This window comes from Sphingopyxis sp. USTB-05 (assembly GCF_023822045.1).
GTDB lineage: Bacteria > Pseudomonadota > Alphaproteobacteria > Sphingomonadales > Sphingomonadaceae > Sphingopyxis.
On sequence record NZ_CP084712.1, the window covers coordinates 3828015 to 4058700 of the forward strand.

The 230686-nt window shown below is 62.3% G+C and carries 198 protein-coding genes, 1 tRNA gene and 4 pseudogenes (2 of these 203 only partly in view); 110 read left to right on the plus strand and 93 right to left on the minus strand.

Going from position 1 to position 230686, the window contains the following annotated elements; genetic code table 11:
* Both KEC45_RS17710 and galK read left to right on the plus strand, forming a co-directional pair.
* Positions 1-912 carry the 3' portion of a UDP-glucose--hexose-1-phosphate uridylyltransferase gene (locus KEC45_RS17710; protein WP_242774380.1) on the plus strand. Its footprint begins 123 nt before the window's first position, so the window shows 912 of its 1035 coding nt (coding positions 124-1035); its start codon lies beyond the left edge, outside the window; its stop codon occupies positions 910-912.
* Positions 909-2102, plus strand: coding sequence for a galactokinase (gene galK / locus KEC45_RS17715; protein WP_242774379.1), 1194 nt, complete (start codon positions 909-911; stop codon positions 2100-2102). Before KEC45_RS17710 ends, galK begins: the two co-directional genes overlap by 4 nt.
* On the opposite strand, the gene KEC45_RS17720 is transcribed toward galK, so the two are convergent.
* Complete coding sequence (locus tag KEC45_RS17720; RefSeq protein ID WP_252171211.1) at positions 2089-3138, minus strand: aldose epimerase family protein; 1050 nt, start codon at positions 3136-3138, stop codon at positions 2089-2091. The two genes, galK and KEC45_RS17720, sit on opposite strands and share 14 nt — an antisense overlap.
* A 282-nt stretch (positions 3139-3420) precedes the next feature.
* Between KEC45_RS17720 and KEC45_RS17725 the strand changes: the two genes are divergently transcribed.
* The 8 genes from KEC45_RS17725 (at position 3421) to KEC45_RS17760 (ending at position 12847) form a co-directional block, all read left to right on the plus strand.
* Positions 3421-5775 (plus strand): TonB-dependent receptor, encoded by a 2355-nt coding sequence (locus KEC45_RS17725; protein ID WP_242774367.1) that lies wholly within the window; start codon positions 3421-3423, stop codon positions 5773-5775.
* Between the two features lie 108 nt (positions 5776-5883).
* Positions 5884-7173 (plus strand): alpha/beta fold hydrolase, encoded by a 1290-nt coding sequence (locus tag KEC45_RS17730; RefSeq protein WP_252171212.1) that lies wholly within the window; start codon positions 5884-5886, stop codon positions 7171-7173.
* A gap of 14 nt (positions 7174-7187) precedes the next feature.
* A complete protein-coding gene (locus KEC45_RS17735) occupies positions 7188-7946 on the plus strand; it encodes an SDR family NAD(P)-dependent oxidoreductase (protein ID WP_252171213.1) in 759 nt (252 codons plus the stop codon).
* A gap of 88 nt (positions 7947-8034) precedes the next feature.
* Positions 8035-9396 (plus strand): MFS transporter, encoded by a 1362-nt coding sequence (locus KEC45_RS17740; RefSeq protein ID WP_242774361.1) that lies wholly within the window; start codon positions 8035-8037, stop codon positions 9394-9396.
* On the plus strand, positions 9359-10372 hold the full coding sequence (locus KEC45_RS17745; protein ID WP_252171214.1) for a VOC family protein: 1014 nt from the start codon (positions 9359-9361) through the stop codon (positions 10370-10372). The genes KEC45_RS17740 and KEC45_RS17745 overlap by 38 nt, the downstream gene beginning before the upstream one ends.
* Positions 10369-11316: an alpha/beta hydrolase gene (locus tag KEC45_RS17750; protein WP_242774347.1), complete on the plus strand. Its 948-nt coding sequence runs from the start codon at positions 10369-10371 to the stop codon at positions 11314-11316. Before KEC45_RS17745 ends, KEC45_RS17750 begins: the two co-directional genes overlap by 4 nt.
* Positions 11313-12077 (plus strand): SDR family NAD(P)-dependent oxidoreductase, encoded by a 765-nt coding sequence (locus KEC45_RS17755; protein ID WP_242774343.1) that lies wholly within the window; start codon positions 11313-11315, stop codon positions 12075-12077. Before KEC45_RS17750 ends, KEC45_RS17755 begins: the two co-directional genes overlap by 4 nt.
* Positions 12078-12103: 26 nt before the next feature.
* Positions 12104-12847, plus strand: coding sequence for a Coq4 family protein (locus tag KEC45_RS17760; RefSeq protein WP_242774340.1), 744 nt, complete (start codon positions 12104-12106; stop codon positions 12845-12847).
* Positions 12848-12852: 5 nt separating this feature from the next.
* Here KEC45_RS17760 and KEC45_RS17765 read toward each other — a convergent pair whose 3' ends face one another.
* On the minus strand, positions 12853-13515 hold the full coding sequence (locus KEC45_RS17765; RefSeq protein WP_242774337.1) for a TetR/AcrR family transcriptional regulator: 663 nt from the start codon (positions 13513-13515) through the stop codon (positions 12853-12855).
* A gap of 54 nt (positions 13516-13569) precedes the next feature.
* Here KEC45_RS17765 and KEC45_RS17770 point away from each other — a divergent pair, with 54 nt between their 5' ends.
* Positions 13570-15636, plus strand: coding sequence for a beta-galactosidase (locus tag KEC45_RS17770; RefSeq protein WP_252171215.1), 2067 nt, complete (start codon positions 13570-13572; stop codon positions 15634-15636).
* A gap of 273 nt (positions 15637-15909) precedes the next feature.
* Here KEC45_RS17770 and KEC45_RS17775 read toward each other — a convergent pair whose 3' ends face one another.
* On the minus strand, positions 15910-16506 hold the full coding sequence (locus KEC45_RS17775) for an IS110 family transposase (protein WP_242774331.1): 597 nt from the start codon (positions 16504-16506) through the stop codon (positions 15910-15912).
* A 315-nt stretch (positions 16507-16821) separates the two neighbouring features.
* Between KEC45_RS17775 and KEC45_RS17780 the strand changes: the two genes are divergently transcribed.
* A complete protein-coding gene (locus tag KEC45_RS17780; protein WP_242774327.1) occupies positions 16822-17772 on the plus strand; it encodes an SAM-dependent methyltransferase in 951 nt (316 codons plus the stop codon).
* 167 nt (positions 17773-17939) lie between these two features.
* On the opposite strand, the gene KEC45_RS17785 is transcribed toward KEC45_RS17780, so the two are convergent.
* From KEC45_RS17785 to KEC45_RS21995, 7 genes and pseudogenes are all read right to left on the minus strand, one after another.
* Complete coding sequence (locus tag KEC45_RS17785; RefSeq protein WP_242774324.1) at positions 17940-18212, minus strand: hypothetical protein; 273 nt, start codon at positions 18210-18212, stop codon at positions 17940-17942.
* Positions 18213-18375: 163 nt separating this feature from the next.
* The gene (locus KEC45_RS17790; protein WP_252171216.1) at positions 18376-19110 is read right to left on the minus strand and encodes a MobA/MobL family protein; all 735 of its coding nucleotides are present in this window, start codon (positions 19108-19110) and stop codon (positions 18376-18378) included.
* Positions 19111-19299: 189 nt separating this feature from the next.
* Positions 19300-20064, minus strand: coding sequence for a hypothetical protein (locus tag KEC45_RS17795; protein WP_242774318.1), 765 nt, complete (start codon positions 20062-20064; stop codon positions 19300-19302).
* Positions 20065-20380: 316 nt separating this feature from the next.
* On the minus strand, positions 20381-20668 hold the full coding sequence (locus KEC45_RS17800) for a hypothetical protein (protein ID WP_242774314.1): 288 nt from the start codon (positions 20666-20668) through the stop codon (positions 20381-20383).
* Positions 20669-20699: 31 nt separating this feature from the next.
* Positions 20700-22727, minus strand: a complete 2028-nt coding sequence (locus tag KEC45_RS17805) for an LPD7 domain-containing protein (protein ID WP_242774311.1) — start codon at positions 22725-22727, stop codon at positions 20700-20702.
* A gap of 371 nt (positions 22728-23098) precedes the next feature.
* Positions 23099-23518: a hypothetical protein gene (locus tag KEC45_RS17810; RefSeq protein ID WP_242774301.1), complete on the minus strand. Its 420-nt coding sequence runs from the start codon at positions 23516-23518 to the stop codon at positions 23099-23101.
* 45 nt (positions 23519-23563) lie between these two features.
* A pseudogene (locus KEC45_RS21995) lies at positions 23564-23650 on the minus strand (hypothetical protein); the annotation flags it as partial.
* Between the two features lie 196 nt (positions 23651-23846).
* On the opposite strand from KEC45_RS21995, the gene KEC45_RS17815 reads away from it, so the two are divergent.
* The 5 genes from KEC45_RS17815 to KEC45_RS17835 all read left to right on the plus strand — a co-directional run bounded on the left by KEC45_RS17815 (position 23847) and on the right by KEC45_RS17835 (position 27260).
* Entirely contained in the window at positions 23847-24323 is a 477-nt protein-coding gene (locus KEC45_RS17815) for a hypothetical protein (RefSeq protein ID WP_242774298.1), read from the plus strand.
* Positions 24324-24345: 22 nt separating this feature from the next.
* Positions 24346-24618, plus strand: coding sequence for a hypothetical protein (locus KEC45_RS17820; protein ID WP_242774294.1), 273 nt, complete (start codon positions 24346-24348; stop codon positions 24616-24618).
* A gap of 88 nt (positions 24619-24706) precedes the next feature.
* A complete protein-coding gene (locus tag KEC45_RS17825; RefSeq protein ID WP_242774291.1) occupies positions 24707-25549 on the plus strand; it encodes a ParA family protein in 843 nt (280 codons plus the stop codon).
* On the plus strand, positions 25549-26136 hold the full coding sequence (locus KEC45_RS17830) for a hypothetical protein (protein ID WP_242774287.1): 588 nt from the start codon (positions 25549-25551) through the stop codon (positions 26134-26136). The genes KEC45_RS17825 and KEC45_RS17830 overlap by 1 nt, the downstream gene beginning before the upstream one ends.
* 116 nt (positions 26137-26252) lie before the next feature.
* Complete coding sequence (locus KEC45_RS17835) at positions 26253-27260, plus strand: hypothetical protein (RefSeq protein ID WP_242774284.1); 1008 nt, start codon at positions 26253-26255, stop codon at positions 27258-27260.
* Between the two features lie 256 nt (positions 27261-27516).
* Here the strand turns inward: KEC45_RS17835 and KEC45_RS17840 are convergent, their stop codons facing one another.
* Complete coding sequence (locus KEC45_RS17840; protein WP_242774281.1) at positions 27517-28290, minus strand: hypothetical protein; 774 nt, start codon at positions 28288-28290, stop codon at positions 27517-27519.
* Positions 28283-29149, minus strand: coding sequence for a hypothetical protein (locus KEC45_RS17845; RefSeq protein ID WP_242774278.1), 867 nt, complete (start codon positions 29147-29149; stop codon positions 28283-28285). Before KEC45_RS17845 ends, KEC45_RS17840 begins: the two co-directional genes overlap by 8 nt.
* A gap of 346 nt (positions 29150-29495) precedes the next feature.
* On the opposite strand from KEC45_RS17845, the gene KEC45_RS17850 reads away from it, so the two are divergent.
* The 3 genes from KEC45_RS17850 to KEC45_RS17860 all read left to right on the plus strand — a co-directional run bounded on the left by KEC45_RS17850 (position 29496) and on the right by KEC45_RS17860 (position 31817).
* Positions 29496-29828, plus strand: coding sequence for a helix-turn-helix domain-containing protein (locus KEC45_RS17850; protein WP_062186695.1), 333 nt, complete (start codon positions 29496-29498; stop codon positions 29826-29828).
* Positions 29829-30059: 231 nt separating this feature from the next.
* On the plus strand, positions 30060-30722 hold the full coding sequence (locus tag KEC45_RS17855) for a thermonuclease family protein (protein ID WP_242774274.1): 663 nt from the start codon (positions 30060-30062) through the stop codon (positions 30720-30722).
* Between the two features lie 501 nt (positions 30723-31223).
* On the plus strand, positions 31224-31817 hold the full coding sequence (locus KEC45_RS17860; RefSeq protein ID WP_242774271.1) for a TetR/AcrR family transcriptional regulator: 594 nt from the start codon (positions 31224-31226) through the stop codon (positions 31815-31817).
* A gap of 12 nt (positions 31818-31829) precedes the next feature.
* Here the strand turns inward: KEC45_RS17860 and KEC45_RS17865 are convergent, their stop codons facing one another.
* From KEC45_RS17865 to paaA, 5 genes are read right to left on the minus strand one after another with little or no spacing between them, the layout of a single operon-like run.
* Entirely contained in the window at positions 31830-32906 is a 1077-nt protein-coding gene (locus tag KEC45_RS17865) for a 2Fe-2S iron-sulfur cluster-binding protein (protein WP_242774268.1), read from the minus strand.
* Between the two features lie 9 nt (positions 32907-32915).
* Positions 32916-33392 (minus strand): 1,2-phenylacetyl-CoA epoxidase subunit PaaD, encoded by a 477-nt coding sequence (paaD, locus tag KEC45_RS17870; protein WP_368389949.1) that lies wholly within the window; start codon positions 33390-33392, stop codon positions 32916-32918.
* Entirely contained in the window at positions 33389-34141 is a 753-nt protein-coding gene (paaC, locus tag KEC45_RS17875; protein WP_242774266.1) for a 1,2-phenylacetyl-CoA epoxidase subunit PaaC, read from the minus strand. The genes paaD and paaC overlap by 4 nt, the downstream gene beginning before the upstream one ends.
* A gap of 8 nt (positions 34142-34149) precedes the next feature.
* Positions 34150-34431, minus strand: coding sequence for a 1,2-phenylacetyl-CoA epoxidase subunit PaaB (gene paaB, locus KEC45_RS17880; RefSeq protein ID WP_242774260.1), 282 nt, complete (start codon positions 34429-34431; stop codon positions 34150-34152).
* A gap of 18 nt (positions 34432-34449) precedes the next feature.
* Positions 34450-35436: a 1,2-phenylacetyl-CoA epoxidase subunit PaaA gene (gene paaA, locus KEC45_RS17885; RefSeq protein ID WP_242774249.1), complete on the minus strand. Its 987-nt coding sequence runs from the start codon at positions 35434-35436 to the stop codon at positions 34450-34452.
* A gap of 547 nt (positions 35437-35983) precedes the next feature.
* Between paaA and paaG the strand changes: the two genes are divergently transcribed.
* The 3 genes from paaG to KEC45_RS22000 all read left to right on the plus strand — a co-directional run bounded on the left by paaG (position 35984) and on the right by KEC45_RS22000 (position 39363).
* Positions 35984-36775: a 2-(1,2-epoxy-1,2-dihydrophenyl)acetyl-CoA isomerase PaaG gene (paaG, locus tag KEC45_RS17890; RefSeq protein ID WP_242774246.1), complete on the plus strand. Its 792-nt coding sequence runs from the start codon at positions 35984-35986 to the stop codon at positions 36773-36775.
* 31 nt (positions 36776-36806) lie between these two features.
* Positions 36807-38831, plus strand: a complete 2025-nt coding sequence (paaZ, locus tag KEC45_RS17895; protein ID WP_242774242.1) for a phenylacetic acid degradation bifunctional protein PaaZ — start codon at positions 36807-36809, stop codon at positions 38829-38831.
* A gap of 130 nt (positions 38832-38961) precedes the next feature.
* Positions 38962-39363 (plus strand): recombinase family protein, encoded by a 402-nt coding sequence (locus KEC45_RS22000; protein ID WP_368389974.1) that lies wholly within the window; start codon positions 38962-38964, stop codon positions 39361-39363.
* Positions 39364-39435: 72 nt separating this feature from the next.
* On the opposite strand, the gene KEC45_RS17900 is transcribed toward KEC45_RS22000, so the two are convergent.
* On the minus strand, positions 39436-41586 hold the full coding sequence (locus KEC45_RS17900) for a TonB-dependent receptor (RefSeq protein WP_242774233.1): 2151 nt from the start codon (positions 41584-41586) through the stop codon (positions 39436-39438).
* Between the two features lie 432 nt (positions 41587-42018).
* Between KEC45_RS17900 and KEC45_RS17905 the strand changes: the two genes are divergently transcribed.
* Complete coding sequence (locus KEC45_RS17905; RefSeq protein WP_242774230.1) at positions 42019-42810, plus strand: phytanoyl-CoA dioxygenase family protein; 792 nt, start codon at positions 42019-42021, stop codon at positions 42808-42810.
* 4 nt (positions 42811-42814) lie between these two features.
* Positions 42815-44656 (plus strand): DUF885 family protein, encoded by a 1842-nt coding sequence (locus KEC45_RS17910; protein ID WP_242774227.1) that lies wholly within the window; start codon positions 42815-42817, stop codon positions 44654-44656.
* Positions 44657-44668: 12 nt separating this feature from the next.
* Here the strand turns inward: KEC45_RS17910 and KEC45_RS17915 are convergent, their stop codons facing one another.
* From KEC45_RS17915 to KEC45_RS17935, 5 genes are all read right to left on the minus strand, one after another.
* Complete coding sequence (locus KEC45_RS17915) at positions 44669-45343, minus strand: nitroreductase family protein (RefSeq protein ID WP_242774225.1); 675 nt, start codon at positions 45341-45343, stop codon at positions 44669-44671.
* Positions 45344-45405: 62 nt separating this feature from the next.
* Positions 45406-47532, minus strand: coding sequence for a M3 family metallopeptidase (locus KEC45_RS17920; protein ID WP_242774224.1), 2127 nt, complete (start codon positions 47530-47532; stop codon positions 45406-45408).
* Positions 47529-48698, minus strand: coding sequence for an alpha/beta fold hydrolase (locus tag KEC45_RS17925; RefSeq protein ID WP_242774217.1), 1170 nt, complete (start codon positions 48696-48698; stop codon positions 47529-47531). Before KEC45_RS17925 ends, KEC45_RS17920 begins: the two co-directional genes overlap by 4 nt.
* Positions 48699-48793: 95 nt before the next feature.
* Positions 48794-49402 carry a TetR/AcrR family transcriptional regulator gene (locus KEC45_RS17930; RefSeq protein ID WP_252171217.1) on the minus strand — a complete coding sequence of 203 codons (609 nt, stop codon included), beginning with the start codon at positions 49400-49402 and terminating at the stop codon, positions 48794-48796.
* A 1-nt stretch (position 49403) separates the two neighbouring features.
* Positions 49404-50018, minus strand: a complete 615-nt coding sequence (locus KEC45_RS17935; protein ID WP_242774211.1) for a hypothetical protein — start codon at positions 50016-50018, stop codon at positions 49404-49406.
* Between the two features lie 109 nt (positions 50019-50127).
* Between KEC45_RS17935 and KEC45_RS17940 the strand changes: the two genes are divergently transcribed.
* Genes KEC45_RS17940 through KEC45_RS17965 form a run of 6 tightly spaced genes read left to right on the plus strand, consistent with a single transcriptional unit; the run spans position 50128 to position 58195 of the window.
* The gene (locus KEC45_RS17940) at positions 50128-51495 is read left to right on the plus strand and encodes a sodium-dependent transporter (protein ID WP_242774204.1); all 1368 of its coding nucleotides are present in this window, start codon (positions 50128-50130) and stop codon (positions 51493-51495) included.
* A 51-nt stretch (positions 51496-51546) separates the two neighbouring features.
* Positions 51547-52800: a sarcosine oxidase subunit beta family protein gene (locus KEC45_RS17945; protein ID WP_242774202.1), complete on the plus strand. Its 1254-nt coding sequence runs from the start codon at positions 51547-51549 to the stop codon at positions 52798-52800.
* The gene (locus tag KEC45_RS17950) at positions 52800-53075 is read left to right on the plus strand and encodes a sarcosine oxidase subunit delta (RefSeq protein WP_242774199.1); all 276 of its coding nucleotides are present in this window, start codon (positions 52800-52802) and stop codon (positions 53073-53075) included. The genes KEC45_RS17945 and KEC45_RS17950 overlap by 1 nt, the downstream gene beginning before the upstream one ends.
* On the plus strand, positions 53072-55912 hold the full coding sequence (locus KEC45_RS17955) for a 2Fe-2S iron-sulfur cluster-binding protein (RefSeq protein ID WP_242774196.1): 2841 nt from the start codon (positions 53072-53074) through the stop codon (positions 55910-55912). Before KEC45_RS17950 ends, KEC45_RS17955 begins: the two co-directional genes overlap by 4 nt.
* Positions 55902-56405 (plus strand): hypothetical protein, encoded by a 504-nt coding sequence (locus KEC45_RS17960; RefSeq protein WP_242774187.1) that lies wholly within the window; start codon positions 55902-55904, stop codon positions 56403-56405. The genes KEC45_RS17955 and KEC45_RS17960 overlap by 11 nt, the downstream gene beginning before the upstream one ends.
* The gene (locus KEC45_RS17965) at positions 56402-58195 is read left to right on the plus strand and encodes a DUF885 family protein (protein ID WP_242774184.1); all 1794 of its coding nucleotides are present in this window, start codon (positions 56402-56404) and stop codon (positions 58193-58195) included. The genes KEC45_RS17960 and KEC45_RS17965 overlap by 4 nt, the downstream gene beginning before the upstream one ends.
* Before the next feature lie 539 nt (positions 58196-58734).
* Here the strand turns inward: KEC45_RS17965 and KEC45_RS17970 are convergent.
* A pseudogene (locus tag KEC45_RS17970) lies at positions 58735-58962 on the minus strand (IS5/IS1182 family transposase); the annotation flags it as partial.
* 36 nt (positions 58963-58998) lie between these two features.
* On the opposite strand from KEC45_RS17970, the pseudogene KEC45_RS17975 reads away from it, so the two are divergent.
* Positions 58999-59364: pseudogene (locus KEC45_RS17975) on the plus strand (IS3 family transposase); the annotation flags it as partial.
* Between the two features lie 219 nt (positions 59365-59583).
* Here KEC45_RS17975 and KEC45_RS17980 read toward each other — a convergent pair.
* Together KEC45_RS17980 and KEC45_RS17985 are read right to left on the minus strand one after the other, a co-directional pair.
* Entirely contained in the window at positions 59584-60144 is a 561-nt protein-coding gene (locus tag KEC45_RS17980; RefSeq protein WP_242774180.1) for a TetR/AcrR family transcriptional regulator, read from the minus strand.
* Positions 60145-60299: 155 nt separating this feature from the next.
* Positions 60300-62480 carry a TonB-dependent receptor gene (locus tag KEC45_RS17985; protein WP_252171218.1) on the minus strand — a complete coding sequence of 727 codons (2181 nt, stop codon included), beginning with the start codon at positions 62478-62480 and terminating at the stop codon, positions 60300-60302.
* 126 nt (positions 62481-62606) lie between these two features.
* Here KEC45_RS17985 and KEC45_RS17990 point away from each other — a divergent pair, with 126 nt between their 5' ends.
* Genes KEC45_RS17990 through KEC45_RS18000 form a run of 3 tightly spaced genes read left to right on the plus strand, consistent with a single transcriptional unit; the run spans position 62607 to position 65829 of the window.
* On the plus strand, positions 62607-64166 hold the full coding sequence (locus KEC45_RS17990; protein ID WP_242774170.1) for an AMP-binding protein: 1560 nt from the start codon (positions 62607-62609) through the stop codon (positions 64164-64166).
* Complete coding sequence (locus tag KEC45_RS17995) at positions 64163-65458, plus strand: MFS transporter (protein WP_242774167.1); 1296 nt, start codon at positions 64163-64165, stop codon at positions 65456-65458. Before KEC45_RS17990 ends, KEC45_RS17995 begins: the two co-directional genes overlap by 4 nt.
* An 11-nt stretch (positions 65459-65469) precedes the next feature.
* Positions 65470-65829, plus strand: a complete 360-nt coding sequence (locus KEC45_RS18000; RefSeq protein WP_193749245.1) for a nuclear transport factor 2 family protein — start codon at positions 65470-65472, stop codon at positions 65827-65829.
* On the opposite strand, the gene mlrC is transcribed toward KEC45_RS18000, so the two are convergent.
* On the minus strand, positions 65826-67406 hold the full coding sequence (gene mlrC / locus KEC45_RS18005) for a microcystinase MlrC (RefSeq protein ID WP_252171219.1): 1581 nt from the start codon (positions 67404-67406) through the stop codon (positions 65826-65828). The two genes, KEC45_RS18000 and mlrC, sit on opposite strands and share 4 nt — an antisense overlap.
* Positions 67407-67502: 96 nt before the next feature.
* Between mlrC and KEC45_RS18010 the strand changes: the two genes are divergently transcribed.
* Positions 67503-68513, plus strand: a complete 1011-nt coding sequence (locus tag KEC45_RS18010) for a CPBP family intramembrane glutamic endopeptidase (protein WP_242774160.1) — start codon at positions 67503-67505, stop codon at positions 68511-68513.
* Between the two features lie 5 nt (positions 68514-68518).
* Entirely contained in the window at positions 68519-69790 is a 1272-nt protein-coding gene (locus KEC45_RS18015) for a peptide MFS transporter (RefSeq protein WP_242780670.1), read from the plus strand.
* Here KEC45_RS18015 and KEC45_RS18020 read toward each other — a convergent pair.
* Positions 69774-71399 carry a serine hydrolase gene (locus tag KEC45_RS18020; protein WP_242774156.1) on the minus strand — a complete coding sequence of 542 codons (1626 nt, stop codon included), beginning with the start codon at positions 71397-71399 and terminating at the stop codon, positions 69774-69776. The genes KEC45_RS18015 and KEC45_RS18020 overlap by 17 nt on opposite strands.
* A gap of 192 nt (positions 71400-71591) precedes the next feature.
* Here KEC45_RS18020 and KEC45_RS18025 point away from each other — a divergent pair, with 192 nt between their 5' ends.
* The 6 genes from KEC45_RS18025 (at position 71592) to KEC45_RS18050 (ending at position 78768) form a co-directional block, all read left to right on the plus strand.
* Positions 71592-72731, plus strand: a complete 1140-nt coding sequence (locus KEC45_RS18025) for a dipeptidase (protein ID WP_242774153.1) — start codon at positions 71592-71594, stop codon at positions 72729-72731.
* The gene (locus KEC45_RS18030) at positions 72728-74188 is read left to right on the plus strand and encodes an amidohydrolase family protein (protein WP_242774150.1); all 1461 of its coding nucleotides are present in this window, start codon (positions 72728-72730) and stop codon (positions 74186-74188) included. Before KEC45_RS18025 ends, KEC45_RS18030 begins: the two co-directional genes overlap by 4 nt.
* A 262-nt stretch (positions 74189-74450) precedes the next feature.
* On the plus strand, positions 74451-75506 hold the full coding sequence (locus KEC45_RS18035; protein ID WP_242774137.1) for an acyl-CoA dehydrogenase family protein: 1056 nt from the start codon (positions 74451-74453) through the stop codon (positions 75504-75506).
* 11 nt (positions 75507-75517) lie between these two features.
* Positions 75518-76738: an acyl-CoA dehydrogenase family protein gene (locus KEC45_RS18040; RefSeq protein WP_242774135.1), complete on the plus strand. Its 1221-nt coding sequence runs from the start codon at positions 75518-75520 to the stop codon at positions 76736-76738.
* 357 nt (positions 76739-77095) lie between these two features.
* A complete protein-coding gene (locus KEC45_RS18045; protein WP_242774132.1) occupies positions 77096-78001 on the plus strand; it encodes an SDR family oxidoreductase in 906 nt (301 codons plus the stop codon).
* Positions 77998-78768, plus strand: coding sequence for an enoyl-CoA hydratase/isomerase family protein (locus tag KEC45_RS18050; RefSeq protein ID WP_242774129.1), 771 nt, complete (start codon positions 77998-78000; stop codon positions 78766-78768). The genes KEC45_RS18045 and KEC45_RS18050 overlap by 4 nt, the downstream gene beginning before the upstream one ends.
* Positions 78769-78783: 15 nt before the next feature.
* On the opposite strand, the gene KEC45_RS18055 is transcribed toward KEC45_RS18050, so the two are convergent.
* Genes KEC45_RS18055 through KEC45_RS18070 form a run of 4 tightly spaced genes read right to left on the minus strand, consistent with a single transcriptional unit; the run spans position 78784 to position 83061 of the window.
* Positions 78784-79500, minus strand: coding sequence for a gamma-glutamyl-gamma-aminobutyrate hydrolase family protein (locus KEC45_RS18055; RefSeq protein WP_242774126.1), 717 nt, complete (start codon positions 79498-79500; stop codon positions 78784-78786).
* Positions 79500-80831, minus strand: coding sequence for an aspartate aminotransferase family protein (locus KEC45_RS18060; protein ID WP_242774122.1), 1332 nt, complete (start codon positions 80829-80831; stop codon positions 79500-79502). Before KEC45_RS18060 ends, KEC45_RS18055 begins: the two co-directional genes overlap by 1 nt.
* The gene (locus tag KEC45_RS18065; RefSeq protein ID WP_193749243.1) at positions 80828-81934 is read right to left on the minus strand and encodes an FAD-binding oxidoreductase; all 1107 of its coding nucleotides are present in this window, start codon (positions 81932-81934) and stop codon (positions 80828-80830) included. Before KEC45_RS18065 ends, KEC45_RS18060 begins: the two co-directional genes overlap by 4 nt.
* Positions 81935-81975: 41 nt before the next feature.
* Positions 81976-83061, minus strand: a complete 1086-nt coding sequence (locus KEC45_RS18070) for a P1 family peptidase (protein WP_252171220.1) — start codon at positions 83059-83061, stop codon at positions 81976-81978.
* Positions 83062-83475: 414 nt separating this feature from the next.
* Here KEC45_RS18070 and KEC45_RS18075 point away from each other — a divergent pair, with 414 nt between their 5' ends.
* The 9 genes and pseudogenes from KEC45_RS18075 to KEC45_RS18115 all read left to right on the plus strand — a co-directional run.
* Entirely contained in the window at positions 83476-85662 is a 2187-nt protein-coding gene (locus KEC45_RS18075; protein ID WP_242774116.1) for a TonB-dependent receptor, read from the plus strand.
* A gap of 403 nt (positions 85663-86065) precedes the next feature.
* Positions 86066-87055 carry an enoyl-CoA hydratase/isomerase family protein gene (locus KEC45_RS18080; protein ID WP_252171221.1) on the plus strand — a complete coding sequence of 330 codons (990 nt, stop codon included), beginning with the start codon at positions 86066-86068 and terminating at the stop codon, positions 87053-87055.
* Between the two features lie 129 nt (positions 87056-87184).
* Positions 87185-87535, plus strand: coding sequence for a RidA family protein (locus KEC45_RS18085; RefSeq protein WP_242774099.1), 351 nt, complete (start codon positions 87185-87187; stop codon positions 87533-87535).
* Between the two features lie 237 nt (positions 87536-87772).
* Complete coding sequence (locus KEC45_RS18090; RefSeq protein ID WP_242774095.1) at positions 87773-88951, plus strand: lipid-transfer protein; 1179 nt, start codon at positions 87773-87775, stop codon at positions 88949-88951.
* Position 88952: 1 nt separating this feature from the next.
* Positions 88953-89396: a MaoC family dehydratase N-terminal domain-containing protein gene (locus tag KEC45_RS18095; protein ID WP_062186642.1), complete on the plus strand. Its 444-nt coding sequence runs from the start codon at positions 88953-88955 to the stop codon at positions 89394-89396.
* Positions 89389-89805 (plus strand): MaoC/PaaZ C-terminal domain-containing protein, encoded by a 417-nt coding sequence (locus KEC45_RS18100; protein WP_242774092.1) that lies wholly within the window; start codon positions 89389-89391, stop codon positions 89803-89805. Before KEC45_RS18095 ends, KEC45_RS18100 begins: the two co-directional genes overlap by 8 nt.
* On the plus strand, positions 89802-91319 hold the full coding sequence (locus KEC45_RS18105; RefSeq protein ID WP_242774088.1) for an AMP-binding protein: 1518 nt from the start codon (positions 89802-89804) through the stop codon (positions 91317-91319). The genes KEC45_RS18100 and KEC45_RS18105 overlap by 4 nt, the downstream gene beginning before the upstream one ends.
* Before the next feature lie 267 nt (positions 91320-91586).
* Positions 91587-92663 carry a CaiB/BaiF CoA-transferase family protein gene (locus tag KEC45_RS18110; RefSeq protein ID WP_242774080.1) on the plus strand — a complete coding sequence of 359 codons (1077 nt, stop codon included), beginning with the start codon at positions 91587-91589 and terminating at the stop codon, positions 92661-92663.
* A gap of 58 nt (positions 92664-92721) precedes the next feature.
* A pseudogene (locus KEC45_RS18115) lies at positions 92722-92805 on the plus strand (IS5/IS1182 family transposase); the annotation flags it as partial.
* A gap of 423 nt (positions 92806-93228) precedes the next feature.
* Here the strand turns inward: KEC45_RS18115 and KEC45_RS18120 are convergent.
* Both KEC45_RS18120 and KEC45_RS18125 read right to left on the minus strand, forming a co-directional pair.
* Positions 93229-93381, minus strand: a complete 153-nt coding sequence (locus KEC45_RS18120; protein WP_252171222.1) for a transposase — start codon at positions 93379-93381, stop codon at positions 93229-93231.
* Between the two features lie 28 nt (positions 93382-93409).
* Positions 93410-95275, minus strand: a complete 1866-nt coding sequence (locus tag KEC45_RS18125) for a S9 family peptidase (RefSeq protein ID WP_242774076.1) — start codon at positions 95273-95275, stop codon at positions 93410-93412.
* A gap of 276 nt (positions 95276-95551) precedes the next feature.
* Here KEC45_RS18125 and KEC45_RS18130 point away from each other — a divergent pair, with 276 nt between their 5' ends.
* The 7 genes from KEC45_RS18130 (at position 95552) to KEC45_RS18160 (ending at position 104956) form a co-directional block, all read left to right on the plus strand.
* Complete coding sequence (locus tag KEC45_RS18130) at positions 95552-97213, plus strand: carboxylesterase/lipase family protein (protein ID WP_242780668.1); 1662 nt, start codon at positions 95552-95554, stop codon at positions 97211-97213.
* A 65-nt stretch (positions 97214-97278) separates the two neighbouring features.
* Positions 97279-97815: an RNA polymerase sigma factor gene (locus tag KEC45_RS18135; protein ID WP_252171223.1), complete on the plus strand. Its 537-nt coding sequence runs from the start codon at positions 97279-97281 to the stop codon at positions 97813-97815.
* The gene (locus KEC45_RS18140; protein ID WP_242774071.1) at positions 97781-98746 is read left to right on the plus strand and encodes a FecR domain-containing protein; all 966 of its coding nucleotides are present in this window, start codon (positions 97781-97783) and stop codon (positions 98744-98746) included. Before KEC45_RS18135 ends, KEC45_RS18140 begins: the two co-directional genes overlap by 35 nt.
* Positions 98747-98824: 78 nt before the next feature.
* The gene (locus tag KEC45_RS18145) at positions 98825-102001 is read left to right on the plus strand and encodes a TonB-dependent receptor (RefSeq protein ID WP_242774058.1); all 3177 of its coding nucleotides are present in this window, start codon (positions 98825-98827) and stop codon (positions 101999-102001) included.
* Entirely contained in the window at positions 101998-102501 is a 504-nt protein-coding gene (locus tag KEC45_RS18150; protein ID WP_242774043.1) for a hypothetical protein, read from the plus strand. The genes KEC45_RS18145 and KEC45_RS18150 overlap by 4 nt, the downstream gene beginning before the upstream one ends.
* The gene (locus tag KEC45_RS18155) at positions 102498-102995 is read left to right on the plus strand and encodes an FKBP-type peptidyl-prolyl cis-trans isomerase (RefSeq protein ID WP_242774040.1); all 498 of its coding nucleotides are present in this window, start codon (positions 102498-102500) and stop codon (positions 102993-102995) included. The genes KEC45_RS18150 and KEC45_RS18155 overlap by 4 nt, the downstream gene beginning before the upstream one ends.
* Positions 102992-104956, plus strand: coding sequence for a S9 family peptidase (locus KEC45_RS18160; RefSeq protein WP_252171224.1), 1965 nt, complete (start codon positions 102992-102994; stop codon positions 104954-104956). The genes KEC45_RS18155 and KEC45_RS18160 overlap by 4 nt, the downstream gene beginning before the upstream one ends.
* 378 nt (positions 104957-105334) lie before the next feature.
* On the opposite strand, the gene KEC45_RS18165 is transcribed toward KEC45_RS18160, so the two are convergent.
* Complete coding sequence (locus tag KEC45_RS18165; protein WP_242774035.1) at positions 105335-105754, minus strand: hypothetical protein; 420 nt, start codon at positions 105752-105754, stop codon at positions 105335-105337.
* A 265-nt stretch (positions 105755-106019) separates the two neighbouring features.
* On the opposite strand from KEC45_RS18165, the gene KEC45_RS18170 reads away from it, so the two are divergent.
* A complete protein-coding gene (locus tag KEC45_RS18170; RefSeq protein ID WP_242774018.1) occupies positions 106020-106811 on the plus strand; it encodes a hypothetical protein in 792 nt (263 codons plus the stop codon).
* A 496-nt stretch (positions 106812-107307) separates the two neighbouring features.
* A tRNA-Glu gene (locus KEC45_RS18175) sits at positions 107308-107382 on the plus strand.
* Positions 107383-107412: 30 nt separating this feature from the next.
* Here KEC45_RS18175 and KEC45_RS18180 read toward each other — a convergent pair.
* Together KEC45_RS18180 and KEC45_RS18185 are read right to left on the minus strand one after the other, a co-directional pair.
* The gene (locus tag KEC45_RS18180; RefSeq protein ID WP_062186568.1) at positions 107413-108516 is read right to left on the minus strand and encodes an NADH:flavin oxidoreductase/NADH oxidase; all 1104 of its coding nucleotides are present in this window, start codon (positions 108514-108516) and stop codon (positions 107413-107415) included.
* A 34-nt stretch (positions 108517-108550) separates the two neighbouring features.
* Positions 108551-109333: an SDR family NAD(P)-dependent oxidoreductase gene (locus tag KEC45_RS18185; RefSeq protein ID WP_062186566.1), complete on the minus strand. Its 783-nt coding sequence runs from the start codon at positions 109331-109333 to the stop codon at positions 108551-108553.
* Between the two features lie 125 nt (positions 109334-109458).
* On the opposite strand from KEC45_RS18185, the gene KEC45_RS18190 reads away from it, so the two are divergent.
* Entirely contained in the window at positions 109459-110220 is a 762-nt protein-coding gene (locus KEC45_RS18190) for a ThuA domain-containing protein (RefSeq protein WP_062186564.1), read from the plus strand.
* Positions 110221-110409: 189 nt separating this feature from the next.
* Here KEC45_RS18190 and KEC45_RS18195 read toward each other — a convergent pair whose 3' ends face one another.
* On the minus strand, positions 110410-112047 hold the full coding sequence (locus tag KEC45_RS18195; protein WP_252171225.1) for a GMC family oxidoreductase: 1638 nt from the start codon (positions 112045-112047) through the stop codon (positions 110410-110412).
* Positions 112048-112170: 123 nt separating this feature from the next.
* Between KEC45_RS18195 and KEC45_RS18200 the strand changes: the two genes are divergently transcribed.
* The 5 genes from KEC45_RS18200 to KEC45_RS18220 all read left to right on the plus strand — a co-directional run bounded on the left by KEC45_RS18200 (position 112171) and on the right by KEC45_RS18220 (position 119429).
* Positions 112171-112917, plus strand: a complete 747-nt coding sequence (locus tag KEC45_RS18200; protein WP_062186561.1) for a glucose 1-dehydrogenase — start codon at positions 112171-112173, stop codon at positions 112915-112917.
* On the plus strand, positions 112914-113630 hold the full coding sequence (locus KEC45_RS18205) for an SDR family NAD(P)-dependent oxidoreductase (RefSeq protein WP_062186559.1): 717 nt from the start codon (positions 112914-112916) through the stop codon (positions 113628-113630). Before KEC45_RS18200 ends, KEC45_RS18205 begins: the two co-directional genes overlap by 4 nt.
* Before the next feature lie 130 nt (positions 113631-113760).
* Positions 113761-116154 (plus strand): TonB-dependent receptor, encoded by a 2394-nt coding sequence (locus KEC45_RS18210; protein WP_062186557.1) that lies wholly within the window; start codon positions 113761-113763, stop codon positions 116152-116154.
* 113 nt (positions 116155-116267) lie between these two features.
* Positions 116268-117728 (plus strand): carotenoid oxygenase family protein, encoded by a 1461-nt coding sequence (locus tag KEC45_RS18215; protein ID WP_062186555.1) that lies wholly within the window; start codon positions 116268-116270, stop codon positions 117726-117728.
* A 114-nt stretch (positions 117729-117842) separates the two neighbouring features.
* Positions 117843-119429 (plus strand): fatty acid--CoA ligase, encoded by a 1587-nt coding sequence (locus KEC45_RS18220; protein WP_062186553.1) that lies wholly within the window; start codon positions 117843-117845, stop codon positions 119427-119429.
* A 103-nt stretch (positions 119430-119532) separates the two neighbouring features.
* On the opposite strand, the gene KEC45_RS18225 is transcribed toward KEC45_RS18220, so the two are convergent.
* Complete coding sequence (locus KEC45_RS18225; protein ID WP_062186551.1) at positions 119533-120345, minus strand: SDR family NAD(P)-dependent oxidoreductase; 813 nt, start codon at positions 120343-120345, stop codon at positions 119533-119535.
* 10 nt (positions 120346-120355) lie between these two features.
* A complete protein-coding gene (locus KEC45_RS18230; RefSeq protein ID WP_062186549.1) occupies positions 120356-121354 on the minus strand; it encodes an NADP-dependent oxidoreductase in 999 nt (332 codons plus the stop codon).
* Between the two features lie 118 nt (positions 121355-121472).
* Here KEC45_RS18230 and KEC45_RS18235 point away from each other — a divergent pair, with 118 nt between their 5' ends.
* The 9 genes from KEC45_RS18235 to KEC45_RS18275 all read left to right on the plus strand — a co-directional run bounded on the left by KEC45_RS18235 (position 121473) and on the right by KEC45_RS18275 (position 131410).
* The gene (locus KEC45_RS18235) at positions 121473-123596 is read left to right on the plus strand and encodes a molybdopterin-dependent oxidoreductase (RefSeq protein WP_062186547.1); all 2124 of its coding nucleotides are present in this window, start codon (positions 121473-121475) and stop codon (positions 123594-123596) included.
* A 9-nt stretch (positions 123597-123605) separates the two neighbouring features.
* Positions 123606-124622 carry an NADP-dependent oxidoreductase gene (locus tag KEC45_RS18240; RefSeq protein ID WP_062186545.1) on the plus strand — a complete coding sequence of 339 codons (1017 nt, stop codon included), beginning with the start codon at positions 123606-123608 and terminating at the stop codon, positions 124620-124622.
* Positions 124619-125407: a ThuA domain-containing protein gene (locus tag KEC45_RS18245; RefSeq protein ID WP_062186543.1), complete on the plus strand. Its 789-nt coding sequence runs from the start codon at positions 124619-124621 to the stop codon at positions 125405-125407. Before KEC45_RS18240 ends, KEC45_RS18245 begins: the two co-directional genes overlap by 4 nt.
* 75 nt (positions 125408-125482) lie before the next feature.
* Positions 125483-126739, plus strand: a complete 1257-nt coding sequence (locus tag KEC45_RS18250) for a cytochrome P450 (protein ID WP_238586796.1) — start codon at positions 125483-125485, stop codon at positions 126737-126739.
* The gene (locus tag KEC45_RS18255; RefSeq protein WP_062186541.1) at positions 126736-127797 is read left to right on the plus strand and encodes an acyl-CoA dehydrogenase family protein; all 1062 of its coding nucleotides are present in this window, start codon (positions 126736-126738) and stop codon (positions 127795-127797) included. The genes KEC45_RS18250 and KEC45_RS18255 overlap by 4 nt, the downstream gene beginning before the upstream one ends.
* Entirely contained in the window at positions 127794-128186 is a 393-nt protein-coding gene (locus KEC45_RS18260) for a Zn-ribbon domain-containing OB-fold protein (protein ID WP_062186539.1), read from the plus strand. The genes KEC45_RS18255 and KEC45_RS18260 overlap by 4 nt, the downstream gene beginning before the upstream one ends.
* Entirely contained in the window at positions 128183-129331 is a 1149-nt protein-coding gene (locus KEC45_RS18265) for a thiolase family protein (RefSeq protein ID WP_062186537.1), read from the plus strand. Before KEC45_RS18260 ends, KEC45_RS18265 begins: the two co-directional genes overlap by 4 nt.
* A 7-nt stretch (positions 129332-129338) precedes the next feature.
* Entirely contained in the window at positions 129339-130547 is a 1209-nt protein-coding gene (locus KEC45_RS18270) for an acyl-CoA dehydrogenase family protein (RefSeq protein WP_062186535.1), read from the plus strand.
* A 44-nt stretch (positions 130548-130591) separates the two neighbouring features.
* A complete protein-coding gene (locus tag KEC45_RS18275; protein WP_252171226.1) occupies positions 130592-131410 on the plus strand; it encodes a helix-turn-helix transcriptional regulator in 819 nt (272 codons plus the stop codon).
* A gap of 128 nt (positions 131411-131538) precedes the next feature.
* On the opposite strand, the gene KEC45_RS18280 is transcribed toward KEC45_RS18275, so the two are convergent.
* Positions 131539-132075 carry a VOC family protein gene (locus tag KEC45_RS18280; RefSeq protein WP_062186533.1) on the minus strand — a complete coding sequence of 179 codons (537 nt, stop codon included), beginning with the start codon at positions 132073-132075 and terminating at the stop codon, positions 131539-131541.
* A gap of 116 nt (positions 132076-132191) precedes the next feature.
* Here KEC45_RS18280 and KEC45_RS18285 point away from each other — a divergent pair, with 116 nt between their 5' ends.
* Positions 132192-133421, plus strand: a complete 1230-nt coding sequence (locus tag KEC45_RS18285) for an aromatic ring-hydroxylating dioxygenase subunit alpha (protein ID WP_062186531.1) — start codon at positions 132192-132194, stop codon at positions 133419-133421.
* Positions 133422-133438: 17 nt separating this feature from the next.
* Entirely contained in the window at positions 133439-134863 is a 1425-nt protein-coding gene (locus KEC45_RS18290) for an SRPBCC family protein (RefSeq protein ID WP_062186529.1), read from the plus strand.
* A 39-nt stretch (positions 134864-134902) separates the two neighbouring features.
* Here the strand turns inward: KEC45_RS18290 and KEC45_RS18295 are convergent, their stop codons facing one another.
* From KEC45_RS18295 to KEC45_RS18335, 9 genes are all read right to left on the minus strand, one after another.
* Entirely contained in the window at positions 134903-135823 is a 921-nt protein-coding gene (locus KEC45_RS18295; RefSeq protein WP_062186527.1) for an SDR family oxidoreductase, read from the minus strand.
* The gene (locus tag KEC45_RS18300; protein ID WP_062186525.1) at positions 135820-137469 is read right to left on the minus strand and encodes an FAD-dependent oxidoreductase; all 1650 of its coding nucleotides are present in this window, start codon (positions 137467-137469) and stop codon (positions 135820-135822) included. Before KEC45_RS18300 ends, KEC45_RS18295 begins: the two co-directional genes overlap by 4 nt.
* Positions 137470-137471: 2 nt before the next feature.
* Positions 137472-137864, minus strand: coding sequence for a nuclear transport factor 2 family protein (locus KEC45_RS18305; RefSeq protein ID WP_062186523.1), 393 nt, complete (start codon positions 137862-137864; stop codon positions 137472-137474).
* Complete coding sequence (locus KEC45_RS18310; protein WP_062187094.1) at positions 137861-138091, minus strand: biotin/lipoyl-containing protein; 231 nt, start codon at positions 138089-138091, stop codon at positions 137861-137863. Before KEC45_RS18310 ends, KEC45_RS18305 begins: the two co-directional genes overlap by 4 nt.
* A gap of 5 nt (positions 138092-138096) precedes the next feature.
* Positions 138097-139089, minus strand: coding sequence for an alpha-ketoacid dehydrogenase subunit beta (locus KEC45_RS18315; RefSeq protein ID WP_062186521.1), 993 nt, complete (start codon positions 139087-139089; stop codon positions 138097-138099).
* On the minus strand, positions 139086-140066 hold the full coding sequence (locus tag KEC45_RS18320) for a thiamine pyrophosphate-dependent dehydrogenase E1 component subunit alpha (RefSeq protein ID WP_062186519.1): 981 nt from the start codon (positions 140064-140066) through the stop codon (positions 139086-139088). The genes KEC45_RS18315 and KEC45_RS18320 overlap by 4 nt, the downstream gene beginning before the upstream one ends.
* The gene (locus KEC45_RS18325; protein ID WP_062186517.1) at positions 140063-140710 is read right to left on the minus strand and encodes a glutathione S-transferase family protein; all 648 of its coding nucleotides are present in this window, start codon (positions 140708-140710) and stop codon (positions 140063-140065) included. Before KEC45_RS18325 ends, KEC45_RS18320 begins: the two co-directional genes overlap by 4 nt.
* A 10-nt stretch (positions 140711-140720) precedes the next feature.
* On the minus strand, positions 140721-141485 hold the full coding sequence (locus tag KEC45_RS18330) for an SDR family NAD(P)-dependent oxidoreductase (protein ID WP_062186515.1): 765 nt from the start codon (positions 141483-141485) through the stop codon (positions 140721-140723).
* Between the two features lie 106 nt (positions 141486-141591).
* The gene (locus tag KEC45_RS18335; RefSeq protein WP_062186513.1) at positions 141592-143361 is read right to left on the minus strand and encodes a tetratricopeptide repeat protein; all 1770 of its coding nucleotides are present in this window, start codon (positions 143359-143361) and stop codon (positions 141592-141594) included.
* Positions 143362-143773: 412 nt separating this feature from the next.
* On the opposite strand from KEC45_RS18335, the gene KEC45_RS18340 reads away from it, so the two are divergent.
* On the plus strand, positions 143774-145741 hold the full coding sequence (locus KEC45_RS18340) for a S9 family peptidase (RefSeq protein WP_062186511.1): 1968 nt from the start codon (positions 143774-143776) through the stop codon (positions 145739-145741).
* Positions 145742-145748: 7 nt separating this feature from the next.
* Here KEC45_RS18340 and KEC45_RS18345 read toward each other — a convergent pair whose 3' ends face one another.
* A complete protein-coding gene (locus tag KEC45_RS18345; RefSeq protein ID WP_062186509.1) occupies positions 145749-146207 on the minus strand; it encodes a heme-binding protein in 459 nt (152 codons plus the stop codon).
* Positions 146208-146224: 17 nt separating this feature from the next.
* Positions 146225-148516, minus strand: coding sequence for a DPP IV N-terminal domain-containing protein (locus tag KEC45_RS18350; RefSeq protein WP_252171227.1), 2292 nt, complete (start codon positions 148514-148516; stop codon positions 146225-146227).
* Positions 148517-148617: 101 nt separating this feature from the next.
* Here KEC45_RS18350 and KEC45_RS18355 point away from each other — a divergent pair, with 101 nt between their 5' ends.
* On the plus strand, positions 148618-149844 hold the full coding sequence (locus KEC45_RS18355) for a hypothetical protein (protein ID WP_252171228.1): 1227 nt from the start codon (positions 148618-148620) through the stop codon (positions 149842-149844).
* 51 nt (positions 149845-149895) lie between these two features.
* Entirely contained in the window at positions 149896-150996 is a 1101-nt protein-coding gene (locus KEC45_RS18360) for an alpha/beta fold hydrolase (RefSeq protein ID WP_062186505.1), read from the plus strand.
* Between the two features lie 506 nt (positions 150997-151502).
* On the opposite strand, the gene rpmG is transcribed toward KEC45_RS18360, so the two are convergent.
* The 6 genes from rpmG to KEC45_RS18390 all read right to left on the minus strand — a co-directional run bounded on the left by rpmG (position 151503) and on the right by KEC45_RS18390 (position 156746).
* A complete protein-coding gene (gene rpmG / locus KEC45_RS18365; RefSeq protein ID WP_037515700.1) occupies positions 151503-151670 on the minus strand; it encodes a 50S ribosomal protein L33 in 168 nt (55 codons plus the stop codon).
* A 219-nt stretch (positions 151671-151889) separates the two neighbouring features.
* A complete protein-coding gene (locus KEC45_RS18370; protein ID WP_252171229.1) occupies positions 151890-152627 on the minus strand; it encodes an energy transducer TonB in 738 nt (245 codons plus the stop codon).
* A 142-nt stretch (positions 152628-152769) separates the two neighbouring features.
* Positions 152770-154080 carry a glutamate--tRNA ligase gene (gene gltX, locus KEC45_RS18375; RefSeq protein ID WP_062186501.1) on the minus strand — a complete coding sequence of 437 codons (1311 nt, stop codon included), beginning with the start codon at positions 154078-154080 and terminating at the stop codon, positions 152770-152772.
* Between the two features lie 39 nt (positions 154081-154119).
* Positions 154120-154536, minus strand: coding sequence for a DoxX family protein (locus KEC45_RS18380; RefSeq protein ID WP_062186499.1), 417 nt, complete (start codon positions 154534-154536; stop codon positions 154120-154122).
* Positions 154537-154554: 18 nt separating this feature from the next.
* Positions 154555-156228 (minus strand): NAD+ synthase, encoded by a 1674-nt coding sequence (locus KEC45_RS18385; RefSeq protein WP_062186497.1) that lies wholly within the window; start codon positions 156226-156228, stop codon positions 154555-154557.
* Positions 156229-156260: 32 nt separating this feature from the next.
* Entirely contained in the window at positions 156261-156746 is a 486-nt protein-coding gene (locus KEC45_RS18390) for a DUF2306 domain-containing protein (RefSeq protein WP_193749237.1), read from the minus strand.
* Positions 156747-156897: 151 nt separating this feature from the next.
* Between KEC45_RS18390 and KEC45_RS18395 the strand changes: the two genes are divergently transcribed.
* Together KEC45_RS18395 and KEC45_RS18400 are read left to right on the plus strand one after the other, a co-directional pair.
* Positions 156898-157659, plus strand: coding sequence for a LytTR family DNA-binding domain-containing protein (locus KEC45_RS18395; RefSeq protein ID WP_062186492.1), 762 nt, complete (start codon positions 156898-156900; stop codon positions 157657-157659).
* A gap of 72 nt (positions 157660-157731) precedes the next feature.
* Positions 157732-158667: a ribose-phosphate pyrophosphokinase gene (locus tag KEC45_RS18400; RefSeq protein ID WP_062186490.1), complete on the plus strand. Its 936-nt coding sequence runs from the start codon at positions 157732-157734 to the stop codon at positions 158665-158667.
* Between the two features lie 27 nt (positions 158668-158694).
* Here KEC45_RS18400 and KEC45_RS18405 read toward each other — a convergent pair whose 3' ends face one another.
* Positions 158695-159237, minus strand: a complete 543-nt coding sequence (locus KEC45_RS18405; RefSeq protein ID WP_252171230.1) for a TetR/AcrR family transcriptional regulator — start codon at positions 159235-159237, stop codon at positions 158695-158697.
* 115 nt (positions 159238-159352) lie between these two features.
* On the opposite strand from KEC45_RS18405, the gene hisN reads away from it, so the two are divergent.
* The 4 genes from hisN to rplT all read left to right on the plus strand — a co-directional run bounded on the left by hisN (position 159353) and on the right by rplT (position 161247).
* The gene (gene hisN, locus KEC45_RS18410; protein WP_062186486.1) at positions 159353-160135 is read left to right on the plus strand and encodes a histidinol-phosphatase; all 783 of its coding nucleotides are present in this window, start codon (positions 159353-159355) and stop codon (positions 160133-160135) included.
* Positions 160136-160166: 31 nt separating this feature from the next.
* Positions 160167-160517, plus strand: a complete 351-nt coding sequence (locus KEC45_RS18415) for a GFA family protein (RefSeq protein ID WP_062186484.1) — start codon at positions 160167-160169, stop codon at positions 160515-160517.
* Positions 160518-160664: 147 nt separating this feature from the next.
* A complete protein-coding gene (gene rpmI, locus KEC45_RS18420) occupies positions 160665-160868 on the plus strand; it encodes a 50S ribosomal protein L35 (protein WP_062186481.1) in 204 nt (67 codons plus the stop codon).
* Between the two features lie 13 nt (positions 160869-160881).
* Positions 160882-161247, plus strand: a complete 366-nt coding sequence (rplT, locus tag KEC45_RS18425; RefSeq protein WP_062186479.1) for a 50S ribosomal protein L20 — start codon at positions 160882-160884, stop codon at positions 161245-161247.
* 618 nt (positions 161248-161865) lie between these two features.
* Here the strand turns inward: rplT and KEC45_RS18430 are convergent.
* The 8 genes from KEC45_RS18430 to KEC45_RS18465 form a co-directional block, all read right to left on the minus strand.
* On the minus strand, positions 161866-164592 hold the full coding sequence (locus KEC45_RS18430; RefSeq protein ID WP_252171231.1) for a TonB-dependent receptor: 2727 nt from the start codon (positions 164590-164592) through the stop codon (positions 161866-161868).
* Positions 164593-164832: 240 nt separating this feature from the next.
* Complete coding sequence (locus KEC45_RS18435) at positions 164833-167679, minus strand: TonB-dependent receptor (RefSeq protein ID WP_062186475.1); 2847 nt, start codon at positions 167677-167679, stop codon at positions 164833-164835.
* 152 nt (positions 167680-167831) lie between these two features.
* A complete protein-coding gene (pdeM, locus tag KEC45_RS18440; protein ID WP_062186473.1) occupies positions 167832-168554 on the minus strand; it encodes a ligase-associated DNA damage response endonuclease PdeM in 723 nt (240 codons plus the stop codon).
* A 40-nt stretch (positions 168555-168594) separates the two neighbouring features.
* On the minus strand, positions 168595-169626 hold the full coding sequence (locus KEC45_RS18445; protein WP_062186471.1) for an aspartyl protease family protein: 1032 nt from the start codon (positions 169624-169626) through the stop codon (positions 168595-168597).
* A gap of 68 nt (positions 169627-169694) precedes the next feature.
* The gene (locus KEC45_RS18450) at positions 169695-172106 is read right to left on the minus strand and encodes a ligase-associated DNA damage response DEXH box helicase (RefSeq protein ID WP_062186469.1); all 2412 of its coding nucleotides are present in this window, start codon (positions 172104-172106) and stop codon (positions 169695-169697) included.
* A gap of 220 nt (positions 172107-172326) precedes the next feature.
* Positions 172327-172794 (minus strand): SRPBCC domain-containing protein, encoded by a 468-nt coding sequence (locus tag KEC45_RS18455; protein WP_062186466.1) that lies wholly within the window; start codon positions 172792-172794, stop codon positions 172327-172329.
* 10 nt (positions 172795-172804) lie between these two features.
* Positions 172805-173131: a helix-turn-helix transcriptional regulator gene (locus tag KEC45_RS18460; RefSeq protein ID WP_062186465.1), complete on the minus strand. Its 327-nt coding sequence runs from the start codon at positions 173129-173131 to the stop codon at positions 172805-172807.
* Positions 173128-173601, minus strand: coding sequence for a VOC family protein (locus tag KEC45_RS18465; RefSeq protein WP_062186462.1), 474 nt, complete (start codon positions 173599-173601; stop codon positions 173128-173130). Before KEC45_RS18465 ends, KEC45_RS18460 begins: the two co-directional genes overlap by 4 nt.
* A 135-nt stretch (positions 173602-173736) precedes the next feature.
* On the opposite strand from KEC45_RS18465, the gene KEC45_RS18470 reads away from it, so the two are divergent.
* Entirely contained in the window at positions 173737-174630 is an 894-nt protein-coding gene (locus tag KEC45_RS18470) for a glutaminase (RefSeq protein WP_062187090.1), read from the plus strand.
* 3 nt (positions 174631-174633) lie between these two features.
* On the opposite strand, the gene KEC45_RS18475 is transcribed toward KEC45_RS18470, so the two are convergent.
* Positions 174634-175020, minus strand: a complete 387-nt coding sequence (locus KEC45_RS18475) for a septal ring lytic transglycosylase RlpA family protein (protein ID WP_302851579.1) — start codon at positions 175018-175020, stop codon at positions 174634-174636.
* Between the two features lie 151 nt (positions 175021-175171).
* Entirely contained in the window at positions 175172-177748 is a 2577-nt protein-coding gene (gene gyrB / locus KEC45_RS18480; protein WP_062186452.1) for a DNA topoisomerase (ATP-hydrolyzing) subunit B, read from the minus strand.
* Between the two features lie 107 nt (positions 177749-177855).
* On the opposite strand from gyrB, the gene KEC45_RS18485 reads away from it, so the two are divergent.
* Entirely contained in the window at positions 177856-178290 is a 435-nt protein-coding gene (locus tag KEC45_RS18485; protein WP_152682500.1) for a hypothetical protein, read from the plus strand.
* A 696-nt stretch (positions 178291-178986) separates the two neighbouring features.
* Here the strand turns inward: KEC45_RS18485 and KEC45_RS18490 are convergent.
* The 8 genes from KEC45_RS18490 to KEC45_RS18525 all read right to left on the minus strand — a co-directional run bounded on the left by KEC45_RS18490 (position 178987) and on the right by KEC45_RS18525 (position 186288).
* A complete protein-coding gene (locus tag KEC45_RS18490; protein ID WP_062187088.1) occupies positions 178987-179496 on the minus strand; it encodes a hypothetical protein in 510 nt (169 codons plus the stop codon).
* Positions 179497-179498: 2 nt separating this feature from the next.
* Positions 179499-180185, minus strand: a complete 687-nt coding sequence (locus tag KEC45_RS18495) for a nitroreductase (protein ID WP_062186447.1) — start codon at positions 180183-180185, stop codon at positions 179499-179501.
* Complete coding sequence (locus KEC45_RS18500) at positions 180172-181044, minus strand: RDD family protein (protein WP_062186444.1); 873 nt, start codon at positions 181042-181044, stop codon at positions 180172-180174. The genes KEC45_RS18495 and KEC45_RS18500 overlap by 14 nt, the downstream gene beginning before the upstream one ends.
* Positions 181041-182051, minus strand: coding sequence for a stage II sporulation protein M (locus KEC45_RS18505; protein ID WP_062186442.1), 1011 nt, complete (start codon positions 182049-182051; stop codon positions 181041-181043). Before KEC45_RS18505 ends, KEC45_RS18500 begins: the two co-directional genes overlap by 4 nt.
* A gap of 26 nt (positions 182052-182077) precedes the next feature.
* The gene (locus tag KEC45_RS18510) at positions 182078-183394 is read right to left on the minus strand and encodes a DUF58 domain-containing protein (protein WP_252171232.1); all 1317 of its coding nucleotides are present in this window, start codon (positions 183392-183394) and stop codon (positions 182078-182080) included.
* The gene (locus KEC45_RS18515; protein WP_368389975.1) at positions 183391-184287 is read right to left on the minus strand and encodes an AAA family ATPase; all 897 of its coding nucleotides are present in this window, start codon (positions 184285-184287) and stop codon (positions 183391-183393) included. The genes KEC45_RS18510 and KEC45_RS18515 overlap by 4 nt, the downstream gene beginning before the upstream one ends.
* Before the next feature lie 70 nt (positions 184288-184357).
* Positions 184358-185593: a DUF4350 domain-containing protein gene (locus KEC45_RS18520; protein ID WP_252171233.1), complete on the minus strand. Its 1236-nt coding sequence runs from the start codon at positions 185591-185593 to the stop codon at positions 184358-184360.
* A complete protein-coding gene (locus tag KEC45_RS18525; protein ID WP_252171234.1) occupies positions 185590-186288 on the minus strand; it encodes a DUF4129 domain-containing protein in 699 nt (232 codons plus the stop codon). Before KEC45_RS18525 ends, KEC45_RS18520 begins: the two co-directional genes overlap by 4 nt.
* Before the next feature lie 167 nt (positions 186289-186455).
* On the opposite strand from KEC45_RS18525, the gene KEC45_RS18530 reads away from it, so the two are divergent.
* The 4 genes from KEC45_RS18530 (at position 186456) to KEC45_RS18545 (ending at position 192528) form a co-directional block, all read left to right on the plus strand.
* Positions 186456-188657, plus strand: a complete 2202-nt coding sequence (locus tag KEC45_RS18530; RefSeq protein ID WP_252171235.1) for a thiamine pyrophosphate-dependent enzyme — start codon at positions 186456-186458, stop codon at positions 188655-188657.
* On the plus strand, positions 188654-189703 hold the full coding sequence (locus KEC45_RS18535) for an ACP S-malonyltransferase (protein WP_062186431.1): 1050 nt from the start codon (positions 188654-188656) through the stop codon (positions 189701-189703). Before KEC45_RS18530 ends, KEC45_RS18535 begins: the two co-directional genes overlap by 4 nt.
* A gap of 369 nt (positions 189704-190072) precedes the next feature.
* Complete coding sequence (locus KEC45_RS18540; RefSeq protein ID WP_252171236.1) at positions 190073-190939, plus strand: pyrroline-5-carboxylate reductase; 867 nt, start codon at positions 190073-190075, stop codon at positions 190937-190939.
* A gap of 11 nt (positions 190940-190950) precedes the next feature.
* Positions 190951-192528, plus strand: coding sequence for an aldehyde dehydrogenase (NADP(+)) (locus KEC45_RS18545; protein ID WP_062187084.1), 1578 nt, complete (start codon positions 190951-190953; stop codon positions 192526-192528).
* Between the two features lie 577 nt (positions 192529-193105).
* Here the strand turns inward: KEC45_RS18545 and KEC45_RS18550 are convergent.
* The 6 genes from KEC45_RS18550 to KEC45_RS18575 form a co-directional block, all read right to left on the minus strand.
* Entirely contained in the window at positions 193106-194692 is a 1587-nt protein-coding gene (locus tag KEC45_RS18550) for a S10 family peptidase (RefSeq protein ID WP_062186429.1), read from the minus strand.
* 33 nt (positions 194693-194725) lie between these two features.
* Complete coding sequence (locus KEC45_RS18555) at positions 194726-196474, minus strand: DUF885 family protein (protein ID WP_238586815.1); 1749 nt, start codon at positions 196472-196474, stop codon at positions 194726-194728.
* A 62-nt stretch (positions 196475-196536) separates the two neighbouring features.
* Complete coding sequence (locus KEC45_RS18560) at positions 196537-198288, minus strand: DUF885 family protein (RefSeq protein WP_062186426.1); 1752 nt, start codon at positions 198286-198288, stop codon at positions 196537-196539.
* Positions 198289-198305: 17 nt separating this feature from the next.
* Positions 198306-198629, minus strand: a complete 324-nt coding sequence (locus KEC45_RS18565; RefSeq protein ID WP_252171237.1) for a gamma-glutamyltransferase — start codon at positions 198627-198629, stop codon at positions 198306-198308.
* A complete protein-coding gene (locus KEC45_RS18570; protein ID WP_252171238.1) occupies positions 198587-200017 on the minus strand; it encodes a gamma-glutamyltransferase family protein in 1431 nt (476 codons plus the stop codon). Before KEC45_RS18570 ends, KEC45_RS18565 begins: the two co-directional genes overlap by 43 nt.
* 37 nt (positions 200018-200054) lie before the next feature.
* Positions 200055-202442 carry a glycoside hydrolase family 127 protein gene (locus KEC45_RS18575; RefSeq protein WP_152682499.1) on the minus strand — a complete coding sequence of 796 codons (2388 nt, stop codon included), beginning with the start codon at positions 202440-202442 and terminating at the stop codon, positions 200055-200057.
* A 106-nt stretch (positions 202443-202548) separates the two neighbouring features.
* Here KEC45_RS18575 and KEC45_RS18580 point away from each other — a divergent pair, with 106 nt between their 5' ends.
* Positions 202549-203565 (plus strand): Ldh family oxidoreductase, encoded by a 1017-nt coding sequence (locus KEC45_RS18580; RefSeq protein WP_083436021.1) that lies wholly within the window; start codon positions 202549-202551, stop codon positions 203563-203565.
* Here the strand turns inward: KEC45_RS18580 and KEC45_RS18585 are convergent.
* Together KEC45_RS18585 and KEC45_RS18590 are read right to left on the minus strand one after the other, a co-directional pair.
* A complete protein-coding gene (locus tag KEC45_RS18585; RefSeq protein ID WP_062186420.1) occupies positions 203562-204764 on the minus strand; it encodes a Xaa-Pro peptidase family protein in 1203 nt (400 codons plus the stop codon). The genes KEC45_RS18580 and KEC45_RS18585 overlap by 4 nt on opposite strands.
* Position 204765: 1 nt before the next feature.
* Entirely contained in the window at positions 204766-206040 is a 1275-nt protein-coding gene (locus tag KEC45_RS18590; RefSeq protein ID WP_062186418.1) for an FAD-binding oxidoreductase, read from the minus strand.
* A gap of 48 nt (positions 206041-206088) precedes the next feature.
* Between KEC45_RS18590 and KEC45_RS18595 the strand changes: the two genes are divergently transcribed.
* The 5 genes from KEC45_RS18595 to KEC45_RS18615 all read left to right on the plus strand — a co-directional run bounded on the left by KEC45_RS18595 (position 206089) and on the right by KEC45_RS18615 (position 212168).
* A complete protein-coding gene (locus tag KEC45_RS18595) occupies positions 206089-207003 on the plus strand; it encodes a dihydrodipicolinate synthase family protein (protein ID WP_062186416.1) in 915 nt (304 codons plus the stop codon).
* A 17-nt stretch (positions 207004-207020) separates the two neighbouring features.
* On the plus strand, positions 207021-208019 hold the full coding sequence (locus tag KEC45_RS18600; protein ID WP_062186414.1) for a 4-hydroxyproline epimerase: 999 nt from the start codon (positions 207021-207023) through the stop codon (positions 208017-208019).
* A gap of 7 nt (positions 208020-208026) precedes the next feature.
* Complete coding sequence (locus KEC45_RS18605) at positions 208027-208674, plus strand: GntR family transcriptional regulator (RefSeq protein WP_062186412.1); 648 nt, start codon at positions 208027-208029, stop codon at positions 208672-208674.
* A 47-nt stretch (positions 208675-208721) separates the two neighbouring features.
* Positions 208722-210155: an amino acid permease gene (locus KEC45_RS18610; protein ID WP_062186409.1), complete on the plus strand. Its 1434-nt coding sequence runs from the start codon at positions 208722-208724 to the stop codon at positions 210153-210155.
* A gap of 171 nt (positions 210156-210326) precedes the next feature.
* A complete protein-coding gene (locus tag KEC45_RS18615; RefSeq protein WP_062186407.1) occupies positions 210327-212168 on the plus strand; it encodes a gamma-glutamyltransferase family protein in 1842 nt (613 codons plus the stop codon).
* Between the two features lie 80 nt (positions 212169-212248).
* Here the strand turns inward: KEC45_RS18615 and KEC45_RS18620 are convergent, their stop codons facing one another.
* The 3 genes from KEC45_RS18620 to KEC45_RS18630 form a co-directional block, all read right to left on the minus strand.
* Positions 212249-214045: a DUF885 family protein gene (locus tag KEC45_RS18620; protein ID WP_062187080.1), complete on the minus strand. Its 1797-nt coding sequence runs from the start codon at positions 214043-214045 to the stop codon at positions 212249-212251.
* Between the two features lie 25 nt (positions 214046-214070).
* The gene (locus tag KEC45_RS18625) at positions 214071-215717 is read right to left on the minus strand and encodes an amidohydrolase family protein (protein ID WP_062186405.1); all 1647 of its coding nucleotides are present in this window, start codon (positions 215715-215717) and stop codon (positions 214071-214073) included.
* Between the two features lie 75 nt (positions 215718-215792).
* Entirely contained in the window at positions 215793-218723 is a 2931-nt protein-coding gene (locus KEC45_RS18630) for a TonB-dependent receptor (protein ID WP_062186403.1), read from the minus strand.
* Between the two features lie 514 nt (positions 218724-219237).
* Between KEC45_RS18630 and KEC45_RS18635 the strand changes: the two genes are divergently transcribed.
* Positions 219238-220677 (plus strand): amidohydrolase family protein, encoded by a 1440-nt coding sequence (locus tag KEC45_RS18635; RefSeq protein WP_252171239.1) that lies wholly within the window; start codon positions 219238-219240, stop codon positions 220675-220677.
* Between the two features lie 44 nt (positions 220678-220721).
* Entirely contained in the window at positions 220722-221159 is a 438-nt protein-coding gene (locus KEC45_RS18640) for a DUF4440 domain-containing protein (protein ID WP_238586814.1), read from the plus strand.
* Positions 221160-221403: 244 nt separating this feature from the next.
* Here the strand turns inward: KEC45_RS18640 and KEC45_RS18645 are convergent, their stop codons facing one another.
* Positions 221404-221889, minus strand: coding sequence for an Lrp/AsnC family transcriptional regulator (locus KEC45_RS18645; protein ID WP_062187074.1), 486 nt, complete (start codon positions 221887-221889; stop codon positions 221404-221406).
* 135 nt (positions 221890-222024) lie between these two features.
* Here KEC45_RS18645 and KEC45_RS18650 point away from each other — a divergent pair, with 135 nt between their 5' ends.
* Positions 222025-222186, plus strand: a complete 162-nt coding sequence (locus KEC45_RS18650; protein ID WP_193749235.1) for a hypothetical protein — start codon at positions 222025-222027, stop codon at positions 222184-222186.
* 22 nt (positions 222187-222208) lie between these two features.
* Here KEC45_RS18650 and KEC45_RS18655 read toward each other — a convergent pair whose 3' ends face one another.
* Positions 222209-222544, minus strand: a complete 336-nt coding sequence (locus KEC45_RS18655; RefSeq protein ID WP_152682533.1) for a glycine zipper 2TM domain-containing protein — start codon at positions 222542-222544, stop codon at positions 222209-222211.
* A gap of 164 nt (positions 222545-222708) precedes the next feature.
* On the minus strand, positions 222709-223071 hold the full coding sequence (locus KEC45_RS18660) for a response regulator (RefSeq protein ID WP_037515703.1): 363 nt from the start codon (positions 223069-223071) through the stop codon (positions 222709-222711).
* Positions 223072-223124: 53 nt separating this feature from the next.
* Between KEC45_RS18660 and KEC45_RS18665 the strand changes: the two genes are divergently transcribed.
* From KEC45_RS18665 to KEC45_RS18680, 4 genes are read left to right on the plus strand one after another with little or no spacing between them, the layout of a single operon-like run.
* Positions 223125-223424, plus strand: coding sequence for a DUF3572 domain-containing protein (locus tag KEC45_RS18665; protein ID WP_062186398.1), 300 nt, complete (start codon positions 223125-223127; stop codon positions 223422-223424).
* The gene (locus KEC45_RS18670; protein ID WP_062186396.1) at positions 223421-224062 is read left to right on the plus strand and encodes an HAD family hydrolase; all 642 of its coding nucleotides are present in this window, start codon (positions 223421-223423) and stop codon (positions 224060-224062) included. Before KEC45_RS18665 ends, KEC45_RS18670 begins: the two co-directional genes overlap by 4 nt.
* Positions 224063-224076: 14 nt before the next feature.
* Positions 224077-224541, plus strand: a complete 465-nt coding sequence (locus KEC45_RS18675; RefSeq protein ID WP_062186394.1) for a RidA family protein — start codon at positions 224077-224079, stop codon at positions 224539-224541.
* Positions 224542-224544: 3 nt separating this feature from the next.
* On the plus strand, positions 224545-225696 hold the full coding sequence (locus KEC45_RS18680) for a GNAT family N-acetyltransferase (protein WP_062186392.1): 1152 nt from the start codon (positions 224545-224547) through the stop codon (positions 225694-225696).
* Here the strand turns inward: KEC45_RS18680 and KEC45_RS18685 are convergent.
* Together KEC45_RS18685 and panC are read right to left on the minus strand one after the other, a co-directional pair.
* The gene (locus tag KEC45_RS18685; RefSeq protein WP_039578367.1) at positions 225693-226007 is read right to left on the minus strand and encodes a sel1 repeat family protein; all 315 of its coding nucleotides are present in this window, start codon (positions 226005-226007) and stop codon (positions 225693-225695) included. The two genes, KEC45_RS18680 and KEC45_RS18685, sit on opposite strands and share 4 nt — an antisense overlap.
* A 141-nt stretch (positions 226008-226148) precedes the next feature.
* Positions 226149-226988 carry a pantoate--beta-alanine ligase gene (panC, locus tag KEC45_RS18690; protein ID WP_062186385.1) on the minus strand — a complete coding sequence of 280 codons (840 nt, stop codon included), beginning with the start codon at positions 226986-226988 and terminating at the stop codon, positions 226149-226151.
* A gap of 86 nt (positions 226989-227074) precedes the next feature.
* On the opposite strand from panC, the gene KEC45_RS18695 reads away from it, so the two are divergent.
* The 4 genes from KEC45_RS18695 to rpoN form a co-directional block, all read left to right on the plus strand.
* The gene (locus KEC45_RS18695; protein ID WP_252171240.1) at positions 227075-227884 is read left to right on the plus strand and encodes a division plane positioning ATPase MipZ; all 810 of its coding nucleotides are present in this window, start codon (positions 227075-227077) and stop codon (positions 227882-227884) included.
* A 28-nt stretch (positions 227885-227912) separates the two neighbouring features.
* Positions 227913-229295 carry a phosphoglucomutase/phosphomannomutase PgmG gene (pgmG, locus tag KEC45_RS18700; protein WP_062186383.1) on the plus strand — a complete coding sequence of 461 codons (1383 nt, stop codon included), beginning with the start codon at positions 227913-227915 and terminating at the stop codon, positions 229293-229295.
* Positions 229296-229406: 111 nt separating this feature from the next.
* The gene (gene lptB / locus KEC45_RS18705; RefSeq protein ID WP_062186381.1) at positions 229407-230222 is read left to right on the plus strand and encodes an LPS export ABC transporter ATP-binding protein; all 816 of its coding nucleotides are present in this window, start codon (positions 229407-229409) and stop codon (positions 230220-230222) included.
* Positions 230223-230236: 14 nt separating this feature from the next.
* On the plus strand, positions 230237-230686 hold the 5' end (the start) of the coding sequence (gene rpoN / locus KEC45_RS18710) for an RNA polymerase factor sigma-54 (protein ID WP_062186379.1). Its footprint extends 1017 nt past the window's final position; only the first 450 of its 1467 coding nucleotides appear in the window; the start codon lies at positions 230237-230239; its stop codon lies beyond the right edge, outside the window.

Genomic DNA, 230686 nt, shown 5'->3' on the forward strand with positions numbered 1-230686 from the left:
TCGGTGGCACATGACCCGGAATGCTATCTATGCCCGGGAAATACGCGCGCCAACGGAGCGGTAAACCCTGATTATTGCGGCCCGTGGGTATTTTCGAACGATTTCCCCGCGCTTTCGCCTCAAGGCGGCGCCATCAGCATCGATGACCCTCTGCTAAGGGCGGAGCCAGTGAGCGGCGAATGCCGCGTGATGTGCTTCTCGCCCGATCATTCCAAAACGCTTCCACAATTGTCGCAACCCGAAATTCGCAGCGTCATCGATTCCTGGGCCCGAGAGTCGTCCGATCTCGGACAGCGTTACGCATGGGTGCAAATATTCGAGAACAAGGGTGCAGCCATGGGCTGCTCCAATCCGCATCCTCACGGCCAGATCTGGGCGAGCAGCCATATTCCCGACGAACCGGCGGTGGAAGATCGCGCACAGCTCCAATATTATACACGGCACGGACGCGCGATGCTCGTCGATCTTGCCCGACGCGAAGCCGACGGCCCGCGCGTCGTGATCGAGAGTGACGCGTGGCTGGCGATCGTGCCGTGGTGGGCATCCTGGCCGTTTGAGACACTGGTCATCCCGCGGGCCAAAGTGCAGCGGATCGAAGACCTTTCATCGTTGCAGCGCGACGATCTCGGCGCGGTCCTCGGCGAGCTAACCGCGCGGTACGATAACCTCTTTGGCTGTTCCTTCCCCTATTCCATGGGGTGGCATGGCGCGCCTTATTCCAGCGGCTCTCAGGACCACTGGCAACTGCATCTCCACTTTTATCCACCTCTCCTGCGATCTGCGACAGTAAGGAAATTCATGGTGGGGTACGAGATGCTCGCCGAGGCGCAGCGCGATCTGACGCCCGAGCAGGCTGCGGAGCTGCTGCGGGCAGCGAACCCTGTGCTCGCCCAGCAGGAACATTCGAGATGAGCGCAAAGGAAGATCTGGTTGACCGCGTGGCCGCCGGTTTTCGTCGGCTTTATGGTCACGAACCCAGCATTATCGCATTTGCGCCAGGCCGCGTGAATCTGATCGGCGAGCACACCGATTATAACGATGGGTTTGCCCTGCCCTGCGCTATCGAATGCGGAACGGTCGTAGCCTTTTCGCCCCGCGACGACGATTCCATCAAGGCAGCAGCCCTCGACCTTGGCAGTCAGCTTGGATCTTTCACTCTCGGCGCCACTATCGCGAAAGCGGATGATGGCAGCTGGGAGAACCACGTCCGCGGCGTTGCCGCGGCGATGCCGCTATTCGACTTGCCGATTTCCGCCGCTAATGTTGCGATCGGGGGCAACATTCCGCAAGGTGCCGGGCTCTCATCGTCCGCGTCGCTCGGCGTGGCGGCGGCGCTTGGCTTTGCAGCGCTGGCCGGCGATGACGCGCCTGACCGGACACGCATCGCGCGTGCGGCGCAATGGGCGGAGCATCACTATGTCGGCTGCAATTGCGGCCTAATGGACCAGCTGACGGTAGCGTTCGGCGAGGAAGGAAAAGGCCTGCTCATCGATTGTCGCAAAACCGAGACGCACGCCGTGCCATTTCCCCCTGGAACCGCGATCATGATCGTCCACTCGGGCGTAACGCGCGGCTTGGTCGATAGCGCATATAATGATCGTCGCCAGCAATGCGTCGCGGCTAGCCATCATTATGGGGTCGCGGCTTTGCGGGATCTGGACGCTGCCACACTCGAATTTGCGAAGTCGGATCTCGACGAGATTTCCTTCCGGCGAGCGCGCCACGTTGTCGCCGAGAACGAACGCACACTTCGGTTCAAGGACCTCCTGGAAGCAGGCGAACTGGTTGCGCTTGGCCGCGCCATGCGCGCCTCGCATGCCTCGCTGCGTGACGATTTCGAAGTCAGCCTACCCGCGATTGACGCGCTGGTCGATTGCCTTAACGAGGCCATCGGCGCTGCGGGTGGCGCGCGGATGACCGGAGGCGGGTTCGGCGGATGCGTGGTTGCTGTCTTCGCCGCAAGCGAGACAAGCGCTGTTGACGCTGCATTGGCGGCGTTCTGGCGCGATGCGGGTATGGCACCGCAACTTGCGTTTCGCGTTTCGCCTTCGCCGGGCGCTCATCTCATACAGGACGATCGCGCACGGATCAGCGCACGCTAAAGGAATAAACCGTCCGGCTGTGCCATATTGTCTCGGGGCGAAGAGTCGGGTCTGGAAAATTAGGCTGATTTGGTGCGTCGGGAAATTGCTGCGTTTCCAACGCGATCGCGCAGCGGGGCTCACAGGGCAGCCCACCGCGGCGCAGTATCGTCGCATCGAGATGGTCCGCCGTATAAACCTGGATGCCCGGCTGATCCGTGTCGATTGTCAACGTGCGGCCCGACGCCGGGTCATACAGCAGAGCTGCTGGACGCAGCCCGGACCCGCGGACCGCCCAGCAATGATCGATGCCAATATCGCCTCCTGCTTGGCCGTCGAGCCGTTCAAGATGGTTTGATAGTGGCTGAGACACACGAAAATCAAACGGTGTATTTGTAACACTCTCAATGCTTCCGGTCGGAATTCCATCAGCCGTTCGCGGCAGATATTGATCGGCGAAAAGCTGCAGCTGATGCTCACCGATGCCGTTGCCTGCCTCATCGCCGCCAAGGTTCCAATAGCCATGGAGGGTGAGGTTCACTGGGCATGGCCTGGTTGTCGTCGCCGAGAAATCCGTAATCAGGCGATTATCCTCGGTCCAAACGTAGGTGACGGTCACCCGAAGCTCGCCTGGAAAACCCTGATCGCCGTCGGGTGAGAGTATTTCCAGACGCACGCCTTCGCCATCGGGGGTTTCCACTATGTCGCCTCGCCAAAAGCGGCGGTCGAAGCCATCCTCCCCGCCGTGTAGCAAGTTAGGCCCTTCGTTGGGCTGGAGCCTGAAGCTTTGCCCTCCAACGCGGAACGAGGCGCCGGCCAAACGATTGGCGTAGCGCCCAACGATGCCCCCGAAAAATTGTCGGTGCGTCAGATAGTCGTCGAGCCGGGCATGGCAGAGCGTAACGTCGCCCAATTTTTGGCGGCGATCGGGAACGGTCACCGAAAGCAGCGTTGCGCCCAAATCCATCACGGCAACCTTGGCACCGGAGCGATTGATAAGCTCCCACTTCGTCAATGTCCGGCCGTTCGCGAGCTTTTGCTCGGATCGGACAATCATTGCCCGTCGTCCGCGTAGCGCTGCGATTCCGAACCGTCTGACACATGGCCTCCCTTTCACAGCAGGGTTTTTCGACGACTCCCCGCCGGAATGCATCGACCGCGGCAAGTCCGAAGTCGACAAATCGAGGAATAGCTTATTGGTCCATTTGGTCAACAAGCCTGCAATATACCGAGCTGAATGGCGCCATAATGCCGCCTAAAGCGCCGATGCAATCTCTCTATTGACTATATGTCCATTTATATTAGACAAGGCGTCAACAAGAATGGTGGGAGGATAAAAATGTCCAAAAGATTCAACTGCAGTGCGGGCTCCTCGGCAATTGCGCTATTGTGGGCTTTGACCGCCCCAACCGCGCTAGCCCAAACCGACCCAGCGGACGGCGCTGAGGCCGACGATCGCGACACGATCATCGTCACTGCACAAAAGCGGGCCGAAAACGTTCAGGACGTTCCCATCGCGATCACGGCGCTCAATGCTGCCGCCCTCGAGGCCGCAAAAATTGAAGATAGCAAGGATCTGCAGTTCAACGCGCCGAACGTGACGCTTTCCGCCAACCGCAACTTGACGATCCGCGGCGTCGGATCGCAATCCTTTGGCGGCACAGGCGACACCAATATCGGCGTTCTCGTCAATGGCGTGTTCCTCCAGTCGGGAAGCAGCTTTGGCGATTTCTTCGACATGGAGCGCATCGAGGTCTTGCGCGGGCCGCAAGGGACGATTTTTGGCCGCAACACCACCGGCGGCGCGGTAAACTTCGTGACCCGGCGACCGACCGACGCGTTCGAAGGCTATGTCGATCTGCAGGGCGAAAGCCCGCGCGGCGTACGTGCCAGCGCGGCGCTCAACATTCCGCTCGCTCCCGGGCTTTCACAACGCTTCGCCGCGAACTACATCAACCGCGACGGTTATACGAAAAATCTACTCGACGGCGCTAATGTCGATGGGCGAAACCAGTTCACGCTACGCTCGAGCACGCGCTTCGAGCCGACCTCCTCGACGCTGATCGATCTCACCCTGACTTATTTCAAGGAAGATTCGGATCGCCAGAACGCTGCCAAGTCGCTCTGCACGCCCGACCCGGCATTCGGCTGTTCGCCTGCGTCGGCATCGACCGGGTTTCCGACCAGCAACTTCCTCATCGACAGCTTTCTGCTCCCCGGCGTCGTGCGTGGGGGAACATTCGCGCCCAATCCGCGCAACCTTCGCGAAGTGGCCATCGACGTGAGGCCCTTTCAGAAGGCCGAGGACTTTCTTGCCACGCTGGAGATGAGCCACAAATTCGGTGCGTTGACCCTGACCTCGGTCACCGGACTGCGCGACGGGAAAAACACCAGCGAGCGCGATTTTGACCAGGGCTACCGACCCAACGCGTTCAATCCGGGCACCTTTGGTACGCTGGTTGTGCCGAATGACGGCAAGGGCAATGGCCTGCTGACCTATTTGCTCTCTGGCAGGCCCGTCACAACGACCGACTATCGCACGTCGCAGACGGGGGGCGGCACCGCACGCCAATTCAGCCAGGAACTGCGCCTGTCTTCACAGTTTGACGGACCCTTCAATTTCATTTTCGGGGGCTTCTATCTTAACGCGCGGACGTCGGGCTATGTCGACACATGGGCGCCTGCCAATTTGACGCGCGGCGCCGTTTCGAAATTCGACACCCGCTTGGGGCAGGTCAAATCCTACGCGGTGTTTGGCGAAGCATATTTCGATATCACGCCGACTCTCAAGCTGACCGGCGGCCTTCGTTATACCGAAGATAAGAAGCATATCGAGACCGCGTCGGGCACCTTCGTGCTCGGCCCCTATTTCATCGGTGACGAAAAATTCGACAAGGTCACGGGCCGCGCCATCGTCAGCTGGAATCCCGACCTGTCCTTCACAGCCGACACAAATGTTTATCTGTCCTTCTCGCGGGGATTTAAATCGGGCGGTTTCAACCCCGGGAACAACACGATCCCGGTCTTTGGGTCGGAAGCGATCGATTCCTATGAACTTGGGATCAAGAACACGTTCCTCAACGGCAATGGCCGCCTGAACCTTGCGGCGTTCAACTACGACTATTCCGACCTGATCGTCGGCAATCTCGTCGGCACGGCGGTGGCAAACGTAAATATTCCCAAATCACGGGTTCGCGGCTTGGAGGCCGAACTGGTGCTGACGCCAACCGATCCGCTTCGCCTCGAAGCGTCCCTCGGCCTGCTCGACACCTCGATCCGCAGCGATTTTCGTTCCTCCGATCCGACGCGCGGCAGTGCGCTGTTTCAGATCAAGGGCAATCAGCTGCCTAATGCGCCGCGCCGCACCCTCAAGCTGGCCGCGGAGTACACGATCGAAGCCGGAAATGACTGGACCGTACGTCCTAGGGTCGATTTCTACTCGCAGGCGGGTTTCTACTCGCGCGAGTTCAATGTTCCGGCCGACCGCGTCGGCAGCTGGAAACAACTCGATGCCTCGGTCCAGGTTGCCAACGGCGACAAGGACTGGAGCCTGACCGCTTTTGTGAAAAACCTGACGAATGAAGACAGCATCACCTTCCTTGAGGCCAATTCCAACCTCGTCGGGAGCTTTCGCAGCGCGTTTCTGCTCGATCCCCGCACCTTCGGCGTGAGCTTGCATGTCGGGTTCCGTTGAGCACCAACTGGTCCAATCTGGCGACCAGCCTCTCCGCCTGGGCCGGCGAAGGACATATCCTTCGCCGGCCGCTTTCCGGCGGCTCGCGGCGCGGCGCGGCGCGGCGCTGTGACTAGAGTCGCCCGCCGACTTGCCGCCGCTGCGGTTGCAGCCGCGCTGACGCTGACGCAAGGGACGGCTCACGCCGAGCAGCCTGGAGCACGGCAAGCTTCAGCGGAAATGCCCGCATTGTCAGGCTTGGGAGACTATGGCGTCGGAACCGAATATCGGGAAATGACGGTCGGCACGCGTTCGGTTGGGGTTCGGATCTGGTATCCCGCGACGCGCGCAGCCTCTGCGCTGCCGACGACTTATCGTCATAGGCACGCCTTGCCCGGTCAGCGGCCGATTGAACTGACAGAAACCGGGATTGCAGTCGCGGGTCCCCCTCCGGCGACGCCTCTAAAATACCCGCTGGTACTGATTTCGCACGGTTATGGCGGATGGGCTGAGCATTTCAGCGGGCTCGGAGAGGCTCTGGCGTCCCGCGGCTACATCGTCGCTTCGATAGATCATCGCGATCTGCCGTTTAGCGACGCCGCCTCCTTTGCCACGTCGTTCGGAACGGTGCTTTTGACCCGATCCTCGGACCAGCAGCAGGTCTTGCACGCTCTGCTGACGGGAAGGCTGGCGGCGCCCGCGATCGCGGCGCGCATCGACGGTTCCGCCGTCGGACTCATCGGCTATTCGATGGGCGGTTATGGCGCGCTTATTTCCGCGGGCGCGGCAATCGATCCCGTAGCGCCCGCCTTCGCCCAACTACCGCCGGCCGTCCGGAGTACGATGCCCGCGCCAGACCCGTCGCTCGCCTCCCAGATAAAAGCGGTCGTCGCGATTGCGCCGTGGGGCGGTCAACCGGAGGCGGGCGTATGGAGCGATGCCGAACTCAGCAAACTAAAAACACCGCTACTCTACATCAGCGGCGATGGCGACGACGTCGTCGATTTCAAACAAGGGGTTCAAAGGCTTTTTGAGCAGAGCAAGGGCAGTAGTCGCCACCTGCTCGTGTTTCGCGAAGCCGCACACAATATTGCCGGGAACGCACTGCCATTGCCCCCCAACGCCGAGTTTGCAGTCATCGAATCGTTGACCGATCCGGTTTGGCGCAAAGAGCGGATCGCGGCGATCAACCAACATTTCATCGTCGCCTTTCTAGATCGCCAGCTCAAGGGCGATGCGAGCAGATCTGCCTATCTGGATGTGCCCTCGGCCGTCTCCAACGATGGCCAATGGCCAAGCCGTTTTGGACAGCAATGGGGAGGACAGGTCGCTGGCGATGACCAACCCGAATATTGGCGCGGATTTCAGCGCCGCTGGGCAAGAGGATTAGAAATGCATCATAAGAAAGCAGGCGAATGACCGTGAGCGGAAAATTGTTCGATCTCGGCGGCCATGTCGCATTGGTGACGGGCGGCAATGGGGGGCTTGGCCTCGCGATGGCCACTGGACTTGTGCGCGCGGGCGCCAGCGTGGCGATCTGGGGCCGGAGCGAGGAAAAAAATGCCGCCGCGGTCGAGGCCCTGCAACAAATAGGCGGGACCACGCGAAGCTTTGTGGCCGATGTCACCGATCAAGCCTCTTCAGCCGCTGCCTTCGAAGAAACTGTCGCGGCTTTTGGCCACATCGACAGCTGTTTTGCCAATGCAGGCGGCGCGGGCGTCCGGGGTGCCTTTGTCGATCTCGACCGCGACTCCTGGACGGCCACGAATGACCTCAACATATTGAGCGTTATCGACACTTTCCAGCTGGCCACGCGCCATTGGCTGGACCGGAAGGCGAAAGGAAAGCTTGTCGTCACCTCGTCGGTAGCGGCGCTTCTGGGACTACCGAACTCCGCAGGCTATTGCCTGACCAAGGCGGCAGTTACCGGCTTGGTCCGTTCTCTCGCAGTCGAACTGGGACCAAAGTCCATCCAGGTTAACGCCATACTTCCCGGCTTCATCGAGACCGAAATGTCGCTCAATACCCCTAAGGCTTTTCAGGATGCGTGCCGCCGCCGCGCCGCATCGGGTGAAATCGGCAAGTTGGAGGATATGGAGGGGATCGCGGTCTATCTTGCGTCGCAGCAGAGCAATTTCATGACCGGCCAGGCGTTGGTTCTTGACGGCGGTCATTCCATCTTTCCGATGTAAGGCGGTTGGTAAAAGGAGAGAGACCAGTGCCACTGGCTCGAATGATATGCATAATTCACATGCGCCGCGCGTGTAAGGCGCTGCGCGCGTGACCCGATCCGCAGCCATTGATCCCGCCATTGGGTTCTGGAGAATTGTCGCCTTTGGTTCGGTGCAACTACCGCTCGGCACGATCGGTCTGCCGATCGCTATTTATCTGGCCCCGCTTTATTCCGGCCAGCTCAACCTGAGCTTGCAGATGATTGGCGTCGCCCTGATCATTGCAAGACTCTCCGACTTTGTGACCGACCCGATCATCGGCATCTTGTCGGATCGCTGGCGCCCCAGCATCGGCCGTCGGCGGGTGTGGTTGCTCTTTGGCACAGTCACCATGCTGGCCGGGGTCTATATGCTGTTTCGGCCCACCCCGGGGGTCGATATCCTTTATTTCCTGCTGGCGGTATCGCTCGTCTATTTCGGCTTCACCCTGATCCAGCTGCCCTATAATGCCTGGGCGGCGGAGCTCTCGTCGGACTATGACCTCAGAACACGCATCAGCTCGGTTTCGCAATTTTTCAGCATTCTCGGCCTGATCATATCGACGTTGATTCCGGCGTATGTGCTGTTGCAGCCGGGCGCGACAAGTGCGGATGTCATGGCCACTATCAGCACATTCATTTTCATCGCGCTTCCGGTCTGTGCGGCTATCGCATTTTTTCTGGTTCCCGAACCTGCCGCACCGATCCGCAAGGTGCCTTTCGATCTCCGCAGCGCGCTCCGCATGCTGGGGTCGAACCGCGCCTTTCTGCTGGTTACGACCGTGGTGCTGATCGCCACGATTGGCGAGGTATTCCGGCAGACGATCACGATCTTTTTCGCTCGTGATGTCGTTGGCGTCAGCAACATCGGTATCATCTATTTTCTCTATTTCCTGACCGCGCTGGCGCTGGTTCCGTTTTGGGTATGGCTAGCCAAACGCGTCGAAAAGCATCGCGCTTTGACGGTGGCATTCGTGATCGTGGCAATCACGAATGCCCTGATGTTTTTTGTGCCCGTCGGCGGCACGGCGATCTTTACTGCCCTCTTCTTGCTGAAGGGGACCTGTTACGGCGGCGTGCTAATACTGCCCAACGCGATGGTTGCCGACACCGTCGATATCGATACCGCCGAGTCCCTCGACCGTCAGCAAGGACTGTTTTTTGCCGCCATCGCGATGGTGCAAAAGATGGGCTATGCGCTTGGAGCCGGGCTTCCCCTGCTGATCCTCGGCGCCGTGGGCTATACCTCAGCGGGCGAGACGCGCGCACAACCATTGTTCATGCTGACCATCAGCTACAGTTTCATCCCTTGTGTTCTCGTGCTCATCGCGGCAGCCTTGTCTTGGCGATACAGCCTGACGGCGGAACGCCACCGCGCCATTCGCGGCGAGATCGATGCGCGACTTGCCACCGTGGGCAAGGGAGAGTCCTGACATGATCACTGGTATTCACCACACCGGGCTGTCGGTCCGTGATCTCGACGCAGCGATCGCATTTTATACCCGGGAGCGCAGCTTTACGCTCCTTTACCGCTTCGAAATTGCCGACAGCGACGCCAATCGCACAATGTTGCAATTGCCCAATGCCGGTGCCCGCGGGGCATTTTTGCAAGGGGCGCTGGGTTGTCTCGAAATTTTTCAGTTCTCGGCAGAATGGGACGGCGATTTTGGCGAGCGCGAAGTCTATACAGCGGGCATAAGACATATCTGCCTTCAAACCGGCATATCCGACGCCCTCTTCGACGCAATGTGCGCCTCCGGTGCCAGCGCGCACGCACGGCCAGCAGGCTTGGGGACGGGAAACAGCTACGCCTATATCCGCGATCCCGAGGGCAATTTGCTCGAATTGGAGGGAACTCCTTGGGCACCGCCGGCAGCAACGCGGTCCTGGTTCGCTCACACCGCGCTGGTGACGCCCGACATCGAACGCCTCAGCGGATTTTACGCAATGCTGACAGGAATCGATGTCCATCAGCGCGGCAGCTTCGGTCCCGACCGCAAATTCGACATCGTTGCCGGCATCGCGGACGTACAATTCGACGGAGCGTGGCTCCGTCTCGCCAATGCAGAGCTTGAGTTCTGGCAATATCGGCAGCCCGCGACAATCTCCGTAGCACGGCGGAATGCCGCCGAAATAGGCTGGAATCACCTTTGCTTCGAGAGTGATGACATCGACGCCGACTACGCGCGGTTAGCGGCGGCGGGTGTCGAAATGCACGGCGCCCCGATGAAGTTCGGCGTTGCGCGGGTCGCTTTCGGCCGCGACCCCGACGGCAATATTTTTGAGTTGCTTCAACCGGGACCAAGTGCCGGGGTGACCGTTGGCGCCATGTTGGCGAAACCCGATGGTCAGCTCATCGATACGGCCCGGACTGCTTATCGAAGCGTAGCCGCCGGCGCGGCGGCATGACCGGTACGGATATGCCCCGCGGTGTCACGTTGGCAAAGCGAGAAAGCCGAACCATTCCCGTCGGCGGCCTCGACATGCATTATCTAGAGCAGGGCAGCGGGCCACCCATGCTGCTTCTCCACGGTTTTCCCGACCATGCCGCGGCGTGGCGCCCGTTGGCCGATCGCATGGCGCCCACATTTCGTCTGATCGCACCCGATCTGCGAGGCTATGGTAGAACCTCTCGCCCCGGATCCGTCGCCGATTACCGGCTCGATCTTCTGGTCGGCGATGTTGTTGCGCTTCTGGACGCGCTCGACATCCCCCGCGCCTATATATGCGGCCATGATTGGGGCGGCGTTCTGGCTTTCGCGGTTGAGGAGCGCCATCCTGCGCGTGTCGCGGGACTTATTGCACTCAACGCCGCTCCGCCGGCGGTATTCCAGCACCTGATATGGCATGACGCAGACCAGCGTCTGGCGTCCCAATATATTCGCTTCCTACGGTCCACCGAGGCTGACGCCGTATTCAAAGAGGCTAATGTCGAAGCCCTTCTCGATCGTTTTTTGAGCGCGCCGCGGCAAGCCGGTCAGATCGACGAAGCCGATTTGGAGGCCTATCGCGAGGCGTGGACCGGGTCAGGCGTATGGCAGGCGATGCTGGCGTGGTACCGCGCCGCGCCCTTTGACGTGCCTGCCGTCGATGCCTGCGCCCCCTTGCCCGCTTCGGTGCTAGCCCCTCTTATCGAGACCCCCGCTTTGATTCTGTGGGGCGATCAGGACACGGTGTTTGTACCAGCCATGGCCGAGGCCGCCGCCCAAGCGTGTCGTGATGCTCGGTTGGAACGGCTCGCCGATGCCGGCCATGTGCCGCACCGCGATGCACCCGCGCGCTGCGCGCAGCTCATCACCGCATTTGTAGCGCAGCACCCCCTGCTTCCAGACGAAAAGGTTGAACTATCATGATCGAACAATCGCTGGCGGGCCGTGTTGCCATCGTCACCGGTGCGGCGCGCGGCATTGGACTTGCCGCGGTCCAAAGGCTCTGCGCGGGGGGCGCAAGTGTCGTTGCGTTCGACCGTCCGGACGCCGACTATTCCGCTGCCTTATCTGCGGGCCGGGTCGCAGCGTTTTCCGGAGACGTCGTCAAGACCTCCGATTGGCAAGGTGCGATCGATCTTGCCCTTACCTTGGGCGACAAGGTCGATATCCTCTTCAACAACGCGGGCATTTCGGGCGCTATCGCCAACGCCATCGATTATCCCGAAGATGAATTCGACCGGATTATGGCGATCAATGTTCGCGGCGTGTATCTTGGCATCAAATATGTCGGGCGCTGCATGCAGACGCAGCGCAGCGGGGTGATCGTCAATACATCTTCGGTGTCGGGGTTCGGCGGCAGCGGCAACATCTTCGGCTATACCGCCAGCAAGTTCGCGGTGAACGGCATGACGAAGTCAGCCGCGATTGCCCTTGCGCCCGACGGGGTAAGGGTGCTTGCCCTCTGCCCCAGCCCGACCGCGACCGAAATGATGTTCCAGCTTGAACGCCGCTTGTCGCCGAGCGACCCTGAAGCGGCGCGACCGCAACTGGCGCAGGGCACGCCAATGGGTCGCTATGGAACGCCCGAAGAAATTGCCGACGTTCTGGCCTTTCTGGTGAGCGATGCCGCAGCTTTCATGACCGGCGCGCTGGTGCCTGTCGATGGTGGAACGCTCGCCAAATAGCACGCCCCAATTTCAGGAGACCCTTAATGATCACCCCCATCGAGCGCGGTTTTGGTGAGAAATTTCTCAAAAGCATCGACAATTTCTACAGCCATGGCATCGACTGGCTCTACAACGAATGGTGGGAAACCGCACCGGCGGACGCCATCGCCAAATATGAAGCCGCCATTCTGGATCATCCGGAGCACGGACCTTTGGCACGGGAGGCATGGCTGGCGCCCGCCTTCCGCCTCGCGGCGTTGGATGACTGCCAGCCCGGCACGCTCGGTCACGCGTATCGCGCATTCATGGTTGAGAACGATCTGGTCGAACAGTTGGCAGCGGGGTATCGCGCACGGCACGATGAGCTGCGCACCAGCGGAAAGATCGACCGAATGCCTGATGCGCTAGCCTACAAGGTTTTACGCGGGTTTCAGACGCATGATCTTCATCACGTACTGACGGGATACCCAGCGACGCCGCTGGGCGAACTCGCGCTTCAGGCTTTTCAACTCGCGCAAATGGATTTTCCTTATGCGGCGATGTGGATTGCCGTCGTGACCGGCCATATGGCACTGGTTGATCCCCATCTAATCAAGCCGGCCATGGATGCGATTACCGACGGCTGGGGCCACGGCCGGTCTGCGCGAAGCATTCAGTTTATCCGCTTTGAAGATCGGCTAGATCAGCCGCTGGAGGCCATCCAGGCCGAATTTGGTCTGCGTCCCACGCGTGCGAGCGGCGAAACGCCGCAAGTGAACACACCGGAACTGCTTATGGCCGCCGCATGACAGGATCAGAACTGCGGTCGGCGCCGCCGGATCGGCTGCCGCCGGCTCGTGTAATCGCGCTTGAGCTCGTTCAAGGTTCCAAGGATCATCGTCACCGTCAGATCTTCCAGCTCCTTGCGGCTCATTTTCCGCTGCAACAGATACGCCCCCGCTGCCGCTGGCAAACCAAAGCTGATATCGGTCGCCGCCTTAGCGATGTCGGTCGGCAGACCGAAATGGTCGGCGACAATGTCGGCGAGATAATCGACGGCGCTGTCGCGGCCGAATTCGGTCGGATCATGAATAGCGGAGACGGAAGGTTCAGCTTGCAGGCGCTCGATCAAGAGCCCGCGCTCATCGATATATTTGAGGTACACATGCGTCACCGCTCGTACCAACCCCTCAAAGGTTTCCGCCTTTTCGGCAGCCTCGGCTTGCAGCCGACGCAGTCGCCGCCATTCGCGTTGCAGCAACTGCCGCAAAAGATCGGTGACGTTGGGGAAATAATTATAGACCAGCGACTTGCTGATACCCGCCTGCCGGCTGATGCTGTCCATCGACAGCGTCGAAACGCCGTCGCGGGCGACGATCTCTGCGGTGTGATCGAGGATAAGCGACTGCCGTTCTTGCGGCGCCAGACGAACGCGTTTTCGCGATATTTTGGCCGGTCTTTTAAGAGCATCAGTCACGTCGACGTACCTCGATCGAACCGTTCACGGAAATACGCCGGTGCGCGGATTTAATTGGATGTTTCGCCAATAGACTTTTGGCCAGTCGGCATCGGAAGAGCAAGAAAATTGAAAATCAGCAGTCCAACGGCGATTTGTCCGCACCAGCGCATGCGGCTCGGCGTATGCTATTATCCCGAGCACTGGCCGGAAGAACAGTGGGCGAAAGATGCGCGCCGAATGGTCGAAACCGGCCTTTCGCATGTGCGCATCGGCGAATTCGCCTGGTCGCGGATCGAGCCAGAACCGGGACGATTTGACTGGGCTTGGCTCGATCGCGCCATCGAAACGCTTCACGACGCGGGATTGGGTGTCATCCTCGGCACACCGACGGCGACGCCGCCCAAATGGCTGATCGATCGAATGCCCGATATGCTGGCGGTAGACCGCGACGGAAGGCCCCGCAAATTCGGATCGCGGCGCCACTATTGTTTCAGCCATGCAGGCTACCGCGCCGAGGCGGCGCGTATCACGCGCGCGGTTGCGCAGCGATACGGTCGCCATCCCGCCATCGTCGCTTGGCAGACCGACAATGAATATGGCTGTCATGACACGGTGCTGAGCTTTTCCGACGCCGCAAGGGACGGATTCCGGCGCTGGCTGGCAGCCCGTTATAACGAAATAGGCGCGCTCAATTTGGCTTGGGGCAATGTCTTCTGGAGCATGGAGTATCGTGCTTTCGACGAAATAGACCTGCCCAATCTGACGGTCACCGAGGCAAACCCGGCTCATTGGCTGGCATTCCGCCGCTTTGCGTCGGATGAAGTGGCGACGTTCAACCGGGCGCAGGTCGATATCTTGCGCGAATTGTCGCCGGAACGCGACGTCGTCCATAATTTCATGGGCTTCTTCACCGAGTTCGACCATCATGACGTTGCGGCCGATCTCGACGCGGTCGGATGGGACAGCTACCCGCTCGGCTTTCTTGAGTCTTTCCGCTTTTCGGATGCAGATAAGCTTGCTTACGCACGCCAGGGCCACCCCGACATCGCAGCTTTTCATCATGATCTGTATCGCGGATGTGCGGCGAATGGCCGGTGGTGGGTCTTGGAGCAGCAGCCGGGACCAGTAAACTGGGCGCGGCATAATCCAGCGCCCATGGCCGGGATGGTCCGACTTTGGACCTTGGAAGCGATGGCCCATGGCGCTGAATTGGTCAGCTATTTTCGCTGGCGACAAGCGCCGTTCGGGCAAGAACAATTGCACGCCGGCCTGCTTCGACCCGACGATGGACCCGCGCCGGCGCTAGGCGAGGTCGCGCAGGTTGCGAACGAGATTCGTGAACTCGGCCCGTTGGGCTCGGCGCCCCGCCAAGTTGCTCTGATATTTTCATATGATGCCGATTGGGTGACGAGCATCCAGCCGCAAGGCGCAGGCCTATCAGCGCTATGGGCAGCATTCAACTTTTACTCGGGGCTTCGCCGAATGGGGCTGAACGTTGATATCGTCCATCCTTCCGCATCGCTCGACGGCTATGCGCTGTGTGTCGTCCCGTGTTTGCCGATCGTGCCTGAGATACTGCTGCGTAATCTGGAGCAATTCAAGGGTCAGGTCGTGATCGGGCCTCGTTCGGGCAGTCGTGATAATGATTTCGCCATTCCCAATGGACTGCCGCCCGGCCCATTGTTCCCGGGCAAGGTCGCGCGGGTCGAGAGCCTACGCCCCGGATTGGAGCATTGCGGCGACGACTGGCAAATCACGCAATGGTTGGAACATTTGGAAACCGACGCCGAGCCCGAGCTGATCGCTGGGGATGGCACGATTGCCAGCTGGCGCGCGGGCGGTATCCGCTATCTTGGCGCTTGGCCGACTCAGAATCTCGTGCACGAGCTTCTTGTTCGCGCCATCAGCAACACCGACTTAACCACCCACGATTTACCAGAAGGGCTGCGTCTTCGGCAGGCGGGCGACCATATTTTCGCTTTCAATTATGCAAAGGATCCTCGGGCGGTTCCATCAAGCGTCGAAGGCGAGCTTATGCTCGGCGAGCGCCACGTCGAAAGTGCGGGGGTCGCCGTTTTTCATAACATCTTAACAGTGCCACACATTGATCAGAATTTGGCTGGAATTTCCAAGGCATGAGATGGCCGTGTGTGGACGGCCCTCCGTTGGCAAGCGGTTTCTGGATGATGCAGTTGCTGGTTGGTGCAGCCATGTGTCGGCCTATGATGCGGCCTTGTCATGCGCCGCTGGCCATGATGACTTTCGCGCGGATCGGGCCCCGACCAATTGCTCGCACTCGGAGTGCACCGGCCAAAATGGGTTTTCCAGATCCGGCGATTTCAACCGGCTTTGTGCATCAGCTCCTGTCTGCCCTTCCCAACCTCGGCGACGCCTTGCCCGGCGCCTGATCTCCTATGCGTGCGCGACCTGCGGTTCGCGGTAGTGCTCGCCGCTCGTCATCATTGTCCAGACCATGCGCGCGGTCTTGTTCGCGAGCGCGACGGCCGCGACCTTCGTGGCACGCCTCTTCATCAGCTCGATAAGCCAGACCCGCTTGGTACCGCGTCGTTCTGCGTGACGGATTACCGCCATCGCCCCAACAACGACCATCTGGCGCAGATACTGGTTGCCCGCACGCGATATGCCGCCGAGCCGCTCCTTCCCGCCGCTGGAGTTCTGTCGTGGCACGAGGCCGATCCATGCAGCAAGGTCACGGCATGTCTTGAATACCTGCGGATCAGCGACGCTGGCGACGAAGGCGCGCGCAAGCAGCGGGCCTACGCCTGGGATCTCCATCAGCCGCTGCCCGACTTCTGTATCGCGCGCACTCGCTCGGATAAGTCGGTCGTTCTCGAGGATCTGCTCCTTCACGACCGTAAGCTGCGCTCCGAGCATCTCCAGGCAGATGCCATCGCGCGGAATCCTCTCGTCATCTTTTTCGGCGACTATCGCCAGCAGGCGCGCGAGCCCAATGCGCGCCACCGGCGCCACGATCCCGAACTCCGACATATGGGCCCGCGTCGCGTTCGACAGCAGAGTGCGCTGGCGGTTGCGGACATTGCGATCACTTGAAGGGCTGCCCTTTCAACCTGTTCCGACGCTCTTTCGAACGTCCGATATGAGGCGCGTAGCGGAAGCGTCCCAGAAGGAACTTGCTCGACCCGCATCCGCTAGCCCGGCTCCTGAACAGCAAGTGGCTTAACGGGCGATTGTACCGAGATCAGCGGCGCCTTGTTGCTTGTCCCGAAAGGCAAGCGCATCCATTCGCCTACGCACCCCCGCCGCGATGTCCCCCGCGCAAATCCGGCCTTCTGCCGACCTTAAATGCAATATGACGCCCATATATATTATGTCTTCTATAGCCAAAAAATAGAATATCTGAAAAAAAATCACTCATCAGCTTGGGAGAACCTGCCGGCCATCCTAAAACCTAGGGTCGGCAAAATACAAATGCCCGACGAGATTGAATTTTGTCTCGAAGGTGTAAAAATGAAAAATTTTATGGAAGCGAGTGATGTACTGCTTGACCAGTATTACACACGTCAACACGTAGCACAAAAACTCTATCGATCTTTCCGGAAATTATGCGATCCAGAGCGATACCAGCTAGTCGAGCCGAGCGCCGGTACGGGATCGTTTTTCATGCTGATGCCCCAAGGGAGCTTGGCGTTTGATGTTGATCCAAAGTTCCCTGGCATAGTTACAGCTGATTTCCTATCTGTTGAAATCCGCAGCGAACGAGAGGTGGCTGTGGTCGGCAATCCGCCGTTCGGCCGGAGTGCCAGTATGGCAGTACGCTTCTTCAACCATGCTGCATGGCAGGCGAGTGTCATCGCACTGATACTGCCGCGAACCTTTCGGAAGGCTTCCATAGAAAATCGCCTCGATCGTAACTTCCATCTAATCCACGAGGAGACTGTGCAGCGTGACGCGTTCCTATTCAGGTCCAAGCCGTACGACGTACCGGCTATATTCCAGATCTGGGAGCGTCGCGATGAGCTGCGAGAGTTGCAACATGTCGCAATCCATCACCGGGATTTTAGCTTTACGACGCCAGATCGAGCCGACTTCGCGATACAGCGCGTCGGTGCGCGAGCAGGCCGCGTGCACCGAGACTTCACGCGGAGTCCGTCTTCCCACTATTTCATTCGAGGCGAGGTGGAGCCAATAATGAAACGGCTCAACTTTACCAGGGTCGCGCTCAACGTGGCGGGCAATCCGAGCTTGTCAAAGTCGGAGATCGTGTCGCTCTATCGCCAATTGACCGGGAGGTAAGCATTTCCCCGAAAAGCCATCATCTGAGATCTCCGCTTCCTTGGAGACATTGGCTCCTCGAGTCACACGGTTCGAAATTAGAGAATGCCGTGTTTTGCGGGCGAGGCGAACCGCATGCAAATCATTCTGGTAAATTGTCGCAGTCAAAATGGGCCTAACAGCCGATTTCAGCGGTTCAGAGGATAGAGCGAGCGAAACGTCGTCACACGCATCGTAGAGCGCATGGCGGCGTGCAACAACTTGCGATCTTCCGACGCCGCCGTCCAAGTCGCTGGCACTTTGCGGCCGTTAAGCGCTTCCACTATCTGAGTGTGCCTAGCTGCCGACAGCCGGTCGGCGATCCGGACGATGAGCAATGCAAACAGGCGCGGCATTTCGCGCATAAAAATGACGGTGGCACACACGGCAACGACCACGGCAATTGGTCCGACGATAAACATTTCTTTTCTCCTCTGATCTTCAGATCATCCTCTCCGCTCAATTCCTCTCCCCATTCCGGCCTGTAGGCATGGCTGCCCGATCCTTCCAAGGTGCCAGAAACAGCAAATTGATATTCAGAACGTCCGGCACCGGGCGTTACCGGTGCTCGGTGCCGACACGATCTCAGCGGGATTTTTGCGTTGTCGCTGCCATGACATATTCGGGCGGGACGATCCCGGTCCGATCCCACCAACGCTCCGCGAGGCGCTTGCGAGAATTGTCCGTCCGCAGCCAGTTCTGCCGGACCTTGCCGTAATCGCGGTGCTCGGGGTCATATCCTCGCAAGGTGATGAGGAGATGCGCGTGCGGCGCGATTTCGGGTTGATCGTCGCTTTCCGCCTGATGATGAATCGCCCAGTCGACCACCATGCCGCGGGCCACAAGAAAATCCTCGGCAAAGCCTTCGATCAGATTGCGCCAGAAGGCGAGATCCTCATGACGCGGCAGGCTGCCGACGCAATGTGCAATGGTCGGCTCGTCGGGCCTATACCGGGCCGCATTCTCGTCCGCTTGTGCCCACAGCGCGATTCCCCCCAGTTTGGGTCCGGCGGCGCGGGCAGGAGCACATCGGCCCGCCGCCGCAAGGTCAGAGCGCGACGCCCAGTTCGGCGTCGGACCCCATTCATCGACGCTGTTCTGGCGGTTGATGTAAGCGTAGCTCGCCTGCGCCGTGCGGTGGGTGCGCAAGAGTTCGGGCGTATAGCGGCTTGACCGGTCCCGGATCACATAGCGGGTGTTGAACGGGCGGATGTTGTGGATGGTCGTCATTTGGTACTTCTTTCTACGAATAAAAAGGGGCCGCATCGCTGCGGTCCCCTTGCTGAGTTTGTGTGTGATGGAGAAACGGCGAAGCGGCACCGCAGCGGCTGCCGGGCGTTGATTTACCGGATATTTAAGAGTGGTCGTTAGTGGCCCGCCGTCGGCCGTGACAGCGGCCCATCGCATGCGAAGCGTTGTGCATATGCACGCTCGCAGGCCTCGCTGCTCGAGCGACCCGAGCAGCGAGGCCATTTTTTCATCGATAGTGAGTTTACGCGTTAGGCGCGCTCAGGCGTGGAACAGGCCGTCCTCGAAGCTGACCCATCTCGCGGTTTCGTCGCCCGCAGCGAGGCGTTGTCGATAGTCGCGATAATGGTGCGCGAACGAGTCTGCGCGGCGAATTGGGCGTGAGTTCCCGATATCGGCGAGCGCGGCTGTCAGATACTCGCTGGCATCGATCCAGTCGCGAAGCGCCAGCATGGTCTCGAAGAAGGGTTCCGGCCGCGCGCTGCGGAACGCTTCGACATGCGCCCACAGCATCAGGCGTGCCGTCGCTATGCGAAGCGCATGGTCTTCGGCTGCCGCCGGCGCGGAGCGCGACCAGGCCAGCTCGATGTCCGCATCGCCGATCTCGGGCATCGGGATCGAGAAGCGACGGCACGCTGTTCGCTCATCGAACCCATGGTTACCCATTGCGGCGGGATCGATAGCCGTCTCGCCAAAGCAGAGATCGGCAAGCGCCGGCTCAACGAAGAAGCGCCGGCTCATCGCGTCCATCGCCAACGTCATGCGATCGGCCGTGGACACGATCTGGACTGCGGCCGGCAACAGCGTCTTGTCGAGCAAGTGCGGCAATGGGATTTCCGACTTGCGCGCGTCGGAGACGCAGATCGTGTTGATCCAGCGATGACCATCATCTTGATCGACCATCGTCAGGACCGCCGCCGCAACCGGCCTGCGTGCCAGCGCCGGATGCTCGTCTGGTATGTCGTTGACGGGAATGCACGCCAGACCGATCACCTGCAGGCATTTGGGAAGTTGATACTCGTTCACGATATTCTCCTTTCGGAGGATCAGGGATCCGAGACAGAACTCCTGCCTCTTTTCCTTTCACCCTGTTCCTCGCTTCCCGCGTCAGCGTCTCCATTGTTCAGCGGGCGCGAAGGCGCGTCCCGCTTTTCCATTTGGCGAACATGCGAGGTCGGTCTGCGGCTGCGCCGCAGGGGTGGTCGTCATTTATGGGTGGCAAGTATTTCTGGGAGCCGGTGATCGGCGGCGGCGGCTGCCGATTAGTCTCTTCCCCATAGACTGGTACATGAGCAGAAGAACGACGTTGCGCCTGTGGTGTCGACGAAACGTACTCTGCGGATCAATCCGATCCGCGGCTTGCTTCTTCAGCGACTTCGGCCAAGGCTTCGCGCTCGTCACAGGCGATGACCGGATCACGCCCTCGTCCCCACGTATATTCCTTGAGCACTTTGCAGAAGCAGCGGATGTCGGTGTCGAATAGCCACATCGCAGCCCGGCACGAGGTGCAAGCGGGATCGGGCGTCAACGTCACCCCGGATGCCGGATGGCTGAGTACTGGGCTGATATGGTCGTCATCTCGCCGCAGGGTTTGGAACTGGCTCGGCTGGAAAACATCGTTGGTCGGCACTGCAATTCTCCTTGGTGAACAGTAAATTCGGTCATCGCGACCAATCAGCGGGTGGCCGGCTTCGGGCCTGTTGCATCGTGTTTCTCGGCTCATCTGGCCTGATTGGCCCCGACCGGCGATCGGCATCAGTGTATTTATGCGGACCCGCGCGGGCGACGCTTGTGTCACGTTCGCGGTATTCTCCGGGATCCCAGTCCCAGCGGGCCAGCCGCTGTGCGACGACAGCCCGGACCCGGCGACGCAGGCGCATAGGCAGCCGATATCCTTCCGAAGCATTGACCGGGAATGCTGTCACATCACGGTCGATACCGCCCGCCCTGTCGGCCTCGGTGCTTGGGTCCGCAGTATGGGATGCGACATTTTGACTGCGGCCTGCAGCAGCGTCGATAGCCGCGTACCAGCGCTCAGCACGCCGCGAACGCATGCGCACCGTTTCTGGCTGCAAGATCGGACGGGCTTGAACGGCTATCCCGAGTTCTGCGCCGAGCCGTTGAGCTTGGCGAATAAAGTCCTTGCCGCCAAACGCTGCGACATCTCCATGACGATTCATTGCTACCAACAGCGCAGCCCGAAGGGTCGCGTCGGAAGTATTTTGTAGCCAGATGCGGTTGCCGCGTTCGACGAATGCAGGCTGCCGAATGCCTTCTTCGATGGACCAATATTGGGTCGCATCGCCCACTTCGACGGACCGATAGCCGTGCAATTCGCGCGGGCCCGGCTGAATCGGCGACCATGGCAGATCAAACGACGCATCGCTTCCCTCGAGAGATGGGAGATCGACCGCCGCAGGATCCGGGAATTCGTCGATTTGAGCCCGCAATTGGCGGAGCGCAGCGATCCGGGCATCATATTGCACCCGAACGTCGGCGATCCGGGATTTGAACATCGATGAGACCGCTGACTGAAGCGCACCAACCCCGATGACCGCAGGGTCGGGCGCAAGCGCTGCAACCTCGGCGCGGCAGATTCGACGCTCGGCTTCCAGCATCGTCACCGCGGCTAATTTTTCCGCCATTAACCGAGCGATGCGTTCTTGGATAACAGCGCATGCGGCAGTCCGATGCCGGTCGCGTGTCGCCCAGGCTCCCGCCCTTTCCTGGTCGATGATGCGTGGAATGAACTGATGCTCAGGCGGTTCGGGCGTCGTCCAGGGTCCCCATTTCTTGATTAGCCGCGGCATGCTCAGCTTTCGGTCCACGACCGACATCTTGACGCGATGAACGCCGTCTGCGCTTCGTAGCTCGCCGCCTGATCCTGTCTGCACCGCCATCACGCCGTGCTCGGCCAGTGCCGTCTGGGCCTCACTCCAGTTCCGGGCGGAATGCAGAAGTGGTGCGAGTTGCTTTTGGGAAAAACGCGTAAAAGACTCGACGCCGCTTTCTTCCTCCCATTGCAGGGTTTTGAGTGATGGCGAGGGCTGCTTCGCCTTATCGGGCTTGGTCACAACCGGCTCAACGCGGCGAACCATTTGGGCATCGGCTACGTAGCGAGCCCCTGGTTCCGGTCTCAGTCCAAGCTCATATTCCAGACGGGCACACGCTCGCTGCATTGCTTCATGCGACAAACCCGAAGGACCAAAGGGGGTGGCGCCGCCTTTCTCGTCAAGGGTCACGATCAAAAAATGCGGATGCAGATTGTCGGTGTCGCCGTGCAGTGTCCACAAGATCAGCGCATCTGTGCAACCAAGTTCTTCGGCCAACACCATCGCTATCCGGCTGCAGGAATTGCCATCAATTTTCTCATCGCCGTGCACCGACGCGATCACATGTCGCGCCGGCTTCTTCGACCGCGAAGAGCGCAGCGCGAGGCGACGTTCCATTTCATCGCGAGCGGAGGCCCAATCCATGTTTTGCCCTTGGCTCAGGCCTCCAAGGTCGATGACGCGTTCTTCCTGCGGTGCGTCGGGCGACTTGTCAGCCAACAAATAATGGGCAAGATCCAGACCAAATTCGTGAGCCTGACCATTACGCTTGGCAGTTTCCATATAGCGGGCGAGCGACCGCGCATGGTGGGATCCCGCGCCGCCCTTTTCTTTCGCCGGTTTTTCGACAATGACCATCACTGGGAAATGGTGGCGCTGCGCGGCGCCGCCAATCTAATCTTCCGTAACAATCACCTACAGCGTGGGACTACTACTAACGTGGCCGAATTCGCCATGGCTGCAAGAAGCGAAGCGCCGAGCAGCCGTGGCGTCGGCTTCACCTCTCAGGTGAAGCCCCATCCTGTGTCAAAAAAATGGACCGGTATTTCATTGCGCCTCATAGCGCAGCCGCACCTAATAGGCTGGAACACAACGTGATCTTGGGCGTCATGTCCGAACATGACATAACATAACAAGGCAGTGCAATGGCCCGGCAGGAGGCTCCGGATCGTCAGCGATGGCCTAAGATTGCTGGCGCTAGGTTTGATCAACCCATCGACGTCGCCACGTCAGTAGTCAGGCGCCGGCATGCGAGCGGCTTTAAGGCGATCTTCAGTGCCGCGTTTTCGGGCGATGCGCCTTAGCCAAGGGGTGATATCTTTCGCGTCCAAATAGGCTTCGGCATCTTCGACGCCATCGAAACCGAGCGCCTTGGCATAGGACTCGCTAACGTCCCAATAGTTGGCAGAGTGCCGGGTTCCCACGATGCCCCGGGGCGTCGCCTCGGCGCGTTCGAACTTCCTCACCGAGCTGATGCTGATCCCGACCGCCTGTGCAACATCGGCCATTGAACGTTTTCCGATCCAGCGCGCAAGATAGCAGCGATAATTGCGCCATCCCGCCGGCGCGTCGCCTAGACCGGCTTCTTGAGGCAAATGTTTGCCCAACACCTCCTCACGCAAAAGAATATCGCGAAATGCGCGTGACATTTTGCGTTGGCCACTTTCGATCCTCGAGATTGTCTCCCGGCTGTAGCCAGTCCGTCGTGCGAGCTTAGCCTGTGTCAAATTGCACGCTTTCCGGGCCTTTCGTAATTCAGCCTCGGGTTCGAACAGTCGCATTGAGTATAACTTTCTCTAAAATTCCGCATGCCGATGAGACCGCAGATTAATCCTGAATAAAAATATGTGACATTTTGCATTTTAGTCAATGCCTCCAGACTAAAATGCTGGGATGAACACATCATCGCCCCCACCAAAGCTCGCAAGCGCAGCGCTATCCGAAGGACGAACGAGGTTACCTCAAGGCAAGCGTCCATTGTTTGATGCCGCGGCCATCGAGACTGTGGTCAATGCTCAGCGCGAGGCAGACGTCCAAGATCCTCCTCAGCGGCGCGTCCCCCTTATGGGCGTCATTCGAACGGCAGCGCCGTTAATCCTTACTCGCCGTGCCAATGGCTGGACCGACGCGCAAATCGTCGAATTCCTGCATGAGCTTGGCGTTGCAATCTCGGCAGAGACTTTGCGGGTGTACCTCAGCCGCCTGCGCCGCGAAAATCCGGAAGAACCATCCATGGAGATGGACCAGATCGCGGAGTCGAGTGACGAAATGGATCCGCATGCCGCGGCAGCCCCGTCCGATCCCGCGCCGCCAGATAAACCGCCCGAGATCGTCGAACCACCGTCTGCCCAGGATGAAGCCATCCTGACGCGGTCCCAAACTTCATCAGCGCGCGAGACCAAGACGATTGAGACCCCGTTCAAGCCGGGCATCGATCTCGATGAAGAAATCTGATCCCAAACGAAGGAAAAATTAAATGGCGACCAAAGAAATAGCACGCAGCCCCGCGATCTTCTGCTGCAAGCACAAGGGCGGATACAACCCAACGACTCCTATCGAGAGAATTTGGCACGCGAATGCCGGAAAGCTTTTCGCAGACGTGGACCAGATAGCGGCGTCGAGTGCCGAATCTGGTGCTCATGCGACTGCAGCGCAGTCCGGCGCCGAGCAATCAAGCAAGCCGCCCGAGACCGCCGTGCCAACGGCCGCCGAGACCGTGGCCGCTCCTTTACCGCCCCAGGCTTCATGAAGACCCTAGACCAAGGAAGATGGCCTCCGTTTGCCTCGCGCATCGGGCTTCGAGAAGAAATCTGATCCGAAACGAAGGAGAAATGCGAATGACGACCAGAGACATAAGACGCCGCATTGCAGTCATCGGCGCCAAAGATAAGGGGGGCGCAGGCCTCAGCACGACGGAGACCGCGCTCGCGACCGTTTTGCGGGCCACTGGCGAAGGTCATTTCCGTGTCCAGATCGTCGACGCCGACAAGGCCAATGGCTCTCTGACTCAGCGTTTGGGCGAGCGCGATGATTCTGGCAAACTGCTCGCTGAGCAGGATCCCTATAAGGGGATTATCAAGGCTGATCTGTTCGATCGCGACGGCGCCCGCCCAATCTTTCACGCGATAGAATCAGATGCTGAATTTGTAATCATCGATACGCCGTCAGGGTCGCTCGATCGCTTCGGATCCCTGTCTGAATCGCTGACGGCCCGCGATCTTGTCGATCATATTCGCGACAATGATCGCGAGCCGATCGTTCTTGTCCCCTTTGGACCAACCGTTGCTGCTATCCGCGGCGTGGGCAAGGCCATCGATACCTTCGGCGAGGTGTCTTATGTCGGGGCTCGCTATATGGCGGGAGTGCGGGATGACGACTATCGGCTCTGGTCGTCCGAACCTCTCACTAATTTTTATGGCCGCACGGTCGGCGGTAACGTCCGTCGCAAGTTCGAAGAAGCGGGCGGTCAGGTCATCGACATGCCACCCGCCCCCATGCGGCCGTTCGCGCTGGCGGAGGCGCTGAGCCTCACATTTGCCCAGTCCGCGACTCATGTCGGTGGCGATTATGAACAATATGACCGGCTCAACATGGCCTCATGGCTTAACAAATGGGTTCGCGAGTTCCAGAAGATCGAAGACCTGCTGGGTCTCGAAGGCATCGAATGGAGGCCTTTCTGATGAAAAAGCCCCATATCGATCTGCAAACTCTGTCTTCTACCTCGGCGCGAGAGCTGCTCGAGAAATATTTGTACGGCAGCGGCGACGTCGAACTGATCCTGCGCTTCGCCGAAGAACACAACCTTGAAAAGGACAATCTCGTCTGGCTGTTGACAGGCATATTGAAGGTCGGGAGCAACCTCGTGAACGATTTGCTGAGGGCTACCCAATACACGGGAGAGGTAATTGCAGTCGCGGAAACGCAGCGGCGGACGAGTATGCAGGACGCTGAAGAATTGGCGGGTCGACTGGTAGCTCAAATTTCTACCGCCGCCAGTCAGAGCGCCGGACAACTCGACATGCGGATTGCAAAAATTGAGCGGCTGGGGCGCGACGTCAGCCAACTTGCCGCCCACTTTGCGTCGGCGCACGGGGAATTCAAGTACACGCGTGATTCATTCCAAAAATTCATCGAAACGGAAATGCGCGTCTGGACCACAGAGTTTCTCGCACGAGCCCGCGAGCAGCTCAATCCGCAGCCCTGGAGGCTTTATGCCATTAGCGCATTCCAGACTGCGCTGATCATCGGCCTGTTCATTTGGCAATGATACTAATTGCCCACCTTGTCGCCGTGAAAAACCGTGCGCTCCAAGCCTCGGCGCATGTCGATCTGCCACCCTCAAAAAATTAACGGCGCGGTCATGTGCCATTGGAGCCTAACGCAATGAAAATGTGGTATAGACATGAGGGCAGGAGCAAAGCGTCCAAGCTCGCACTTGAAATACTTGAATATGTGGATGAGCATTTGAGGGGTTTCGATTGGCGTCCCCGAATTACATCGATCGGTATAAGGGCAGACTGCGGTGACACTTATGATTTCGAGGTCGAACTTGAATTCTCCTCGGGCGCATTTGTCGTTGTTCGATATGGCGATTGCGACGACACAGAACGAGGAGGGATATGCACCGACAGCTATGCGATCGGTCAGGCTATACGCGCCGTGTTTGAGGACTTTCGCAAAACAGGGATAAATGTTCTCTCCGCAATGCTTTATGACGCCCGCCATGAGGCACTAAAGACGCTATCGACATGGTCAGGAGGCGCAACGCATGCCGAACTGGTAAAACCGCGGCTGTTGAGAGACGAGTGGTGCGGAAGAGAAGAATATCTATCAGATTTAGAATTTCGAGTGCTTGATAATAAACTCAGACCTTCTGAACTCAATATTTTTGCAGACCATCCAAGTTTGCTGAACGCGGAGCTCAAAACGCACAGAGAACTTATGGACTTAAGATTCGCTAGGAAAACCGAACTGGCGCGCCAAGGAGCGGACGGGTCGATTGACCAAATCGCAATCAATGCTATCGCGCAGCGATGTGATATCGCTGACGGAATAAGGTGGGTCGCCAATCGGACTGTTGAAGCACGTCATCCTGATTTGTACTTGTATGTCCGAGACGGACACATTGGCTGCGAAGGTTACGACGCGCAAAATTCCAATTTTCACTGGAATGGTAGCTCGCTCACGTTGTGGAATTGCACCCTTCCCGAGATCGCGATCAGCCAATTGGCGGGTCAGCCGATAACTCGCTTGATCGAGCATCCCATATTGTCCAGCGACATGATCATCACTGAAGCCAGTTCGATAGAAATTGGCGATCAACAGGCCATCCAGGTAAATTTCGACCAGCCGAAGCGACTATTTTGCAAAGTGTCCGGTCGTTCATGGTGAAACATTTATATGGAAGGTTCCTACATCCAGTTTAGCATTATCCCAACAAGATCGCTGCCTTGCCGGGTGATATAGATTTCGCTTTCGACTTGTTCTGAACAGCTTCCTTGCCGAGACATCCCTCCGGAGAAAGCTGTCATGTCCTACGCGAATACAGAAGCTCCGTCATCGCGCGGACACGCTCAATTGGCCGTCGGCTCGACGACATGATAGACCACGCTCAACGGCCAGCTTGCATCTTCCCCGCGACGAGCGATCACCGAGCCAGGCCGCCCGCTCCGACTATGACCGACAACAAATGGCTTGTCAGCGCAGACGCGCCCTTTCGGTAGGCGATTTCACCCCAATCATCCCAACAGTGCACCCGCTCGGCGAGCCAGGCGAAGAGATCATCGCGCGAATTTGCATCGGCGAAGGACTGCGACCACGCGATATTGCGCGTCGGCATTCGCGCGCCAACCTTAAGTCCGGTCAACGTCACCAGGTATCGCCTTCCCAGATTTTCGCGCGCGAACACATGGCGGCGGAAACCCACCTCCCGCTCGAAGTCGATCAGCGCCTGCTCCCGCGCCTCGGCGTCGAGCCCCTTGTTCACGCTGACCGCTGCCACGACCGCCGCCATTGGCAAGCGCTCGAATTCCGGCTCGCGCGTGGCCTGCAGCATCATGAGGACGGACCTGCCCAATGAGCTCAGCCCCCCACCGAAGAGGTCCCTCCCCGCCGATGTCTCGACCATACCGATGCTGGCGAGCCAGCACAGATAGAATCGCCAGAACATCATGTCCCCGCCGAAAACATCGTGGTTGCTCTCCGTGCCAAACCAGCGCGCATCGATCGCGGTCATGACCCTCAGCATCAGTTCATGCTGTTCGGGTGCGAAGTGGACCGGCGGGAATCCAAGTTCTCCCTCCCAGAAGGCGTCCCTGACGCTCGCCCAATTTCGCCCAGAGGCATCCTCGTAGCCGCGCGGATTGGCTCGAAGCCACCAGCCCCACGGGAGTTCGCCGACGTGACGCTCAAAGTCAGCCACGGCCACCCCCGCGACGAGGGTCGAGGCCGAGCGGCGGCGGCGCGCCATCGCGCGCGGGCGCCGCGTCTCCTTCAGCGATTGCTCGCAGCTGAGCTGCGAGGGCGACCGTTTCTCTGACAACATATGCGTCGTCGCGATATATCCGTCCAAGCTCCGAGGACTTCGATCCGGAGGAATTCGGCCTAGCGTTCGGAATAAGATCAAAGGCATGATCGCAACTGAAGCCGAACCACCACGCATGCGAATCTTCGACCCGGTGGTCGGTTGCGTGTTCTACCGGATGGTAGACCGCCGGTCGTAATGTCACGTGACAGATGCGGCGCGCTTCGACGGCTAACCGACGCGTCGGACTCGGCCCTTCTTCGCACAGTCTTGAATAAGTCAAACCGCCATGCACATCGATCCCGATGTCCGGCGGAACGGCGTTTGCATCCCAGCCCCAGAGAGGGTGATCCTTGGGAATGCCGACATATCCGCAGAGAAAGCCATTATCCGTGTTACGCAACATGATGCAGTCGTATCCACTCGCCGTATCGCGCCAGCTGACCTTGTCCGCCTCTCCGAGCCACGCGCCCTTGCCACCGGGCCGCGCGGCCTGATCGTAGAATATTTCTTCTGCGGGAACGACGCATTCGCGAGTTGCATAGGCGCGGCCGGTAACGAGACCGACGCCGCCCTCTCGGGTGACATCGCCTCCGTCGCCGATCAGCTTCTCGGCGGCGAATTCGGAGCCGAGGATCGGCAGCAGCGTGTCGACCGTTGCGGGCACGACGACTAGCGTCGCCGTTTTCCTGCGTACGGCCGTCTGGCGCCGCTCAGCCGGAACAAGCGCCTGCGATTTGATGGTATTCTTAGCCATGCCTATTCTCCCGCTTGGTTTGAAACATCAATGCCACTCGCCCCCGACAAGGCCTCAGGGTGTTGTGCCGGATGGTCTCTGCGCGCGTATCGCGCTCGCTCATCAGCCGCCGGATAGTTGATCCAAGAGCATGAGTTCCGCCGAGTGGACGGCCCAGCCGCGAGGCTCGGCAATGCTATGCTGGCTATGGTCCAAGCGTCACCTCCAGTATGACAGATAATAACAATATCGTTCGATATATCATACGATAAGCGAAGTCAATCGATCGAACGAAAGCGTTCACTTGACCGAACGATCGTTGATTTCTATGTCCCCGATCTCATGGTAAGTTGGGTCTAAGGAGGTCATGGGCGTGTCGTTGGCGATGAGGCTGCAGAACCTTCGCACGTCAAAGCAGCAATCGCTTCAGGAAGTGGCTGACGCTATTGGTGCGTCGAAAGCCCATATCTGGGAGCTTGAGAAAGGCACCGCCAAGAATCCGTCGATCGAACTCGTCCGAAAGCTCGCCGATTATTTTGAGGTGTCCATCGCTCACCTTGTCGGTGAGAAGCCGGACGAAGATGGCGATGACGAGCAGTTGCTCGTAATTTACCGTCAACTGAAATCTCTCGATCTGCGCGACCGCTTGGTTCTTGGAGATATCATCAAGGGAATGCAGAAGCGCCGTTCGGGAGCTTAGAAGAGTCGGCGCGCTTGGCATTGGTCTGAAGGTTCGGCCAATACTGTCGTGGCCGTCACCGGCTCCAGATCCGCGGCGAAGGACTTCGGGGCGGTCGGCGCCTTGGTCGATCGAGCTATCGCCAATTCTGTCAGTCGGTCTTGGGGGCGAATATTTGCATAGCGGACATTCAGCTCAATCGATCGAGGATGATCAAGGAATTGGTAAGCGGACCGGGCTAGTTTATCCCCCATGAAATGGTTCTTTGTAATCGGGCTGGCGCTGACGCCGGCGTTCGCATTCGCGCAGGGCATTAGTGGCTCGGCCCGGGCGATGGACGGCGACACTCTCAATATGGCGGGGATCGTCATCCGCTTGCACGGTGTGGACGCCCCCGAGCTCAACCAGACTTGCGCGCGCGAGGGACAAAGCTGGGCATGCGGCAAAGAAGCGTCGGCGAAACTGGCGCAACTGGTCAATGGTGCCGAAATGCGGTGTGAGCAGCGCGATGTCGATGATTATGACCGGATCGTCGCCAGCTGCACCGCGCGGCTGATAGATCTGGGCCAAGCCATGGTCGAAGCGGGCCTTGCAGTTGCGTTGCCTCAGTTTAGCGATCGCTATCTTGGCGCCGAGGCGCGCGCCAAGGCCCTCAAACTGGGCATCTGGAATTCCGATTTCCAACAGCCGGCCGACTATCGGGCCGCCAATCCCAGAGCCCATCGACCCAAACCGCAGGCATCCGCCGCGCGTCAGCCTATTGCCTCGCCGGCGCCGTCCGGCGTCTATTACCGCAATTGCAATGCGGCATGGGCAGCGGGTGCCGCGCCGTTATACCGCGGTCAGCCGGGATATCGGCCAGAGATGGATGGAGACGGCGACGGCGTGGCGTGCGAACCATTCCGGCGGCGATGAGCAATGAAGATGGGTTGATAGAGGTTCAGCCAAAATTTCTAGCGCGGTGCTGCTACTTTACATACGGCGAAGACGTGACGATGATCGGCTCGAGAAAACTGGCACGATGGTCGCCGCCGGCGCGGATCCCTTTCTTTGGATGTGACGTGCTCCCCTGATTGTTGCCAGTCAGAGGTAGAGTCCGGCTCTTTCTGCGCTGCTACCCAACCTTGGACCACGCGGGCCTGATGTCAGATCTGCGTTGAACCACCGGGACGGTGGTTGCGGCGACCTCGGTCAAACGCCTGCGGACCTTGAGGACCGAATTGCGCACGTTGAGGCACCCGCCCGGAGATCATCATGAGGCTATGACCTCGAAAAGGGGCATGACCCCGGTTCGGATCGACAATCAGGCTTGACAGATACACGCAATTACAGGGCCGTTTGATACTCGAGAACCTTGACCCCCCCACGCAATGGCCTAGTCGGGGAGAGATTCCCGGACCTGATGAAAGACTTGTTATGGCCAGAACCCAGGCTGCCGACTACGAAGATCGCAAAGAGGCGATCCTCGATCATGCTGCCGCCCTTTTTGCACGAAAAGGGTTCCTAGGCACTTCCGTTCTGGACATTGCCCACGCCTGCGGAGCGTCGAAATCGCTGCTGTACCATTACTACCCGTCTAAAGAAGATGTCCTCGCAGGAGTAATGTCATCCCATATTGATGTATTGCTCAACACTGCCTCTGAGGTCCTGGCAGACGCTATGTCGGCTGATGAGAGACTGCGGCAAATGCTCCATCGTTTCTTGGAGCATTATGCTGGCGCGGCCAATCGGCAGAAGGTCCTGCTTCATGAACTCGATAACTTGCCTCCGACGGTTCGAAAGGAAATTGTTTCGAAGCAACGAAAGATCGTTGACGCAGTCCAGTCGCTGCTCGTTCGCGTCTTTCCCGATAAGCTGGCCGACCCCGCAACCGCCAGGGTCAAGACGATGCTGATCTTCGGGATGATTAACTGGACAAGCAACTGGTTCGACCAGAGCGGAAAGCTCACCTACGCCGATCTGGCCGATATGACCCTCGAAATGGCACTCGCTGGACGGGAAGTGAGCTAGCGACCACGCATCTCAAGCATCGAAATCAATATCGACATCATCCGAAATTGGAATGGCCTGGCAGGTCAGGATATAGCCCCGTTCAATCTCGTCCTGTGACAAGGCAAACTGGCGAATCATTTCGACCTCACCCTTGATTACTCGCGCGCGGCACGTCGCGCAGACGCCCGCCTTGCACGCGAATGGGGCTGGCAGTCCGGCAGCCCTGGAGTTCTCCAAAATTGTTTCGAGCTTGGGATCGTACCGTATGGTTCGAGTCTTGCCGTTTACGGTAATCCGGATGGGATTTCCTGCGGCGGCCTCTTCGAGCCGTTCCACGATGGCCCGGCGTTCAACGGTAAGTTCACCCGCCGCAAAGCGTTCGGTCTTGATTAGCTTCTGATCAAGACCGGCAGATTTGAGCACAGTTTCGACAGCCTCCATCATCGCCTCGGGTCCGCAGATGAAAGCTGCATCGATGGCATCACTGGGGAGAAAATGCTCAATGATTGCCGCTGCTTTCTGCATGTCGATCCGGCCGTTCAGTAAGACGAATTCATCGTCCTCGCGCGAGAGGAAATGGTGCACCGCGAGCCGGTCCATATAGCGGTTCTTCAATTGGGCTAATTCCTCGAGGAAGAGAATGCTGCTAACATCGCGGTTGCCATAGAATAACGAGAAATTGCTGCTCGGCTCGCCCTCTAGCCCCGATCGCAACAGGGACATTATGGGCGTGATGCCAGATCCGCTCGCGAACATCGCATAATGGGCCTTGCGGGCGCTGTCGAAAGCCCAGGTGAAGGCACCGGCTGGAGCAAGAGCTTCGACTGAAATGCCTGCAACCAGATTGTCGTTCGCCCAGTTCGAAAATTTTCCGCCATTCATGCGCTTTATGGCAATGCGCAGCTCCTTGTCTTGAGGTGCCGAGCAAATCGAATAGCTCCGCCTGACATCGTCTCCATCAATCATGGCTCGCAAGGTCAGGTGTTGGCCGGGCTCGAACTCGAACTGGTCGGACAAGTCCGATGGCACGGCAAAGCGAACTGTGATCGCGTGTTCGGTTTCCTTAAGAACCTCAGCAATGGCAAGTTGATGGAACATTGACGACATAGCTAATTCCTAATGGCATTTAAAACGATCGAACGGCTCACGGCACTCTATGCATTGCCACAGGGCTTTGCACGGTGTTGATCCGAAGCGGGAAATCTCCATGGTGTTACGTGAACCACACCGTGGACATGCCGCTTGTCCCGACGCTGGCTCGGGGGGCGCAATGCCGTAGCGAAGCAGTTTCTCCCGCCCTTCGAGCGTAATCATTTCGGTTGACCAAGGCGGAGTAAGGACGGTCCGGATCTCGACAGCCTCAAGACCGGCTTGGTCGAGTGCCACTCGGACATTTTGCCTGATCACGTCCGTTGCCGGGCATCCCGTATAGGTTGGCGTAATGCTGACCCACGATAGGCCATCCTTCAAACCAATTTCTCGAACTATTCCGAGCTCAACGATTGAAACTGCCGGAATCTCCGGATCTGGCACCTGCGAAAGCGCCTTGGCAATCTGAGCACCGACTTCATTCGCCGCGTTCACTGGCCTCACCAAGTCGCTGCTGGGTGAGCACGAGGCAGGACCTGCATGATCGCCAACATCATTGAGAGGTGCTCGCTGTGGCGTCCGCCCCGACCACCTTCAACACCCCGGACCTTCTCCGGCATAACCAGTCCTGCCTTCGCAAGCACGGCTCCAACGGCTTGCTCGAAATCGGTTCGCAAGGCCTGCCTCAGCGGAACTATGCCCCTTTCGGCACAATCGATCCAGGATTCATCATCGTGGAACAGATCGTCGATGAAACGCCAGTGCCACTCCAAACCATCCAGTATCCGACTTCGACTGTCTGCAGTCCCGTCCCCAAGCCGAACGATCCAATCTGCGGAGTATTCGGCGTGGTAGCGCAGCTCTTTAACCGTCTTTGCAGCTATCTCGGCGAGTCGATCGTCACGCGAATGGGAGAGCTGTTCGAACAGGGCTTCGGCATAGGTCGCGTAGAGGAAATGACGCACGATCGTTCGCGCGAAGTCTCCGTTGGGTTGCTCCACGAGTAAGGCATTGCGAAATTGCTCTGCATCGCGGTGAAACGCTAGGCGGTCTGCATTCCGGCCACTGCCTTCAACTTCACCAGCATAGTCAAGCAAGAGTGTCGCTTGACCAATCATGTCGAGTGCCAAATTCGACAGACTGAGATCAACTTCGATTGTCGGGGCACGCCCGCACCACTCGCACAATCGCTGACCCAGAACCAGGCAGTCATCGCCGAGCTGGACAAGCGAGCAAAATAGGGAATTGTCCATCACAGTCCTCACATGTGGTTCACGGATTCAGGAAGCACATAGAAGGATGGGTGGCGGTAGATTTTGTTTGCTGCGGGGTCGAACAGCTGCTCACTCTTGGCCCCGTCGGAAGCGACTATATCGGCTGATCGGGCGACCCAAACGCTGACTCCTTCTAGGCGACGAGTATATGTGTCGCGGGCATGACGCAGCGCCATTTCAGCGTCAGGTGCATGCACCGAGCCTGCGTGTCGATGCTCTAATCCGCCGCGAGCCCGGACAAATACTTCCCAAAGCGGCCAGTCCTTCATTTTAACCTCACTCTCAGATCATGCGGCTGCGCGGGCAGATCGCTTCGCCGCAAATGCATCGGCAGCCTCGCGCACCCATGCGCCCTCATCCCAGGCCTTTCGCCGCGCACCCATACGCTCCTTCGCGACAGCCCCCTCGCCGCGCACAACCGCATAAAACTCTTCCCACTCGATCGGGCCGAAATCATAATGGCCCCGTTCCTCGTTCCATTTGAGGACCGGATCCGGAATAGTCAGGCCGAGCAGTTCAGCTTGCGGTACGGTCGCGTCCACGAATTTCTGACGCAGTTGATCGTTTGTCTCGCGCTTGATCCGCCAGCGCATCGATTGCGCACTGTTGGGCGAATTCTCGTCAGGCGGGCCGAACATCATGAGCGCTGGCCACCACCAGCGGTCAAGTGCGTCTTGCGCCATGTTGCGCTGTTCGGTGGTCCCATTGACCATCGAGAGCAAGAGATCGTAGCCCTGTCGCTGATGGAAGCTCTCTTCCTTGCATATGCGAACCATGGCTCTCGCATACGGACCGTATGATGCACGCTGCAGCGGCACCTGGTTCATGATCGCCGCGCCATCGACGAGCCATCCTATCGCTCCAATGTCCGCCCAGTTCAAAGTCGGATAGTTGAAGATCGTTGAATACTTGGCGCGGCCTGCATGGAGCGCCTCGATCATCTCTTGCCTGCTTGTTCCGAGCGTTTCTGCCGCGCAATACAAGTAGAGCCCGTGACCACCTTCATCCTGGATTTTGGCCAGAAGGATCGCTTTGCGCTTGAGGCTGGGCGCTCTAGTTACCCAATTTCCCTCAGGAAGCATGCCCACGATCTCGCTGTGAGCGTGCTGCGAAATCTGGCGCACAAGTGTGCGCCGGTAGCCGTCGGGCATCCAATCATTGGGCTCGATGAAGTCATCCGCCGCGACCCTTGCCTCGAACGCAGCCAGGAGATCAGGATCTTCGACCAGTGCGGGATGTTCTGCGGCGGGTTTGCCCAGTTCCGTCGTGTACATGGTCTCTTTCGCTCCGGTTCCGATCAACCAGGGTCGGGTCGATCAGCAGGTTGACATCATCCTCAGACCAGCCTGCCTCAGCCTTGTCGACATGAGCCATAGCCAGCTCGCGGATTGCACGCAGACACCAAGCCATTGAGGGTTGCACTTGGACTCTGTTGGCAACTTGAAATAGATTTGATCGACCGAATGGTCAATTAATTTATGCTGTCGTGGCTGGGAAACGAGGTCATCAGCGAGTGCATCGCACTCCGACAGTGCAATTCGAGGAGCCTGCCTGTTGAAAGGCTCGTTCTGCGCACAGAGCGCGCCTAGCCTGGCAACGCCTACAGCTCCACGCGGCCGAGTGCGAACTATAACGTAATGAATCTCCGGGTCAGCAGATCCAACCCAGGTCCGGTCTTTAGCTGGCAAGCCGGCCCGGAACGAAACGCGAGAACGCTACGCTTGCAATCGCGCGTAAAGCTCTCGCCGCTAATTCCGCTTGCCATTCATTGTCCGTCCGGGCAGTTAATTCATAACGAGTCGAGCTATGATGGGAGGTGCTATGAGTTATGAGACCATCGTGGTCGACTTCGAAGAGGGCGTGACCAAGATCACGCTCAACCGTCCGGAGCGCCTCAACAGCTTCACCGTCCAGATGCATGAAGAGCTGGCAGATGCGCTGAGCAATATCGAGCGGTCCGATGAAGTCCGTGCCGTCCTTTTGACAGGCGCGGGCCGAGGATTCTGCGCAGGTCAGGATCTCTCGGATAGTTCCGTCGCGCCCGGCAGCGACGCGATCGACCTTGGGCACGCTGTCGATACCTATTATTCGCCCTTGGTGAAGCGACTCGCTGAGATGGCGAGACCGGTCGTCTGTGCGGTCAATGGGGTGGCTGCCGGTGCAGGAGCAAATATCGCGTTTGCCTGTGATATCGTTTTGGCCGGACGCAGCGCAAAATTCATTCAGTCATTTGCCAATATTGGTCTGATCCCGGACTCGGGGGGGACCTGGGTCCTTCCGCGACTTGCGGGTCAAGCCCGCGCCCTTGGCCTCGCGCTCACTGGTGAACCGCTTTCGGCCGAGCAGGCCGAGGCGTGGGGAATGATCTGGAAGTGCGTCGACGATGACGTTCTGGAGAGTGAAGCCATCAAGCTGGCCAAACGCCTTGCCGCTGGTCCGACCCGTGGCCTGGTTGAGACCAAGATGGCTTTGCGAAGCACCTACGACCGCACACTCGACGATGCCCTCGCCTTGGAGCGCGATCTCATGCGCGAGTTGGGCCGTAGCCACGACTATCCGGAGGGGGTTGCCGCTTTCATGGAAAAACGCGCGCCCAAATTCACCGGACAATGATCCGCCCATCACTTGCAAACGGATAATCAATATGACCATCAGGCTGCAGAACTACAGCGTAGACGCTTGGGTGAGCGGTGTCGGCGCGGAACAACCGGTCGTCTCGGCCATCAACGGCGAAGTGGTGGCCCTTGCTAGTAGTGGGGGCCTCGATTTCGCGGCCATGCTTGAGCACGCTCGCTCCGTGGGTGGCCCCGCGCTCAGGGCGATGACCTTTCACCAGCGCGCGAACATCCTGAAAGCACTGGCGCAGGCAATTATCGAGCGAAAGGAAGAGCTTTACGCACTTTCTGTAACAACTGGTGCAACGCGAGGCGACAGCTGGATCGACATTGAGGGTGGAGCTGGAACGCTCTTTTCCATGTCCGCAAAAGGCCGACGCGAGCTGCCGGATGACGTTCTCATTGTTGACGGAGAACTGGAGCAGATTGGCAAGGAAGGCACTTTCGTCGGTCAGCATGTCTACACCACCCTCCACGGTGCAGCGCTGCACATTAATGCCTTCAATTTCCCCGTCTGGGGCATGCTTGAAAAATTGGGACCAGCGTTGCTTGCCGGGATCCCGGTTATAGTCAAGCCAGCCACCGCGACTGCCCAGGTCGCCGAACACGCCGTCCGGATCATGGTCGAAACAGGTGTACTACCAAGAGGCGGACTACAGTTGATCGTCGGCCCGGTGGGCGACACATTCGACCACCTTGGCTGCCAGGATGTGGTCTCCTTCACGGGTTCGGCCGCCACCGCCGTGAAACTGCAAACCCACCCAGTGATAGCCAGAGAAGCGGTGCGCTTCATAGCGGAGCGCGATTCGATCAACGCCTCCATCCTGGGACCCGACGCAGATGCGGACAGCCCCGAATTCGGGCTTTTCGTCAAGGAAATCGTTCGAGAGATGACGGTCAAGGCAGGACAAAAGTGTACAGCGATCCGTCGAGCGTTCGTGCCTCGTGGACTGCTTGATCGCACCCAGCAGGAGATCGAGGATCGTCTCAGCAAGGTTGTCATTGGCGATCCTGCAAATGATACCGTGACAATGGGAGCGCTCGTCGGGATATCCCAACGGGAAGACGTGCGCGCCAAGGCCCGCGAACTCGCCACAGAGTGCAAACTGATATTCGGTTCGATTGACACCGTCGAAACCCTCGGCGATGCGGTGCGAGGTGCCTATCAATCCCCTCTTCTGTTCCGGAATGACGATCCCTGGACTGCGAAAGTTGTGCACGATCTGGAGATCTTTGGCCCTGTCTGCACCCTGATGCCGTACGATGACCCAGGGGACGCTCTTGCCCTCGCCAATCGCGGTAACGGATCGCTAGCTCTTTCGGTTTTCTCCCATTCGCCAGACGTGGTTCGCGCGTTTGTATTGGGCTCCGGGTCCTTTCACGGCCGGCTCGCTTTCATTGATCGAGATTGCGCGAAGGAGTCGACCGGGCACGGGTCGCCGCTGCCCATGCTGATCCATGGCGGCCCTGGACGAGCTGGCGGCGGCGAGGAAATGGGGGGAATGCGCGCCGTCAAGCATTACATGCAGCGCAGCGCCTTACAGGGAAGCCCGCGCAGTCTAAGCACTGTGGTGCGGCAATGGCTGCCTGGCGCTCCGCAAACTGAAGCAATTGCACATCCCTTCAGGAAACGCTTCGGGGAGCTCGAACTCGGATACACCCTGAAGACAGAATCGCGGACGATCACCCTTGATGACGTCGAGCATTTCGCGCACTTCACTGGCGACACCTTCTATGCCCACATGGATGAGGTAGCGGCAGCTGCAAGCCCGATTTTCGGTGGACGGGTGGCCCACGGCTACCTGATCCTGTCGTTCGCTGCAGGCTTGTTTGTCGACCCGGCGCCGGGCCCGGTCCTCGCTAATTTCGGACTTGAAAATCTTCGCTTCATTAAGCCCGTCAAACCGGGAGAGAGCATCAAGGTTGCCCTCACAGCGAAGGCCAAGTCCTTGCGGAGTCCGAAGATGGGAGAGGTCCGCTGGTCGGTAGCCGTAACCAACCAAGACAATGAGTTGGTGGCGGCATACGATCTGCTTACGATGAATGCAGTCTGACGATCTTTGACGGAATCAATCGCGTTCCTCGCGGACTTTTCAGCTGCAGTCACGTGGTGGATTAGGGCTGAGCGATCGCAAAGGTCGCCAAGCCTCCTCTTAGCTGTTTGCAGGCAATCCTAGCGGAACAATCGTCGAAACCTATGTCGAGGCGGGCACGTCCGGCTTAACGGACCGCCGTCCGGCACTCCAGCGGACGATCGCCGACGCCTGCGCGCAGCCGAAACACTATGACGCCGTATTCGTCCACAATTTCTGTAGATGCTTCCGCGATGAGTATGAATGCGAGGGATACCGCAGGAAGCTCGAAAAGGCCGGCGTCAAACTGATCTCGGCGACGCAGGACGTTGGCGAAGGCCCGCAACCGCCGCAGTATGACACAGCTACGCTTGTGCAGGGGCTGTCCACGCCATCGAGTCATATCCTCTTGCGCGCGAATGTCGTCCCGATCGGGCAGTCTTATCGCGAATTCCAATGGCGCGCACCCGAGGAAGAGACGCTGATCCGGCGTTTCGAGTTGTCGGCGGATTGAAGCAACTCGTCGCAAATAAAGAAGGCGGCACCCGTACGGGATGCCGCCTTTTCGACGTATCAGTTGCAATAATCAACCGCGAACGCGCAGCCCGATCCCGAACGTACGGGGGTGAGTGAAGATAGGCTCGAAAAACGCCCCAAAAGAGGGAAGCACGATTCTACGTTCGTCGAATAGGTTGCGCACAAATCCATAAACCTCGAACCGGTCGTCGATGAGCGCGCCGATCTTGCCATTCACTGCTACCCGCGACTGGCTTTCTTCGATCGCTGTCGGAAATGTTAAAGACCGCAGCGTGATCTTTGCTTCATCGGTAAAATTAATATCAAAATGCGAGATCAGTTCTACGCCGTCGTTAAGCTGTGGAGTCCAGTCGACTGCAAGGGAGACATTAACATCTGGCACCAAGTCAAGCGGATCGCCTTTGATATTGCTGACAGTGTCAGTATCGAACCGCATATTGTTATAGCCGAAGGAACCCATCACTGAAAAATCACGCGAAGGCTTGGCCCTGAAACCGAAATCAAATCCGAGACCACTCGCCTCGCCTGAATTCACGGCGATTGCCTGACCGGGATTATTGGGATTGATGTCGTTCGTCTGAACATTCTTATAATCGTTGTAGTAAACCGAAGCCTCGACGAACAGGGTGTCATCGATCAGGCTCAGCTTCGTGCCGGCTTCGTAGGTCCAAAGATCTTCAGGATCAAAGCTGGCCAGTTCCAGCGGAGCACCGGAACCGTTGAACCCGCCGCTGCGGAAACCCTTTGCCGCCGAAATAAAGAAAATCCCCGAGCCGGTATCGGCAGTAAGGCTGACGCGTGGGTTAAACGTATCGAAGCTTGCGCTGTCCTGGAATACCGAACTCGCGGGAAATCCCGTGATTTGGAAGTCGCTTGTCAACGATCGCTTGTCGCGGAAGTATCGCCCGCCGGCTTCGAATGTCAGCCAATCAGTGAGCTTGTAGCCCAGATTTCCGTATAGAGCCCAAGTCTTGGACTCTGCCGATTGGTCGACATTGAAAACTACGCCCAACGCTTCGGCTGGCAATCCGGGAACAGCAGACTCGCCGGTTCCGATGATAATCCCATTCACATCGGTGTCTGTATAGACGGCGCCGAACAAATAGCTGAGAGGGCCGTTCCCATTCGAGGTTAGCCGGAGCTCCTGTGAGAATTTCGCCGTGTTGCCTATCGAGTCGCTCAAGGCGTTAACGAGCAAAGGCGCTCCAAAAAGTTCATTAAAGAACGGCCCCGAATCGTCGATTGAGCGTCCATCGCTGTCCAGATAGCCCGTTGAACTCAATAGCGTGAAGGATCCCGCATCATATTCCAGGACGAGGTTGCCCAGAGAGAATTTCTGCTTCGCGAGCGAGTCAAATCGCTGAGTGGTGTTTTCGCCGTCAAAAGAATAACTCTTGAAAGCCTGCGACCGCTCCGAATAAATGCCGAGGAGCGATGCTTTGAACCCGGTGCTGGGCTCGAGGACCAGTTTTACTTGCAGGGCGCGAGTATCGATGCCGTTGATATCTTTACCCGGAGGCCCGTCGGTCCAGCCTCCCGCATCGTTATACATTCCTGCGAGGCGAATCCCGGCCACGCCGGGAGCGATGGGGATCGAAACGCCCGCCTGAGCCCTAAAACCCGTTTCTCCACCCTTGATGAAGGATACTTCGCCCAATCCGTCGATCTCGATTTCATTGAGGCTGGGGTCGCGGGAAATGTAACGGATCGTGCCGCCCATCGATCCTTCGCCGTAGAGCACGGGCTGGGGGCCGCGCAGCACCTCAACTCGCTGCATGTCAAACAGCTGGATTTCCGGTACGCCCGAGGCGCCGATATTGTTGATGGAGAATTCATCGACATAATTGCCGACGGTAGGCAAACCCTGAAACTGCGAAACACCACGAAGTTGGATGCGTTGGGATCCTGGACCAATGTCGACTAGGCGGAGCGCAGGCACGGCTGCCTGCAGATCGCCAAGCGCCGAAGCGCCGCGATTGGCGATTTCATCTTCGCCGATCGCGCTCACTGCGATAGGCACATCTTCGAGCCGCTCGGCGCGTAATGTAGCCGTAACAATAATGACCGAGCCGTCGCTATCAGCATCCCCCTGTGGCTGAGTGTCAGCTTGCTGAGCGCTCGCTGGCGCGGCAAAGATCACGCTAGACATGAGGGCAACGCCCGCGAGCAGGCTGCCTTTACGCAAAAAAATCCCCTTCATTAACGCCTCCCATTGGACTGGCACGGTTGCTCCCGCTCAAACGCATCTTTCTCCGTGAACCTACTCGATACACTAATGCATCGTGCCTTATTGCGCCCAATAAGGCAAGAGGCGATACATATATGTATTGAGATGTTCTTTCTGATCTGCCCCCTTCTGAGTGATCCAAAATTGATGATATTTTGGACGACGAAGGAGATATGGAATGCCGAGCAAGAAGCATCGCCCGGAAGAGATTATCGGCAAGCTGTGTAAAGCTGAGGTCGTGCTGGCGCAGGCGTGATTATCCCACACCAGCATATCACGCACCAAGTTCTCGCCATTTATCATTTATCCCGTCGATCTCTCCCGCGCCGAGCAACGAAACCGCCGTGCAGCTTATTGATCGCTTAGATACATATGTGTATCGTTCAACTCCGAGAGGGAGACGCCATGATCAGCCAGACCGGAATTACCGACTACCGGGCGTATGGCGTGGTCTATGTGCCGCAGGTGCTTTCAACGGACTGGATCGAACGTCTGGCTAAAGCGACCAACGCGGCCGTTGCGAGCGCACCGGATGACTCGGAAATCTATGAAGGCTCGCGGGTAGCGCCACTTTCCTATGGTGAGTTACAGGTGTGGAAGCGGCTCAGCCCATTCCGCGAGGCGATCTTCGAAGGCAGCCTTGCCAGTCTTGCCGCACGGGCTATGGTTTCTTCAACCGCCCGGTTTTTCTGCGACCAGCTGCTAGTTAAAGAGCCGGGATCGACCCGTCGCACCCCGTGGCACCAGGACATCCCCTATTGGAAGGTCTCGGGCCGACAGGTCTGTTCCATCTGGCTTGCGCTCGATTCCATCCCTAGTACCGCCGCGCTGGAATTTGTCCGCGGCTCGCACGTCTGGGATGAACATAACCCCCAGCACTTCATAGACGCCTCGCCATATGAGGGCACCGGCCTTGCTGCCCTGCCCGATATCGAGGAAGCTCGCACAGACTATGATATCGCGGCGTTCGACATGGCTCCGGGCGATGCCCTGATATTCCAAGGAGCGATTGTGCACGGCGCACCGCCGGCAGGCGAAGCGGCTCGGCGGCGCGCATGGTCGACGCGGTGGCTGGGCGACGATGCTATCTTCGCTGAGAAACCGGGCGAACGGGCGTTCCCTGCCGACGTTACCGACCTCGAACACGGCAAGCCCTATGTCGGGCCGGATTATCCACTGATCCATCGAGGAAACTGACGCTATGACACGAACTTTCAAATATGCGTTCCGGCACCTCGTTTGGTTTGCCAGCGGTCTATCGGCGGCCCTCGGCGCGGCCTCAACAGCAGCTCAATCCAATTCGTTTGCGACCGAAGCGATGATCAACCCCACCCCTGCCCCGCAAGCGCAGCTTGCTGCGGTGCATGACGAGCTGGTCGCAACGCTGCGCCCCTTCGATCTATCCCTGCGCGGATTGCTCGGCGATCCCATCCCGATTTTGCCACCCGACACGCTAGAGCAGTGGGAGGCGGTCGCGGTCAAGGGAGCAGGCGTTCGCGCCAAGCTCGAAGCCATTCCGGCCGGTGGTCTCGACGAGCAGGATCGCTTGACTCGCGACTACCTCATCGCCCTGACCCATGGGATTGAGGACTATCCGCGCTTCTGGCTATATGCCTTTCCCATAACACCCTATGCGGGTGGATGGCGGCATAACACCATTCGGCAATCCGCGATCAGCACGCCGCTAGAGACGGCGGAGCAGCGAGCCTACTATCTCGCTGCGCTAAAGGCCTACGCGGCGCACGTCCGCTCACAACGAGATAAACTAGCCCTGCAAGCGGAGCGCGGAATCCGTATCGCAGTTCCGGCAATACCCGGAGCCCGCCGGACTGCCGCCAACCTCGCGCAAGCGTCGGCAGCCTTCGTGCCCGCGCCCGAACGTCTCGTGTCTGCGAGCTCCGAAGAAGCAGCGTCCTTCCGCGCCGAGGTGACCGCGCTGATCGAAGGTGAGCTGGCCCCTGCCTTCTCAGCGCTGGCAGAGATGTTAGATGACGCCTATGTCGCCGCTGCCCCGCAACGTCCGGGGCTAATGTGGCAGGAAGGCGGCGCTGATCACTATGCTCGTCTCGCAGGCCTGCACACGGGGACCGGCCTCGCTCCGGACGAAATCCATGTGATCGGTGTTGAAATCCTGGTCGATGCGCGGGCCGAATTAGCCGCGATAAAGAAGAGCGTCGGCTTCACCGGCAGTGACCGCGCTTTTGCCGCCATGGTCAATGCCGATCCGCGATTCTCGGCCGCCACGCCGCAGGACGTCGAAGCCCATTTCCGGCGCGGGATGGAAAGGATCGAACCGATTCTCCCGCGCTATTTCTCGTTGCTGCCCAAGGCGCCCTACGGCATCGAACGCGCCCCACCCCATATCGAGGAAGGTATGACCTTCGGCTTTTATCGATCGCCAACGCCCGAGCAGCCGGTCGGCGCGTATGTCTACAACGGTGCCTCGCCCGGGACGACGTCCTATGCCAATGCCGCAGCGCTCATCTATCACGAGCTCTTGCCGGGCCACCATTTCCAAATCGCCCTGCAACAGGAAAACAAGGCTCTACCCCTCCTGCGGCGCGCCAACGGCTTCTTATATCTCAACGCCTATGTCGAAGGCTGGGCGGAATATGCCGCCGATCTGGCGGACGAGATGGGCATGTATGCGACCCCTTACGAGCGCTTCGGGCGGCTCTATTCCCAGATGTTCCTCGCCAATCGCCTCGTGGTCGACACCGGTCTCAACGCGAAGGGCTGGACGCATGAGGAAGCTCGGCGATTCATGCAGGACAACACCTTTGCGTCCGAGGCCGAGATCGAGAGCGAGCTACTGCGCTATTCCACCGACATTCCCGGACAGGCCCTATCCTATGCGATGGGCCAGCGCGAACTGTTGCGGATGCGCGCCGAGGCGCGCGCGGCACTGGGCGAGAAGTTCAGCTGGCCAGCGTTCCATGCGGCGGTGCTGAGTCCAGGAGCCGTGCCGATGTCATTGCTCGATGCGCACCTTAAGCGGTGGCGAGAAGCGGGCGGAGACATGTCGGCCGCAGATCCTGAATGACGCGCCCATGGCTCAGATGAACGAGGCGATCTGATCCAGCGGCTTCTTCTTCAGGGCATGAACCGGCACGGTGGCATCCTTCGCAGAATAGCCAACCACCAGCAGGAGATAGGGCTTCTCGCTCTTGGGCCGGCCGCACAGATCGTTGAGGAAGGTCATGGGCTTGGGCGTGTGGGTCAGCATGCAGAGCCCGGCATGGTGCAGTGCGGCGATCAAAAAGCCCATCGCGATCCCGACGGATTCGGGGACGTAGTAGTTCTGCTGCTCGCCGTCCTCGCGGATGCCGCCCTTCCGCTGACCGAAGACGGCGATGATCCACGGGGCGTGTTCGAGATAGGGTTTGTGCGCATCGGTGCCGAGCGGGGCGAGCGCGTCGAGCCATGCCTCTCCGGCCTTGCCGGCATAGAACTCGCGTTCTTCCTTCTCGGCCAGCTCACGCAAGGTCGCCTTGGCCTCGGGCGTGCCGATCGCGCAGAAGTGCCAGGGTTGGTGGTTCGCGCCGCTGGGTGCGAGGCCGGCAGCGGCGATCGCCGCCTCAATTACGGCGCGCTCGACCGGACGATCGGAGAATTCGCGCACGGTATGGCGCTTCTTCATCCGCGAGAGGAATTCCTGCGCTTCGCCAAGCATGCGGGCAGGCGGCAGTTCGACATGGTCCATCAGTGGGACCGCGTCATGTTCCTGCATTTTTCGTTCTCCAAAGATCTGCCATGCCGACCGTCACGAGGCGAGGCGAGGCGCGCAGGCTCTCACTTCGCCTCGCCCTCCCCGTCCAGAGCGAACCGGCGGATCAGCGCAGCCTCGTCCGGCGCACGGCCATGGAATTCGCGATAGGCCTGTTCGACCGGCACGCAATTGGCCCGGGCGAGAACCAAGTCGAAGTATCGCTCTCCCTCCTTCCGGTCATGCAGGCCGCCCGGAGCGCGCAGGAACACCTCGGCAAGATCGGCCGCGAGAATGTCGGACCACAGGTAGGTGTAGACATTCGCCGCATATTCGCGCGACCAGGTGTGATAGGCGGCCGATGCCTGCATGATCGGATCAGCAGAGGCGGGAAAGCCCCGCTCGGCCAGCACCGCGGCCTCGAAAGCATTGACATCGGGTATCGGCCCGTCGGCCTGGTGCAGCTTCTGGTCGACCAGCGCCATCGCCATGTATTCGGGATTGACGCTGAACACCCTTTCATACTGCCGAGCCGCGCGCAGCCGTTCGCGCAGGTCTGCGGGCATCATCTTTCCGGTGTGATGATGCGGCAGACGGTCGAGCGTGCGGTCAGTCAGAAGCCAACGCTCGTTGAGTAGCGAAGGTACTTCGACGAAATCCCAGGGCACGGTAAGCGATGCAGTTCCGTTATAGCTCGCGGTGCTCGCCAGCATGTGCAGCACATGGCCGAATTCGTGGAACAACACGTTGGCATATTCGAAGGGGAGGAGGATTTCCTCGCCCACGGCGGCTTGCGGCGGGCTCGAATTAAGCACGATCACCGGCAGTTCGCCGGGAGCGAGATCTCCCGCAGGGCGATACTGCGCCGCCCACGATCCTTGAGGCTTCTGCGGGCGCGGACGGATATCGAGGTAGACAATACCCGCAGGTGCGCCCTTGCGGCGCGCGAGATAGACTTCGATTTCCGGACTGACGGTCGGCGCGCCGCTAAGTCGTTCGAAGCTGTAGCCGTAGGTGTCGCCCGCTGCGGCAAAGATCGCGTCGCGCACGCGCGGCAGGGGGAAGTAACCCGCGATCTCCTGCGCATCAATGCCGAAGCGTTCGCGCGTGAAGCGGTCGAGATAGTGGATGCGATCCCAGGGTTCGATGGTGCCGATCCCGTCCTCGCGCGCAAGCACGGCCAGTTCGGTCATGCGGCGGGCATCGGCGGCCATGACCGCGGTCCAGTTTGTCTCGATGATGTCCAAAGCGCGCTCGGGCGTAGCGACCATGCGCGAGGCCAGCACATAGTCGGCAAACCGCGGATAGCCGAGCAACCGGGCCTTGGCCTTGCGCAGGGCGAGGATCTCGGCCGCAATCGGGCGGTTGTCGTACTCGCCTTCAGTGCCGCCGCGGTTCATCCATTGCTGCCACACTTCGCGCCGGGTTTCCCGATCGCGCACGAAGGTCTGAACCGAGAAAACCTGCGGGCGCTGGTTGGGGATGGCAAAAGCGCCTTCGCGCCCCCGGCTTTTCGCGAGATCGGCAGCGGCGGCGATCTGCGCCTGCGGTAAGCCATCGAGCCGTGCGGCATCTTCGAGGAACACGAACTGCCCGGCAGCCTCGCGGTTGAGGTTTTGGTTGAGCTGGAGCTGGAGGCTAGCAAGCTTCCCGTCGATCTCGGCAAGCCGCGCACGCTCGACAGCGCCCAAGCCTGCCCCTGCACGCGCCATCGCCGCATAAGTCAGCTCGGTCAGCCGCGCATCTTCAGGGTCGGAGGTTCCAGACGGGAGCGAACGGTAGACCGCCGAGACCCGCAAGAACAACGCCGGATCGGAAAGCGCCTCGGCCTGCACCGCTTCGTTCATCGCCACCAGACCGGTGCCGACCGCGCGCCAGTTCTCGTCGGAATGGGACGAAAGGAAAGTGCGCAGCAACGCCATCAACCGCCGCAATGGGCGGCCGGCCCGGTCGAGCGGCGCGACCGTGTTCGCAAAGCTCGGCGGAGCGGGATCGGCAGCAATCGCGGCGAGTTCACGGCGGTAGGCTTCGACCGCTGCGGGAACCTGCTGCGCGAGCGCTTCAGGCGTCGCGCGGTCGAACGGCGGCAGGCGCCATTCGCCTGTCCAGTCCGAAAGCGCGCTTGTGGCCGGCCGCTCCGCTGCCGCGGCCCCCGGCGTCTGCGCGAGGACCGACACCGATGCCGCCAGCGCGATGGCCAGCCGGATGCTCACTTGCCCGGCTCCTGCAATGCTGTTGCGGGCGGCGCGTAATTGCCACGCGCGATCTGCCGCAGGACATCTGCCGTCTCGGCGGGGTATTCATAAAGGAAGTTATGGCTCGCGTCGGCTGGCGCAACGATCCGGGTCGAATTGTTCGAGTAGTCGAGATAGCGCTCGCGGGCGACGGCATAGAAGTTCTGCAACCTCTGCGCCTCGCGCTGCTCGGCATTTCGCAGCGTGGAGACATCCGACAGGCCGACCGCGTTCTGCGGCGCAAACAGGTAGAGCGGGACGTTGCCCAACTCCCCCTCGTAAAAGCCGGTCTCGTAGCCCACCGCCGCCATTCCTTGGGGGGTGAGTTCGCGAAAGATCGAATGCGCGGCCATTTGCGTGCGCGGCCGAGTCACATAAGTCTTCTGGATGGAATAGGCCTTGCCCATGGTCGCCGCGATCTTACGTTCGAGCTGGGCGTAGGCGGGCGGGGTTTCAGTCTCACCCTTCAAGGTCTGGTAGTCTAAGGCGAATAGCGAGAAGAAGCCGTTCCACCACGGATCGGAGGACAGCGAGGAGAGTTCCTCCAGCCGCGGCCCATAAAGGATCACGTCGGGCGGGGTCGCATCCATCACCACCAGTGCATGCACCTGCTCCGGACGCAGCCGCGCCATATTGGCTGCCAGCAGGCCGCCGAAGGAATGTCCCGCCAGCATCACCGGACCCTTAACGCCAACCTTGTCGAGCGCCTCCCACATCTGCTTCGCCTGAGTAGCGGTCGAAACCGGGAATCGTGCAGGCCCGCTCCAGCCCGTCCCCGGACGGTCGATCAACACACTGCGGAATTCCGGTTTGAGCGCGTCGTGAAGAAACTTCATCGCCGTCCCGGGGGCATAGCCGCCCCCGAACAACACGATCACCGGGCCCCTGTCCTGCGCCCCCTCGGCGAGCACGTGCAGCCTCTGCCCGTCGACCTCCACGAAGCTGCCGGGCGCGGGGTAGAGCCGCTCCATTCCGGCAACGCGATAAAGGTGAACACCGCTGCCGACCGCCATCGCGGCAGCAAATAGCAGCACGGGGGCAGCGGCCCACCTGCGGCGGGTCAGAACGAAGATGACGCCAGCCAGCACCGCCATACCCGCGGCCAGCACGAGGCCTGCCCAGTCATTGCTCAGAAACCCGTGCATTGCGCTTTAACCCCTCCATCTGAACGTCAAGGAGCAAGCTTACGATACACATATGTATCGCGCAACCGCTGTGTTGTGCTAAAGTTGGTTAGACGTCAGTCTTTGCCGAACAGAACGCGAGTGTAGTGCGGCAGCATCGCCCTGCGTTCCTCAGGACTCTCCCCGAGCTCAAGCGTGTAGTAGCCGATCTGGTGGAAATAAGTAACTCGCGCTCTGGCTTTGGCATCGTTGGGTTCATAGTCGTCGTTCAGAAACATGTCGGTAATCGCCTCGATACGCCCAAGATCAACGCTGCGCACTCGTGCGTGGACCGCTGGATCTATCAGCGCCCATTGCCGTATTGCGGCTTCGAGCCGGGGATCGAACTGCCGTTCTTCCATCCAAAGGTCGATCAGCCGCTGCATGCGTTCAGCCAGCGTCCCGCGTTCGGCGAGCCGGTCGAGGAAATGACGGGCGTTAGAACTTTCCCAATCGAGCAGCAGGTGATCGAGCAAATCCTGGCGGTTCTTGAACCGCCAGTAGAAGCCGCCGCGCGTGACACCGAGACGCACCGCAAGAGGATTGATCTGGACTGCGGCAACCCCGCCCTCGATCAGCATTTCGCGCGCGACGGCAATCCAGTCCTTTTCGACTGGAGTGTCCCTTTTGCTAATCGCATGCGCTTTGGCCGACATGCCTGTGGCGTGAGGCCTGCCGCGATCCATGTCAATCCAGCGCTTCGATAATCGCCTTTTCGCGCTGCATAATTTCGGCGACTTCCTGATTATGAAACGCGACGTCCGCCTGCATTTTCTGACGGATGTACTCAGGTGTCAGCTCGCCACCTTCGGGTTTCTTCACAGGCCATCGGGTCTGAATGATGGTCTGGTAAATCGAAGCATCCGCGCCATCGGGGCGCACCTGATGGAACACATAGGCCGGCACGGGATTTTCGAGCACGATCATCAGAGTCAGCAACCGCGCTTCCTCGTCGATACCGCTGACCATGATTGTCACCTTGGGACGACTTGTGTCGCCTTCCCGAACACCCCGGACAGCGCCCAGCCATACCGTGGGATCGTCGGTGACCGGTGAGACGGCAAAGCCCTGCTGGCGCAGCCTTTCGCCGTCGACATAGAGCCGCTTGAGGTGTTGCCACACGACGTCCGCCGACTTCTCGACGCGCATTTCATAATGATCGGCGAAAGGGGCGAGAACGGTCTCGATATCGTGAGCGACGGGAGCTGCTGCAGCCTTGCCTTCCGCCAGTGCAGGCCATGCGGTAGCCAGCATCGCTGCAGGAACGAGGCAAAGCCCCATCACAACTTTGCGTAGTGTCATCGGCAGGTCTCCCCAAGGGGGCGCTAAAAAAACATTGCTCAAGCGCCTGCACACATGAATACAGATATGTATCGTCCGGTCAATGCGACGTTGGGGGGGGGAAGTGGGAATGAACGGTGCGCAAAGCAAGGGAGGGCGACGCTGGTCATCGCGGCTGATGTTTGTCATCGCGGTGATCGGCTTCGCTGTCGGCCTCGGTAACTTGTGGCGCTTTCCCTATCTGGCAGGGCAGAACGGCGGCGGAGCCTTCATCCTGCTCTATGTCGGCGCGGTGTTCGTCATCGGCCTGCCGCTAGTGATCGCCGAACTGGCCATCGGACGCACGGGCGGGGCCGATCCGGCCCGGGCGTGGCGGCAGGTCGCCGCCAACGAGGGCCGCTCGCCGCTGTGGGGCGCGATCGGCTATCTCGGGGTTGGCTCGAGTTTCCTTGTCGTATCGTTTTATTGCGTCATCGGCGGGTGGACGCTCGCCTTCGCCTGGAACGGGGTGAGCACGCTGACCGGCATCGGAGGAACGCTGGACTTCGCGGCCCTGCTTGCCGATCCATGGGCGCTGACGGCGTGGCAGACCGCCTTTATCGTGATCAATCTCCTGATCATCAGGCTTGGTCTTCAGAACGGCCTCGAACGGGCGATGGCGGTGATGATGCCAATGCTGGCGTTGACCCTGTTCGGCATGCTCGCCATCGCGGTCTTCCAGCCCGGGTTCGTCCCGGCCCTCGAGTTCCTATTCGCCGTCAACCCCGACCACGTCACCTGGGACAGCGCCATCAAGGCGGTGGGTCATGCCTTCTTCTCGGTCGGCGTGGCCGCCGCAGTGTTGGTGACCTATGGCGGCTATCTCGGCCCGCAGGACAGGATCGGGCGACTAGCCGCGATCATCGTGTTTGCCCAGACCGTCGTGGCTCTGCTGGCCGGGCTGGTGATCTTTCCCTTCGTCTTTTCGGTGGGCCTCGATCCGACCGAGGGGCCAACCCTGCTGTTCGTGACCATGCAGACTGTCTTCGCCACCCTGCCCGGCGGCAAATGGCTGGCAGCGGTGTTCTTCATTCTGGTGGTGATGGCCGCCGTCACCTCGAGCGTTGCGCTGTTCGAGATGCTGGCAGCAATCGGCGAGGCACGGGGCATTGCCCGCGGACCGCTGCTCGGCGGCGCGGGGGCCGCGCTGTGGGCGATCGGGATCGGCACGGTGGTCTCGTTCAATCTCGCGGCCGACTGGCGCCCGCTGGCCGGCATGCCGCTGTTCGCCGAGGCCAATTTCTTCGGCGTGCTGGACATCCTGACCTCCGCAATCGCCATGCCGCTCGGAGGCCTGCTGACCGCGATCTTCGCCGGATGGTTCGTGCCCCGCGAAAGCTGGGCGAGGATGCTCGGTTGGCCGGTCGACGGCCACGTGCTGACAGGCTGGCTGATGCTGCTACGCATCCCGGTGCCCCTGATCCTTATCGCAGCCCTCGCCGCAGGGCTGATGTCGTGACGGGCAGCAAGGTGGTTGCCCAATACACTAGTGTATTGTAACGAAAGACAGATGCGACCAAAGACGCCCTTCAACGCGTGGTCCCTGATCCGGGGAGGCTTTTCGCGGCAGCAGGTCTGGCAACCGCAGTGGCGCAAGGCCGAGCCCAAACGGAGCTACGACGTCGTCATCATTGGCGGCGGAGGCCACGGGCTGGCAACAGCATATTACCTCGCCGCGCGCCACGGCCTGCGCAATGTCGCAGTGCTGGAGAAGGGCTGGATTGGCGGCGGCAACACGGGCCGCAACACAACCGTCATCCGCTCGAACTACTTCTATCCCGAGAGCGCTGCCTTCTACGATTACGCCTTGTCGCAGTACGAGCAGCTTTCGCGCGAGCTTGATTACAACATCATGTTCTCTCGCCGGGGGATGTGGGTTCTGGCCCATGACCCGCACCAGCGCGACCGGATGCGCCATTCGGCGAACGCGATGCGGCTGAACGGGGTCGATTCCGAGTTCCACGACGCCGAGAGCGTCTATGCCGCCATCTCTGGACTCAACCCCGATCCGCGCCACAGGATCTGGGGCGGGCTGCTGCAACCGCGCGGCGGCACCGCGCGCCACGACGCGGTGGCCTGGGCCTATGCGCGGGCGGCCAATGCGCATGGCATCGACATCATCGAGCAATGCGAGGTGAACGGCTTCGATCTGGTCCGCGGACGCGTCACAGGGGTGAAGACCAGCCGCGGCATGATCGGATGCGGCAAGATCGGCGTCGCGGTCGCCGGACATTCGAGCGAGATCGCAAGGCTCGCGGGGCTGACCCTGCCGATCCAGTCCTATGCCTTGCAGGCCTTTGTCACCGAACCGGTCAAACCCTGCCTCGATACCGTCGTGATGTCTCCGGCGACAGGCGCCTATGTCTCGCAGACCGACAAGGGCGAGCTGGTGCTGGGCGCGGGGCTCGATCTCTATCTGTCCTATGCCCAGCGCGGCAATCTGCCGTGGATGGAGCGCGCGGCGCAGGGTCTGGTCGATCTGTTCCCGCAGTTTTCGCGGCTGAGGTTCCTGCGCCAATGGGCCGGCATCTGCGACGTGACCCGCGATTCCTCGCCGATCATCGACGAGAGCGCGGTCTCGGGGCTCCATTTCAGCTGCGGCTGGGGCACCGGCGGCTTCAAGGCGATCCCGGCGGGCGGCGTGTGCCTTGCACATCACCTGGCCGCAGGAGAGCAGCATCCGCTCGCCGCCTTCGCCAGCTTTGAACGCTTTGTTACCGGCCGCCTCGTTGACGAGGCCGGCGCTGCGGGGATTGCTCACTGATGCTGCGGATAGCCTGCCCCTTCTGCGGCCCGCGCCCGGAAAGCGAGTTCCACTGTGCCGGCGATGCCAGCCGCCGCCGCCCGCCCGCCGACGCGAGCGATGCCGAGTGGACGGACTACCTCTATTGGCGCGCGAACCCCAAGGGGCTGCACCGCGAACGCTGGCTCCATGCGCTGGGCTGCGGGCAGTGGTTCATCGCCGAGCGCGACACGGTAAGCCATGACATCAGCCGCAGCGAGCCGCTATTCGCCCTCGGCGGCGGAGACGCGACATGACAGCCTGGCGTCTCCCCGAAGGCGGCGCCCTTATCGACCGCGACAGTCCGCTGCGCTGGCGCTGGACCGGACGGGGGCTTGGCGGTTTTGCCGGTGACACGATTGCCTCGGCGCTGCTCGCCAACGACGAGGTTCTCGCCGCGCGCAGCTTTAAATATCACCGCCCGCGCGGGCTGATCGGCGCAGGTCTGGACGAGCCCAATGTGCTGGTGCAGCTGGGCCGCGGCGCACGTACGGTGCCCAACCTCAAGGCGACCGCCGTTGCGATCGAAGACGGCCTGGAAGCGGCGCCAGTCAATTGCTGGCCCTCGCCCGGGTTCGACCTGTTGGGCATCAACGCGCTGATCAGGCCCTTCATCCCGGCCGCGTTCTATTACAAGACCTTCAAATGGCCCGACTGGCACCTTTTCGAGCCGCTGATCCGGCGCGCGGCGGGCCTGGGCAAGGCCCCTGCCATCGCCGATCCCGACCGCTACGAACACGCCTTCGTCAACTGCGATGCTCTGGTGATCGGCGGCGGACGGTCGGGCCTTGCAGAGGCCCTCGCCCTCGCGCAGCGCGGCCTTGATGTTGTGATCGCCGAACACGAACCGTTCTGGGGCGGGCATCGCCGGGGCGCGAGCGCGCAGAACGACGCAGAGCTTGCGCAGCTGGTGGCAAGCCTTTCCGCGTTCGGCAATGTACGGATGTGGCCGCACACGCTGGTCTTCGGGGCGTATGACCACAATGCCTTCGGCCTGCGCCAGATGATCCTGGACCCGCAGGACGATGCCCCCCGGGAACGGCTGATCCACCTGCGCTGCAAGCAATGCGTTCTGGCAAGCGGAGCAATCGAGCGCCCGCTCCTGTTCGCCAATAACGACCTGCCGGGCATCATGCTGGCTTCGGCGGGCCTTGCCTTTCTGCACCGTCAGGCTGTCGTTCCGGGTCGCCGGATCGGGTTTGCCGTCAACAACGATGCCGGCTGGGAGGCGGCCCGGGCCTATCTGCACCGGGGTGTGCGCCCCGCCTTTGTCGTCGACAGCAGGCCGAACCCGCAGGGCCCGGCAGTGGAGACGCTGTGCCTTGCCGGGGTGCCGGTCCTCGGCGCAGCCCGAATCGAAGGCGCGGCCGGTCGCAGACGATTGCGCGGTGTGCGTGTATCGGGGCAGTTCGGCAGCCGGAACCTTGCGTGCGATGCCTTGCTGGTTGCGGGCGGTTTCAACCCGGCTGTCAGTCTCCATTCCCAGGCATCGGGCCGGCTTGCATGGCGCGAGGATCTGGCGAGCTTCGTCCCACGCGAGCATCTCGCCGGATGGCGGGTCCTCGGGCGCGCTGCGGGCAAGGGCCTGCCGCCCGTGCCCCCCATCGCCATTCCCGATCCCAATGCCGGACCGAGCGGTAGCGTATGGGTCGATTACCAAAACGATGTCACGGTTCGCGACGTCGCTCTGGCGGCGCGCGAATCCTACACCTCAGTCGAGCATCTCAAGCGCTACACCACGATGGGCATGGCGACCGATCAGGGCAAGACCTCGACAGTCAATGGCCTTGCAGTCGTGGGCCACCTGACCGGCCGTGCGCCCGCAGAAGTCGGCACGACCCGCTTCCGCCCGCCCTATGATCCCGTCACCGTCGGCGCTTTTGCAGGCGACGCACGCGGGGCGCTTCTCGACATGGTCCAGCGCCTGCCTGCCCACGAGCGGCACCTGTCGCTCGGCGCGCAGATGATGGAATATGGCTCGCACCTGCGGCCAGCAGCCTATCCTGCACCGGGCGAGATGCTCGATGCGGCCATCACGCGCGAGGTTCAGGCGGTGCGCGAGGCGGTCGGCCTGTTCGACGCCTCCCCGCTCGGCAAGATCGAGGTCCACGGACCCGATGCGGCACAGTTCATGGACCTCGTCTGCGTCGCCGCAATGGCAAGCCTCGCGCCCGGACGCTGCCGCTACACCTTGTTCGCCGCCGAGACGGGTATCCTGATCGACGACGGCGTCTGCGTGCGCCGTGGGGACGGCAGCTTCATCCTCGGCACCAGCAGCGGCGGGCGTCAGCGCATGCTGGCGCAGCTGGAGGAATATCTCCAGTGCGAATGGCCGCAGCTCAAGGTCGCCATGATCGACGTCACCGACCAATGGGCAGTGCTCACGTTGGCCGGCCCGCGGGCGCGCAGCGTGCTCGAGAGCAGCGGAATCGCGGTCGATCTTTCGCCCGATTCTCTACCGCATCTCGGCTATGCTGAGGGCAGTTTCGAGGGCAGGCCGATCAGGCTCTCTCGCGTGTCCTATACCGGCGAGCTCAGTTTCGAGGTTTCCTGCCCGGCGGATCTGGCGGATGATATGGCGGGCCAGATACTGACCGTTGGGGCTGGACACGATATCATCCCCTTCGGGATCGAGGCGCTCGACGTGATGCGCATCGAGAAGGGCTTTCTGCATGTCGGCAACGAGACCGATGGCACGACAATGCCGCAGGACGTCCGCTTCGGCGCGGCGCTGGCCCGCAAGGCTTCGGACTTCATCGGACGGCGCGGTGCATTGATGCCGGTCGGCAGAGACCCGGGCCGCAAGCAGCTTGTCGGGCTTGCAAGCCTAGATGGATCGCACCTCCCCGTCGGCGCGCATTTGCGCGCGGCAAGCGGGATGGGATCGGACGGGTGGGTCACCTCATCGGTCATCTCGCCGACACTCGGCTGCCCGCATGCCCTCGCCATGATCGCTGATGGCGGGGCCCGGATCGGCGAGGTCATTGCGCTATGGGATCTCGGTCCGGACAATCGTGGGCGCACCTATCGGGCGCGCATTGTCGACCCATGCGCCTTCGACCCGGACGGCGGGAGGATGCGCGATGCAGCTTGATCCGGCGATGTACGAGAGGCTTGCCGAAGGCGATCTCGCCCTCGCGCGCTATGCCAGCTGGCGGCGCGGCGGCGGGATGGTTGCGGCTGTCGAGGGAATCGCGCAGGCAGCGTCTTTCGGCGAACTTCAGCCGGTGGGCGATGGACATGCCGCCGCCGTCGCACCCGATCGATGGGTGTGGATCGCGACCGGCGTCAGCGCCGCACCCGCCGCCGCACCCGATTGCATCGCCGCCGATGTTTCGGCCGCAGTCGTCGGCTACCGCATCGGTCGCTCGCGGCTTGACGCGCTGCTGCGCCGGCACGCGCCTGCCGCGATGGACGCAAACCTCCTCGCCCCGGGCTTCCGCAGGGTGGGGTTCGCGACATGGACCGTCGAGCTGGCGATCCTTCCCGACCGCCCGGCCCTGGTGATCGTGCCGCGCGGTCACTCCCCCAATTTCGAGGCCCTCGCAGGGCACAGCAACGCAGACAACAAGGATGTCATGGCATGATCCGACACGCGTTCCTCGCCGCATGGCTGATAGGCGCAGCTCAACTTGCTCAAGCAAGCGAACATCAGGGCCGCGTGGCCGGATCGGACAAAGCCGAACAGCCATCCTGGATCGTCGCGGCCATCGCCGAGGAGTCATGGCAAGGAGTGCTGGCCAGCGACAATGCCTTGCGCGATGCGGCGGGGTTGCCCTTCGTCGGCGTCAAGGACATCGACCGTGCCGAAGCCGAGCGCGATGCTGCGGCTGCCCGAACGCTGCTCGCCCGTCTGCGGGTGATTGACCCTGCCGCGCTCACGCCGGACGAGGAGATCACGCGCCAGTTCCTCATCAAGTTCAACAAGGACATCGCCGAAGGCCCGGACAACTGGGTGCACGACTTTGCGATCACACCCTATAGCGGCGTTCTGCCTCTCAATGGCCTCATTGAGCTCGCCTCCAAGTGGCCGCTCGCCACCCCAAAACAGCGCGCGGAATATCTCTGGCTGCTCACCGAGATCGGTGACCGGCTAGACCAGATGAAGGAGAGGACCATCGCCCAGCGCGATGCCGGGATCTATCTTGCCAAGCCTGCCATCGCGTCGCTGCGCGCGACCTATCTCGCGCTCGCTGGCGGAGTGGAGGCACGGCTGGTGCCAAGCCCTGCGCGGCTCGCCGCGATGCCCGACAGCGGCGCGGAGAGTTTCACCGCTGCGGCGCGCGGCGCGGCTGCGGCAAGGATCACCGCCGGCCTCACAGACATCGCGGTGCTGCTCGATGCCGATTACGAGACCCGCGCGCCTGCTGCGATCGGTCTTTCGCAGTATCCCGGCGGCCGCGAGCGTTATCGCCGCGCGATCGCCACCTACACCACCACCGACCAGTCGCCCGAACAGCTCCATGCGCTCGGCCTTCAGTTGGTTGCGAACACGCAGCGTCGCCTCGCCGAACTGCGCGTCCGGATCGGCTTTGCCGGGAGCCAAGCAGACTTTCACCGCATGTTGGACACCGATCCGCGCTTCCGCGTCGCCGATGCCGGGGCGCTGGAAGCCTTGTACCGCAAACAGATCGTCCGGATTGAGCCGCACATTCCCCGCTATTTCGGCCGCCAGCCGAAAGCAGGCTACGGCATCCGCCGCATCCCCGCCGCCAGCGAGGGCGGTGTCGCTTTCGGCTATTACGAGAAGCCTTCGAGCGTCGAGCCTCTGGGCCTGTTCCGCTACAACGGCGCCAACCTCGACAGGCGCTCAATGGTGCAGGCTGCGGCGATCAATTACCATGAACTAATACCAGGGCACCACTTCCACCTCGCCCTGCAAGCCGAGCACACGGCGCTGCCCCCGATCCGCCGTGAACTCGCAAGCCTTCGCCTCAGCGCCTACAACGAGGGCTGGGCCCAGTATGCCGCCAATCTCGCGATCGAAATGGGAGCGGTGAAGGATCCCTATGACCATTATGGTCTCGTCGCGCTCGACGCGATGATGGCGGCGCGGCTGGTGGTGGACACCGGAGTCAACGCTCTGGGCTGGGATTTCGAGCAGGCCCGCGACTACCTCGTGGCCCATACCATGATGTCTTCCGAGCAAGCCTCGGCCGAAGTGCTGCGTTATGCGACCGATGTTCCCGGCCAGGCGCTCGCTTATAAGCTAGGGCACGAGAAATTCGCGCACCTGCGCCGCGAAGCCGAGGCCGCATTGGGGGCAGGTTTCGATATCAGGGAGTTCCACGATACCGTGCTCTCGCCCGGAGCGGTGCAGCTTGATCTGCTCGAAACCCACGTCCGCAACTGGGTGGCGGAGATGCGCTCGCGCTAAACGCCTTTGCAGACAGGCCGAGAAGCCAATTTTACGATTTTTCTCGAATTGGCTGTGGGTTCGCCCGGGCGTATGCTTGATCTAAGCAAAGTAGCAGTTTCCATAATCGAACGCGCCAGCACCATCGGATCGTCCATGGATGGCCAAAAGTCTCCTCATTACCAGAAACAAGCGGCTTCCTCGTCTACGGCCAACACTGGCGATGGAGGCGTCAATGCACTAACAATCCGAATGGACCAGCCCGTGGGGGCCGATCATTCCGCAAAGCGGATTAGTGCATCAGGCGCAAAGCGGTCCTCGTGCGGAACGCAGACGACGCGCAGTCTGCATCGGGAATTATGTCGAGCGATATAAAATTTTCCGCGGAGAATTCTCGTCCCAGACGTCTTCCCCCAGTAACCGCTCGCCACGTTTCCGAATGAAAGAACTAGCCACTTGGATGGCCGCCCAACCGGCATTCTTCGAACGCTCAATCTTGTCTTCCGGCGTATCGGCGTCCTTAAGGTTAGGACTGATTCGTCAGTGCCAGAAGATGAGATTGCGGCGAGTACTACGGCCGAAAAGAAGGCGTTTTGGCACCGATCATAGCGGGTCGCGACGCGCCGCCAGTCTTTCAGTCGGCCGAACATGATCTCGATGCGGTTGCGGCGTTTGTAGCGGCGCTTGTCGTAGTGGAGCAAATCGGCCGCGCCAGTGTAGTCGCTGACCTGCCCAGCGGTCATGAAAAAGGTGATCGGACGACCATTCGCATCGGTCACGGCATGCACCCCACCGCGCAATGTGGCCCGGAAACAGCGCTTACCTGCGAGACGCATGTCCGCTATGGCTACCGGCGGGTGTATTACATCCTCCGCCGCGATGGCTGGGCCGTGGACAGGAAGAAGGTATACAGGCTTTACAGGGAGTTGGGCTTGCAGCTGCGCAATAAACCGCCCAAGCGCCGTGTGAAAGCGAAACTGCGGGAGGATCATGCACCAGCGATCCGTCCGAATGATGTATGGGCCATGGGCTTTGTGCACGATCAGTTGGCGACTGGTCGGAAGCTGCACATTCTGACAGTGGTCGACACGTTCTCGCGGCTATCGCCCGTGGTCGATCCTCGGTTCAGCTATCGTGGTGAAGATGTGGTCGCCACGCTGGAACGGGCATGCAGGGAGATCGGTTATCCCCCCGATACGGCTGGCAAACTCAGCCGGTGCAACCAGCCCACCGGACGTGAGTAAGGCGGAAAACTTTAGACCCGCATGGTCCAAGGTTGGGTAGCAGCGCAACAGCTCGACCGGGGCTCGAATGGGCCGACCTCAAACTTCAAGTCCGGCGATCCTAAGGTCCGGCTCAGCCCATCAGACCCATTCAAGAAGTGCCGAGAACGATCCGCCCCGACGCCCTCACCCGACGTCAACGGTTTGAATGCCTCCAAGGACGAAATCACGCACGAGAGCGGCAAGCTGCTCGAGCTTCAGCTTCCCGTCTGGATTATACCAAGTGTAGGTCCAGTTGATCGTACCGTAGATGAGCAAGGTTATCGGTGTACGAAAAGCTGCAGCTTGGGAGATCTCCGGTCTGATCTTGGCTACGATTGCTGTTAGCAGCTTAACTGGTGCGTCCTCGATCGCGCGCAACTCCTCCTGCTGCTCGCTTGTCAGAACCGTCATTTCATTGAACAAAACCGGGTAGTTGATGCGGTAATTGTCATAGATCCGCAGGCATTCGAGGATGAATTTGTGCAGTGAGACCTCGGGAGCAAGCTCCTCGATATCGATCGCTCCAAGTCGAGCTCGAACGACCTCTAGAAAGTCACGCAGCAGTGTGAAGAGAATGTCCTCTTTGGTCGGGAAATAATGATAGATCCAAGCCTTGGAGGCTCTACAGGCTGAAGAGAGCTCAGAGATCGAGGTTTTCGCAAAGCCTTGCCGAGCGAAGAGACCCGAGGCAGTATCTAGGATCAAACGCTTTTTATCTTCATGGTCCTTAGCCCTAACTCCGACCATATACTGTCATCTCCGCCTCAGGTTCGCGTTGACCTTACACTTGGTCGATCGGAGATCAAGCGCGGATCCCAGCCTTATCCCCGGCACCGGGGCGAGATCCGCGCCTTTCGAAATCAGAAACGGCCAGCAAGCCGTAAGCCCCAGGTACGCCCCAGCTGCCTGGTAACCAGCGTGTTCAACCCGACACCAAGCGGAGCCGGGAACCCACCTTCGGAAATCAGGATTACGTCCTGTTTGTCGGCGAGGTTGTTGACAAAGCCGACGAGGTCGAAATGCTTGCCGTAAATGCCAGCCGAGAGGTTGATAGAAGCATATGACGGCGTTGTACGAGCTGCCGAGTTCTCGCGATCGCCGAACGTACTCGAGCGATAGAGATATTCGCCGCGCGCGCCCAGCGACCAGTCGTCGCTAACCGGGACTCGCAAGGTCGCCGACAGGTTGCCAGTCCACTTGGGAGCCCCGGGCAGCCGGTTTCCGGAAAAATTCAGCGCCCCGTCGGTGTACCTGCTATATTTTGCATCGGTGTAGCCAAGTACTCCATTCACCGTCAAAATGCCGGTCGGTCGCACGGTCAGTTCCGCTTCCAACCCCTGCAGTCGGGCCGATGCGGCGTTGGTCACGATAGCTACGACAGCACCGCCACCGCCGAGGACTTGGGTAAGCTGCGGCGTCTGAATGTTGGAATAATCCTGCCGAAAGGCGTCGGCGTTGAACGTGATGCGATTGTCGAGGAACTGTGCCTTGATACCCAGTTCATAGTTCCAAAGGCTCTCGTCACCAAAACGCAGGGCTTTGAAAGTCGTGATGCGCGGCGAAGTGATGTTGTCGACGTTCCATCCACCCGACTTGAAGCCCTTCGAAGCCGTGCCATATACCATGATGTCGCGTGACGGCTGGTAGCGAAGCGTAAAGGTGGGCGAAACATCTGTCGCGCTGATCCTGTCAAACTCCTGCGGCAGGTTGGGGGCGCCGATCAGCGGAAAGCCTATCTGCTGATAATTGAGGCGCTTGGCTTCGTCGGTGTAGCGAATGCCGACAGTGGCAGTCAGCTTATCGACAAGTTCCCAATCCACACTTGCGAACGCAGCCACTGCTTCAGTGTCAGCCTCGCCAAAGGTATTGCCGACCTGCCCCCTCAGCGGTGCAAATCTGCTGTCAGGACCGAACGTACTTTGTGCGAAGTTATCGGTATCCTGGCGGAAGAGATAACCGCCGATCAAATAATTGATACGCTCGGCAAGTTTGCCGGACAAACGCACCTCTTGCGAAAACTGGGTCTGCTTGGACGCAGACTCGCTTACGACGATCGAGAGTGGGCCGACGTCGGAATCATTGGTTCTCTGGTTTTCGGCCCATCGATAAGAAGTAATTGACGTAAGGGTCGCCCCGAAGCCAGTTTCAATGTCAGCTGTTAGCGCGAGTCCTTTGGTCTTGCGCCGGGCGAGATTAGGGGTGTCGACGTTGCTTTCATAGCGTCCAGTCGGTCCGCCATACCCGGCAGAAACCTCATCTACGTAGCCGTAGTTGTCCTCTTTCAGGTAGTCGGCCGACAAAACGAGCTTGACCAGATCGGAGGGTTTCCAAAGGATCTTTGCACGGCCCCCGTAGCTATCGTCGTTTGCGAAGCGCCGATTGTCGATCAGGTTACGGACGTAGCCATCCCGTTTAACCCGAAATCCGCCCACACTTACCGCAAGACTGCTGGAGAGCGGCGCTGAGATAAACCCCTGTGCTTCGAAACGGTTGAAGCTGCCGGTTGAAAGTTCGAATTGGCCGGTGGGCGTGAAGCTCGGGTTGCGCGTGACGATACTGATCGCTCCGCCAATTGCATTTTTGCCGAAGAGTGTCCCTTGCGGTCCGCGAAGGAACTCGACCCGCTCGACGTCATAGAGCGGGGAGTCAAATGTGTAGCTTTTCCCTTGTACCACACCGTCGATGTAGACCCCAATTCCGCTGTCGAATCCGGGATTGTAGCGTGACTGGCTCGAGACGCCGCGCACGGTAATAGTGGCAAGTGGACCACCGCTAAATGTTACGTTGGGAACAGCAGCTGCCAGTTCCGAGACCCGCACATTGTCACGTTCGGCAATCTTGTCGGCTGAGACTGCCGAGATCGCGATCGGCACATCCTGAAGGCGCTCGGTGACCTTCCGGGCCGTGACAACGATTTCATCAGGCGCCTTGTCGTCCTGTGCATCGTCCGCTGCTGCGGGCGTATTCTGCGCGAGGGCTGCAGGCGCAGCTGAGACCATCAAAGTGACCAGGGTCGCCCAAGCAATTGATCGACGAATCATTTTGTTTCTCCCCCAAATTGGTGCAGTGAAACTGCCATTAACCGACCAGCCGGTCAATATATGATTGTAACCTGCTTTTGACCGATATAAGCAAGGGGTCGTGTCCGGTGCGGTGGAGAATCAAGAATGGGGATCGAGTTGGGCGGGTCGCTGGGATCTCTCATCGCGAGAGCCTGTAAACGCTGGCATCCTCGCATTGCGCTTGAATGGCCGGGAGGTTCACTCACTTACGCCGAACTGGGCAATCGCATTTCTCAGTTCATCTCGGCCTTTGGCTCGCTCGGGCTCGCCCGTGGCGGGGCCCTGGCAATTATGGCGCCAAACCTTCCCGAAACCGCTATTGCCAATGCTGCAGCTATGGTTGCCGCCATCCGCGTCACGCCGGTTTCGCTCTTCATGTCCGACGAGGATCTGGCCTACATCCTTAGCGATGCCGAGATTGACGTCATACTGGTCGCACCTGAGCAGGCCGAGCGAGTAGCATTGTTGGCGATGAATCTGGACCGTGTTATCCAGGTTGCGACTCTCGGTGCAGCCCAACAAGGCATCGACCTTATGGCGCGGGCTAATACAGCCGCCCCGTCCATACTGGAGTCAGTCGCTCAATGCGGTGATATCGCGGTGATTGCTTACACTGGGGGGACCACCGGCCGGCCAAAGGGAGTCGTCCATACCCACAGTTCGACTCTGGCAACGGTTTTGATGGCAGCAAGTGAATGGGAATGGCCGAGTCCCACGAATGTCGTAGCCGTCACTCCGGTGTCACATGCAGCGGGAATGCTATGCTACCCTGCATGGCTGAGAGGCGGAACCTTTCATCTATTACCTTCATTCGAGCCGGCGGGCTTGGCGGACTATGCGCGCAGGCACAACGTCACCGCAACTTTCCTCGTCCCGACGATGATCTACCGGTTAATCGACCTTGCAAAGGATACTGGGCTCGATCTTGGACCGCTCGAAACGATCATTTATGGCGGCGCGCCGATTGCCATTCCGCGTCTTGTTGAAGCGATCGAGCTTTTCGGACCATTGTTCATGCAACTCTATGGCCAGACTGAGGCGCCAACCTGCATCGCTTATCTGGCCCGGGAACAGCATGTGCTGAGTCGTCCAGATCGATTGGGTTCCTGTGGAGTGCCGCTGGCCAGTGTGGATATCCAACTTGTTGATGCAGATGGCGCGCCCGTCCCCACTGGTGAATGCGGGGAAATATGTGTCCGTGGGGCCTTTGTGATGCAGGGCTATTGGCGGCGTGAAGCAGACACTGACGAAGCGATGCGTGATGGCTGGCTTCGAACTGGCGACGTGGGACGCTTTGATGAAGACGGCTACCTCAGCATCGTCGATCGCACTAAGGATCTGATTATCACGGGCGGCTTCAACGTCTACCCGAACGAGATTGAGCAGGTCATTGCAGGTATTCCGGGGGTTCTGGCCTGCGGCGTGGTAGGCATCGATGATCCGCATTGGGGCGAGGCCGTTACAGCATTCATCGTCCCTGTGGACTTAACCAACACGCCTGATCCTGCTGAGGTCGCGCGTGTTGTCCGGGAGCGCCGAGGTGCAGCCGCAGTTCCCAAGCGCATCGAATTCATCAAAGCCTTGCCGGTCACGCCGATCGGTAAGATCGACAAGAAAGTGCTGCGACTATGGCGACCAGATGCAGTTGAGGCGCATTCGCAATGACCTCGACCAACGCCAAAGCAACCGTCTCTTCCCGAGCTGGCTGGTGGGCAGCTGTACTGTTCACTGTCGCCGCAATGGTTTCCTACACTGACCGCTTCATACTTTCGCTGCTCGTTGATCCAATCGAACGCGAACTTGGCATTAGCGATGCGCAGTTTAGCATCATTGTAGGTGCAGCGTTTGCGGTCTTTTACACTGCCATGGGTGTTGCCGCAGGTTGGCTGGCCGACCGCCACAACCGCAAACGCATGATCATTTTCGGAATACTGATCTGGAGCATCGCAACGATTGCGACCGGTTTCGCTCGTGATTTCGAGTCGATGGTCATCTTGCGCGTTGCTGTCGGCACAGGCGAGGCAATGCTTATGCCTGCTGCGGTATCGATGCTCGCCGATATGTTCCCACCGGAGCGGCGGAGTATGCCGCTGGCGCTGCTGATGCTCGGAATGATCGCCGGAAACGGCTTTGCCTTTCTGTTGGGCGGGGCACTGGTTGAGCTGGCTGGTCACCAGGCATTCAGCGGACTACCTGTGCTGGGTGGACTCTCTGGCTGGCGCATCGTCATGGTAATTGCTGGCACGCCTGGAATTTTCCTTGCGGCAGCGATCGTTTCCATCCGCGAACCAATGCGTGCTGTTAGCCGACCGCCCAATTCGCTGGCAGAACCGTTGGCGTGGATTTGGCGGCAACGAAGACAGCTTGCCCCCATCTACTTTGGATGCGCAGCTCTCTCGCTCGGCGATTTCGCGCTGGTCAGTTGGGCGCCTTCGCTCATGATCCGCAGCTATGGTGTCTCGACCTCTTCGACCGGCTTCATCTTCGGTGTGCTTGCCATCCTTGCCGGATCGCTAAGCGCGCTAGCCGGGGGGGCTGCCGCCGGTCGACTGAGAGCCACAGCCAAGGGTGACCGACGACCTGCCGCGATTATTGCCGCAACGATCGTGGGACTGGCCGGTACGGGATTGCTGCTAGTTCCAAGCGCTTACGGCGTCATTGGCGCGATCTCGGTCTGGGGTTTCTCGAGCGCCTTCGCACAAACAGTTTCACTGCCCCTGTTCCAAGAGCGTCTCGTCGACGAGGTGCGCGGAATTGGCTCATCATTGGGCGGCGTGTTTAATATCATGCTCGGGCTGAGCATTGGTCCAGTCCTTGTTCCCGTTTTCAAGGACCTGGGCATGGCGCTGGCCCCGGCGTTACTCATGGCAATGGCAATTGCCGGCACGGCTGCAGCGGCGCTTTTTGCGATGCTGGTGCTCCGTCTTCCGGCCTCCACTGCCGAGCCTCGCTCTTAATGGATCTGTGCATGTCCCAACAAAAGACGATCAGCCTTCTGGACCCGGTGATTCGCCAGTTGGAGCGATTCAACGCACACGATGCCGAAGGCTTTGCCGCCTGTTTCTCATGCGATGCGCGATTTGAACAATTGACGGGTCCGCCAGTGGCTGTGGGTCGCGCGGAAATCGTACAGGTCTATAGGCGGTTGTTTGCTAGGGTCCCCAGCCTTCGGATGGAGCTCATCGGGCGGATGATCCGCGACAACTACGTCGTTGATCATGAACTTGGCGAAGGTGACCCGACGCGCGGCCCGGATGGTCGCTTTGAGACCATAGTCGCCTATCGTGTCGCTGGCGATTGCATCGATGGGGTCTGGTTTATTCGCTAGGCTGAAAAGTCGACAGGCTCGAATGGCCACATCGGCCGGGAGCGCTTGTGATAGTGACGGATGGACGACTGCTGGCTCGAAGCGACGTAGATCACACTGCGCCCCATGTCCCCGAAACCGATTCTCCACTGCTCGGACGACTTTACGGCAACGTAGCGCTTTTTCGCAGGTTCGACACCGACCGCCCGGAACATCTCGGGACCGTAGCACTGGTCCCGAATCTCGCTGACGATGATGTCGAGACCGCCAGTACTAATGCAAACGACACGTCCCAGGGGCGGCCGGGAACCCTGCAGGTTTTGGGTGACATTCTTGGCAAGCCCTGTGATTTTGCCGCGAACGTCGAGAGGCAGCCCGGATGCCTCGCCGACCTTGCCACCGACACGCAGCGAAAAATCGGCACCAAGGCCCGCTTCAAAGGCCAATCGTACTGCGAGAGGATCCCATATCGGACCAATGCATGCCGGGATCAGTGCATTATCCAACATCGCCCGGGCCAATGCCATATTGTCACCCGAAGCCCCACCGCCGGGATTGTCCGAACTATCGACCAAAATTACGGGAAAAGCGGTCGCAGCCTTGGCAAGCTCGATATCGGCCGCAAAGCTTCGCTCTGGGCCGTTACCTTTCATGATCGGAGCCATCGCTTGGTATCGGCGAGCAAAGTCTTGTGCGATCGACGCTGCAGCCGGCTGGTCATTGTTGGTATAGATCAGCACTTTCGACCCCATGCGCGCTACATCGCCCGCACGAAAGCCTTGGATCAGTGAGCCGGAAAGGACTTCCCCTCGCCGCTCGCGCTCGATCAGCTCTGCGACCAAGTCCTTCATCGGTGACGACTGCGTCGTCAATCCGCCGACCATCCGGCAGTCGAACAGGCTTGAGGTCGGCCTGATCTCGCCCGCACGGACTCTCTCGAGCAAATCGAGAAGATCGCGCGCGCGCTCGACATAGTCCGTATGCGGATAATATTTGAACGCCACAATGACATCGGCAGCGCGGACCATTCGCGGCGACAAGTGAGCGTGAAGATCAAGCTCAGCCCCTAGCGCTACATCTGGCCCGACAATCGCCCGGGCACGCTCGAGAAGGTCCGCCTCGCACTCGTCCTCCCCGAAGGCAAGCATTGCGCCGTGTAAACCGAAAGCCACGATATCCACCGGCATTGCCCGTCGCAGTTGATCGAGGATCTCGTCGCGCAGCAGTTGGTAGGCTTGCGCGCTGACCGGACCACCCGGCATGGCGAAGGCACAGGTTCCCTCGATGACCTCGTAGCGTCCCTCGCGGGCACGCTCTCGAGCGGCCCAAAGCGGTCCGGTCGCCTCGGTTGCGAAATCCGGGTGCTCTCCGGGGCGCCAGAGCATCGTCGCCTGGAATGCATCCAGTCCGGTTGGCAAGGGTGAGAATGAATTCGTCTCGGTGCCGAAGGTCGCCACAAACACGCGCAACCCTCGACCCAGCAGGGTTGCACCTGTCGCCTTCGATCCAGCCATCGACAATATGCCTCCCATCAATGTTCGACGATCAAGCATAACACGAGTCTTCGGTTTGATGTTGTTCGCAGCAAGCCGCTGCATCTCCATCTCATAGATCAACCGAACGGACAGTCAATTCTTGTTGACCGTCTCGGGTCGATCTGAAATGTTAGCTGAAAGGAACGGGAGAATTGAATCATGCGGGAGTTTGTCAAACAGCGACCTTTGCTCTGCTTCTATGCGTTGGCGATCCTGATCGCTCTCGCGGCCCATGCGCTACGCGCGATGAGCCCGACTCCGCTCGGCCCGATGTTCAAGATGCTGCAAGAGACGCACGCTCACCTCAACATTATTACCGCTGTCAGGTCCACGTTCGAGTATCCGGGAGCCTATACGCTTTTGCTGTTTCCGGCCGCCCCAATGTTCGCGGCTCTTATCGTAACCGGTATCGGCTATGGGCGTGCAGGATTTCGTGAACTGCTGAGCCGCTGCGCCCCGTGGCGATCGCCTGTTTCCTGGCGTCAGGGCGTTACTGTCATAGCTGTGTGTTTCCTTGCGTTCTTCGCGCTCACAGGAATTATGTGGGTTCAGACATTCATCTACGCTCCGCCTGGTACGCTTGATCGCACCTTCCTGCGCTATGGGTCAGATCCCCTCGCTATTTATGCGATGTTGGCAGCATCTCTGCTACTCAGCCCTGGCCCACTGCTCGAAGAACTGGGCTGGCGCGGCTTTGCGCTGCCGCAGCTCCTCAAGAAGTTTGACCCTCTGGCCGCAGCGGTGATCCTCGGCCTCATGTGGTGGGCTTGGCATTTGCCGCGCGACTTGCCGACGCTGTTCTCCGGCGAACCTGGCGCGGCCTGGGGCGTTATCGTCAAGCAATTCGTTATCATTCCGGGGTTCATTGCCGGCACCATCATCGCTGTCTTCGTATGCAACAAGCTCGGCGGATCGATGTGGGGTGGCGTGCTCATTCACGCGATCCATAACGAACTGGGCGTAAACGTCACTGCCGAATGGGCTCCAACGGTTGCAGGGCTTGGGTGGCGCCCTTGGGATTTGGTCGAATTCGCCGTGGCCATTGGGCTCGTCCTGATTTGTGGAAGGAGCCTTGGTGCCGCATCTCCTGACAATGCGCGATTGGCTTGGGGCAACGTGCCGCCAAAGCTGCCGGGCGTAGCGACTGACAAGTCCGGCGCGAACGCGTGAGCAACATGTCCCGGTGGGTTCCGAAAACATTTCGGGATCACCCAGCGGTCTTACTGCTGGCTGCGACGGAAATGTGGGAGGCCTTCTCCTATGTCGGGCTCAGAACCGTACTGGTCTACTACCTTACGCAGGACCTGGGCTATTCGACCGAGGACGCCTCACTTATCTATGGGACGTTCCTCGGCGTAGCCTATGTAACGCCAATCCTAGGTGGGTGGATCGCCGATAGGTTTATTGGCCGATCGGCGGCAATTGTCGGTGGCGCATTGCTGAAGATGGCCGGGTACATCGGCCTTTTGTTTGGCGCGAACGTTACGGGCTGCCTCGCCGCAATTGTCATTGGCAATGGCCTGTTTCTTCCAACTCTGCCCGCTACGCTGGGTGCTCTTTTCTCGCCGAACGACCCCGATCGCCAGCGCAGTTTCAGCTTCTACTATCTCGCAGTGAGCGCTGGTGCGCTGCTGGCACCGCTGATCTGCGGCACGCTTGGAGAGAATTTCGGCTGGCGGTACAGCTTCCTCGCTTCCGCTACCGGGCTTGCAGCAGCCATCGTTATCTTTCTCGCCGGACGCCATCTTCTGCCTCCAGACCGACCTGGAGCAGCGTCCCATCTGGTCGACGAAACGCCGGTGGCGCAGGCGAGCCAGTCCGTCATCCCGCTCCTGGCAGGTGTCCTTGCAGCAGTAATCGTCTTGCGGGTCGCTTATGAGCAACTCGGCAACACTGTCGCGCTTTTCGCCGCCAGCCAGGTCGATCGTTCGCTAGGGGCAGATATCACCATCCCTTATACCTGGTTTCAGTCGCTCAATCCGCTGGGGGTCATTCTGTTCACCCCGCTCCTCGTCTGGGGCTGGCGTAAGGCCGCCGCGAGAGGTGGCTCGCAGAACGACTATTTCAGGATGGCCATTGGTAGCTGCATCATGGCCGCGGCCTTTATTGGGCTCGCTTTGATCATCCAGCTCGGGCAACCCGGTCAGATTTTCTGGCCTGTTCTTGCAGCATTTTTTCTGATGGTAACCTTTGGCGAGTTGTGGGTGCTTCCGGTCGGTCTCAGTCTGTTTGCGCGCCTAGCGCCTGCAGGGCGAGGTGCAGTCACCATCGCGTTCTGGTATAGCGCGCGAGCCGCTGGCAATTTTCTTGCCGGATTGATGGGGCGCGCCGAACCTGCACTCGGATATGGCAACTTCTTCCTGCTTTGCGCAGTGTTTCCGCTGCTGGCAGCAACGATCTTCGTCGCGATCGGCAAGCGCTCGCGGCGAGCTACGGAAGCCGTCTGAACTCTATCCCGCTCAGATTGACGGTGTGAAATGTAAAGATTTGAGGACCAACAGCATGCAACGAAAATGCAGCGTCCGGGCCCACAAGGTCATCTGCCAGCGCAGCCTCTAAAGGCACTGCACCTGCAGGAGTATCCAACGACCATCCCTTCAGATCTCTTGACAGGGTCACAGTGATGCCAAGCTCATCGCTGCGATATTGTCCGGGCCGAAACAACTTGGTTTCAAGTGCGCCAGTTCCGACATAATCGTACGGAATGGGTCCACTTTCAGTCCACTGAACGACACGCTCGATTCCAACCTGTGCGACTGCATAGCTTAGCAGAACACCCCGGCGCGCGCGGTAGATGCCGTCCTGGCGGCGCGTCACTTTCTCAGCTCTCATATTGTAGCTGACAATCGGCTCACCGTCTCGGTGAGCGACGATGAGATACTGTCCGTACAAGGGATCGCGATAATAGCCGTCAGGCGCGGAGCGCAGGTCGCCAACTTTCCCCAGGCGTTTCATTTCGGCAGGATCAATTGCGCGATCAAATGCTGGATCGGGCGCCCCCGGCTTCACGAGCAAAGCAATTTTGCGCGCACGCTCAGCTGGCGCGATATCGTCGCGATTGCACATCACGCTGATACCAATGCCGCTGTCCGGATACAGCACATCCATGGCGCGATTGCCTACAACCAAGCCCGAATGCGACACAACACGCTCGCTTTGCCGATCATCCACGAACAACCCACCGGCATAATCGACAGATCTGCCAGAACGCAGTTTCCCGTTCGCGAGGCGGGCCACTTCGAGTGCCTCACCGCCGGTTGTCGCCGCGAGCGATGCCCCATGCCAAAGAGCAAGATCGCCAACATTAGTCCGCACGCCGCGGTCGCCATAGCCTTGCCAGGTCCAGGCTGCGGAGACAAAGCTACCGTTCTTGTCGATTTGATAGCCGCGCGCGTCACCTGCAACGAGACTGGTCGTATCAAGCGTTGCGCGAGTTTCCGTCATGCCCGCCGGAATGAAGAGCCGCTCCCGCGCAGCATCCGGAAATGACTTTCCGGTTAGGCGTTCCACGATTTCTGCGAGCAGGAAGTAATTGGTGTTGACGTAGGAAAAACGACGGCCAGGTGGGCCGTCGAGTCCGCGTTGCGCCTTGACGAAGGCCAGCACTTCCTCGCGGGAATGGGGTTTGCTCTCATCGTCTCCGCGTGCCCTGAATGCATCGAAATACTCGCGAATGCCGCTGGTGTGGTGCAACAAGTCCGCGACCGTGACCGGATCGTAGACCTTAGGGAGGTCAGGCAGATAGGTGCGGATAGATGCCGCCAATTTAAGTCGGCGTTCCTGTACCAAGATCAGGATGAGAGCGGCCGTGAACTGCTTCGATGTTGACGCCAGTTCGAAGCGTGTTGCGGGTGTGATCGGCTCGCGGGTGGCTAGATCAGCAAGTCCAAAGCCGCCCTGATAGAGAACCTTGCCGCGCAGATCCACAGCATAAGCGCAGCCCGGTTGATCCGGCCGGATATCAGCAAATACCGCATCGAGCTCCTTCGGATCGACATGGGAAGTCGCCATTGGCATTGCGACCGTCAGCGCCAGGAAAAGCTTTGTTGCAGTCATCAGATCTTGCCTCGCTCATTCAGCCAATCGAACCGCTGGATTTCCAGCGCATTTGATGGCAAAGCGATATTTCATATTCCGCCCGGTCGGTCAATCAAAGAGAGGGATTTCCTGATGCGAAAGCGTGCAATCATCCTAGGCGCAGCTGCGCTGGTGGCATCCTCTGTCGTATTCGCTCGCAATGGAGCCCCGATGCAGTCGGCACACCGCGACGCAATCGTGCTCGATACTCATATCGACACCCCTGCATTGCTGCACGTTGTCGGCTGGTCGATTATGGATCGCCACTCGCTTTCGGTAGACGGAACACAGGTTGACCTTCCGCGCATGCGAGATGGCGGGCTTGATGGTGGCTTCTTCGTCGTCTTCACCGAGCAGGGCCCGAGAACCCCGACAGGTTACACCGTGGCGCGCGATGAAGCATTGATGCGCACCCTTGAAATTCGGGACATGGTCGCGCGACACCATGAGGCCTTTGAACTTGCAACACGGGCAGACGACGCCGAGAAGATCGTCAAATCGGGCAAGCGGGCCGTCTTCATGAGTATGGAGAACAGTTATCCAATCGGCCAGGATTTGTCGTTGATGCACACCTTCCGTGCGCTCGGTGTAACGATGATGGGCCCGGTCCACGTCGGCAACAATGATCTGGCGGACAGCTCAAATCCCGACAATGGGCCAGAATGGCATGGCCTGTCTCCGCTTGGGCGCCGGTGGGTAGCCGAGGCCAATCGACTCGGTATCCTGATCGATGCTTCACACGCTTCTCCGGAGGCGCTGGATGATATTCTTGCGCTTTCCAGCGCGCCCATCATCTTGTCCCACAGCAGTCTCAAAAGCCTTGCTGACAATCCTCGAAACATCGACGACACGAGGCTGCGTGCGCTTGCCGCGAAGGGCGGTGTCATTCAGATCAATGCCGTGTCGAGCCATCTCGGCGTGCCCAACAGTCCTGGACGCGCACCGGCCCGCGCTTTGCTCGGGCAACCGGTCGCCACCATCGCCGAGCTTCGCGAGCAGCGCGCCACTGTGCTCAAGATCGAACGTGAAAATCCGGCGCCGCGCGCCGATCTCGATCTTCTGGTCGCTCAGATCCGCTACGCTGTCGCGCTTGTCGGTATCGATCATGTCGGTTTGTCGGGTGATTTCGATGGTGGTGGCGGTATCGATGGCTTCGACGAAGCGAGTGACTATCCACGGATAAGCCAGCGCTTGCTGGCGGCCGGCTTCACGGCGGAAGATCTCCGCAAGTTCTGGGGAGGAAACGTGCTGCGGGTCCTGCGCGAAGCGCAGGCTCGGGCCGAGCTAACTGCAGTTGCTGGACTGCGATGATGCAATCACTGGAGTGCAGCCTGCTGTTCCGCGGCGGCCTCGTCATCGACGGCACCGGAACGCGCGGCGTGATCCAGGATGTGGCAGTCGAAAACGGGGTAATCGTTGCGACCGGAGACCTTTCTCGATGGCGTTCGCGCGAGACAATCGACATAGCAGGCCGAGCGCTTTGTCCTGGCTTCATCGACGCACATACTCATGACGATCACTTCGTGTTCGCCGACCCTTCGGCGCTTCCCCGGGTCAGCCAGGGGGTAACCACGGTCGTCGTTGGAAACTGCGGCGTGAGTCTCGCCCCCTTCGTCGCCTCCGGAGAGCTCCATTCCCCCTTCGCAGAAGTCGCCGCCAAGGCTGACTTCCGCTTTGCACGTTTCCGCGATTATCTCGACGCACTGGAAGGCGCACCACCCGCGGTCAACGTCGCCGCGCTTGTCGGTCATACCACCCTTCGCGCCGCGACGATGGACAGGCTCGATCGTCCTGCAACCGCCAGTGAGCGCATGGCGATGCGCTCACTGGCCGCTGAGGCCATGGCCGCCGGGGCGATTGGTATGTCCTCAGGGCTCTTCTATCCGCCTGCCAGGGCTGCGCCGATGGAAGAGGTGATGGCAATTGCGGAGGTTGTCTCCGAGTACGGCGGTATCTATGCGACCCACTTGCGCGATGAGGCTGGTGCCATCGATGCCGCAATTGATGAGGCGCTCCTTATCGCCGAACGTGCGGAAATGCCGCTGATCATTTCGCATCACAAGCTCATGGGCGAGGCCAATTTCGGCCGGGCGCCTGAAACGCTGCGCAGGATTGTCCAGGCGTCAACTCGGCAGGAAGTTGCGTTTGATGTCTACCCTTACGTTGCGGCTGCTAGTTCGTTCAATCTTGACCTCTACCGCCTCTCGAAGCGCGTTCTTATCACGTGGAGTGCCGCTAAGCCTGATGCTGCAGGCCGAGAACTTGATGAAGTCGCAGCCGAACTAGGTATCAGCGGCGAGGCGGCGCTGACCGCACTGGCGCCGGGCGGCGCGGTTTACTTCTGCATGGACGAGAATGACCTGCGCCACATCCTTGCCTCCCCTGACGCGATGATCGGTTCGGACGGGACTACCACCAGTATTCGTCCTCACCCTCGACTGTGGGGGACGTTCACGCGAGTTCTCGGACGTTACGCGCGCGAGGAGGGTCTATTTCCTTTCGAGGAAGCGATCCGCCGAATGACAAGCTTGCCAGCGCGACGGTTTCGAATGGCCGGGCGCGGCGTGATTGCCGCTGGCGCCGTGGCAGATCTGGTTGTGCTGGATCCGGCTACAGTTGCCGACGCCGCCGACTTCGAAAACCCGGTCCAGCCAAGCAGAGGGGTCGAGAGCGTCTATGTTGGTGGGTTGCCTGTCTATTGCCACGGGCAAGCGACAGGTGCGCGGCCGGGTCGCGTGATAAGGGGGGCGCAGAAGCGCCTCAAGTAAGACCGGGCCTTGATCATCTTCCATGCTCTGAACTGCACCGAGCTGATCAGTGGTAGCAGGTGGTCACCCAAAGAGTCACGGCGCAGCATTTCTGTCGGGACATCATTACTGGTCTCTGGCAGTCCGCGTGCGCCGTTAAACGCCGGTCCTGCGAGCAAGGCGCAAGTCAGATCATCCATTGACCGACCGTTCGATTAATGGGATAGCGCGACTCATGGCGAAGGATATCGCATCAGCGCTTGACTGCAGTGAGGACAGCTAGGTGGAGTTCGATTTTTCCGAAGATTACCGGCTCCTTGCCGACCAGTTGCGGCGCGCTCTCGACGTAGCTGCACCACTGGAAGCAGCGCGGAAAACTGTCGACAGCGGCCAAGTTAACCAGTCTGCCTGGAAACTGCTCGGCGAGTTGGGAATCCTAGCCAGCGGCATATCGGCGGATTTTGGTGGCCACGACCTCGGGCCGGTCCCGATTTGCCTGGCTGCAGGAGCAATTGGATGGTCGGTGGCTGCAGTGCCGACCGCGTCATTGTATTACGCCACCCCCTTGATCCAGTCGTGCGGGTCGCCCGAGCAACGGGCTCGCTGGCTGCCTGTACTCGCTAGCGGAGCAGCGACAGCCTGCGTAGCGACAGATACAACGCTCGCTACCCTGGGCGATCGCATTTCGGGTGCTATTTCGCCTGTTTCTGGCGGTAGCGATGCATCAGTCGCCATTGTCCAGGCCGACAATCAGCTGTGGCTTGTCGACCTGGGCGCAAACTCCGTCGAGCGGGAGGCGTTAGAGAGCCTGGATCCGGGTCGCCCCCTCTGCCGCATCACATTTCGGAATACTCCAGCCACTCCCATGGCCGACGACACTTCCGATTTCGCGCTCAACCACGCAGTTGTATGCGTTGCCTTCGAACAGATTGGTGGAGCCTCCCGAGCTCTCGATGGGGCGATTGCTTATGCGCGCGAACGCCAGGCTTTCGGCCAAAGCATTGGTTCATACCAAGCCATCAAGCACAAGCTGGCCGACATCTGGACCAAGATTGAGATCGCACGCGCGCATGCAATGTATGCTGCGTGGTCGCTTGGTGCCCGGGCAAGCGACTTGCCGCTCGCTGCTGCCGCGGCTCGTGCTGCTGCGACCGAAGCCTATCTGTTTGCCGCGCAAGAAACGCTACAGGTCCATGGCGGCTACGGCTTCACTTTCGAAGCAGACTCACACTTATTCTACCGTCGGGCCCGAGCGCTTGCGGCCAGCCACGGACCTGCGATCGAGTGGCGGTCGCATTTAGCCGCTAGGCTGATCGCCGGCGAGGCCGCGCTGCATTGAAAGGCCTGCAGATGGACTTTGCCGATTCTCCCGTCGATGCCCAGTTCCGCGCTCTTGCACGGGAGTGGCTTGCCGGTCATGCACCGGTAGCGCGCGGTCGGGGGCGGGTTTCCTGGTCTGATGATGCAACACTTGTGGCTGCAGCTCGGGATTGGCAAAGTAAGAAGGCCGCTGCCGGTTACGCCGCTGTCGCACTGCCACGCGAGTATGGCGGAGGTGGCGGGACAACCGCTCAGCAGGTTATCTTCCGGCAGGAAGAAGAGCGATACGACGTCCCATTTGGCGTCTATGAAATTGGACTCGGTATGTGCGTGCCGACCTTACTCGCACTTGGGAGCGATCTGGTCAAAGAGCGGTTCATTGCCCGCGCGATCAATGGTGACGAGATTTGGTGTCAGCTATTCTCGGAACCTGCCGCCGGCTCTGATCTTGCTGCCTTGCGAACGAAGGCCGTGAAGGCTGGAGACCACTGGGTTGTCGAGGGTCAGAAGGTTTGGACCACCGGAGCACAGTTCTCTGACTATGGCCTTGTGCTTGCAAGGACCGATCCCGGCGCGACCAAACATGCCGGGCTGACGCTCTTCATTGTCGACATGCGCGCGCCCGGCGTCGAGGTCCGACCAATCCGGCAGCTCGATGGTGGCGCCGAGTTCAACGAAGTTTTCCTGTCCAGTGTTGTAATCCCGGACGAGTTTCGTTTGACCGCGCCAGGCGGCGGCTGGGCAGGAGCAATGACGACGCTCATGTTCGAGCGACTCAATGTCGGTGCGAATATCGGGCTGATCGATTCATCGACATTGATCGATCTCAGCGGGCGCCTCGAAACATCAACCGGACGCGCAAGCGACGATCCTCTTGTTCGCGACATGATTGCCCAAGCATACTTGAATGATCGCGGGCTCAAGCTGCTCACCTACCGAACCTTGACGTACCTAGGTCGCGGCCAGCTGCCCGGGCCAGAGCAATCGATCACCAAGCTAGTGATAGCCAGCCAGGCGCAGTTGATTGCCAACTTGCTGCTTGACCTGCGCGGACAGGAAGGAGCGCTTGCCGGGGACGCCCTGGGCAAAGGCTGGGAGGCTGTTGAGAGGTCCTGGAGTTTTGGCGCGGCCATGCGGATTGCGGGTGGTACGGACGAGATCCTACGCAACGTGATTGCAGAGCGTGTGCTGGGTCTGCCGGCGGCCAAGCGCGACGATACCGCTCGCCCGTTCAATGAGAATCCGGCGTGATCACGCACACCAGAGGGGCACAAGCTCGACCGGCCGATTGCTTCGGCGCACCGGCAGCCAGTGATTCCGCACCCCGGAACAGTTCCCGTCCCAAATTCCTCGCAATTGCCGGTCGCAGCCACGTCTTGCAGCGGGGCCGTTTTGTCGGACTGTGTAAGAGTGACCTCATGTGGAGGCCGTTGCCAGCATTCGACTGCGGGCCACGCGCGGCGAGGGCCAAGTGGGGCGAAATACCTGATCGTCTCGGCAGGCGCGCCGGCGCTTGCACCGTTCGTTGCACGGACTGAAGCGGGGCAAAGGAGCGGCCTTTCAAAATCGCCACGGTGGCTAAAAATTCTTTATCCGAAGGGAAGACTGATGACTGATACACTTCGCTATGATGGACGGGTTGCCATTGTCACTGGCGCTGGCGGCGGCTTGGGGCGGGCACATGCCCTAATGCTCGCCAGCAGAGGCGCGCGCGTCCTTGTCAACGACCTCGGATCGTCGGCGGCCGGCGCTGGGGCTAACACTGGACCAGCGGCTAAGGTTGTCGAGGAGATCCGCGCGGCCGGCGGCGAAGCGGTAGCTAACACGGACTCGGTCATCGATGGTTCCAGGCTGGTCGAAGCAGCGCTCGATCATTTCGGGCAGGTCGACATCATCGTCAACAACGCCGGGTTTCTGCGTGACGTCGGCTTTCACAAGATGACCGAACAGGACTGGAGTGATCTCTATGACGTCCATATGCTGGGAGCATTCCGGATCGTTCATGCCGCCTGGCCGCGGCTGCGCAACCAGAGCTACGGCCGGATCATCAATACTTCTTCGGCCGCTGGGATTTATGGCAACTTCGGCCAGGTCAATTATGGCACTTTCAAGCTTGCGCTCCACGGTTTCACCCAAGCCCTCGCGGTTGAAGGACGCGCCCGCAACATTCATGTCAACTCGATTGCACCGGCGGCGGATTCGCGCCTGACCCGAACAGTCATGACACCTGAACAGCTCGCTCCGATGCGCGCAGAACTTGTCAGCCCGCTTGTCGGTTGGCTGACCCACGAGACCTGCAGCGAGACTGGCGGCCTGTTCGAAGTCGGCGGCGGCTGGGTGAGCAAGCTGCGCTGGCAACGCAGCCGAGGCGAACGAATCGGAGGCGGTGAAGATTTCGCCCCGGAACAGGTTCGCGACGCATGGCCGACGATCATTGATTTCGCTGACGCAGAGGCACCAGGTGACTTTGCAGCGGGGATGGCACCATTCCAGAAGATTATGGAAGGCGCATGAGCAAAGGGTATGCGATCGCGCTCGAGGTCGAACGCGACGGACCGATCGCGATCGCACGCCTTGCATCGCCCGAGCGGGGCAATTCGCTTGGGCCGGCTGACCTAGGTCGCATCACCGACCTGATCAACGATCTGGCCGTAACCGAGGGTGTTGGGGTCATTGTTCTGACCGGGAAAGACGGAATCTTTTCGGCCGGAGCTGCGCTCGATGTTCTGGCCGACAGCCCTGCCGATGAACTGGCCGCAATCGTCGCAAACCAAACCGGACGGCTAGCGGCGGCGATCGCCGGATCTCCGGTCGCCATCGTCGCTGTTGTTGACGGTGCTGCTGCAGGTTCGGGCGCCGGAATCGCCTTGCTCGCGGATATCATGGTCATGTCTTCCAGCGCACGGCTGCTCTTTCCGTTCGCTCGGCTGGGTCTGGTTCCTGACACGGGCATCAACCGCAGCCTGATCGCGGCAGTGGGTGCGGCGCGGGCACGCGCCCTGCTGATGACTGGAGGCTCGCTGTCTGCTGAGCAATGCCTTAGCCTGGGTCTGGCGGAAACTGTCGTACCCGCCGATGGACTTGCCGATGCAGTGCAAAAACTGACGATCAAGCTGGCGGGGGTTCCGCGCGGAACGCATGGCGCCATCAGATCCTTGTTAGCTTCCAGCGAGGCGGAAGCAGGACTAATAGCCGAGGCCCAGGCTCAAGCTGACAGGATGCGCGATCCGATCACTCAAGCAGCTCTGACCTCTGCACTCGCCCTTCTCAGGGGCTCCTGAGCTCGGTGCTGCAATCTATCGGGCAGCCGCTGCAGCGACGAATGCGTCAAACAGGCAGCGATCAGCTTCCGAAATGTGAAATTCCGGGTGCCACTGGGTAGCTATCCAGAAATATCGATCCCGTCGCTCGATCGCTTCGACAACGCCGTCAGGAGCAACTGCGGCTGCACTCGCTTCGACCCCTGCCTCGGTAACCCCCTGCGAATGCAGACTGTTTACCGGCAGACGGTCGCGACCAACGATTTCGCGAAAACGGCTCCCCGGCGTGACGATAACTTCATGCGCCGCCTCTTCATAGGGCGCCGCATCGCGATGCATGTGCCATTCGGGACGCACCGACTTGAGTGAAGGAACGATTGTGCCGCCAGCGGCGACATTCATGACCTGGAACCCACCGCAGATACCGAGCAGAGGTAGATCGCGCTCCGTCACGCGCTGCACTAGAGCCAATTCAAACCGAGTCCGCGCGACTTTCTCCGCTGGTTCCTGATTAACAGTTGAGGGATCGATAAGCTGGGGGTGGGGAAACTGATACCCACCGCCGGAAATGAGCACGCCGTCCAGCACACCGAGATAGTCATCGATGAGCTCGGCCTCGTGCGGGAGCATCACCGGCAGGGCGCCAGCGCCCGACAGGGCTGCCATCATGGCCTGGTTGGCGAAATAATGAAGTTGCCGCGCATCACTTCGCAATTCGACATCAGCCGTGACACCGATGAGTGGTCTGCGCATCAGGCCGTACCCGCAATTGCTCGGTCGATCGCCGACGCAAGCTTGTCAACGATTTCGCCCACTTGCGCTTCGGTGATGATGAACGGGGGAGCAAGCAAGATGTGGTCACCCTGAGTACCATCCACTGTCCCGAACCCCGGATAGCACAGCAGACCTCTGTCCATCGCCGCGCTCTGGATTGCGTTCCAAACCATTCGCTCAGGGGCGAATGGCTCCTTGCTCTCCCGATCGGCGACAAGTTCAATTCCGAGTAGCAGCCCCCGCCCGCGCACATCGCCGATATGGGGATGCTGGTTGAACTTGTCGTTCAAGGAATCCCGCAGGAGTTCGCCCTGGCGGCGCACATCGGCGAGAAGGTCCTGCTCTTCGATTTCCTGCAGTACAGCGAGGCCTGCCGCGGCGGCGGTCGCGTGACAGTTATAGGTATGGCCATGGAAAAAGAACCCTCGACCTCCAGCTAAGGTTGCCACGATCCGGTCGCTGACAAGGATTGCGCTAAGCGGCTGATAGCCGGCACCAAGGCCTTTCGCGACAACGGCGATGTCAGGGACCACCCCATCCTGTTCGCATGCAAGGTAGGTTCCGCAGCGTCCGGCGCCTGCCAGGATTTCATCGAGAATGAGCAGGACACCATACTTTTGGCAGACCGCCTGGATCGCCTGGAAATAGCCCGAAACCGGCGGAATACATCCCGCAGTGGCGCCGACGACAGTTTCCGCAACGAATCCGGCGACGTTTTCCGGACCAAGTTGAATGATGGCGTCTTCGAGCTCGTCTGCGAGCCGGCGGACATATTCGGCTTCAGTTTCCCCGCTGCTCTGCTCACGGTAAGCATAGCAAGGCGAGACAAAATGATGCGGGGGTAGAAAGCCCTCGAAGAGCGATCTGCGGATGAGGTTCCCGCTAACGCCGAGTGCTCCAATCGTACATCCATGATAGCTCTGACGCCGGGAAATGAAGCGGGTTCGACCGGGTTCACCGTTTTCATTATGAAACTGCAGCGCAAGCTTGAGCGCGCCATCCATCGATTCTGATCCGCCTGAACCGGGATATACCCAGTCGAGCCCGGCCGGCGTCGCGGCAACCAGCGCTTCGGCGAAACGTTCGACCGCATCCGTGGTGAAGTACGCGTTATAGAGATAGGGCATGGTATGCGCCTGGGCGGCAATAGCATCCGCCACCCGGGTGGCGCTGTGGCCTAGGCACGAGACCCCAGCCCCCGACGCGGCATCGAGATAGCGCCGGCCGGCAGCATCGATGACATAGGGTCCATCACCTCCAACGGCGACAGGGTATTCACGGCCAAGCAGTCGGCGCATTACATTGGTCATACCGAGACCTCCCTACCCACCAGTCGATCCGGCAGGACCTGATCCGGTGTCAAACCAAAAGCTGCAAGGCCTTCCGGCCATGACCCTCCCGTTACGAGCGCAGACACAATCGCTGCCATTGCCGGCGCTGTCTGCAAGCCGTATCCGCCTTGCCCCGCCAGCCAGAAGAACCCATCGGCGTCGGGCGCGAACCCGGCCGTTGGGACACGGTCAGAGACGAAAGAGCGCAGCCCTGCCCAGCGATGCTGGATCCGCGGCACTGTCATCGTCGTATATTCCTCGACCTTCCACGCTGCCAGCGCCAGGTCATATTCCTCAGGCTGAGCGTCGGTGGGAGGACTATCGACTTCGTCTACTGGCGACGCCAGAATCCGCCCGGATTCCGGGATCATGTAGAAGTCGTCGACTGCGGCCTTGACGAATGGCCACTCGCTGGCGTCGATCCCGTTCGGGGGGTCGAACATAATCACCGTCCGCCGCTTTGGCTCAAGACCAAGGGGCCGCACGCCTGCCAGCCCGGCCACATGATCCGCCCAAGCTCCGGCCGCATTGATTAGCACTGGCGCAGCATATTGCTGACCGCGTTCGGTTGTCACCTGCCACAACCCTGCCTTGTAATCGATACACACGACACGGGATCCGGTAACGGTTTCACCATTGCCATGCTTGATCCTTCGGGCATAGGCTTGCAGCAATCGATCGGCATCGAGCCTGCGACCGCCGTAATCGACCACTCCTTCGACGATGTCGTCTCCGCCAGTCTTCAGTACTGGCACCATTGCCTGCATGACTTTTTCGTCAACCCGCTCGATCGTATCGGTGAACAGCCGCATCTCGGTTTCGAGCCCAGCCAGCGCCTCCACCATTGTTGGGCGAGCCACGAACAGCGCTGGTGTCGGTCTGCAAAATGGTTGGTCCGAGAAATCGCCTGGCGGTTGCTCGAAAAACTCCCGACTATAGGCGGTCATGGCGCGCACTGCATGGTTGCCAATGCCAAAATGGTAGTATGTCGCGCTACGCCCGGAAGAATGATAACCCACCGCCTGTTCAGCTTCGAGCACCACCACGCGCGCGTAACTTGCCAGAGCCGCGGCAGCTGACATGCCGGCGATCCCGCCCCCGATTACTAGCACATCCGCACAGTTCATGTCGCACTCGCAGGCCCGCGGCCATACCGTTGCATCACTTCGACAAGCTTGTCGTTCGGCAGTGCATGCACAATTGTTCCATCGGCGCCGGTCATCGAGTCCGACATGGTCATGGAATTGATGATTGCCTCTTCGACCGCTTCTGAGGCAGCGCGAAAGAGCGGGTTCATGGCCTCATTTGGCAGCATGCGAAGGCCTTCTGCGATCGCGACATCATTGAAGGGCACGCGATTTCCGGTTGAGAAGGCGATTATGAAGTCGCCCGATCTATTTGATCCGAACCCACCGACTCGGCCCAAGCCAATGCCGCCGCGGCGTGCCAGTCTCGCACATTGCGGCGGCAACAGCGGCGCATCTGTTGCGAGTATGATCACGATCGAGCCCTGATCGCGCCGCTGGGGACTATCCACGACCTCATAGCCGAGATGCCGACCGACCGGGACACCATCGACGGTAAGCTCGGACCGATTACCAAAATTCGATTGAACAAGAGCGCCGACGGTAAAGCTACCGCAGGGGGTGGCCGCTACTCTTGATGAAGTCCCAATCCCGCTTTTGAATTCGAAAGTCATCATGCCCGTGCCGCCACCAATTGAACCTTCGGCGACCGGTCCGCCAGTGGCAGCATCGAGCGCTGCGACGACGTCTGCCCGGATAATCGGCCCTTCCCAACCGTCATTGAGCACGCCATCGAAGGTTTCGCCGGCCATCGGTTGGTGCCATCGGTCATCAATGCCGTTCTGCTTGGGATGAGCCAACAGCGTGTCACGCAGGACCCCAATCGAAAAAGCCGAGCTCATGCAGATTGGTGAGGTGAGAACGCCGGTTTCAGCAATCCAATGGCTGCCGGTAACTTCGCCGAAGCCATTGAAGGAATGGAAGCCAGCAAAGACCGATTCCTGCCAGTAGGGCACGCGCAGCGGATGGATGGCAGTGACACCGGTCCGCAAGATACGCGGCGAGTCTGCAATCCGCGTTACGTGCCCAACTCGGACCCCGGCAATATCGGTTATCGCATTTAGCGGCCCCGTCGGCAGCTGCCCGATCGTCAGCCCGAGGTCGCGATATCTGCATTGTGTCATTCGGATTACCATTTGCCCCACAGAAAACTGACTGATCAAAACATGGACTATGAATTAACCGTCCGGACGGATAATGCAACCGGAATCGCTGATCCTTGACTGCCGGGTCCGCTCTTTGACCCGATCGCGCTTGTCTGGCGCAAGCAGCTGCCTTGGCTGGTGGGCTGATTGCCCATTCATCTAGCGATCCCAGGAGAGACCGATCTCGCGCAAGGCAAAGCCCGGCCAAGCCCATCGGCATATAGCCACCCGAGGAGGCTCGAATTGAGCTCTTGTGCGACAGCTAGCCGTGGTGATCTTTGATTCCACGCCCCATAGATCATTGATCAGCCGGTCGGCTGTTTATAAATTGACCGAACGGTCGATCAATGCTAGCCCGCGCCGCTAATGGGGTAATCAAGGGGAGAAGGGTCGATGCGTAAGTTACCGTTTTTTCTCGGTGCTGTTCTGATCAGCACGCCAGCCTTCGCGCAGGAGGCCGATTCGCCTTCAACCGAGCCGGAGATCAACGACAACGCCATCGTCGTAACAGCCCGCAAGCGGGATGAGCGAATTGTCGATGTGCCGCTTTCGATCAGCGCTCTCGGAGCTGGCGATATCGATGCGAAAGCATCCCTGCGACTGCTCGACCTGGCCAACTCGGTCCCGAATCTTGTCAACATCAGCAATGGCAACGATTCTCTCTCGCTGATCGTCGTGCGCGGGGTCGCCAGTCAGTCGCGGGTGAACGCGGGATTCGATTCCGGTGTCGGCGTCTACGTCGACGGGGTAGTTCAAGGTAAGCTCTACAGCTTCAACCAGGAATTGTTTGACACCGAGCGGGTTGAATTCCTGCGGGGTCCCCAAGGAACGCTTTTCGGCCGCAATTCGATTGCCGGCGCGATCAGCATTACCACCCGCAAGCCCGAGTTCGAATTCGGCGGCGATGCAACAGTGCAACTCGGCAGTTACGACGAACGTCGATTTTCTGCCTTCCTGACCGGACCCGTTGCCGAAGACAAGCTTGCAATCAGCATCGGTGGCTTCCGGACCACTCGGCACGGCTATATCACCAACGTCCTCGATGGGCAGGATATCGGCAACATCGATTCCGTCGGCGGGCGGATCAAGGCCCTATGGCGGCCAAACAGCGATGTATCGGTCTTGCTGTCAGCAGATTATACGAACGAGGACCAGCTTGCTCCTGTACCGCAGCCGATTAGCGGATATGGCGCTGTCACTGGCACCTACAAGACCAACACCAACCTTCCCCCGATTGCGAAACGCGAGTTATTCGGTGTTTCCGGTCAGATCGACTGGTCAACCTCAACTGACCTGACCCTGACTTCGATTACCGCCTACCGGACCGCCTCCTCGTTGCGCAATAATGATCCCGACTTCGGCCCATTGGCAGTCGTGGACAGCCAAAAAAAGCAGGATCAATGGCAATTCTCCCAGGAGTTGCGCCTTGCTGGCAAGCTGGGGCCTCAATTTTCCTTTGTCAGCGGCCTTTACTATTTCAAGCAGGAGGTTGACGGTTATGCCTCGAGCACTTTCGGCAACATTACCAACGTCCCGGGATTCCTGAGGGGGCTGACCGGTTCTACGAGCGGGGTGGTAGGATCGGAATCCTTCGCAGGCTTCGTCAATGCTGATTGGGAGGCGCTACCGCGCCTAACGCTGACGCTCGGGGCACGACTGACCTATGAGAATCAGACCCTCGACTTCCGTCAGCAAGGCTTCCCGTTCGTTGCGCCCACCCTGCCACGTGAAACCGATGCTGGTTCCGATACCGATTTCTCGCCCCTTGTTACCTTGCGCTACAAGCTTGCGCCGAGCGTATCGATCTACGGGACGGTGTCGCGCGGATACAAGAGCGGGGGCTGGAACCTCGACAACGTAACGAGCTTCTCGATCACCTCGTTTAAACAGTTGCGGTTCAATCGCGAGCAGCTGACCAACTATGAAGTTGGTTTGAAGGGTGACGTTCTGAACGGTGATCTGGGCTTTGCATTCTCCGGCTTCCAGCAAAACTATGGCGACATCCAGACCGCGAAACTTGTGCCAGTACTGGGCGGCGGCGGGGCGCTGATCGCGGTTGTCTCGAATGCTGCGAGCGCGAGAATCCGTGGGCTCGAAGGGGAAGTCAAGGTTCGTCCCTTCAAGCCGTTCACGGTTGTCGGAACGCTCGGCTACGCTGACGCGCGGTTCAAGGACTACCGCGATACCACGGCCGGCGGCGCCCCGTTGATCTTCGACGGCAACCGTATTCCGAATTCTCCTGAACTGACAGCCAGCCTCACCGCCACATTGCGAGTGCCTGTGAATGACAGGCTCACCTTGGGCGGGCGCGCGCAATACAGCTATGTCGATGGCTTCTTCCAGGATCGCGATAACAGCGCCGCGTTGCGGATCCCGTCTCGCGACACCGTCGACATGTCGATCGAAGCCGAGATCGACAAAAACTTCCGGCTGGCGTTCAATGTCAGCAACCTGTTCAACAACCAGGTTCCGGTCTCTGTCGGTCCGGGCGGTTTCGGCTTTCCGGGTGTAGGGGCAAATCAAAACGTTCAGTTGTCCCTGCCGCGGATGTGGAATGTTCGAGCAAGCTTGAAGTTCTAGTAATCCCGGATCCCAGGTTAGCGATTCTGGACGAAAGTCCCGAAGGGATCGGATAGAGGCGTGCGGCTTTCAGACCCACCGAGGCCGCCCGCCTCTTCAACTCTGCTGCACCGATCACCTCGTTCACTTCTGCTCACAGCCTTGACTTAGGATCAGCCGGGCCCAGGGCTGCGTGTCGAGACATGGTCATGATGCATTTTCTGGAACTGCAGGCTCATTCCAGGGCTCGATAGCTATGCATAGCCATGACGCGGCGCGACCGGGCAGCTTTTGATACCAGGCAAGCTGTTTCAATCGCCCAGCAGCGAAATCACGAACGCTATCCTAAATTCAAAGGATGGCCATAATGGCGGTGGAATTCGGATAATCCAACGATGATAGCATTTTGATTCTGCGAGGCTCAATGACTGCCCCTGTATCGCTTGTTCAGCGTGGCCCAGTGGCCTGCATCGAGATCGACAATCCACCGGTCAATGCCTTGTCGCACGCAGCGCGCAGTCAGCTCATTGCCGCAGTTGCCGAAGCTGGACGCAGTGAGGCGCAGGCAATTGCGATAGTTGGCAAGGGACGTAACTTCATCGCTGGAGCAGACATTGCCGAACTAGAACATCCGGTGCGAGCGCCCGGACTGCTCGAGCTCGAGGAAGCCTGCCGGCTCGCACCGCAACCAGTGATCGCCGTGATGCACGGTATGGTGCTGGGTGGCGGTATGGTTGTTGCCTATTGCGCCGACTTTCGGATTGCGGCGCCGGGCACACTTTTTGGCATGCCGGAAGTCAAGCTTGGGCTGTTGGCAACCTTTGGAGGTACGCAATTCTTGCCGCGACTGGTCGGCATGCCGGCCGCCCTCAAACTCCTGATCGGAGCCGAGCCAATTGACCTGAAGGAAGCGCAGGAAATCGGCTTCGTCGACGCGGTTGGCGATCTGCAGATGGCAGTGACGATGGCTCCTAGGTTCTCAAAACGCCCGATTCGCAACATCGCAGGCGAACCAGCCCAAGCGGCACTTGCCGCAATCAGTCGCTATGAAACTGCACTGGATCCCGAATGGCAGGCTCCGCAGGCAACCCTTGAGGCTGCACGCGCAGGTGTGGAACACGGACTTGAGGCTGGACTGGCCCTTGAAGCCACCTCGTTTGAGACTCTGAGAGCCTCGCGGCAGTCGCGTGTATTGCGTCGATACTTCTTTGCCAGCCGCGCGCTTGCCCGCCACCCTGAACGCGACATTGCGTTGGCGAGGTTTCGCAAAATCGGGCCTGATCGCGGCGAACTTCGCCGTGCAGCCCAAAACATGATCGATAAAGGCGAGCTAACCGATACCGCAGTCGCAGACGCGGCGATCGTCGAAGCGCTGGCGCTGCCAGCGTGGCGCGCTGACCTGTTGCTCGAGTGATATACTACCGATAGGCCGCAATTCGCCATCCGCTTGGCGGCCTGTCCAAGGCAACAGAGCCCCCAGTCAACTGCCGCGCCCAATGGACCTCGCGGAACTGGAATTGGATCAAAAGCAGAAGGAACCATCATGGCAAGCATTATACGTCTGAACAGCGGCCCCCGGATGAGCCAGGCCGTGATCCACAACGGTACGATATACCTTGCCGGCCAGATTGGGGTGCCTGGCGAATCTGCGGCCAACCAGACCCAAGACATTCTTACCAAGATCGATGCACTGCTCGAGCAGAGCGGCAGCAACAGGTCGCACGTGCTTTTCGCGACCATCTGGCTCGCCGACATGGCGGACTTCGAGGAAATGAACGCCGTCTGGGACAACTGGATCGATCGCGAGGCTCCCCCTGCGCGCGCTACAGGTCAGTCTCGGCTTGCACGGCCGGGTTGTAAGGTCGAGATCATCGTTGTCGCGGCTGTCAAGTAATCCGCCTTCGTTTCAAATTCGGCCGCGATGTAGCCTGATGGCTTTTTCTGGGTACAGCCCGCCATCGCCCGAACATTTAGTCTAATTAGATTGAGCCCCCTTTCGCCAGGGCCTGTTCCCCGCACCATCTTAAGAATGAACTCAGCCTCGCTGGACCTGCCGTGCGGCCACAAAAGGCGCTTGCATTTGACGACCGGTCGGTCAATAAATGGGCCGAAAGTACAGAGGAGAGTTCTCGTGTCGAAGGTTTACGTTGCCGGTGTCGCCATGGTCCCCTTCACCAAGCCTGGGCGAAGCGAAACATACGATCTGATGGGTGCTGAAGCGGTACGCGCGGCTATTGCCGACGCGGGAATTGCCTATTCGAAGGTCGAACAGGCCTATGCCGGCTTTGTCTATGGCGATTCTACCTCGGGCCAGAAAGCGCTTTATTCGGTCGGTTTGACTGGCATTCCAATTATCAATGTCAACAATGCGTGCGCAACCGGCTCCACCGCGCTGTTCCTTGCGCGCCAGGCAGTTGAAAGCGGCGCGGTCGATGTGGCCTTGGCCGTTGGGTTTGAACAAATGATGCCCGGTGCGCTGGATGTAATGTTTACGGACCGGCCTTCGATCCTGGAAAACTACGTCAGGATTGCAGAGCAGGCGCCAGGCGACGACAACACCAGGCCACCAGCTGCCCGGCTGTTTGGCGGTGCCGGCGCCGAATATCAAAGGCGCACCGGCTTCGAGAGCCGAAGCTTTGCTCTCGTAGCGGAAAAGGCCCGCCGTCACGCCTTCAACAACCCGCTCGCGATCTTCCGCGATCCGCTTACAGCCGATGAAATCATGGCCTCACCTACGATCTTTGGCCCCCTCACCCGTCTGCAGTGCTGCCCACCCACCTGCGGAGCGGCGGCTGCGATCATCGTTTCAGAGAAGTTCAAGCGAGCCAATCCGGGTCGCTATGTTGAGATAGCCGCGCAGGCCATGACCACGGACCCAGAGCAATCCTTCAGCAATGGCAGCCTGATCGATGCGGTCGGGTTCAATATGGCGCGTGACGCTGCCCTGCAGGTATACGAGAAAGCAGGCATCGGCCCCAAGGATGTGCCGGTGGTCGAGTTGCACGATTGCTTCACAACCAACGAGGTGCTCACTTACGAGGCTCTCGGGCTGGCGGCACCGGGAGAAGCGGAAAAGTTCATCCGCGACGGAGACAACACGTATGGCGGTCGGACTGTAACCAATCCTTCTGGCGGGCTGCTTTCCAAGGGACACCCGCTTGGCGCCACGGGCCTCGCGCAGTGTAGCGAGCTCGTCTGGCAATTGCGGGGCGATGCCGACAAACGTCAGGTTGCGGGAGCGAAGGTCGGGCTGCAACATAACCTCGGTCTAGGCGGCGCCTGCGTCGTTACCCTTTACAAGGCTGCTTGAGATGGTTGACCTGTCGGTAATCGGAAGAACATGGCCGAAACGAACGATTGTTGCCGAGGAAGGTGCCCTGCGTTTCTTCGCAAAGGCCACGGGCGAGACCAATCCGGTCTACAGCGACGTGTCCGCTGCCAAGGCTGCGGGACACCCGGGACTCCCGTTGCCCCCAACCTATTTGTTCACGCTCGATTTGCTTGCGCCGTCTGAAACCTTCTGGCTCGATGACCTTAAGGTTCCCCTGGCAAAAGTGCTCCATGCAGAACAAAGCTTTGAGTATCGGCGAATGGCCTATGCTGGCGAAGAGCTGACGATCGAAACGAAGATCAGCGATGCCTATGACAGAAAGGGCGGACTGCTCGAATTCATAGTGCGCGATATGACCGTCACCGATACCAAGGGAGACGAATGTGCGCTGCTCAAGACAACCCTGGTGGTGCGACATGGCTGACGAACCAGAAGTGATCTCAGTCGGCACCCGCTTGCCGGAGCACGTGCTGCCGCCGATCTCCCGCACCACCCTCGCGCTGTTTGCGGGGGCGTCTGGCGATCACAATCCAATCCATGTCGACATAGACTTTGCCAGGTCTGCCGGCATGCAAGACGTCTTCGCACACGGCATGCTGTCGATGGCTTACCTTGCGCAACTACTTACCGGCTGGATGCCCCAGGCCCAATTGCGTTCCTGGAAGGCCCGGTTTGTCTCAATCACCCCAGTTGGGGCGGTCGTTTCCTGCAACGGTGAGGTCGTCGAGCTTTTCGAAGTGGATGGTGAGCGACGGGCTCGCCTGAAGATCTTGGCCACGATCGGCGGCGACGTGCAAACTCTGGCCGGCGAAGCGGAGGTCGCGCTTCCATGACTGCAACCGTCATCAGTGGATCAAACCTGATCACCGGCAGTACCATCGACCAGCGCGCTGCCAAGGTGGCGACTGGATTGGCCGAGATGGGCATTGGAGCTGGTGACACTGTTGCAATCCTGCTCCGCAACGATCCGGTTTTCTTCGAAATTTCGTTTGGAGCAAACCTTCTGGGGGCAAATGTCGTACCAGTAAACTGGCACTTCCGCAGCGATGAAGCCTTGTTCGTGATTGCCGACAGTGGTGCCAAACTGATTGTCGCTCACGAGGATCTCCTTCCGGTTCTCGGCGACCATTCGTCACTTTCATTGCCGATCCTGGTCTGTCCTGTCCCGCAAGAGGTCGCCGAGGCCTACGGCAGTCCGGTCTCGACAATCGATGAATGGGCGAGCTGGCGTGACAAGCATGCCGAATGGCGAGGCGAACCGCAGATCACCCGCTTCGGAATGATTTACACGTCGGGAACCACGGGCAAACCAAAGGGCGTGAAACGAGAGCCGGCAGATGCTGAGATGGCTAAACGCATGGCCGCGCTGATGGCGACGGCGCTCGGTCTTGTCCCTGGTCAGACAATACGTACAGTCATAACTGGACCAATTTATCACGCCGCACCCAACACGTACGCATTGGTAGCGGGCCGTGTCGGTGAGTTGGTGGTAATGCAACCGCGTTTTGACGCCGAAGGGCTTCTAGCGCTCATCGAGCATCACCGACTTACTCATGTTCACTTGGTACCGACTATGTTTGTGCGCCTTCTTAAGCTTCCCGAGCAGGTGCGCTCGAAATACGATCTGTCATCGCTTCGGTTTGTGGCCCACGGCGCAGCGCCCTGCCCGCCTGAGATCAAACAAGCCATGATCGCTTGGTGGGGGCCGATCATTCACGAATACTACGGCGGCAGCGAGACTGGTGGTGCCGTTTATCACAATTCCGAAGAAGCCTTGCGCAAGCCCGGAACTGTCGGTCGTGCAATGGATGGCTGCGCGATCCGCATTCTTGACGACGAGGGCAATGAGGTCCCAGCCGGGACCCCTGGCCATGTGTATATTCGTTCAACCAGTTTCCCGGACTTTACCTACCATGGTCGCGATGCTGACCGCCTTGCAATCGAGCGCGAAGGCTTCGTCACGATCGGCGATATCGGGTTTCTCGATGAAGATGGTTATCTGTTCCTCTGCGATCGAGCAAACGACATGATCATTTCGGGAGGGGTCAACATCTACCCAGCGGAGATCGAAGCCGTTCTACTTTCCCATCCAGGCATCGCAGACGCGGCCGTCTTCGGCGTACCCGACGCAGAGTTTGGAGAAGCCGTTTGCGCGGCGATTCAGCCTGCCGACATTGGCGGACCCGATGCCTCGGAAGTAAGGGCCTTTGTCCGCAGCAAGCTCGCAGCTTTCAAGGCTCCTCGGCACGTCGAATTCCACTCCACCCTGCCTCGTGAAGACTCCGGCAAGATCCTGCGTCGCTTGCTGAAGGAACCACACTGGGCGGGAACCGGAAGGACAATCTGACCCTTGCAATCTTTGCCATCAGTGCAGCGGGCAGCAGTCTTGAAGTTCCGGGCAATGGGCGAACTGAGCATGGCTAAGGCTGTACGAGGAGCCCGTTCAATCAGCCAAGCGTCATCTGCCCGGCAGCAAGGCGGCGACGGTCAAGCGATCTTGCGCCATCCGACCGGTACAATGCCTGCTTGAGCAACAAGTTCTTCGGCCGCACGTCGAGGTGGCGATCTTGCAACCAGCGCCGAGCTTGTGACGGACTGAGGAAGGTGCACAATTATGACATCAGCGGGACCGCTCAAAGGCCTTCGCGTTATTGAATTTTCCGGAATTGGTCCCGCACCATTTGCCGCGATGCTGCTGGCAGACATGGGAGCCGATGTTGTCCGAATTGATCGGCCGAATGCGCCGATGGAATATGTTCTAGCACGCGGCAAACGCTCGATTGCGCTCAACATGAAACAGTCGGCGGACCGAGACATGGCCGTTGACTTGATCAAGCGCGCCGAGATCTTAATCGAAGGATTCCGACCCGGCGTGATGGAACGTCTTGGGCTCGGTCCGGAACCGATGCTCGCGACCAATCCCAAGCTTGTATATGGGCGCATGACTGGTTGGGGGCAATTTGGACCTTTAGCCCAAGCCGCTGGCCATGACCTCAACTACATCGCTATCTCGGGCGCGCTCCATGCCATCGGCTCTGCGGATGGCCCACCGCTGCCGCCCTTGAACCTCGTAGGCGATTTCGGTGGTGGATCACTTTATCTCGCCATGGGTTTGCTGGCGGCGCTTAGCCATGCGCGGGCGACTGGCCAGGGTCAGGTCGTCGACGCCGCAATGAGCGACGGAGCAAGCTCGCTGATGGGGTTGTTTTATGGTCTCAAAGCCCGCGGCGAATGGAACGACTCGCGGTCTGCAAACTTTCTCGACGGAGCCGCTCCTTACTATCGCTGCTACCGTTGTGCCGATGGGAGTTGGATATCCATTGCCGCAATCGAACCTCAATTCTGGACGGAGCTTCGCGAACGGGTTGGGCTTGTCGACCCGCTCTTCGACCGTCGGGATGATACCGCATCTTGGCCGGAGATATCTCGAGCTCTTGAAGAAATCTTTGCGACGCGAACTCGAGCGCAATGGTGTGATTTGCTCGAGGGAAGCGATGCCTGTTTCGCACCTGTTCTTTCTTTAAGTGAAGCTCCGTTACATCCGCACAATCAGGCCCGCGGCACCTTCACGGCCAATGCGCAGGCAGCACCCGCACCGCGATTCTCGGTGACTCCTGCCAATATTGGGCAAGAACCTCCTGCCACAGACGCCGATCGTGAAGCCATTTTGCGGGACTGGCTAGGCCATTAGGCGAATTCTGGCACCTTCGGCCAAGCAGGAGCGATCGATCACAGCACAGGGCTGCGGCCAGCGCGTCGATGACCGGCCGGTTTTGAGCGGCATTATCTTGGTCAATCGTATTGGTTTGAGGGGGCGGTATCCGCCGAGAGAATAACGCCCGGTAACGACTCTCTAGAACCGCTGGACGCGATGGAGGCGTCAATGCACTAACAATCCAACCGGACCACTCGGTGGGGGCCGGTCACTCGCTGTGCGCTGAACAACAGCAAATGAGACTCGTCCTACGGAAAATTCTGGTATATCGATCAGAGCTTATAAAGCGTTAGTGCAGCTGAAAATCGATAATAACATTCCAATTTTTGGTGGTTGGGCAGGGCTGTCACGTGGCGATCGATGCGATTTTAAAGTTTATCAACGATCCGGAAACCGGCGAAGGCTCTGTTCGTATTCGTTTTGGCCATGCTAGAAATGAAAATGGCGTGCGAGGGATAGTCCACGCGATCAACGCGCATTCAATACTGGTCGAATCCGACGTCTCAATTGAGCTGGGAGGACGTGTAGATGTCACGGTTCCTCATGCAGGATCGCGAAGCGCAGTCGTTCGATGGGTTTGCAGCAGGGCATCCCAGACACCCTGTTCGGCCCAGCGACGGAAGCGGACATAGACCGAGTTCCACTTGCCGTAACGCTCGTGGATGTCGCGCCAGGGGCAGCCGACCCGCAGCACGTGAAGCATTCCATTGAGGAAGCGCCGGTTATCGCTCTCTCAGCGTCCGCTCGAACCAGGCGACCACGCGCGTGAGAGAATCCATTTGGTTTTCGCGGCGCGAAAAGCCGTGGCCTTCTTCGGGATAATAAACTGCCTCGACCGTCCGCCCTCGTTCTAGCAGTCGGGCTTGCAGTGCCGTCGCTTCGCTCTTCGGGGTTCGAATGTCATTTTCGCCCTGCAGGATCAGCAGCGGCGCCTCGATCCGATCGATATAGGTGGATGGGCTGGAACGCTCATATTGTTCAGCGTTTACTACCGGATCGCCGAGCAGATTGCGGACATAGGCCTGCAATACCGGCTCGGTGCTGGCCAGCAGGGTCTGCCAGTTGAGGATGCCGAAGAGATCAACTCCAGAAGCAAAGACTTCGGGATGGCGCGCCAGCCCCATGACGGTCAGATAACCGCCATAGGATCCTCCCATGATGCCAACGCGGCGACGGTCGACATAACCGGTCGCCAAAAGAAAATTGACGCCGGCAACCAAATCGTCGAGATCGCTGCCGCCCAGATCACCTACATTGGCGAGCTGAAAATCCATGCCATAACCGGTCGAGCCCCGAAAATTTGGTGCGATGACGACGAAGCCGCGGCTCGCCAGAGCGACTGCGTCGCGGTTGAAAAAATCCGAGATCTGCGCCGTCGGGCCGCCATGGGCCATAACAACCGCCGGGGCTGTACCATCGCGCGCGAGATTGGGCGGAATCCATACAAAGGCGCTGATGACCAGTCCGTCCTTGCTGGGATAATGCACCAATTCGGTACGCGGCAGCCGGTCGCCGTCCAGCGCCGCCGGGCTGAGTTCGGTGATCTTGGCCGCGGTTTTCGAAGCCATGGAGTATGTCCAGAAATCATTCGGCTGATGACCAGCTTGATGCCGGAAAAGCAGGGTTGCGCCATCGGCGGTGAAGGGGGACTGGCCGGAGGACGCGAAGCGGTTCATTCCTTCGGGCAGCAGCAGCGATTCGCTCTCGCCACGCCTGGCGTCATAGAGAAAGATGCCGCTGCGTCCCGATGCATTTTCCTCAAACGCGATATCCGGCCGCCCGGGGACGAACCAGCCGCCGCTCTGCGGCCACGGGCTGGAGCGCAGCCAACGGATCGCGCCGGTGTCTAGCGAAAGCAGGCCGCTGCGTCTGTTCTCGCCGGGACTGCTGGCAAAGAAGGCGATGCGGTCGCCTTCGTCGGAAAGATCCGAGGCAATCGCATAGACGCCCTCGCCGCTTGGTCCGAGGGGGTGGGGCGCCGACCCGTCGAGCGGGACGAGGATCATCGCGCCGTCAGTCTGCTGCACATTGAGACGATTGGCGAGCAGCGCCTTACCATCGGGCGTGAACTCTACCGGCGCCCAACGATAGCCGGGTGCATCTTCTGCAATGAGTGTCCGGCGCTTACCTGTCGCGATGTCCAAGACCGCAAGGTCAAAGTTCGAGGCATTCGCCTCGCGGCTGCTGAACGCCAGAAGGCGACCGTCATAAGAACCGACCGCGCCGATTTCAGATGTGTCGGGGCTTGCAGTCACGTTGCGCTCTGCCCCGGTCTCGAGATCGAGCAGGATCAGGTCATACATTTCGCGGCCGCCGCTGTCAGTCTCATACACGATCCGCTTCCGATCCGGCAGCGCTATGGGGTTCAATTGTCGATCAGGCGAGCGAGAGGCCGATCGGGGTCTGTCGCCAGCGCGGTCAAGCGTCCAAAGGTTAAATGGCCCATCAAGATTAGCTGTCGCGAGGATCGTCTCGCCGTCATCTATCCAAATCGCTCCAAACGCATCCTTGGCCGCGAAGAGTTCCTCGACGGATGGAACCAGCGGCCGGGAGAGCGACTGACTTTTGACCAGCAAGGGGTCGGTCAACGGCCGTGGAGGTTGCCCTTCCTCGCCGGAGGCGTTTCCGGGGATGAAAAGGAGGATGAGCGAAAGGGTGATGGGCCATCGGCGAGGAAATAGGCTGTGCATACCCTCATGATGACTGCGGAGAGGTTTTCCGCCATTAAGTCTGTTGTAGGGCCAGAGATCGAAATTGGCGCTACATAGAAGCGCGCGCTCGATTGAAATCCCGGATAGGCATTACGGAAGCCGTCTCCTCATGCATCGATACAAGATGTAGCTTTAGCTGAGGGGACATCCTTGATGATCGCGCGACGAAATGTCCTGCGGGCCGGTATATTTGGTTCTGCCTTTCCCTTGCTCGATAGTTCGATTGCAGTTGCGACAACCGGAACCGACCAGAAATCGGCCAAGGATCGCGTGGAGACGGGGATTATATGCGACACACCTAGCGGTAGAGTGCGCGGTGTCCGCAAGGGTGGTGTCCGGATCTTCCTCGGCCTCCCCTATGCTGGACCCCTTACCTCGGCACACAGGTTTTCTCCTGCGCCCCTTCTCGCGCCTTGGGCTGGAATACGGAATGCGTATAATTATGGGCCGATCTGCCCAAGTGAAGACCGTCAAGGCGATGAGAGCGCGAGTGAATGGCCATTCCTCCTTCAGCGCGGACCTGTAACGCTGGCGGGCGACGATTGCCTGCGGCTCAACATTTGGGCGCCCGCTTCGGGTGATCGACCAAAGCCCGTGATGGTTTGGCTGCATGCCCAAGGATTCGGCGGCGGATCGAGCCAGCATTTCCTTGCGACGAACGGGGAAAATCTCGCGCGCGAGCAAGACGTCGTTGTCATCAGTCTGAATCATCGGGTGGGCGTACTCGGCTATGCCGATTTGTCGCAGGTTGCTGGCGGAGACGAGGATTCGGGGAACGTCGGCATGTTGGACATCATTGCCGCGCTCCGCTGGGTACGGGATCATATTGCAAGTTTCGGCGGGGACTCCGATAATGTGACGATCTTCGGCCACTCGGGCGGCGGTTTCAAGACCAGTGTCCTGCTTGCAATGCCTGCGGCAAACGGCTTGTTTCACAAAGCGATCATTCAAAGCGGCGCGCGGCCCTTTGTCCATGACCGGGTCAGCGCCGCCGCGCTTACGAAAGCCTGGCTTGACGCTCTGGGGGCGCCTGAAGCGAATGTTTCCGAGTTGCGCGCTATGCCAGTATCTCGCTTGCTTGAGGCCGCTGGCAAGGCCTCAGCGGGCGTCCAGCGCAGCGCCGGTCGACCGGCGGATTTTCATCCCCCCGCTTGGTATTGGCAGCCGTTGGCGGGTGTGCCGAGCCTGCCGGACCACCCCTTTGGCGAGAAGGCGCCTGTCTCATCGAGGAGTGTACCGTTGATGATTGGCCGCACACATCATGAATTTCCGCGAAGCGTCGACGCGCCCGAAAATGAAGCGATGGACTGGGAGCAGCTCGCAAAGAATCTGTCTGCTGAGCTTGGCCGCCGTACGGACGGCGCCATCGCCGCTGCCCGCGCGGACAACCCGGCAGCCCCGCCGGTCGAAATCGCAGCGATCTTGTCTGGACGACATTTCCAGATGGGCAGCGAACGCATGGCAAGGCTTCGCGAGGCGGCCGGCCAAGCGCCGACCTGGATGTATCGTTTTGATTGGAAAACCGAGTTGTTCGACGGTCGACCGAGGGCCTATCACGGCGCCGACGTGCCGTTTGTCTTTGCCAACACTGACCTGTGCGACCAGGCGACTGGCGGCGGCGATCGCGCACGCCGTTTGTCGCGCGTGATGGCCAGCTGCTGGGCCCGGTTTGCTCGGACAGGAAATCCCAATGGTCCAGGCCTCCCGCATTGGCCGCCGTTTGCCGGATTGGCTCCGTCGACGATGATTTTCGATGATGATCGCCGCGTGCGCGCCAACCTCGAGCCGGCGCAGCGGCGATTGTTTCGGCCATGACCGACTTGGTCCCCACCGACCGGGCTATATGGATATCGCGGCATGTGCTCCCACATGAGCGAGCCTTGCGCGGTTGGCTGGCCAAATATTCGGCCAGCGCCATAAATATCGACGACATTGTGCAAGAAAGTTACGCGGCAATCTTCGATCTTGCGACCGTTGATCATATTCGTCGGCCGCAAGCCTATTTGTTCGAAATCGCACGCTCAATCATTTTGCAGCAACTCCGGCGGGCACGAATTGTCCCTATCCATAGCGTGGCTGACGTCGCACTTCTCGACCGGCCTGACGATCAGCCCAGCCCGGAAGACATTGTGGCGGGCCGACAAGAGTTGCATCAGCTGGCGGACGCCGTCGCACAGCTCCCGCCACGCTGCGCGGAGGTTTTTCGGCTGCGAAAGATCGATGGTCTGTCCCAGCGTGACACTGCAAGCGCGCTCGGTATCTCGGAGAATACCGTCGAAAAGCAGATAGGGAAAGCCATCCGCGTTCTGTCCGACATACTCGGACGTGGCGGAAAACAAAGGCCCGATGCATCTAAGGCGCGAAAAGTAAACAGGAAAGATAATGATGGAACCCCGCGAGACCAGTTCGGCGATTGAGGCCGCCGCAATCGGCTGGGTTGCCAAGCTCGATCGTGGGCCGCTGTCGGAAAACGAGAGTGCGGCGCTCGACGCCTGGCTGACCAGTGATTCTCGCCGGCGCGGGGCATTCGCGCGTGCGCAAGCCGTGATGGCGCTTGCCGATCGGTCTCGGGCATTGCGGCAACCTGACTCCTTGGGGTGGGACGCGAGGAAGTATTTTTGGCGATGGCCGTCGATCCGTGCAGAACGGTGGCCGAGAGTAGCTGTTGTAGCATGCATCGCGCTGCTGATTGGCTGGGCAGCATTGCCCGGCGCTGAAACGATTGCGACGCAGCGCGGCGAAATCCGCATGGCCGTCTTGTCTGACGGTTCACGTGCAACGCTTGATACCAAGAGTAATCTTGTAGTGCGGTTTCAGCGTTCGCGCCGTGATGTTGAGCTGCTTGAAGGCACGGCACTTTTTGACGTGGCGAAGGATCGCGAGCGTCCGTTCGTCGTTCACGCCGGGCCGATCGATGCGATTGCGGTCGGAACAAGCTTTAGCGTGACGCGCGACAGGAGCGGGGAGGCTGTTGTAACGGTCCGCGAAGGGCGTGTTGCCATCCGCGACCGGAAAGGGCGGATAACCCATATACTGACAGCCAATATGACAGCGAAGGCAGATGACGAGGCGGCGACGAGCGTAGCGAAATTGACGACAGAGGACGTGAATCGCGAACTCGCCTGGCGTTCGCACATGATTGCGCTCGATGGCGACACCTTGACCGAGGCGGCTGAAAAATTTGCCCGCTATGGCGGTCCGCCTATTGTGATCGCCGATAAAGCAGTCGGTTCGCGGACGCTTTCCGGCTGGTTCGCAGCCGACGATCCGCGCGGCTTCGCTCGCGCGGCCGCATTGTCGCTTGGCGTACGCGCTCGCGAGAAGGAAAATTCGATCATCATCGAGTGAAGATATGGCGGAAGCTTCTGCGCCATGCATCGAGAGATGAATGGGTCGTGACTTGGCCCGCAAATTGGGGGGGGGCATATGGCGAAATATCAAACAGCTTTTCTGGCAGGCGCAGCAATTTCAGCACTCGCGGTCGCGGCGCCCGCCGCCGCGCAGGAGCGGGATTTCAACATTCGCTCGCAGTCTGCGACAACCGCCATCCCCGAGTTCGCGCGCCAGGCCCGCATCCAGATCGTCGCCCCGGCGGATACGCTGGTGGGGGTGGTGACCCCGAGCATCCGCGGCTCGCGCGACATAAGGGTTGCGTTAGCCGAACTGCTGCGGGGCAGCGGTCTTGAGATTGTTTCGGATAATGGCCGGGTCATCGTGTTGCGCCGTGTCCCACAAGGCTCGGCGGCGGAATTCTCCGCCGCCGAGCCCGAAGCGGAAATTATCGTGACGGGATCGCGGATACAGGGAGCAGGATCGGTAACCGCCGCGCCGGTGGCGCAGCTTCGAGGCGATTCGGTTGTCACGCGTAGCGGTAGCATTTCGATCGGGGACCAGCTGAGCCTTCTGCCTCAGTTCCGGACTTCGGGCACTCAGGCGGCATCGACAGCGCTAGGCACGCAAGCGCCAGGACAAGTCGGGATCAACCTTCTCGACTTGCGCGGCCTCGGGCCAACGCGAACGCTGGTTCTCCAAAATGGTCGTCGGCTGGTCTCGAGCACGCAGCAAATCTCGCAGCCTGACACCAACACGATCCCCGCGGAGTTGATCGACCGCGTCGATATTCTGACCGGCGGCGCGTCGAGCGTCTATGGCGCCGATGCAATCGCAGGGGTCGTTAATTTCGTTCTGAAGCAAGATTATGAGGGGCTGTCGCTCCATGGGCAAGCGGGGATCAGCGATCGAGGCGACGCAGGCGCTCGGACGATTGGCCTCGTCGCCGGGCATAACTTCGCAAGCGACAGAGCGAATGTGGCAATCGCGCTCGAATATGCGCAGCGCGACGGATTGCGATACACGGATCGCGAATTTTCCAATGGTCAGTCGGACTTTATCCAGAATCCGCTGGCCGCCCAGGCTGGTCAACCTTTGACCATCCCGATCAATGATATCCGCTTTTTGTCCTATTCCAACGGTGGAACGCTACCTTATGGTCCACCCTTCTATCGCTTTCAGCCAAACGGTACCCTCGCGCCAGCAAACACCGGGACCGCAAGCTATCCCAATCTCGGCATCAGCGACGGCGGCGATGGCTATGGTCCGATTGAAGCCGGCTCCTTGCTCCCGGACAATGAGCGCTTCTCGGGGACTTTGCTTGCGCATTTCGGCGTCACGGACGCGATCACCCTGTTCGGGCAAGCTGATGTTATCTGGCAGCGCTCATCCGCATTTAGCGGACCGCTCATCCAGCAGTTCGTCTTTTCGAAAACCAATCCCTATCTTTCATCGCAGGCGTTGGGCGTGCTCAACGCTTATGGCCCGACGGCGGCTGGACCGGATTTTGTCGCCGTCCGAGCTCTTACCGACGTCGGAACCTTTGGTGAGCGCGATACGCGCGAGACCTATCGCGGCGTCATTGGGGCGAAGGGTGAGCTTAGCGACCATTTGCGCTACGAACTTTCCTACAGCTACGGTCGGACGAACGTCGAGACCAATTTCTTCAACAATGTCATCATCCCGCGCACGACCTTGGCCGCGGATGCGGTCATCGACACGGCTGGCGTGCTTGGCACCGTCGGTGCGATTGTTTGCCGGTCCCGCCTGAATGCGCCCACGAGCACAAACCCTGATATTGCCGGCTGTGCGCCCGCCAATTTCTTTGGAAATGGCGCCGTCACCCCGGCAGCGCGCGATTATCTGGCGATTACAACCACGTCTCGGGGCAGATTGCAGCAACATCTTGCCGGGGGCTTTCTCGCTGGTGACACGGGGGGATTTCTAACTTTGCCGGGCGGCGCGATTGGGTTTGTCGTTGGCGCCGAGTTTCGCCGGGAATCGACCCGCTATACACCTGATCCCCGTGACACGCTCGGTCGGACACAGTCGGGCGGGGCCGGTGTCGCAGGTTCGGTCGAAGTGGTCGAGGCTTACGGCGAGCTCAAAATTCCCGTTTTGGCTGACCTTCCTTTTGCCAGGCGGCTCGAATTAGGTGTTTCGGGGCGCCTCAGCGATTATAATTTGTCGAGGGTCGGAACCACGACATCCTGGGGTGTGAGCGCCTTATATCAGCCGGTGCGCGATGTGACGCTTCGCGGATCCTATCAGCGAGCCGTGCGCGCGCCCAATGTCACGGAGCTGTTTCAACCCACGCTGACCGGGACGACGCAGATCACCGATCCTTGTGATGCGCGTTTCATTGCGCAGGGTACATCTACTCGGCGCGCCAATTGTGCGGCCCTCGGCATCCCCACGAATTTTCAGACGCCGACCATTCCGATCACAATCGCTACCGTCACGAGCGGGAACCCCGATCTCGATGTCGAGCGGGGTACCACCTACAGCTTTGGTGCGGTCCTGCAGCCAAGCTTCATCCCGCGTTTCAGCCTGTCGGTCGATTATTACAACATTGAACTCAAGGGAGCGATTGCGGGCGTGAATAGCACGACGATCAGCCCATTCCGCGTGCCGTCGCAATGCGTGGACGCGCCGACCCTCGACAATCCCTTTTGCCCGCTCGTCGAGCGCGACGCGGGGTTCAACATTACGCGCGTCACGCAATATCCGATCAATCTGACGCGGTTGACGGCCTCGGGCATCGATGCTGACTTGAGCTATCGGATGCCATTATCGAGCGATGCAGGTATTTCGTTTCGTGGCCTCGCAAGTTATGTGATCAAGCGTGACGACTATCGCTCACCGGCTCTTCCCGACTTCCGCACGCAAATCGTCGAAACCCCGAGTTCGCCCCGGTTTCAAGCAACTTTGGCAACGACGCTAACGCTGGGGCCGGTGGAATTAACCCATCGAGCCCGGTATTTCTCGAGCGTATATTACAAGAATGATGACGTTGCCTTCTTTGAAAGTGTGAACGGCGCGGCACCCTTAAATGTCAATCGCCGTGCACCGGGTTGGGTGAAGACCGGCTCCTACAACTATCACGACCTTCGGCTTGGCTTTGATTTTGGCGAGGGACGCAGCTTCTATCTCGGCGTCGACAATCTTGCCGACAAAAAACCACCCTTCAGCATATACGGTGCTGGCTTCGGCGGTGCCCAGTTCGATAGCGTGGGTCGGCTGTTCTATGCCGGTTTCAGGGTGGCGATGTGATCACCGCGCTATTGTTGGCGGCAGCTTCGCCGGCCGTGCCCGACTGGTCGGGGCATTGGGAGGGGACGCTCATCAACTTCCCCGAACGGGGGGGCGCTCCGCCCATAACGATCAGTCGGGACATCGGGCCTTGGCCGACGCAGGACGCGACCTGCACGCCTTTTGTGACGACTTATCGTGAGGCTGGCGTAGTAAAGGGGGTCAAGGACTACAAGCTTTGTCGCGGAACGGGCGCCGACGATCTTTACATCGACGAAGGTGCGGTGCCCGAAGGTCCGGATGTTCGCCTCCCTGCGCGCCTTTTCGGCGACACGCTCGTCAGCATCTTCAAATATCGCGACCTGTTGCTTCTCGTATCGACGCAAACGGCGGGCGGCATCATGACTGAGGATATCGTCACTGCTAAGGACGTACCCGCCGGCGATGCCGTCGTGCAATTAAATGGCAGGTCGCTGCAGCGCCTCGAGCTTCGGCGTAGCGAGAAGGGTCACGCCCCATGATCGGAGCCGAGAAGGTCCGCCGCCTCAGCGGCTCGGCCAAGGCAGCCGTGATGCTGGCCGCCATCGGTTGTGCGAGCACTTCTCAGCCATTCGCGTTTGCAAAAGAGTCGAACTCTACCGCATTTCTTAATCGTAACGCCCGCGAGCAAGGCGTCGTCGTGCTCCCAGGCATTCAATATAGGATTCTGGCATCGGGATCACAGGATGGCGACCATCCCAAACTGTCCGGCAATCTGACCGTTCATTATGAGGGCAGCTTGCCCTCCGGCGAAATTTTCGACTCCTCTTTCGCGCGGGGTGACCCGGATACATTTAAGGGGCGTGAAGTAATTCCGGGATGGCAAGTCGCTCTGAGGTTGATGCGCCCCGGCGATGAATGGATGGTCTATATCCCGGCGGAGCTTGCCTATGGGGCAAAAGGTGCGGGGCCGATTCCCCCTGACAGTGCGCTCATATTTCGCATTCATCTGATATCTGCGGCGGCGGAGCAATGATTGCGGCACCATTCCTGCGCAGTTTGGGCGCTATGCTGCTTGCGCTTGGAGTCTCCGCTGCTGCACTCGGCAGTTCGCAGCAGTCCAGGTCGCCGGGGCGCGATATTCAAGAGGTAGGCGCGGCGCGCCTGGAACATCTGCCTCTGATTAAGGAGGCAGATCTCGAAGCCGCTCGCGCATATGAATCGCTTCGCGGCGTCAGTCTGCTCGATTGGTTTGAGGATGGCTCCTTGCTCATCCAGGCGCGAGACGGCGCGGCGAACCAGCTTTTTCGCCTGGCCGCGCCCAAAGGAATGCGGCAGCAGCTTACCACCGCGGCTGATCCCCCTATTATCGGCTTTCCCCTGGCGGGCGGTGGTTTCGCCTACATCCGCGATGCGGCGGGAGACGAATGGTACGAAGTCCTGCTCGCTGGAATTGGTACGGCCCCGCGGCGGCTCAGCGAGCCCGATACGCGAAATCTTCTGACGGCGGTCAGTCCCGACCGACGACACGTAGCTTGGGCGAGCGTCGCGCGCGGTTCCGCCGAACATGAGGTGGTTGTTGTCGATGCGTCCAAGCCCGACCTGCCAAAGCGCGTCTACAAGGACGCGGGCTCGGCCTTTCCGGTGGCTTTCTCGAACGATGGCAATCGCCTCATAATTTCGCGCCAAATCGCGCCAACCGAACGTTCGATGGTACTGGTCGATCTGGTCACGGGAACGACAACGCCGGTCGCCGGCGAGCAAGGCGCGATGCTCCGCGACCCCCAATTCTTTCCCGATGATCAATCGATAATCTATGTCAGCGATGCGGGATCGGATGCGATGCGGCTGGTCAGCCTTGACCTGCGGAGCGGCAAGCAGCGCGACCTTACGCGGCGCAGCGGATGGAATGTCGAGCTATTCGACTTGGCGCCTGATGGGAGATCGGCAGCCTATACTGTCAACGCCGACGGCTATTCCGAGCTTTATCTGATCGATATTGCAAGCGGTCGCGTGCATCCTGGCCCGAAGTTGCCCCGCGGCGTTATCTCTACCTTGCGTTATTCTCCCGACGGCAGTCGGATCGCCTTCGGGCTTGCGACGGCGACGTCGCCCGGCGATGTGTGGGTCTTGAGGCTCGCAGGGCAAAAGCTCGAGCGCTGGACAATACCGGACTCGGAAATCGCGTTGACGGATGGGTTTATCGAACCAAAGCTGATCCGTTTCCGGTCATTCGACGGTCTCCAAATTCCAGCGTTTCTATATCGTCCCGAGACCGCCAAGGCGAACGTACGAATACCGGTCATCATCGATTTCCACGGTGGTCCGGAGGATCAGGCAAGGCCCGTTTATAGGAGCGACCTACAATATTATGCTCGGTCGCTCGGCGCGGCTGTCATTCAGCCCAATGTTCGGGGAAGCGCAGGTTATGGCAAGCACTTTATGAGCTTGGACAACGGAATGAAACGCGAGGACGCGGTTCGCGATGTCGGCGCATTGCTTGAGTGGGTCGCTAGCCAACGCGACTTGGACCCGAAGCGCGTCATCGTCTCGGGCGGTTCCTATGGTGGTTATCTCACTCTTGCCAGCCTGATCCATTATCCGGATCGCCTTGCCGGAGGGGCCGATGCCTATGGCGTATCCAATTTCATTACATTTCTCGAGAGTACGGCGGAGTATCGACGGGCCCTCCGGCGGCCTGAATATGGCGACGAGCGCGATGTAGAAATGCGGAAATTTCTAAAGGCGATTTCTCCGCTCACGAATGTGGAGCGCATGCAGAAGCCATTGCTTGTGATGCAAGGGGCCAATGATCCGCGGGTCCCGCGATCGGAATCAGATCAAATCGTCTCGGCATTGCGGGCGCGAGGAATTCATGCGCCATATATCCTTTTCGGTGACGAGGGCCATGGTTTTCGCAAAGAAGCGAATCAGACGCTCCGTATCGCTGCCCAAGCCACCTTCATGGCCGCGCTGTTCAGGAGTTCAGGGCGGTAAGCGATAGATGTCGTGCGGTTTCGCTACGCCGCCATGGTTTGCGTTCGAAAAGCAGGACTAATTTCGGTAAATCCCCGATGCGGTGAGAGAATTCGACCGAAATTTCCCCACCTGGACATAGGTATCGGCTATTCGCCCCGGTCTGACGGCACATTAAACGTCAACGAGTGGCCAATATATGGCTCGAAGGAAATGACAGCGCCTATCAGGGCTGGGAGGCATGGTGGATCGGGGTGGGTGCCGGCTTTTTATTGTGCGCTGTCGTTTACCTGATCACGTGGGCAGCCGTCGCCACAGCCAAATGGATATGGCGTGGGCGCCAAAACCGCCAACCCTAGGGAGCGCGCCGCCTCAGCAACGCGCGCGGCCGCGCAACCGTCATCCCTTCCCCAGCTGCTGATCGATCAGCCCCGGCAACGAAGCCTGCGCCTCGCGCATGATCGAAGGCACGTCGACCCGGGCGGCGCGCGAGGTGCGACGGATGCCGACAAAAGCGACGATCGTCTCGGCGGCAACTTGCCCCTTCCGCAGTCCGCCATTCTTGCGCAGCGACTTCGCCGACCGGGACTTCCCCGCGGCGCTGAGGCTCGCACCCTGCACGACAAGCAACGCGCGGCCGCTGGGGGTCAGCACGAAAACGAGTGGCCCGATTCTGGTTGCCAGGCCGAGGCCGTTATAGGTTTCCGGCGTGACGCTGCGCCTGCCGACCCGCGCCGGAATGTCGTCGCTCGCGATCCAAAACCGCCTGCCCTTGCGCGGCGATATCTCGGCGCCTGCGGTATAGGCGAAGTCGGGCATTTATATACATGAGAAAGCAGAGCGGAAGTGACACAGGCGGGTTTCTCCAATGAGATTTATATAACGCCCGCTATGATCGAGGCTGGGGCATCGGTTTTGCGCTTTGCTGGCGCTGGCCTTTGGGATGGGGGCCGAGAGGCCCCACTATACGAAACTAAAGCCGCCGCAACGCGTCGTCATACGCTTTCAGACCGTCCCACAATGAATTGAATCGCGCTCTCGTCGTTGAAGGCGCATCAATCGCTGAAACCTGCTTCACATATGTATGGGCAAGACTGTCGCGGACGGTCTTAAGGTTGCTCAATTCCGCAACAAACTTGGTATGTACCGCGACGTTTATCGTTTTTCCAATTTCTTCAATCGTCACTATGCCAACGAGGCGAATAAGCATCGATCGAAAATGAGCCTCGTGATCGAAACCGTAGGTCCTTTTGACGACCTGCTTTTCGACGAATTTCAGATTTGCCGCATCACTTACCTTCCTACGGCAGTGGCACATAATAACTTCGTCCATCGACATCTCGAGGCGCGCCGCGCAAGTCTCGATGACGTGGCGCCAGAGCCTGCCGCAAATGCTAAGGTTGCGATTGGTTTCTCGGAGGTGGTCGCACACCAGTTCTCGTTGAAGGTCGAACAAATCCTCAAAGCGTGGAATTTTCCTGGCGAATGCCGCGTCTATTACGACAAGGATGCGAGCGATTTCGTCATCGACGGTAAACCGAGAGGCAGTCGCGGCAAGGGACTGCGCGCAATTACGCATGCCGCCGTTTCGATCACATTACTCGAATATTGCCAGGAGCATGAACTACCGCACCCGGGCTTTCTGCTTCTGGACTCCCCGCTCCTTGCCTATTTCAAGCCCGAAGGGGACGAGGATACCGCGCTGCAAGGTACTGATCTGAAAGAGCGCTTCTATGGCTACCTCAAGGCACATCATGGCGTTGAAAGCCAAGTTATCATCATTGAAAATCAGCATCCGCCAGATAGCGAACTCGAGGGCCTCAACCTTACAGTGTTTACGCGCAACCCGGCTGAGGGGCGCTTCGGGCTGTTGTAAGCACACTCAGGTCGCGCGCTTTTTGGCACTCACGCCCTTCTCCTCTTGCGCAAGCTGCAACGAATGAGGAGCTGGTTTCGCGTTGAGTAGTCAGCATGTCGAACGAACGAAATCGGGCGCATTGCTGATTTCCTGCTCTGACATTCGCGAACGGCAGGTTTCAGGCTGCCGCCTCGCGGCCGGCTACGGCTTAGATCAGGCGCGTTCCTGCCGGTAAGTTCTGAAGCACCCGAACGGCAGCTCTCAGGCATCGGTCTCGTGGCCGGCTATGACCGGGATCAGGCGCAAAGCAGCCTTTACAGATCACCTCACCAACGGCTATCGCGGCAGCGTGCTCGCAATCGTGAGTACACCTACTGAGTACACATGCGTCGTTTCACGTCGCGTAAAATGTCGGAAAACCGTGGGCTTCCAGCCCATCCGACCCCTCCCGTAGGGGTCACCATCGGTCACGGGAGCGGTCGGCTCCCCTTTTCCGCAAATTTCCGACCCACAAGGCCCCTTCGTCTAGCGGTCAGGACGCGGCCCTCTCACGGCTGAAACACGGGTTCGATTCCCGTAGGGGTCACCAATATTTCGCCCGCGATCAGTGTGACGGCAGTTATATGTCGAACAGGTCGGAAAAGCCGTGCGGTTGCGACCGCAGATATTGCGGCGGCGCGGTCACGCGCGCCCCCAGATGCGCGGCGGCATGCCAGGGCCAGCGCGGGTCGAACAGGATCGTGCGCGCCAGCGCCACCAGATCGGCGTCGCCCGTCGCAACGATCGCCTCCGCCTGATCATAATCGGTGATCAGTCCGACCGCGACGACGGGCATGGCCACCGCTTGCTTCACCGCGCGCGCGAGGGGAACCTGATAGCCGGGTCCAACCGGAATATCCTGCCGCGGATCTAGCCCGCCGCTCGACACATGGATCGCGGCGCAACCGCGCGCTTCCAGCGCCTGCGCGAACGCCACCGTCTGTTCGATCGTCCAGCCGCCGTCGACCCAGTCGGTCCCCGACACGCGGACGGTGACCGGACGGTCCGCGGGAAAAGCCTGCCGCACCGCGTCGAACACCTCGAGCGGGAAACGCATCCGGTTTTCGAGGCTGCCGCCATAGTCGTCGGTCCGCCGGTTCGAGAGCGGCGAGAGAAACTGATGCAGCAGATAGCCATGCGCACCGTGCAGTTGGACGGCGTCGATGCCGAGACGCGCCGCGCGCACCGCGGCGGCGGCGAAAGCGTCGCGAACACGGGCCAGGCCGGCGCGATCGAGTTCGTGCGGCGCGACCTGCCCCTCGGCGAAGGCCAGCGCCGACGGCGCCTCGGTCGGCCAGCCGTTCGGGTCGCCCGGCGGCAGTTGTGCGCCGCCCTTCCACGGTACTTCGGTCGACGCCTTGCGGCCGGCATGGCCAAGCTGGATCGCGACCGGCATGTCGGACCAACGGCGAACGGAATCGAGGGTGCGCGCCATCGCGGCCTCGGTCGCGTCGTCCCATAGGCCGACGTCGGCGTGGCTGATCCGCCCTTCGGGCAACACCGCCGTCGCCTCGATCGTCAGCAACGCCGCCCCCGATAGCGCGAGATTGCCCAGATGAATGAGGTGCCAGTCGGTCATGCAGCCGTCGATCGCCGAATATTGGCACATCGGCGCGATCACGATGCGGTTGCGCAAGGCAAGGCGGCCGACCGGCAAGGGCGTGAACAGGGCAGGATAGGACACGATATGCTCCGCTTTGGTGTGACGGGCCTGCGCCCTACACGCCCATCATACCGGCGGTCGTCGCGCCGTCGATCACATAGTCGGCGCCCGAGATAAAAGCCGCCTCGTCAGAGGCGAGGAAGGCGACGAGCGCGCTCACCTCGCCGAGCTGCGCCATACGTTTCATCGGCGCCATCCCTTCGAACGCCGCGCGCGCGGCGACCGGATCGGGGGAGCGATCGATGACGCCGCGGATCATGTCGGTTTCGACGACGCCGGGCAGCACCGCGTTGACGCGAATCGCATATCCCTGCCCCGCGCAATGGATCGCCGCCGATTTGACCAGCGCGACGACCGCCGCCTTGGTCACCGAATAGGCGACGTAATTGCCCATCGCGCGGTGCGCGTTCATCGACGAATTGACGATGATCGAACCTTGGGGCCCTTGCGGGTTCTTCGCCATCGCGCGGATCGCGTGCTGGACGGTGAGCATGACGCCCGTCTGGTTCACCCCGACGATATGGTCCCATGCGTCGATGCCGATATCCTCGACGCTTGCATCGCCCGCCTCGGTCCCGGCGTTGGCGAAGGCGATGTCGAGCCGGCCATATTCGGCCTCGATCTCGGCCATCAGCGCATCCCAAGCCGCTGCGTCCTCGACGCGGTGGGCGCGGAAGATTGCACCGGTCCGGTCCTCAACCGTGGCCGCCGCCTCGGCGTTCGAGCCGGTGAACACGACCTTCGCACCTTCGTTCGTCAACCGCTCGACCGTCGCGGCACCGATTCCGCTCGTCCCGCCGGTGACCAGGGCGACCTTGCCGCCGAGCCTCTGCTGCATCGCGCCTCTCCTCTCGCTGTTCCTCTTGCCAGTTTCGCTACATCGGTGAACCTATCAATACAGCAAGGTGACGCGGGCGCGCCGCGAACGCATGTTGCGCCGATAACAGGAGGAGAGGACCGGCGATGAGCGAGAGCGAGCATCCACCCCGCATCGATTGCGTGCTGATCTGCGGCGGCGTCTGGCACGACATGGACTTTGCGCGGCTCGAGCTGCTCAAACTGCTCGCCGAAGACCAGCGCGTGCGGACGCGCGTGTTCGAGAATTATGAGAATATCGAGGCGATCGAGGGTGCCGATATCCTGATCACCTACACCTGCGATGTCACCCCGTCGCTGCCCGCGCAGGAGGCGCTGAAGCGCTGGCTGACCAAGGGCGGGCGCTGGTACGCGCTGCACGGCACCAACTCGATCCTGCGCCTGCTCGATACGGGCGTATGGGACGCGCCGCGCTGGGCGCCGCTGATGATGGATCTCCTCGGCTCGCAGTTCATCAGCCATCCCGCGATCGAACCCTATACCGTCCGCGTCGCCGACCCCGACCATCCGCTCGTCGAAGGCATCGCGCCGTTCGAGACGACCGACGAACTGTATCACCTCGAAACGCATGGCGCGCTCCACGTCCTGCTCGATACGGAATGCAGCGGGCCAGGCACCGGCTTCGTCGAGGCCGAGGATGCGCCCGGCACCTATCCGGTGTTTTATATCAAGCAGCATGGCGCGGGCGCGGTGCTTTACCTCACGCTCGGCCATTGCCGTGGGCATTACGACCTGCAGCCGATGATGGACTGGTGGCCGACGGTCGACCGCTGTGCATGGGACCTGCCGGTCTTCTACGACCTGCTGCGCCGCGGGATCGGCTGGCTGAAGGAACGCGAGCGCGTGTGAGCGGCGGTGCCCGGTATCGGCCGGGAGCGGCCCCTCTATCCTCGTCACCCCGGACTTGACCCGGCGTCCCGCTTTTTTTGAAGCTTGCCGGCGCGTTCAAAAGCGGGATCCCGGGTCAAGCCCGGGATGACGGAAGTGGAGGAGATGGACGTCAGGTCCCGACCCCCCAAGCAGGCATCGTCGCATAAGTTACGCCACCGCCCTCAACCGTCGCCGGTCCTCGCGGATCAGCCCAGCCGCGCGGAGCGCCAGCGCCATTGCGGGGGCATTGGTGTTCCCCGTCACCGGCGACGGCATCACCGAACAGTCGACGACGCGCAGCCCGCGCACGCCATTGACGCGCAGCCGCGCGTCGGTGACCGCGCGATTGTCGCTGCCCATCCGGCAGGTCCCGACCCCGTGCAGTCCGCATGTGGCGAGGCGGCGGAACGCCGCGAGAATCTCGGCATCGCTCTGTACCGCCGCGCCCGGCAGCAGTTCGCGTTCGACGAGGCCGACGAGGGCCGGCTGCGCCATATAGCGGCGCATCGCGTGGACCGCGGCGATCGCGGTGCGTTCATCCTCGCGCGTCGACAGCCAATTGGGTTTGATGTCGGCGGGCGCATCGCTGCCGGGGCCGGCGATCAATATACTTCCCTCGCTCGTCAGACGAAGGAGCTGGCCATAGATGGTCATCCCCGGCTTGCGGTCGATGCTGTTCAGCGGCACCGGATGCTTGTCGTCACCGAGCGCGAAAGTGTAACCGCCGAGATAGAGTTGCAGGTCGGGCCGCAGGTCGCGGCTCGTCAAGTTGAGAAAGGCACCGACCTCGAACGGCCCGGTCGCCATGATCCCGCCGCGCGTCAGCATATATTGCGCCATCGCGCGCATCAGCCCGATCCCGAAAAAACTACGGTTGCTGCCGACGTCGCGCGACAGACGGTGCGGCATCGAAAAGCCGAGATGCTCGCGCATACGCCCGCCGACATCGGGGGCGTCGACGACGGGCTCGACTCCTGCGGCGCGCAGTACATCGGCGGGGCCGATGCCCGATCGCTGAAGCAGCAGGGGACTCTCCAGCGTGCCGCCCGACACGATCACCTCGCCATCGCAATCGAAATGCTGGGTCTGTCCCGCGACCTTTGCCTCGACGCCCGTGACGCGCCCGCCCGCCACGATCAGCCGCTCGGCCATGGCGTATGTGACGACGTGCAGGTTCGGCCGTTTCTTCGCACGCGCGAGAAAGGTGGTCGCCGCGCTCTCGCGCCGGCCGCGCCGGACATTGTGCGAATAGAAACCGACCCGGTCCGATGTCGCGGCGTTGAGATCGTCTACAGGCCTCAGCCCCATCTCGACTCCCGCCTGCACCATCGTTTCGGCGAGAGGATAGCTATGGATCTTGGGCGCGACGCCGACGGGTCCGCCCGCACCGCGCATCGCACTCGCGCCGAGGCCGTGATCCTCAAGGCTGCGGAAGGCGTCGGTCATCGCGTCGCCGTTCCAGCCGGTGCAACCGAGTTTTTCCCATTCGTCATAGTCGGCGGGCTCGCCGCGGCTCCAGATCATGCCATTGACCGCCGACGATCCGCCAAGCCCCTTGCCCCGAATCCACACTTCGCCCGGCGCGCCGCCGTCGCCGCGCGGCTGCGACACGCCATAGGCCCAGATATGGTCGGGATTGGTGACGAGCTTTGCGACGCCTTTGGGGATCGCGACCCAGCGGCTGTCGTTGCTGCCGCCCGCTTCGAGCAGCAGCACGCGAACCTCTGGATCGGCGCTGAGTTGCTCGGCAAGCACGCAGCCCGCCGATCCGGCCCCAACGACGATATAGTCCCAGCTTTCCGCCATGGCATTTCTCCTGTCCCGCCATGATGTGATCCCGAGCGGCCATCCACCGCACCTAGCGCAATAAATAGTCCCCTCGTCCTCGGCGCAGCATGATAGTGCCGGGGCAAAAAGAGGGAGGACAGGATGACAGGGCAAGGCCGCGTTTCAGGCAAGATCGCGTTCGTGACCGGCGGCGCTTCGGGGCTGGGGCTCGACATCGTGCGCCGCTTCGTCGCCGAGGGCGCAAGCGTCGTCATCGCCGATATCGACGTCGCTGCGGGCGAGGCACTCGCCGCCGAACTCGGGCAGCGCTTCGTCCGGCTCGACGTATCGAAGGAGGCGGAGTGGCTCGCCGCACTCGGCACCTGCGATCGCATCGACATCCTTGTCAACAATGCGGGCATTACGACGCACGGGTCGATCGAGGATCTGACGCTCGAAGCCTTTCGTCACGAATTTTCGGTCGACGTCGACGGCGTCTTTCTGGGCTGCAAGCACGTAATCCCGAAGATGAAGGATCATGGCGGGTCGGTAGTCAACATGTCGTCGATGTGCGGCGTCCGCGCGCAGGGCGACCTTGCCGCCTATAACGCTGCCAAGGCAGCGGTGACGCACCTGACCAAGTCGGTCGCGCTGCATTATGCACGCAAGGGCTATGGCATCCGCTGCAATTCGGTGCACCCGGGCGCGATCCATACGCCGATCCTCGACAAGGTGATGGCGCAGGTCGCCGACGGACAGGCGCTCTACGATAGCTGGGTCGCGACGCATCCTGTGGGAAGGCTCGGCAAGCCCGAGGAAATTTCGGCGATCGTCCTTTATCTCGCCTCCGACGAGTCCGCCTTTGCGACGGGCGCCGAGTTTCGCATCGACGGCGGCAGTTCGCTGTGACGGCGGGCCGTCTCGCCGGCCGCGCCGCGCTCGTCACCGGCGCCGGGTCGGGCATCGGCCTCGCGACCGCCAAACGCCTGACTGCCGACGGCGCGCAGGTGCTTACCACCGATCGCGCGGGTGAGGTCGACATTGTCGCCGATGTCACCGCGCCCGGCGCCAACGCCCGACTGGTCGCCGACGCCGAGGCGCGTTTCGGGCGGCTCGACATCGTCGTCGCCTGCGCGGGGATCACCGGCTTGGAAATGCTCGACGGGGCCGGCGACGAATTTTTCGACGCGATGATGGCGGTCAACGTCACCGCGGTATTTCGCCTGATGCGCGACGCATTGCCGCTGCTCAAGCGTTCGTCATATGGCCGGATCGTCCTGATTGGATCGGTGATGTCGAGCTTTGGCGAGGCCGGGATGACCGCCTATAGCGCGTCGAAACATGCGGTGCTCGGCATGACGAAATCGGTCGCGGCCGAGGTCGGTGCGTTCGGGATCACGGTCAATTGCATACAGCCCGGCGCGATCGACACGCCGATGACCGCGCCCGCCTTTGCCGCGATGCCCGAATTCAGACAACGCTGGATCGACAAGGCCGCATTGGGCCGGCTCGGACAGCCCGAAGATATCGCCGACGTCGCTGCCTTTCTGGCCTCCGACGACGCGCGATTCATGTCCGGACATGGGGTTTTCGTCGACGGCGGGGCAACACAACGCCAATAAAATCAATATGTTATGATCCGTCACGGCATGCCTGATATTTTTGATGATTGTTGAATCGGGGTATTAAGCGGACCTTCCCCTCCAACGTGACCGGCGAGCCTATGCGCCGGCGCGAGGAGGGAGGAACGCGATGATCACGCATGCCCGAATGCTGCCTGCTGTTTACGCCACCGTATCGCTCGCCGCACTGGCGATCGCCACCCCGGCAGCGGCCCAGGAGGCCCCCGTCGAAGAAAGCAGCGGCGGTGCCATCCGCGAGATCGTCGTCACCGCGCAGAAGCGCGAGGAAAGCATCCAGTCGATTCCGATCGCGGTGACCGCGCTCGATGAAAAGGCGCTGGAATCGGCGACGATCGACGATATCCGCGATATCGCCGGCCGCGTCCCCAGCCTCGTCGTCGACTCGGTCGGCGCGGGCCCAAGCGCCGCCGCCATCGCGATCCGCGGCATCAGCTTCGAGGATATCGAAAAAAGCTTCGACCCCGCAGTCGGCGTCGTTGTCGACGGTGTGTTCATCGGGACCAACACCGGCCAGCTTCTCGACAGCTTCGACCTCGAACGGCTCGAAGTCCTTCGCGGGCCGCAAGGCACCCTGTTCGGCCGCAATACGATCGGCGGCGTGATCAATGTCATCCGCACCCGCCCGACCGAGGATTTCGGCGTGCGCGGCCAGTTCGCCTACAGCCGTTTCGACACCAAGCGCGCGCGCCTTGTCGTCAACACCGGCAAGCTCGGCGATTTCATCGCGCTCAAGGCGTTCGGCTATTACGATAAGACCGACGGCTTTTATCACAATGTCACCAAGGACCGCCGCGAGGGCAAATATGAAACGCTGACGGGCGGCGTCACCGCGCTGATCACGCCGAGCGACGCGATCACCGCGCAGGTCACCTATCAGCACACGCGCGAACGCGGCGAAACCGTCGCATCGGCGCTGTCCGAAACCGGCCGCGATGTCATCTGCGCCGCCCCTGGCGCGCCCGGCTTTTCGCCCGCCGCAGAATGCAACCGCTGGTCGTTGCCAGCGCATGGCCTCTACACGACGTTCCAGAATATCGAGACCCCGGTCCGCAACAATGTCGACAGCATCACGGGCAATATCGACATCGACCTCAGCGACAATCTGACGTTGTCGTCGGTCACCGGATACATCAAGAACCGGGAGTCCGTGACGCAGGATTTCGACGGCAGTTCAGCCAATTTCTTCGACACGCGGCGCCAACAGAAATACAAGCAGTTCAGCCAGGAACTGCGCCTGCTCGCCGACTTCGATACGGTCAACGTCCTGCTCGGCGGCTATTATTTCGACAGCTCGTACACGCTAGACCAGTCGACCAATTTCGGCGTCGTTCTCGGTCAGGGTTCGACCGCGGTGCTGCGCCAATATGTCGATCACAGCGCCAAATCCTACGCCGGCTTTGCCGATGCGCAGATCAACCTGACCGACGCGTTCAAAATTTCGCTCGGCGCGCGCTACACCAAGGACAAGAAGGAAATCTTCAACAACTATGGTCGGATCGGCGCGCTCGTCCGCATCACGCTGCCGACTTTTGACGGCATGTCGTGCGTCGCGGTGACCGGAACGACAAGCCCCGCGCCGGGCGTGGTGATCCCGGTTTATAGCGCGGCAAACAACTGCTCCGGCAGCGACAGCTTCGACAAATTCACCTGGCGCGCCAACGCCGAATATACGATCGAACCCGGCAAGCTCGTCTATGCGTCCTTCTCACGCGGGTTCCGCTCGGGCGGGTTCAACGGCCGCGCGGCATCGCCGACGTCGCTCGGGCCGTATCAGCCCGAAACGGTCGACGCCTATGAGGTCGGGCTCAAGGCCGACTGGCTCGACCGCACGCTGCGCACCAACCTCGCCTTCTATTACACCAAATATGACAATAAGCAGGAAGAGGTGGTGCAGCCCTCGCCCCCGGGTTCGTCGAGCCCGCAGGAAACGGTCGTGCGCAATGCCTCTTCGGCCGACATCAAGGGGTTTGAAGCCGAAATCATCGCGCAGATGACGGATTCTTTCAGCTTCAACGCTTCGTTCAGTTACACTGATGCCAAATATAAGAATTTCTTCAACGACATCGTCGGCCTGACGCCCGGCAGCCCGGCCGACGGCATTGCGGACGATGTGTCGACGCTGACGCTGCGCCGCGCGCCCAAATATCAATGGTCGGCGGGGCTCAACTATTCGAAGGAAATCGGCTCGGGCCGCTTCGATGCGTCGACGCTGCTGCGGTATCAGAGCAAATATGTGACCTGCATCGCGCCGAACCGCCCGGTCGTCCCGGGCGCGGTGACCAACGACAATCGCTGCTTCACCGAGGATCGCGAAAATCTGTCGGCGCAGATCGGCTACACCTTCCTGCTTGGCGACGATCGCGAAGTCAGCCTGGCGTTGTTCGGCCGCAACCTCACCAACCACAAGGGCCTGTCGTCGACCCTGCCGGTCGCGGGTCTCTTCACCTTCGGCGCAGCACAGGCGCCGCGCACCTACGGGGTCGAGCTCGGCTTCCGTTTCTGACGAAGATACGGCCCCGCCACGGGCACGGCGGGATCGCAAGGGGGAACCCAAAAAAGGGGGACGGGGGGCGGCGCAATGCACCGCCCCTTGTTCGATGATCAGAGGGATTCACGATGACGCAGGCCTTTTTCGACCACCCTTTTCTTTCGGGGCATCACCAGCCCGTGCGGTTCGAGGCGACCGCCCCTGACCTGATCGTCGATGGCGAGATTCCCGACGATCTGGTCGGCGTTTTCTACCGCAACGGTCCCGAGCCGCTCTATCCGACGCGCGAGGGCGAGTATCACTGGTTCGACGGCGACGGCATGGTCTATGCCTTTCATATCGAAGGTGGCCGCGCGTCGATGCTCAACCGCTGGGTGCGGACCGAGAAGTTCGAGATGGAGAAGGCCGCGGGCAAACGCCTTTTCGGCCTGTTCGGCAATCCGATGACCGCCGACCCGTCGACGCAGGGAAAGCGATACAACACCGCCAACACCAATATCATCGTGCATGGCGGCAAGCTGCTCGCGCTGATGGAGGGCGCGCCCGCGGTCGAGCTCGATCCGCGCACGCTCGAGACGCTGGGCGAGGAACATTATGGCGGGACGATCACCACGACCTTCTCCGCCCATCCCAAGATCGACCATCATACCGGCGAACTCGTCAATATCGGCGCGATGATCAACGGCCCGATGGGCGCCGCGCAAATTCGTTATGACGTGATTGCTGCCGACGGCAGCGTGCGCAAGGCCGAGCTGATCGACATGCCGCACAATGCGTTGATGCACACGTTCTTTCTGACCGAAAACTGGGTCGTCTTCCCGGTGATTCCGATCGACGTCGATCTCGGCCGGTTCATGAAGGGCGGCCCGATGACCGCGTGGGTCAACAATCGTCCGACCAAATTCGCCGTGATGCCGCGCGAAGGATCGGCGAGCGATGTGCGCTGGTTCGATTACGAGCCGCGCCACATGTTCCACGAGCTCAACGTCTGGGAACAGGATGGCAAGATCATCGCCGATGTCGCAGCGGCAAACGGGACAGCGCTGTTCCCCGACGAAACGGGCGTGAAACGGACGCACGGCGACACGCAGCAGAGCCTGCGCCGCTGGACGATCGATCCGCGCACCAATTCGGGGGGCAGCTGGATCAAGGAAGAGACGCTCAACGACCGCGATATCCAGTTTCCGCGTCCCGACGACCGCTTCGTCACGCGCGCGTCGCGGCACAGCTTTGCCAACATCAACCTCAACAGCCGCGACGGGCGTGCCGAAGGGATGGACGGCGTGCTGCGTTTCGACACCGTCAGCGGCACCGAAGATGTTTATCACTTCGGCAACGGCGCCTCGTGCGGCGAACTGATTTTCGCTCCCAAAGTGGGCGCGCAGGGCGAAGGCGATGGCTATGCGATGACGCTCGTTCACCGTGCCGGTGCAGCGACGAGCGAACTCGCGATATTTGCCGCGCTCGACATTGCAGCGGGACCGATCGCGACGATCCAGGTCCCCTTCCGCGTGCCGTCGGGTTTCCATTGCAATTTCTATGCTGCGGACTCCAGTCTCTATCGGCAGGCGCTGGGCGAAGCAGCATAAACCACCGTCGTCATTGCGAGGAGCGAAGCGACGCGGCAATCCAGCTTGGCGTAAACCGCTCTGGATTGCTTCGCTTCGCTCGCAATGACGGTGTTAGGCAGGAGCTAAGAGCAGGTGGAACCCAAGGTCGCAGCATTTGAACGGGTCGCCGATGTCGCGCGACGGAACGCCCGCGAGCGGCCCGACAAGATCCTGTTCCATTTCGAAGGGCGCGCCACGCGCTACGACGAATTTGACGCGAACAGCAGCCGGGGCGCGAACGCGCTGATCGCGCTCGGGCTGAAACCCGACGACCGCGTCGCGTATCTTGGCAAGAACAGCGATATCTATTTCGAGCTGGTGATGGCGGTCGCCAAGGCAGGCGGCGTGATGACGCCAGTCAACTGGCGGCTCGCGGTTCCCGAGATTGCGTGGATCATCGACAATTGCGGCGCGCGCATCCTGTTCGTCGGCCCCGAGTTCACCGACCTAGTCGCTGCAAACCGCGACGCTTTTCCGGGCGTGGAGCATGTGATCGCCACCGAAGGCGCCGCAGGCGGCTTTGCCGATTATCGGACCTGGCGTGACAGCTTCGCCGACACCGACCCCGACGTGCCGCGCGGCACAGCAGACGCGGTGATCCAGATGTATACGTCGGGCACCACCGGCAAGCCGAAGGGCGCGGTGCTCACCAACGGGTCGGTCTTGCGATCGAAACTCGACCGCGACCCCGCGCTGCAAGCCGATTGGGAACGCTGGGAAGCCGATGATGTCGGGCTCGTCGCGATGCCCTGCTTTCATATCGGCGGCACCGGCTATGGCATCACCGTGATGACCAATGGCGCGACGGGGGTGATCACGCGCGAATTCGATCCGGGCGGGGTACTCGACCTGATCGAAGCTTATGGCATCTCGAAAATCTTCATGGTGCCCGCAGCGATGCAGATCATCGTCAATCAGCAGCGCGCGCGCGACGTCGATTTTTCGCGCCTCCGCCATATCGCCTATGGCGCCTCGCCGATCCCGCTCGACCTGCTGCGCCAGTGCATCGACATCTTCCAGTGCGGTTTCGTCCAGATGTACGGAATGACCGAGACGTCGGGAACGATCGCCGCGCTGCCGCCCGAAGATCATGACCCGGCGGGCAACGAGCGGATGCGGTCGGTCGGCAAGCCGCTGCGCGGCGTCGAAATGCGCGTGATCGACGCCGACGGCAACCCCCTGCCCCCGCGTGAAATCGGCGAGATCGCGATCCGGACGCAGGCCAATATGCGCGAATATTGGGGCCGCCCCGAAGCGACCGCGGAGACGATCGACCGCGACGGCTGGCTACGCACCGGCGACGCCGGCTACACCGATGAGGACGGCTATTTCTACCTCCACGACCGGGTGAAAGACATGATCATCTCGGGCGGCGAGAATGTCTATCCGGCCGAGGTCGAGAATGCGATCTACGGCCACCCCGCGGTCGCCGACGTTGCGATTGTCGGCGTTCCCGACGACAAATGGGGCGAAGCGGTGAAGGCCTGCGTCGTGCTGCGCGACGGTGCGAGCGCCGATAGCGCCGACATCATCGGCTGGGCGCGGACACGGATTGCGGGCTACAAGTGCCCCAAGTCGGTCGACTTCATTCCCGCGCTGCCGCGCAATCCGTCGGGCAAGATCCTCCGCCGCGAACTGCGTGCGCCCTATTGGGAAGGGCGCGAGCGGCAGATCAGCTAGCCAATCTCGAGACAAAACCCCGTCATTGCGAGCGCAGCGAAGCGATCCAGAGCGTGACAAGCCGCCCTAGATTGCTTCGCTGCGCTCGCAATGACGATGGGATTTATTGCGCCTGCAGCTTCGCCATCGCCGCGCCGACCGCGGCGGCGATATCGCCTTCCTGCGGATTGCCGCGCAGCGCGAGCCCGCCGTTGGGCTGGAGATTCTCTCCCGTCACAAACGCCTCGTCGCTCGCAAGCCACAGGCACGCATTGGCAACATCCTCGGACGTGTTGAGCCGCCCGAGCGGATAACGCGGCAGGAAGGCGTCGACGAGCCCTGGCGTCGCAAAGGCGCCCTGCGTCATCGGCGATTCGGTGAACGCGGGCGACACGATATTTGCGCGAATACCCGCAGCGCCGAAATCATTCGCGACGCAGCGGACCAACGCCTCCGACCCCGTCTTGGTGCCGATATAGGCCGCATGATTGCTGATCGGCGACCGCGTCGTGGCCGACGAAATCTGGATGATCGAGCCCCCGGTCGGATCGTTCGTCAGCATCGCGCCGACAAACGCCTGCAGAAAATGATGCACCCCGGTGAATTGCAAAGCGACGATCGCCGCAAGCTCGTCCTCGGTCACGTCGAGCAGCGGCTTGAGCAGTCCCCAGCCGCTCGCGTTCATCGCAATATCGACCCCGCCCATCGTCGCCTTCGCCGCATCGGCGAGCGCGAAGACCGAGGCCTTGTCGGTGATGTCGCAGAGCGCGGCATGGCCGCCGATTTCGGCGGCGAGCGCGTCGAGGGGTTCCTGCTTGCGTCCCGCGACCATCACCGTCGCGCCCTCGCGGGCAAAGATCCGCGCCGTGATCTGCGCCATATTCCCCGCCGATGCCGCGCCGATGATGACCGCGCGCTTTCCTGCCAGCCTGCCCATAGCGATCTCCTCAGAGTTTCAAGAGTTGCTTGCCGCGGTTCTGGCCGCTGAACAGGCGCTTCAGCGTTTCGGGCGCATTCTCGAACCCATGCTGCAAATCCTCGCGATAATTGAGCCGGCCATCGAGCACGAAGCCTTCGAGCCGCTTGCGAAGCTCTGGAAACTCGTTCGCCCAGTCGAGCACGATGAAGCCCGCCATCGACCCACGGCGAAAGATCAGGTTGAAGTAATTCTGCGGCCCCGCCGGCAGCGTCCCCATCTCGTACCGGCTGATCCCGCCGCACACGGCGACGCGCGCGCCGGTGGCGATCTCGCCGAGCATATCGTTGAGGATCGCGCCGCCGACATTGTCAAAGATGACATTCACGCCGCCGGGGCAATGTTCCTTGATCTGTCCACGGACGTTACCAGCCTTATAATCGATCGCGGCATCATAGCCCGCTTCCTCGACAAGCCAGCGGCACTTGTCCTCGCCCCCCGCTATGCCCACGGCGCGGCATCCGGCGATCTTGGCGAGCTGGCCGACGACCGACCCCGTCGCCCCCGCGGCGCCCGACACCAGCACCGTGTCGCCCGCGACCGGCCGCCCGACCTTGAACAGCCCGCAATAGGCCGTGACACCCGTGGTCCCGAGCACCGATAGCATCGCGGTCGGCGGCAACCGGGTATCGATCTTCACCAGTCCTTCGCCGCTGGAAAAATGCCATTCGGTCCAGCCAGTCGAGCCCATCACCAGGTCGCCGACGGCAAAGCCCGCATGGTTGCTCTCCACCACTTCGCTGATCCCGCTGCCGCGCATCACATCGCCGATCGCCATCGGCGCGACATAGTCGGCGATATTCTCCATCCAGCCCTTCTGCGCGGGATCGAAGCCGAGATAGAGTGTCTTCAAGAGCAGTTCGCCCTCGCCGGGCGCGCCGACTTCGGCCTCGACGAGCCGGAAGTCGCCATCCTCGATTCCGCGCCCGCGCGGATGTCCGTTCAGCAGCCATTGGCGCGATGTCGGCATCGATACTCTCCCCATTATTTGCACCGAAACTGCGCCCGCGCTTGGCCTGCAACCACCGCCAAAAGTGCCAGTCGATTGAAGGGCGCCGAGGCGTAGGGTGTGATCAGGGAGAGAGACGATGCCCGAAGTCCGCCGCAGTTTTTGCCGTTTCTGCCACGCCAATTGCGCGATGCTCGTCACCGTCGACGAAGGCCGCGTCACCAAGGTGCAAGGTGATCCCGACGACCCTGTGTTCGGCGGCTATACCTGTATCAAGGGGCGCCAGCTCGCCGAGGCGCACAATGGCCCGCAGCGGCTGACGGTTTCGCAAAAGCGTGTCGGGGGCGTGTTCGAAGACATATCGATGACGAATGCACTCGACGAGGTCGGCGCGAAACTGGCGGCGATCGTCGCCGAGCACGGCCCCCACGCCGTCGCCGTCTATGGCGGTACCTACGCCTTCCAGAACAGCGCCGGGGTCGGCAGCGCGATGTCCTTCGCGCAGGGGCTCGGCACGCGCAACATCTACACTTCGGTGACGCTCGACCAGCCTGCGAAGGTCTATACGACGATGCGTTACGGGAGCTGGATGGGCGGGATGCACACGTTCAGCGAGGCCGACGTCGCCTTTTTCATCGGCAACAATCCGATCGTCTCGCACTATGGCCCGCCGGGCGGCCTGCCCCCCTTCTCGCCCTCGCGGCGCCTGCGCGATGCGCTCGAAGGCGGGCTGAAGCTGATCGTTGCCGACCCGCGGCAGAGCGACGTCGCCGCGCTCGCGCATATCCACCTGCCCGTGCGGCCCGGCGAAGATCCCGCGCTGCTCGCGGGGATCATCCACGTCATTCTGTCTGAGGGGCTCTATGACAAGGCCTTTGTTCAGCGTTACGTCGACGGTCTCGACGAGTTGCAGCGCGCGGTCGCGGGCTTCACCCCCGATGTCGCCGCGGCGCGTGCGGGAGTCGAGGAAGGCCAACTGATCGCCGCCGCGCGGATGTTCGCGAACGGGACCAAGGGCGTCGTCTCGACCGGCACCGGGCCAGAGATGGCGGGCAACGGCACGCTCACCCAATATCTGGTTTCGTCGATCAACATCATCTGCGGGCGCTTCTGCCGTGAGGGCGAGAAAAGCTCGATCCCCCGCGTCTTCACGCCGGTGACGCCGCGCCGCGCGCAGGTCGCGCCGCCGATGGCGCTCTATGGCGAGGGTTTCCCCGCCTCGCGTATCCGCGGCCTGACGCACCTCGGCATGGAAATGCCGTGCAATGTCCTCGCCGACGAAATGCTGACGCCTGGTGAAGGCCAGGTGCGGGCGCTGATCGTCATCGGTGGCAATCCGGTGGTCGCCTTCCCCGATCAGGACAAGATGACGCGCGCGATCGACGGGCTCGAGCTGCTCGTCTCGATCGACGTCAACGCCGAGTCCGCAACCGCGAAACGCGCCGATTACATCCTCGCCCCCAAAATGTGCCTAGAACGCGAGGACATCAGCAATCTCAGCGAATGGTGGTACGAGATTCCCTACGCCCGCTATACCGAAGCTATGATCGAAGCGCCCGATGGGCTGCTCGAGGAGTGGGAGATGCTCTGGGAACTCGCGCACCGCCTGGGCACCGGCATGCCGCTTGCGGGCGGAGCCTGCCCGATGGATCAGCGGCCCAGCAAAGAGACTTTCCTCGACTTGATGGTCGCGGGCTGCTCCGTCGCGCCGAGCATCGTGCGGGCGGATACCGTGGACGGCAAGGCGGTGATCTATGCCGACCGCCACCCGGTGGTCGAGGCAGGCGATCCTGACGCGCCGGGACGCTTCGACCTGACCGCGGGCGCGATGCCCGACCAATTGATCGCCTACGCCGGCGCCGCCCAGCCGACACCCGATTTTCCCTGGCGCATGGTATCGCGGCGCAGCCGGCATCGCTTCAATTCGACGGGGCAGAATCTGCCCGCGCTCCGCGCCAAGCGCACCACGAACCCCGCCTTCCTGCATCCCGACGATCTCGCGCTGATCCCCTGCGCCGACGGCGACACCGTCCGCATCCGGTCGGCGGCGGGCGAAGTCGTCGCGGTCGCGCGCGCTGCCGAAAACATGCGCCCCGGCGTCGTGTCGATGGCGCATGCCTTCGGCGGCCCCGACATCGGCCCCGACGGCGTCCACGAACATGGCGCCTCGACCAACCGCCTCGTCAGCGAGAGCGTCGCTTACGACCCCATCACCGGCCAGTCGCTGCAAAGCGCGATTCCGGTCTCCATCGTCCCGGCCTGAGGAGCCCATATGCCTGACAACCGCCGCTTCCTGCTCGTACGCCGCCCCAATGGCGAACCTGTGCCGGAAGACTTCTCTTTCGTTAGTGAACCCACGCCCGAGCTTGCCGACGGCCAGTTTCTGATCCGCAACCATTATGCCTCGCTCGACCCCGCGATCCGCGGCTGGATGGACGATGCGCCGAGCTATATGCCGCCAATCCCGCTCGGCGATCCGGTGCGCGCCTCGACCATCGGCATCGTCGAAGCGAGCAAGGCCGAAGGTTTCGCGCCCGGCCAGTGGGTGATGGGCCTCAACGGAATCGAGGATTATTCGGTCGGCACAGTCGGCGGCTTCACCCAGCCGATCGACGCCGCACTCGTGCCGTCGGTCACCAATTATCTGTCTGTGCTCGGTGCAGTCGGGATGACCGCTTACTTCGGCTATATCGACGTCTGCGAACCCAAGCCGGGCGATGTCGTGCTCGTTACCGGCGCGGCAGGCGCGGTCGGATCGCTTGTGGGGCAGATCGCGAAGATCAAGGGCGCGAGCAAGGTCATCGGCATCGCGGGCGGACCGGAAAAATGCGCCAAGCTGGTCGAACGCTACGGCTTCGACGCGGCGATCGATTATCGCGGCAAGGATCTTCAGGCACTCACGGAGGCGGTCCGCGCCGAAGCCCCCGATGGCGTCGACATCATTTTCGAGAATGTCGGCGGCGACATCCTCGACGCGGGCCTCAACAATCTGCGCCACGGCGCGCGCATCGGGCTCTGCGGCCTGATCAGCGAGTATAACAGCGTCGAAAAGATCGGTGCGCGCAACATCTGGCAGCTTATCGTCCACCGCGCTTCTATCCGCGGGCTGCTCGTCGCCGATTATATCCCGCGCTTCGCCGAAGGCGGTGCCGAGATGGCGGCGTGGCTGCAACAGGGCAAGATGGTCGCCGACGAGCATATCGACGAAGGTATCGAGAATAGCTTCGATGCCTTCATGCGGCTGTTCGCGGGAAGCAATCAGGGCAAGATGATCCTCAAAATCGCATGAGCGCGCCACGCCGCCTTCTCGTCCTGTCGGGCGGCCATCCCTACGAAGCCGAACCCTTCGCCGAACTGCTCGCGAGCTTCGAGGGCTGGGCGGTCACGCACCTGATCCATCCCGAGGCCGAGACAGCGGTCGCCGAGGGCGCGGCGATCAACGCCGATGCAATTCTCTTCTACGATATGCCCGGATATCGTTTCGAGGGCGGAAAAGCGGCAACGCGGCCGCCTTCTTTCACTTATCGCCGCGCGATCGCCGACTATTTCGCGCGCGGCGGCGGTGCGGTCGCGATGCATCATGCGATCGCGGGCTGGGCCGAATGGCCCGAATGGGCCGAGATGCTCGGCGGACGCTTCCTCTACGATCCCGGCGAGGCGCATGGCGAAACCCATCTCGACTCGGGCTATCGCCACGAGGTCCGCTATGACGCCGTCGTCCTCGATCCCGATCATCCAGTGACCGCAGGTCTGCCGCCGCGCTTTCCGCTCTGCGACGAGCTGTATCTGGCGCCTGTCTGGGGCGCCGCGAAACCCCTGCTCCGCGCCGATCACGCCTTCGTCCGCGACAATTTCTATTCGGCGGCGCAGGCCGTCGCGGGCCGTATGTTCAGCAACGCGGGTTGGGATCATCGCCCCGAAAGCGACGTGATCGCATGGGAAAAGCCGGTGGGCGCAGGCTGCCTCGTCTATCTCCAGCCGGGCGACGGACCCGCCGCCTATGCCGATTCGAACCTTCGACGGCTGCTTGCGAATGCGCTCACCCATGTCGCCGCCGGCCCCAACCACTCCTAACGAAATTGTGCATCGCGCGCGCGGAGCGGCTGCATATAGTTGCGCGTATAAAGAGAAGAACGAGGGAAGAGGCGCGTGAACGATATCGCCGCAAGCAGTTTTTTCGACCCGCAAGTCATCGCGGACCCGTTCGACTATTATCGAGCCTGGTTGCCCAAAAGCCCCGTCGTGCAATTGTCGGAGGGGATGTTCCTCGTCCTTTCCTATGATCTTTGTGCGCAGGCGACGGGTGACGTCGAGACATTCTCGAACAATTTTCAGGGCACGTTGTCGGGCGCGATGGCCGAGGACGGCGATGTCGCCGCAATTCTCGCCGAGGGCTGGCCGCAGGTCGATACGCTGCTGACCGCCGACCCGCCGACACACACGCGCTTCCGCAAGCTCGTCAACCTCGCCTTTTCGATGAAGCGCGTCGCCGCGATCGAGGAGGATATGCGCGGTGTCGTCATCGACCTGATCGAGAAGATGGCAGACGCCAAGGATTCCGGGCGCGAAACCGATTTCGTCCGCGATTTCGGCATCCCCCTGCCCGTCGCGATGATCGCGAGCCAAATCGGCATGGAGGGCGACCTCGACCGCGTGAAGCGCTGGTCCGACGCCTTCGTCGATCGGCTTGGCCGAATGATCCCCAAGGACCGCGAGCTCGAATGCGCGCGCGAAGTCGTCGAGTTCCAGCATTATGTGAAGGCAAAGATCGACGAACGCCGCGCCAATCGCACCGACGACCTGCTATCCGACCTTGTCCATGCCGAGGTCGATGGCGAACGACCGCTCGAGGATGCCGAAATCCTTTCGATCATGCAGCAGTTGATGGTCGCGGGGAACGAGACGACGACTTCGGCGCTCGCGGGCGGGCTGCTCCAGCTCATCGAAAATCCCGACCAGATGGCAAAGGCGGTCGCCGCCGCAGATGAAGGAAATGAGCGCGCGATCATCAACCTGGTCGAAGAGGTGCTGCGCATCGAAAGCCCGACCGCGGGCATGTGGCGCATGGTGCTGAAGGACGCCGAGCTTGGCGGGGTCAAAATCCCGAAGGGCGCGATGGTCCAGCTTCGCTATGCCGCAGCGAACCGCGACCCCGCCAAATATCCCGACCCCGACCGGTTCGATATGGAACGCGCCAATGCGCGCAGCCATCTCGCCTTCGGCAAGGGCATCCATATGTGCGTCGGCAATATGTTGAGCAGGAAGGAAATGGCGGTCGCTTATTCCGAACTGCTGAAGCGCCTCACCGACTTCAGCCTCGCCGACGGCCACACGCCGAGCTGGCCGCCGAACATGCTGCTGCGTGGGCTCACCGCCCTGCCGATCACATTCGGGCGCCGCGTATGAATTTCGATCTCGACGAAGACCAGCAGCTCACGCGCGACATGATCGGGCGCTTTCTCGGCCCGGTCGACGTCGCCGCGCGACACGCGATGCGCAAAGGCGAAAACGGCTATTCGCGCGCGCGTTGGCAGGACATTGCCGATCTCGGCCTGCTCGCGCTCGCCGCTCCACAAGCGATGGGCGGCATCGGCGGGACGATGGTCGATCTGGCACTCGTCGCCGAGGCGCTGGGCAAGGGGGTCGCGATCGATCCCTGGCTTGAGAACGGCGTGCTGCCCGTCCGGCTTGCCGCGGCTGCGGGCGATACGGCTCTGGTCGCCGACCTGATCGTCGGCACGCAATTCGCTGCGGTCGCCTTTGCCGAACCCGCGCGCCGATATGAAACCGAAGCCGTAGGCACCAGGGCGGAGGGTGGCCAGATCGTCGGGGCGAAGACCTTCGTCCTCGGCGCACCGCTCGCCGATACGCTGCTCGTTACCCTTGCCGGCAACAAGGTGGCCAGGATTAGGAAGGGCGCTGCCGGCATCGTGCAGCAGGACTATCCGGTCATCGACGGTTCGAACGCCGCCACGTTCGACCTGCATCGCTCCCCGGCCGAAATCCTCGACCTGCCGAAGGCCAAGTTCGAGCGCGTGATCGGGGACGTTCGCATGCTCGCCGCCGCCGAAATGGTCGGGCTTGCGCAGACGATGTTCGACGACACGCTCGCCTATGTCGGCGAGCGCCAACAGTTCGGCGCCGCGATCGGCAGCTTCCAGGCACTCCAGCACCGCCTCGTCGAATGCTATGCCGCGCTAGAACAGGCGCGCTCGATGATGCTGCGCACCGCGATGCTCGACCCGACGACCGAGGACGCGAACTGGCCGCGGATCGCCGCGGGTGCCAAGGCCTTCGTCGGCGAAGCGGCGACACGGATCGGGCTCGAAGCGGTGCAGATGCATGGCGGGATGGGCCAGACCGACGAGCTGGCGATCGGCCATGCGCTAAAGCGGGTAATGCTGCTCGACAAATTGTTCGGCGACCAGGATCATTGCCTGCGCAGCTTTGCGAGAGCCGCATGAGCGCGCTTGCCCCCATCGCGCCGGGCCTGTGGACCGACGAGGCCGAACCGCGGCTGATCGGCGCGCGCCGCGCCGATGGCGAGATCATCTTCCCCGTTCCCGGTGGCGACGCCGCGGCACTTGTCGAGCCCGTGGCGCTGTCGCGCAAGGGGACGCTCTGGTCGTGGACCACGCAAGGCTTCGAACCGAAGGAGCCGTACAGCGGCCCGCAACCCTTTCAGCCCTTCCTTATCGGCTATGTCGAACTGCCCGGCGAGGTGATCGTCGAAACGCGGATCGTCGATGCCACTGCCGCCGACCTCGTCATCGGCATGCCGATGGAGTTCGCCGTCGTCCCCTTCGACGACGCGCGGTCGACCTATGCCTTCCGTCCGGAGCGCCTGCCATGAGTGACGACGTCCATATCATCGGGGCGGGTATCCATCCCTTCGGCCGTACCGACGGTCGCTCGGGGCGCGATCAGGGTGTGTTCGCCGTACGCGAAGCACTTGCCGATGCCGGGATCGAATGGAGCGACGTCGAATTCGCCTATGGCGGATCGGCCGCGGCGGGGTCCGCCGACATCATGGTCAACGAACTTGGTCTGACAAGCGTGCCCTTCATCAACGTCGCGAATGGCTGTGCGACCGGGGGCAGCGCGCTGACCGCTGCGCGCAACGCCATCGCGGCGGGGGCGTGCGACATCGCGCTCGCGGTCGGCTTCGACAAGCATCCGCGCGGCGCCTTCAATGCCAAGCCCGCCGAATATGGCCTGCCCGAATGGTATGGCGAGACGGGCATGATGCTGACGACGCAATTTTTTGCGCTCAAGATCCAGCGCTACATGGCGCTCCACGGCATCAGTCGCCGCACGCTTGGCCTCGTCGCCGAAAAGGCATTTCGCAACGGCACGCTCTGCGACCATGCCTGGCGGCGATCGCCCGTCGATCTCGATACGATCCTGAACGCGCCGATGGTCAACGATCCGCTGACCAAATATATGTTCTGCTCGCCCGCGGAGGGCGCGGTCGCACTTGTGCTCGCCAGCGGCAAAAAGATACGCGAACTGGGCTCCGACGCAGTGCGCATCGCCAGCGTCGCCTTCCGTACCCGCCCCGAAGGGTCGTTCGAGGTGTTCGCGCCGTCGATCAGCGTCAATGGCGGCGGCAAGCCGACCCAGATTGCCAGCAAGGCGGCGTTCGAAATGGCGGGTATCGGCCCCGAAGATGTTTCCGTCGCGCAATTGCAGGACACCGAGAGCGGCGCCGAAATCATGCACATGGCCGAGAATGGCTTCTGCGCCGACGGCGAGCAGGAACAATGGCTGGCCGAGGGCTGGAGCGAAATCGGCGGCAAGATGCCGGTCAACACCGACGGCGGCTGCCTCGCGTGCGGCGAACCGATCGGCGCGTCGGGCCTCAGGCAAGTTTACGAAAATACGGTGCAATTGCGAGGCCGCGGCGGCGGGCGGCAGGTGCCGAACGACCCGAAGGTCGGTTACTCTCATGTCTATGGAGCGCCCGGCCTGTCGGCGGTGGCGATCCTTGAACGTTAGTGGACTTATGGATCTAGACCTTACCAAGGACGAACTGGAATTTCGCGAGGAGGTCCGCGACTTCCTCCGCACCTCGCTCCCGGCCCACGTCCGCGACGGCGCCAGGCGCACGCCCGGCGTGTTCGTCGAACCCGACATTGGCCTGGTCTGGCACCGCATCCTCAACGACAAGGGCTGGGTCGCCTATCATTGGCCCCAGGATTGCGGCGGTACCGGCTGGACGCCGATGCAGCGCTATATCTTTGAAAAGGAATGCGCGATCGCGGGCGCGCCGGCGCTGTCGGTACTCGGCCTTCGCCTCGTCGGTCCGGTGATCTGCGCCTTTGGGACGCAGGAGCAGAAGGACCGTTTCCTGCCCGCCATCCGCGCCGGCACCGACTATTGGTGCCAGGGCTATTCCGAACCGCAGAGCGGCTCCGATCTCGCCTCGCTCCGTACCCGCGCGCGGCGCGACGGCAACGAATATGTCGTTGACGGGTCGAAAATCTGGACCACCCACGCGCATCACGCGAACTGGATCTTCTGCCTCGTCCGTACCGACGGCGAGGTGAAGAAACAGGCGGGCATCAGTTTCCTGCTGATCCCGATGGACCAGCCCGGCGTCACCGTCACCCCGATCATCACGATGGCGGGCGATCATGAGGTGAACCAGGTCTTCCTCGACGGCGCTCGCACGTCGGTCGACAATCGCATCGGCGAAGAAGGACAAGGCTGGACGATCGCGAAATTCCTGCTCGAAAACGAGCGTGGCGGATCATTCCACGCGCCGCGGCTGATCCGTGCGATCGACCATCTCGAACAGCTCGCGGGCGTCGCGCCGAGCGGCCATAATGGCACTCTCGGCGGCGACATCCAGATTGCGACACGCATAGCGAAACTGCGACTCGAAGCCGAAGCGCTCGAAACCACCGAGCTTCGTATCCTCGCCGACATTGCGAAAGGCCGCCCGGCCGGTCCGCAGACCTCGCTCGTCAAGCTGCTGTCGTCCGAAATCCATCAGCGTATCGACGGGCTCGCAATGGACCTGCACGGCTATGACGGGCTGCAATTACCGACCGTGCGCCCGCTCTATGGCAACGAAGCGCCGCCCGCGATCGGCGACGAGGACGCGCAGGTCGCGGCCGCCCGCTATCTCAACAGTCGTGCCTGGACCGTCTTCGGCGGTTCGAGCGAAGTCCAGAAGAACATCATAGCAAAGACGGTGCTACGCCTATGACACATGCATTGCGACTTGCCGATCAGTGTGAAATAGTCCCGCCTATGGGAGAAAAGGCAGTCAAACTGCCGGACGACGGGTTCGCACCACCAATGAATGCCCGGGCGCTCGTCGAAGCGGTAACGGTCCGCAGCGTGGAGGATATCCACGATGCGGCGGTTGTGCTGCGCGATTATGCCGCATCGCATGGCCTCCGCGCCGCGCTCTGTGACGATATCGCGTCCAAGGAAACGATGGTCGACGCCGATGGCGCGGTACTTGCCGCCGACCTCTTCGGATGGCTCGGCGATGGCGAGCGCTGGTGGGAGGACCATAGGCTGGCCCTCCATTCGCCCCTACCGCGCTCGTGCCGCTATGAGAGCGAGCCTTTCTGGTGCAACGGCGACGGGTTCCGTACGGCGAACCCCAACCCCTATCTCGACGACATTAATCTCGCGCGCTATTTTGCCGCGAACGAACGCTACAAGGCCGCGATCGTCGTCCCGGTCCACCTGCCTTTCGGGCAGATTTCCGCCAACAGCTATCATCCGATGGATCATACCATCACCGACCTGACCGACCAGTTCGCCGAGATCGGGCACATATTGGGTGCAGGCACGCGGCGCTTCATCGCAGGCTATGCCTCGGCGATGCGAACCAAGCGGCGTATTCCGTCGGACTGCGAACTGTCGAAGCGCGAGGTCGAGTGCCTGCGCTGGGCCGCAATCGGCAAGACCGACCGCGAGATCGGGATGATCATTTCGTTGAGCCACGCGACCGTGCGCTATCATGTTCACCGCGCGGGCGAAAAGCTGAACTCGGTCAACCGCGCGCAAACGATCTTCAAGGCCGGGCAACTCGGCTATCTCGGCGCAAACAGCTAAAACGCGCTTCTTTTTAAACGCGTCATTGCGAGGAGCGAAGCGACGCGGCAATCCAGATTGGCGTAAACCGCCTGGATTGCTTCCCCCGGCTTTCGCCGGGGTCGCAATGACGATGCTTTTCGCCGAACTTAGCCCAAAGACCGTAGCGGCTCGCTGCCATCCCAGCCTTTCGCCGCCTCGCGCATCATTGCAAACAGTTCGCGCGTGCCCGCCTGCGGTTCGAGCAGTTCGACCAGCGTCCCTGGCCCAGTACCGGGATCGGCATAAATCACCCCGCCGGTTTCGCCGACCGGCGCCTCGAAAATAATCTCTGCCCCGACCTCGCCGCAGCGCGTCCGTGCTTCGGCGATCGAGTCGACCAACACGCACACATGGTGCAGCCCCTCGCCCACCGCATACTCACCGCGATAAAGTGATTTCGCGTCATTCTCGGGCCGGATCAGCTCGATCTGCATGTCGCCCCAATAGCCGAGCGCCATGGTGAACATCGGATCGCTTGCCTCGCCGCGATAGCGCCCGCCGGGAAGCGACACATTGGGCAGGAGAAAGAAGGGACCGGCGCCCATCACCTCGGTCCAATGCCGGACCGCCGCGTCGAAATCGGACGGTACAAAGGCTAGCTGCATGATGTCGCCGAGCGATGCGAGCGTTCCTGGTCCGGCCATGTCTCTCCCCTCGAACATGTCTGTCCCCTCAAAAGCGATAGCGCACAAGCGCCGGGCTTTGTGCGATAAGCCTTTCGAGACCCGGAGTCATACTGGGCAAAATGTGAGGGAGTGCCATGGCCGAGTCCGATCCGAAGATCGCACCGCAGGACTGGTTCGCCGTCCGCAAGCGCAATGCGCGCGCGGGCCTGCGCAAGCTGGTCGCGATCGTCGCCGAGAACCGCACCGACCGCGCGGAGGCGCCGCTGCCGCTGCACAAGTCCATCTATATGAGCGAAGCGCGCAACGCCGCCGAGATGGAGCATATTTTCCGGAACGAGCCGATCGTCGCGGGACTTTCAGGCGACATTCCCAAGACCGGCGACACGCTCGTCTTCGACTCGGTCGGCCCGTCGATCCTCGTCACGCGCGGCAAGGACGGCGTCGCGCGCGCCGTCCTCAACATGTGTACGCATCGCGGCGCGAAGCTGGTCGAGGAGAAGGAACCGTGGCAGGGCTCGCGACCGCGCCTTGTCTGTCCCTTCCACGCCTGGACCTTCGACCCCGCCGGGCAGCTTGTCGGGCAACCGGGCAAGGAAGGCTTCGCGAATTGCGAGATCGGCGCGCGCAACCTGATCGAACTCCCCTGCGCCGAGCATCTCGGGCTGATCTTCGTCCGTGCCAATCCCGATGGCGAGCCAATCGACGCGGCGGCGCATCTCGGTGATTTCGGTCCGGTGCTGGCGCAGCTCGAACTTCACCGCGCCGAACCGGTGAAGAAGGGCATATTGACCGCCGATTCCAACTGGAAATTCGCGCTCGACACTTATGGCGAGGGCTATCATTTCAAGATGCTCCACGCCTCGACCATCGGCGGCACGCACTATAGCGACCGCAATGTCTATGAACCGATCGGCCGCCACCACCGCGTCAGTTTCCCCGACCTTTCCATCGGCAATCTCGTCGGCAAGGACGAGAGCGAATGGCCCGAAACCGATTATGGCGGGGTCCATTATCTCTTCCCCAACACCGTTATCTTCTTCGGCGCGGTGACGCCGGGCGTCTATTTCACGCAGGTCTTTCGCCTGTTCCCCGACGGCGCGGGCAAGATGTTCTGCCAGTTCGCGGTCTATGCGCCCTTCGGGGTCGAGAACGAGCAGCACCGCGCGATGTGCGAGCTGGCCTATGACGCGACCGCCACGGTCGTGCAGACCGAGGATTATCGCGTCGCGAGCAGCGGTTATTCGAACCTGATGACCGCGCCCGACGACTTCCGCGTCGTGCTCGGCGCGAATGAGCCCGCGCTGCACGGCGTCCACCGCTCGATCGCCGCGGCATGCAAGATGCCGCTCGACCAGATCGCCTGACCCTTTCGGAGTATCAGATGAACGACCTTTCGCCTCCCCAGGACCAGACCCGCGACGACCGCTGCCCGGGCACCAGCTACACCGACATGCTGAATGCCGATACGCGGCGCGTTCCCGACTATCTGTTCGCCGAGTCCAACCAGGAACTCGGCGACGAGCCGATCGCGATCGAGCGTTATGTCAGCGAGGACTGGGCCAAGCTTGAGCGCGAGAAGATGTGGCCGAACATCTGGCAATTCGCGGCCCGCGAAGAGGATATGCCGAGCCCCGGCGACACGGTCGTCTATGACATCAACGAAAAGAGCATATTGCTCGTCCGTCAGAAGGACCTCTCGATAAAGGCCTTCTACAACGTCTGCCTCCACCGCGGCCGCAAGCTGCGTACCGAAAGCGGTCCCGCAGTGCACCTGCGTTGTCCATTCCACGGCTTTTCCTGGCACCACGACGGCCGTTTCAAGGAAGCGCCGTGCGCGTGGGACTTCAAACATCTCGACGACAAGGACATGAGTCTGCCCGAGTTGAAGGTCGACCGCTGGCAGGGTTTCATCCTGGTTACCGAGAACCATGATCTGCCGAGCTTCCGCGACTGGGTTGGCCCCGGCGTCGAACATTATGACAATTGGCGGCTCGACGAATGCCATACCGCGGCCTGGGTCGGCCGCGTTATCCCCGCCAACTGGAAGGCGGTTGCCGAGGCGTTCATGGAAGCATGGCACAGCATCGTCACGCATCCACAGATTCTGGGCTTCACCGCCGACGCCAACACGCGCTACGACCTTTATGGCGATTTCCTGAATCGCGCGATTACGCCGGCAGGCGCGATGTCGCCGCATATCAAGGGCAAGGATCAATTCTATGTCCTGAAATCGCTCGAGGAGTTCATCGGCGGCGGCGACAGCCGCGCGCGGCGCGCGACCGGCGACCCGGCCGACCTGAAGGGTTTTGACGCCGACGATCCGATGCTCGCGCGCAAGGTGCTCGCACAGGCGAACCGCGACGCCTTTTCGGCGATGAACGGGCATGATTATTCGAACGCGACCGACAGCGAGATGCTCGACAATTTCACCTATAACGTCTTCCCGAACTGGGCGCCGTGGGGCGGGCTGGTGCCGAACATCGTCTATCGCTGGCGGCCGTGGGGCGACACGGACCACAGCCTGATGGAGGTCCGCATCCTGATGCGCACACCCAAGGGCGAGAAGGCTCCCAAGTCAGCACCGATGCACCTGATCCCTGATGACCAGCCGTTCGCCAGCGCCAGCCACCTGATCGGCGCCGCGCTAGCGGGTGTGTTCGATCAGGATATGGAAAACCTCCCCTATGTTCAGGAGGGAATGAAATCATCGCCCAATGGCGTGATCGAACTCGGCCATTATCAGGAAAGCCGGATCCGGCATTTCCATCGCACGCTGGGGAAATATGTGGGCGGGCAGTTGCCGTGAACATCCGCGTCATTGCGAGCGTAGCGAGGCAATGACGAATTAGGCGGGAACCTTCACCGGCGACCAGTCCTGCCGCGTGGCCCACTCCGCAAAAGGCGTCGGCGTCACGCCGAGCAACCGCGCCGCCGGCACCGTATCGAGCGACACCGGCGACACCGGCTGATCGTTGTACCAGCGATAGAATTTCGCCATCCCGTCATAGATGCTCGCCGGCTGCACCTCGCGCGAGCCGGTCACGAGTTCGCTCATCCGCGCCGCAAATTCATCGGGCGACAGGCTCTGAAACCGCACCGAACGCCCTGCCGCGGCGCTCAGCCGCTCGGCGACCTCGGCCCCCACCAGCGCCTCCGGCCCGCCCACCGCGATCCGGTCGGCAATCAGATCCTCGTGCAGCAGCGCGGAGACCATATAGGCCGCGACATCCTCAAGGCAGACCCAGCTTATCTTCAGCGTCTCGGCCGCTGGATAGGCAAAGATCCCGCTGTTCACGATCGCGGGCCGCGACCAGATGCGGGTGATGTTGTCCATGAACACCATCGGCTCGATGATCACGTAAGGAACGCCGCTGTCGTGGATCGCGCGCTCGATATCGCGCCGTCCGTCGTGCGCTGAGAGGTCGAGGTCGTGATCGGCAACGAAGCAACTTGTGTTGAACACGATCTTCTGCAGCCCCGCCGCGCGCGCCGCCGCCGCAATGTTGCGTCCCATCGTCGCGGCGCGGTCGCGGTCGAATTCGAACGGCAGATGCATCGCCAGTGCGTCCTGCCCTTTGAAGGCTGCGGTCAGGCTGGCGACATCATAGAGATCGGCGGCCACCTCGAGCACATCGGGATGCGGTGTCGCCGCCATCGCGCCCGCGCGGCGCACGCCGGCGGTCGGTTCTAGCCCCCTCGCCTTCAACGCGGTCAGCAGGGGAATGCCCTGATCAGCCGGGGCGCCAAGAACGAGAATTTTCTTCATGCCGCACCCTCCAATTGCTTCGCCGAAACGCGCGCGGCGTGCCGTCCGGCGAGATAGCCAAACACCATTCCCGGCGCGATCGTCCCGCCGGGGCCGCCGTAAGTCATGCCCATGGCCGAGGCCATGACGTTGCCCGCGGCATAAAGCCCCGCAATCGGCCCGCCGTCGACACTCAGAACCTGCGCATTGACGTCGGTTTGCGGTCCACCCTTCGTACCGAGCGCGCCGCTCTTTATCTCGACGGCAAAGAAGGGCGCCTTGCCGACCGGGCCGAGCGTCGCAGCGGTCGAGCCGCGACCGCCGGGATCGCCCCACCATTGGTCATGCGCAGCATCGCCGCGCCCGAAATCGGGGTCGCGCCCGGTCGCGCAATGATCGTTGAAGCGCTCGACCGTCGCCGCCAGCGCATCGGCATCGATGCCCAGCCGCTGGGCGAGTTCGGGCAGGCTTTCGGCGCGGATCGCCCATTGCGGCGGCGCAACCCCGCGCTCGCCGCTGATCATGCCAAAGCCGAAGCGGTCGATATATTGCTGGTCGAAGATCAGCCAGCACGGCAGGTTCGCATAATCGAAGGCGCTCACGTCCTGGTCGTGAAACGCCGCGCCGATCGCATTATAGTTGGCGGCTTCGTTGGTGAAGCGCTTGCCCGCGCGATTGACCATGATCGAATGCGGCAGGCTGCGCTGCCCCGCGACCAGCGTCTTGCCCGTCGAGCTTTCGCTTTCCGGCACCTCGGCGACCGGCATCCACCACGCCTCGCGCATATTGCCGAGCATCGCGCCGACGCGCATCGCCATTTTGAGCCCGTCGCCGCTATTCGTCCGCGGGCTCAGCGGATGCGTCATCGGGCCGCGAAGAAAGGCGCGGAGCAGATCCTTGTCCCATTCGAAGCCCCCGGTCGCGAGGATCACCGCATCGGCGGCGACCGCGATCGGCCCATCGGGCGTCTCGAACGCCGCCCCGGCGACGCGCTCCTCGTCCATCAGTAGGCGCACCGCGCGATGGCCGGTTTTCGGTTCGATACCGCGATCGAGGCAGGCGCGCAGCAAGCGGCCGACAAGCGCCTGCCCGCTGCCGCGCAGATCGGCGTCGATCCGGCGCTGCAACTCCTCCGCCGTCAGCGGCTGCGGCTTCGCCTGCCCCAGCGGCGTGTCATAGATCGAGAAATAGGGCATGGGATAATAAGGCGAGAGCGTGACCTTGTCGGCCCAGTCGCCCAGTTCTTGAAACGAATAGAGCGGGCAATCGAGCGAACGCCCACCATGCGGCATCCCGCCCGGGAATTCGGCATGGTAATCGGGAAATTCGGGGATCGGCCGGAACTGCACCGGCGTATTCGCTTCGAGGAAAGCTACCATCTCGGGTCCATGATCGAGGAAGGCCTCGATCATATGCTGCTGCATCAGCCCGTGCGACATCGACATCAGATAGGTCAGCGCCTTTTCGCGGCTGTCCTCGACGCCCAGCGTCGCTTCGTGATGATTGTTCGGAATCCAGATCATCCCGCCCGACCAGGCGGTGGTCCCGCCGACCTGATCGCCCTTTTCGAACAGCGACACGCGCGCGCCGGCTTCATGTGCGGCGATCGCGGCGGTGAAGCCCGCCCCGCCGGTGCCGAGGACGATGACGTGCGGCGCTTCGCTCATATCTATGCCTTCAACTGCTCGACCATATGCGCGGTGTCGAAATAATGGATGCGCATCGACGCCATCTTGCCCGCGTCGTCGAATTCGGTGACTTCGGCGATATGCGTCTCGAACCGTTTGCCGCTCGATTTCGCGGTGACGGTGAAATGGAGCAGCGCGACGGCATATTTCTCGCCGCCGACCAGTTCCTGCCATTGGACGACCGGGTCCTCCCAATAGCCCATGACATGCGCATAAAGTTTCTGAAGCGCATCGCGCCCGCGCCATTCGCCGCCATAGGGAAGCGAGGTCGGCTCATGGATGACGAGATCGTCCGACATGAAGTCGGCGACCGTGTCCCACTCGCCGCGCGCGACCGCAGCGTACATCGCCTTGCTGGCTTCGAGCGGCGTCATTCGATCGTGCCGACGAGCGCGCCGACCGGATAGACTTCGCCCTCGACCCCCGTCGGGCGGATCGTCCCCGCAACCTGCGCCTCGATCTCGACTGTCGTCTTGTCGGTCTCGACCGTGTAGATGATATCGCCGATCTCGACGCGCTCGCCATCGCCGAACATCCATTCATTGAGCGTCATTTCGGTGGCCGACATGCCGATCTTCGGGATGCGCAATTCCTCCGCCATCGTCGTCACCCCTTCCAATTGACCGCGGCGCGTACCGCGTCGGCGATCGCATCCTTGTTCGGGATCCACGCCTGTTCGAGCGCGTTTGCCATCGGCACCGCCGAAAAGGCCCCGCCGATACGCGTCACCGGGGCTTTGAGCTTGCCGAAGAGTTTCTCATTGAGGCGCGAGGCGATTTCGGCGCCGGTGCCATATTGCTTCACCGCTTCGTGGAGCACGACCGCGCGGCCGGTCTTTTCGACCGACGCGGTCACGGTCGCCTCGTCATAGGGCGCGATGGTTCGGAGATCGATCACCTCGACCGAAATGCCTTCCTCGGCCAGCTTGCCCGCAATTTCGAGCGCGTCGAGCACGGTGCGGCCATAGGTGATGATCGAACAGTCGGTGCCCTCGCGCGTCACTGCCGCCTTGCCGAGCGGGACGATATGCCCCGGCCCCGGATCGTCCGATTTCAGGCCGTAGCAGAGGATATTCTCGATAAAGATCACCGGGTCGTTGCACGCGATCGCCGCGCGCATCAGCCCTTGGGCGTCGGCGGCGTTCGACGGCGTAACGATCTTCAACCCCGCGACATGCGCGAACCAGGCTTCGAGCATGTCCGAATGCTGGCCGCCGAAGCCGACACCGACGCCCGTCGTCGTGCGGATCACCAGCGGGACATTCGTCTGCCCCCCCGACATGAAACGCAGCTTCGCGGCATGGTTGACGATCTGATCCATCGCCACCGTGACGAAGTTCATCAGCATGATCTCAGCGATCGGACGGAACCCCGCGAGCGCGGCGCCGACGCACGCACCGACGATCGCCTGTTCGGAGATCGGGGTGGCACGGACGCGGTTCTCGCCATATTTTTCGGTGAGCCCGGCCGAGATTTTGAATACGCCGCCGCCCTGTTTCGCAGCGACATCCTCACCGAGCAGAATGACGCCTTCATCCTCGGCCATCGCCTCGTCGATCGCGCGGTTGATCGCCTGCGTCATCGTGATCTGCGCGCTCATGCCGCAATCTCCTCTTCGAAGACATCTTTGCGGATTTCCTCCGGCCCCGGCAGCGGACTGTTCGCGGCAAATTCGGCCGCCGCATCCATCTGCGCGTCAAGGTCGGCGACGATCGCGTCGAGTTCGGCTTCGGTAAACTGATGGTCGAGCATCAATTGGCGGAGGCGCGGCAACGGGTCCTCGGCCGCCATTTCGGCGAGATGCTCGGGCGGCATATAGGAGAAGTCGGCGCCGAAGAAATGGCCGAGCATCCGGTAGCACATCGCCTCGATCAGCGTCGGACCTTCGCCCGCCCGTGCGCGCTCGACCGCCGCCTTGGTGGTGTTATACATTGCGATCGCGTCGTTCCCGTCGACCTTCACGCCATTCATGCCATAGGCCTTGGCGCGCGTGACGATCGAATCGACCTTGGTGTGGTCGGCAAAGGCGGTGTGTTCGCCATAGCGGTTGTTCTGACAGAGAAAGATCACGGGCAGCTTCCAGAGCTGCGCCATGTTCATCGCCTCGTGGAATGCGCCGATATTGGTCGCGCCGTCGCCAAAACAGACCATCGTCACCTTGCCATCGCCGCGGTTCTGCGACGCCAGCGCCAGCCCGTTGGCGATCGGCAGTCCCGACCCGACGACGCCGGTGGTCACCATCACGCCGGTTTCGGGGTGGGTGATATGCATCGACCCGCCCTTGCCGCGGCAAGTGCCGCCGACCTTGCCGGCAATTTCGGCAAACAGCGGATTCAGCGGCACGCCCTTGGCGATCTGGTCATGCTGACCGCGATAGGTGGTGACGAGATAATCATCCTGATTGAGCGCCGCCATCGCCGCCGCCGACACCAGTTCCTGCCCGCGCACGGTGTAATAGATCACGGCCAGCTTGCCGGTCATCAACAGCGAGCGGAATTTCTCGTCGGCACGCGCAACGCGCATCGTGCGGGTATAGATGTCGCGCAGCGTGTCGCGGTCGATCGTCGTCTCGGTCATGCAGGCTCTCCGATGCCCATTTGGGGGTTGGCGCTGGCGGCTGCGCTGGGACGGGCGGCAACGCGGCCACGCCAGGCAGCAAGGTTGGTCAATGCGGGATCGAGCGGTTGCCCAACCATCGCGCCGAACTCGACGAAAGAATAAAGCAGGATGTCGGCCAGGCTGAAGCGGTCGCCCGCAAGCCATTGTCCCGCTCCGAGTATCCGGTCGACCTGCGCCAGCCCGTCGGCGGCCAGCCGTTTCAAGTCGGCGGCGGCATCGGGCAGGCAGAGCAGCCGGCTTTGGAACATCGGCAGCCCCTCGGCGCCGCGGAAGCCCGCGGTCATTGGCACGACGACGAGCTGGTCCACGATCCGCACCAGCATCCGCGTCTGCGCGCGCTCCTCAGGCGTTGCTCCGAGCAAGGCATTTCTGCCCAGCGTCTCGTCGAGATATTCGCAGATCGCGACGCTCTCGGCGATGCAGCTCCCGTCGTCGAGTTCGAGCACCGGCGTATGCCCCAGCGGGCTCTTCGCGCAGAAATCGGGCTGGCGGTTCTCGGCCGCCATGATGTCGACGAACCGGCGATCGACCTGCACGTTCGTCTCGGCCAGATACATCAGCACCACGCGCGGATTGGGGCCGAGCGACTGATAAAGTTTCATCGCCCGCGGCCTAGAACTGAACGCGCTTGGTGAAGCCGCCATCGATGACAAGGTGCGCCCCGGTCATATAAGGACAGGCGGGCGACGCCATGAAGACGATGCCCTTCGCGACTTCCTCCGCCTCACCAAAGCGGCCCATCGGCATTTGCGCCAGCGTTGCGTCATACAGCGCCGGGACCGCCGATTTGATGACCTCCCAATTGCCGCCCGGATAATAGATGGCGCCGGGCGACACGATATTGACGCGGATATTCTGCGCCGCGAGCGCCTGGCTCAACTGCGATCCATAGGTGATGAGCGCGGCCTTCAGCGCATTGAACGCCTGCGGCACGATGAAGGTCTCGACCGCCGCAGTCGACGACATGAAGATGATCGATCCTGACCCCGACGCCGCAAGCGCTTCGGTCAGCACTTCGACGCCGTGAACCGCGCCCATGATGTCCATGTCGAGCCCGCGCTGCCAGTCGCCGGTCGCCCCCTGCCCCGAAGAGCTGGCGGTGTGGATGAAAATGTCGCACCCGCCGAGCGTGTCGCGCGCTTTTTCGAGCCAGGCGCGATAGCCGTCGGGATTGTCCGTCATGTCGAACTGTTCGCCCAGCACCTTGCCCGGCCCCGCGGCGTCGATCGCCGCGACCGCCGCGGCAACCTTGTCGGCGTCGCGCGAGAAAAAGGCGACATCGGCGCCCTCGGCCGCGAAAATCTTGAGCGAGGCAAGCCCCAACCCGTGCGCACCGCCGTTGATGATCACCTTCTTACCGGCCAGACCCAGGTCCATCGCATCCTCCTCTCGCTATTTTGAGGGGAGAGTATCGTGCCGGCCGGCGGCGGGACATCAGCAAAAATGGGAGCGGCAGGGTCGGCCGGCTCCGCGGGGGCGCAACTTATAGGCGGTCCATACGGAGCCAAGCCTTGTCGCCGATCCACGCTTTCGACAAGGCCTTGTCTGCGGCGGCCGCTTCCAGCCTGTTCCCTTGGGCGGCCTCGCTGCGGCCGAGTCCGTAGAGCGCCCAGCCATTATTCGGCGTCTGCGCCAGCGCGGCGCGAAAAGCCTCGCTGGCCTCGCCATAGCGCCGCGCGCGGAAAAGTGCCGAACCCAGCGACTGCTTCACCGGATAATACCAATAAGATGGTTCCTGATAGGGAAGCCCGGCCTCGATCGCGATCGCCTGCCGGTAGAAGCCGATCGCTTCGTCGGTACGGCCCATCGCGCTCGCGAAGCGCCCGCGCGCGACGAATTCGGCGAGCGACACCAGATCCCCCGCCGGTACGCCCTGTTCGATCATGGCGTTCATCGCATCCGACGCCCGTATCTTTGCCATCGCCGCGAGTTCGCGGTCGAACGCTTTACGGTTGCGAAGCCCGGCATAGGCAATGCTTCGCGCGAAATGCCGCATCGCAGTAGGATAAGCGAGGCGCGGATCAGGGGCCGGCATCGCCAAAATGGCTTTCGGGTCGGCAAATTGGGCCATCGCAAAATAGGGCGCCGCATCGATCGACTGAATCCACGCGATCTGCGCCGAGGTTGCTGGATCGAGGACGGTTCTAAGCCGCTGTGCCTCGCGAATCGCGGTGCGCATATCGCCCGCCATCTGCGCCGAGGTCACGATGAAATGGATATTGTGCGGATAATAGCCGTAGCGCACGAGCCCGTTGTCGCCGGCGCTGCGGATATATTCCTCGTCGGCGCGCGCGGCCGCGACGTTGACGCGAATCGAGTCCGCATGACGCCCGCGTAGCTGGAAGATATGGCCCGGCATATGAACGAGATGGGCCGCGCTGGGCGCCGCCGGGCTCGCCAGCCGGTCGGCGGCCGCCTCTGCACGTTGCGGGTCGCTCGCTTCCATAAGATGGATGTAGAGATGGTTCGCCTGCACATGGGCGGGGTTGCGGTTCAGCACCGTTTCGACAAGCCGCACGGCTTCGCCGCTCCGGCCGACCGATGTTTTCTTGTCGCTCTCCCAATAATTCCAGGGGCTGGTGTCCATCACCGCTTCGGCAGCGAGCACCGCGACATCGTCATCGGCGGGAAAGCGGCGCGCGACATCGAGCATCGCGTCGGCATAGTTCGCGTCGAGCGCGGCGCGGTCGCTCGCGGGATCGCGCGAATATCGTTTGGCGACGGCTTCGATCAGCGCCCGCTCCATCGGCGTGGCAGAGCTTCGTAGCGCCATCGCGCGATCCATCGCGCCCAGCGCGGCGTCGCGGTCGCGCTCGTCCATCGGCGCGTTGATATTCGGACCAAGGGCGACAGCCTCGCCCCACCAGCATATCGCGCAATCGCGGTCGAGCCGCTGCGCCTCACGAAAAGAACGCACCGCACCCGCATGGTTGAAGCCATAGGTCAGGAGCAGCCCTTGGCTGAAATAACGCCGGGCCTGGTCCGTGTCCGTCGTGACGGGAAAGCGCGAAGTGGCCAGATCCGGAAAGAGCGGTATCGGCCTGCCTTCGCTGGCGGGCGCCGCGAACGCCGACGCAACCAACAGATTTTGCGCCAGCGACGAACCCGGGCGCCGCGCGCCGCAAAACAGGGTCGCAAGACGGGTGGGATCGAGCGCTTCCAATGCGGCGTTCGAAAAAGCGGGCAGCGGCGTGAAACTCGTCAGGGAAAAGCCGATCCCTGCAATGACTGCGAATTTGAATGGGCCCGGCATCACAATCCCCCTTCCCCGAAGGTGATCAGAAACAGCAGCTGCAAAATATCATGAAAACAATGCGTACCAAAACCGAATCTGCGGCGCATCTAATTGACTAATATATCAAGAAAGTCTGCTGCATGTCGGTCAAAATTTCTTGCTTCGGCGGCCGCGCGCCGATGGTAGATCTGATTGAACCGCAAAGCGTTTCCAGCGCGTCGTCAAAGTTTCTTTCGCGGCGTCAATCGGACTACGCGGCCAAGAGGGTCGATTCATGCGCTCCAGTCGGTACGCACGCATAAGGACACGGCTACGTAACCCGTAACATTTGATTTTTTTTCGCGCATGGAGAAAGTATCGGCCGACAATATTGCTGTTCGTCTTTCGGGGGGAGGATGTTTTGGGGCTTGGATATCCGCAAAAGCGGGACATGACGCGAGCGTCGCGGGGCGCCTATATTCTGGCGGCGGCGCTGCTTCTTTTTTCGTCGGGCGCGCTCGCTGCGGCGGATCCGAAGACCCCGCCGGCCACGCCCGCTTTCACTCCGCTACCGACCAGCGCCTTTGCCGAGCTTCCCTTTGTCGAAGATGTCGACCTGTCGCCCGACGGCACCCATATCGCGGGACTGTTCGGCAGCGGGGGCGAACAGCGCATCATGATGATGCCCCTCTTGGGCGACCGGTCAAAAGCCGTCGGCATCACCGTACCAGACCAGACGCAGGTCGCATGGATCCGCTGGGTCGGAAACGACAATATCGTCGTGGGGCTCTATGCGTTGATGCCGGTCGAGGCCGATCGCTGGTACATCTCGCGCGTGATCGGCATCAACCGGGCCACGGGAAAGATCACCAAATTGCTCTGGGACATCGGTGGGCAGAATGCGTCCGATGTCCTCTGGATCCCCGCTGATGGCAGCACCGAAATCCTGGTCGCGGCGCAGAGTTCGATTTATGGCGAAGATCCCGGTTTCTGGCCGACGGTCTATCGCGTCGATGTCACCACGGCGCGCAAGCGGGTCGTCGAAAGGCCGCGCACGAATATCGGGGACTGGGGCGCCGACCATCTGGGCCAGGTGCGTTTCGGCATCGGCTATCGCGATTCGGACACGCAATCGACGCTGTTGTTCCGCCCGCACGGCGAGGGGTCGTTGCGCGTGATCGATCGCGCAAAGCTTAGCGCGGAAGAGGAGTTGACCGTTCCCTTCCATTTCGTCCCCGGCAGCAACAACGGCTTCGTCATCAAGGAGATCGAGGACGGCCGGTCGGCGGTCGTCGAAGTCGACATTTCGACCGGGAAGGATGTGCGGACGGTCTATGCCGCCGACAAGGCCGATGTCGAAAGTGTCGTGCTGGGATCGAACGGGTCGAAGCTGCTCGGTGTCAGGACAAATGACCGCGAGGCACCGCTCCGCTGGATCGACCCCGCGATTGCCGCGCATCAAAAGTCGCTCGAGGAAGCATCGCCGCAATCGAAGGTCCGGATCGAAAGCCTGAGCGCCGATCAAAGCAAGATGCTGGTGCGGTTCAGCACGCCCGACAATCCGGGCCTGCTCTTTTATTTCGACGCGGCGAGGGGCGATCTGTCCAAACTGGCGGCGATGAACGACACGATCGGCGGCAAGCGCCTGTCGCGTGGGCGGATGGTCCAGTACAAGGCGCGCGACGGGCTGGAGATCGAGGGCGTGCTGACGATGCCGCGCGGTCGGCGCGACAAGAATTTGCCCTTCATCGTCATGCCGCACGGAGGCCCCTGGGGGCATGACGAGCTAAGCTATGACTATTGGGCGCAGTTCCTCGCCGAACGCGGTTATGCGGTACTCCAGCCCAATTTCCGTGGATCGACCGGTTATGGCGCTGCATTCGAAAAGGCGGGGCAGGGCCAGTTGGGCTTTGCGATGCAGGACGATGTCACCGACGGCGTGCAATGGGCGGTTAAGGAAGGCATCGCCGACCCGAAACGGGTCTGCATCGTCGGCGGCTCTTATGGCGGCTATGCCGCGATGTGGGGGATCGCCAAGGATCCCGACCTGTATCGCTGCGCGATTTCGATCAACGGCGTCGCCAATCTGCGCCGCGAGGTCAATGATTTCGGTGGGCTGATGCGCGAACGCCTCTATCGAAGCCAGTGGCAGAAGATGACCCCCGATTTCGCCGCAGTGTCGCCGATCAATGCGATTGCCCGGATCAAGACCCCGCTGCTGCTGATCCACGGCAAGAAGGACGTCACCGTCGATCACGGCCAGTCGTCGCGCATGTATGGGGCGATGACGAAGGCCGGCAAGTCGGTCGAGTTCGTATCGGTGCCGCTTGCCGACCATTATTTCACACGTCAGGCCGATCGCATGACATTACTGACGTCGATCGAAACCTTCCTCGCAAAGCATAATCCGGCCGACTGAGCCGATACTACATTGCAGCTTCGATCCCCGCGGCGACGCAGGCCTCGTCCTGCTCGGGCAGCGCGCCGCTCGCAGCGGCGACACCGATCATCCGGCCGTCGACGATCACCGGAACGCCGCCGCCGATCGCCACGGCATCAAAGGCATTTTGCGCGGACGGGTCCATCTTCGCGACCTCGCGGCTGCTGCGCCCGGTGCGGAAGACGGTGCGCGCCTTGCCCTGCGCAAGAACGCCGCTGGTGCGCGTCGCACCGTCCATGCCGACGAAACGAATGAGGTCGCCATATTCGCTCAGCACCGCGACATGCACCTTCCACCCCGATTTCGCGGCGAGCGCGAGGCAGGTGTCGGTGATCGTCTGCGCGTCGGCGGCATCGATCCTGCGGTCGCGCTTCAGTTCGGCGCTGACGGGGGACATCGGCAGAATGAAGGCGGCGATAGCGGTGGCGAGGGTCGCGCGGATCATTGGCATTTCTCCATTTTTCACGGCGCGGGCGGCGCGGCGGCGCGGGCGTTCCAGTCGGGGGTTTCCTGCCCGGCCAGATTGTTCAGGAAGAAATCGAATTGCTTGCGCTGGCCGTAATCGACCGGGCCGGTCGAGCGGCCGACCGCATGGCCCCCGCCCGGGACGACGAGCAGGTCGAAGACCTTGTTGGACTTCACCAGCGCGCTCACCACCTGCATCGTCGACGCGGGGTCGACATTCTCATCCTGCTCGCCGACGATCATCAACAGCTTGCCCTTGAGCCGCCAGGCGTTGTCGACGCCCGACGAGGCCGAATAGCTGGCATCGACCGGCCAGCCCATCCACTGTTCGTTCCAGCTGATCTTGTCCATGCGGTTGTCGAAACAGCCCGCAAAGGCGACCCCGACCTTATAGAATTCGGGATAGAACAACAGGCCCGACAATGTGTTCTGCCCGCCCGCCGATCCGCCATAGAGACCGACGCGCGAGATGTCGTAAGCGGGATTTTGCGCCGCGACCGCCTTGTGCCAGAGGATGCGATCGGGAAAGCCCGCATCGCCGATATTCTTCCAGGCGACATCATGGAACGCCTTCGAGCGATTGAGCGTACCCATGCCGTCGATCTGGACGACGATGAAGCCAAGGTCGGCGAGCGACTGCATCCCGACGACCTTGTCGCCCCCCGAATGATAGCCGAACGGCCACCATGTCTTGGGCACGAAGCTCGAATGCGGGCCGGCATAGATATTCTCGATCACCGGATAGCGCTTCGCCGGATCGAAATCGCGCGGGCGGACGATCAGGCCGTAAATGTCGGTCTGCCCGTCGCGGCCTTTCGCGACGAAGGGTTCGGGCGCCTTGAAACCCGCCGCGAGCAGTTTTGAGATATCGGCGCGCTCAAGCGCCGCGACGAGGCTGCCGTCGCGCGTGCGACGCAGTTCGGCGACGGGCGGCAGGTCGACGCGTGAATAGGTGTCGACGTACAGGCTCATGTCGGGCGACAAGGCAATGTCATGATAGGCATTGGCGCTGGTCAATGGGGTCAGCTTGCTGCCGTCGAAATCGATCCGGTAAAAATGCTGGAAATAGGGGTCTTCGCCCGCGTTCATTCCGCTCGCGGTGAAATATATCTGCCGTTTCGCCTCATCGACTTTGACGACATCGCGGACGACCCACGCACCCTTTGTGACCTGCGTTTTCACCGCGCCGGTGGCGCCGTCAAAAAGATAGAGATGGTTCCACCCGTCGCGTTCGGACATCCAGATGACTTCGCGTCCGTTATCGAGGTCGTAACGGAAGCGGCGCCCCTGGTTGATGAAGCTCTTCGCCTCTTCGGTTACCGCGGCGTGGGGCGCCCCCGTGACCGCATCGATCGACACGACGCGCGCGAGTTGGTGGCCGCGCTGCTCGTAAACGAAACTGACGCTGGCGCTGTCCTTCCGCCATTCGAGTTTCGTCATGTCATAAGGATTGGCGAACAGTTCGCCCGGCACCGAAAGCTGCCGCCCCGCTGCGACATCGAACAAGGCCGGCTGGTCGATGTCGACCGCGTCACCGGGCTTCGGATAGAGCTGTTCCATCACACGCGGCTGCACCTGATCGGCGGGGGTCGAGAGGATGCGGGTGACGATCCGGCGAAAGCCGGGTCGGACGCGGTACGCCGCGAGCTTCGCCGAATCGGGTGACCAGACGATCGATTCGGGATCGTAGAAATTGGCGTCGGAACCGTCGGTGCTGATCCGTTTCCACGCGCCGCCGATCGGGCGCACCGCGATGTTGAAATTTTCGACATGCGCCTCCCACTTGCCGTCGGGCGAGCGGCGCGGGCTGTTGTCGGCGGGGACCGCAAGGTCGCGTACGACGCCGAAGGCACGCGGCTGACCCACGCGTGGGGTCTCGGCGCAGACATAGTCGGCGAGGCTGCATTGCCAGCTATCGTCGTGCAGCGAGAATTTGATTGCCTTGCCGTCGGGCAAGAAAGCGAAGCTTTCGAACGGCAGGCGCAACGCCGCGTAGCTTTCCCCCGTCGCCTTGCCGAGCGCCGACGCGAGGCGCTGCTGGTCGAAGCTCGGCCGCTTCTTTCCCGACTTCGCGTCATAGGTGACGAAAGCGAAGCCCCCGGGCACCGTCTTGCGATAGGCATAGCCACGCCCGTCGGCGGTCCAGTGGCCGGCAAAGGCGACATTCTCGGTCAGGCCGATCCAGCTTTCGCGCAAGGCCAGCGAGCGGTCGATATCGGCTTCGCTTATTTGCGCTGCCGCCGGTGTCGCGACCAGCGCAAACGCCAGCATGATGTTCCCGAACCTCATGATCCCTCCCGCCGATTGACGCGGACGAGTTTATTGTATTTAGTATACGATGCAAGAGCGGTTTAGCGTTGCTGGCCAAGGGCAATCCCAGGGAGACGATGATGGCGCATTCCAGATGGGCGATGATGGCGATGACCTTGGCGATAGCGGTTCCGCTGCACGCACAGCCTGCGGCGCCGGCGCCCGCCCCGCAAACCGAAACCGATGCCTATACGCGCTATGAGCTGCTCGCTCCGGGCAGCCACAAATTCCGCATTATCTATGAAATCACCGCGAGCTCGCCGGGCGCGACCGCTTATTACAACCCAATTCGTCCCGGGAGTGTCGCAACCGACGAGAGCGTCACCGATCGCGCGACGGGCAAACCGCTGCCGTTCAGCGTCGTTCCGGGCGGCGTCGCAAAGGCGGGCGGCGTCCGCGGTGCCAAACCCGACGGTGAATATATCGAGGTGAAGCTCGCCCGCCCGGTCGCCGCCGACGGCGGCGAGGGCCGCGTGCTGATCGACAAGACCTATGCCGATGCGAAAAGCTATTACAGCGAGGGCGATGTCATCGTCTTCGACCGGCCGCTCGGCAACAAGCGCAATTCGGTGATCCTGCCCGCAGGCTACGAGCTGCTCTCGTGCAACTATCCGGCGCAGGTGCTGCAGGAAGCCGACGGGCGGATCAAGATCGCCTTCTGGAACAACACGCCGGCCGAGGCGCCGCTGCTGATCAAGGCGCGGCCCTCGCCCGGCCTCAAAGCCGCGCCGTCGAGCGTCAAGGCGCCGCTCGTCGAGCGCGCGTACCAGAGCCGCGAGGTCACCTATTTCCTTCAGCCGCCCGAAACGCACAGCTTCGACCTCTATCACGACTATACCGAAACGCGGCCGGGGGTCGGCACCTATGTGAACATCGTCCGCCCCGGCAGCAGCGCGTCGAAACCGTCGGCGCGCAACCTCGACAGCGGCGCACCGCTACGTTGGGAAATGCTGAAGGGCGAGGCGATCTTGAAGGCGAGCCCCGGCGAACAGGGCGTGACCGCCGATACCGAGGCGGTGGTGTTCCACTTCGACCCGGTGAAAAAGGGCGAGAGCGCGCGGCTGCGCTTTTCCGAAACCTATACCGACCCCGAACGCTATGGCGTGTCCGGCGACGAACTCGTGTGGCACCGCTCGTTCGGGCGGCCGCTCAACACCGTCGTGCTGCCCGCGGGCTGGGTGCTCACCAACAGCTCGATCCCCGCGACGATCAAACAGACCGACGACGGGCGCACGCGGCTCGAATATATCAACCCGCGCGCCGACGAGATCGACGTGATCATCACCGCGCGGCGCCGGCCGTCTTGACGGCTGCGGGGCGGCACGGCACCGCGGCATCCCATATTAGAGGAGACACCGATGAGCTTCCTGACCTTCGCGTTGCTCGCCATGCAGTCCGCCACGGCCCCGGCCGCAGCGCCCGCCCCGGCCCCTGTTGCGGCACCTGCGAGCAAGTGGGTGACGAAGGAAGGCGACGTCACCATCCGCAATTTCAAATTCCGCTCGGGTGAGATCATGCCTGCGGTCCGGTTGCACTACAGCACGCTGGGCACGCCGCATCGGGGTGCGAACGGCGAGATCGACAATGCCGTGATGGTCCTCCACGGCACCGGCGGCAGCGGCAAGCAATTCCTCCAGCCGCAGTTTGCCGACGAGCTGTACGGGCCGGGCCAGCCGCTCGACATCAAACGCTATTATATCATCCTGCCCGACAATGTCGGCCATGGCGCTTCATCCAAACCTTCGGACGGTCTTAGGATGAAATTCCCGCAATATGACTATGACGACATGGTCGAACTGCAGCACCGGATGCTCACCGAAGGGCTCGGCATCAAGAAGCTGCGCCTGATCATGGGCACCTCGATGGGGTGCATGCACGGCTTCATCTGGGGCGAGACCTATCCCGACTTTGCGCAGGCATTGATGCCGATGGCGTGCCAGCCGGTCGAGATCGCGGGTCAGAATCGCATGTGGCGCCAGTTGCTGGTCGACGGAATCAAGGCCGACCCCGCGTGGATGGGCGGCGAGTATAAGAGCCAGCCGGTACTGGGGCTGCGCACCGCGGCGTCGCTGTCGGTGATCGCGGGCGGCGCGCCGCTCAACCTCCAGAAAAATTATCCGACGCGCGATGCCGCCGCCGCCTATGCGCGCGAGCGGGTTGAGCGCGACATCGCGAGCCGCGACGCCAACGACATGATCTATCAGTTCGAATCGTCGCGGACGTACAATCCATGGCCGGGGCTCGAGAAGATCACCGCGCCGATGACGTGGATCAACTCGGCAGACGACTTCATCAACCCGCGCAATCTGCCCTATCCCGAGCAAGCGGTGAAAAGGATGCCCAACGCGCGATTCCGCCTGATCGCCGAAAGCGACGAGACGCGCGGCCACGGCACGCACACATGGGCGGTCCAGTGGAAGGCCGACCTGATCGACCTCATCGCGCGCAGCAGCCGCTAGAGCAAAAACGGCTTTTCGACCTATTGCTGCCGTTGCAGGTGTGTGCCCCGGCGAAGGCCGGGGTCCAGAGCGCAACGAGCAGAGGTCGGCTCTCTGAAGCCCTGGGCCCCGGCCTTCGCCGGGGTGCGCAAATGGGAAACGACCGGTTGCCGACCAATCCTTTTTCGTCACCCCGGACTTGATCCGGGGTCCCGCTTTCGGTCGAAGCTATCCGGTGCCTCAAAAAGCGGGATCCCGGGTCAAGCCCGGGATGACGAACGGTGGGTAACGAGCGGGAGTTGGCGATAGGGATGTGCACCCCGGCGAAAGCCGGGGCCCAGAATTCCAACGCTGCCTTTCCGCACTGGGCCCCGGCTTTCGCCGGGGTGCACAAAGGGCAACTTCCCACCCCAAACCAGCCATTATGCGGGCACGAAAAAGGGCGGCTCGCAGCCGCCCCTCGATCCCCGCCTGCGCGAGGATGATGCATTTTCAAACCGCGCGGCAATGCCGCACGGGAAAATGCATTACTTGATCTTGGCTTCCTTGAACTCGACGTGCTTGCGGACACGCGGATCATATTTACGCACCGACATTTTTTCGGTCATCGTGCGCGGGTTCTTTTTCGTGACATAGAAAAAGCCCGTGTCAGCGGTGCTCACCAGCTTGATCTTGACGGTCGTCGGCTTGGCCATGGCCCTGTTCCTCGAAATAACTGCACATCCGCCGGAGGCCCGATGGATGCGGCGGGACTAGGGCCCCGACGTTGGTGTGAAAAACATGAAAGGGCCGCGCGATGCCGCACCGCCCTTCAATATCCGGGCGCCTTTGACGGGATTCGGCCTTTCTGTCAAGCGAAAGGAACGGGCGGGCGGCACAAAACCGCCCGCCCTGGAGGGGTCGGAATGAAGACCCTAGGCGTTTTTGATCTCGAACCGGACGCGCATTTCCTTCCAGCTTTCCTCAGGAACCCCGCCACGCGTCGCCGCCTTGAAGCGCCATTTGGTATGCGCCCGCCGTTTCGTCGCCTCGAAAAACGCCGGATCGTCGGTGCTGACCAGCTCGACCGCCTTCACCCTGCCATCGGTGCCGATCAGCACACGGACGACCGCGACGCCCTCGATCCCCTCGCGCTGCGCGCGTGCGGGATAATCGGGCTGGAAAAGGCCCGCATAGCGCTCGTCGAGCCGCGCGAGCACCAGCTTTGGGGGCTGCGCGGGCGGATCGATGACCTGGGGCAAGGTCGTTCCCGTTCCGGTGCCGGCCGGCGGAACATAGGGCTCGTCGATCCGGCCGACGGGCGGATCCTGAGCGATCGGCGGTAGAGGGGTCCGCGGCGCCGTAAACTGTTCTTGCGGCTGCTGGGCCTGGGGTTTGGCGTCGGGCTGCGGCTCGGGCGGTTTGGGCTTGGGCAGCGTGATCGACTTCCACGGCGGCGTGGCGGTCGACGGCTCATCGATGATGATCATCGGCGACAGGGCCACTGCCGCGACCAGCGCCGCAGGCAACGCCACCGCGAACAGCGCAGCGACCGGGTGGCGGCCACGATCGCTTCCATAGCTGTTACGCGGCAGCGGCACCGCAGTCCCGGCGGGCGCGGTGGTCGCTTCGGGCGCAGTCATAATCGCCGAAATCAGTGGTATCAGGGTCATGGCATCTCTCCTTGCCTGTACGACCCGGCCCTGCCGCGTTCCGACCGTTGCTATCGGCCAGGTCAGATCAACGTGATATTATAACATTACGTCTCATGTCAAGCAGATCGGTAAACATGACCCTAAGCCATGAAATACGCGGTCAGACGGCGGAAAAGCGGGCCACCGCCTGATCCTTGTCGATCAGCGGCAGCAGCTCGGCCATATCGGGGCCGTGATCGCGGCCAGTCAGCGCGCGGCGCAGCGGCAGGAACAGCGCGCGTCCCTTTGCCCCGGTCGCCTCCTTCACCGCGCCGGTGAGCGCGTGCCAGGGATCGGTGGACCAGTCGACATTCGGCGCGGCGGCGGCGGCGGCGGCGAGCACCTCGCGGTCGCTCGCTTCCGCTGGCGGCGGAGCAAGCGGGCCGTCGAACACCCCCACCCAGTCGGCTGCCTCTGCGACCGTCATCAGGTTCGGGCGAATCGCGTTCCAGCGCGCTTCGCCGATGGCGAGCGGCAAGCGCGGCGCGACGGCCGCATAATCGGTATGGTGCAGGATTTTCTGGTTGAGTAGCGCGAGTTCGGCTTCATCGAAGCGCGCGGGCGCGCGGCCAAAGCGTGCGAAGTCGATGCTTTCGATCAGCGGCGCCAGGCTCGTCACGGGTTCGACCGGATCGCTCGTCCCAAGCCGCGCGAGCAAGGCGGCGAGGGCGATCGGTTCGATCCCACTCTCACGCAAACTGGCCATGCCGAGCGAGCCGAGCCGTTTCGACAATTTGCCTTCGGTGCCGACGAGCAGCGCCTCATGCGCAAATTCGGGCGGGTTCGCGCCGAGCGCGGCGAACATCTGGATCTGCGTCGCAGTGTTCGACACATGATCCTCGCCGCGCACGACATGCGTGATGCCCATCGCGATATCGTCGATCACGCTCGGCAACAGATAGAGCCAACTGCCGTCGGCACGGCGCACGACGGGGTCGGACATCGTCTTCGGCTCAAAATGCTGCGGGCCGCGGACCATATCGGTCCACTCGATCGCGGCGTCATGGTCGAGCTTGAAACGCCAATGCGGCTGTACACCCTCGGGCACCGGCGCCCCCTCGGGCTTGCGCTCGTACACGGGAGGAAGTCCGCGCGACAATAGCACCTTGCGCCGGATATCGAGCTCTTCGGGCGTCTCGTAACAGGCATAGACGCGGCCCGCCGCCTTCAATTTGTCGAACTCGGCTTCGTACAGCGCGAAGCGCGCCGACTGCCGCTCTTCGCCGTCGATATCGAAGCCGAGCCAGGCAAGATCGGCGCGAATGCCGTCGACATATTCCTCTTTCGACCGTTCGAGGTCGGTGTCGTCGACGCGCAGCAGAAAACGCCCGCCATGCTTCCTTGCCCACAGCCAGTTGTGGAGCGCGGTGCGGACATTGCCGACATGGAGCGTGCCGGTCGGCGAAGGGGCGAAGCGGGTCGTGACGGTCATGGGCGGCGCCTATAGCCGCATTTGATGCCGCGGCGATAGCTATGCGCTGCGCCGCACCGGCCAATAGGCCCAGGCAATGGCGAGCAGCGATATGATCAGGATGACGCTATATTCCATCCCGTTGCGCCCGCCGCCGACGACGAACCAGCCCGCGGGAAAATGGACGAGGATCATGCCGAGTGTCAGGATCGCGGCGTGGCCAAGTGCGGCGAGGCTCGTCCAGCGCCGCGCCAGGATCAATATGGGGCCGACAATTTCATAGAGCGTCACCGCCATCGCCCAGCCATAACCATAAGGAAATCCCAGGCTATCCAGCCAGATGCCGAAGGGCGCGACGAGCCCGGCAGCGAGACGATAGACGCCGTGGATCAGGATCAGGACCGCGACAGTCACGCGCAGAATTTCGAGCACTTGCTCCGCCCGCACAGGCGGCGCCTTCGGTCCCGACAATCGCATTCCCCTCTCCCCTCTATTCTATCCCGTCCGGAATCCGTGCGTTATCGGATAGCGCCGATCGCGCCCGAAATTGCGCGTCGACAATTTGACCCCCGGCGGCGCCTGACGCCGCTTATATTCGGCCAGCATCAGCAGCCGTTCGATCCGCACCACGGCATCGCGGTCGAAACCGTAACGCGCGACGACGTCGTCGACGCTCGCTTCTTCTTCAACGAGCATGTGGAGCATTCGGTCGAGATCCACATAAGGAGGCAGGCTGTCTTCGTCCTTCTGGTCGGGACGCAATTCGGCGCTCGGCGGCTTGGTGACGATATTCGCGGGCATCACCGGGGTCACCGGGTTGCGCGACAGGCGCGGAACATTCTCGTTACGCCACGCGGCGAGCGCGAAGACCGTCATCTTATAGGCGTCCTTCAGCGGATTATAGCCGCCCGCCATGTCGCCATAGATGGTCGCATAGCCAACGCTCATCTCGCTTTTGTTCCCCGTCGTCAGCAGCATCGGCCCGAATTTGTTGCTGAGCGCCATCAACGTCACGCCGCGAATGCGCGACTGAACATTCTCCTCGGTGATGTCGACGTCCCTGTCGGCAAAGCTCCCGGCGAGCATCTGGTCGAACGCTTCCACCGCGGGGACGATCGGAATCGTGTCGAGCCTGCACCCGATCATCGCGGCGCAGCCCGCGGCATCGTCGAGGCTTTCCTGACTCGTAAAGCGGCTCGGCAGCATCACGCACCACACCTTGTCAGGGCCCAATGCATCGGCGGCGATCGCGGCGCAGATTGCCGAATCGATCCCGCCCGAAAGCCCGAGCACGACGCCGGGGAAGCGGTTGCGTTCGACATAGTCGCGCAGGGACAGGATCATCGCGCTGTATATATCGGCCGGATGCGCCTCCCATTCGGCAATCGCGCCGGTATCGCAGGCCCAGCCGTTCGCGCCCTTCGTCCAGCGCGTCACGCGTTCCTCGGCTTCCCAGTCGGTCAGCCGGTGCGCCGTCGTCCCATCGCCGTTGAGCACGAACGAACAGCCGTCGAAAACGATCTCATCCTGCCCGCCGACGCGGTTGAGAAAGATGACGGGGCGTTTCGTCTCGGCGACGCGGCTCGCGAAGACCTGCGTCAGGCGGCGTTCGTCCTTGTCGATCTCATAGGGGCTGCCGTTGACTGAGATCAGCAGCTCGGCACCCTGGGCGGCAAGATGCCTGCAAACCTTCGGCAACCAGCCATCCTCGCAGATCGGCAGACCGAGCTTTACCCCGCGCCATTCGACGATGTCGGGCAGCGGGCCGGGGACGAAGATGCGCTTCTCGTCGAAGGTGCCGTAATTGGGGAGCTCGTGCTTCCGCCGCGTCGCGACGATCCGGCCGCCGTCGAGCAAGGCGACGATATTATAGAGCGCGTCGCCGCCATTCTCGTCCTTCGTGCGCTCGACCGAACCGACGAGCATCGCGGGGCCGCCGTCGGCAGTTTCGGCCGCCAACTCTTCAAGCAGCTTTGCCGCGCGCGCAGCAAGCGCGGGCTTCAGCACCAGATCCTCGGGCGGATAGCCGATCAACTGGAATTCGGGATAGAGGATCAGGTCGGCATCCGGGTGCCGCGCGCGCACTTCGCGCATCGCCTGCGCATTGGCGGCAAGGTCGCCTACCGACTGGGTCATTTGCGAAAGGACGATGGTCAGTTCTTGTGTCATGCGCGCGGTTTAGGCCCAACCGCCCCGTCCGTTCAACCGAAGAGAAGCGCCCACAGCGTGCGGCCGGGGGCCATGGCGAAAAAGCCCGCCGCGATCAGCCCGAAAAAGACGCCGCGCATGATCCGTTGGTGACGCTCGATCTGCCCGGTTTTCGCGAACCAGATCGCGCGCGGGAGCTGGATGATCGTCACCGCCGAAAAGATATGGATCGGGCCGATGCCGCCGGTGATCGTGCGGATCCAGAAGCTGTCGATCGCGGTGACGATCATCAGCAGCACCCAGATGCGGCCGCCGATCCGGTGCGCCGCGTCGCCCTTGCGCGGCCGCCACAGCAACCAGGCGCCGAGCGGCAGTGCCGGGACGACCGTCGCGAGATGCAGTTGGATCGCCCATGCCGGCGTGCGATAGTCCGACGTGCCGATATAGGAACGGGCGAGCACCGCTGCGACGATTGCGCCGAGGACAAGGAGCGCCATCAAGGCGATCCGGCGAATGGGGCTGGCGGGAACGGCGGTCATGGCAAAATCCTGTTGGCTGGCAATCGATGCCTCCTCCCTGCCCGGCCGCCGTTCGCGGGCAACCGCCCCTTCGCAAAAGCGGCGGATTTCTTCGCGAAACAGGGCGGTTCGCCAATTGACGCTTCGTGAAATGGCACGCACAAGGCGCGGCATGGCGAAGCGGCTGACGATCGAAATATTGGTGATGGTCGCGCTCGGCCTGCTCGTCGGCCTGCTAGGTCCCTTCGGGACCTTCGGCGCTCCGCCGGCACAGCGGATGCTGGTCTGGGTGATCTGGCTGCTCGCGGGCTATCTGCTTTTTCGCCCGACAAATGTCGTCGCGGGTTGGCTGTGCGAGGCGACGGGGCTGCCGCATTTTGCCGGCAAGCTGCTGGCGCTCGTCGTCGCCAGCGTGCCGCTCACGCTGATCGTCACGATGATGGTGACGCACCTGTCCTTTGCCCACGTGCTGCGCTGGCGCGGTTTCTGGACGATGTATCTCTATATCGTCGTCATCGCGGTCGTGGCGTCGGCGGTGATGGCCGCAGTCTTCGGCCGCGCCGGTCCGAGCGCGGCTACGCCCGACCCCGTACCGTCATCGCCCGCCCCTGCCTCTGCCCCTGCCGCTGCTGTCCCCACGCTCCCGCTGCCGCCCGGCTTCGGTCCGGTGCTCGCGCTGAAGGGCGAGGATCATTATGTCCGCATCATCGGTGAGGGGCGCGAGGAGCTTGTCCTGATGCGGATGCGCGACGCGATCGGGCGCCTTGGCGAACGCGATGGCCTGCGCATCCACCGTAGCTGGTGGGTCGCGAAGGACGCCATCAAAGCGGTGCGCCGCGACGGCCGTACCGCGGTGATCACGCTCCGCTCGGGGCACGAGGCGCCGGTCGCGCGCGACATGATGCCGCACTTGCGCGCGGCGGGATGGCTTTAACCCCTTCCCCTATTGGCCCGCGCTAGCTAAGGGGGCGCGCAATCCCACCCGCGCGAAAGGGCCTTGCACCCCATGAAACTTATCTCCGGCAACAGCAACCTGCCGCTGGCCCGTGCGATCGCGGACTATCTGGAATTGCCGCTCACCGATACGAGCGTGCGCCGCTTCGCCGACGAGGAAGTCTTCGTCGAAATCCATGAGAATGTCCGCGGTCAGGACGTGTTCGTCGTTCAGCCGACGAACTTCCCGGCGAACGACAATCTGATGGAGCTGCTCATCATCAACGATGCGCTGCGCCGCGCCTCGGCGAAGCGCATCACGGCGGTCGTTCCCTATTTCGGCTATGCGCGCCAGGACCGGAAGCCCGGCCCGCGCACGCCGATCTCGGCAAAGCTCGTTGCGAATCTGATCACCACCTCGGGCGCCGACCGCGTACTCGCGATCGATCTGCACGCGGGGCAGATCCAGGGCTTCTTCGACATTCCGACCGACAATCTTTATGCCGCACCTGTGATGAGCGCCGACATTCAGGCGCGCTTCGGCGGCAAGAATCTGATGGTCGTGTCGCCCGACGTCGGCGGCGTGGTTCGCGCCCGCGCGCTCGCGAAGCGGCTCGACAACGCGCCGCTGGCGATCGTCGACAAGCGCCGTGAACGCGCCGGCGAATCGGAAGTGATGAACATCATCGGCGACGTGAAGGGCCGCTTCTGCATCCTCATCGACGATATCGTCGATTCGGCGGGTACGCTGTGCAACGCCGCCGCCGCGTTGAAGGCTGCGGGCGCCGAGGGCGTCGTAGCCTATTGCACCCACGGCGTACTGTCGGGCGGCGCGGTTGCCCGCGTCGATGCGAGCGAGCTCACCGAACTCGTCATCACCGACTCGATCCAGCCGACCGATGCAGTCAATGACAGCAGCAAGGTTCGCGCGCTTACCGTTGCGCCGCTGCTCGGCGAAGCGATCAAGCGCATCGCCGACGAGTCGAGCGTCTCCTCGCTCTTCGACTGATCGTTACCAAAAGCGGTACCGGCCGGCTCAGCGCGCGACGAGCGCGCTGACGATATGATCGAGCTGCCGCCGAAAGGTCGCATGATCGGGCACGGCATGGACCAGCCCGCGTGCCGTCCAGCATAGCGACTGCGCCATGCTGCCGGCGCGCGACACCGCCGACCCCGGCCCGCTGAAGCGGATCGCCTCCGCCATCGCCGCGACAAGTCGGCGCTCGGCCACACGCACCGCCTCGGAAGGCTCGCGCCGGAGCATCGCGACGACTTCGGCGCCATGCGGCGAAGCGTGCAGCGCATCCATATGCCGCCCCGCCCATGCGTCGAGCGCACCGGTCAACCGCTCGACGAGCGTCCGCGCGGGCTGATCGATGCTGGCGAGCGCGGCAGCCAGCGAGCTGTCGATCAGGCTCTGCGTCGCCCAGTCCACCAGCGCGCCCTTCGATCCGTGACGATTATACAGTGCCTGACGCGACACGCCGAGCGCGGCTGCGACATCCTCCATCGACGTCTTGCGCAAACCATAGCGCGCGATCGTCGCGACAATCGGATCGAGAGGAAAATCACCCGGCATAGTCTCGATTTTACAGTTTATACGAATATTGTAAAATCTATAAAATTGGGCTTTGAGCGAGCCTGCGGCGTCGCGCGGACTGGCGGCGCGGACCGAGCTGGGCTAGCGCAGGGCCATGTCGATCACATCTGACCTCACTCTCGCCAACCGCCTCGCCGACGCCGCCGGCGAAGCGATCCGTCCGCTCTTCCGCTCCGCCTTCGCGCATGAAGCGAAGGCCGATGCCTCGCCCGTGACCGAAGCCGACCGCGCCGCCGAAGCCGCGATGCGCCGCCTGCTCGATGCGGAGGCGCCGCGCGACGGGATCATCGGTGAGGAATATGGTGCCGAGCGCGCCGATGCATCGCGCCAATGGGTACTCGACCCGATCGACGGCACCGTCAGTTTCATGGCGGGACGCCCGATCTTCGGCACGCTGATCGCGCTGCTTCAGGATGGCTGGCCCATCCTCGGGATCATCGACCAGCCGATCGCCGGCGAACGCTGGGTCGGCGCGCTGGGGCAGCCGACCCTCTTCAACGGCGCGCCCGCGCGCACGCGTAGCTGTCGCAGCCTCGCCGACGCAGTGCTCGCAACGACCGGCCCGCAATATTTCAGCGACCATGACGGCGAGCATTTTATGGCGCTCGCCGCAAAGACTTCGCACAAGCGCATGGTCTTCGGTGGCGACTGCTATAATTACGGCCTGCTGGCGAGCGGTCACATCGACCTTGTCGTCGAGGCGGGGTTGAAGCTCCACGACTTTGCCGCACTCGCCCCGATCGTCGAGGGCGCGGGCGGAACGATGTGCGACTGGAACGGCGACCCGCTGAGCGTCGACAGTTCGGGCCATGTCATTGCATTGGGGGATCCCGCGCGGCTCGAGGATGTGATCGAGGGGCTCGCCTGCCACCATTGATCCCACCACAATGACGAGGAGAGGAACGGACATGGCATTTGAAGGGAGCTGCCATTGCGGCGCGGTGACCTATTCGGTCGAGGGCGATATTCCCGATACGGCGATGAGCTGCAACTGCTCCCACTGTCGGCGCAAGGGCTTTCTGCTCGCGTTCGTTCCGATCGACCAGTTCCGGCTGACGGGCGGGAGCGACAAGCTCGAATCCTATCGGTTCAACAAACATAATATCGACCATCAGTTCTGTACCGATTGCGGATGTCAGGGTTTTTCGGTCGGCACCGGCCCGTCGGGCGAGAAGATGGCGGCGGTGAACCTGCGCTGCGTTCCCGACGCCGATCTCGACGCGCTCACCATTCACAAGGTCGACGGCGCAAGTTTTTGATCGCGCAGGTTGCGGGGCCATGGATAAACTCCGCCGAATCGCTTGCATTTCGGGGCGAATACCCCTAAGCGCCCGCCTTCCGATTGTGTCGGCTGGCTGAAAGGGCTGCCAGGCCGATACGCAAACGGACTTCAAAAGGAGACCAAAATGCCCAAGATGAAGACCAAGAGCGGTGTGAAGAAACGCTTCAAATTCACCGCCTCGGGCAAGGTGAAGCACGGCGTCGCCGGCAAGCGTCACCGCCTGAGCAGCCACAATGCGAAATATATCCGTACCAACCGCGGCACCAGCGTGCTCAGCGATTCGGACGCGGCTCATGTGCGCCTCTGGGCGCCCTACGGCCTGAAGTAAGGAGCGCTAGACGATGTCACGCATCAAACGCGGCACGACCACGCGTGCCAAGCATAAGCGGGTTTTGGAACAGGCGAAGGGCTATTATGGCCGTCGCAAGAATACGATCCGCGTCGCCAAGCAGGCGGTCGAAAAGGCCGGCCAGTATGCCTATCGCGACCGCAAGGTTAAGAAGCGGAGCTTCCGCGGTCTGTGGATCCAGCGCATCAACGCCGCGGTCCGCGCCGAAGGCCTCACCTATTCGCAGTTCATGCACGGCGTGAAGCTGGCCGGGATCGAACTCGACCGCAAGGTCATGGCCGACCTCGCGATGAACGAAGGTGGCGTGTTCACCACGATCATCGCGCAGGCGAAGGCGGCGCTGCCCAAGGCAGCCTGACGCTTTCGACCAAAGCGAAACGAAACAAGGGCGGTCCCAATGGGGCCGCCCTTTTTCGTTGCCCGACGTGATTTGGAGTGACGGCTAACGACCGGAAGCGGCCCTCCACATCCTCGTCACCCCGGGCTTGACCCGGGGTCCCGCTTGAGGCCGAAGTCAGTGAGCGCGTCAAAAAGCGGGATCCCGGATCAAGCCCGGGATGACGGAAGTGGGGGACGGGATGTCCGCTCCCCACTCCAAAACAAACATCGCCTCCAAAAAGGCCTTTCCTACATTATCGGGCCGTGCCAGCCTTCATCCGGCTCTTTCATTCGGTGAACAAAAATGCAGTCGCTGCCCTAATTGCGGGTACGACCATGATCGGACGTGCCGCGCACGTCCAGCTCTCGCCGACTGACAAATCGTGGGCTCCTAGGGCTGAACTTTCCTGAACTTTGGAATATTGCGCCGCCCTTGCGCCGACCCGATCCGGATCCAGCCGGGCGATGTCCAAAGAGCGCAACGACAGCTCCGCACGCCAAACCCGCCCCAAAGAAACGAAAGGGCCTGCCGCGACAGTGCCCGGCCGCGGCAGGCCCTCCCTACGCCCTCCCCGACATGGGGAGGGGGAGAGAGCGGTCAGAACTGGCCGCGCAGCGTCACACCATAGGTGCGCGGCTCGCCGGGGAAGCCGACGAACAATTTGTTCGCGGTGCCGGGATGCCCGCTCGCGGCAGGTGCGGCGACCGCACGGAACGATCCCGAGCCCTGAAGCGGCATGTCGGCGCCGATCTGATAATATTGCTTGTTGAACAGATTTTGGCCCCACAGTTCGATGCCCCAGCGGCGGTCGCGCCCGAACAGGCCGATCCGGCCATTGAACACCGCAAAGGCATCCTGTTCCTTCTCGATGTCTAGGTTCGACCCGGTGTTGGTATCGCTCTGCAAACGCGTGTCGAGATAGACGAGCGCGCTCATCCCTGACGAACCGATCGGCGGCGTCCAGCTGATCCCCGCGGTCGCGACATATTTGGCAGCGTTCGACACCCCACGACCGGGGAGCTGGAACAGCACGGGCGAAAGCGGCCTTCCACCCGTACCGACCAGATTGCGGCGGTAAAGCGTGTCGACATAGGTCAGTCCCATGTTGACCGACAAATAGCGTGCGGGCCGCAGGAAGGTCTCGATCTCGACACCCTTCGCGACGACCCCCGGTTTCAGCCGGTCGGAGGGGCAGGCGCCCGTCGTCGCACTATTGTCGATCGGACCGGTCCCAAGGTCGTCCTTGCACGCCTGGATATTGGTGACCTCGAAATTGACGCCGTTGAAGGTGTTGAGCTGATAATTGCTATATTCCTGATAAAAGGCCGCAAGATTGACGTCGATTCCCGGGCCGTCCCATTTGATCCCGAGTTCATAGGCGTCGACTTTTTCGCTGGCGAATTGCAGGTCGCTCGCTTCGGGCCGTCCATTGCCCGGCGTGTTCGCCGGCCGCGCGAGCGCGGTGGTGCAGGCGGCATTTTGCGCCACAGACCCCGCGGTCGTACTGCATGGCCGGTCGAGCGCCGAATAGTCGAGGTTGAAGCCACCCGCCTTGTACCCCTTCGACGCCGAGGCATAGACAAGCCATTCGGGCGCGGGTTTCCAGCTCAGCACCGCCGTGCCCGTCCATTGGCCCTCGCTGAACTTCGTCCCCGGCGCGCCCTTGACGATGTCGGGCGCGGTGCCGTTGATCACGCAAGCGAGGCTAGCCAGCGCCTGAAAGGGCGAATTGACGATTGCCGGACACAGCGTGTTGGTGAAATTGGCGTCGCCCGCCAGTGTCTTCTTCTCATGCGTGTAGCGCGCGCCGACGGTCAGCGTCAGCACATCCTCGACGATGTCGAAGCTGTTGTGCGTGAACAGCGCATAGTTGGTGCTGCGCTGGTGAAAGGTCGATCCATTGTTGCCGGTGCCGTTCAGCCGTGCGGCGCCGAGCAAGGCCGCAAACCCCTGAAAACCGGGGAAGGTCGTGGCTGGCAGGTTCGAGCAGGTCGCCGACGCCGGATTGATATTCGCCGCCGAAAGCGTCGCGGCGGCCAGGCAGTTGGCGAACCGCTCATAATTGGCGCCGTAGATGATGTCGTCGTCGACATCGAGTTTTTCGTTGGCGTAATAGCCGCCGACCAACCAGTCGAGCCGCCCGTCGAAAGCCTCGCCCTGCAGCCGCACTTCCTGCGTGAACAGCCGGAAACGGCGATCGAGGTCGGTACGGCGCAGGATGTCGAGCGTACTGAAATCGGCATCCTGACCCTGAGCATTTTTGTAGTCGCGATAGGCGGTAATCGAAGTCAGCGTTGCCGCGCCCAGATCCCAGTCGAGTTCGCCCGACACGCCCCAATCCTTGGTATCCGACCGGTAAGTGACGCCGGGCGTTGTCGACTGGCGGCGAACGAAGCTTGTTCCCACGGGCGCGACCTGATGATTGGCACCGAGCAATTGCAGCAGCGGCAGCAATGTATTCGCCGATGCGACGGGGAAGCCATCGGCTCCCCGCGTCAGGTTGCGCACGGGGTTCAACAATATCCCGCCGCAACAATTTTCCTCTCGCTTGCTGTAATCGGCGATCAGGCGAAAGCTCAGCGTCTCGGTCGGCTCGAACATCAGCTGGCCCTTTACCAGCCAGCGATCGCGGTCATTGATATCGGGCTCATCCGGCGTGACATTCTCGATAAAGCCGTCGCGCTTCTGCCAGACGCCGTCGAGGCGCACTGCGGTCTTGTCGCCCAGCGGCGCGTTGATCATGCCGTCGACGCGCCAATAATCATAATTGCCATAGGACACCGAACCCTTCCCCGCGAAGGTTCCAAGCTCAGGCCCCTTGGTCACGATATTGATCAGCCCCGCGGTCGAGTTTCGGCCGAACAAAGTGCCTTGCGGACCGCGCAGCACTTCGACGCGTTCGATATCGCCGAGTTCGGACAGGCCGACGCCCGTCCGGCTGCGATAAACGCCATCGATGAACAGGCCGACCGACGATTCAAGGCCGGGGTTCTCGCCGACCGTGCCGATGCCGCGGATACGCGCCGAGAAATTGACCTCGCTCGTCGCGCCCGACACAAGCAGCGACGGCGCGACCTGTCCCAGCGCGCGAACATCGGTCGCACCGGTTTTCTCGAGCGTGTCGCCGGTGACCGCCGAAACCGCGATCGGAACATCGGACAGTGCTTCGCTGCGCCGGGTCGCCGTAACGATGATCGTGCTGTCGTCGGTTTCGGCGCCAGCGTCCTGCGCCACGGCGGGCGCGGCCAGCAGGCCGAACGAAAGCGACAGGCCGGCGGCACTGGTCCGCAGCAGGCTGGCGGCACGGCGGGAACGGTTTTTCATCGGAAATGGCCCTCCTCTCACATGATCGGTCGATGCGGGGAGAGCGGTCTTTTTTATCGTTGCCCGAGCGTAACATGAGTTGAGGGCAGCAAGCCAGCGCGCCGCACGTGCCGTAACGTCATTGCGCGAAAGGCGCGGCTTTTGTGCCACAGCTATCAGATGTGACGGGTTGACTTGGCCGGGCAAAGAAAAGGGGCGAGGCCAATGGCCCCGCCCCCATAGTCGGAAATTCGGTGGCGCTTAGAATTTGCCGCGCAGCGTCACGCCATAGGTCCTGGGTTCGGCCAGGAACTGCGAAAAGATCTGACGACCGCCCGGATATTGCGGGTCGGCGAAGGCGCCGGAGGTGCCGCCTTCCTGGAACGGCGAGTTGAACGCGACCTGCGAATATTGCTTGTTGAAGATATTCTGGCCCCAGAATTCGATGCCCCATTTCTCGTCGGGGCCGCGAACGCCGATACGCGCGTTGAAGATCGCATAGCCATTCTGTTCCTTCTGCGGGAACAGGTCCGACCCGGTGTTATAGTCGCTGGTCATACGGCCATCGATATAGACAAGACCGGTCAGGCCGCTGCTGCCGATGTCCGGAGTCCAGGCGACGCTGCCGGTTGCGACCAGTTCGGGCGCGTTCGACAGATTGTTGCCGGGCAGAAGGCGGAGCGCCGGATCGAGCGGTGCGCCCGACTTGTTGCCAACCAGATTGCTGCGATATTTGGTGTTGGCATAGGTCAGCCCCGCGGTCATGCGGAAGTTGCGCGACGGAACCAGCGAGGCTTCGAGTTCGAAGCCTTCGGTCCGCACGCCATAACCGACATCGCCCGATGGGCAGGCGCCCGTCGTCGATGCGGACGAGGTCGGCGTTACCGGCGTCGTATTGGCCGGTGCGCCCGGCAACGGAAGACCCGTCGCGCCGTCGGTGAACTTGCTCTGATCGCGATCGCCGCCATTGAGATCGCTCGAGCAACCATTGACCGTCTGGACGATGAACACGCTGCCGTTGAACGTATTGAGCTGGAAGTTTTTGAAGTCCGACCGGAACAGGGTCAGGCCGAGACCGAACGGCCCGGTCGAATATTTCGCGCCCAGTTCATAGCTGTTCACCAGTTCCGGATCGAACTGCAGGTTGCCGACCAGCGCCTGTGCGCCGCCTTGCGAGGCGAAGGAACGCGTCGGCGATTTCAGCGCCGAGCGGTCGAGGTTGAAGCCGCCCGCCTTATAGCCGCGCGCAAAGCTGGCGTAGACCATCAGATCGTCGACGGGCTTGTACGACAGGATCGCGGTGCCGGTCCATTCATCCTCGCTGCGGCTGTCGTTGATCGAAACGCCGTTGAGCTCGGCGGTCGAGTTACCCTGACAGGCCAGACCGATAAGGCCGCCAGATACCGCAGCCAGTGCGGGGACGGTCAGGAAGCCGGTGACCGCATTCTGGACGTTGACGCACGCCTGATTGTCGTTGGTGAACGAGGCCGAGAACTTTTTCTTGTCGTGGGTGTAACGCACGCCCAGCGTCAGATCGAGCTTGTCGGTGATGTGGAAGATATTGTGCGTGAACAGCGCCCAGTTGGTATCCTTCTGGTTGTAGCGATCGTCGATGCTGCCCTTGTCGCTGATGCTGTCGAGCTGGTCGAGCGCGCCATAAATCGCAGGCGAAGCGGCGCCGAACGCCGCCGGACGCGCCGCGACGCAACCGGGCGAGGTCGGCGAATAGAGCGCGGCAAGACCGCCACCCGAGATCAGGCGGCAGGCGGCAAAACGGCCGTACTGCGTGCCGAAACGCAGATTGTCGCGCACCGTCAGCTTTTCGTTGGCGTAGAAGCCGCCGACGAGCCAGTCGAGTTTGCCGTCGAAAGCCTCGCCCTGCACACGCAGTTCCTGCGTGAAGGTATGGAACTGGCGGTAAGCGTCGTCGCTTGGCGCGCGATAGAGGATGTCGACCGAACCATAATCGAGGTCGCCGGCCTGCCCCGAACGATATTCGCGGTAACCGGTGATCGAGGTGATCGTCGCACCGCCAAGATCATAGTCGATCTGACCCGAGAAACCGTAATCCTTGGTCTTGCCGTCGAAGCTGCGGCCCGGGCTGACCGAAATATTGCGGCTGTAGCCCTGATTGAACGCCGCGAGCGGCTGGCCGAGGTCGCGCAGCACGTTGATGATGTTGTTGCCATTGGGTTGCGGCACGTTCGGTTGCGGCGTCCCCGCCGGTCCCACGGACAGCGGCGTCGACAGGTTGTTGAGGTTCCCGATATAGGGGTTGACGCTCTTGTCGATGTAGGTCGCACCGCAGCAGGCTTCGTCACGCGACGTATAGTCGGCGATCAGCCGGATCGACAGCGCGTCGGTCGGTTCGAACAGCAACTGGCCGCGCACGAAATAGCGGTCGCGGTTGTTGACGTCGGTGTTGTTCGCCGTGTCCTTCAGAAAGCCGTCGCGCTTGACCCAGATGCCGTCGATGCGCGCCGCGAGCGTGTCGCTGATCGGTCCGGTGACGCTGCCACCGATCCGCCAATAATCGTAGTTGCCATAGGTGACTTCACCCGTGGCCCCGAATTCGAAGCTCGGCTTTTTCGAATAGATGCTGATCAGGCCCGCCGACGAGTTGCGGCCGCCAAGCGTACCCTGCGGGCCGCGCTGCACTTCGACGCGGTCGATTTCACCGAGTTCGTTGAGACCGATGCCCGAACGCGAGCGATACACGCCGTCGATGAACACAGGAACCGAGCTTTCGAGGCCGGGATTGTCGCCGACCGTACCGATGCCGCGGATACGCGCCGAACCATTGGCTTCCGAACCGGTCGAAGAGACGAGCAGCGACGGTGCGACCTGGTTTAGCTGACGAATGTCGTTCGCGCCGCTGTTCTGCAGCGTTTCGGCGCTGACCGCCGAAATCGCGACGGGCACATCGGACAGGAGCTGGGCGCGGCCCTGTGCGGTCACGATGATCGGGGTGTTGTCGCTGTCGTCGGTCGCGGTGTCTGCCGGTGCAGTCTGTGCGACGGCCGGTACCGACACGGCAGCGATGGCAAGCGATACGCCGAGCGCGCTGGTGCGCATAAATCGGGCAGCACGAAGGGAAGATGATTTCATATCGGGCACTCCTCTCAACATTTATTTATTTTTGTTGCGGCTGGAACATAACTCAATTGCGCGGACGATCCAGCGGGAGGCCTGTATTTGCGTCGTTTTTGGCTTGGTGATGCTTTTTAGTCACAGGCGGAAAAGCGCCTGTTCGGCGGGACTTAGGCCCGGCGGGCAGCGACGATGCGGCTTGCCGTAGCGTCATCGGACGGTCGGCCGGGGCAGGGAAAGCGTAGCTGCCGGTCACGCGCGACGAGCATCGCTTCATAAGCCCCGGAAAAATTCGCTGCGATCACCGGGTCCTCGGCGGCGAGACCACCGGTCAGCGCGCCGAAAGCGGGAAGGATCAACCGCCGTGCATCGCCCACGAAACAGGGGCGCGAGACATGCCGGCCGCGGATGTTGAGACGCAGCTTGGGGTGGAAATGCCCCGAAACCTCGGGGCGCGTCTCATGTGCCAGACTCTGGTGACGAAAGATGATCCCGTCGACGACCAGCTCGTCGGCGACCTCGCCGCCCCACGCCCCGCCCGTCAGCCCATCGTGATTGCCCGCGATCCACAACAGCTTCGCCGACGCAGCCTGTCCGAACAGGCGGTCGGCGACCGCCGGGACGACACGCTCGGCAGCATCGCGATCGTGAAAACTGTCGCCGAGACACCAGATCGCGCGCGCGCCCGTTTCGGCGGCAAGCGCGGCAAGCCGATCGAGCGTGTCGTGGCTGTCATAGGGTGGCAAGGGCTGGCCGAGCGCGGCGTACCAGCTCGCCTTTTCCAGATGCAGGTCGGCGACGATCAGCGCACCGTGGCGCGGCCAGAACAACGCCCGGTCGGCCAGCATATGAAATTGCTGGCCCGCAAAATCGAAACTCGCGGCGGCGGACATGCGCCCGCTATGCCGCCGCCGCCGCCGCGCGGCAAGCGTCCTATCCCCGCGGCGTCATATTTGCGGCGAAACGCAACCGCGGCATGCGACTGGCTTCGTCGGGCAGATCGAATACGACACGCTTGTTCGGGAAGTCGATCTCGACGCGGTCGAAAAGCGACAGGCTGTCCATGCCGAGCAGCAACGCGGGCCGATCGTCGAGCCCCAGAGCGCGAAAAGCCTGGCTGTCGGCAAAGCTGACCGGCAGGTCGTTGACGTCCATCCCGCTGATAACGATGCGCTTGATCGCGGTCCGCATCGCCGGCACTGCCTCGCCCGTGACTGCGTCCAACACGGTGGGGGTGAAGGGCAAGCGATTCTGGCGCTGGGCGGCGACAAGTTTCTGCAACGCGATATTGCCGACGCTGGTCTGGGCGCCGGTGTCGACGATGACGTCGACGCGCTTTCCACCCAGCCGCGCGTCGGACAGGATAAGCCGACCCGCCATATTGCGGGCGGTAACGACGATCGCGTCAGTATCGCGGATGATCGGCCGGGCGCGCTTGCGCGTTTCGAGGATCGACATGCTTTCCTTGCGGAAATCGATCAGAATGCGGCGTTCCTCGAGCATGTCGACGCCGATCAATCCCGCCGCGCCGATATGCCGCCCGAAAAACGCCGGCGCCTCGACCGAGGCGAGGTGGAGGTTCGACATTTGCAGCGCCGCGATGCGATAGCTCTGAACCATCGACGAGCCGCCGATCGTCGCGAGCTTCAGCTTCGCGCCTTCGGTAAGCCGCAGTCGCTCGGCGAGTTCGCGGGCGATCACCGTGCGTTCGGCACCCGTGTCGACAAGGAAAGAAAAGGGGCCTTTTCCCCCGACCATCACCTGCACCGACATGCGCCGCGACGCATCGAGGTCGAACGGCTGGATGAACGGTACGACGGTGATCGGCGGCAGGACGGCCTCGCCCGGCGGCGGGGGTGTGGCCGCGGGAGCCGGTGCAGGATCGGCCGGCGCCGGCGTCGCGCCAATCAGCGCGGGCGCGGCGAGCAGCGCCAAAAGGACGGACCGCTTGGAAGCATTGGTCATCGCTGGCATCCTCAATATATTTTCCGCAATCTACGCCTCATCGTCTCGCGCAGCAAGCGAAACGCCAGTCACTGGTCGAGGCGCATCGCCTGTTCGGCGAGTGAGTCCGCCAGCTCGCCCAGCAACGCATCGTCGATATCCGCCGCGGCGACATTTTCGCGCCCGATCAGCACCAGGACCGGGATCGCCAGCGGGCTGATCCGGTCGAGCGTCTTGTGCAGCATCGTCCCCGCGGCGCGGTCGAGCAGGTCGCCTAGCCGCGCAACGTCGGTCAGCCGCTCGCGCGCATCGGCCCACGCGGCCTCAAGCAACAGATGGTCGGGCTCATATTTGCGCAGCACGTCGAAAATCAGGTCGGTCGAAAAAGTCACCTGCTTGCCCGTCTTGCGTTTCCCCGGATGCTGGCGCTCGATCAGCCCGCCAATCACCGCAACCTCGCGAAAGGCGCGCTTCAACAGATGCGAGCGTTCGACCCATTCGACGAACTCCTCCGACAGAATCTCGGCATCGAACAGGTTCTGCGGGTGCAGGACGGGGCGCAGCGACCATATCGCGATCGCATAGTCCGACGCGACGAAACCCAATGGCTGCAAGCCCGCGCGTTCCATCCTTTTGGTGATGAGCATGCCCAGCGACTGATGCGCATTCCATCCTTCGAACGGATAGCAGACGAGATAATGATTGCCCTCGTGCGGAAAGGTCTCGACGAGCAGTTCGCCAGGCCGCGGCAGCGCCGATCGCAGCGCCTGCATCTCCAGCCAGAAGCGCACATCCTCCGGAAAACGCTGCCAGCTCGCCGGATCGGCGAGAAAGGTTCGCACCCGGTCGGCGAGCCGCGTCGAGATTGCGAGGCGTGCGCCCATATAGCTTGGGATACGCGCGGGCCGCGTCGTCGCGCGCACGATCAGATCGGTATCGCGGATCGACTCGACTTCGAGGCTTAGGCCAGCAAAGGCGAAGGTGTCGCCCGGCGACAGCGTGCTCGCGAAATATTCCTCGACCTTGCCGAGCCGTCGGCCATTCTTGAACCGGACATCGGCCATCGGTGCTTCGACGATAATTCCCGCGTTGAGCCGATGCTGCGCCGCCAACCGCGGATGCGCGATGCGCCAGCGGCCCTGGCCGTCGGGGGCGAGACGGCGGAACCGGTCGTAGCTTTTGAGCGCATAACCGCCGTCGCGCACGAAGCCGAGCAGCCGCGCGAAAATCTGGGGGTCGATCCAGCGATAGGGCTGGGCGGTGCGGATTTCGGCGAGCAGTTCAGCCTCGTCGAACGGCGCCGCGCAGGCGAGCGCCATCACATGCTGCGCGAGCACGTCGAGCGCACCGGGGCGAAAGCGGTCGGCGTCGCGCTCGCCCGCCTCGACCGCGTCGAGCGCGGCGCGGGCTTCCAGATATTCGAAGCGGTTCCCCGGCACGATCAGCGCCTTGCTGGGCTCGTCGAGCCGATGGTTCGCGCGTCCGATACGCTGGAGCAGGCGCGACGAGCCTTTGGGAGCGCCCATCTGGATCACGCAGTCGACGTCGCCCCAGTCGAGCCCCAGGTCGAGACTGGCGGTCGCGACGAGGGCACGGAGCCGACCCTCGGCCATTGCCGCCTCCGCCCGCTGGCGCGCTTCGCGGTCGAGGCTGCCGTGGTGGATCGCGATCGGCAGCGACAGGTCGTTGACCTTCCAAAGCTCCTGAAAGATCAGCTCGGCGAGCCCGCGGGTGTTGCAGAAGATGATCGTCGTGCGGTTCGTCGCGATCACCTCCATCACCTGATGCACGGCGTAGCGACCCGAATGTCCCGCCCAGGGCACCGCGCCCTCGGGCAGCAATATCTCGATATCGGGGTCGGCGCCGGGCTCGCCTTCGACGAGCGTGACCGCGTCGGCATCCGCATCGGGCGCGAGCCAGCCGCGATACTGGTCGGGATCGGCAATCGTCGCAGATAGCCCGACGCGCCGGAGACCGGGAGCGATCCGCTGGAGCCGCGCCATCGCGAGGCTCAGCAAATCGCCGCGCTTGCCCGGCGCAAAGGCGTGGATCTCGTCGATCACGATGGTCTGCAAATCGGCGAACATCGTAAGGCTGTCGGGGTAAGATAACAGCAGCGACAGCGATTCGGGGGTCGTCAGCAGGATGTTCGGCGGGCGGCTGCGCTGACGTGCCTTCTTATCCGAACTCGTATCGCCGCTCCGGCTCTCGACGCTGATGTCGAGCCCCATCTCGGCGATCGGACCGAGGAGGTTGCGCTCGACGTCGGCCGCGAGCGCCTTCAGCGGCGATACATAGAGCGTGTGCAACCGGTCGGACGGATGCTCCGCCAGATCGACGAGCGTTGGCAGGAACCCCGACAGCGTCTTGCCCGCCCCCGTCGCCGCAACGAGCAATGCGTGCTCGCCCCGTTCGCCCGCCGCGAGCATATCGGCCTGATGCCGCCTGAGGCGCCACCCGCGCGCGGCGAACCAGTCGGTGAAGGGGGCGGGGAGAGGCATGCGTTGAACGTGGGGCGGGAGCGAGGCGCGTGCAATGCTTCTCTCGTCGTCGGGGCGAGCGATTGCGGACCTCCCCATATCGTCACCCCGGACTTGCTCCGGGGTCCCGCTTGATACCAAAACCAGCGGGCGCCTTGAAAAAGCGGGCTCCCGGGTCAGGCCCGGGATGTCGGACGTGGGCAATGAAACGTCCGCTCTCCACCCCTAAACGGGCCCTGGCTTAAAGCCGCGCTTCCATCCCCTTCAGCAACCCCCGCCAATGTTCCGCCAGCCGCCGCTGGAACAGCATCAGCTCGAACCCGTGCCGCGCGACATGCTGCTGCGGGATCGCATCCCAACCGCGATGCTCGACCGTCACGCGCGTCTCCGCACCGACTGCCTCGAAACGAACGTCGACCTCGGTCGCCTGATCGGCCTTGAAGCTCGGCAATCGCCAGCCGAACGCCAGCCGCTCGCCGGGCAGCCAGTGGCGCACCGGCCCGATTTCCCACTCCCTGCCATCGTCGAACCGCGTGACGAGCCGCCCGCCAGGTCCCGCTGGGTCGAAGCGCAGCTTCCCGTCGCCCTTGCGCGAAAGCTGGAACAGCGGATGGCTCTTCCACCACATGCCGATATCGCGCGTGAAAGCGGCGAATGCGATGTCCGGCGACACGCCGACGCGCAGCGCGACAATGACCGCGGCGGTCATTCGGGCGCGCTCATTCGCCGCCCTCGACGTGGCGCTTGAACGCCGCGAGCTGGCGCGTCCACAGCGCCTCGGTGTCGGCCAGCCATTGCTTGAGTTCCGCCGTTGCGCCGTCCTTCAGCGAATAGATGCGCACGCGTGCGTCGAAGTGGGGATGCCCATCCTCGACCAGCCCACCCTCCTTCAGCGCGCGCAAATGGCGGCTCATCGCGGGCGGTGCGAGCCCGAGTTCGCCCGCAAGCTCTCCCGCGCTGCGCGGCCGCTCGCCCAGCAATTCGATCGCGCGCCGCCGTTTCGGGTCGGCGAGCGCGTCCAGCATCCGGTCGAGCGCGGCGCTCAATCGTCGAGCCGCGTCTTTGTGGTGAACCCACCCTCGGCGTCCCACTCTTCGGCGGTCTTTTCCTGGACCGTCACGCCGAATGTCCAGATATGCCCCTCGGGGTCCTTTGCGCGGTAGCTGCGGTCGCCGTAGAATTGGGTCTCCGGCTCGGCGATGATCTCGGCCCCCGCGGCGCGCGCTTTTGCGCAATGCGCGTCGATATCCTCTCCGACATCGAGCTGGACATGCACGGATTGCGTGTTCTTGCCGTCGATCGATTTCGGGCTCTTGTGATCGTCGGACCATTCGTTGCCGACCATCACCACCGAACTGCCGAAGCCCATTTCGGAATGCGCCAGGTTGCCCGCTTCATCGAGCAGCACGAACAGCGGCTCGAACCCGAAGGCCTGCTCCAGCCAGCGGAACGCCGCCTTGCTGTCCTGGTAACTGACGGCGCTCGAAAGCCCCTTGCCGCGCGGATGATCGACCATGATTCTCTCCCGAGTCGCTTAACTGATTTCCATTTTATAGAATATTTTCGTAAAAATGAAAATACATGCGTAAGCGCGTGAAGATGCTAATGCTGCGCGATGACCGACGATCTCCGCAATCATATCGACGAGGCGATGACGCTGGCGGCCGCACATCTCGGAAAAGGCCGCGTCGCCGACTATATTCCCGCGCTGGCCAAGGTTGATCCGAACAAGCTCGGCTTCGCACTCGCGCTGCCCGACGGCACCGTCCACACCTCGGGCGACGCCGAAGAGCCCTTCTCGATCCAGTCGGTGTCAAAGCTGTTCACGCTTGCGCTAGCGCTCCGCCGCGTCGGCAGTTCGTTGTGGGATAGCGTCGGGCGCGAACCGTCGGGCAGCGCGTTCAACTCGATCGTGCAACTCGAAAGCGAGCATGGCATTCCGCGCAATCCGCTGATCAACGCGGGCGCGATCGCGACGACCGACCGGCTGATCGACGGGCGCGGCGGCGATGCGGTCGCCGACGAGATTCTCGACTTCATGCGCGCGCGCGCCGGAGACGACAGCGTCGGGATCGATTTCGACGTCGCCTTCTCCGAATCCGAAACCGGCGCACGCAACCGCAGCCTCGCGCATTTCATGGACGCCTTCGGCAACCTCACGCACCCTGTCGAGACGGTCGTCGGCGTCTATTTTCGCCAGTGCGCGATTGCCATGTCGTGCCGCCAGCTCGCCCGCGCCGGGCTGTTCCTGGCGATGGAGGGGCGCGATCCGCTGACCGGCGAGCAATTGATCGAGCCGCACCGCGCCCGGCGCATCAACGCGATCATGATGCTGTGCGGCCATTACGACAATTCGGGCGAGTTCGCTTTCCGTGTCGGGCTGCCGGGCAAGAGCGGCGTCGGCGGGGGCATATTGTGCATTGCGCCGGGACAAGGGTCGATCGCGGTCTGGTCGCCCGCGCTCAATGAGGCGGGGACGTCACTCGCGGGCGCGGTTGCGCTTGAACATTTTGCCTATGCGGCGGGGTGGTCGGTGTTCGACTGACCCTCAGTCGTCGCTGAGCAGCGCCAGCTTCACGCGTGCAGTGCCGCTGCGGTGCATGCCGATTTCGCGGGCGGCGGCGGTGCTGACGTCGATCACGCGGCCGTGCGCAAAGGGGCCGCGGTCGTTGATGCGAACCACGACGCTGTCGCCGTTCGAGGTGTTGGTGACACGCACCAGGCTGCCAAAGGGAAGCGAGCGATGCGCGGCGGTCAGTTGGGCCGGGTCGAAACGTTCGCCGCTCGCGGTGCGGTTTCCGGCCAGTTCATTGCCGTAATAGCTTGCCATACCGCCGCCGATTTCGGTTTCGTCGACGATGTCGGCGATCGGATTGTCGGTGACTTCGACTTCTTGCGCTGCGGCCGAAACCGTGAGCAGAAGCGGTATCATCATGGCAGAAAAGACCCGCACGACATCATCCCCTTGTCAGAGGAGGCGCCAAAAGCAGCGGCGGCCTGCCAAGGCAAGCCGCCGCGCGTTAAACTGAACCTTATTTGCGTCCGGATGTGCGATTTGTACCGTTTTAACGGAACAATAACTGAATTTATACGTCCAGATTCGCCACCGACAGCGCGTTCGTCTGAATGAAATCGCGCCGCGGTTCGACCTCGTCGCCCATCAGTCGTTCGAAGATTTCGTGCGCGACATCGGCCTGTTCGGCCTCGACGCGCAGCAGCGAACGGTTCGACGGATCGAGCGTCGTTTCCCAGAGCTGTTCGGCATTCATCTCGCCCAGCCCCTTATAGCGGCTGATCGCCAGACCCTTGCGGCTGTGCGCAAAAATCGCCTCGAGCAGTTCGGACGGCCGCGTGATCGGGGTGACCTTGCCGGCGGTGGCGGCTGGCAGGTCGCTGTCGCTCGCTTCGGCGTCGTCTTGGGCCGCCTCTGCCGCAGCCAGCGCGGCCGCGTCGGCGGCTTGTGCCGCGGCGCTGCTGCCCTTCACCAGACGGCCCGGATGGGCGTAGGTCTCAGCCTGTTCGCTCGCGAGCTTGTGCAGGCGGCGCGCCTCCTGGCTAGCCAGGAACGCGGCGTCGATCGCATGATGGTCGCTGACCCCGCGCCACCGCTTTTCGAGCGTATAGCCGCCGTCGATCGCGACGATCGTCCATTTCGCCTCGGCACCTCCGGTCAGCGCGCGCTCGGCGGCGTTGAGCCATTCGGCCGCGCGCGCGCCCGCCGCGGTGCGTCCGGCGCTGTCGAGTTCCGGATCGAGTGCGCCGTTTAGCGCCAGCGCTTCGACGAGCTCATAATTATGGCCGCGCGGGACATAGCGCATGAGTGCTCGCAGACGGCGCCCATGCTCAATCAAGTCGCGAAGGTCCGCACCCGACCGCGCGCCGCCGGTGGTTTCGAGCATCAGCGCGTCGATCCCGCCATCGACGAGATAATTTTCGAGCGCGGTATCGTCCTTGAGATAGACCTCGCTCCGCCCTTTCGCGACTTTGTAGAGCGGCGGCTGGGCGATGTAGAGGTGGCCGCCCTCGATGATTTCAGGCATCTGACGATAGAAGAAGGTGAGCAAGAGCGTACGGATATGCGCGCCGTCGACGTCAGCGTCGGTCATAATCACGATCTTGTGATAACGCAGCTTTTCGAGGTTGAACTCGTCGCGAATACCGGTGCCGAGTGCCTGAATGAGCGTGCCGACTTCCTTCGACGAGATGATCCGGTCGAAACGCGCACGCTCGACGTTCAGGATCTTGCCCTTGAGCGGCAGGATCGCCTGCACATGCCGGTCGCGGCCCTGCTTTGCGCTGCCGCCTGCCGAGTCACCCTCGACGAGGAAGAGTTCGCATTTGCTGGGATCGCGTTCCTGGCAGTCGGCGAGCTTGCCGGGCAGGCTCGCGATATCCATCGCGCCCTTGCGCCGGGTCAGTTCGCGCGCCCTCTTCGCGGCCTCGCGTGCCGCGGCGGCGTCGATCACCTTCTGGATCACCGCTTTTGCATAAGCAGGATTTTCCTCGAGCCATTCGGTCATCCGGTCCGCCATCAGGCTTTCGAGCGGCTGGCGCACCTCGGACGAGACGAGCTTGTCCTTGGTCTGCGACGAGAATTTGGGATCGGGCAGCTTGACCGACACGATGGCAGTCAGTCCTTCGCGCATGTCCTCGCCGGTCAGCGAGACCTTTTCCTTCTTCAGGATGCCCGACTTGTCGCCATAGCCGTTCAATGTCCGCGTCAGCGCGGCGCGGAACGCCGCCAAGTGCGTGCCGCCATCGCGCTGCGGGATATTGTTCGTGAAGCAGAGGACATTTTCATAATAGCTGTCGTTCCACTCAAGCGCGACGTCGATGCCGATGCCGTCGCGTTCGCTGCTGATCGCGATCGGATCGGGCAGCAGCGCATTCTTGTTGCGGTCGAGATATTTGACGAACGCCGCGATGCCGCCTTCATAGAAAAGGTCGTGCGACAGATGCTCGGCATGGCGCGCATCGACCAGCTTGATGCGCACGCCGGAGTTCAGAAAGGCGAGTTCGCGGTAGCGATGCTCAAGCTTTTCGAAATCGAATTCGAGGACATTCTTGAACGTCTCGGTCGAGGCCTGAAAGGTGACGCGCGTGCCCTTCTTGCCCGCAGGGGCGGGGCCGTTGACCTTGAGCGGGCCGACCGAATCGCCATTTTCGAAACGCATCCAATGCTCTTCGCCATCGCGCCAGATCGTGAGTTCGAGCCATTCCGAAAGCGCGTTGACAACCGAGACGCCGACGCCGTGGAGGCCGCCCGACACCTTGTAGGCATTGTCGTCGCTGGTGTTCTCGAACTTCCCGCCGGCGTGGAGCTGGGTCATGATGACCTCGGCCGCCGAAATGCCTTCCTCGGCGTGGATGCCGGTCGGAATGCCGCGGCCATTGTCCTCGACGCTGACCGATCCGTCGCTGTTGAGCGTGATCAGGACCAGGTCGCAATGCCCCGCGAGCGCTTCGTCGATCGCATTGTCCGACACCTCGAAAACCATGTGATGCAGGCCCGAGCCGTCGTCGGTGTCGCCGATATACATGCCCGGCCGTTTACGCACCGCGTCGAGGCCCTTCAGAACCTTGATCGAATCGGCGCCATAGGCGTTGGTATTGGGCTGATTGGCGGGCGCGACCGGCGCCGTATTTTCTGGGGTGTCCGTCATATCGATTATATAGGGTCGAAGGCGGCAAAACCCAAGCGAAAATGCGGCTCTTGGTCCCGTCGCGACGAGCGTTGCGCGGGGGCGCCGCGGCGGCTAGTTTCGAAGGCATGAAACATCGTCTCGTCACCCCCGCCGCCGCCTTTCTGATCGCATCGCTCGCCGCGTGCAGCCAGCCCGCGCCGCCCGCCGAAAATGCACCCGCAATTGCCGGCGAGCCGCTCGCCACGCGCGCGGTCATGATCGGCACCGAGGGGCCGAGCCTGCCCGCTTGTTCGAGCATCAGCCGGGTCAAGGCTGGCGGAACCGACGTTTATTGGGCACCGGACGAGACGCGCGCGGTCAAGGCGAAGCTCGCCGGCGGCGCGAATGTTTCGCTATGCGAGGCCGCCGAGAATGACGCCTGGTTCGGCGTCGTCTTCGCCGCACCCGGAACCGATCCCGACATGTGCGGCGTCGGCAAGTCGGTCCAGAACGCCCGCGAATATCAGGGCCCGTGCCGCTGGGGCTGGATCAAGGGCGGGACGGTCCAGCTCGGCGGTTAAAGCCGCAAAAGTCCCGCGTCAGCGCGTTCGATTTGTGTCTTTTGTGGCTTTAGGACCCGTGCGGGATCGCGGCGTCCGCGGGCGATGATTGACGATCCAAAGAACGAACGATCAGGCTGATACAGGGATAATATAGGAAAGCGCCAATATCTCGGGATGCCGAAAGGCCGGAGGCGACCGGACGCTGACCTCCCATATCGTCACCCTCGAACGCGACACGTGGCTCGTTCGACTTGATCCGGGGTCCCGCTTGATGCCGAAGCCGGACGATGCGGAAGAAAAGCGGGATCCCGTGTTAAGCCCGGGAGGACGAAGCTCGGGCAACGACCGATTGCTTCCGTAGCGCCAGCATAGCCCCTCCCCTGAAGTGGAGGGGCTTTGGAAATGAAACGCCCGCTCCCCGCCCCAAAAAAAGACATCACCTTCAAATAGGTCTTTCCTACATTATCCGGCTGTGCGAGCCTCATCCGGCTCTTTCTTTCGGTGAACAAAAAGCTGGTCGCGGCCCGGCTTGTGGGTGCGATCACGATCGGACGTGCCGCGCACGTCCAGCACTCCGCGACTTGCAAATCGGGGCGCTCATAGGGCTGAACTTTCCTGAACTTTGGAATATTGCGCGGCCCTGATCCCCGATCCAGCCGGCGATAGCCAAAGAGGGGAACGGCAGCTCACCACCCCAAAACCGACATTCCCTGACTATCCGCGGCAATCCTCGATCACGCGGCCGATCTCCGACTGGACCGGCAGAGTCAGAGCGCCGCCGCCCGGCGTTTCGAGCGCGAAGCGGCCGCGGCTGAAGGCGATGCGGTCGAGCCGCGGGTCGCGATTGCCGAGGTTCGCGCTGCCGCCGTCGAAATTGATCTGGTCGATGCCCGCACTCGTTCGCAGGCTGACATTGCCCGAAAGACCCGAGGTCACCCGGATACCGCCACCGCTGCACGTCATGCTGAGTAGCGGGCTGGCGCTGCCGGTCCGGACGAACGCCGCGGTGCGGCTGCCCGCATCATAGCGCCAGGCGCCGGCATCGACCGCACGATCCTCCCAACTCGCCGTCGGGGTCGGCAGCGGCGCGGGCGTCGGCGTGGGCGCGACCGGACGCGGTGCCGGGGGCGGGGCGGCGGGCTGCGGGATCGCGGTACAGCCCGCAACAATGAGCATCAGCGCGCCCGTGACGCCATAGCGAAAACCCGGCTGCTTGCTGGTCATCATTAAAATCCCTGCCAATCAATCACTTCGTCGAGCTGCGCGCGTGGCACCGCCCACTGGTTCACCGCCGCATCGGTGTCGGCATAGCCGATCGCGAGCCCGGTGAACAAAATCTGTCCCTCGCCCAGTCCGAGCGTGCGCCGGACGGTTTCTCCATACATCGCCCAGCATTCCTGCGGACAACTGGCAAGGCCATGTTCGATGAGCAGCAACATCACCGATTGCAGCCACATGCCCATGTCCGACCATTGCGGCGGCCCCATGATGCGCGAACAATGAAGGAAAAGCATCACCGGTGCGTCGAAGCCCCGGTAATTGTCCATGAACCGAGCGAGGCGTCCCGCCTTGTCTTCGCGCGGGATACCTAGCGAGGCGTAGAGCGCCTCGCCCACCCCGAAACGGCGATCGGTCCAAGGTTCGGTCAGTTCGCGAGGGTAGATGTCATATTCGGGCTGCTGCCCCTCGCGCCCCATCGCGATTCGCTCGGCAACCGCGTCCTTCACCGCCTGCCAGGGTTCGCCGGTCAGCACCGTCACCTGCCAAGGCTGGAGATTGCCGCCCGACGGCGCGCGCTGCGCGGCCGTGAAAATCTCCCGGAGCAACGCCGGGTCGACGGGCCGATCGGTAAAGGCGCGCACCGAACGGCGCGCGTGCAGGGCCTGGGTAACGCTGGTGTCAGTCGCTGGCATATTTATCCTCTCGCCGCTTGCCGAACAGCAATTTGCGTTCGAGCCGGGCCTTCAGCTGGCGGTAGTAGGAAAGCAGGAAGACGTCATCCTCTTCGGCGACGGGCCGGCCGATCTTGGCGCGGATCGCGTCGGCGACCTCGCGCATTGCGCGCGCGTCGCGACCGCGTAATACGCGTTCGAGTTCCTGCAGTTCGAAAATCCCGTAAACGGCGAGTTCGGCTTCGGTGAAGGCCATCGCTTCACCGGCCGCCTCGCCGGCGATATCGGCGTCAAGCTTGACGCGCTGCGCCATCACGACCCAGGTTCCCGCGATCAGGTCGCCCATCCGCATCCGGTCGCGGTTGAACAGCAGGAACAGGCTGAGGGTCAGCGACCAGAGCACGCCGACAAGGATGAGCCAGCCCGACACCGCATCCTCCGCGACACCCACGCCCAGCATCATCAGCGGGAGAAAGATTTCGAGCTCGCGGATCAGGTTGCGCGCGACGACCGCATCGGCGGTCAGCCGGCCGCCGTCGCGTGCGACGACGCGGATTCCCATCATCCTTTTGCCGGGCGTCGCGGCGCGCGAACCCAGCTCGAAGCCGATGAACCAGAAGGTACGCAGCAGGAAGGCGCCGAGCATCCAGATGACCTCGGTGATGTCCGACCGCGAGGCGACACCGACCCACAGCACGACGAGCCAGAACAGGAAGAGCGCGCACTGGATCAGGATCATATCGGTCAGCAGTGCGCCGAAGCGCAGCCCCGAACCGGCGATCTTCAGTTCCAGATCGACGCCTTCGGGTGTGATGAACTGACGGGTCTTCTTCGCCCGCGCAGCGCGCAGCCGGGCATCGGCCTGTGCGGCGGCACTCATGTCACATCCTCGCGCCGCGGAATGTAATAATAAGCGATCCAGAACAAAAGCATCAGCGAACCGATGGCATAGCGCAGCACCGTGTCGGTGATCAGTTGGCGGCCGAAACCTTCGAGCAGCCCGGCGGCGAACAGCATCAAAATGACGCCGACCATGACCTTTCCCGCGGTGCGTCCGGCGTCCGCCGCCGCTTGCAACCGCCCGCGTGCGCCGGGAAAGACAACCGCGGCGCCGATCCGCAGGCCCGCGGCGCCCGACAAGGCGGCAGCGAACAGCTCGGTCGTGCCATGGATGAAAAGCCAGCCGCCGAAATCATAGCCCAGCCCCTTGGCCGAAAAGACCGCCATCATCGCGCCGAGCCCGATGCCCTGATAATATTCGAGCATCATCGTGGGCACGCCAAAGGCGAAGCCGAGCGCGAAGGACATGATCGAAACCTGGCTGTTGTGCGTGAACAAATAGGTGGCGAAGACGTGCAGCCCGCTCTCACCCTCGCCCGCGACCGCCTTGCCATGGCCCAGCGTCGACTGGAGAAATTCGACGGTCGCGCGCGGATCGCGGCCTCCTGACATCTCCTCGTCGACGAAATTGAAATACCATTCGGGGTTGCTCGATACGAGCGAATAGCTGGTCAGCGCGCCGAGAAGGATGACGAGCGCGATGATGATGGTCTCCTTCCACACCGACCGCACCGCGGCGGGCCAGTCGTAGAGGAAGAAGCGGCGCAAGCGATTGAGCCGGCTTTCGCGCACGCCATAGACGAGGAAATAGCCGCGGATGGACAGCGCCTCGAGATGGTCGAGTAGCGCCTTGTCGAGGCTTGTCGCGCGCGCGATCGACAGCGACGACAGCGTCGCACGATAGAGCAAGGGCAGTTGCAGCAGCTCGTCGCTGGACAGCGCCGCCGATCCTTTCTTCTCCAGCTTGGTGAGCAAGAGGTCGAAGGCGATCCAGTCGGCCTCGCGCTCTGCGCGGAAACGGCTCGTCGAAAAGCTGGGCGCGCCCATCGCGCGAGCGGGGGCGGCGGGCGGGATCACAGGCTGCCCGCCCGTTTGATGCCGAGATAGGCCTCGACAGCGCTCGCTCCCATCGCGTCGGCCGGAACCTCGATAACGTCGGCGCCGAGGCGCTGGAGCCGCGCGATCACGAGCTGCCGGTCGCGCAGCATCGCCGCGGCGACGTTCGAGCGCGTGATGTCGGCACCGCTTTCGGGGCGCCGCCGTTCCTCTGCCTCGACCTCCTCGTCCTTGATGACGACGAATAGCAGCCGATGCTTCTTAGCCAGCCGACCGGCGGCGCGGATCATCAGGTCGGCGCTCGTCGCGTCGGTGAATTCGGTGAAGAGGATGATCAGCGAGCGACGGTTGAGCTGCGCGCTGAGCGTCGTCAGCGCGAGGGTGAAATTGCTCTCGACATGCGCATAGTCGATCAGGCTGGCTGCCCGCTGCAACGCCGGGAAATCCTGGGTGTGCATATAAGCGGGGGTCAACGTCTGCGGCTTTGCGGCAAAGGAGAAGAAGCTGATCCGATCGTTCAGTTTCAGCCCGACATAGGCGAGCAGCAGCGCCGCCGACACCGCGCGGTCGACGCGCGGCATGCCGCCGACGGGCTCAGCCATCGTCCGTCCGCCGTCGATCGCGAGCACGACGCGGTTGTCGCGTTCGACGCGATATTCCTTTGCCAGCAATTTGACGTGGCGCGCCGACGCGTTCCAGTCGATCGCGCGGCGATCCATCCCCGGCTGATATTCGGCGAGCGCCTCATATTCAGTGCCTTCGCCGCGAAAGCGCTGTTGGCGAAGACCGAACCAGCTATTGCGCTGGAACAATCGGCTGCCTTCGTCGGTCACCGCGCGCAGGCTGGGGACGACGTTGATCGACCCGTCGATCGCAAACTTGCGCTGTTTCCAGACCAGTCCGAGCGGCCCTGCCCAGCGGATCCACAGCGCCTCGACCAATGCCTTCCCTCGCCGCGATGCAGTGAGCGACAATGTGCGGACGAGGGCTTCGCCGGTGGCCGTCCGACGCATATCGTCCGCGAGACGCCCGCCCTCGGCAAGCCGCTCGTCGAGCGCGAGTGCGACCTCGGCACGCGGTGGAAGCGCGGCGGCCCTCGCGGATAGACCGAGATCGAATGGATCGCCGACCCCGACCTGATGTGGAAACTGAGCATCGAGACGGAGATGGCGCGGATTGGCGCCCGCGATGGTATCGAGGACCAGGCAGGCGAGGATCACACCGATCCAACCGGGCGCGACCAGCCACAGCTCGGGCCGGATCAGCCCGAGCGCGAGCGCCATTGGGGCGCCCGCGAGCAGCAAGTAGATCGCCCGGCGGGTGGGATAGATCACCGGGGAACTTCCTCGCGATCGAGCAATGCTGCGACGATCTGCTCGACGCTGCGCCCTTCGATCTCGGCGGCGGCCGACAGGATGACGCGGTGGCGCAGCACGCCCGCAGCGAGGCGCTGGACGTCGTCGGGGATCACATAGTCGCGCCCGTCGAGCGCCGCCGCGGCGCAGGCCGCGCGCGCGAGCAAGGTCGCGGCGCGCGGGCTGGCGCCGCATTCGAGGTCGGCGCTCTCGCGCGTCGCGCGGACGATGCGGACGATATAATCGACGATCTCGTCGGCGAGGCGAACGGTCGCGATCGTGTCGATCGCGGCCTCGATCGTCTTGGCGTTCGCAACCTCGGTGACGCCGAAATCGGCGACCGCGGGACTTTTGAAGCGCCCGCCATGGTCGGCGACGATGCGCCGCTCTTCATCGGCGGCGGGATAGTCGACGACGAGCTTGAACAGGAAGCGGTCGAGCTGTGCTTCGGGCAGCGGGTAGACGCCTTGCTGCTCGATCGGGTTCTGCGTCGCGAGCACGGTGAAACGCGGGCTCATTACATGCGCTTCGCCGTTGATCGTCACGCGGCGTTCCTGCATCGCTTCCAGCAGCGCGGCCTGTGTCTTGGGAGGCGTGCGGTTGATCTCGTCGGCGAGCAGCAGTTCGGTGAAGATCGGCCCCTTGGTCAGAGTAAAGCTCGACGTCTGAAAGTTGAACAGGTTCGACCCCAAAATGTCGCCCGGCATCAGGTCCGGCGTGAACTGGATGCGCCCGAAATCGAGCCCCGTTGCCCTCGCGAACGCCTGCGCCAGCAAAGTCTTTGCGGTGCCCGGCGGACCTTCGAGCAGGACATGCCCGCCCGCGAGCAGCGCGATCGTCACCATTCGGGTGAGCGGCGCCTGCCCGAACACGACCTTGGCGACCTCGGCCTCGATCGCGGCACCGAGCGCCTGGACGCTCTCAACGCCTTTGCCGACGGGATTAGCTGTCACGGAGTAAATCCTTCCTGATGTCGTGCAGCGCTTGCGCGTCTGCCAGAAATTCGTGGGTATTGCGCGCGAGCGGCAGGCGCCGCGCGAGGCTGGAGAAGAGTTCGCTTCCCGGATCCAGATGCTTGTCGATCCAGCGGTCGGTCGCCGCATCGTCGAACCCGCCGGGCGCGTGGATCCGCCGCGCGATCGCGATACGCTGGCTTTTCACATACGCGTCGGCGCCGTCGAGTTCGCGCCGTGCCTGTTTGATCAGGTCGGCACTGTTCGCGATCAAGGCCGCCTTCGATACCGGAATCGCGCGGCCGGGCCGCAGTGCCGGGCCAAAGCGCATCCATGCCTGCCACAGCGCGAGCAGCCCGGCGGCGATCAGGCAAAGCGTGATGCCGATAAAGGGCGGGACGAAGGCAAAGCGGAGCAGCGAGCGCTGGCCGCCGAAGCCGTTGAGCGTCAGGTCGAACACAAGGCCGTCGGCGTCGGCATATTCGGCAATGGCGTCGATCAGGTTTGCCGCCGCGACCGCCCTATCGCGCGTTGAAAAAGCGAAATTGTTGATGAGATCAGGGTCGGCGAGGATGTAGAGGTCGCGGTCGCCGACTTGCGCGAGCACCGCGCCACCGTTCGGCCCTGCGATCAGCGTTTCGAGATTGTCACCCGTGATCGTCTGCACATTGTCGGGTAGCGCGGCGATGAAGCTGCGTCCGGCAAGCCGTGCCGGCACTTCCTGCGCCTTGCTGGCCGCCGCCTTGATCTCAACCGTCCCGAAATGCGCGGAAGGCAGCATCTTGGCCGGCGGCCGGGCCGGAACCCCCGCGCTGACCCATCCCGGCTTCTGCGTCTGCCCCGGCACGGCGATCGTCTGCCATTTGGGCAGCACGATCAGCGCGGCCGTACTACGTTGCGCATCGAGCAGTTCGGCAATTTCAGGGGCGCGAGTGCGGTGTGTAGGCGTCAGCACGAGCAGCGGTTCATATTCGTCATATTGCGTCGTATCGACGCGACGCCGGAGTTCAACGTCGGCTCCGGCGCGCTCGACGAGGTCGACAATCCCCGCATAGCCCGGCGCCGCCTTTGACAGCGCGTGACCGCCACCATCCTTGCCGCTGCTGAGCTGCGGGCCCAATGCGATCAACGCCCACAGCGCGATAAAGGCGACGATGCCGATCACCACGACGCCCGCGATCAACCGGGGATTGAAACCATGGTCATTGGTGGCCGAATTGCTCATGCCCGCGCCCAATTCTTCGGCACCGTCAGTTCGGCATAGGCGCCGCGGCATGTCTGCCATGCGCCGGCGTCGATCGAGCGTCCGCCGAAGAGACTGATCTCGACCGCGCGGGCGATGCGGCTGAACGCGTCGCGGGCCGCCGCGGGCAGGTCGCGCGCTTCGGCAAGATCGCGCGAGGTCATGGCGGGCCTGACGAGCCCTGGGCGGCGGTTTTCGATGTCTTCGACGCTGCGATAGAGCAGAAGATGCACCGCTTCCGCAAAGCGTCCCTCGGCAGCGAGCGCGTCAGCCTCGGCAAGCAACGCGCGCGCCGCGCCGGCTTCGGCCAGGCCGATGCCGTCTTCGGCATCGTCACCCGCCGCCTTGCGACGGAACGGCAGATTATCGACCCAGCGCGCAAAGGCGGGAACGAAATGGTAGAGGAGGAACAGGACCAGCAGCGCGACCCCGATCCACATCAGCGGCTTGGCAGCCGGCGCGCTCCACTGAAAAAAGTTTCCGATCGCGTCGAACAGCGACCTCAGCCACTCGGGTGTCGGCGGCGGCGGGGGCGGCGGCGGCGGGAAGGCGGTCTGGATCTCGCCGCCCGCGATCGTCTGGCTATAGCCCGGATCGACGAGTTCGGGATCGAGCAGCCATCCTTGGCTGGACGGTTCGGACGCGGTCGACGCCTGGGCGATCCATAAGGATATCATGTTGAAAAGATGGCCCCGCCCCGATCGTGCATCGAATATGGTGGTAGCGCGAGCGAGCGCGGCAAGGCAAGAGATGCTTGCGCGCCGGACTGCCCCGTTCTAGCGCGCGGCAAAATCGGCCCGGTTGATTACATTCGTAACCACAGGCCGCGCGACAGGAGAGACAGGTGGACGCGGCGCAGGCGGTACATGAAAAATTCCTCGCAGCATTGGCCGCGGGCAGGCTGCCCGACCGCGCCGATGCGCCAGATCCAGCGGCGGTCGGATTGTCGCGCGCCGAAGCCACCGATATCTTCCTCTCGCAGTTGACGAGCCGCCAGATGGACCGCCTCTCACGCCATTTGCAGGCGCGCGGCGAAGGCTTCTATACGATCGGATCGTCGGGACACGAAGGCAATGCCGCGGTCGCGGCGGCGCTGCGCGTCACCGACATGGCCTTCCTTCACTACCGCTCGAACGCGTTCCAGCTCCACCGGTCGCGCCAGCTTCCGGGCGGGACGCCGACGTGGGACATGCTGCTGAGCTTTGCGGCGTCGAGCGAGGATCCGATCTCGGGCGGACGCCATAAGGTGATCGGATCGAAGCCGCTCAATATCCCGCCGCAGACATCGACGATCGCCTCGCATCTGCCGAAGGCGGTGGGCGCGGCCTTTTCGATCGGCATCGCCCGCCGGCTCGGCATGACCGGGCTACCGCTTCCCGACGACGCGGTGGTCCTGACCAGCTTCGGCGACGCCTCGGCGAACCATTCGACCGCGCAAGGGGCATTCAACACCGCGGGCTGGGCAGCGTTCCAAGGGTCGCCTATGCCGCTGATCTTTCTGTGCGAAGATAATGGCATCGGCATTTCGACGCGCACTCCGACCGGGTGGATCGAGGCGCAATTCCGTCACCGCGCGGGGCTGCACTATATCAAATGCGACGGCACCGATCTTGTGTCGGCCTATGCCGGTGCGGCCGAAGCGGCGGACTATGCGCGCCGTTATCGCAAGCCGGTGTTCCTTCACATGGCGACGGTGCGTCTTTATGGCCATGCGGGTTCGGACGTCCAAGGCGCCTATCTGCCCAAGGCGCTGATCGAGGCTGACGAAGCGCGCGACCCGTTGCTTGCCGGCGCCGCGATCATGACCGAGCAGGGCTGGATGTCGCCCGCCGAGATTGCCGAAGCCTATGAGGATATCGGTGCGACGCTGGCGCGTCAGGCCGAGGCGGCGATCCTGCGGCCCAAGATCACGACGCCCACGCATGTGATGGAAAGCCTGATCCCGCCGAAACGCGAAGTAACGCGAGACAACGCCCCGTCGCACGGAGACCGCAAGGCGATGTTCGGTAGCGACGCCGGGCAAATGGACAAGCCGATGCACATGGCGCGGCTATTGAGCTGGGCGCTGGCCGACCTGATGCTTGCGCACAAGGAGATCATCGTCGCAGGTGAAGATGTCGGGCCGAAGGGCGGCGTCTATAACGTCACCGCAAAGCTTCACCAGCGCTTCGGATCGGCGCGCGTCGTCAACACCTTGCTGGACGAACAGGCAATCCTGGGGCTCGCGATCGGCATGGCGCACAACGGCTTCCTGCCGATGCCCGAAATCCAGTTCCTTGCCTATGTCCACAACGCCGAGGACCAGATCCGCGGCGAGGCGGCGACGCTCAGCTTCTTCTCGGACGGGCAATATACCAACCCGATGGTGCTTCGCATTGCGGGGCTTGGTTACCAGAAGGGTTTCGGCGGCCATTTCCATAACGACAACAGCCTCGCGGTCTTCCGCGATATTCCGGGCGTCATCCTGGCAGTGCCGTCGAACGGGCGCGATGCCGTCGCAATGCTGCGCGAGTGCGTGCGGCTTGCGCGTGAGGAACAGCGCGTCGTCGTTTTCGTAGAGCCGATCGCGCTCTATATGACGCGTGACCTGCATCAGGAAGGCGATGGTCTGTGGACCAGCGTATATGAAGCACCAGGGTCGGAAACGCCGATCCGCTTCGGCGATGTCGGCGTGCATGGCGACGGCACGGATCTGGCGATCGTCACCTATGGCAATGGATATTATCTTTCGCGGCAGGCCGAGAAGCTGCTCGCGGCCGACGGCGTCAAGGCGCGCGTGATCGACCTGCGCTGGCTCGGCCCGGTTGACGAGGACAAGTTGGTAACAGCCGTGGGCGACGCGAAACATATCCTGATCGTCGACGAATGCCGCATCACCGGATCGCAGAGCGAGGCGCTGATGGCGACCTTTGTCGAGCGCGCTCCGGACAAGAAGCTCGCGCGCATCGCCGCCGACGATAGCTTCATCCCGCTGGGCCGCGCGGCAACGCTGACGCTTCCGAGCCGCGATTCGATCTACGCGGCCGCCAAGGAGTTGCTGGCATGAGCGCGGGCAAGAAGACCGCGCTCGTCATCGCGCCCGGTCGCGGCACTTATGGCAAGGGGGAACTCGGCAGCATCGCGGGGCTCCACGGGGCGCGCTTCGGCGACGTCATCGCGGGTTTCGACGCGCAGCGCCGCGCGCGCAGCCAACCGACGGTAACCGAACTCGACGGCGCCGACCGCTTCAGCGTTGCAACCCACATGCGCGGCGATGTCGCCGCGCCGCTGATCTATACCGCGACGATACTCGACTTCCTGAGTATCGATCGCGACGCCTATGATATCGTCGCCGTCGCGGGCAATTCGATGGGCTGGTACAGCGCGCTGGCACTTGGCGGCGCAGTGTCGGTCGAAGACGGTTTCCGCATCAGCAATGCGATGGGGCTCAACAGCCAGACGCACGGGCCGGGCGGGCAAATCTTGCTGCAAGTCGTCGATGAGGATTGGCGCGCCGTCCCCGGTTTGCGCGAAACGCTCGTCGCGCTCGTCGCCAGTATCGATTCGCGCGCCGGTCATGCTCTGGCGCTCTCGATCGATCTTGCCGGGATGCTCGTTCTCGCGGGCAATGAGGAAGGCGTCGCCACCCTGCTCGCCGAAGCGCCGAAGACTCCCGGTCGCGATCCGCTCCGCCTCGCCGGCCATGGCCCCTTCCACACACCGCTGATGTTCGGCAGCTCGGACAAGGCCAAGGCCGAATTGCCGGCTTCGCTATTTGGCCGCTCCGCGCTGCCAATGGTCGACGGGCGCGGTCATATCTGGCGTCGCCACGCGAGTGATCCCGCCGCAGTCTGGGATTACACCTTTGGCCACCAGATCCTCGCCCCCTATGATTTCGCTTTGTCGGTACAGGTCGCGGTCAAGGAATTTGCTCCCGACGTCATCATCCTGCCGGGGCCGGGCGACACGCTCGGCGGCGCAATCGCCCAGTCGCTGATTGGCATCAATTGGCAGGGAATTGCGAGCAAGGCCGATTTCGCCGCCCGGCAGGCGGCCGATCCGATCCTGCTGTCGATGGGTCGGGCCGAACAGCGCGCGCTCGTCACCCGATAACGTAGGGCCGGCAGGGAGGATGGCCCTACCGGCCCTGTCGTTTGCACGCGGTCAGGTGGGGTTGACCTTGTGCAGGTGAACGGCAGCGCCACTGGGGACCAACTCAATGGCGGTGCACCGTTCATCTTCCTTGTAGGTACTACGTGCTGTTTCTGGCCAAGTTCCAGAACAATTGGATACCAAAACGGAGCGGATCACCAGCACACCGCCCGCAAACCCTGCAATGGACTGCAAATGTAGCAGTTCGTCGGCGAATATGGTGACGCCGCGTGCCCGATGCGATCGCGGAGCAATCGCGACCGCTTGACCAAAATCGTATACGATGTACTAAGGCGCTCCTCAGCCATATCTCCCGCGGAGACGCCTCGCTTGACGTCCGATTCGACAGAAATTTTGCCCGCCGCGCCGCTCGGTTCCGTCACTATCCTGTTGGTCGGTTGCGGTAATATGGGCGGCGCCATGCTCGCGGGCTGGCTGCAAAGCGGCATAGCAGCCGCGTCGATAACCGTCGTCGACCCGTCGCTTGCGACCGCGCCGGCCGGCGTGCGATTGTGCGCTTCGGTCCCGGCCGACCTTGCGCCGCCCTCGGTGCTCGTGCTTGCGGTCAAGCCTCAGAAGCTCGCCGAAGTCGCCCCGACGCTGGCGGAATTGGTAACGCCGCACATGATGCTGGTTTCGGTGCTGGCGGCGGTCGAGTTTGCGACGCTCCGGCATCATTTCCCCGCCGCTGGATCCAGGGTTCGCGCGGTGCCCAATCTCCCTGCGGCGATCGGGCGCGGGTTTACGGCACTGGCGGGAGACGGCGCCGACGGCGCGTCGCGCGCGCTGGCCGAAGCATTGTTTGCGCCGCTCGGGCTCGTCGAATGGATGGAAAACGAGCGACTTTGCGCCATTGCGACGACGGTTTCGGGGGCGACGCCCGCCTTCTTCTTCCGGATCGCCGACGCGATGGCGCTCGCCGCCGAGGCACAGGGACTGAGCCGCGCACAGGCGCTGAGAATGATCGCCGAAACGATGGCCGGATCGGCTGCGATGCTGGCCAGTGCCGAGGCCGACCCCGCCGATATGGCACGCCGTGTCGCCAGCCCGGGGGGCGTGACGCTCGCGGGTCTCCAAGTCCTCGACGACAAAGATGCCCTCACCCGCCTGATGGCAGACACAATTGCCGCGTCGGCGGCGCGCAACGACGAAATGACCCGGGCCTTCCGCCCCCATTCCCTCCCCCAAGATCAATGAAGGACCTGCAAATGATAGATGGCTCGATTTTCGTCGGCGCGGCCGAAGATAGCGGAACCGAGACCTTCGTCGCGATCGATCCGTCGACCGGACAGAAGATCGAGCCGCCGTTTGGCGCGGCGGACGCGAGCCACGTCGAACGCGCCTGCGCGCTGGCCGATGCGGCTTTCGCCAGCTTTTCCGAAACCACACTAGAGGCGCGCGCCGCCTTTCTCGAAGCCATTGCCGACGGCATTGCCGCGATCGGCGACGAGCTGATCGAACGCGCGATGGCCGAGAGCGGCCTGCCGCGCGCACGGCTCGAAGGCGAGCGCGGCCGCACCATGGGCCAGCTCCGCATGTTCGCCGCCTTCGTCCGTGCGGGCGACTGGCTGCACGCGACGATCGACCCCGCCATGCCGGATCGCGCACCGCTGCCGCGGCCCGACCTGCGGCGCCGTCATGTCGCGCTGGGCCCCGTCGCGGTGTTCGGCGCAAGCAACTTTCCGCTCGCTTTCTCGGTCGCCGGCGGCGACACCGCCTCGGCGTTTGCCGCGGGCTGTCCGGTGGTGGTCAAGGGGCACCCGGCGCATCCCGGGACGGGCGAGCTTGTCGCACGCGCGATCCGCGCCGCGGTCGCAGGCTGCGGGCTCCACGAAGGCGTCTTCTCCTATCTGCCCGGCCCGTCGAACGCGCTGGGCGGCGCACTCGTCGCCGATCCGCGGATCAAGGCGGTCGGCTTTACCGGCTCCCGCGGAGGCGGGCTTGCGCTGATGCAGATCGCCGCCGCGCGCGCCGAACCGATTCCGGTCTATGCCGAGATGAGCAGCATCAATCCGGTCGTCCTTTTCCCCGCCGCGCTCCAGAACCGGGCCGAGGCGCTGGGCGAGGCTTTCGCCCAGTCGCTCACGATGGGCGCCGGACAATTCTGCACCAATCCCGGCCTGTTGATCGCGCTGGAGGGCCCCGATCTCGACCGCTTCGCCGCTGCGGCGGGCGCGGCGCTTTCGGCCATCGCGCCCGCGACAATGTTGACGCCGGGCATTCACAAGAGCTTCGAAAGCGGCGTCGACGCGCTCGAACGCCACGCAGCGACGCAGCTTGTCGCGCGCGGCGCCGAAGGATCGGGCACTTGTGCGGCACGCGGTGCGCTGTTCATCACCGATGCTGCGGGTTTCCGTGCCGACGCGGCGCTTGGCCATGAGGTTTTCGGCTCATCCTCTGTGATTGTCCGCTGCCACGATATCGACGAGGTCGCGGCATTGATTGCCGGACTGGAGGGTCAGCTCACCGCGACGCTTCAGATCGACGCCGACGATGAGCCGCTCGCCGCGCGGCTGCTGCCGCTGATCGAGCGCAAGGTCGGGCGCATCCTCGCCAATGGTTGGCCGACGGGTGTCGAGGTGTGTCATGCCATGGTGCATGGCGGGCCTTATCCCGCCACCTCGGACGGACGGAGCACGTCGGTCGGCACGCTCGCGATCGAGCGCTTCCTGCGCCCCGTCAGCTACCAGAACCTCCCCGAAAGCCTGCTCCCGGCGGCGCTGAAACCCGCCAACCCGTGGGGCATCGCGCGGCGTGTCGACGGTGCGCTTGTTGCAAGCGGTTGATTGGGAGAGGCTGCTTTGGGGTGGGAGCGGACATCCCGTCCCCCACTTCCGTCATCCCGGGCTTGACCCGGGATCCCGCTTTTTGGCGCGCTGACTGACTTCGATTTCAAGCGGGACCCCGGATCAAGTCCGGGGTGACGAAAAAGGATTGGTCGGCAACCGGTCGTTTCCCATTTGCACCCCGGCGAAGGCCGGGGCCCAGGGCTTCAGAGAGCCGACCTCTGCTCGTTGCGCTCTGGACCCCGGCCTTCGCCGGGGCACACACCTGCAACGGCAGCAACCGGCCATTTTCGGACCTCTGTCATCGCCGTTCGTATCCGGCATCGAGGCTGCGCAAGACGTGCGCTATATTCCAAAGTTCAGGAAAGTTCAGCCCCGTGCGCGCCCCGATTTGGCAGTCGCGGGGTGCTGGGTACGCCCGGCACGTCCCGTCGTGGTCGCTACCTGCAAGCCGGGCAGCGACCGTTTTTGTTCACCAAATGAAAGAGCCGGATGAAGGCTGACACAGCCGGATAATGTAGGAAAGGCCTAATTTGATGCGGTGCGTGTTTGGGGTGGATTCCAGACTCGTCGCCTTTCACCCACCCGGCGTTGCGCTGTCGTAAAAGGCGTCGAGATCCTTCTTGAACTGCCCGATCACCGCGGGGTTGATGTAGACCATGTGGCCCGATTCATAATAATGATAGGTCAGGTTCTGACGCAGCGACGGGTCGATCTGCATATGCTTCAGATCATATTCGGCGCCGAAAAAGGGCGTCGCCATGTCGTAATAGCCGTTGAGTGACAGCACTTTCAGATAGGGGTTCTGGCGCATCGCCGCCGACAGGTCGAGCGCGGTGTTGGCGAGCGCCATCTGCGCCCCGCCCTGCCGCCCGCCCGGCGCGCGATGGCGCTGATCCCAGTTGCCGCCGCCGATCTTGACGTAATAATTCGGGCGGTAGCTGAGTTTGGTTTTGTAGCCGAGCGTGCCGAACAGATATTTGTTGAGCGCGCCGACATAGGGCCCGCTGATCGCCGCGTCGGTCGTGTCGAATTCGGGGCCTTCGCCCGCTGCATCGACGTCGATGCCGACGAAACGCGAATCGAGCCGGCCGACCGTCCGCTTCTGGTCGCGCATCAGTTCCTTGCGGAACCGCGAGAGCTCGACGCGCAGGTCGGCGTCGAGGATATATTTGACCGACAGGCCGGTATAGGCGCTCATCTGCTGCGCGACGGCGTTGCGTTCCTCGTCGCCGAGGTCCGATCCCTTGGCGAGCGCGGAGGCGTAGGGGCCCGTCGTCCATTGCCGCACTTCGGTCAGGAAGGGTTCGAGCGCGGCGGGCTTGTTGGGCAGCCGGTTGTGATACCAAGCGGTCGCGGCATAGGTCGGCAGATAGGTCAGGTAGATCTGGTCGTAGCCCGGCTGGCGCACGCCATAGTTCAGGATCGACGACAGCAGGACGACGCCGTTCATCTGGACGCCGCGTTGCTGAAGCGCATAGACGAGGCCGGCGCCGCGCAGCGTGCCATAGCTTTCGCCGAACAGGAATTTCGGGCTGTCCCATCGGTCGTTGATCGTAAGGTAGCGCATGATGCCGCGTGAAAAGGCGTCGATATCCTGATCGACGCCCCAGAATTCGGGGCCCTTCGACTTGCCGATCGGGCGCGACAGGCCGGTGCCGATGGCGTCGAGGAAGACTATGTCGGTCTTGTCGAGCAGCGTCTCGGGATTGCTGCGGATGCGATAGGGCGCGGGTGCGGTGCTGCCGGCGGTCGGCGTTTCGACGAGCACCGGGCCGATAGATCCCATGTGCAGCCACATGCTCGACGATCCCGGCCCGCCGTTGAAGGTGAAGGTCACGGGCCGCGGCGCAGCGCCCTTGGGCCGGTCGGCGACATAGGCGACATAGAACATGCTCGCGACCGCTTCCCCGTCGTCGTTGCGGATCGTGAGCGTGCCAGGCGTGGCGGTATAAGCGATCGTCCGCCCCGCGACCGTCACGCTGCCGCGTTTCGGCTGCGCATCCTCCTCGGCGCTGGCGCGCGCGATATCCTCTTCGGGTTCGTTCGTATCGGCCTTGGCGCTTTCACTCTTGCCGGTTTCGGCATTCTTGTCCTGCGCGGCGGCGGGAAAGGCGAGCGCCGCGGCGAGCGCGACGACAAGCGGGGTGCGGTTCATACGCATGGATCTCTCCTGGGGATGTGTCGGTTTATGGGATCAGGGCGCGACCGCGGTCGGGCCCTCGCCGCCGTCGGCGATGAATTTTTCGAGCTGTTGTTCGAGCACCGGCAGCGGCACCGACCCCAAGGCGAGGAAGGTATCGTGGAATTTGCGCTGGTCGAACTTTGGCCCCAACTCGGCCTCTGCCTTGGCGCGCAGGCGTCGGATCGTGATTTCGCCAAGCTTGTAGGCGAGCGCCTGCCCCGGCCAACTGATATAGCGGTCGATCTCGGTCTCGACATCGTGGCGAGCGAGCGCGGTGTGGCTCGCAAGATAGTCGATCGCCTTTTCGCGGCTCCAGCCATAATGATGAACGCCGGTGTCGACGACGAGCCGCGAGGCGCGCCACATCTCGAACGACAGCCGTCCGAAATCCTCATAGGGCGTGCGATAGATGCCCATCTTGGTGCCGAGCCATTCGGTATAGAGCCCCCAGCCTTCGCCATAGCCCGAGAAATAGGTCTGGCGCCGGAACGCCGGCCATTTCGTCGTCTCGAGCGCGACCGCAGCCTGGAAGCTGTGCCCGGGGACGCATTCGTGGAGCGTCAGCGCGGGGATCTGGTACAGCGGGCGCGAAGGCAGGTCATAGGTGTTCATCAGGCACGCATCGAGCCCACCGCGTCCCGATGTATAGGTTGGGGCGATCGCGTCGGGCACCGGCAGGATGGTGAAGCGGTAACGCGGCAGGAAGCCGATGGTATATTTGAGCTGACCGTCGGCGCGTTTCGCGACAAGCGCCGAGAAGGCGAGCAGTTCCTCGGGCGTCTTCGCATAAAATTGCGGATCGGTGCGCAGGAAGTGGATGAAGGCAGCAAGGTCGCCCTTGAACCCGGCCTTTTCCTTCACCTGTTCCATTTCGGCGGTGATCCGCGCGACTTCCTTGAGACCGATCTGGTGGATCTCTTCGGCGGTCAGCGCGGTGGTCGTATATTCCCTGATCTGCGCCTGATAGAAAGCCTTGCCGTCGGGCATCGCTTCGGCGGCGAGCGTGGTGCGCGCCTTCGGCAGATATTCGTCTTTGAAAAAGGTCAGCAGCTTGGCGTAGGCGGGCGCGACTGCCCCCGAAATCACCTGCTGCGCTTCGGCGCGCAGCCGTTCCTGATCGGCCGCAGGGATCGTCGAGGGCATTTTGGCGAAGGCGCTGTAGAAGGGATTTTTCGCCGGATCGGTATCGACATAGGCCGCGATCGTCGCGTCGCGTCCTTCGAGCGAGGCACGCGGTACGCTGAACCCTCGCTTGAGCCCCGCCCGCATGTTGACGATCTGCTCGTCGAAATAGCGGGGAATGTCGCGCATGCGGCCGATGTAGCGCTGATATTCTTCGAGCGACGGCCAGGCGTCGCGCGCGCTCAGCCCCGACCAGAACTGGCTGTCGGCGTTGAACGGCATCTCCCACGTCCGATATTTGCCTTCGGCGACGAACGCCTCGAGGCTGGTGCGCAGCACCGCGGCGTTGATCTTCTCATTCTCCGACAATTGATCGACCGGAATCGCATCGAGCGCGGCGAGCGTCTTTTTCCAATAGGCCTGCCGTGCCGCCTGCGTTGCCGCATCGACGCGCGGCAGATGGTCGGCCGAGGCGGTGAAGGGCGGATCGCCGACGCGGCGGGCAAATTCTTTCTGCCGCCACGCCCATTCCTCTTCATAGAGCGCCTTCAGCCGGGCGTCAGCGCTTCCCGGCGTGGCCGCCGCGGCCAAAGGGGCAGCCGCGGCGGGCGCCTCTGCCGCAGCGGGCGCAAGCGGCAGGAAAGCGAGGGTCGAAAGCAGGATCGTGCGGGTAAGCAATATTCGTCTCCTCATCGGAAAAATCAGGCGGCCGGTTCGGGATTGGGGTTCTTGCCCCCGCCCGCGATCCACTCGTCGAGTACGCGTTCGAGCGTCGGCAGCGGCACCGACCCTAGCCCGAGCAACGTGTCGTGGAACCAGCGCTGATCGAAATTGGCGCCAAGCTTTGCTTCGGCCTCGGCGCGCTTGCGGCGGATCAGCATCTCGCCGAGCTTGTAGGCAAGCGCCTGCCCCGGGTCATTGATGTAACGGTCGACCTCGATCGTGACCTCATGATCCGACAAGGCGGTATGCGCTTTCATGAAATCGAGCGCCTGCTGGCGCGTCCAGCCCTTGTGATGCAGCCCGGTGTCGACGACAAGCCGCGCGGCGCGCCACATTTCATAGGTTTCGCGGCCGAACTCGTCATAGGGCGTCTCGTAAATGCCCATCTGAATGCCGAGCCATTCGGTATAGAGCCCCCAGCCCTCACCATAGCCCGAGAAATAGGTGGTGCGGCGGATCTGCGGCCGGTCGGGCGCCTCGAGCGCGAGTGCGGCCTGGAAGCTGTGGCCGGGTGCGCATTCGTGCGCGGTCAGCGGCGGGATCGTATAGAGCGGCCGCGCCGGGAGGTTATATGTGTTCATCAAACAGCTTTCGAGCCCGCCGTTGCCGCCGGTCGCGAAGGGCGCGATATTGTCCGGCGTCTGACGGATCGTGAAGCGATAGCGTGGCAGATGACCGACAAGGAATTTGAGCTGGCCGTTGATCTTGTTCGCGACATAGGCCGATTTCGCCATCAGTTCGTACGGCGACTTGGCGGCAAACTGCGGGTCGGTCTTTAGGAAGTGGAGGAAGCCGGCGAAATCGCCCGTCCATCCCGACTTCTTCATCGTCGCCTGCATATCGGCGTCGATCCGCGCGACCTCCTTGACCCCGATTTCGTGGATTTGCTCGGGCGTCAGGTCGAGCGTCGTATATTGGCGTATTTTCGCGGCATAATAGGCCTTGCCGTCGGGCAGCGCCTCCCCCGCGATCGGGACGCGCGCGTTGGGGATATATTCGTCGCGCACGAACGCGCGGAGCTTGGCGAAAGCGGGCGCTGCCGCCGCAACCGCGGCGCGGCCCTCGGCGACGAGGGCGGCGCGCTCGCTTTCGGGAATATTGCCGGGGATCGCGGCGAAGCTGGTGAAAAGCGGATTCTTGTCGACATTGGGGTCGGCCAATGGCGCGATCGGCGCATCGCGGCCCGCAAGCGAAACGCGCGGTTTGGTGAAGCCACGCTTGAGGCCCGCGCGCATGTTGACGATCTGCTCGTCGATATAGCGCGGCATGTCGCCAAGGCGCTTGATATAGTTGCGATAGGCCTGTGCCCCCGACAATCCGCCGCGCGGCGCGATCCACGTCCAGAAACCGAATGGATCCTCAAACTCGCGATATTTCTGTTCGAGCGCAAACTCCTCGAGCGCGGTCTTGAATACTTCGGCGTTGATCCGCTCTTCGGGCGAGAGCTGGTCGAAGGGGATTTTGTTGAGCTCGGCCAGCGCGTTGCCCCAATAGGCGGCGCGGCGCGCCTGGCTCGCGGCGTCGACGTTCGGCAGACGGTCGCTGCCTTCGCGTTCGCCGTCGGGGTCGAGCGCGAGTTCCTTGGTACGCCACTGCCATTCGGCGTCATAAAGCGCCTTCAGCCGCGCGTCGGCCGAGGCGGTCGCCGATTGGGTCGTCGCCTGTGCAAAGACGGGGGTGGCGGTCGCGAGCGCGGTGACAGCCAGCGCGGCGGCGGCGAAATATCGCATCTTCTCTCTCCTGTTGATCAGTAGCCGGCGGCAAGGCCGGCGCGGCGGGGGTCGGCAACGCCGGTCAGGCTGCCGTCGGGATTGCGCTGGATCGCCTGGATCGATCCGAAGTGCCAATTATAGGGGGCAGTCGGGCGGACATTGACGCCGTAACGCGTCTTGAGTTCGTCGCGCACCGCTTGCGTCACGCGGCTTTCGATCACCATCGGCACGCCGGCCTGCGATCCCTGGAAACGCGGCGCGTCGACCGCCTGCTCGAGCGGCATGCCGTAACCGAGCAGGTTGATCAGCGTGATCGTCACCGCGCGCGACGACAGGCCGGGGCCCCGATCGTCATCCACGGCTTGCCGTCCTTGGCGACCATCGTCGGCGGGAAGGGCGAAATGACGCGGCGACCGGGGCCGGCGGTATTGCCGGGGAAATTGTTGCCGCTGTTCATCGCGATCCCGTCGACGACCATGCCGGTCGCGAAGGTGCTGCCGTAAACCGAGTGGGTGACCGAGGCCATGTTGCCCTGCGCGTCGACCGCCACGAGATGGTTGGTGTCGGTCGAATGGCGGTCGTGGGTACTGAAATCGGCCGCGAGTTCGAGCGCGCCTCCCGGCGTCGCTGCGGCCTGCGGCGATGTTGCTGCCGGTTTGGGCAAGCTGGCGGTCACCTGCGCGGCGAAGCGCTTTGCATTGTCTTTCGACAACAGCATCTCGGTCGGCACGTCATAGCTCAGCGGATCGCGCACGAATTCATCGGTCGCCGTTTCGGCATAACCGAACGCGCGGCGGATCAGTTCGAGTGCCTCGGCCGACTGCGAATAATGCGGCCGCGCCTTGAGGTCGTAATTTTCGGCGACGTTGAGCACCATCGAGATCAGCGTGCCGGCGGTCGACGGCGGCGGCGCGCCGATGATCTCATAACCGTTGTAGGTTGAACGGAGCGGGGTTTCCCAGCGTGCCTTGTACCCGGCAAGCTCTTCCGCTGTCAGCCCGCCGCCGGTCGCGCGCACCGCGGCGACGAAGCGTTGCGCCCATTCGCCGGTGTAGATGTACGACGGCCCCTCGGCCGCAATGCGGCGCATCGCCTGTGCGAGGCGCGGATGCTTCACGATCGTGCCGACGGGCGGGACATAGCCGTCGGGCAGATATTCCTCGCGCCCCGACGGGTAGGCGGAAAGGCGCGTCAGCGCCGCTTCGGCGAGTTCGCCATAGAGGAAGGAATACATCGGATAGCCATCGTCGGCGAGCTTGATCGCAGGGGCGAAATAGTCGGCCCATTTGAGCGTCCCGAAGCGGTCCGCCGCCGCCTTCAGCCCCGCGACGGTGCCGGGAATTCCGATGCGCTTGCCTGATGTGTCGGGCAGCCGTTCGCCGCCGCCGCCGGTATATTGCGCCCAGCCGCCGCCGACCTGCGCATCCTTCGTATGGTCGAGTTCGGCATCGAGATAATGATATTCTTTCGTCTTTGCGTCATAATAGAGGATCGAGACCCCACCCGCGAGCGTCGTCATCTGGGGCTCGATCACCGCCTGCATCGGGACCGCGGTCAGCACGGCGTCGAGCGCGGTGCCGCCTTTCTTCATCACCTCGACCATCGCCTTGGTCACCGTGGGGTTGGACGAGGAGGCCATCGCCGATTTGGCGTGGACCGCGGGCTTGGCGCCCTGTTCCTGTGCGAGCGTCGGTGCCGTAAATATCACAAGCCCGAGCGTGACGAGCAGTCGATAGCGTCTGTCCATTTTGCGACCCCCTGTTTCATTGGCAGATATGCGTGCGTCAGACCGTCCCTTTGGTTGTTTCGGGGGCCGAAGCGGGCGTGAAGATGCGGACACCGAAAACGGGGCCGCAACGTGTCGTGTCATTGGCCGGTTGGAAGCGAACCATGACGCTGTCCTTGCCGCGGGTCAGGTCGGCCGGGATCGGATAATCGATCGTGAAGAAGTCGCCGGGATGCCCGCCGTCGAGCGCCTGCGTCACGATCTTCGTCCCGTCGATGAGGATATCGAACAGCTTGTTGCGCTCTTCGCCCCAATAGGTCGCCTGCAGGACGAGCGGACCGGGACGCACCTTCGCCCGATATTCGAAGAAGCCGAAAGTGCGCGCATCGCGCCCGTGGCGTCCACGATAGGTGACGGCATAGCTGTTCTTGGCGGTCAGCTCATGGTCGCGCTCGGGCTGCATTTCGCCGAGGTTCATCACGTCCACCGAACGCCGCGCGAGATCCTGCTGCCGCGCATGTTCGGCAGCGAAGGCGACCTGCTCGCGCGCCCAGCCGGCGTCGTCGAAGCTTTTGAAATAGACCGCGGTGCGGCGATGACGCTGTTGGAAGAAAGGCGCGAAGCTGAGGTCGGCGGGCCGCGCGATGCCGGTGGTGCGAAACCGCCCGGCGGCGGCATCGACTGGCGCGAAACCCGCGAGCAGATCGGCAGCGACAAGCGCGGGGGCAGGCCCGTCGAATGGCCGGTCGGCCGGCCCGAGGTCGGCGGCGAGCACGACGGGACCGTGGAGCAGCGCGACGGTCGACGGATCATCATTCGCGCTTTCGCTGCGCAGCCGCATCGGCAGCGTCAGCGCGATGCGATCGCCCTTGGCCCAGCGGCGGCGGATCACGGCATAATCGCCGGGAGTGCCGGCGGGCATAGGCTTGTCGTTCAACGTCAGCGTTGCGCCTTCGCACCAGCCCGGAATGCGTAGCGCGACCGCGAAGTCGCGCGGACGGTCCAGCGTTTCAAGCGTCAGGTCGATCCGCTCGCCGAACGGATAGGCGGTTTCCATGCGGAATGCCGCGCCCTGGCTTTCCCATGTCGCGGTCGATGCGATGTAGAGATTCACGAGCAGCGTATCGCCGCTCTGCCACCACACCGAATCGCCATGCTTGGCGTGGCTTTCCATCCCCGATCCGACGCAGCACCAGAAATCGTCGAAGGGCTTCGAGAATGTACGCGCCGTCCCCGACATGAGCGGCACCATATAGGCGAACATTCCCGTCGCCGGGTCCTGATGCGCAAGGATATGGTTGGTATGCGCGCGCTCATAATAATCGAACAGCCGGGCCTCGGGCCGCCAGCCATAGAGATGGCGAGTAAGCTTGAGCATATTATAGCTGTTGCAGCTTTCGCACGTCTGCTCGGTGATATGTTTCGAGATCGTCCGCGGCGCGGGGAAATATTCGCGGTCCGCGTTGCCGCCGATGACATAGCTATAGTCGCGGATCACGGTTTCCCAAAAGAAGCGCGCCGCATCGGCGTCGCCCGCCTTGCCGGTGAGTTCGTGCAGGCGGGCAAGGCCGATGATCTTCGGGATCTGGGTATTCGCATGGATCCAAGGCAGCGAATCCCTGCCTTCGCTTAGCGGATCGAGAACCTTGCGGTGGCGCAGCCGTTCGGCAAGGCGCAGCCAGCGCGGGTCTTTCGTCCGCGCGTGCAGTTCGGCGAAGCTTTCGTTGATCCCGCCATGTTCGCAATCGAGAACCTGCTGCACCTGCTGATCGTTCAGCGCGGCGAATACGCCGTCGATATAGGTGCCGAGCCCCGTCGCGACCGGCAGCGCCTTGGCATTGCCGCAAAGTTCCTGCGCATCGAACAACCCGGCGAACAATTTGTGCCAGTTGTAAAAGGGCACCCAGCAGCCGTTGAGGTCGAACCCCATCGAACGGATGTCGCCGCGTTTCAGTTCGGCGAAGATCGCCTTTCCGTCCTCGACCACATCGCCGCGCTTGCGCGTGAAGCCCGCGACATAGCCGTCGCCATGCGCCGCCTGTGCCGCGGCGAGTTCGCCCACGATATAGTCCGCGCGCCGCTTGCATTCCTCATCACCCGTCTGAGCGTACATCAACGATACGGCGGTCAGATAATGTCCCAGGCTGTGCCCGGCGATCGTGTCGCTTTCCCACCCGCCATAGACGGCTCCTTTGGGTTCGAGCCCGGCGCTGGTGCGGAAATTATGGAGCAGTCGGTCAGGTTCGAGCGCGTGCAGATAGCGCCGATTACCCTCGATTGCCTCGAGCCAAGGCGATTGAAGCAGCCGGACGGCGGAGAGCGGCAAGGGTTTGGCGGGACTGAAAGCAGATGCTGCGCCCGTCGCGGCGCGAGCCAAAACGGGGGCAAGCGCAATCGACGCGGCGCCCGCAAGCAGGGTACGGCGATCGACGTGCCATATTTGCATCATGCTCCCCTGAGTCTTCGCTCGCCTTGGCAACAGCATATTATATAGTATACGAATTTAGCAAGCGGCTATAATGGCTCTTGGAACATTTGCTGTGAGAGCACCCATGAACGACGAAAAAGTCCGACTTTCGCTGGATGAAGTGGCAGCGCTGTCGCGCGAAATCCTGACGCACCACGGGCTTGCGCCGCAGCATGTGGTGGCGGTGACCGAAACGATCGTCGCTGGCGAACGCGACGAATGCGCGAGTCACGGGATTTATCGCCTGCTCGTTTGCGTCAACACGCTGAAGACCGGCAAGGTGGTGAAGGACGCCGTGCCCATCGTGCAAGATGTGGCGCCCGCGCTGGTCCGGGTCGATGCGGGCGGCGGTTTTGCGCAAACCGCATTCGGGCAAGGGCTGCCGACCCTCGTCGAAAAGGCGCGGCACAATGGGATAGCTGCCCTCGGGATCAATAATTGCGTTCACTTCGCGGCACTCTGGCCCGAGGTCGAGGCGGTTGCAGCCGCGGGCCTTGTCGCCTTCGCCTGCACCCCCAGCCACGCCTGGGTCGCGCCCGCTGGCGGCATCAAGCCGCTGTTCGGCACGAACCCGATAGCGTTCGGGTGGCCGCGCCCGGGCGATTATCCCTATGTCTTCGATTTCGCGACGAGCGCGGTCGCGCGCGGCGAGATCGAACTCCATCGCCGCGCGGGCAAGCCGATTCCCGAGGGCTGGGGCATCGATACCGAAGGACGCCCGACAACCGATGCCAAGGCGGCGCTGGACGGCGCAATGCTGACCTTTGGCGGGCATAAGGGATCAGCGCTTGCGACGATGGTCGAACTGATCGCGGGTCCGCTGATCGGCGATCTTACCAGCGCCGAATCGATCGCGCTCGATGATGGTGCGGGTTCATCGCCGATCGGCGGCGAATTCATCCTCGCGATCGATCCCGCGGGTTTCCTTGGCGCGGAGGCGGCAAAGCATATCGAACGTGCCGAGGCGGTTTTCGACGCCATCACCGGACAGGGTGCGCGGCTACCGTCGCAGCGCCGTTTCGAGGCGCGCGCGCGCAGCCTCGCGAACGGCGTACAGGTGCCGCGTCAACTCTACGACGACGTGCGCGCCCTGCTCGACTAGCCGAACGGCCGGTCGATCGCGGGCGAGGGTTCGGTGAACCACTTGGCGCCGCTCTCGGTCATATAGAAATGATCCTCCAGCCTGACGCCGAAGCGGTCGGGCAGGACAATCATGGGCTCATTCGAAAAGCACATGCCGGGCGCGAGCGGCGTCGTGTCGCCGCGCACCAGATAGGCGGGCTCGTGGATCGACAGCCCGATACCGTGGCCCGTACGGTGCGGCAGGCCGGGCAGGCGATAATCCGGGCCGAGCCCCGCCTTTTCTAGCACCGCGCGCGCCGCGGCGTCGACCGACTCGCATGGTTCGCCGGGCAGCGCTGCGTCGAATGCCGCGGCCTGCGCTTCCTTTTCGAGCGACCAGATATGCCGCTGTTCCTCGGTCGCGTCGCCAAAGACATAGGTGCGCGTGATGTCCGAATGATAGCCTTCGATGACGCAGCCGACGTCGATCAGCACGACCTCGCCCTCCCGCAACTCGGCGTCGCCCGGCAGTCCATGCGGGAACGCCGTCGAACGGCCGAACTGGACGATGCAGAAGCTGTTGCCGGCCGGCGCCCCGATCGCACGGTGCGCTTCGTCGAGGAAACGCGTTACCTCGCTCGCGCGGATGCCGGGGGCAAGGATGCGCGCGGCGCGGCGATGCACTTCGAGCGTCATCGACTTCGCCTGTTGGAGCAGCGCGAGTTCGGCCGCCGACTTCTGCATCCGGCATCCGTCGACGATCGGGCCGCCATCGATGATATCGAGCGAAGGGCCCGCGCGCCGAATACGGTCGACAAACAGGAATGCCATCGCCGGATCGATCGCAAGCGTCGCCGCGCCGACGTCTTGCAAAGCGCCGACGACGAGCGCGGACGGGCTCTCGTCTTCCTCCCACAATCGCAATTCTACTTCGATCTTGAGGTCAGCCTCTAGCGTTCCGAGTTCGAACGCGGGCGCGATCACGATGGGTTTTCCCGTGCGCGGCAAGAGCATCGCGACGAGCCTTTCGCTTGCGCCCCACGGGATGCCGGCGAAATAGCGCAGGCTAGCGCCCGCCCCGATCAACAGCGCATCCGCGCCGTTCGCGTGCATCAGCCGCCGCGCCTTTTCGATGCGCTGCTCGCGTTCCGCCGCCGCGATCGGCGCGGCGCGATTCGCCCAGAGGGTGATGTCGGCAAGTTCCTGTGCGGCGGTCGATCCGCCGATTCCATTGCTCATGTCAGGCTCCAAAACGCTTGAGGTCGAAGGGGGAAAGATCGAAGGGCGGCGCGTCGCCCGTAACCAGCGCGGCAATAGCATCGCCGGTGGTCGCCGCGAGGGTCAGGCCCAGATGCTGGTGCCCGAACGCATAGAAAAGGTTCGCTGCACGGTCGCTCCGCCCGATCGCGGGCAGATAGTCGGGCAAGGTCGGCCGCGCGCCCATCCATTCGGCACCGGGCAGGCCGAATGACAGGCCAAGCGCCGCGACATGGCTGCGCAGCCGCGCCCATTTGCGCGGATCGGCGGGGCTGGCGCCGCGGCCGAATTCGACGAAGCTCGCGGCGCGCAGTCCCGAGCGAAAACGGGTGACGATCATCGACCGGTCCTCGAATACGACCGGCGGCATGCCCTGCGGCCATCCGGTATCCGCCGACTGGATGTGATAGCCACGCTCGGCGATGATCGGCACACGCTGGCCGATCGACGCCATCAGCGCCCCTGACCCGGCGCCGCCCGCGATCACCATTGCATCGGCGGCGTGGTGCGCCCCGTCGGCGGCTATGGCGATGGCACGACCATCCTCAATCTTCAGGCGGTCGATCTTCGTTTCGATTCGCAAGCCCCCGGCGGCGTCGAATGCGGCGCGTAGCGCCCTGCCCAGCGCATCAAGGTCAGCGATCTGGCCCGATCCCGAAATATGCACCGCGCCGCCTATTGCGACTGAGGTGAGTGCCGCCAACTGTTCCAGCTCGGCCGGCGTTGCATCGCGCATATGCGCTTGCCCGATGTCGGTCGTCGCCCAATGCGCGCGGCCCGCTTGGGCGCTCTCTTCGCTTTCCCAAAGGATGAAATGGCCATCCTCGATCAAGAGGTCGCTTGCTCCGATTCGGTTCAGCAGCCGGCGCCACGCACCCATCGCATCGCCAAGCACCTCGCCAAGTGCCTTTCGTCCCGCCGCGAAGCGCGCGGGGCGCGTCGCCGCGACCAGCCGAAGGGAAAAGGGCAGCCAGGCGCCGATATCGCGCCACGGCAAGGACAACGCCCCGCCGCGCCAGAACAGGCGGCGCGGCATCGAGCGGATCGTCGCGCGCGATGCGAGCGGTTCGACCTGTTCGATGGCGATATGCCCCGCATTGCCCCATGATGCGGCAGGGGATGCCGGGGGCGAATCGATCAATATGACTGAAATACCACGCTTTTGCAGCGCGATCGCGGTGGCGAGTCCGACGACGCCGCCGCCGATTACGACGGCATTTTGCGGGTTGGACGGGCGGGATGGAAAATCATTTGGCATCTTGTATCATATACCGTATACGATCCGAAGCTTCAACGGAGGTAATGAATGAGCGTGATAAGGACACTGTGGGAAGGCGTATATCCCGCAGCTACCACTCAATTCGCCGAAGATCTGTCGGTCGATTATGATGCAACCCAGCGTGTGCAGAGCGCGCTTGTCGACGACGGGGTGACCGGGCTCATCATTCTCGGCACGTGCGGCGAGAATAATTCGCTCGAACCCGACGAAAAGCGCAACATACTCCAGGGCGCGGTCGAGGCGGTCGCGGGGCGCGTGCCCATCGTCGCCGGTGTGTCCGAATTCACCACGGCGCGCGCGATCCAATATGCGAAGGACGCCGAAAAGCTGGGTGCCGATGCGATCATGTTGCTCCCCGCCATGGTCTATGTGCCGACGCCCGAGGAACTGCAGGCGCATTTCCGTGCGGTGGCTGAAGCGACCTCGCTGCCGATCATGCTCTATAACAACCCGCCCGCGTACCGTGTCGACGTCGATTTCGCGACGCTCGAGGCGCTGCGCGACGTGTCCAATATCGTCGCGATCAAGGAAAGCGCGCCCGATCCGCGCCGCTTCACCGACGTGTTCAACCGCTTCGGCGACCGCTATACGGTGATGGCAGGGCTCGACGACGTCGCGCTCGAAGGCCTGTTCCTCGGCGCCAGCGGCTGGGTCTCGGGCCTGACCAGCGCCTTCCCGACCGAATCTGTCCGTCTTGTCGAAGCGTTCAACGAGGGCAAATATGACGAGGCGCTGGCGATCTATCGCTGGTTCATGCCGCTGCTTCACCTCGACGCCGATCATGATTTGGTCCAGTCGATCAAGCTCGCCGAAGAAATCATGGGGCGCGGCTCCGAACGCGTCCGCATGCCGCGCCTGCCGCTCGCCGGCCAGCGCCGCAAGGATGTGATCGCGATGGTCGAAAAATGCGCGGCGACCCAGCCAAGCAAGATCGCGGCATAAAGGGCCAGGGAGCGTCCATGCGCCACACTTTCTTCTGCATCGACGGCCACACTGCCGGAAATCCGGTCCGGCTGGTCGCCGGTGGCGCGCCGCTCGTCCGCGGAGGGTCGATGGGCGAGCGGCGTCAGGATTTTCTCGATCGGTTCGACTGGATCCGGACCAGCCTCTGCTTCGAGCCGCGCGGGCATGACATGATGTCGGGCGGGTTTCTTTACCCGCCCACCCAGCCGGACAGCGACATCGGCATATTGTTCATCGAAACGAGCGGCTGCCTTCCGATGTGCGGCCACGGGACGATCGGCCTTGTCACCTTCGGGCTCGAGAACGGGCTGATCACCCCGCGCGTGCCCGGCAAGCTGCGCGTCGAGGTTCCGGCGGGTATCATCGATATCGAATATGGCACAGAGGGCGACCGTGTGTCGTGGGTGCGCATCCGCAACGTCCCCTCCTATCTCGCGGCCGAGGGCATCGAAATCGACGTCCCCGGCTTTGGCCGGCTAAAGGTCGATGTCGCATATGGCGGCAATTATTACGCGATCATCGAGCCCCAGGGTCCGTATATCGGTCTTGAGGCGCTCGGTGCGTCGCGGATCGTCGATCTGAGCCGCACCATAAGGTCGCTGATGCAGGCCGCGTACGAACCGGTACATCCCGTTGACGACCGTATCCGTGGCATCAGCCATGTCATGTGGACCGACCGGCCCAAGGGCGAAGGCGCCGACGGCCGCAACGCGGTCTTTTATGGCGAACGCGCGATCGATCGCAGCCCTTGCGGTACGGGCACGTCAGCGCGGATGGCGCAGCTCGTTGCCAAGGGACGGCTGCAGGTTGGCGACCATTTCGTCCACGAAAGCTATATCTGCAGCCGCTTCATCGGCCGGGTCGAGGACAGCGCGATGCTCGGTGATACGCCGGGCATCATTCCCTCGATCGAAGGGTCGGCGATCGCCACCGGATTCAACACGATCTGGGTCGATCACGCTGACAGCTTCTGGAATGGATTTTCGGTGCTATGAGGCTGTTATGAGCCTCATCATCAGAAACCTGTCCGACCAGCTGGTGGACCTTGTCCGCGACCGCATCCTTTCGGGTGCCGTTTCCAGCGACCATGCAATCCGTCAGGACGCACTCGCGGCCGAACTCGGCGTCAGCAAGATACCGCTGCGCGAGGCGCTCGCGCGTCTCGAAGAGGAAGGGCTGGTCCGCTCGCAGGCGAACCGCGGCTTCTTCGTCCGGCCACTCAGCGCCGAAGAGGCGCGGGAAGTTTATGAGCTGCGCATCAAGCTGGAGCCCGAGGCGACCGCGCTCGCCGCGCTCCGCGCCACCGAGGCCGACCACGCCCACGCGATCGAAACGCTCGAAACGCTTGACCATGTCACCGACGAACATGGCGACGGCGTCGGCGCCTTTAACCGCGCGTTTCACCGCGCGCTGTTCCGCCCGTGCGGCCAGCCGATCACAGTCAGCATTCTCGAGCGCCTGCAGGTGCTGTCCGAACGTTATGTCCGCGTCCATCTCGAACCGCTCGGACGCGACGAGCGCGCGAACGAAGAACATCACCAGCTACTCGAAGCCTGGCTGGCGCGCGACGCCGGCAAGATCACGGTGCTGGTCGATGCGCATATCCGCAAGACACTCGACGATCTGCGTCAGCAACTCGTCGACGGCTGAAAAGGGGGCCGGCCGCCGTCGGCTCCAATATAAGGGAGGAGCAACAGGTGGCATCAGGTTTGTTCGGGCCGGTAAAGCCCATCGCGGTCGCGCAGCAGGAGGCGGGGCATAGCCTGCGCGCCACGCTGAGCTGGCCGCATCTCGTCGCGCTCGGGGTGGGCGCGATCGTCGGGACCGGCATCTATACATTGACCGGCGTCGGCGCCGAGAGGGCGGGCCCCGCGGTGATCCTGGCCTTTGCGATCGCGGGCGCGGTCTGCGCCTGCGCCGCGCTCGCCTATGCCGAACTCGCGACGATGATCCCCACATCGGGCAGCGCCTATACCTACACCTATTCGGTGCTCGGTGAGACGCTCGCCTGGATCGTCGGGTGGAGCCTGATCCTCGAATATTCGCTGGCCTGTTCGACCGTCGCAGTCGGCTGGTCGGGCTATCTGGTCGGCTGGATCCAGTCGGCGGGCATCCATCTGCCGCCCGCCCTGCTGTCCGGCCCGCACGCCGGCGGCATCGTCAACCTGCCCGCGGTCCTCGTCGCGCTCGGCGTGGCGGGCATGCTGATGGCCGGGACGCGCGAGAGCGCGACGCTCAACATCATCCTCGTGGTCATCAAGCTTGTCGCGCTGTCGATCTTCGTCGCCTTTGCAGCGCCCGCTTTCAACGCCGACAATCTCCAACCCTTCATGCCCTATGGCTTTGCCAGCCATGTCGACGCGAGCGGCGCGACCAAGGGAGTGATGGCCGCTGCCGCGATCGTCTTCTTCGCCTTTTACGGCTTTGACGCGGTTGCGACCTCGGCCGAGGAAACGAAGAATCCCAAGCGCGACCTGACGATCGGTATCATCGGGTCGATGGCGATCTGCACGCTCATCTATATGCTCGTCGCGATCAGCGCGGTCGGCGCGATGCATTATACGACGCTCGGCAATTCGCCCGAACCGCTGGCGCTGGTGCTCCGCACGCTCGGCCACCCGGCCGCCTCGCACCTCGTCGCGCTGGCAGCGCTCATCGCGTTGCCGTCGGTCATCCTCGTAATGATGTACGGGCAGAGCCGCGTCTTCTTCGTGATGAGCCGCGACGGCCTGCTGCCGCGATCGTTGAGCCGCGTGTCCGCACGCACGGGCACGCCGGTGTTCGTCACCGGCGTGACGGGTGTCTTCGTCGCGGCCGTGGCCGGCTTCTTCCGCCTCGATGAAATCGCCGAACTGGCCAATGCCGGCACGCTGATCGCCTTCATCGCGGTCGGCGTCTGCCTGATGGTACTGCGCAAGAAGGCACCCGACCTGCCGCGCGTGTTCCGCTGCCCGGCGCCCTATGTGGTCGGCACGCTCGCGGTGCTCGGCTGCCTCTATCTGCTGTTCAGCCTGCCCAGCATGACGCTGGTCCGCTTTCTCGGATGGAACATCCTCGGCGTCCTCGTCTATCTCGCTTATGGCCGCGCGCGCAGCCTCGCGCGGCGCGATCAGGCGGTGGTGGGGATCTGAAGTCCCGGGGCCGATATCCCCGTCCAGCCGAACGAACGAAGGGCTATGGTGCAGCGATGCCCCATAGCCCTTTCGCTTTCCGGGTTGCGCGCCCTGCGATCGTATATCAAATCCGGTCTTGCTATCGCGCCCGCATCTCGCAGAATGATTTTTTCACGAGGATTTGAATTCATGCATCGTCGCACACTCCTTGCCGCCGTTCCGGCCGCCGCACTGCTGCCGACCACGGGTTTCGCACAGGGCGGCCAGCCCAAGCCCGCGCCCAAGGCGAGCGGGTCGGTACCGCCGCTGTGGGAGGCGGGCGAGGACCGTTTCGTCCGGCCCGACGTTCAGGGCGGCGACCGCCCGGTCGGGGCGAGCTTTGCCTCGCGCACCGCGGCCTATGGTCTCCATGGTGCCGCCGGCACCGCGCATCCGCTCGCAACGCAGGCGGGCATCGACATTTTGAAGCGCGGCGGGTCGGCGGTCGATGCGGCGATCGCGATCAATGCATGCCTCGGCCTCCTCGAACCGACCGCGAACGGCATCGGCGGCGACGTCTATGCAATGATCTGGGACCCGAAGACGAAGAAGCTCGCCGGGCTTGCGGGATCGGGGAAAAGCCCGCGCGGGCTCGACCTCGCAACGGTGCGGTCGCGCGCCAAGGGCGGGACATTGCCCGCTTATGGCGCGATCAGCGTTTCGGTTCCGGGCGCTGTCGACGGCTGGTGGACGATGCACCAGCGTTACGGAAAACTGCCGTGGAAAGAGTTGTTCGAACCCGTCATCGCGCATGCCGAGGCCGGCGCGCCGGTGCCCGACATGATCGCTTATTATATCCGCCGCGCGCTCGCCAATTTCCGCCAGCCCGGTCGCGGGATCGAGGAAATCGACAATGCGATGCGCACCTGGGGCGTCAATGACGGCAAGGGACCGAATGCGGGGCAGGTGTTCCGCAACCCCGACCTGGCGCGCACCTTCCGCCTGATCGCCGAAGGCGGCCGCGACGCATTCTACTCTGGCGAGATCGCGCGGACCATCGACAGCTATTTCAAGCGGATCGGCGGCTGGCTGCGCTACGAGGATCTTGCCGCGCACAAGTCGGAATGGATCGAGCCGCACAAGACCGGTTATCGCGGCACCGACGTCTATGCGCTCGGCGCGAATACGCAGGGCATCGCGACGCTGCAGATGCTGAACATTCTCGAGAATTTCGACCTGAAGGGCGCCGGCTTCCAGTCGGCGCTGTCGATCCATTTGCAGGCCGAGGCCAAGCGCCTCGCCTATGAGGATCGCGCGCGTTACTATGCCGATCCGCATTTCGCCAATGTTCCGGTCGAATGGCTCATCTCAAAGGATTATGCGGCCGAGCGCGCGAAGCTGATCCGTCCCGACCGTTTGCTGTCGCCGGTCTATCCGGGGAAAGCCCCGAGCCGCGGCGACACCACCTATTTCAGCTGCGCCGACAAGGACGGCATGATGGTGTCGATGATCCAGTCGAACTTCCGCGGCATGGGATCGGGACTCGTCGCCGACGGGCTCGGCTTCATGTTCCAGGATCGCGGGCAATTGTTCAGCTTGGCTGACGGTCATCCCAATATTTATGCGCCGGGCAAGCGGCCGTTCCAGACGATCATTCCGGGTTTCGCCGCACGCGGCGACGTGCCGTGGATGAGCTTTGGCGTGATGGGCGGGGACATGCAGCCGCAGGGCCAGGCGCAGATCGTCATCAACCGCGTCGATTATGGGCTGGAGATCCAGGCGGCGGGCGACTCGCCGCGCTGGCACCATGAGGGGTCGTCCGAGACGATGGGCGAGGATTCGCCCGATGACGGCATCAATGGCGTGCTGCGGCTCGAAAGCGGCGTGCCCGCGGCGACGCAGCGGCAACTGGCCGACATCGGCTGGACTCTGGGCGAGTCCGATGGCGGCTTCGGGCGCTATCAGTGCGTCGAACATCGCATGGACGGCAAGACGCGCGTCTATGCCGCGGCCAGCGAGATGCGCGCGGATGGGTGTGCGCTGGCTTATTGAGCCAGGCGGCCCGGTCATCCTGAAACAAAGAGGGCGACCGCATCGCTACGGCCGCCCCAGTGTCAGGATGACGGAATTCTTCAGGACGCAGGGGCGCTGGCGACCTCCGGCAGCGCAGGGTTAAAGCCGGGCGGGTTGACCCCGCCGTCGGCGATGAACTGGTCGAGCCGCGCCTCGAGCACCGGCAGCGGCACCGAACCCAGCGCGAGGATCGCATCGTGGAAGTTGCGCTGGTCGAACTTGTCGCCGAGCGCGGCCTCGGCCTCGGCGCGCTTGCGGCGGATCAGCATCTCGCCGAGCTTGTAGGCGAGCGCCTGTCCGGGCCACGCGATATAGCGGTCGATCTCGGTCGTGATCTCATGTTCGGACAGCGCGGTATTGCCGCGCAGATAGTCCTGCGCCTGCTGACGGCTCCAGCCATAATGGTGGATGCCGGTGTCGATCACGAGCCGCGACGCGCGCCACATCTCATAGGAGAGGCGGCCGAAATCCTCGTACGGCGTCTCATACATGCCAAGCTTGCTGCCCATCCATTCCCAATAGAGTGCCCACCCCTCGCCATAGCCCGAAAAACCGGTGCCGCGTCGGAAGGCCGGGCGCCGCGTCGCTTCCTGCGCGACCGCCGACTGGAAGCTGTGGCCGGGATTGCATTCGTGGATGGTAAGCGCCGTTAATGTATAGAGCGGCCGCGACGGCAGATCATAGGTGTTCATCAGGCAGCTTTCGAGCCCGCCGCGCCCGCCCGTATAGATCGGCGCCAGCGCCGGCGGTACCGGCAGGATCGCAAAGCGGCGCCGCGGCAGGAAGCCGATCGTCTCGGGCAGCTTCGCGTCCATCCGCTTCGCGACATAAGATGATTTGGCGAGCAGCTCGTACGGCGTCTTGGGATAGAATTGCGGGTCGGTGCGCAGGAATTTCAGGAACGCCGGCATGTCGCCCTTGAAGCCGGTGCTCGCCTTGACCTGCTCCATTTCGGCCTTGATTCGCGCGACTTCCTTGAGCCCCATCTGGTGAATCTGCTCGGGGGTCAGGTCGAGTGTCGTGAAACCCTTGATCTGCGCCTGGTAAAAGGCCTTGCCGTCGGGCTGTTTTTCACCCGCCAGGGTGGTGCGCGCCTTCTTCATATAGTCATCGCGGATGAAGGCGTAGAGTTTGGCATAGGCGGGCGCGACGGTCTCGCGGATCACTTTCTCGCCCTCGGCGCGCAGCGACGCCTGTTCGGCGGCGGGGATCGTCGAGGGCATTTCCTTGAACGCGTCGTAGAAGCTGTTGGTCTGGTCGGCGGGCAGGTACGGCTTGATCGTCACGTCGCGTCCCTGCACCGCGATCTGCGGCACGCTGAACCCGCGCGCGAGGCCGGCGCGCATATTCGCGGTCTGCTCGTCGAAGAAACGCGGGATGTCGCGCATCCGGGCGATATAGTTGCGATAGGCCTGCGCGGTCGCGAACCCGCCGCTGCGCGGGTTCAGCCCCGACCAGAAGAAGGTGTCGGCGTTGAAGGGCGCCTCATAGGTCTTATATTTGATGTCGTTCGCCATCGTTTCGATCGACTGGCGGAACACCGCTGCGTTGATCTTTTCCTCGGGCGAAAGTTGGTCGACGGGGATCGCGTCGAGTTCGGCGAGCGCCTTGGTCCAGTAATCGAGCCGCGCCTTCTGCGTCGCGGCGTCGACCTTGGGCAGATGGGTCGGGCCGTCGCCGTCGCCGCCGCGCCCGCTGCGCAAGCCCTGTTGCTGGCGCCAATCCCATTCGCGCTCGTACAGCGCCTTGAGCCGCGCATCGGCATTGGCCGACGTAGGCGACTGTGCAATCGCCGCCTGCGCGGTGAAGGCCGCCAGCGCCAGCGCGATCGTCCGCGCCACCGAAACTCCGTTCATCATCTTCTCCCTTTGCCCGTCCGGTTCAGTTCGCGGTCCCTGCATTTTCAATTACCATCGGTCCCGGCGGCAGGCCGCGCTCGGCCTTGGATTTCGCCACCATGTCGCGGATTTCGGCGCGCAGCTTCGCCGCGTCATAGATTATGCCGTCCTTGACGGTGTAGGCGACGCCGCCGACGCGCTCGACCTTGCCGGTCGCGTCGTTCAGCTTCACCGTGCCTGTGCCGAACAGCAGCTTGAGGTTCGCCAGCGGGTTGCCCTTGACGATCACCAGGTCAGCCTTGCGACCGACGCGGATCGTACCTACCTGATCGTCATGGCCGAGAAGCCGAGCGCCTTCCTGCGTCGCGGCGTGGATCACCTCGAGCGAGCTGAAGCCCGCCTCGCGCATCAGCTCCATCTCCTGAACATAGCCGAAGCCATAGAGGTTATAGATATAGCCGGCGTCGCTGCCGATCGTGACCCGGCCGCCGCGGTTCTGGTAATCGTTCACGAAGCGCATCCAGCGCCGGTAATTGTCCTTCCACGCCATCTCATGCTCGGTGGTCCAGTCGAACCAATAGGCGCCGTGATTGACGCGGCTCGGGCGATAATAGTCCCACAGCGCGGGCATCGTATATTCGTCGTGCCAGCTCGCGCGGCTCATGCGCATGAAGTCGCGGCTGGTCAGATAGGCGGTGAAAGTCGGATCGAGCACGAACTTGCGTTCGAGCAGCGTGTCCATGACCTTGTTCCATGCGTCCGAACCGGGCTCGGCGGTTTGCGCCCACAATTTCCCGGCTTCGCCGAAGCGCATCTGCTCGTCATTGTTGATGAAGTCGGTCGGAAAGGACTGGACGCGCTTGTCGGTGAACATCGCCTCGGGCAGCCCGTACCAATGCTCCATGCTTTCAAGGCCGGCGCCCGACGTGTCGACCACATCGGCATAGGCGACGAGTTGCTGCGCATGGTGCATCGTGCTGTGCAGGCCCTGCTTCTTTGTCTCGTCGATCGCGGCGTAGAGCACATCCTCGGGCGCGCCGCCGATGAACTTGATGCCGTCGGCGCCGCGCTTCTTCGCTTCCTGGATGACGGCGCGCGCGGTCGCGGCGTCGTTCACCGGCCCCCGGATCTGGTGGAACATCGGATAGATGTCGATGCGCGGCGCGACGATCTCGTTACGCTCGCTGCGTTTCTTGATGTCGACCAGCCATTCGATCGGATGCCCGCTGCCAAGGTCGCGGACCGACGTGATGCCGTGAGCCATCCACAGCTTCAGAATATAGTCCGAGGGCACTTTCTGCGAATCGCTGAGCGAGTGAAGATGGACGTGCGCGTCGACGAAACCCGGCATGACATAATAGCCGGTGAGGTCCATCTCCTGATCGCCGGGGGCGGCGCGTTCGGTGGGATCGATCGCGCCGGGCGCGCCGATCGACTTGATCTGCGCGATGCGATCATTCTCGATCACTATATCGAACGGGCCCTGCGCGGGGGCACCGGTGCCGTCGATCATCGTGACGTTGCGCAGCACGACGCGCTTGAACGGACCGATGCCTTCGGTGCGTGCGGGGATGACGTCGGTCGCCGCCGATCCGGTCGGCGCGGGCGCCGCTGCGGTGGTGACGGGGAGGGCGGCGAATAACGAAGCGGCCGCCATCAAGGCGGCGATACGACGCGGTTTGAAGGTCATGCAATCGGGCCTTCCATCAGCAGAAACAAAAAGGCCGGCGGAGCAGGGACGCACCGCCGGCCGGGAGCAACATTTTTAGAACTTCATCCGGACACCGGCGAAATAGCGTCGGCCGAGCGTGTCATAGAGCGACACGTCGACGTTGGCGTCGCCGACGAAGGTGGTGCCGAGGATCGGCGGCATCTTGTCGAGCAGATTGTCGACGCCGGCGAAGAAGGTGAAGTTGTCGTTGATCTCGAAGGTGCTGGTCAGGTCGAAATACCAGGTGGCCGGGGCCGTCTTGATATTGGTGGTGGTGACCGTCGGGAACACTTTGAGGCCGCCGATCATCCGGGCCTGGCCGCGGATGGCAAGCGGACCGCTGGTGTAGGCGGCGCCGAGGTTCAGCTTGAAGTCCGGAACGATGAACCCGCCGGTACCCGTCGAGCAGCCCGCGCCATAGAAGCCGGCGCAATCCTGCGGCGCGACGGTGCTGAGCACCTGCGTCGAGCGTTCGAACAGCCAGCTGGCAACGCCGGTCAGGCGCAACTGGGCGTCTTGACCGAGCGCCGCGGGAAGCGGGATGGTGTAGTCGCCCTGCACGTCGAGACCGCGGACCTTGAGCGCACCGATATTATTCTGGTTGGTGCGGACATAGTCGATCTGACCGCTGGAGAGGCGGAAGACCGACAGGCAGGTCGGGCTGTTCGCATTGAGCCCCGTGTAGCAATCGTTCAGCGTCTGCTGCGCGTTGATCGTGGCGATCGCGCCCTTCACCTCGACGTTAAAATAGTCGACGGTGATGTTGAGGCGCGGGATGAACGGCGGCGAGATCACGGCGCCGATCGTATAGGTCTTCGACTTTTCTTCGACGAGGTTGGGATTGCCGCCGGTTTCCTGCGTCAGCCCCAGCGTTGCCTGGGTGAACGTCGCGATGTCGCCGGCGGGAACGCCCTGCGCGACGCAGAAGTCGCGCAGTTGCTGGCTGCGGGGATCGGCGCCGGTCAGGTTCGGACGCGCGCACGGATCGGTGCCCCCGGTGAAGCCCTGACCCACTGCCGAAAACAGCTCGTTGATGTTCGGCGCGCGGATCGCACTGTTATATGCACCGCGAATACGGACCCAGCTGACCGGCGCCCATTCGCCGCCGGCTTTCCAGGTGAAGACGCCGCCGACGGTCGAATAGTCCGAATAGCGCGCCGCACCCTCGATCGCGAGCGTGTCGAAGAAGGGTGTGTCCGACAGGATCGGGATGCGAAGTTCGCCGAAGATTTCCTTCACGTCGAACGAACCCGACAGCGCATTGTTCGACGCGGCGCCATATTCCTTGTTGAGGTCCATGGCGCTTGGCGTCGATTGATAGCTGTCCTTGCGATATTCAACGCCCACCGCGACCGCGACCGGCCCCGCGGGCAGATCGAACAAAGTGCCGCTCAGCGACGCGCCGGCGACCTGGCGTTCGAAGATGTCGTTGCTGGCACGCGTCGGCGTCAGATAGGCGCCGGCTTCGGGCGTGATCGAACCGAGACCGAAGATCGAGACGGGGACGCATCCCGGGACTCCCGACCGGCAAACGACCTGCCCCGACCCGTTGACGATCGAATCGAGCCCCAGGCTGAGCCGCGTCTGGTTGATTACGCCTTCCGCCCGGGTGTCGGTGCGGTTGCGCAGATATTGATAGAAGGCATCCCAGCGCCAGGTCTGTTTGCCGATGTCGAAATCCCCGCGCAGGCCGGTTGTGATTGCATAGGACTGGCGTTCGAAAAAGCTGTCGCGCGTGCCGAGTTCGTCGGCGCGGCGGCCCCCGCCAACCACCGCCGCAGTACCGTCACCATCGGCATCGAAGAGCGCGCGATTGTTGATGAAGAAATCACGCACCGCGGGCGACAGGCTGGCGCTGGTCGCGTAGTTCGGCACCAGCAGCGTCGACGACGCAGCGCCGGGCGTTACCGGCGTAAAGCTGTCGGGCGCCAGTTTCGAATTATTGCGCGCGTTGACGAAAAAGGCCTCGGCATAGGCGGTGATATGGTCGGTGACATCATAATGCGCCAGGGCCGAGAAGTTGATGCGTTCGAGCGGACGCTGAAGCAGGTTGAACGGCGCATAGTTATACGTGTCCTCGGGCTGGCAATAGGGCAGCGGGGTGCCGCCGGCGCCGAAGCGGATGCCGGTGATCGAGGTGCAGGGGCCACTTGGCGTCATGTTGACGCCGACGAGCGCATTGCGCTGCGCTTGGCTCAGCGGGACGCGGGTGCCGGGAATATTGCCCGAACCCGAATAGACGAGTGCGCCGTTGATTTCGGCGAGCGGCACCCTGCCGAACGGGCGGTCGGCCTGCGTGATCGGATCCTGCTTCGCCCAGGCGCCCGAAATCGCGACGTTGCCGCGCCCGCCGCCAAGATCGGCGCCAAAGGTAATGTCGATCTTTTTCGACGCGGCATCGCCGCGGTCCGAAATGCCGGCCTGCGCCGACATCTGCAGGCCTTCGAAACTGTCGTCGAGGATGAAGTTCACCGCGCCTGCGATCGCGTCCGAACCATAAACGGCCGATGCGCCGCCGGTGATCACCTCGACCCGCTTGATCAGCGCGTCGGGGATGCTGGTCAGGTCGACCGAGCCGTTCGAGTTTGCCGGAATGAAGCGGCGACCGTTGACCAGCGTCAGCGTGCGCGTTTCGCCGAGACCGCGCAGGTTCGCGGTGAGCACGCCCGCGCCGCCGCCGTTGTTGACGGTCGAGGTGTTGCCCGAGGCAAGCTGCGGGAATTCGTTCATCGTCTTTTCGAGCGTTAGGTTGCCCGACAGTTGGACATCTTCCTGTCCGACAACGGTGATCGGGCTCGGCGCGGTCAGGTCGGTGCGTTGCAGGCGCGACCCGGTGACGATGATTTCGGTGGGGGCTTCAGCCGCGGTTTCATCGGCGGCGACCTGCGCCGCGGCAGCGCCGGGCAGCAGGATGGTCGACAAGAGACTTGTGGCAAGAAGTATGCGGCGAAAACGGACCTGCTGATTGGTTCGATCGTAAGACATTTGGACGCTCCCTGTGTACGGCCTTTGGCCTGTCGTTGACTTCGCTCGCGCCCGCCGGCCGGCGGGCGACGTCGTTCTCCTGCACGCTTCCCCGGACGCCGCTCAGCCCCCGTTTTTTGCCCGGGACGCGCGCGATATCTCGCACCGGGACCCGGTTGGCTGAGCGGTGAACATGTTGGAGCTGGGGGCGCCCTCGCCGGCTGCCCGATCGAAGCGAAAGCGTGTCGCTTGATGGCGCGCGGGGCGGTGATGGGTCGGTATCCGGATGGTCTCGCCAACCCGGTTAATAGAGGTCCGATGGCCCCGCAGCGACGCGCGAACGATCGCCCGCGAACGAGCGGCGTCGCAATGCGTCGCAAAATCTGCGCGGTGCAGCATTCGGACCCCTTTTTGCTATTACTGTATACGAAATACGATATACTCAATCTTCCGAGAGTCAATGCCACATGTTTCCGGGGAGGGTCGGGTGACCGCAACAAACTGTCTTAGAACCGCTTTTATCGGCACATTTCTGATGATTTCCGCGCTTTTCGCCCCGGCGGCGACTCGTGCGGAGGCGCCCGGCGCGGGCCGGATTGCGATTACGGGCGTGACATTGATCGACGGCACAGGCGCGCCGCCAAAGCCCGGCATGACCGTCGTCGTCGACAAGGGCCGGATCGTTTCGATCAGCAATAGCCCGGCCGATGCAGCGGGCGCGCAGCTTATCGACGGGCGCGGGCGCTATTTGCTCCCCGGCTTCATCGACAGCAATGTTCATGTCTCGGTCTATGGCCAGCCGGCTCGGCGCGACACGTCATTGAAATATGCCGACAGCGGCGAGGAACTCGCACTCGAATTTGCACAGCGCGCGCTGACCTATGGCGTGACGACGATGCGCGACAGCTATGGCGTGCTGCCGCCGATCCTGACGGTACGCGACCGGATCGACCGCGGCGAAGTCGTCGGCGCCCGGCTCAAGGCGGCGGGCAATATCCTCGGCTGGGGCGGGCCCTTTTCGCTGACCTTCTCGCTTACCAAGGATTCGGACCTGTCGTTGTTCCAAGAGAAATGGAACGACCTGCTGGCGCAGGACATGGGCGAAGAGATCATGGACATGACGCCCGAGGAGCTCCGCGTCGCGATGAACCGCTATCTCGACAAGGGGATCGACTTCATCAAATATGGCGGAACCAGCCATTTCCTTCGCCCCGCGCTGATCGGCTTTTCACCGCGCCAGCAGGCGGTGATTGTCGAAGAGGCGCACAAGCGCGGCAAGCCGGTCGAGACGCATGCGACAAGTTCGGAAGGACTGACGCTCGCGGTCGAGGCGGGGATCGACCTGATCCAGCATCCCGAACTGACCAGCCGCGACTTGCCCGATGAACTGATCGCGCTGATCGTGAAGAAGGATGTGCTGTGCGGGATACGGTCGAACTATATCACCGGCGACTATCGTAAGAAGCATCTCGCGAAGCGCGCCGAACTGGAAGCGAAGATCGCGAAGATGCCGCCTGCGACGACCAGCGCCGAACGTTGGCGCCGGCTCGAGGCGATGGACGATAATCAGGACGTGCAACGCCGCAACGCCGAACGGCTCATCAAGGCGGGGTGCCGCGTCACCCCCGCGACCGACAGCTTCTATGGCGACGCGCCCGAGTTCCGCCGCGTGCCCAAGGGCGACGAGGCCGAGCCGGGGATCGGGACGATCCGTGCGATCGAGGGGCTCGTCGAACTCGGCATGACCCCGATGCAAGCGATCGTCGCGGGGACGAAGCATGGCGCCGCCGCGGCGCGGTTGAGCGATGATCTCGGCACGATCGAGGCGGGGAAGATCGCCGACCTCGTCCTGCTCTCCGCCAACCCGCTCGCCGATATCCGCAACATCGAAAAGGTCGAGGCGGTGATCGCGCAGGGAAAGCTTGTCGATCGCTCGCGGCTGCCCGAACATCCGCTGTTCCTGCGTAAGCCCTAAGGGAGAGAGCCATGATGAAATGGATGAATATGCTGGCGGCGGTGATGCTCTTCGCTACGGCATCGCCCGCGCATGCCGACGAGGCGGCCGAAAAGTCGGCGATACTGAAAGTCGTCGCCGATATGGAGGCCGCGTGGAATCGCAGCGACTTCACCGGCTATATGGCGGGCTTCCGCAACCCCGGCGTGATCTTCGTCTCGGGGGGCAAGATACAGGACGGCTGGCAGGGGACGCTCGACCATTATGTGCACGATTATGGCGGCTCGCCCGACCGCCGCGGCACGGTCCATTTCTATGACATCAGCATCGACATGCTCGCACCCGACGCCGCGCTGCTCATCAGCCATTATCGCCTGACCCGGCCCGAACGCGCGCAACAAGGCATCAACACCCGCCTGTTCCGCAAGGTCGACGGACGCTGGGTCATCGCGATGAACCATGTCTCGTCCTACGACCCCGCGGCAGCGCCCGCCGCGAAGTAGGATATGAAAGCCGCGCGAACCGTGGCGGACGAAGAGCCGCTTGGGGGTGGGAAGCGGACATCCCGTCCCCCACTTCCGTCATCCCGGGCTTGACCCGGGATCCCGCTTTTGGACGCGCTCACTGGCTTCGACCTCAAGCGGGACCCCGGATCAAGTCCGGGGTGACGGTGTGTGGAGGTCCGCGATCGGTCGAGACAGGCCACTCGTCCAGCAGGCCACCTCTACGCCAGGACGCACCCCGCCTTCACCGATCGCGCAGCGGCCGGCGCGCGACATCATTTTCGATGATGTGCCGGATCGTGATGAGCGTCTTGAACGAATGAACGCCCTTGTCCTCGCCCAGCGCGCGGCGCGTGAAGGCGTCATATTCCTCCATCGAACCGATCTGCACCTTCAGCAGGAAATCATCGTCCCCCGTCACGTCCCACGCCCCCGTGATTTCGGGATGACGGGCGATCTCGCGTGCAAAGGCATCCATATTCTGCGGCCCCGCCTGTTGCATCCGAACGAGGATATGCATGGTGAGCGCCGATCCGGTCAACGCAGGGTCGACCACCGCGATATCGGCGATGATCACCTTCTCTTCGCGCAGGCGGCGCAGGCGGCGCAGAACTGCCGACAGCGACAGCCCGACCTTTTCGGCAAGGATTCGTGCGGGCTGAAGATTATCGTGCCGTACAAGTTCGAGCAGCCGGCGGTCGAAATCGTCGAGATCGGTGATTTTTTGCATGGGTCTGACCATAACGCGAAAATTGGTCGCCCGCACGGCGAATTTCGGCACCAATCGTCATGTCGACCGGGTTAATAGAGATTCGTCCGGGCGGCGCTCTCCCTTGTCCGCGAATCCGGACGAAGGAGACTGAAGATGACCCGTTCGACCCCCGAAACGCACTGGATTGCCCGCGTCTGGACCGCCGCCGTCGAAGCCTCGGCGACTGCCGTCGCCATTCATTATGCGGCGCCCTGGCAGCGCGCATCGACCTCATCGCATTCGGAACGGACCGCCCGCGGCGCTTGCGCCGCCTGACGGTCCGCCCTGCCCGCCGCGGTCAGCAGCGACGCTTGCGGTCGATCTCACGTCCGAGCAGCGCGCCGCCCGCGGCACCGAGGATCGTACCCGTCGCGCGGTCGCCTCGGCGGTCGACTTCGCGGCCCAGCAATGCGCCTGCAGCGCCGCCGACGATCAGTCCGGTCGTGCCGCTCGTGCGGCAATTGCGATAATAGCGTTTGTCGCGGTGATGCCGGTAGTCGCGGCGATCATAGCGATCATGGCCGCGGTCGCTGTAATAGCCGTGCCGATGGTGGCGGCTGCGCGCATCGGCTTCGGTCGGCAAGGCCGCCATCGTGGTCGCGCCGATCAAGGCGGTCAGCGCCAGCCTCTTCATCAAAAACATTTTATGTCCTTCCATCCTGAACCCCCGCGATCAGGATTAGGAAATGAAAGCTGGCCGGTGGCTGAACCCGACGACGCAACCGTCGGCGCGGATCAGCGATTCGCCGACGATTTTGGGCGGCCCGTCGCAACGCGTTGCCAGGTGGCCGACAAAAGCTAGGCGAACGCGCCGACGCTCTCGATGAACTTGATCACCGAAATCGGTTTCGAGACATAGGCTTCGGCGCCGGCCGCCTTGATCTGCTCCTCATCGCCCTTCCCGGCATAGGCCGTGACCGCCATGATCGGCACCGCGCGCAGGGTCAGGTCGGCCTTCATCTGGCCGATCAGGTCGAGCCCGCTGACGTGCGGCAACTGGATATCCATGATGATGAGGTCGGGTGAAACCTCGCGCGCCTTCGCCAGCGCATCGCGCCCGTCGCGCACCGGATGCGCGCTATAGCCATGGGCGTTGAGCAGGTCGCAGAAGAGACGCAGGTTGAGCTCATTATCTTCGACGACCAGGATGGTCTTGCCCATGTTGCTTATGTTCCCCACCTTGCGTGCGCGGTCCGTTTAGGCGAATCGGCCGCATGACACAATTGCATCGCGACGAAGGGACTTACGACTTGAACGACGGCGATGCCGCCTTGGCGCTTCAGGCCCTCGGCTGGATATTGAGCGACGAGCCGCGCGCCGAGCGGTTGCTGGGCCTGACCGGGCTTGCGCCGGACGAACTGCGCGCCTCGTTGGACGAGCAGGCGACGCTTGCGGCGATCATGTCTTTCCTGACGGGCCACGAAAATGATCTTGTCGCCTGCGCCGATGCATTGCAGGTGCCGCCCGCCAGCATCGCCGCCGCGGCGCAAAGACTTGAAGGAACCACCGCATGAACCGCCCGCTCGTCATCACCGATTGCGACGAGGTGCTGATGCACATGGTCGTGCCCTTCGCCGAATGGGTCGACGCCGAACATGGCGTGATCTTTCGCATAGAGGATGCAAGTTTCGCGAATGCGCTGAAGCGCAAGGAGTGCGGTACGCCGCTTGAGGCGGCCGAAGTATGGCCGCTCCTCGACGGCTTTTTCCGCACGGAAATGACGCGGCAATATCCGATCATGGGCGCGCTCGCGGCGATGGCGGCGATTGGCGCCGAGGCCGATATCGTCGTCCTCACCAACGTCGGCCCCGAACATCAGCAGGCGCGGATCGACCAGCTTGCGCTCCACGACTTCCACGCGCCGGTGATCGGCAGCCGCGGCGGCAAGGGCGAGCCGGTGCGACGCCTGATCGAGCAATATCAGCCTTCGGTTACGGTCTTCATCGACGATCTTGCCGGCCATCACCAGTCGGTCGCGCATGAGGCGCCCGACGTGTGGCGGCTGCACCTGGTCGGCGAGCCGGCGATCGCGGACAAGATCGCCCCGGCGAAATATGCCCACGCGCGAATCGACGATTGGAATGACGCGCAGCGCTGGATATTGGCGCGCCTTGCCGAAAACATCCCCGCCCCGGCCCCCGAGCCGGTCTAATCAAGGAACGCCGCATGGATATCGCCGCCAAAATTGCCGAACTCGGCCTCGAACTCCCCAAGCCCGCCGCGCCGGTCGCCGCTTATGTGCCTGTCGTCGAACATGGCGGCTTGCTTTACGTGAGCGGCCAGTTGCCCTTCCGGGACGGACAGGTCGTCACCGGCCGCCTTGGCGAGGATGTCGACGTCGCTGGCGGCCAGGATGCCGCGCAGCGCGTCGCGCTGATGCTCGTCGCGCAGATCGGGCAGGCGCTGGGCGGCGACTGGTCGCGCGTCGAGCGCGTCGTCAAGCTTGGCGTCTTCGTCAACAGCACGCCCGGCTTCACCGATCAGGCAAAGGTCGCCAATGGCGCATCGGAGCTGTTCGAGACGCTGTTCGGTGAAGCGGGCCGTCACGCGCGCGCCGCGGTCGGCGTCGCGGTGCTCCCGCTCGGCGCCGCGGTCGAGGCCGACGCAATCGTCGCGGTGCGACCAGCATAAGCCATGGCCGAGGCCGACCCGCCGACACGCACCATATCGCTCGGTAGCGGCGTGGCCGCGATCGGCGCGGCGGCTTGGGACGCGCTTCACGACGGCGGCAATCCGTTTGTGAGCCACGCGTTCCTGACGTTGCTCGAAGAATCGGGCAGCGTCGGGGCGGGTACCGGCTGGCAGGTGGCACCCTTGCTCGTCGAGGATGCCGGCGGCGCGCTCGTCGCCGCCGCGCCTGCGTATCTCAAATCGCACAGCCAGGGCGAATATGTGTTCGACCATGCCTGGGCTGATGCCTGGGCGCGCGCTGGCGGCGATTATTATCCCAAGCTGCAGATCGCCGCGCCCTTCACGCCGGTGCCGGGGCCGCGCCTGTTGTCGAAGGAAAGGGGCGACGCCTTGCTGCTGCTTCGAGCGGCAGAGGCGGTGGTGCGGCAGAACGAGCTGTCGTCGGCGCATGCAACCTTTGTCGCGCCGGAGCAGATGTCACTGTTCGAGGAGGCGGGATGGCTGATCCGCCGCGATATCCAGTTCCATTTCGCGAATAGCGGCTATGCCAGCTTCGATGATTTCCTCGTCACGCTGAATTCGCAGAAGCGCAAGCAGTTGCGCAAGGAACGGCTGCGAGCCGTCGAAGGTCTACGGATCGAGGAACTCACCGGCGACGCGATCCGGCCCGAGCATTGGGACGCGATGTGGCTCTTCTATCAGGACACGGGCGCGCGCAAATGGGGACATCCCTACCTCACGCGCGAAGCGTTCGACCTGATGGGTGCACGAATGGCGGAGCGGATCATCCTGCTCATCGCCTTTGACAGCGAGGAGCGACCAATCGCGGGCGCTCTGCACTTCCTCGGATCCGATACGCTCTATGGTCGCTATTGGGGATGCCTTATGGAGATCCCCTATCTGCATTTCGAGCTATGCTATTATCGCGCGATCGACATTGCGATCGAACGCGGCTTGAAGCGCGTCGAAGCGGGCGCGCAAGGCGGGCACAAGCTCGCGCGCGGCTATGGGCCCGTTGCGACCTGGTCGGCGCATTTCATCGCCGACCCGGGCTTTCGCCGGGCGGTCGCGGATTACCTCGAACAGGAACGCCGCGCCGAAGAATCTGAAATGGAGTGGCTGGAAGGGCATACGCCCTTCAAGCGGAAGGATTAGGCCGCGAAGCGGCGAGCGGCGGGACGGCGAGCCGTTTCGTCAAGCCAGGCGCGCGCCTGACGCTGCGCTTCGGCGATTTCGTCGCGTGACATTTCGTCCGACAGGTCGGCACGGCACTGCTGGCCTTCGACATTGCCGCCGAGCGCGGCAAGGTTGAACCATTTATGCGCCTGGATCAGGTCGACATCGACCCCGCCGGTGCCGGTCGAAAAAGCGATACCGAGATCGAAATAGGCATTGGCGTCGCCGCGTGCGGCGTCGAGCAGACGGCTCTCGATCAGATATTGGGCAGACTTCAGACTATTCGCCATGATAAACCCCCTTTGCCTCCACCCCACATGGAGACCTCGGGGCCCAAATTTGCGATTTATGGTCAACAAAGCGTTAATGATGATCGAACTTTTTGTGGATATCCTGTGAAACCCACGAAAATCCTTGAATTTCGACGCCTGTCAACCGACGGCAAGATTGTCGATCAACCGCGTTTTTCCGATCCGTGCCGCTGCGAGAAGCCGCGCGGGCGCGCGAAATACGCTTAGGCGTTCGAGGCTGTCGGCGTCGGCGAGCGCGACATAATCGACGCTGTCGAAGCCGCCCTTGATGATCGCAGCTTCGGCCTTGGCAAGCGTTTCGCCGACATCGGCGCCGCCTGCGATCGCCTTCGCCGCGGTGCTCAGCGCGTCGGGAAAGGCGGTCGCTGCCGCGCGCTGCTCCTTGGACAGATAGGCGTTGCGCGACGACAGCGCGAGCCCGTCGCTGTCGCGCGCGATTGGTGCCCCCATGATGTCGATCCCGAAATCGAGATCGCGCGCCATTCGGCGGATGATCGCGAGCTGCTGCCAATCCTTTTCGCCGAAAATAGCGACATCGGGGCGCACCTGATTGAATAATTTGGCGACGACGGTCGCAACGCCGTCGAAATGGCCCGGGCGCGCGGCACCGCAATAATCGGCGCCCAGTCCGGCAACCTCGATATGCGTGCTGTGCCCGCCAGGGTACATCGTCGCGACGTCGGGCGCCCAGAGCAGCCCCGTGCCCTCCTGCGCGAGCATCGCGGCGTCGCGCGCCTCGTCGCGCGGATAGGCGTCGAAATCCTCGTTCGGTCCGAACTGGGTCGGATTGACGAAAATCGACACGACGGCATGGTCGGCGACGCGCCGCGCCATGCGGACGAGCGAGAGATGGCCGTTATGCAGCGATCCCATCGTCGGAACCAGAGCGACGCTCTTTCCTCCCTGCTTCAGTGCCGTAACGGCACGGTGCAGCATCGCGATGTCACGGATGATTTGCACGGTTGGTCGCCCTCCGATATTGGCGCGACTATATCACTTCGCGCGCCGGCCGCCCATGCCGCGCTAACAGGAAAATCGCAACGCTCATGACGAAGCCAGCACCGCACCGCATCATCTTTGCCAATGAAAAGGGCGGGACCGGCAAATCGACCTGTGCGGTGCATTTCGCTGTGGCTCTGGCGACGCAGGGCTGGCGCGTCGCGGGGATCGACCTCGACCCGCGCCAGCGCACCTTCCACCGCTATCTCGAAAACCGCGAGCAGACCGCGAAACGCCGCGAGGTCGCATTGCCGACCCCGCGCTTCGAGGTATTCACCGGCTCAACGATCGAGGAACTCGACGAGCAGGTCGCGCGGCTTTCGGAAGACGCCGACTTTCTGATTGCCGACACGCCGGGACGCGACGATATCTTCGCGCGCCACCTTGCGACGAGCGCCGATACGCTCGTCACCCCGATCAACGACAGTTTCATCGACTTCGACCTGATCGGGCAGGTCGATCCCGAAACCTTCCAGGTTACGCGTCCGAGCTTCTATTCCGAACTGATCTGGGACACGCGCAAGGCACGCGCAAAGACTGACGGGCGGACGATCGACTGGATCATCCTGCGCAACCGTCTTCAGCATGTCGACGCGCACAATATGCGCCGCGTCGGCGAAGCATTGACCCAATTGTCGCGCCGCGTTGGTTTCCGCGTCATCCCGGGACTCGGTGAGCGCGTCATCTATCGCGAGCTTTTCCCGGCTGGCCTCACCCTGCTCGACAAGGCACACCTTGGCGGCATGGGGATTGGCCACGTCGTCGCGCGGCAGGAACTCCGCGAGGCGATGGGCGGACTGAACCTACCGGCGCGTGAGCGATTGCATCCGGACGGGGACCTGTTCGCCGCCGCCTGACCCCTTCTCTCCCCAAAGAGGTTCAAAGATGACGCACAATTTCCACCCGACGATGCTACGCGAATACGACATCCGCGGGGTCGTCGGCGACACGCTGTCGGACAAGGATGCCTACGCGATCGGCCGCAGCTTCGCGACGTTGGTCCGCCGCGCGGGCGGCAAGCGCGTCGCCGTCGGTTATGACGGGCGGCTTTCGTCGCCGATGCTCGCCGATGCGCTGATCGCCGGGGTCAATGACGCGGGCGTTGACGCACTCAACGTCGGGCTCGGCCCGACGCCGATGCTCTATTATGCCGCATCAACCGAAGATGTGGATGGCGGCATACAGATAACCGGCAGCCACAATCCCCCCGACTATAACGGTTTCAAATTTGTGATGCAGGGGCGTCCCTTCTACGGCGCCGACATCCTTGGCATCGGTAAAATGGCCGCCGCGGGCGACTGGGACAGCGGCGAAGGCTCGTCTGAGAGCATCGATATCGTCGACGCCTATGTCGACCGGCTGGTCCAAGGTTTCGCCGGCGGCGCCTTCCGCATCGGCTGGGACGCCGGCAACGGCGCCGCGGGCACCGTCATCGAAAAACTCACCGCGCGCCTGCCCGGCGAGCACCACCTGTTGTTTACCGACATCGACGGGCATTTCCCGAATCACCATCCCGATCCGACCGAGGAAAAGAATCTCGCGGACCTGCGCAAGCTCGTCGCGGAGAAGAGCCTCGATTTCGGCGTCGCTTTCGATGGAGACGGCGACCGTATCGGCGCGATCGACGGCGAGGGCCGCGTGATCTGGGGTGACCAGCTTTTGCAAATATATGCCGCGGCGGTTCTGAAGGACCTGCCCGGCGCGACGGTCATCGCCGATGTGAAGGCGAGTCAGGCGCTGTTCGACCGCGTTGCCGAACTCGGCGGAAAGCCCTTGATGTGGAAGACCGGCCACAGCCTGATCAAGGCGAAGATGAAGGAAACCGGCAGCCCGCTGGCGGGCGAGATGAGCGGGCATATCTTCTTCGCCGATCGTTATTACGGCTATGACGATGCGCCCTATGCCGCGATACGGCTGATCGAGGCGGCAACGAAGCTTGGGCAGAGTGTCACCGAACTGCGCGGCAGCATGGCGCCGATGGTCAACACCCCCGAAATGCGCTTCCAGGTCGATGAGAGCCGCAAATTCGCCATTGTGGATGAAGTCCTGGATCGGCTCGGCGAATCGGGCGCGAAAGTCGACCGGACCGACGGCGCGCGCGTACTCACCGACGACGGCTGGTGGCTGCTCCGCGCCTCCAACACGCAGGACGTGCTCGTCGCGCGCGCCGAAGCGAAGGACGAGGCGGCACTGACGCGCCTGCTCGCGGCAATCGACGAACAGCTCGCCTTGTCGGGGATCGTACGCGGGCCGCAGGCGGCGCATTAGGCGCCGCCGCCCTCACGGCTTTCATTGCCCTGCAAAAATCTTGCCAGATTGACGTTCGCCGCGTCGCTGGGGTAACGCCGCTCGGGGGCTAGAAACGGAACCGACCGACCTATGACCGACGACGAATCCATCACTGGCACGCTGAACGAGGGCGATCACGGCGTCACCGAGCACAAGGCGCATGTCCGTGAGGATGCCGCCGCGGGCAACGGCCTCGCGGTCATTTCGATCGCCAAAAGCTATGACAAGCGCGTGGTGCTGTCGGACGTGTCGCTGTCGGTCGGCAAGGGTGAGGTCGTCGGCTTGCTCGGCCCGAACGGCGCGGGCAAGACGACCTGCTTTTATTCGATCATGGGACTGGTGAAGCCCGACGCCGGGCGCATCATGCTCGACGGTGCCGACATCACCGCTCTGCCGATGTACCGCCGCGCTATCCTCGGTCTCGGCTACCTGCCGCAGGAAACCTCGATCTTTCGCGGCATGACGGTCGAGCAGAATATCGGCGCGGTGCTCGAACTCAGCGAACCCGACAAGATCGAGCGCGAACGGCGGATGGAAGAGTTGCTCGATGAATTCGGGCTGACGCGCCTCCGCGATTCGGCAGCGATGGCGCTGTCCGGCGGCGAACGCCGCCGCGCCGAAATCGCGCGCGCGCTCGCGGCGAACCCCTCGATCATGCTGCTCGACGAACCGTTCGCGGGCATCGATCCGCTCTCAATCAGCGACATCCGCGATCTGGTCGCCGATTTGAAGACGCGCGGGATCGGCGTGTTGATCACCGACCATAATGTGCGCGAGACGCTCGACCTCGTCGACCGCGCCTGCATCATTTACGACGGCAAGGTGCTGCTTGCCGGCTCCCCGGAAGAGCTCGTCGCCGATCCCGAGGTGCGCCGCCTCTATCTCGGCGAGGGCTTCTCATTGTGATCGAATAGTCGCCGATGGCGTTGGGTCCGCGCCTCGATCTCCGCCAGTCGCAATCGCTGGTGATGACGCCGCAGCTGCAGCAAGCGATCAAGCTGCTGGCGCTGTCGAACCTTGAACTCGAAGCCTATCTGGCCGAGGCGCTCGAGGGCAATCCGCTGCTCGACACCGCCTCGGCCGACAGCGACGGCAGCGCGGGCGATCCCGAATTCACGCCCGGCGGCGACGCACCGACGACCGAAGCCGCGTCGCTCGACACCGATCAGGCATTGTCCGCCGATGGCGGCACCGCGAACGACCTCGACGTCGACCTCGCCGCCGACAGCTTTCATCACGACAGCGCTAGCGACAATGTCGGGCTGTCGGGATCTAGTGAGGATATCGATTTCGACAGCTTTGCCGAACATGACGGCACGCTCCACGACCATCTGATGGCGCAAGTCGGCGAGCGCTTTGGCGGCATCGAA

What these genes read in the sequence shown, in the direction of transcription:
- galK (WP_242774379.1), top strand. Translation starts at nt 909, where the DNA reads ATGAGCGCAAAGGAAGATCTGGTTGACCGCGTGGCCGCCGGTTTTCGT.
- KEC45_RS17720 (WP_252171211.1), bottom strand. Translation starts at nt 3,138, where the DNA reads ATGATTGTCCGATCCGAGCAAAAGCTCGCGAACGGCCGGACATTGACG.
- KEC45_RS17725 (WP_242774367.1), top strand. Translation starts at nt 3,421, where the DNA reads ATGTCCAAAAGATTCAACTGCAGTGCGGGCTCCTCGGCAATTGCGCTA.
- KEC45_RS17745 (WP_252171214.1), top strand. Translation starts at nt 9,359, where the DNA reads ATGCGCGACTTGCCACCGTGGGCAAGGGAGAGTCCTGACATGATCACT.
- KEC45_RS17750 (WP_242774347.1), top strand. Translation starts at nt 10,369, where the DNA reads ATGACCGGTACGGATATGCCCCGCGGTGTCACGTTGGCAAAGCGAGAA.
- KEC45_RS17755 (WP_242774343.1), top strand. Translation starts at nt 11,313, where the DNA reads ATGATCGAACAATCGCTGGCGGGCCGTGTTGCCATCGTCACCGGTGCG.
- KEC45_RS17760 (WP_242774340.1), top strand. Translation starts at nt 12,104, where the DNA reads ATGATCACCCCCATCGAGCGCGGTTTTGGTGAGAAATTTCTCAAAAGC.
- KEC45_RS17775 (WP_242774331.1), bottom strand. Translation starts at nt 16,506, where the DNA reads ATGTCGGAGTTCGGGATCGTGGCGCCGGTGGCGCGCATTGGGCTCGCG.
- KEC45_RS17780 (WP_242774327.1), top strand. Translation starts at nt 16,822, where the DNA reads ATGCAATATGACGCCCATATATATTATGTCTTCTATAGCCAAAAAATA.
- KEC45_RS17785 (WP_242774324.1), bottom strand. Translation starts at nt 18,212, where the DNA reads ATGTTTATCGTCGGACCAATTGCCGTGGTCGTTGCCGTGTGTGCCACC.
- KEC45_RS17805 (WP_242774311.1), bottom strand. Translation starts at nt 22,727, where the DNA reads ATGGTCATTGTCGAAAAACCGGCGAAAGAAAAGGGCGGCGCGGGATCC.
- KEC45_RS17810 (WP_242774301.1), bottom strand. Translation starts at nt 23,518, where the DNA reads ATGTCACGCGCATTTCGCGATATTCTTTTGCGTGAGGAGGTGTTGGGC.
- KEC45_RS17820 (WP_242774294.1), top strand. Translation starts at nt 24,346, where the DNA reads ATGGCGACCAAAGAAATAGCACGCAGCCCCGCGATCTTCTGCTGCAAG.
- KEC45_RS17825 (WP_242774291.1), top strand. Translation starts at nt 24,707, where the DNA reads ATGACGACCAGAGACATAAGACGCCGCATTGCAGTCATCGGCGCCAAA.
- KEC45_RS17830 (WP_242774287.1), top strand. Translation starts at nt 25,549, where the DNA reads ATGAAAAAGCCCCATATCGATCTGCAAACTCTGTCTTCTACCTCGGCG.
- KEC45_RS17835 (WP_242774284.1), top strand. Translation starts at nt 26,253, where the DNA reads ATGAAAATGTGGTATAGACATGAGGGCAGGAGCAAAGCGTCCAAGCTC.
- KEC45_RS17845 (WP_242774278.1), bottom strand. Translation starts at nt 29,149, where the DNA reads ATGGCTAAGAATACCATCAAATCGCAGGCGCTTGTTCCGGCTGAGCGG.
- KEC45_RS17850 (WP_062186695.1), top strand. Translation starts at nt 29,496, where the DNA reads ATGGGCGTGTCGTTGGCGATGAGGCTGCAGAACCTTCGCACGTCAAAG.
- KEC45_RS17855 (WP_242774274.1), top strand. Translation starts at nt 30,060, where the DNA reads ATGAAATGGTTCTTTGTAATCGGGCTGGCGCTGACGCCGGCGTTCGCA.
- KEC45_RS17860 (WP_242774271.1), top strand. Translation starts at nt 31,224, where the DNA reads ATGGCCAGAACCCAGGCTGCCGACTACGAAGATCGCAAAGAGGCGATC.
- KEC45_RS17865 (WP_242774268.1), bottom strand. Translation starts at nt 32,906, where the DNA reads ATGTCGTCAATGTTCCATCAACTTGCCATTGCTGAGGTTCTTAAGGAA.
- paaC (WP_242774266.1), bottom strand. Translation starts at nt 34,141, where the DNA reads ATGGACAATTCCCTATTTTGCTCGCTTGTCCAGCTCGGCGATGACTGC.
- paaB (WP_242774260.1), bottom strand. Translation starts at nt 34,431, where the DNA reads ATGAAGGACTGGCCGCTTTGGGAAGTATTTGTCCGGGCTCGCGGCGGA.
- paaA (WP_242774249.1), bottom strand. Translation starts at nt 35,436, where the DNA reads ATGTACACGACGGAACTGGGCAAACCCGCCGCAGAACATCCCGCACTG.
- paaG (WP_242774246.1), top strand. Translation starts at nt 35,984, where the DNA reads ATGAGTTATGAGACCATCGTGGTCGACTTCGAAGAGGGCGTGACCAAG.
- paaZ (WP_242774242.1), top strand. Translation starts at nt 36,807, where the DNA reads ATGACCATCAGGCTGCAGAACTACAGCGTAGACGCTTGGGTGAGCGGT.
- KEC45_RS17900 (WP_242774233.1), bottom strand. Translation starts at nt 41,586, where the DNA reads ATGAAGGGGATTTTTTTGCGTAAAGGCAGCCTGCTCGCGGGCGTTGCC.
- KEC45_RS17905 (WP_242774230.1), top strand. Translation starts at nt 42,019, where the DNA reads ATGATCAGCCAGACCGGAATTACCGACTACCGGGCGTATGGCGTGGTC.
- KEC45_RS17910 (WP_242774227.1), top strand. Translation starts at nt 42,815, where the DNA reads ATGACACGAACTTTCAAATATGCGTTCCGGCACCTCGTTTGGTTTGCC.
- KEC45_RS17915 (WP_242774225.1), bottom strand. Translation starts at nt 45,343, where the DNA reads ATGCAGGAACATGACGCGGTCCCACTGATGGACCATGTCGAACTGCCG.
- KEC45_RS17925 (WP_242774217.1), bottom strand. Translation starts at nt 48,698, where the DNA reads ATGCACGGGTTTCTGAGCAATGACTGGGCAGGCCTCGTGCTGGCCGCG.
- KEC45_RS17930 (WP_252171217.1), bottom strand. Translation starts at nt 49,402, where the DNA reads ATGGATCGCGGCAGGCCTCACGCCACAGGCATGTCGGCCAAAGCGCAT.
- KEC45_RS17935 (WP_242774211.1), bottom strand. Translation starts at nt 50,018, where the DNA reads ATGACACTACGCAAAGTTGTGATGGGGCTTTGCCTCGTTCCTGCAGCG.
- KEC45_RS17940 (WP_242774204.1), top strand. Translation starts at nt 50,128, where the DNA reads ATGAACGGTGCGCAAAGCAAGGGAGGGCGACGCTGGTCATCGCGGCTG.
- KEC45_RS17945 (WP_242774202.1), top strand. Translation starts at nt 51,547, where the DNA reads ATGCGACCAAAGACGCCCTTCAACGCGTGGTCCCTGATCCGGGGAGGC.
- KEC45_RS17950 (WP_242774199.1), top strand. Translation starts at nt 52,800, where the DNA reads ATGCTGCGGATAGCCTGCCCCTTCTGCGGCCCGCGCCCGGAAAGCGAG.
- KEC45_RS17955 (WP_242774196.1), top strand. Translation starts at nt 53,072, where the DNA reads ATGACAGCCTGGCGTCTCCCCGAAGGCGGCGCCCTTATCGACCGCGAC.
- KEC45_RS17960 (WP_242774187.1), top strand. Translation starts at nt 55,902, where the DNA reads ATGCAGCTTGATCCGGCGATGTACGAGAGGCTTGCCGAAGGCGATCTC.
- KEC45_RS17965 (WP_242774184.1), top strand. Translation starts at nt 56,402, where the DNA reads ATGATCCGACACGCGTTCCTCGCCGCATGGCTGATAGGCGCAGCTCAA.
- KEC45_RS17985 (WP_252171218.1), bottom strand. Translation starts at nt 62,480, where the DNA reads ATGATTCGTCGATCAATTGCTTGGGCGACCCTGGTCACTTTGATGGTC.
- KEC45_RS17990 (WP_242774170.1), top strand. Translation starts at nt 62,607, where the DNA reads ATGGGGATCGAGTTGGGCGGGTCGCTGGGATCTCTCATCGCGAGAGCC.
- KEC45_RS17995 (WP_242774167.1), top strand. Translation starts at nt 64,163, where the DNA reads ATGACCTCGACCAACGCCAAAGCAACCGTCTCTTCCCGAGCTGGCTGG.
- KEC45_RS18000 (WP_193749245.1), top strand. Translation starts at nt 65,470, where the DNA reads ATGTCCCAACAAAAGACGATCAGCCTTCTGGACCCGGTGATTCGCCAG.
- mlrC (WP_252171219.1), bottom strand. Translation starts at nt 67,406, where the DNA reads ATGCAGCGGCTTGCTGCGAACAACATCAAACCGAAGACTCGTGTTATG.
- KEC45_RS18010 (WP_242774160.1), top strand. Translation starts at nt 67,503, where the DNA reads ATGCGGGAGTTTGTCAAACAGCGACCTTTGCTCTGCTTCTATGCGTTG.
- KEC45_RS18015 (WP_242780670.1), top strand. Translation starts at nt 68,519, where the DNA reads ATGTCCCGGTGGGTTCCGAAAACATTTCGGGATCACCCAGCGGTCTTA.
- KEC45_RS18020 (WP_242774156.1), bottom strand. Translation starts at nt 71,399, where the DNA reads ATGACTGCAACAAAGCTTTTCCTGGCGCTGACGGTCGCAATGCCAATG.
- KEC45_RS18025 (WP_242774153.1), top strand. Translation starts at nt 71,592, where the DNA reads ATGCAGTCGGCACACCGCGACGCAATCGTGCTCGATACTCATATCGAC.
- KEC45_RS18030 (WP_242774150.1), top strand. Translation starts at nt 72,728, where the DNA reads ATGATGCAATCACTGGAGTGCAGCCTGCTGTTCCGCGGCGGCCTCGTC.
- KEC45_RS18040 (WP_242774135.1), top strand. Translation starts at nt 75,518, where the DNA reads ATGGACTTTGCCGATTCTCCCGTCGATGCCCAGTTCCGCGCTCTTGCA.
- KEC45_RS18045 (WP_242774132.1), top strand. Translation starts at nt 77,096, where the DNA reads ATGACTGATACACTTCGCTATGATGGACGGGTTGCCATTGTCACTGGC.
- KEC45_RS18050 (WP_242774129.1), top strand. Translation starts at nt 77,998, where the DNA reads ATGAGCAAAGGGTATGCGATCGCGCTCGAGGTCGAACGCGACGGACCG.
- KEC45_RS18055 (WP_242774126.1), bottom strand. Translation starts at nt 79,500, where the DNA reads ATGCGCAGACCACTCATCGGTGTCACGGCTGATGTCGAATTGCGAAGT.
- KEC45_RS18060 (WP_242774122.1), bottom strand. Translation starts at nt 80,831, where the DNA reads ATGACCAATGTAATGCGCCGACTGCTTGGCCGTGAATACCCTGTCGCC.
- KEC45_RS18065 (WP_193749243.1), bottom strand. Translation starts at nt 81,934, where the DNA reads ATGTCAGCTGCCGCGGCTCTGGCAAGTTACGCGCGCGTGGTGGTGCTC.
- KEC45_RS18070 (WP_252171220.1), bottom strand. Translation starts at nt 83,061, where the DNA reads ATGACACAATGCAGATATCGCGACCTCGGGCTGACGATCGGGCAGCTG.
- KEC45_RS18075 (WP_242774116.1), top strand. Translation starts at nt 83,476, where the DNA reads ATGCGTAAGTTACCGTTTTTTCTCGGTGCTGTTCTGATCAGCACGCCA.
- KEC45_RS18080 (WP_252171221.1), top strand. Translation starts at nt 86,066, where the DNA reads ATGACTGCCCCTGTATCGCTTGTTCAGCGTGGCCCAGTGGCCTGCATC.
- KEC45_RS18085 (WP_242774099.1), top strand. Translation starts at nt 87,185, where the DNA reads ATGGCAAGCATTATACGTCTGAACAGCGGCCCCCGGATGAGCCAGGCC.
- KEC45_RS18095 (WP_062186642.1), top strand. Translation starts at nt 88,953, where the DNA reads ATGGTTGACCTGTCGGTAATCGGAAGAACATGGCCGAAACGAACGATT.
- KEC45_RS18100 (WP_242774092.1), top strand. Translation starts at nt 89,389, where the DNA reads ATGGCTGACGAACCAGAAGTGATCTCAGTCGGCACCCGCTTGCCGGAG.
- KEC45_RS18105 (WP_242774088.1), top strand. Translation starts at nt 89,802, where the DNA reads ATGACTGCAACCGTCATCAGTGGATCAAACCTGATCACCGGCAGTACC.
- KEC45_RS18110 (WP_242774080.1), top strand. Translation starts at nt 91,587, where the DNA reads ATGACATCAGCGGGACCGCTCAAAGGCCTTCGCGTTATTGAATTTTCC.
- KEC45_RS18130 (WP_242780668.1), top strand. Translation starts at nt 95,552, where the DNA reads ATGATCGCGCGACGAAATGTCCTGCGGGCCGGTATATTTGGTTCTGCC.
- KEC45_RS18140 (WP_242774071.1), top strand. Translation starts at nt 97,781, where the DNA reads ATGATGGAACCCCGCGAGACCAGTTCGGCGATTGAGGCCGCCGCAATC.
- KEC45_RS18145 (WP_242774058.1), top strand. Translation starts at nt 98,825, where the DNA reads ATGGCGAAATATCAAACAGCTTTTCTGGCAGGCGCAGCAATTTCAGCA.
- KEC45_RS18155 (WP_242774040.1), top strand. Translation starts at nt 102,498, where the DNA reads ATGATCGGAGCCGAGAAGGTCCGCCGCCTCAGCGGCTCGGCCAAGGCA.
- KEC45_RS18160 (WP_252171224.1), top strand. Translation starts at nt 102,992, where the DNA reads ATGATTGCGGCACCATTCCTGCGCAGTTTGGGCGCTATGCTGCTTGCG.
- KEC45_RS18165 (WP_242774035.1), bottom strand. Translation starts at nt 105,754, where the DNA reads ATGCCCGACTTCGCCTATACCGCAGGCGCCGAGATATCGCCGCGCAAG.
- KEC45_RS18170 (WP_242774018.1), top strand. Translation starts at nt 106,020, where the DNA reads ATGGGCAAGACTGTCGCGGACGGTCTTAAGGTTGCTCAATTCCGCAAC.
- KEC45_RS18185 (WP_062186566.1), bottom strand. Translation starts at nt 109,333, where the DNA reads ATGCAGCAGAGGCTCGGCGGCAAGGTCGCCCTGGTCACCGGCGGGACG.
- KEC45_RS18190 (WP_062186564.1), top strand. Translation starts at nt 109,459, where the DNA reads ATGAGCGAGAGCGAGCATCCACCCCGCATCGATTGCGTGCTGATCTGC.
- KEC45_RS18195 (WP_252171225.1), bottom strand. Translation starts at nt 112,047, where the DNA reads ATGGCGGAAAGCTGGGACTATATCGTCGTTGGGGCCGGATCGGCGGGC.
- KEC45_RS18200 (WP_062186561.1), top strand. Translation starts at nt 112,171, where the DNA reads ATGACAGGGCAAGGCCGCGTTTCAGGCAAGATCGCGTTCGTGACCGGC.
- KEC45_RS18210 (WP_062186557.1), top strand. Translation starts at nt 113,761, where the DNA reads ATGATCACGCATGCCCGAATGCTGCCTGCTGTTTACGCCACCGTATCG.
- KEC45_RS18215 (WP_062186555.1), top strand. Translation starts at nt 116,268, where the DNA reads ATGACGCAGGCCTTTTTCGACCACCCTTTTCTTTCGGGGCATCACCAG.
- KEC45_RS18225 (WP_062186551.1), bottom strand. Translation starts at nt 120,345, where the DNA reads ATGGGCAGGCTGGCAGGAAAGCGCGCGGTCATCATCGGCGCGGCATCG.
- KEC45_RS18230 (WP_062186549.1), bottom strand. Translation starts at nt 121,354, where the DNA reads ATGCCGACATCGCGCCAATGGCTGCTGAACGGACATCCGCGCGGGCGC.
- KEC45_RS18235 (WP_062186547.1), top strand. Translation starts at nt 121,473, where the DNA reads ATGCCCGAAGTCCGCCGCAGTTTTTGCCGTTTCTGCCACGCCAATTGC.
- KEC45_RS18240 (WP_062186545.1), top strand. Translation starts at nt 123,606, where the DNA reads ATGCCTGACAACCGCCGCTTCCTGCTCGTACGCCGCCCCAATGGCGAA.
- KEC45_RS18245 (WP_062186543.1), top strand. Translation starts at nt 124,619, where the DNA reads ATGAGCGCGCCACGCCGCCTTCTCGTCCTGTCGGGCGGCCATCCCTAC.
- KEC45_RS18255 (WP_062186541.1), top strand. Translation starts at nt 126,736, where the DNA reads ATGAATTTCGATCTCGACGAAGACCAGCAGCTCACGCGCGACATGATC.
- KEC45_RS18260 (WP_062186539.1), top strand. Translation starts at nt 127,794, where the DNA reads ATGAGCGCGCTTGCCCCCATCGCGCCGGGCCTGTGGACCGACGAGGCC.
- KEC45_RS18265 (WP_062186537.1), top strand. Translation starts at nt 128,183, where the DNA reads ATGAGTGACGACGTCCATATCATCGGGGCGGGTATCCATCCCTTCGGC.
- KEC45_RS18270 (WP_062186535.1), top strand. Translation starts at nt 129,339, where the DNA reads ATGGATCTAGACCTTACCAAGGACGAACTGGAATTTCGCGAGGAGGTC.
- KEC45_RS18275 (WP_252171226.1), top strand. Translation starts at nt 130,592, where the DNA reads ATGGGAGAAAAGGCAGTCAAACTGCCGGACGACGGGTTCGCACCACCA.
- KEC45_RS18280 (WP_062186533.1), bottom strand. Translation starts at nt 132,075, where the DNA reads ATGGCCGGACCAGGAACGCTCGCATCGCTCGGCGACATCATGCAGCTA.
- KEC45_RS18285 (WP_062186531.1), top strand. Translation starts at nt 132,192, where the DNA reads ATGGCCGAGTCCGATCCGAAGATCGCACCGCAGGACTGGTTCGCCGTC.
- KEC45_RS18290 (WP_062186529.1), top strand. Translation starts at nt 133,439, where the DNA reads ATGAACGACCTTTCGCCTCCCCAGGACCAGACCCGCGACGACCGCTGC.
- KEC45_RS18295 (WP_062186527.1), bottom strand. Translation starts at nt 135,823, where the DNA reads ATGAAGAAAATTCTCGTTCTTGGCGCCCCGGCTGATCAGGGCATTCCC.
- KEC45_RS18300 (WP_062186525.1), bottom strand. Translation starts at nt 137,469, where the DNA reads ATGAGCGAAGCGCCGCACGTCATCGTCCTCGGCACCGGCGGGGCGGGC.
- KEC45_RS18305 (WP_062186523.1), bottom strand. Translation starts at nt 137,864, where the DNA reads ATGACGCCGCTCGAAGCCAGCAAGGCGATGTACGCTGCGGTCGCGCGC.
- KEC45_RS18310 (WP_062187094.1), bottom strand. Translation starts at nt 138,091, where the DNA reads ATGGCGGAGGAATTGCGCATCCCGAAGATCGGCATGTCGGCCACCGAA.
- KEC45_RS18315 (WP_062186521.1), bottom strand. Translation starts at nt 139,089, where the DNA reads ATGAGCGCGCAGATCACGATGACGCAGGCGATCAACCGCGCGATCGAC.
- KEC45_RS18320 (WP_062186519.1), bottom strand. Translation starts at nt 140,066, where the DNA reads ATGACCGAGACGACGATCGACCGCGACACGCTGCGCGACATCTATACC.
- KEC45_RS18325 (WP_062186517.1), bottom strand. Translation starts at nt 140,710, where the DNA reads ATGAAACTTTATCAGTCGCTCGGCCCCAATCCGCGCGTGGTGCTGATG.
- KEC45_RS18330 (WP_062186515.1), bottom strand. Translation starts at nt 141,485, where the DNA reads ATGGACCTGGGTCTGGCCGGTAAGAAGGTGATCATCAACGGCGGTGCG.
- KEC45_RS18335 (WP_062186513.1), bottom strand. Translation starts at nt 143,361, where the DNA reads ATGCCGGGCCCATTCAAATTCGCAGTCATTGCAGGGATCGGCTTTTCC.
- KEC45_RS18340 (WP_062186511.1), top strand. Translation starts at nt 143,774, where the DNA reads ATGACGCGAGCGTCGCGGGGCGCCTATATTCTGGCGGCGGCGCTGCTT.
- KEC45_RS18345 (WP_062186509.1), bottom strand. Translation starts at nt 146,207, where the DNA reads ATGATCCGCGCGACCCTCGCCACCGCTATCGCCGCCTTCATTCTGCCG.
- KEC45_RS18350 (WP_252171227.1), bottom strand. Translation starts at nt 148,516, where the DNA reads ATGAGGTTCGGGAACATCATGCTGGCGTTTGCGCTGGTCGCGACACCG.
- KEC45_RS18355 (WP_252171228.1), top strand. Translation starts at nt 148,618, where the DNA reads ATGGCGCATTCCAGATGGGCGATGATGGCGATGACCTTGGCGATAGCG.
- KEC45_RS18360 (WP_062186505.1), top strand. Translation starts at nt 149,896, where the DNA reads ATGAGCTTCCTGACCTTCGCGTTGCTCGCCATGCAGTCCGCCACGGCC.
- rpmG (WP_037515700.1), bottom strand. Translation starts at nt 151,670, where the DNA reads ATGGCCAAGCCGACGACCGTCAAGATCAAGCTGGTGAGCACCGCTGAC.
- KEC45_RS18370 (WP_252171229.1), bottom strand. Translation starts at nt 152,627, where the DNA reads ATGACCCTGATACCACTGATTTCGGCGATTATGACTGCGCCCGAAGCG.
- gltX (WP_062186501.1), bottom strand. Translation starts at nt 154,080, where the DNA reads ATGACCGTCACGACCCGCTTCGCCCCTTCGCCGACCGGCACGCTCCAT.
- KEC45_RS18380 (WP_062186499.1), bottom strand. Translation starts at nt 154,536, where the DNA reads ATGCGATTGTCGGGACCGAAGGCGCCGCCTGTGCGGGCGGAGCAAGTG.
- KEC45_RS18385 (WP_062186497.1), bottom strand. Translation starts at nt 156,228, where the DNA reads ATGACACAAGAACTGACCATCGTCCTTTCGCAAATGACCCAGTCGGTA.
- KEC45_RS18390 (WP_193749237.1), bottom strand. Translation starts at nt 156,746, where the DNA reads ATGACCGCCGTTCCCGCCAGCCCCATTCGCCGGATCGCCTTGATGGCG.
- KEC45_RS18395 (WP_062186492.1), top strand. Translation starts at nt 156,898, where the DNA reads ATGGCGAAGCGGCTGACGATCGAAATATTGGTGATGGTCGCGCTCGGC.
- KEC45_RS18400 (WP_062186490.1), top strand. Translation starts at nt 157,732, where the DNA reads ATGAAACTTATCTCCGGCAACAGCAACCTGCCGCTGGCCCGTGCGATC.
- KEC45_RS18405 (WP_252171230.1), bottom strand. Translation starts at nt 159,237, where the DNA reads ATGCCGGGTGATTTTCCTCTCGATCCGATTGTCGCGACGATCGCGCGC.
- hisN (WP_062186486.1), top strand. Translation starts at nt 159,353, where the DNA reads ATGTCGATCACATCTGACCTCACTCTCGCCAACCGCCTCGCCGACGCC.
- KEC45_RS18415 (WP_062186484.1), top strand. Translation starts at nt 160,167, where the DNA reads ATGGCATTTGAAGGGAGCTGCCATTGCGGCGCGGTGACCTATTCGGTC.
- rpmI (WP_062186481.1), top strand. Translation starts at nt 160,665, where the DNA reads ATGCCCAAGATGAAGACCAAGAGCGGTGTGAAGAAACGCTTCAAATTC.
- rplT (WP_062186479.1), top strand. Translation starts at nt 160,882, where the DNA reads ATGTCACGCATCAAACGCGGCACGACCACGCGTGCCAAGCATAAGCGG.
- KEC45_RS18430 (WP_252171231.1), bottom strand. Translation starts at nt 164,592, where the DNA reads ATGAAAAACCGTTCCCGCCGTGCCGCCAGCCTGCTGCGGACCAGTGCC.
- KEC45_RS18435 (WP_062186475.1), bottom strand. Translation starts at nt 167,679, where the DNA reads ATGAAATCATCTTCCCTTCGTGCTGCCCGATTTATGCGCACCAGCGCG.
- pdeM (WP_062186473.1), bottom strand. Translation starts at nt 168,554, where the DNA reads ATGTCCGCCGCCGCGAGTTTCGATTTTGCGGGCCAGCAATTTCATATG.
- KEC45_RS18445 (WP_062186471.1), bottom strand. Translation starts at nt 169,626, where the DNA reads ATGACCAATGCTTCCAAGCGGTCCGTCCTTTTGGCGCTGCTCGCCGCG.
- KEC45_RS18450 (WP_062186469.1), bottom strand. Translation starts at nt 172,106, where the DNA reads ATGCCTCTCCCCGCCCCCTTCACCGACTGGTTCGCCGCGCGCGGGTGG.
- KEC45_RS18455 (WP_062186466.1), bottom strand. Translation starts at nt 172,794, where the DNA reads ATGACCGCCGCGGTCATTGTCGCGCTGCGCGTCGGCGTGTCGCCGGAC.
- KEC45_RS18465 (WP_062186462.1), bottom strand. Translation starts at nt 173,601, where the DNA reads ATGGTCGATCATCCGCGCGGCAAGGGGCTTTCGAGCGCCGTCAGTTAC.
- KEC45_RS18470 (WP_062187090.1), top strand. Translation starts at nt 173,737, where the DNA reads ATGACGCTGGCGGCCGCACATCTCGGAAAAGGCCGCGTCGCCGACTAT.
- KEC45_RS18475 (WP_302851579.1), bottom strand. Translation starts at nt 175,020, where the DNA reads ATGATGATACCGCTTCTGCTCACGGTTTCGGCCGCAGCGCAAGAAGTC.
- gyrB (WP_062186452.1), bottom strand. Translation starts at nt 177,748, where the DNA reads ATGACGGACACCCCAGAAAATACGGCGCCGGTCGCGCCCGCCAATCAG.
- KEC45_RS18485 (WP_152682500.1), top strand. Translation starts at nt 177,856, where the DNA reads ATGAAACATCGTCTCGTCACCCCCGCCGCCGCCTTTCTGATCGCATCG.
- KEC45_RS18490 (WP_062187088.1), bottom strand. Translation starts at nt 179,496, where the DNA reads ATGACCAGCAAGCAGCCGGGTTTTCGCTATGGCGTCACGGGCGCGCTG.
- KEC45_RS18495 (WP_062186447.1), bottom strand. Translation starts at nt 180,185, where the DNA reads ATGCCAGCGACTGACACCAGCGTTACCCAGGCCCTGCACGCGCGCCGT.
- KEC45_RS18500 (WP_062186444.1), bottom strand. Translation starts at nt 181,044, where the DNA reads ATGAGTGCCGCCGCACAGGCCGATGCCCGGCTGCGCGCTGCGCGGGCG.
- KEC45_RS18505 (WP_062186442.1), bottom strand. Translation starts at nt 182,051, where the DNA reads ATGGGCGCGCCCAGCTTTTCGACGAGCCGTTTCCGCGCAGAGCGCGAG.
- KEC45_RS18520 (WP_252171233.1), bottom strand. Translation starts at nt 185,593, where the DNA reads ATGAGCAATTCGGCCACCAATGACCATGGTTTCAATCCCCGGTTGATC.
- KEC45_RS18525 (WP_252171234.1), bottom strand. Translation starts at nt 186,288, where the DNA reads ATGATATCCTTATGGATCGCCCAGGCGTCGACCGCGTCCGAACCGTCC.
- KEC45_RS18535 (WP_062186431.1), top strand. Translation starts at nt 188,654, where the DNA reads ATGAGCGCGGGCAAGAAGACCGCGCTCGTCATCGCGCCCGGTCGCGGC.
- KEC45_RS18545 (WP_062187084.1), top strand. Translation starts at nt 190,951, where the DNA reads ATGATAGATGGCTCGATTTTCGTCGGCGCGGCCGAAGATAGCGGAACC.
- KEC45_RS18550 (WP_062186429.1), bottom strand. Translation starts at nt 194,692, where the DNA reads ATGCGTATGAACCGCACCCCGCTTGTCGTCGCGCTCGCCGCGGCGCTC.
- KEC45_RS18560 (WP_062186426.1), bottom strand. Translation starts at nt 198,288, where the DNA reads ATGCGATATTTCGCCGCCGCCGCGCTGGCTGTCACCGCGCTCGCGACC.
- KEC45_RS18570 (WP_252171238.1), bottom strand. Translation starts at nt 200,017, where the DNA reads ATGGACAGACGCTATCGACTGCTCGTCACGCTCGGGCTTGTGATATTT.
- KEC45_RS18575 (WP_152682499.1), bottom strand. Translation starts at nt 202,442, where the DNA reads ATGCAAATATGGCACGTCGATCGCCGTACCCTGCTTGCGGGCGCCGCG.
- KEC45_RS18580 (WP_083436021.1), top strand. Translation starts at nt 202,549, where the DNA reads ATGAACGACGAAAAAGTCCGACTTTCGCTGGATGAAGTGGCAGCGCTG.
- KEC45_RS18585 (WP_062186420.1), bottom strand. Translation starts at nt 204,764, where the DNA reads ATGAGCAATGGAATCGGCGGATCGACCGCCGCACAGGAACTTGCCGAC.
- KEC45_RS18590 (WP_062186418.1), bottom strand. Translation starts at nt 206,040, where the DNA reads ATGCCAAATGATTTTCCATCCCGCCCGTCCAACCCGCAAAATGCCGTC.
- KEC45_RS18595 (WP_062186416.1), top strand. Translation starts at nt 206,089, where the DNA reads ATGAGCGTGATAAGGACACTGTGGGAAGGCGTATATCCCGCAGCTACC.
- KEC45_RS18600 (WP_062186414.1), top strand. Translation starts at nt 207,021, where the DNA reads ATGCGCCACACTTTCTTCTGCATCGACGGCCACACTGCCGGAAATCCG.
- KEC45_RS18605 (WP_062186412.1), top strand. Translation starts at nt 208,027, where the DNA reads ATGAGCCTCATCATCAGAAACCTGTCCGACCAGCTGGTGGACCTTGTC.
- KEC45_RS18615 (WP_062186407.1), top strand. Translation starts at nt 210,327, where the DNA reads ATGCATCGTCGCACACTCCTTGCCGCCGTTCCGGCCGCCGCACTGCTG.
- KEC45_RS18620 (WP_062187080.1), bottom strand. Translation starts at nt 214,045, where the DNA reads ATGAACGGAGTTTCGGTGGCGCGGACGATCGCGCTGGCGCTGGCGGCC.
- KEC45_RS18625 (WP_062186405.1), bottom strand. Translation starts at nt 215,717, where the DNA reads ATGACCTTCAAACCGCGTCGTATCGCCGCCTTGATGGCGGCCGCTTCG.
- KEC45_RS18630 (WP_062186403.1), bottom strand. Translation starts at nt 218,723, where the DNA reads ATGTCTTACGATCGAACCAATCAGCAGGTCCGTTTTCGCCGCATACTT.
- KEC45_RS18635 (WP_252171239.1), top strand. Translation starts at nt 219,238, where the DNA reads ATGATTTCCGCGCTTTTCGCCCCGGCGGCGACTCGTGCGGAGGCGCCC.
- KEC45_RS18640 (WP_238586814.1), top strand. Translation starts at nt 220,722, where the DNA reads ATGCTCTTCGCTACGGCATCGCCCGCGCATGCCGACGAGGCGGCCGAA.
- KEC45_RS18645 (WP_062187074.1), bottom strand. Translation starts at nt 221,889, where the DNA reads ATGCAAAAAATCACCGATCTCGACGATTTCGACCGCCGGCTGCTCGAA.
- KEC45_RS18650 (WP_193749235.1), top strand. Translation starts at nt 222,025, where the DNA reads ATGACCCGTTCGACCCCCGAAACGCACTGGATTGCCCGCGTCTGGACC.
- KEC45_RS18655 (WP_152682533.1), bottom strand. Translation starts at nt 222,544, where the DNA reads ATGAAGAGGCTGGCGCTGACCGCCTTGATCGGCGCGACCACGATGGCG.
- KEC45_RS18660 (WP_037515703.1), bottom strand. Translation starts at nt 223,071, where the DNA reads ATGGGCAAGACCATCCTGGTCGTCGAAGATAATGAGCTCAACCTGCGT.
- KEC45_RS18665 (WP_062186398.1), top strand. Translation starts at nt 223,125, where the DNA reads ATGACACAATTGCATCGCGACGAAGGGACTTACGACTTGAACGACGGC.
- KEC45_RS18670 (WP_062186396.1), top strand. Translation starts at nt 223,421, where the DNA reads ATGAACCGCCCGCTCGTCATCACCGATTGCGACGAGGTGCTGATGCAC.
- KEC45_RS18675 (WP_062186394.1), top strand. Translation starts at nt 224,077, where the DNA reads ATGGATATCGCCGCCAAAATTGCCGAACTCGGCCTCGAACTCCCCAAG.
- KEC45_RS18680 (WP_062186392.1), top strand. Translation starts at nt 224,545, where the DNA reads ATGGCCGAGGCCGACCCGCCGACACGCACCATATCGCTCGGTAGCGGC.
- KEC45_RS18685 (WP_039578367.1), bottom strand. Translation starts at nt 226,007, where the DNA reads ATGGCGAATAGTCTGAAGTCTGCCCAATATCTGATCGAGAGCCGTCTG.
- KEC45_RS18695 (WP_252171240.1), top strand. Translation starts at nt 227,075, where the DNA reads ATGACGAAGCCAGCACCGCACCGCATCATCTTTGCCAATGAAAAGGGC.
- pgmG (WP_062186383.1), top strand. Translation starts at nt 227,913, where the DNA reads ATGACGCACAATTTCCACCCGACGATGCTACGCGAATACGACATCCGC.
- lptB (WP_062186381.1), top strand. Translation starts at nt 229,407, where the DNA reads ATGACCGACGACGAATCCATCACTGGCACGCTGAACGAGGGCGATCAC.